Below are 199,533 nucleotides of genomic sequence, written 5' to 3'. Positions count from 1 at the left end.
ATGGGTACTTGCTCACGGACGTCTAGCCGTTTCGGTGATGCGGTACGGCCTCAATACCCTCAAGACTGCCCTCGTCAATATGCTCTGGAGCAGCACTGAACGCGCGTCTATCCGCGCCTTCCACACGTGCGCCCAGAAACTGTCACCTACTTAGCCCCGCCTGTCCGCTTCTTATCCTTGGCGCGTCAGTTCTCGCAGTGCTCTTGCTGATAGACCATCAGTGGCGTGGACAGTGGTTGGCTGAACTACCTCTCTTGGCCTGGAGTGCGCTGGTCCTGGCTGTCATCATTTTTCTGACTCAGTGGCCACAGCTCTCGAATCTCGCGGCGCTGAGGCCTGTGCCTCTGGGCTGGTGGTGGGCATGACGACAGGACTCTTCATGTTTCTCTTCACCCTGGCCCATACGCTGCGCCGCGCCCCGATTTGTTCTTCGCCCTGTGGAGGGGTCTAACGATGGGCCTGATCTTCAGCTATACCTGGAACCAGAGTTACGCTTTTAAAAGGAGCCGCCCATGATTCAGGAAGTCGCCTTGCTCCACATCCGTCCCGGCCAGACCGCCGATTTCGAGGCGGCGTTTGCTGAGGCTCAGGCCATCATCAGCACTATGCCTGGCTACCTCCGCCACGAGTTGCAACGATGCCTCGAGGACGACCACAAGTACGTCCTGTTCGTCTGGTGGGAAACGCTGGCGGACCACACCGAGGGCTTTCGCGGCAGCCCGGAGTATGAGCAGTGGAGAACGTTGCTGCACCACTTTTACTATCCTTTCCCGACGGTGGAGCATTATCAACAGGTTTTACTGTGACGAATCCATCGGCTATGAAACGGCTTAAGGCAATGCATCCGACCGAGGACTCTTGCCCACCCCTCCCGCTGCCCTGATCCCTTACGACATGCAGACCGGGCACCCGGCCCGGCAGGCAAACTGCCGTTCACAGATGCTACTGCTTCGTCTGTTCGTCCGGCGACGTCTTTGGCCTCAGCCAGAAGGCCGGAATGGACTGGAATCTCGTCCAACTTGGCCGCAAGGAAATGCTGATCCTCTCGACCCAGAGCGGTATCCGCGTCCAGGACGTAACGCCGTCGCTCCCAGCCAACACACCCGACACTGGGGAGTAGGGCTTCTGATGCAGGCCGCCGCTCAGCGTTATTCAGCTCACATCGCATCGTTCAGGGAGGGGGGATCTGAATTTCACGCCACCTCTTCCAGCCGTATTTCGAGGGCAGAGTCAGGGCAACAAGACGGACGACGTGATAAGTATGGTGCATGTCTATCGAGATGCTCGGCCCTGTTCCGAAGTTCGGTCTGGGAACTTTCCGCTTAAAAGACCAAGTGGTGACCGATTCAGTGCGCATGGCTCTGGCGGCGGGCTACCGGGCCATCGACATGGCTCAGGGCTACGGCAACGAGGCGGAGATTGGCAAAGTGCTGGGCGAAAGTGGCCTGGTCAGGGACGCGCTGTTCATCACGACCAAGATCATGCCCCCCAACTAACGGGCGCGACCGCCTGGTGCCCAGCCTGCGCAAGAGTGTAGAGAAGCTGGGAGTGGACGCCGTGGACCTAACGCTGATTCACTGGCCCGCACCCCAGGGTGAAGTGAAGCCGGAAGAATACCTGACGGCGCTGGCACAGGCGCGAGACCTGGGGCTGACAAAACAGATCGGGGTATCGAATTTCACCATCCAGGGGTTGAAACAGGCCCGCGAGATTCTGGGTGATGTGCCGATTGTCACCAACCAGGTCGAGATCCACCCCTATTTACAAAACCGCGCCCTGGTCGACTTTGCCAAGAATGAGGGGCTTCATCTGACGTCATATATGACGCTGGTCGTGGGGAAAGTCATGAACGATGAGGTGATGAAAGACATCGCCCGGCAGCATCAGGCGACCCCCGCCCAGGTCGCGCTCGCCTGGGCAATGGCGCAGGGCCATTCGGTAATTTCCTCGTCCACCCGCCGCGAGAACCTGGAAAGCAACCTGAAGGCCCTGGACTTACAGTTGAGTGAAGAGGACATAGCCCGGATCGCCACGCTCGACCGGGGCGAGCGGATTGCCAACCCACCACAACTGGCCCCTGACTGGGATTGATCGCCGCCACTGCTCTCCTCTGAGTGACTGGGATATGTAAGGATAGCTGCACCAGCATGTCGTCCAAGACAGGCAAGAAATCTTGCGCGAGGGGGCCATCAAGTTTGGTCCCCTCCTCGTCGAAGAGCTTCGTCACTGATCATTTCGCCAGGAAGTGCTCAACAGTGTGCGGGTGGCTTCGCCGCAGGGATTGCTGACAGTTCAGAGACCGAAACTGAACCTGTCTGCGGATTTGGGTCTGAATTCAGGCTTGGGAAATCTCCTTCATTGAAGAAGGAACAGCGCTGGCAGCCCACAGCAGGCCACGCAGGGTCAGCTCTCTGGCTTCCTTGACCTCGAAGTCGGCGTTGACATGGCCCAGGCCGCAGTAAAACACCTTGCCCACTCCCCAGCGCCGCTTCCACACCACCGGCATGACGGTCCCGGCAATCCACGGCAGCACGTCGCCGCCGAAGGTGGTGGTCGCCAGCACCTCGTTGCTGGGATCGACATGCATGTAGTACTGCTCGGAGTGCATGGCAAAGTCGCTCAGGCCCTCGGTGATGGGGTCTTGCCCGGTGATCTGAACCGTGTAATCGATGATGTTGCCGGGGTGCGCCACCCACTGCCCGCCGACCATGAACTGATACTCCGGGTTGTTGCGAAAGGCGTCGCCGCTGCCGCCATGCCAGCCGCCAAATCCCACCCCGCCGCGAATGGCCGCCAGCAAACCCTGTTCCTGCTCGGCAGTCAAGGTACTCATGGTGTAGCACTGCACGATCAGCGACTGGGAGGCGAGCAGATCGGCGTCCAGGTAAACGTCCAGATCACCCGTGACGGTGACCTCGAAGCCCTCGGCCCGCAGCAATTCGGCGAAGCGCTGGGTGGTTTGCTGCGGTTCGTGGCCTTCCCAGCCGCCCCAGACCATCAGGGCGCGTTTGGGCGTGTTAGCGGTGGACGGTTCAGTCATGGGCAGTCTCCAGTGCGGGGGTGCGGGAGGGTAGGGGCGCGGCGCTCAGCGGCTCAGGACGCGCCGGGCGGCTGTCTATCGTCACCTCGGCGCGGGTTTCGGCACTCCTGAGCAGGCCGTGCATGATCTCCAGAACGTGGTAGGCCACTTCTCCGCTGGCCCGGTGGGGCCGCCCCTGCTCAATGGCCTGAGCCAGATCGGCGACACCCAGCCCGCGCGAGTTTTCAGCGTAAGGCCGGCTGACGCTCACGTCTTCCCACTCGCCCCCGCTGCGCTTGAGCCGCACCGGGCCGCCGAAGGTGTTGGGGTCGGGCAGGCTCAGGCTGCCTTCGGTGCCGTGAATCTCCAGCAGCGGCAGGTGTGAGCCCCACACGTCAAACGAGGTGATCAGCGTGCCGATCGCGCCGTTTTCAAACGCCAGTTGTCCGGCGATGTGGGTGGGGGTGTTGACCTGCACCGTCTGACCCGCTCGTGGCTGGCTGGTGATGGTACGCGTCTCGAAGCTGGCCCGCGCCATGCCCGATACGCGCTCCACCGGGCCCATCAGGTTGATCAGCGCCGTCAGGTAATACGGCCCCATATCGAACAGTGGACCTGCGCCCGGCTGATAGTAGAAGTCCGGCTGCGGATGCCAGCTCTCGTGGCCGTGGTTGGCCATGAAAGCGGTGGCGGCGACCGGCTGGCCGATGACGCCGCTGTCCAGAAGTTCGCGGCAGGTTTGCAAGCCCGCGCCCAGCACCGTGTCGGGGGCGCAACCGATACGCAGCCCCCGCTCGGCGGCCAGTTGAAGCATCTCCTGCGCCTCAGCCAGCCCCAGCGCCAGCGGTTTTTCGTTGTAGACGTGCTTGCCGCCGTGCAGGGCCGCGAGCGAGACTTCGGCGTGGGCTGCCGGAATGGTCAGGTTGAGAACCAAATCAATGTCGGGGTGGGCGTAGGCTTCTGCGGGCGTCAGCACCTGGGCGATGCCGTACTGCCCGGCCGCCCGCTCGGCCTGCTGAGGGTTCAGATCGGCGCAGGCCACCACCTGCACGTTCGCGAAGGTTTGAAGGGTCTGGAAGTAGATGTCGCTGATAAAGCCGCAGCCGACCACGGCCACACGTAGGGGAGTTGTCATGGCTTGGGGGTTCCTTTGAGGAGTTGAGTCACGTCAGCCTTTGACCGAACCGGCCATCATGCCTTTGATGATACGTTCCTGGCCGAAGATGTAGGCGACGATCAGTGGCAGGGCCGTCAGCGTGACGACTGCCAGAATCGCGGGCATGTTGGCGCTGTGTTCGCTCTGAAAGTCCCAGATCGCCAGCGGCAGGGTGCGGTGGGCCGGAGTGGAGGTCAGCACGTAGGCGAAGATGAACTCGTTCCACATGCCGATGCCGTTGTAGATCGCCACCGTAGCCAGTCCCGGCCCGCTGAGCGGCAGGAAGATGGAGGCGAACATCCGGAACGGCCCGCAGCCGTCAATCTGCGCCGATTCTTCCATCTCGCGGGGAATCTGGCGCATGAACTCGGTCAGGATAAAGATGCTGATCGGCAGGCTGAAGGCCACATACGGCCCGATCAAGGCGAATACCGTGTCGTATAGGCCCAGCGAGCGCATCAGCAGATAAATCGGAATCAGCGTGACGTGTACCGGCACGATGAGCGAGGCGACGATCAGGCCGAAGACCGCGCCGCTGAAGCGAAACTTGAGCCGGGCGAAGGCGAAGGCTGCCATGCTGCTGAGCAGCACCGTCAGTATGATGGAGACGACGACCACCAGGGCGCTGTTTTTCAGGTAGGTCCAGAAGGAACCCTGTAAGACCAGCAGGTAATTGCTGAAATCCAGTGTTTTGGGCAATGCCCAGACCGGCGTGGAGTAGATGTCGGCCTGAGATTTTAAGGTGGTGAACACCAGAAACACGAAGGGCAGGGTGGTGATCAGCAGCCACAGCACGGCCATGCCGCCGGTGAGGACCCGACTCGACGAATTGGAGCGGACTGGTGCGGTCATCTCACACCTCCGTTTCGAAGCGCCGGGTGGCGCGCAGGGTCAGAGCGGACGCGATAATCACGATCACGAACATGGCGCTGGAGATGGCCGCCCCGTAGCCGATGTTGAAGCCGCTGAACACGGTGCGGTACATGTAGGTCGCCATCACCTCCGACGATCCAGAGGGGCCGCCCCCGGTCATCACGAAGATCAGATCGAAGTAGCGCAGCGAACCGATCAACGACAGCACCAGGGCGGTACGGATGGTGCCCTGCAAGAAGGGAATGGTGATGCGCCGGAAAATCACCGACTCGGACGCGCCGTCGAGGGTGGCGGCCTCACGCAGTTCGGCGGGCATCCCCGACAGCCCGGCCAGAAACAGCAGCATATAAAAGGGAATGTTCTGCCAGCAGACCACTAGGATCACCGAGGCCATCGCCAGCGCCGGGTCACCCAGCCAGTCACGGGCCAGGCCATCCAAGTGGGCGGCGCGCAGCACGGCATTGAGCGGCCCGAAATTGGGGTCGTACAGATTCTTGAAGATGGTGCCAATCGCCACGCTCGACATCAGCAACGGCAGGAAGTACAACACCTTGAGCACCACCGAGCCGCGCCCGGCCTTGTCGAGCATGAAGGCCAGCGTCAACCCCAGCGGCAGCTGAATCAAAATCGAGAGCGCGGCCAGCGTCAGGTTGTTGAGAATGGCCCGCAGGAACACCGGGTCGTGAACGAGTTGCACCCAGTTTTGCAGACCGACGAACTTGGCGGTGTTGCCCAGGCCGTTCCATTCGACAAACGACAGCCGGAAATTGGCCAGCAGCGGATACAGCAAGAACAGCAGCAACAGCAGCACGGCGGGCAGCAAGAACACGGCGGCGACCAGTGCGTTGGAGCGCCGGGTCTGCTGGATCAGGGTCGCCTGGGGGCGGATTCTCTCGGTGACAAGACTCATGGTCAAGCTCCTTGCGGTGCAGGTGGGGCCGCCGGAGCGCGGCCAACTGGATCAGGTTCGGGCAGCCCCAGATGCTTTACTTCGCGAGTTTCTTGGCCAGCGTTTCCATCTGATCGGCGGCGGCCTGCGGGGTGGTCGACAGGCCCAGCAGCGCCTGGCTGGTGTCGAGGTGCAGCTGGCCGAGTTGCGGAGACAGGTCCTGGTCGTACCACAGCTGCACGCTGGGGGCCCTGGCCACCGTGTTGGCAATCTTGATGAGCACCGGGTCGGTCAGTTTCAGGTTCTTCATTGGCGGCAGGCGGTTGTCGGCCACCCGACCCTGCACCGACTGCTCGTCGGTCAGGTAGGTCAACAGCTTGTAGGCGGCGTCGGGGTTCTTGCACGACTTCGAGACGCTGAAGAAGTTGTCGCCCACCGTGCCCAGCACGTTGTTGGGGTTGCCCTTGCCGCCTGCGACTGCCGGGAACGGGAAGAAGTCGATGTTCTTGGCGAAGGCCGGGTTCTCGGACGCGATGGTGGAAATCTCCCAGGTGCCCATCAGCTCCATGGCCGCCCGCCCGGAATAGAGCAGCTGACGCGAGGCCCCGCTGTCGTAGTCCAGGCCGTTGTAGCCCTGCGCGAAAGCCCCGGCCTTGACCAGGTCCTGAAGCATGCTGCCCGCCTTGACGAACACCGGGTTGGCGAAGCTGCCGCCGTTTTCGCGGGTTACGGCGTCGCTGAAGACCTGCGGGCCGCCGATCCGGTCGACCAGGTAGCCGTAGAACATCGACCCCGGCCACCTGGGCTTGTTGGCCAGCGAGAAGGCAGAGACATTCTTGGTTTTGAAGAAGGCCACCAGCTTGAGCAGGTCGTCCCAGGTTTTGGGCGGCGTCTGGTTGTACTGCTTGAAGAGGGCCTTGTTGTAGAGCACGACAGCCACCGAGGTATTTTCTGAGGGAATACCGTACACCTTGTTGCCGAAGGTCACGGCGCTGAAGCTGGCCGGGACGAAGCGGTTCTTGAAGGCGGCGTCCTTTTTCAGGTAGGACGTCAGATCAAGGACCTGATTCGATTTGATGTACTCGTACAGCGGCCCGCCGCCCCACGACGTGAAGATGCAGGGCGCGTCGTTGGCGCCCACTGCGATTTTCAGTTTGGTCTTGTAGGTGTCGTTGGCAATCGGGGTCACTTCCACCTTGACGCTGGGGTTGGCCTTGGTGAAGCGGTCCACCGCGTCCTGAATGATCTTCTTGGCCCCCGGCTGGGTCTGGATGTGCCACAGCGTCAGGGTGGATTGGGCCTGGGCCAGACTGCTGGCGCTGAGCAACATCGAGGTGAGCAGAGCAGTGTATTTCATGGCAACTCCTTGAAGGGGTGGGCAAGTCGGAAGGCCGCAGACGAACGGTGGATGGGCCGGTTTGATGAGGCATCTACATGGGTCAACCTGCCTTTGGTCTGGAAGGGCCTGAGACCGGGAACGTCGCGAGGACAGGAGCGCCGGAGCGTCCTTGGGCAGAAAGCAAAGGTTGAGGAGCCGCTGAAGTTACATCCGGCGGTCCACAGACAAGAGCGGCCCGGTGGAAGCGCGGATGATCAGTTCGGTGGGCACGATCAGGCGGTCTGTCACGGCTCCCACGCCCTGAATCAGATTGAGCAGCTGCCGTGTTCCGGCAGCCCCCATTTCCAGCAGGGGCTGTTCGATGGTCGTCAGCGCCGGGAAGACCTGGCTGGCCTGCGGGATGTTGTCGAAGCCGATCACGGAGATGTCTTCGGGCACGCGCAGCCCTGCGTCCTTGATGGCTTCGATGGCCCCGAACGCCGAGACGTCGTTGAGCGCGAAAATGGCGGTGGGCCGTTCCGCCAGGGCCAGCAGCTCTCGGGCCGCCTGAAAACCGCTGCGCTGACTGAAATCACTGGTGACTTGCAGGGCGGCGTCGGGGGCGATGCTGGCGGTCAGCAGCCCTTCACGGTAGCCGCGCAGGCGCTCACGGCTGGGGGTCAGGTGCGGCGGGCCGCCGATAAAGGCGATCCGGCGATGGCCGAGTGAGAGCAGATGCTGCATGGCCTGGCGCGCTCCGCTGTAGTGGTCGGCGTCCACGCTGGGGAAGTGCTGCTGCTCCGCCGACGCCTGTGTGCCGGGCGCGATCACGACCACCGGCAGGCTCAGCGCCCTGAGGCTGCGCTCGTAGGGAGCGAGCGAGGCTGGAAACACCATCAGCAGACCGTCAACCAGACCGTGCGCCAGCCGCCCGATGTTGCGGTGTTCGTGACTGGCCCGCGTGGTCGAGATCAGCAATTCCAGGCCCGCGTCTCGGGCAGTCATGTCCGCGCCGCGCATCAGTTCGCTGAAGTACTGCGAATCCAGCGAGGACACCACCACGCCCAGGGTATGGGTGCGGCCCCCGGCCAGCGCACGGGCGGAGGCGTGAACGGTGTAGCCGAGTTCATCGACCGCCTGCATGACACGCTGCCGGGTGGTCTCGGAGATGCCGGGTTTCTTGTTGATGACCTTTGAAACCGTCATTTTGGAGACGCCTGCCTGACTGGCCACATCGGCCAGCGTAATGGATGATGAAGTCACGACACTCCTTGGAAACGAGAATTCTTTACTTTTGAGTTACCGCTAACCTTACACGTAACATTAAGAGCTGTCAAGGGTAGTGCTGGCCTGATTGGAGCTGGGCCAGTGGACTGACCATGACCGACTCGAAGCTTTAACGCCGTCTGACGGGTGGACAAGCGCTCTGGTTGTAGGGTGCCTCCGTACCGGGCTGTTCACAGCAGGTCAGGGCGTTTACTCGCTTAATCCGAGAGGTTAACCGGAATGACGTGCAGAGCACTGGTTTTCCCGGTGGGGCTGTTGCGCTGAGGTTGCCGGGTAGACTGCCCTTCATGTATCCACTTCTCCGGATCGCCCTTATCGCTGCCGTGATCATGGCGGCCCTCAATGTCTTTTTCGCGGCCAGTCAGTACGGCGGCCTGAATACCTTGCCGCTGTGGTTTTTTCTGTCGCAACTGCTGCTGATCCCGGCCTTCATCTTCAATGTCCAGCTCTTTCCGCAGGCCAGCCGCACCGCCGACTTCGCTCGGCGCACCGGGCTGTACGCGCTCGGCTGGGCACTGCCGTTCGGCGTCTACAAGCTCAGCCAGGACCTGCTCTCGCCCGCCTTCAGCCTCGGTGTGAGCCTTGTTTCGCTGCTGGTGACCTGTCTGCTCTTCGGCGTCGTGATGTCCTTTTTGCGGCGTCCCCAATCGTAGGGCCGCTGACATGAGATTGGCGGTTCTGTCCGACGTTCACGGCAACGCCTTTGCGTTGGAGGCGGTGCTGGCCGACATCAAGGCCGCTGCGCCGGACGTCCTCTACAACCTCGGTGACACGGCCTGGGGCGCGGCGGATCCGGGCCGGGCCTGGGCGCTGCAGGCTGAGCACGCCCCGTCGAGCGTGCGCGGCAACACCGACGAGCGGGTCTCGGGCCAGCGGGCAGGGAAGGAGGCGATGCGTGACTGGGTGCGCTCGCAGTTGCCCGCCGACGCGCCGCAGCAGCTCAGCGCTTTGCCCACTTTCCTCGACGTGGCGGGCGGTGAGGTGCGCCTGGCCCACGGCAGCCCGCGTGATCCCTGGGAAGCCTTGATGCTCACCGCAACTGGCAGGGGAGAGCAGGAGCGGCCCGCCACCTTCGCTGAACTTCGGGAGCGCCTGGACGGCTTTGAGGGCAAACTCTGCATCGTCGGCCACACCCACCGCGAGATGCTGACGGTGGTGGGCGGCGTCACGGTGGTCAACGCTGGCCCGGTGTCGCGCCAGAAAGATGGCCTACCGCTGGCCCGCTGGGTTCTCCTCACCCACACGGCTGGAAGCTGGAACGTGGAGTACCGCCGGGTGCCCTACGACATCGCGGCGGCGGTGATGTGGACGACCCGGCACGCGCCCGCTCACTTCGCCGCCAATGAAATCTCCTGGCTGGAGCGCGGGCGCGAGCCTTGACGCCCGCCCACGAGCGCCCGTTGCGGGTCGTGTTCGTCTGCACCCACAACAAACTACGCAGCCCCACCGCCGAGCTGGTTTTTCGCAGCGTGCCCGGCTGGCAGGTCGCCTCGGCAGGCACCGACAGGCGCGCCGAGACGCCGCTGACCCGCGACCTGCTGGAGTGGGCCGATGTCGCCGTGTGCATGGAAAAGCGTCACCGTGACGAACTGCGGACCCGCTTCAGAGGTGCGCTGCCCGACGAACGCATTCTCACGCTGGGTATTCCCGACGATTACGAATTCATGGCCGACGATTTGGTGGCGCTGCTGCAGCGGCTGGTGCCGGGGCGACTCGGCACCGTCCACCCGCGAGCGTAGCCCCCCGCGCAGTCTCCCGGCGTCCGGCCCGCCTAGAGTGAGCCATGAAACGCTTGCTCTGGCTGGCTCCCGTGCTCCTGACTGCCTGCGTGCCCCGCGCCGTCGCCTTCGACCCGGACCGGATGCCCGACCCCGCCGCCCTGGGACCGAACAACGCCGCCACCGAATGGTGGTATGTCTCCGGCTACCTGCCCGACACCCGGCAGGCTTTTCACTGGGCGCAGTTCAAGGTCAACTACAAGGGCATTCCGTACTTCGCCGCGCACCTGGCGATCACCGACCTCACCACCGGTAAGCTGACGTTTCTGGAAGAGGGGCGGCAGGACGGCAAATTCTCGTTTCCGCCGCTGAATGTCCGGCAGGGCGACTGGACGCTGACCCAGAGCGCCAACACGCCCGCCGCGCCGTTTGATCTCAGGGCCGGGCCGCTGCAACTCACCCTGATGCCCGAAAAGGGACCGGTGGTGCATCCGCCCGGCTACTCCGGCACACCTGCAACCGGGCAACTGTATTACCAGAGTGTGACCCGGCTTAATGTCACGGGCACCATTGGCGGCCAACCGGCGCGGGGGCTGGCCTGGCTCGACCACCAGTGGGGCGATCAGCAGCCGGGCCGCAATGCGTTGTGGGACTGGTTCGGGGTGCACCTCTCGGACGGCTCGGACCTGATGCTCTACCGGGTCAAGGATTTGAGCGGCGCGGTGGTGCAACTTGCCGGGTCGGAAGTCGGCGCGGACGGGGTGGCCCGCGCGGTCGGCAACGTGACTATGGCCCCGCAACGCCAGTGGATCTCGCCCTCGGGCCGCAGCTACACCCTCGACTGGAAGGTGACGTCCGACCGGGGCGATTTGACCTTGAATGCCGTGCGCGACGATCAGGAACTTCTCTCCAAGACGACCTCGGTGGCCTACTGGGAAGGTCCGGTGCAGGGCCAGGGCACCTGGGGCGGCGCACCCGTCACGGTACTGGGCATGGGTGAATTCGTCGGCGGCGTACTGAGCAAGGCCGAGGGCGGCATCTTCGGCTCACGGTAAGCCCTACACTCTCGCCATGAAACTGGTCGGCGTCATCGGCGGCATGTCGTGGACTTCCACGGCCCAGTATTACCGCCTGCTCAACGAGGGGGTGGCCCGTGAGCGCGGCGGCCTGTCCTCGGCGCGGCTGCTGCTGCATAGTGTCGACTTTGCCGAAATCGCGGCCCTGCAAAAGAATGGCGAGTGGGACGCGGCGGGTGGGCTGCTGGCCGACATCGCACGCGGTCTGGAGCGCGCCGGAGCCGAGGGCCTGCTGCTCGCCACCAACACCATGCACAAGGTCGCCCCGCAGATCGAGGCGGCCACCCGCTTGCCGCTGCTGCACATCGCCGACGCCACCGGGGAGGCCATCCGGGCCGCTGGCCTGAAGAAAGTTGGCCTGATCGCCACCGCTTTCACGATGGAGCAGGGCTTCTACACAGATCGGCTCTCGGAGAAGTACGGCCTGGAGGTGATCGTGCCCAGTACAGCAGACCGCGCCGAGGTGCACCGCATCATCTTCGACGAGCTGTGCCAGAACGTCGCCACGGACGACTCGCGCCAGATGTACCGCCGGGTCATGGCCGAACTGGTGTCGCGCGGCGCACAGGCCATCATCCTCGGCTGCACCGAAATCGGCCTGCTGGTCGGAGCGGATGACGTTGCGGTGCCGGTGTTCGATACCACTGCCATTCACGTGGGAACGGCGGTGCGGTTCATGCTGGAGTGAGCCGCCCCGTATGCTCTGGGTATGGCTCCCCATCTGCCGCTGACCGACCCGGCCTTCGTCCAGAACCCTTACCCGGCGCTCGAACGCTTGCGCGACGAGACGCCTCTCTTCTTCGACGCGGCGCTGGGCAAGACGGTGGTGCTGCGCTACGACGACATTTCCGGTATCCTGCGCGATAAGCGCTTCGGGCGCACCCTAACCCACCTGTATTCGCGCGACGAACTCGGCTGGCCGCCGCCCGACCCGGCCCAGCAGCACTTCGACGCCTTCAACGGCAACCACATGCTCGACTCGGAAGGCGAAAAGCACACCCGGCTGCGCTCGCTAGTGGGCAAGGCCTTCACGCCTCGGCGGGTGGAGACCTTGCAGCCGCGCATCGAGGCAATTCTGGACGAGCGGCTCTCGGCGCTGGGGCGCGCGTTCGATCTGGTGACCGACTACGCCGAGCCGCTGCCGGTCACGGTGATTGCCGAGCTGCTGGGCGTGCCGGAGGCCGAGCGCGCTCAGCTGCGCCCCTGGAGCGCGGCCATCGTCAAGCTGTACGAGCCGCACTTTACCCGCTCGCAGCAATCGGCAGCCGAGCGGGCCGTCGTGGAATTCAGCGCCCTGGTTCGCACCCTGGCCGCCGAGCGCCGCGCCGACCCCCAGGATGACCTGATTACCGCGCTGGTGCAGGTCGAGGACGGCGGCCAGGTGCTGAGTGAGTCCGAGCTGACCGATACCTGCATCCTGCTACTCAACGCCGGGCACGAGGCCAGCGTCAACGGATTGTCGGCGGGCATATTGGCGTTGCTGCGGCAGCCTGAGCACTGGGAGCAGCTTGTTCAGGCGTCGGGCGCGAGTGACCTCAAGCCGTTTCGCAGCGCCGTCGAGGAACTGCTGCGCTTCGATACGCCGCTGCCGATGTTCGAGCGCTACGTGCTGGAAGACCTGATCTGGAACGGCGTCCCCCTGAAGACGGGCGATCAGGTGGCCCTGGTCTACGCCAGCGGCAACCGCGATCCGCGCCGATTCGACTCGCCGGACGAACTGAATCTTCGCCGCGATCCCAACCCGCATCTAACTTTCGGGCTGGGCCGCCACTACTGCCTCGGCGCGCCGCTGGCTCGGTTGGAACTCTCACTCAGCCTGCGGGCGCTGGTCCGGCACGCGCCCGGCCTGCACTTGGCTGACCCCGACGCCCCGGCGGAGTACGGCGGCGGCTTCGTGATCCGGGGGTTGAATCAGTTGCAGGTGCGAGTCTGAGTGAAATTCAGTGCATGGTCCTTGACTTCGCCTGTATACCGCGCTATCCTTTAGAAATCAGCGGCCCGAGTGGTCGCTTTTTTCATTCCCCGGCTGCCCAGACGCCTGATCGCCGCGGCGCGCTCCAGGCTCTAGACTAGCCGTATGACCGACACCACCACCAAGCGGAAGCTCAACTGGAACTCCCATCACGTCACCCAGGGCGACGAGCGCGCGCCCAACCGGGCCATGCTGCGGGCAGTGGGCTTTACCGACGGCGATTTCGAAAAGCCGATCATCGGGGTGGCGCACGCCCAGAGCAACATCACGCCCTGCAACAACGGGCTGGGCGAACTGGCTGGGCACATCACCGGCGCGATTCAGGAAGGCGGCGGCATGCCGCAGGTTTACGGCACCATCACCGTGTCGGACGGTATCAGCATGGGCACCGAGGGCATGAAGTGCTCGCTGGTGTCGCGTGAAGTCATCGCCGACAGCATCGAGACGGTCAGCCGGGGCCAGTCGCACGACGGCGTGATCGTGGTGGGCGGCTGCGACAAGAATATGCCGGGAGCCATGATCGGCATTGCCCGACTGAACATCCCGGCCATCTTCGTCTACGGCGGCACCATCAAGCCCGGCCACTACGACGGCAAAGACCTGACCATCGTGTCGGTCTTCGAGGCGGTGGGCGCACTCGGCGCGGGCAAGATGAGCCGCGAGGACTTCAACGAGATCGAGCGCCGCGCCTGCCCCGGCAACGGCAGTTGCGGCGGCATGTACACCGCCAACACCATGTCGTCGGCCTTCGAGGCGATGGGCATGAGCCTGCCGTTTTCCAGCACCATGAGCGCGGTGGACGCCGAGAAAGCCGTTTCCAGTGCCGACAGCGCCCGCGCCCTGCTCAAACTCATCGAGGCCGACATCCGCCCGCTGGATATCCTGACCAAGAAAGCCTTCGAGAACGCCATCACCGTGACCATGGGCGTCGGCGGCTCGACCAATGCCGTGCTGCACCTGATGGCGATTGCCCACGCCTGCGACATCGACCTGACCCTGGCCGACTTCGAGCGCATCCGTGAGGCGACCCCGGTGTTCTGTGACCTCAAGCCCAGCGGCCAGTACGTCGCCACCGATCTGCACGAGGTCGGCGGCATTCCCCGCGTCATGAAGATGCTGCTGAAGGCCGGACTGCTCCACGGCGACTGCCTGACCGTGACCGGCAAGACCATCGCCGAGAATCTCGAGGGTGAGCCGGACGTGCCGAACGAGGGCCAGGACGTGATTCGTCCCTACGATCAGCCGCTCTACGCCCAGGGCCACCTCGCCATCCTGCGCGGCAACCTCGCGCCCGAAGGCTCTGTGGCCAAGATCAGCGGCCTGAAATCCATCAAGATCACCGGCCCGGCCCGCGTCTTCGAGTCGGAGGAAGAATCGATGCACGCCATCATGAGTGACCGGATCAACCCCGGCGACGTGCTGGTCATCCGCTACGAGGGGCCGAAGGGTGGCCCCGGTATGCGCGAAATGCTCTCGCCCACCTCGGCCATCATCGGCAAGGGCCTGGGCGACAGCGTGGGGCTGATCACCGACGGGCGCTTCTCGGGCGGCACCTTCGGGCTGGTCGTCGGCCACGTGGCGCCGGAAGCCTACGTGGGCGGGCCGATTGCGTTGGTCCACGAGGGCGACACCATCGAGTTGAACGCCGAAACCTGCGAACTGACCCTCCACGTGCCGGAAGCCGAGATCGAGCGCCGCCGCCAGGCGTGGGTGCAGCCGGAGCCGAGGTACAAGCGCGGGGTGCTGGCCAAGTACGCCAAGCTGGTCAGCAGCGCGGCGGTGGGGGCGTACACGGACTGAGCATCAGGGACTGAAGAAAGCCGTCTGCCGCTGGGTGGGCGGCTTTTCGGTGCGGGCTAAAGTAAGGCGATGCCGGTTCCAGACTTTCAGAGTTTTTTTCGCCCAACGCTTGAAGCTTTACAGGATGGACATGAGTATCGCTGGCGCGAAATTCGAGAAACCGTCGCGGACCTTACGGGAATTAGCCAAGAAGACCGGGAAGATTTAGTTCCTAGCGGTGCGGAGCCAAGATATGTCAATCGCATCCATTGGACAGTGCCCTACTTAGCTAAAGCAGGTTTGGTTATGACTACCAAAAGAGGTTACGGGCGTATTTCAGATCGTGGCCTCGCGCTCCTAAAACAAAAGCCAGGAAAAATCATCACCTCTGATCTCGATGAATATCCAGAATTTCTAGCTTTCCGAACAGCCAATCGTAAAGCCGGTTCTCAAGAGGTAGCCCCAGTAATTGTCTCGGTGTCTATCGAGTCGCCCGATGAGCAGCTCGACGCCCTCTACGCCGAACTCAGCGCGGACTTGGCCGATGAACTCCTCGCCCAAGTCCGCGCCCTGACGCCGCAGCAATTCGAGATTCTGGTGGTGCAGCTTCTGGTGGCTATGGGCTACGGCGGCAGTGTGCGAGACGCGGGGCAGGCGCTGGGACGCAGCGATGACAACGGCATCGACGGGGTCGTCAAGCAAAAGACCCGCTGGGACTGGACAAGGTGTGCGTCCAGGCCAAGCAGTGGGCCAGCAATGTGGGCAGCCAGGAAGTGCGAAACTTTTCCGGCAGCCTGACCTGTCACAAAGCGTCCAAGGGCGTTTTGGTCATCACTGCAGGCTTCAGTTCCAGTGCTGTGGACACGGCCCATCAGATCGGCAACATCATCCTGATCGGCGGCGAAATGTTGGCCGACCTGATGATCCAGTACGGCGTGGGCGTGCTGACCCGCAGCACCTACTAGTGGTCTGCCATAGGCATGGCTTGGCTTATGACTCCACGATGATGAGAATTGCGAAAGCTGTTCAGGACGCAATAGCTGCAATCTTGGTTCATACGAGTTTTCAGTGCCTCATGCCTGCGATCATCCACTAGGTCAAGAAAATAGACAGCGACTTCTTCGGGGGCATCTGAACCGCGCTCAGGGCAATTTGCGTGCCTGCAAGCCCCGCACGAAGGCTACCACCTGCGCGGCCACCCCGGCGCTCAGGTGCGAGCCGCCCAGATGCGGGCCGCTGGTGTGCACCAGCTGGCTGCCGACGCCCGCCGCCTTGCTGTAGAGCGCCTCGCCATTGCGCTTGAAGTTGACGGTGGTGTCCTGCGGGCTGCCGAAGACTAGGAGCGGCAGCCGGAAGCTGGCGGGCAGTGAGGCCAGCGGGTCCTCGTGGGCGGCGGGGGCGCGGCCTTTCAGGGCGTAGGCGGCACTCAGTTCCGGCTGGCGCGACTGGCCGCTGTTCCAGGCGTCGGTGAGATTGACCCGGCCGTCTATCAGAATCAGACCGTGCACGTCGAACACGGCGTCCACCGCCGCCCGTAGCGCCGACATCCCGCCCATCGAGACACCCAGCGCGTAAGTACGCCCCGAGAAGTTGAATCTCGTCACCGACAGCGTGTAGTCGCGGGTGAGTTGCCACAGCGCTTCCGGGCCGCCCCAGCCGTCGGGGCCGCCCTCGGCGGAGATCAGCAGCGGCAGGCCAGCGCCCAGCAGCGAGCGCAAAAACGGCTGGAAGCTGGCACTCTCCAGTAGCTCGGTAGGCGTGCGCCCACGCGAGTGCGAGAGGGTCAGCAGCGGGCAGCGCTCCGAGCGGCACTCCGGCGGCACTAGCAGCACGCCGCCGCCCGGCAACTGGTAGGCCCTGGCCGGGTCGAAAGCGGGCAGCCGGGTCGCCACGATGCGCTGCGGCGGGCCAGGCAGTTCCGAACTGGGCAAGCTGGACAGGTTGGTCAGGGCCGCTGCCGGGGCCGTGCCCAGTATCACCAGTCCCAGGAAGATCAAGAGAAAACGCCGCATCGCCCTCAGTCTAGCGGCCCGGTGCTCGGCGGTTCCAACCCCAGCTGCCCCAGCCTCAGCGTCCAAAGAACACCCCGCTCAGTCGCAACCGGGCGATCAGCCGCGAGAGGACCACCGGCAGCACCAGCGAGAGCGCGACCATCAGTAGAAACATCAGCAGGGCGGGTGCGCCGTCCAGTCCCTCCATGCGCTCAGGCGGCGAGAGCCGTTCCAGTCCTTCCAGAAGGGCCGGGTGAATCAGGTAAATCTGCAGGGACAGCCCACCGAGAAGACCCACCCAGCGCGCCCATCCACGTCGCCACAAGCTGTAGCCCGCCCCCAGCACCACCAGCGCCATCGGGGTGGTGTAGGCCCAGGTGGACGCGCTGTAGAGCCAGGGACTCACCTGCATGCCGTCGAGGAAGTCCAGGGCCATCGGCAGGTGCAGCGCCAGCGCGGCGGCGGTGAGTAGCAGCACCTTGCTGCGCCGCCGCCGCCACCAGTCCTGAAATTCGCTCCAGCGCCCGCCCACCGCCGCGCCCAGCACCACCGGGGCCAGATACCACAGCACCGTGGATGCCGGATAGCTCAGTTGCCACCACGTTTTGTTGGCCCAGTAGATCCCGATCTGCACGGCCAGTCCCAGCGCCAGCGCCGCCGAGATACGGATGCGGGCGCGGGACAGCGGCAGCAACAGCGGCAGCAGCACATACGACTCCAGTGCCACCAGCAGAAAGTACAGGTGGTAGTTGCCCTTGCCGTAGCCCAGCCAGAGTTGCCACTTGTCGGGCTTCAGCAGATCGTCCCAGGGCCGGTCACCCAGCCAGGCACTCCAGACCAAGTACAGCAGCGTCCACAGCAGATAAGGCCAGGCCCCACGCACGATGCGCCGCCAGAAGTAGCGCCCGTAATCGGGTCTGGCCAGCAAGCTGCGCGTCAGCACCGCCGCCGACAGAAACAGAAAGCCGGGCACCGCGAAATGCAGCACCCGGTTGAGAATATTGAAAAACAGCAGCACGCTGCTGCCGTCCTCGGCGTATCGCCGCGCCGCGCCGGACGAGTGGTGCAGCACCACCTCCAGAATCGCCAGTCCCCGGAAGTAGTCCACCGGAGTCAAAGCGGCGCGGCGGCCCTGTTCCGCTGGCTCGGCGGCCTGTTCGGGCGGGATCAGGGTCGGCGCAGACATATAAGGCGGCATTGTGTCACGGATGGGGAAAGCCGCCACCGACTTTTCTTACCTTCTGGTACGGTTTGGCGGCGGGCGCTCCCAGTTCACCTTACTCGCTCAGCACCTCGCCGTCCGGCGCCAGCTTTTCCAGGTAGGCCGTGCCGCCCTCCACTTCTGCCGCGAAGCCCGAGGCCGGGCCGAACACCAGCGTCTCGGCCAGCGTTTCCGACATCAGGTACTCCTGCCACGCCTCGGCAGCGTCTCTGGCGTCGCCCGACAGCTCCAGGTGCAGGCTGATGCGGTCCGAGACCTCGAAGCCCGCCTTCTTGCGCCCGTCCTGAATGCCGCGCACCAGATCGCGGGCCAGGCCTTCGAGTTCCAGCTCGCGGGTCAGCGCCGTGTCGAAGGCCACCAGGTACCCGGCTTCCTCCATCGCGGCAAAGCCCTCCGGCGATTTGGCGTCCACGAGGACCTCGTCCGGCCCCAGCTCGAAGCGCTGCCCGTCCGGCGTCGTCACTTCAAACTGCTGTCCGTCCCGGACGAAGCGGGCGATCTCGGCGGCGTCGGCGGCCAGCAGCGCCGCCCGCACCTGCGGCACCGCCTTGCCGAACTTCTTGCCCAGTAGCGGTAAATTCGGGCGCAACTGGTAGCTGACCAGTTCGGCGTACTGCCCCAGCAACTCCACTTCCTTGACGTTGAGCTCCTCCTTGATCTGCTCGGCAAACCGTCCCAGGGCCTGGGTCATCTCGCCGCTGCGGGCACGCAGCATCACGCGCGGGAGCGGCTGGCGCTGGCGCAGTCCGGTCTGCCCGCGCACCGCCCGGCCCAGGCTGACCACCCGCAGCACGGCGTCCATCTCGCCTACTAGCGCCGGAGCGCTCAGCGCGGCGTCCACCACCGGCCAGCTGGCCAAGTGCACGCTCTCTGGGGCGCTGGCGTCCACGCTCCGCACCAGATTCTGGTACAGCGTCTCGGCCAGAAAAGGGGTGAACGGGGCCGTCAGCAGCGTCACAGTCTTGAGCGCGGCGTGCAGGGTAGCGTAGGCGCTCAGATCTACCGCGCCGTCCTTGCTGTAAAAGCGCCGGCGATTGCGCCTCACGTACCAGTTGCTCAGGTCCTCGGTCACAAAATCTTGCAGGGCGCGGCTCGACCCGGTGGGGTCGTAGTTCTCCAGCCGCTCGGTTACGGTGGCGATCAGCGTTTGCAGCTTGGCCATCAGCCAGCGGTCGACTTCCGGGCGCTCGCTGACAGGTGGTGCGGCGCTCAACTCCGGCTGGTCGAGGTTGGCGTACAGCACGAAGAAGCTGTAGGTGTTCCACAGCGTCAGGAAGTAGCTGCGGAAGGCCTCGCCCACCAGATTCATCCCGAAGCGGCGGCTGAGTTCCGGTGGGGCCGACACGTACATATACCAGCGGGCGGCGTCGGCTCCGTACTGCTCGAACACGTCCCAGGGATTGACGATATTGCCCTTGCTCTTGGACATCTTCAGGCCCTTCTCGTCGAGGATGTGCCCGGAGCAGATCACCGACTTGTAGGCCACCGAGTCGAACACCATCGTCCCTATCTGGTGCAGCGAGTTGAACCAGCCGCGCGTCTGGTCGATCGCCTCGGCGATGAAGTCGGCGGGGAAGCCGCCCTGTTCGAACTGCTCCTTGTTCTCGAACGGGTAGTGGTGTTGCGCGAACGGCATCGAACCGGAGTCGTACCACACGTCCATCACGTAGGGTACCCGGCGATAACTCTCGCCCTCGAACTCGAAGGTGATGTCGTCTATAAAAGGCCGGTGCGGGTCGAAGTCGGGGCCGGTCAATTCGGGCCGCCCACTCAGCTCGGCGAGTTCGCCGTAGCTGCCGATGACTTTGTACTTGCTTCCGTCCACCGTTTCCCAGATCGGCAGCGGCGTGCCCCAGTAGCGGCTGCGCGACAGATTCCAGTCGATCAGGTTCTCCAGCCAGCCGCCGTAACGCCCGTTCCTGATGTGAGGCGGGTGCCAGTCGATGCTCTGGTTCAGTTCGATCAGGCGCGCCTTGATGGAGGTGTTGTTCAGATACCAGCTCTCAGTGGCGTAATACATCAGCGGCGTGCCGCATCTCCAGCAGTGGGGGTAGGAGTGGACGAAGTTCTTCTCCTTCCACATCACGCCGCGTGCCCGCAGGTCGCGGATGATGTCCTGGTTGGCGTCGCGGAAAAAGACGCCCTTCCAGGGACCGAAGCGGTGCTTGCCGGTCTCGTCCACGCCCACGATGACCGGGAAGCCGTAGTTACGACTCAGGCGCATGTCGTCCTCACCAAAGGCCGGGGCAGTATGCACGATGCCGGTGCCGTCCGCGTCTGAAACGTAGGTATCCAGGCCGCTCATCCAGACGGTCTTGCCCTCGCCCTCGGCGTCGTAGGCCTCGGTGAACGGGGGAGAGTACGGCACCCGCTCCAGCTCGCTGCCCCTGAACGTCTTTACCACCTCGGCGTCCTTGCCCAGCACTTCGGTCAGCAGGCTGCGGGCCAGAATCACCACCTTGCCGTCCTTGTCCTTGGCAGCCACGTACTCGAAGTCCGGGTGAATCGCCACGCCCACGTTGTACGGCAGCGTCCATGGCGTCGTCGTCCAGACCAGAAAGGCCGCGCCGTCCTCCAGGCTGAGCTTCCGCGGGTCGGTCAGGTCGAAGGTCACGTAGATGCTGGGGTCCTGAATATCCTTGTAGCCCTCGCTGACCTCGGCGTTGCTCAGCGTGGTGCCGTCCTTGGGGCAGTATGGTGCGACCCGGAAGCCCTTGTAGAGCAGGCCCTTGTCCTGAAGCTGTTTGACGCTCCACCAGATCGACTCGATGTAGTCCTTGTTGAGCGTCATGTAGGCGTCGTCCAGATCGACCCAGTAGCCCATTCTTTCCGTGAACTTGCGCCACTCGCCCTCGTAGGCGAACACGCTCTGACGGCACTCGGCGTTGAAGCGGTCAATCCCGTAAGCCTCGACCTCGCGCTTGGAATTCAGGCCCAGCTTCTTCTCCACGCCGATCTCGACCGGCAGGCCGTGGGTGTCCCAGCCTGCCTTGCGCGGCACATGGTATCCCTGCATGGTCTTGAAGCGCGGAAACAGGTCCTTGAAGCTGCGGGCCTGCACATGGTGCACGCCGGGCTGGCCGTTGGCGGTGGGCGGCCCCTCGTAGAAGCTGTAGCGCGGCCCGCTCTCGGTCTGCTTCAGTGAGCGCTCGAAGATGCCCCGCTCGGTCCACCACTGAAGGGTCTGCTCCTCCAGGGCTGGGAACTTGGGATTTTGCTGAACGGGTTGAAACAGCGGCTTTTGGTCTGTGGTGGTCATAAGCAGTCCTTGTCGAACATCTGGAATATATATAAAGTGAGGGGAGGGTTTGTTCAGTCCACGACAAACAACTTCGCGCCCGCCACTGTCTGCGAACGATGCGCCTCAGCCTCATCGGCCACCTGATAGCTCATGCCCGGCGTCATGGTGAAGCGGCGTCCGTCTTCGAGTTCGGTGACGAGTTCGCCCTCCAGTACCAGCAGAATGTGGCCCTTGCGGCACCAGTGGTCGGCCAGGTAGCCGGGTGTGTACTCGACTTGCCGCACCCGCACGTTGCCGAACTGCCGGGTGCGCCACAACGCTTCTCCAATCTCGCCCGCGTGCTTTGTCACCGGCACATCGGCCCAGTCGGTCACGCCAAACGCAATATCCGTCATCTTCATTCTGAGCTCTCCCCGGAGCGCCGCGAAACAGCGCGCCCCACAACTGCTGGGACGCGCCGTGATGAACGGTCTGCGTGGTACCACCCAACTTCGTCAGCGCTCGCCGACCTCGTTGCAAGCCCTCTGCCGGGGGGTGTCCGGGGCGGTCTAATCGGCCACAGGGAATCGGCCTTTCTTCGCCCAGCGCGGGAGGTGATCTTCGGCGGAGCGCGGACCGTCAGGCTTTCACCGTCCCTGATTCGCTCATGATCCCGTGTGCTCCGTCTACTGTCCTCGCGTTCGCCTGGAGGGTTGTTTGACCCCGCTGTGGGGCTGAGCTTCATGCTAAACTCGGCGGCTCGCCGGGTCAACCGTCAGGGGTACTTTTGCCTGCCCGCGCTTCAGACCGCTAGACTGCGAACCAAGCCCACCTGCCATTTTGCATCCTTCCCGCTCCCACCGGGGCCGACCCCCACTGAGGCATCACTGTGAACGACCACCTGGGCACCGATACCCTGCCCTTTTACGAGCTTCAACAAAAAATCCTGCCGGAACTGCATCTGATCGCGGCGCAGGCGGGCATCGAGAATTACCGCAAGCTCAAGAAAGACGCCCTGGCCCTGGCCATCATGGAGCGTCAGGCCGAGCGCGAGGGCCAGACCCTGGCCCGCGGCTTTCTGGAAATCAGTCCTGACGGCTACGGCTTCCTGCAGGGTGACCTGCTCGACCCGTCGTCGCGCACGGTGCTGATCACGGCGGGCATTATCAAGCAGTTCTTCCTGCGCAGCGGCGACGAGGTCATCGGCCGCGCCCGCCGCCCGCGCGAGAACGAGCGCTACGGCTCACTCATTCAGGTGGAGGCGGTCAACGGCCTGTCGCCCGAGGCGGCCCGCCTGCGTCCGCGCTTCGACGACCTGACCCCGACCTTCCCCGATCAGCAACTGGTGCTCGAAGAACCCGGCGTCGCCGACGGTGTGAGCCTGCGGGTCGTCGACCTGCTGGTCCCGATTGGCCGGGGCCAGCGCGCGCTCATCGTCGCGCCGCCAAAAGCCGGCAAGACCACCCTGCTGAAAAAGATCGCCAACTCGATTACCCGCAACTACCCCGACGTGACCGTGATCGTGCTGCTGGTTGACGAGCGCCCCGAGGAGGTCACCGATTTCCGCGAGAGCGTGCAGGGCGCGCAGGTGATCGCCTCCACCTTCGACGAGCCGCCGCAGCACCACGTGCGGGTGGCCGAGTTCGTGCATGAGCGCGCCCGCCGCTTGGTTGAAGACGGCGGTCACGTGGTCATCCTGCTCGACAGCATCACCCGCCTGGCCCGCGCGAACAATCTGGTCACGCCGCCCACCGGGCGCACCTTATCCGGTGGTCTGGATTCCAACGCCCTGCATTGGCCCAAAAGGTTCCTCGGCGCGGCGCGCAACATTCGCGAGGGCGGCAGCCTCACCATCCTCGCCACCGCCCTGGTCGAGACCGGCTCGCGCATGGACGACGTGATCTTCGAGGAGTTCAAGGGCACCGGCAACGCCGAACTCGTCTTGTCACGCCGATTGGAAGAGCGGCGCATCTTCCCGGCCATGGACATCACCAAGTCCTCGACCCGCCGCGACGAACTGCTGCTCGACCCGGCGGTACTCAACAAGATGTGGCTGCTGCGCAAGGTCATCAGCGACATGGATCCGGCCGACGCCATGGAAATGTTGCTGGGGAGAATGGGCAAGACCCGCAACAACCAGGAGTTCCTGGCGGCTCTGGGTGGTGGCTGAACCCCGAAGTCGTCGGGTCGGGAAGCAGTAAAGTCGAATTCTTCACACCTGAAGTCGGGCGTCTGCGCTTGAATGCTAACGAATCATTCATCTTTCGACCCGGAGACCTGCCTTGGCCCACGACGCTTTGCCCCAGCCATTTTTGCGCTCTGCCTGCCATCTGTTTCCCCGACAGCTGGCCGCCTGCCTGAATCTGGCGCTGGTGGGTCTGGCTCTGGCCGCTCCCACACCGCTGCCTCCGCTGCCCTGGCCCGCGCCGGGTGCTCTGCCCATCGGTACGCTGCTGCGCCCCGCTCTCGCGCCGCGCCCGCATCCCCCATTCCGGCTCCAGACCCAGGCACCCCAGGACCGCTCCGGCCGCTGGGCCGCCTGGGTCATCGCCGCGCCGCGTGAGCGCCCCGCCCAGATTGCCGAGCGCTACGGCGTGACGCTCTCGGCCTTGCGGGTGGCACAACCCGGCGGCGAGCGTGCGCCCTCGGGCCTCCCGCTCCCGGCAGGGCAGGTGGTGCGGGTGCCGCTGCCGCCGCCGACCACCACTGTTCGCCGCCCGGCCAGCTTCAAAACCGTGACGCTGCGCTACGGCGATACCCTCAGCGCCCTGATGCTGCGCTATGACCTCTCGGAGCGTGAGCTGATCAGCGCCAACCTCGACCTGGGTAGCCTCGACAAGCTGGCGGTCGGCACCCGGCTCAACATTCCCACCCGTGAAACCGGCCTGCTGCTACGCATCAAGCCCGGCCAGAGCGCCGCCGAGCTGATCCGGCTCTACCATGCCGCGCCCATCGCGGTGGCGCGTGCCAACGCCATCACGCTGCCCACGGAGCTCAAGGTCGGTGACGAGCTGCTGTTGCCCGGCATCTACGCCGACTCGCGCCGTGACGAACTGCTGGCCCGCCGGGAGCGCGCCGCCCAGCAGGCCAGGGAAGCGGTGGTGCTGGCGCAGTATCGGGCGTTCGAGGCCTGGAAGACGGCCCGGCTCAAGGAGCGGCAGCGCCGCTACGACGCTTACCAGGCGTGGCTGAGCAGCCCCGAGCGCCTGGCCCTGGTTTCCAAGTACCAGCGCCAGGCCAAATACGATACCTGGACAGCCCAGCAAGCCGCCGAGGCCGCCGTCCGGCAGGCCGAGTATCAGGCGTTCGTGGCCCAGCAAACCGCCGAGGATGCCGCCCGCACCCAGGAGATCAAGGGCCAGATGCTCGATCTGGCCGCCAACGATCCGCGTCCGCAGATGCAGGCGGCGGTGCTGGCCGAGCGCCAAGCGCCGGATCTGCACCTGATCTGGCCGCTCGACCGTCCGCGCCTTACCAGCCGCTTCGGAGAAGAAGACATCGAGTTTCACGTCGAGCAGTTTCACGGCGGCCTCGACATGGTGCAGCCGACCGGTACCCCGGTTCACGCGGCCCAGGACGGCGAGGTCACCAAGAGCGGCGACGGCGCGTTCGGCACCAACGTTTACACCGTGGACGACAGCCTGGGCCTGACCGTCGTCTACGGCCACCTCAGCGCCACCGCCGTGGACATCGGTCAGCACATCAAGCAGGGCGATCTGATCGGCTACGTGGGCTGCAGCGGCGAATGCACCGGGCCGCACCTGCACTTCGAACTGCGCTTGGGCGGCACCCCGGTCGATCCGCTGGCCTTCTTGCCGTGATTCATTGAAACTGGTTCCCCCGACTTCTCCATTCTGGCCCTGGCGAGGGAACCAGTTCAGGGCTATGCTGCCAGGCATGACCAACCACTCGACCCAGCAAGGTACCCCTGAAATCAAGTTCGGTTTCGCCGAGATGTTCAAGGGCGGCGTGATCATGGACGTGGTGACGCCCGAGCACGCCCGCATCGCCGAGGCTGCCGGAGCCACCGCCGTGATGGCCCTGGAGCGCGTTCCTGCCGATATCCGCAAGGACGGCGGCGTGGCCCGTATGAGCGACCCTAGCATGATCAAGGAGATCATCGCCGCCGTGACCATTCCGGTGATGGCCAAGGTCCGCATCGGGCATTTCGTGGAGGCCCAGATCTTGCAGGCGCTGGGCGTGGACTTCATCGACGAGTCCGAGGTGCTGACCCCCGCTGACGAGAGCTACCACATCGAGAAGAGCAAATTCAACGTGCCGTTCGTGTGCGGGGCCAAAAATCTCGGCGAGGCGCTGCGGCGGGTGGGCGAGGGAGCCAGCATGATCCGCACCAAGGGCGAGGCCGGCACCGGCAACGTCGTGGAAGCGGTCCGGCACGCCCGCACCATTCTGGGCGAGATGCGCTCGATTCAGGCCCGTCCCGCCGAGGAACTGATGTCGGTGGCCCGCGACCTGGGCGCGCCCTACCATCTGGTGCAGTATGTCCACGCCCACGGCACCCTGCCGGTGGTCAACTTCGCAGCGGGCGGCGTGGCGACCCCCGCCGACGCGGCGCTGATGATGCAGCTCGGCCTCGACGGGGTGTTCGTCGGCAGCGGCATCTTCAAGAGCGGCGGCGGCGACCTCTCGCAGATCGAGAAGCGCGCCCGCGCCATCGTCAAGGCCGTGACCCACTTCAACAACCCCGACATCCTGGCCGAGGTCAGCGAGAACCTGGGCCTGCCGATGACCGGCATCAACATCGATTCGCTGATTCCCGAAGAGCGTCTGGCCAGCCGGGGCTGGTGAGGGTTCGGTGGCCCCGGGCCGTCGCCGCGATCATTCACTCATTTCCTGGGGCAGGGCGGCGCGCGTGTGGCCCCCTGCCTTCCCCCGTTCAATTCTTGGAGCCTGCATGACCCCATCTCCCTCCCCCCCCACCATCGGCGTGCTGGCCCTCCAGGGGGCCTTTCGCGAGCACAAGCGCTTGTTGCAGACCCTCGGCGCGCAGGTCAGCGAGGTCCGGCTGCCGCAGCAGCTCGAAGGGTTGTCGGGCCTGATCTTGCCGGGCGGCGAGAGCACCACCATCGGCAACCTGATGGTCGAGTACGGGCTGATTCAGGCCATCCGCGACTTTCACGCCTCGGGCGGCGCGATCTTCGGCACCTGCGCGGGCATGATCTTGCTGGCCCGCACCATTCACGGCACGCCGCCGCAGTTCGGCGTCCAACCTTGCCTCGATTTGATGGACATCACCGTGCAGCGCAACGCCTTTGGCCGTCAGGTCGATTCGTTTCGCACCTCGCTCGACGTGTCGGGCTTCGAGACGCCGTTCCCGGCGGTCTTCATCCGCGCGCCCATCATCGAGGCGGTGTTGCCGGGCATTGAGGTGCTGGCCGAGCACCAGGGCCAGATTGTGCTGGCCCGCAGCGGCAACTTGCTGGCCGGCAGCTTTCACCCCGAACTGACCGGCGACGCCCGCATCCACGAGCTGTTCCTGAGCATGAGCCGCCGCCCCGAGCAGGCCCACTGACGCAGACACCACGCAGGGATGAAGTGCGCCTGAAAACCGCCGCGCCGACCCGCCTGCTATGCTCCAGGCCGTGCGTTCTCTGATCCGGCCCCCGCTGACCCCCCACACCTTCAAAGACGGTGAGCGCACCCTGCGCTACACCCGCCAGGGCACGGGGCCGCCGATCATCCTGATTCACGGCCTGAGCGGTTCGGGGCAGTGGTGGCGCTTCAATGCCCCGGTGCTGGCCGAGGCCCACGAGGTGCTTACCCTGGAGTTGCTCGGCGGGGTGGGCGTGCAAGACGCCGCCCGCCTGATCGTCGCCTGGGCGCAGCACCTCGGTCTGCCGCCCGCCGCCGTGGTTGGGCACAGCATGGGCGGGCAGATCGCGTTGTACGTGAGTGCCTTCGCTCCCGAGCGGGTCAGCCGCCTGGTGCTGGCCTGTGCCAGCGGCCTGCTGCACGCCAAATGGTGGCGGGTGGCGCTCAATCTGCCGCGTGCCGGGTTCTCGGGCCGCCCGCGCTTCGTGCCGGTGGTCGTGCGCGACTCGCTCAGAACCGGGCTGCCCAACCTCTACCGCTCGGCGCGCGACCTGCTGCGCGACGATGTGGCGGCGCTGCTGCCCACCGTCGAAGCCCCGACCCTGGTGATCTGGGGATCGCGCGACCCGCTGGTGCCGCCCAAACTCGGTCAGCAGCTGGCCGCCAGCTTGCCGCACGCGCGCTACGTTGAGCTGGCCCACGCCGGTCACGTCGTGATGGTTGATCAACCGCGCGCCTTCAACGCGGCGGTGCTGGCTTTTCTGGCCGAAGCCGACCCCGCATGACCCAGGCGCGCAACGCCGCCGCCGGGCACCCCACCCAGTCGGGCCAGTCTCACTTCAGCACGGTTCGCAGGCTGCGAACCCACGCCCGTGTCTACGGCGCGGCCCACCCCGAGGGCGTCATCATCGTGCCGGGGCTGGGCTGCGCCTCGTGGATGTACCGCCGCCTGGCGCGCACCCTATCTCGCTGGCGCAAGGTCTGGGTTTACGATCCGCCGGCCCACGGCTTCTCGGCGGGGCGGCTGATGTACCCGGCGCGCATCGAGCAGCTCACCGACCATCTGGCCGAATGGCTCAGCCTGAATCAGCTGTCCGGCACGCCGCTGCTGGGCCACTCGCTGGGCGGCGAGGTCATCATCGATCTGGCGGCCCGCTACCCGCAGCTCGCCGGGCCGCTGATCGCCTGCGCGCCCACCGGCATTCCCGAGAACCCCAATGTGGCCGTGCAGTTGTGGCGGCTGACGCTGGACATGCCGCGCGAACGGGTGCAGCTGTGGCCTTTCGGCCTGGCCTCGTATTTGCGCACCGGCCCGCTGCACTTCTATCAGCTCGCCCAGGACCAGTACGACCACGACACCGGCCCGCTGCTGGGGCGCGTGCGCTCGCCAGTGCTGGTGATCGACGGCACCGCCGACCCGGTGATCCGGGCCTGGACCCTGGAGAGGATGTCGCAGGCCATTCCCGGCGCGCGGGCGGTGCGGGTGGCGGGCGGGACCCACGCCCTGACCGACTCACACCCGATCGAGGTGGCGATGCACACCCTCGATTTTCTGGAAGACCTCTCGGGGCGCTGAAGTCAAAGCACCTGGCGCAAAAGACGCCTTTCTGTTGCATCCGGGCGGACATGCAAAGTGGGCGAGAGCGGGCGGGCCCCTCCCCAGGTGCTGCTTAAGGCAGTGGCGTTGACTGCGCGCTGTGCCCACAAACAAACGCTCTAGACTGAAGCCATGCCGCCTGAACCACCTGCTCCGGCAGCCAACCCGCAGGACATTCCGCTCAGCCGCCTGCACGGCCTGAGTGACGGCGTCTTTGCCATCGTGATGACCCTGCTGGTACTGGAACTCAATGTGCCGGAGGTGGTGCGCGGGCTGGGTCAGGCGGCCGAGGCTGCCGCCGTGAACGAAGCGCTGATCTCGCTGATCGGGAAACTCGCCATCTACGCCCTGACCTTTGTGGTCACCGGTCTGAGCTGGCTGAGCCACAGCCGCCTGTATACCTACGTGCGCCGCAGCGACCAGCGCCTCGCCTTCCTCAATATCCTCTACCTGATGATGGTCTCGCTGCTGCCGTTCACGGCCGCCTTGCTCGGCGCGCATGGCAACGTTCCGGCGGGCATCTGGCCCTACGCCCTCAACCAGATGCTGATCAGCGCCTCGTATGTGCTGATGCTGCGCTACGGCCGCCTCCACGCGCTGGCCGAAACCCACGCACCGATCCGGATGCTGGCGATCCGGGCCTGGCTGAACCTGGCCGTCTTCATAGTGATGGGTCTGGTGGGGTTCGTTCAGCCGAGTCTGGCCTGGTTCGCGCCGAGTCTGCTGGGCGTCGTTCAGCCGCTGCTGTCGCGCTTGTTGTCGCGCGACTGACGGCGGCCCCGCCCGGCGCGTCTTCCTGGTTGCCCTCATAAACGGGCCTGCTAGAATGCGGCCCGTGTATACCAACCGCCGCGCGAACTTTGAATACGAACTGCTGGAGCGGTTCGAGGCGGGCATCAGTCTGACCGGCAGCGAGGTCAAGAGCATCCGCGCCGGGGGCGTCGATTTCCGCGACGCCTTTGCCCGCTTGCAGGGCCACGACATTGACCTCGAAGGGCTGTACATTCCCGAATACAAAGATGCCAGCTACAACAACCACACCCCCCGCCGCACCCGCCGCCTGTTGCTGGGCCGTGAGGAAATCGCCAAGATCGAGCGTCAGCTCAAGGTCAAGGGCCTGACCCTGATTCCCACCCGGCTGTATCAGAAAGGCCGCTTTTTCAAGGTGGAGGTGGCGCTGGCCCGCGGCAGGAAACTGCACGACAAGCGCCGCGCCGAGGCCGACAAGGAAGCGCGCAAAGAGATCAGAAACGCATGAACCTGCGCGCTGATCTGCGGCTGCGCGCCGCGCTGCTGGCCGCCCTGCTGCTGCTGGGGGTGGCCGGAGCGCAGTACGCCTACAGCAAACTGATGCTGGGCGGCCAGGAAACCCAGGCCATCGTGCTGGGCGGAGCCGAGTACGCCGCCCAGGGCACCCTGTCGGGCGTGGTGCAGGTCAGCCGCCAGGACCCCTACGTGGTCGTGCAGGGACTGGGCCACGAACTGATCTTGCCGATCGACCAGGACGCCGAGCGCGCCGCTACCACCTTCAATACCGTGCAGCTCGACAACACCCGGCTTAACGCCCGCACCGCCACGCTGGTAAACGGCGAGCTGTACCTGCCACTCGACACCCTGGCGCGCGGGCTGGGGGCCGATTATAAGACCGGCGCCTTCTCGCTGCCTGCCGCCGCGCTGACCAACGTTTCCTCACGCGCCGGCAAGGACACCGACCGCATCGTGCTGGATTTCAGCCGCGACCCGCAGTACGCCGTCAACGTGGTCGGCAATACCCTGACCCTGATTCTCAAAGGCGTCAACGCCAATCCGCAGACCTACGCCACGCGCGGGGCCTTCGTGCCGAGCTTCACGGTCACCTCGGCCAGCGGCAACGCCCGGCTGGGCCTCACACTGGGCAGCGGCGCGGGCTACCGGCTCTTCAAGGTGGTGCGCCCCGGCAGCGTGCGGCTGGTGCTCGACATCGGGCCAGGCCTGCCGCGCAACGTCGCGGCCCTGACCGACGCGCCGCGCGCCCCGCTGATCGTGCTCGACCCGGCCCCCAAGGGCGGCGGCAGCCTGGACATCCCGCTGGAAGTGGCGCGCGCCACCGGTGAACTGCTGAGCAAATCCGGCTGGCAGGTCAAACTGACCCGCAGCGCGGCGGGGCGGCTGCCGATTGCCGAGCGCGAGAAATTGGCCCGCCAGAGCCAGGTGTTCGTGACGCTCAGCCTGGGCCGCTTTCCCGGCGCGAATCGTCAGGGCATCACCCTCTATCAGCCGGTGGGCGAGCAAAACGCCCAGGTGATCAACGCCTACCGTGACGCGGCCAATGTCAGCCCGCTGATCAGCGCGGCGGTGGGCGACGGCGGCGAAACCAAGCGGCTCTCCGAATTGCTGCTCGGTGAACTCGGCGCGCGCGGCCTCAAGGCGGGTGCCCAGCCGGTGCCGCGCCTGTATCTGGCTGGGCAGGCCCCCCACGCCGCTTTCGAACTCGAACTTGGCTGGCCGCAAAACGCCGGTGACCTCGCCAACCTGATCACCCCGCAGCGCACCGGTAAGGTCGCCGACGCCCTGGCGCTGAGCGTGGCCACCTTCCTCAAGGCGCGCGCCGCCAACCTCAGTGGGAGCGGCCAGTGAGACGGCTGATCACGCCCTTCAATCTGGTGGGCCTGCTGCTCTTGGTCGCCTCGCTCTTCGTGCGCGAGTGGGTCTCCAGACCGCCCACCTCGCCCACCCCGCCGCCGCTGCAACTCGAACTGGTGCAGCCACTGCCCGTCACGCTCTACTTTTCCAACGACAAGGTCGACGGCTTCGTCAAGGAAAACCGCACCGTGTCGGTGGAGGGCAAATCGCCGGGCAAGCTGGCGCAGGCGGCGCTGGTGGCCTGGGCCCGCGGACCGCTGAACGGCAAAGGCCTGCGCGACGTGCCGCAGGGCAGCGCGGTGCCGGACGTGTGGGTGCGCGGGGTGCACTTCTATGTCAATCTGCCGACCAGCTACACCCAGTTCAACTACGGCGTCAGCGGCGAGCGTATGGTCATCTGCTCGCTGACCCGCACCCTGCTCGAGCAGTCGGGCAAGGACGTGCTGTTTCTGGTGGGGTCGCAGAGCAGCCCGACCCTGCTCGGCCACATGGACCTGACCCGCCCCTACACCAAAGCGGACTGCGCCGACTGAGCAGCTGACGTGATCGAGTCCATCACCCTGCAAGGCTTCAAGAGCTTTGCCGAGCGCACCCGCCTGGAGTTCGGTGCCGGTATCACGGCCGTTATCGGCCCCAACGGCTCGGGCAAGAGCAATGTGGTGGAGGCCATCCGCTGGGCCACCCACCAGGCCCGCGCCCGTGAGCTGCGGGCCAGCCGGGCCACCGAGCTGATCTTTCACGGCTCCGGCGGTAAGGCCCCGCAAGGGCTGGCCGAGGTGCAGCTCGAACTGCAGACCCCCCAGGGCCAGCTCAGTTTCAGCCGCCGCATCTACCGCGACGGGAGCGCCGAGCAGGACCTGGCCGGACGCGCCGCCCGCGCCCGCGACATTCACGCTGCGCTGCGCGGCACCGGTCTCGGCCCCGGCGGGCTGGCCATCATCGGGCAGGGCGAGGTCAGCGCGGTGGTACAGGCCGAGGGCAAGACCCTGCTCGGCTACCTTCAGGAAGCGGCGGGCCTGAGCCGGGCGGTGGCTGCCCGCGAGGACGCCGGGCAGCAGCTGGCGGGCGCAGCCACGGCGCTGGCAGAGCTGGAGCGTACCGAAACCGAGCTGGCCTTGCGGGTGCGGCAGCTGGAGACCGAGGCCGGGGCCGCCCGCCGCCACCGCCAGCTGGGCCTGCGCGAACTCGCCCTTGCAGACGCGCTGCACCGACAGCGCCAGGACACGCTGCTGGCCGAATGGCGGGCCGCCCGCGAGCAGGCCGCCCGGTTCGGCAACGAGTCCGCCGAGGTGGCCCGCCAGACCCAGCGGGCCGCTGCCGAGCTGGAAGCCGCCCGGACGGTGCTGAGCACACTGCGCGCTGATCAGCAACTTCACCAGCAGGCGCTGGAACTGCTGGCGGCGGCCCAGGACGCCGAGCGCCGGATCCACCGCTCGCTGGCACACCTCCAGACCGAGCGTGCCCAGACCGAGGCCGAACTTGCGTCCCTCGTCTCGGCGGCTGAGCCACTGCCCGAGGCCTCCGACCCCATACCGCTGCAAGCTGCCCTCGCCCGGATTCGCGCCGAGCTGGCCCGCCTTGACGACCGCCAGCGCCCACTCAGCGCCGAGATCCAGCGTGCCCGCCGCCTGGAGGCCCAGCAGGCCGAAGCCGCCACCCGCACCCAGACGCAGCGCGGCAGCCTGGAAACCGAACTCGCCGAGCTGAGCGCCGCGCTTGGCGACCTCGCGCCCCAGCTGATGCAGGCCCGCGCGGAGCTGAGCGCCGCTGCCGCTGCTCGCCAGCATGCTGAGCAGGCGGCCCAAATCGACGCCCGCCAGCGCGGCGAGCTGCAGGCCCAGCTCACCCGGCTGATGCGCGAACTGGCTGAGCGCCGGGCCGAGCGCGCTCCCTTGCAGCGCGAGCAGTCGCGCCTGGAAGCGGCTCTGAGCAGCTACGCCCGCTACGGCGAGGGACCGCGCCACGCCCTGACGAGCGGCCACCCCGGTCTCGTCGGCTCGGTGGCTGACCTGATCGAGATCGGGGAAGGGGTGCAGGTGGCGCTCAGCGCCGCGCTGGGTCGCCGCACCGAGCAGGTGGTGGTGCGCCGCGCGGACGACGCCCGCGAGATCATCGACCTGCTCAAGCGCCGGGGCGGACGGGCCACCTTTTTGCCGCTCGATCTGCTGCGGGTGCGCCCCCGCCGCGACGCCGCCTTCCTGAACCTGCCGGGCGTGGTTGGCAATCTGGCTGAGCTGTGCCCCAGCGACCCGCCGCAGATCAGCGGGGCGCTGCTGGCCGATACCCTGCTGCTCGAAGACTTGGCCGCCGCCACCCGGCTGGCCCGACAGTTTGCCAACCGCCCCCGGCTGGTGACGCGGGATGGCGAACTGCTCGAACCTGGCGGGGCGCTGACCGGAGGCCGCACCCAGGGCGGCGGCACGGGCGTGCTGGCCGATCAGCGCCGGATGCAGGAGCTGATGGACGAACTCTCGGCGCTGGACGCTGCCGAGGCCCGCCTCCAGCTCGCCGAGCAACAACTCGGTGCCCAGCTCGCCGCGCTGCCCGCGCTAACCCGCGCCGGAACGGTTGAAGCCGAGCGCGAGGCCGAGCGCCGCGTCACCCGCCTCGACACGGCCCTCCAGGCGGCCCAGATGCGCCGCCAGCTGGTCCTGGGCCGCCTCGAACCGCTGACGACAGCGCCCCATCCCACCCCGTCTCCGTCTCCCGAGGTGCCGCTGGCCGAGCTGGAAGCCCAACTCACCGAACTCGCGGTGGCCCAGGAACGGCTGCGTGCCCAGGAGCGCGACCAGACCGAGCAGCTGGCCCGCGCCCGCGATCTCGCGGCCCGCCGGGCACTGGCCGAGGCCGCCGCCGCCCGCCAGCAGGCTGCCGAGAATCGTCTGGCGGCCAATGCCGGATTGATTGCCGAGCAGCTGGTTCAGCAGCGTCTGGTGGCCGCCGAGGTGGCGCGCCGCCAGCAGGAGGCCGAGTCGCGCCGCCCCGCCGGGCTGACTGACGCCGAGCAGTGCCAACAAGAGGTCAGCCGCGACTACGCCAACCTGCTGGCCCGCCAGAACAAGCTGCGCGAGCAGCTGGAGGCTGCTCAGCTGCTCGCCGCCCGCCGTGAGGGCAGCCTGGAAATTTTGCCCGACGGTGCGCAACTGCCCGGCAGCGCCCGCGAGTGGAGCGCCGAACTCGCCCGCGTGCGGGCCGAGTTGTCAGACCTCGGCCCAGTCAACGCGCTGGCCGGGGCCGAGCATGCCGAGCAGACCGCCCGCCTGAACCAGCTTCAGGCCCAGCGCCAGGACGCCGCTGCCGCCGCCCAGGTCCTGACCGACCACCTGATCGGGCTGGCACGCGGCGAGGAGACGGCCACCAGCGCCGCTTTCCGGCGGGTCAATGCCGCTTTCGCCGAGTACAGCCGCGAACTGCTGGGCGGCGAGGGCGAACTGGAAGCCGAGCGCGGCGAGGATGGGCGGCTCTGCGGTCTGAAACTCCAGGTGCAGCCCAAAGGCAAGCGCACCCGCAGCCTGACCCTGCTCTCGGCCGGCGAGCGCACGATGGCGGGCCTGGGCTTTCTCTTTGCGCTCAATCATGCTGTTGCAGATGGAACCAGCGGCCTGCCGCTGGCGGTGCTCGACGAGGTGGACGCTCCGCTGGACGAGGCCAACATTCGCCGCTTCACCCACTTTCTGGAGGTGTTCGCGGCCAGAGGCGCGCAGTTCGTGCTGGTGACCCACCAGAAAGCGACCATGGAGGTGGCCCAGGCCATCTGGGGCGTGACCACCGATCAGAGCGGCGCGTCACGGCTGCTGAGCATCCGTCAGGGCGAGCGCGGCTGAATCAGCGCCCGGCCCACGCCGCCAGAAAGTCCTGATAGGCCGCCTCGATCTCGTCCGAGAAGCCCCAGCCGGAGCCCTGGCTCCGGTGCCGTACGCTTTCCAGCTGGGTCCAGGGCACTTCGTCCTCCGGCAAGCCGAGACCGCGCTTGAGGGCCTGCGCCCACAGCCGCTCCAGGCTTCGGGAGACGCTTTCTTCCAGATCGCCCGACTCGGCCATGCAGCGAATCCCCGCCGCAACCGCGTCCAGCTCAGCGTGCATCAGCGCTTCCGGCGAGGCGACGCGGGCGTACTGCCGCAGCGCGGCCCGCAGGCCCGCCGTTTTCAGCGTGGGCAAGCGCGAACCCGCACCGAACGCCTTGCCGATCTCGCGGTTGACCTGCGCCCGCAGGCTGGTGGCGTCACCTTCCAGCAGCGCCGTCAGCAGACGTTTGTTGTCGCTGCTGGCCCCGAACAGTTGAACAATGACCTCACCGAGTTCGGCTGCCTCCAGACCGTGCAGGTGCTGCTTGAGGCGTGCCAGGGTCAGAACACCTTCAGCCGCCCAGCCGTGACCGCTCCGCCCAGAACGCCATCCGGTGCGAATCCAGCGACTCGGCCAGTGCCACCGGCACCTTCGTCTCACCGCGTAAGGACGCCAGCCACCCCGCCACCAGCCCCGCGTCGCCGCCGCCGTGGTTGCCGCCTGTCTCCACGAACCGCGTCTGTACCTCGCCGCTCAGAAAGTCGTGCACCTCGGTCTCGCCCCGGTCCATCTGCCCGCGCAACTCGCCGTGCGAACCGAGCAGTTTCAGGGTGCGGGTGTTGTTGTGCGTGAAAGCGCTGGCGGTGAGCTGACCCGTGACGCCGTTGCCGAACGTCACCGTGACTGCCTGGTGATCGGCCACGTTGTTGCGGCCCAGGTACACGCACTCGCCGTAAGGACCGCTTCTCAGCGTGTCTTCCAGGCTTTGCCCGCCCGCCGTCAGCACCGTGACTGGCCAGGCGTCTGTGGGCCGCGCACCGTAAATCTGCCGGGCGTCGTAGGGGCAGGCCACCGAACAGTCCAGGCAGCACGCCGCCGCGCCGGGAGGCCGCGATTCGGGCCGAAAGTGGTGCAGGCCGCCCTGACTCTCTACCCGAACCGGCGCGGCCCCGGCCAGCCAGCGCAGCACGTCCAGATCATGCACGCTCTTGGCCAGAATGAACGGCGCGGCGGGCGGCGACACCCGCCAGTTGCCGCGCACGTAGGAATGGGCATAGTGCCAGCTGGCCACGTTCTCTGTCAGCACGATCCCCACCAGTTGCCCCAGCCGCCCGCTGGCCACCACGTCCGCCACCGCCCGGAAAAACGGCGTGGCCCGCAGCACGTGGCAGACCGTGACCCGCCCGGCACTGGCCTGTTCGGCGGCCAGCAGCGCGTCCAGTTCTGTTTCGGCCAGGCAGACCGGCTTTTCCAGCAGCACGTCGTAACCCAGCGCCAGCGCCGCCAGGCAGGGCGCCACGTGCTGGTCGTCCGGCGTGGCGATCACCACCGCGTCGGCCACCTTGCCCAGCGCGAAAAAGGCCGGCCAGTCGGCAAACTGCCGCTCCGGCGGAATCTGGTGCCGCCCCGCCACTTCCCGCAGGCGCGGCGCTCTGGCCTCGACCAGATGCGTCACCTCGGCTCCCTGCTGGGCCAGCAGCCGGGCGTAGGCGTCGCCGCCCCGGTTGCCACCGCCGACGATGGCCACCCGGATCACTGCGGGTTCACGCCCCAGCCGATGCCCACCGGCCGCGCCAGCTGTCCGGCCTGCCACGCCAGGCCCTCAAACGGATCGTCCGCCAGCAGCAGCGCGCCGTCGAGGTCGGCCCAGTCGGCCAGTCCCGAAAGCTGCGCTGCCCCCGCGATGCCCAGCGACGACTCGATCATGCAGCCCACCATGATGCCCAGCCCCAGCGCCCGCGCCGTTCGCAGTGCGGCGAGCGCCTGCAGCGGTCCGCCCAGCTTGGCGGTCTTGAGGTTGATGCCGTCGAAGGCGGCGGCCAGCCTGGGCACGTCGGAAACGTGGTGCAGGCTCTCGTCGGCGACGATCGGCAGCCGCGCCAATGCCCGCAGCGCTGCGTGCCCCTCCAGATCGTCCGCCGCCAGCGGCTGCTCGAGCAACTCCACGCCGAGCGCTTCGAGCACCCCCAGCATCCGCCGGGCCTGCGGGCGGCTCCAGGCGGCGTTGGCGTCCACCCGCAATTTGGCCTGCGGCACTTCTTCCCGTAGCGCCTCCACGATCTGCTGGTCCTGGGTCGTGCCGAGCTTGACTTTCAGAATGGTGTGGCCACCCGCCCAGGCGTCGCGGGCCTGCCGCCGCATGTCGGGCAACTCGGCCAGGCTCACGGTGTAGCTCGACTCGGGAATCGGCAGCGCCGATAGGCCCAGCAGCCGCCAGACCGGCAGGTTCACCGAAGCGGCGCACCATTCCAGCGCCGCCATCTCCAGGGCGCACTTGACGCTGGGGTGGCCCTGCGGCATCCGGGCGGTCAGGTTCGCCTGAAGTCCCTGCCAGTCCCAGGGATCGCTAAGGGCGCCCTCCAGCAGCGGACCCACCACCCTGGCCGTCTCGCCGGTTTCGCCGTAGTAGGCGTTGGGCGCGGCCTCGCCCCGGCCCACCACCCCGCCCTGCTCGAAGGTGACGAAGCTGCGCGGGTAGCGGCTGTGGGTCCAGCGGGCGATGCCGAATGGGGCCTTGGTGTGCAGCTCGCGGTGCGTCCAGCGAATCACGCCTCCCACCGCCCGAAGCCGAGCAGCTCGCCCTGCAACTTGCGTCCGTACTCGCCCTCGCCCAGCGTTTCCACGCTGACGCCCATCCAGGTGGCGTTGGCGTGAACCATCTGCTGTTCACCGAGCATGATCCCCACGTGCCCCGGAAAGAAGGCCAGGTCGCCGCGCCTGGCGAAGTCCACGGCTCCCAGTGCCGCTTGCTGCTGGTCGGCGTCGCGCGGCAGCGCCCGTCTGAAGGCCCCGAAGACCAGTTGCGCCAGCCCCGAGCAGTCCAGCCCCCAGGCGCTGCGCCCGCCCCAGACATACGGCGTGCCCACGAAGCGCAGGGCCAGCGCCGCCGGGTCCGCGTCCGGCAGCGGCGCGAAGCAGACGGCCTGTACCCAGCCCTGCTCGGTCGCTTGCCAGCGCCGCCCGTGTTCGGTGATGACCTCACCCGTCAGTGGCACCTGCGCGCCCAGGCACAGTTCCGCCACCACAGCACTCTTGATGCTCGGCTGGGCGTAGACGTGGCCCCGCAGGGCCGTCACTGTGCGCGCCCCGGTGGGGGCCTGGGCGCGCAGGGCCTCGGCCCGCGCGAAGCCCAGGTAGCCGTCGGCCCGCGTGCGCAGCCAGGCCCAGCCGTCGGCGCGGCGCACGACGACTTCCAGCGCCTCGCCGGGCAGCGCCTCGGTCACCTGCGGGCTGGCCACGTCGGGCCGGGCGTGCAGGCCCAGCCGCGCCGCCCCGGTCCAGGCGGGCGCGGGGTCTATGAAGGTGAACGAGTGGTCGAGCCGCCCAAGCAGTGCGGTCTCGGCCAGCCGCCCGGTGTCGTCGTAGGCGTGAATGCGGGGGTCCAGCCCGCTCATACATTCGCTCCCAGCCAGCTCAGCCAGTTGCCGCCCATCACGCCGCCCGCTTCCGGCGGCAGGGCTGCGGCCAGCCGTTCCAGATCGCGGTAGGCGTCGATCCCCTGCGGGGTCTTCTCGTTACCGAAGCCGCCGTCCATGTCGCTGCCCAGCCCTACGTGGTCCCAGCCGATCAGGGAAGCGTAGTGCTCGGCGTGCCGCACCACCTCGCCCAGCCCGACCCGGGGCTGCTCCGTGGTCCAGCCGCGCTTGAGAAAGAGGCTCAGCAGCACCAGCCCGATCATGCCGCCGCGCTCGCCGATGGCCTGCACCATCTCGTCACTCAAGTGGCGGTTGTCGTCAGGTGTGCCGTTGCGAACCAGGGTGCGGCTGTTGCTGTGCGAGGCAAAGCAGCGGGGCTGCACTTCGACGGCCTCGAAAAACGCGCGCTCGTCGAGGTGCGAGAGGTCCTGCGCTACGTTCAGCTCGCGCATGCCGCCGAGCAGTTCGCGGCCCCGGTCGGTTAGCGGCCCCGGCGCGGCGGTGCCCCCGGCAAAGCGTGTCTTGCCCCAGCTCAGCCCGATGGCGCGCACCCCCGCCTCAGCCCAGAACGGCAGATCGTCCACGTCGCGCAGCGGGTCGGCTCCCTCCATCAAGAGGATCACGCCCAGTGGGGAAGAGGCCGGATCGTAGCGGGCGGCGTGCTGGCGCACCTCGGCTCCGCTTCTGATGAGCGCGATGTGCCCGGCGTCTTCCCAGCGGCGGTACTGGTCGAGCTGCGCCAGCGCCTGCGCCCGCGCGTCCTGCCAGTCGGTGTAACCGGCGTGCTCGGCCGTCTGCGGCATGGCGAACAGTGTGCCCAGGCACAGCCCCACCCCTGAGCGCCGCAGTTCTCCGAAGGTGACGGTGGCGGTGTCGGGCGACTGCGGCTCGCGTTCGCGCAGGGTCGTCAGGTCCAGGGTCAGATCACGGCCGTTGAGTGCGTTGTAGGCCAGGTCCAGATGGGCATCGATCCACATCTGCCTATGCTAGCTTGCCGCGTCCCCAGAGGCAGCAACTTTGAATATATACAATCAGATTCTACTCGTCCAGCAACCCTATCACTTCCCACAACCCCGCCAATGCTCCCGCCGCCTCACCGCTCAGGTCCACCAACGCCGCGCGCATCCCCACGGCCCTGGCCGCCACCACATTCTCCGGCTTGTCGTCCAGAAACAGCACCTCGTCACAGGCCACGCCCAGCTCGTGGGCCGCCAATCGGAAGACCTCCAGCTCGGGCTTGTGGATGCCCAGCGCGCAACTGCTCAGCGCCACGTCGATCAGACCGGCCAGGCCGATGGCCTCCAGGGTGGGCCAGATGTTCGGCAGGGTGTTGCTCAGCACGCCGATTTTCAGGCCGCGTGTCCGCAGCGCTTCCAGCACTTCCCGTGCCCCGGGAGCCGCCTTCATGAATACCTGATACGGAAACTGCGTCAGGAACGCCTCGCCCTGCGCTTCACTCAGCGAGAGGTCGGCTGCCAGACCGCGCGCGTACTCGGCCCAGAAGGCCCGCTCGTCGTCGAGGGTGCGCAGATCCCACCACTCGCCGAAGGCGCGCTGCCAGTGCTGCTGCATCACCCGCAGCACCTTCTTCTCATCCACGCCGTACTCCCGCTGCGCCCAGGCGGCCGCCAGCGGATACTTGCCCGCGTCCATCACGCTGAGGGTGTCGTCGCGGTCGAACAGAACAGCCTGGATCATGGCTTCAGCACGAAGGCCATGGCCGTCTTGGGCGGCAGACTCAGATGCAGGTAGCCGCCACGGACGCTCAGCTTGGCGCTGCTGATACTCTCGCCGGGATCGAGAAACAGACCCCGCGTGAGCGCCTGCGCGGGTAGGCTACTTTTCAGGGAGTAGCTGGCCCGATCCTCGCCGCCGTGCCAGGCGACCAGCACCCGCTGGCCGCTGGCCTTGTCCTCGCGCATGAATAACAGCAGCTGGTCCGAGAGCTTGTCCGGGACGTCCAGCAGCGTCTGGTCGCCTAGCGAGAGGGCCTTGGACGCCCGGCGCACCCCGACCGCGTTGCTCGCCACCGCGAACACACTCTGCTCGGCGGGCGTCCACTGCGACTCGAAACGCATGTCGCGGCGGTTGTCGGGATCGGCCCCGCCGCGCATGGCGATCTCGGTGCCCTGCCAGATTACCGGCACGCCGCGCAGGGTCATCAGCGCCCGCAATCCGTACTTGGTGCGGGCCTGGCCCAGATCCTCGAACAAGGTGCCCTGGGCGAAGCGCGGCAAGTCGTGGTTGTCCAGAAAGAGCGCCACCTCGTCCGGCTGCGGCACCTTGGCGAGTTCAGTCAGCGCGCTGCGGACCCGCGCCAGCGTGCTACCGCCCATGATGCTGGCCTTCATGGCGTCTTGCAGCTGAAAGTCGAACAGGCTGTCGAAGCCGAGCCGCTGCTGCTGGCCGACGGTCAGGGCGTCCGCGCCGTAAGACTCCCCGAGCGTCCAGCTGCCCGCTGCCCGGTCGCGGGCCAGCAGCGCCCCCAGAAAGTCGTCGGGCACATTCTTGATGGCGTCGTAGCGGTAGGCGTCCACCCCCTGACTGCGCCAGTCGTCGTCGTTGCCGAACAGAAAATCGCGCACGGCGGGCGTTTCCTGCTTCAGATCCGGCAGCCCCGCCAGCGGACATACCACGTCCTTGTCCTTCGCAGCGTCGCAGTCGGCCTGGGTGTGAAACCACTCGGGGTGTTGCGCCACGGCAGGAGCGGTGTACCCGAAGTGGTTGATAACCTGGTCGAGCACCACCTTCAGGCCGCCCGCGTGTGCCGCCTTGACGAACGCCGCCCACTCGGCCTGGGTGCCGAAATGCGAATCGACTTGGCGAAAATCGGCGGGCCAGTAGCCGTGGTACCCGTCAGTGTCGAAGCTGCGTCCTGGCTGCTGCTGATAGATGGGAGTGAGCCATACCGCGCTGACGCCCAGCTTGTTCAGGTACCCGAGTTTGCTGCCCAGGCCCGCCAGATCGCCGCCGTGCCAGGCCCGTGGATTGCCGGGATCACTCGCACCATCGTTGGTCTTGTCGCCGTTGAAAAAGCGGTCGGGCATCACCTGATAGATAACCTGCCCGGCGAACGAGGCGGCGGCAGCAGTCGGCAGCAGCGCCAAAGTCACCAGGGCAGGCAGAACACTCACGCGCCGGGGCAAGCAGGATCTGGACATGGCCGCCAGTTTAACCCGTCCAGCTGCCTGGTTAGACGCGCCGCCGGAGCAGGCGGCCGCCGCGCCCTACACTGAGCGCCATGTCAGATGCTCCCACTCTCCTCGTGATGAAATTCGGCGGCACCAATATGGGCGACGCCCGCGCCATCCGCCACTCGGCTTATCTGGCCGGGCGCAGCCTCAAAGAAGGCGTCAAGGTGGTGGTGGTGGTCTCGGCCATGTCGGGTGTCACCAATCAATTGCTGAACATCGCCGAGGCCGCCGAGAAGGGCGACATCGCCCACGCCAACGACCAGATCGCCGCCCTCCGGACCCGCCATTTCACGGCGGCCCAGGATCTGGGGGCCGCGCCTGACGCTGAGACGGTGCGTGAGATCCGCGAACTGCTCGAAACGCTGCGCCAGGCCGTCTACGGCGTGTACCTGCTGCGCGAACTGACCCCGCGCAGCCGCGATCTGATTGTGGCCTTCGGCGAGCGGCTCTCGGCTCCGCTGATGGCGCTGGCGCTCGAAACCTCCACCTTGCGCGCCCACCACCTGACCGGCGGGCAGGCCGGTATCGTCACCGACAGCCACTTCGGCAGCGCCCGCCCGCTCGGCACGGCGGCGGGGCGCATCCGTGACCGCCTCAGCGGGCTGCTCGGCGCGGGCCTGACCCCGGTGGTCGCGGGCTTCATGGGCGAAACCGAGAAGGGAGCCATCACCACCCTGGGGCGCGGCGGCACCGACTACTCGGCCACCATCATCGGCGCGGCCTTGCACGCCGACGAGGTGTGGGCCTGGAAGGACGTGGACGGGGTGATGTCGGCTGACCCCCGCAGCGTCAGGGGCGCGCAGAACATCGCCCAGCTCAGTTACGGCGAGGTGATGGAGCTGGCCTACTTCGGCGCGAAGGTGCTGCATCCGCTGGCCGTGACCCCGCTGCAAGACGCCGGAATTCCCCTGCGGGTCAAGAGCGCCGCCGACCCGGAGTTCGCCGGAACGTTGGTCACCACCCAGGCGGCGGGCGACGGCGCGCACCCGGTCAAGGCGGTCACGGCCATCAAGGGCGTCAGCATCATCAACGTCTCGGGCGCAGGCATTCTCGGCGTGCCGGATGTGGTGGCCGACCTCTTCGCGGCGCTGGCCAGAGAAAACATCACCCTGCTGATGGTCTCGCAGTCCAGCAGCATGAGTAACGTCTCGCTGGTCATCCTCGGCAGCGACGAGGAGCGCACCCTGGCGGCCCTGACCCCCCCGATGGGCGGGCGGCAGCTGCAGGTGGACGTGCAGCGCGGTGTGGCGGTGCTGGCCATCGTAGGCGCGGGCATGCGCGGCACCAAGGGTGTCTCGGCCCGGCTGTTCAGTGCCCTGGCCGGAGACGATATCAATATCCTGATGATCTCGCAGGGCAGCAGCGAGCTGAACATCAGCGTGGCCATCGAGGGCGAGGACGTGGAGCGCGCCACCCGCACCGTTCACAGTGCCTTCGGCCTCGACGCCCCGGTCAGCGAGATTGCCGGGCAGGCCGGGATTCAGTAGGCCGGTCAGCCACCCACTAAGCCAGAAGGCCCACCCCGCCGCTGGGCCAGCCTGCCGATTCGCTCCGGCCCCGTTGCCGCGCAACATGACTCTATCAGCGAGCTCTCCAACCCGCTGACAGGAGCGTGAAGAGCCATGATTTCGAACAGTGACCACTGGGCCGCCCAGGCCCGCCTCAGCCAGCTTCACCAGGACGCCAGCCGCGCCCGACTCGTCCGTCAGCTCCGTGCCCAGTCGGTGTCCAGACACTGGCTCAGCCGCCTGCTCGACCGCCTGATGCACCGTCAGCCCCGCCCCGCCGCCGCGTGAGCGGCTGCCCCCTTCCAAACCAGCCGCGGCGAATCCTGAGATGGGATTCGCCGCGGTCTCATTGACTGGAATTCGTCTCAGGTCTGTGCCAGCCGTGCCCGCGCGATGGCCATGACGAGTTGCGGCAGGACCCCGAACGTGTAGGGCGCAAACACCCGCTCGCCGCGCTGGTGGTAGTCGCGACCCCAGGGACCGGCGTTGACGACCGGCACGCGCAGGGTGGGCAGGGGGCTTTCTTCCAGGGTCATGCGGCTTTCCCAGGCCGGGGTATTGGCCCGCAGCACGTTCGTCGCCGCCGCGCCGCCGAGAAAGCTCATGTCCGAGACGCCGGGAAAGAAGGGCCGCAGCCGGACGCTGACGCCGGTCTGGGCTTCCACCTCGGTGACGGCGTGCTCCACCGCTGTTCTCAGGGCCGCCGACGAGGCGTCCTGACCGAGCTGAGCCACCGGATACGGCAGCGAGCCGAAGCCGAGGATGGCCGCTGGCCCGCTCAGGTTGGCCTCGCGGGCGGCGGCCAGGGTGAGCTGCTGGCACAGGCGCGGGGTGTCGAGCGCCGCCCCCGCTGCCGCCAGTGCCGAGAGGCGGTCCAGTGCTGCCTGACCGCCTCTGGCCTGGGCCAGCGTCAGCACCTGCGCGTAGGTCAGGACCTGCACGGCTGCCGCCTGCATGAGCATGCCGCTGGCCCGTGCCCGCGCTTCCAGCTCGGTCATGGCCGAGGCCAGCCCCGCCTGCACGGCCCCGCGCAGTTGCTCCAGCACATCCTCGGGCGTACGCGCGCGCAGCAGCACGTTGAAGGTGCACCACAGTGCTTCAGGGGTGGTCACGTCGTACTGATCCTTGAGGTCCGAGAGTTGCAGCAGCGCCGCTGGGGGTCCCGGCTCGGCGAGATGCGGATCGATGAAGTCGGGATGCAGCTCGACGCGCTGGATCACCTCCGCGAGCAGCAGCGCCGCGCTCAGGCCGTCGAACGGCGCACCGGCGTGGGCGGGTCTCCCCAGCAGCAGCATGCTGGGCAGCACCTTGCCGACGCTGCCCAGAAACACCGCCTGCCCGCGCCCGTCGCCTGCCGGGTCCACCTCGGCGTCGAGGCTGACGGCGGCCACGATTTCCAGGCCGTAGCGGCGCTCGATTTCCGGCAGTTGACGTACCAGCGAGCGCATGCCGTGCGAGTTCTCCTCCTCGTCCGGCACCGCCGCGAACAGCAGGTTGCCCGCATTTCCCGAAGCCGTCCAGGCTTCCAGCACCGCCAGACCCGCCGCCAGCCCGCTTTTCATGTCGAGGCTGCCGCGTCCAAACATGAAGTTCCCGCTCTCCAGATCGGCCAGCAGCGGGCCGTCGTGCTCCGGCGAGAGCGAGGCAGCCAGCCGGGTCGCCAGTTCGCCGGGCGAGAACGCCTGGGCCGCGAGGTCGCCGTAGTTGGTCACACCTACCACGTCGTAGTGCCCGGTCAGCAGTACGGTGCTGGACCCGCTGCCGCGCGCCAGGGCGCACACCGAGGCCCGCGTCCGGCCCGCGTCGTGCAGGGTCGGCTCCAGCCAGACCTGCTGCGGTTGCTCCGCAAAGGCGGGCCGCGCCTGGAGTTCGCCGCGTAGCCACGGTCCGAAAGCCGCCTCGCCCGGCGAGTTGGTGACGCTCGGCTGCCCGACCAACTTCATGGTCCAGTCCCGGGCCACCAACTCGGGTTCCGGGGGCGGGTTCAAGGCGAGAGCCGGGTCAGCATTCTCGGAAAGGGAATCGCCTCGCGGATGTGTCCCAGCCCGCAGATCCAGGCGATCAAGCGCTCCAGGCCCATCCCGTAGCCCGCGTGCGGCACGCTGCCGTAGCGCCGCAGATCGAGATACCACTCGAACGGCTCCAGCGGCAGGCCCTGCTCGTCGAGGCGGTTTTTGAGCAGCTGATAGTCGTGAATGCGCTCCGAGCCGCCGATGATCTCACCGTAGCCCTCGGGCGCGATCATGTCGTCGCACAGGGCCAGCCGGGGGTCTTCGGGGTCCGGTTGCATATAAAACGCCTTGATGGCCGCCGGGTACTTCTCGATGATGACGGGGCGGTCAAACTGTGATCCCACGATGGTCTCGTGCGGCGCGCCCAGGTCGTCGCCCCACTCGACCGGCTGGGTCTCCGCTGAGACGTTGGGTGGCAAGTCGCCTGAGGCTAGCACCCGGCGAATCAGCTCCAGCGCCTCGGTGTAGGTGACGCGCGGAAAGTTGCCTTCAGTGGCGGGGCGCAGCTTCTCCACGTCGCGCTCCAGCACCGCCAGTTCCTCAGCACAGCCCTCCAGTACCTGCCTGACGACGAAGCTGACCATCCGCTCCTGTAAGGCCATGTTCTCGGCGTGGCTGCTGGGAGCAACTTCCGGCTCGATCATCCAGAATTCGAGCAGATGGCGACGGGTCTTGGACTTCTCGGCGCGGAAGGTGGGACCAAAGGTGTAGACCTTCCCGAAGGCTAGCGCGCCCGCCTCGGCGTGCAGCTGTCCGGTTTGCGAGAGGTAGGCCTTGTCCTCGCCGAAGAGGTCGATCTCGAACAGCTCGGTGGTGTCCTCGGCGGCGTTGGGTGTGAAAAACGGCGCGTCGAAGCGAATGAAGCCCTCAGCGTGAAAGAAGTCCATGATTGCCCGCTGCACCGCGTCGCGCACCCGCAGCACGGCCCAGGGACGGCGGTGGCGCAGCCACAGATGGCGGTGGTCTTGCAGAAATTCGGGGCCGTGCTCCTTGGGCGTGATCGGGTACTCGCCCGAGCTGCCGACAATTTCCAGCCCGCTCACCGCCAGCTCGACGCCGCCCGGCGCACGCTCGTCGGCCCGCACCTCGCCGGTCACTCGCAGACTGCTTTCCTGTGTCATGTGCCGGGCTGCCTCGAACACGGCCTCGCTGACGTCCGTTTTGAAGACGGTGGCCTGCACGAAGCCGCTGCCGTCGCGCAGTTTCAGAAACTGGAGCTTGCCCTTGCCGCTCTTGTCTTGCAGCCAGGCGCTGAGGGTCACCGTCTGACCGATCAGGCCCGGCAAATCATGAATGGAAGTCACGCCGCAGAGTATAGACAATGTCGCTCCCTGCCTCACATTCGAACTTAATTTCACAAACGAATATGTAAAAACTCTTTTTCACAAATTGAGATATGAAAAACCGGGCACACTTGCCCGGTACAGTCTTGTCTCAGGCCTGCGGCTGCGGCTGGGTGATCTGGACGCCTTCCAGGAACGCGTAGTCATCTTGGAAATGCATCAGCACGCCGCCGAAGAGGGTGTCGAAGGTTTCCTGGGGCATCTCGGTGAGGGTGGGGTAAAAGCCGACGTATTCGAGCCAGACGTTGCCGTCGTTGTCGATGCTGCGCGCGAAGGCACGCTCACGGTTGCGCTCGTTGAGCACGCCCATAACTTCCTGCTTGCGCTCGACGTAGGTCTTCTGGGTCACGCAGGTGACTTCCAGGCGCGAGGTGTTGTTGGGGCCGTCGTTGACGCTTACCAGCACGGCGGCGTCGCCCATCTCAAAGCGCCAGCCCATGCGGATGAAACGCTGGCCGTTGTTTTCTTCCATATCCAGCTGAACCTCGCGCTCTTTCAGGTACTTGGCGATGGTTTCCAGCGTGAGTAATGCGGTTTCGGTCATGTGGTACTTCCTCCTGAGGTGATGATGCCTGCAAGATTCTATCGTAAATATGCCCCCAGGGAAGCGCCCCCGACAACCCACCTCCGAATATATATAAATTTCGTTCAAAGTCCCTCCTCAACTCTCACATCCCGCCCCTTGAAATCAATGTTTAGGTGAGCCTAAAATCACCGATATGAAGATTCCCAGAAATTCCGACCAAAATCAGGTGCACCGTGCGCCGTGAGGAAATGGGCTGGCGACAGGAGAGCCGGGACGAATCGCTGAGCGACGTTACGCGCATCGAAGTGAATTACAGCCAACCTGCCTGGAAACGCTTTATGGCTTTCCTGGGACCCGGTGCGCTGGTGGCGGTGGGCTACATGGACCCCGGCAACTGGGCCACATCCATCGCGGGCGGCAGTGCCTACGGCTACACCCTGCTGAGCATGGTGCTGATCTCCTCGTTGATGGCCATCTATCTGCAGGCCCTTTCAGCCCGTCTGGGCATTGCCACCGGACGCGATCTGGCGCAGGCTTGCCGCGACCATTTCAGCAAACCCACCGGAATTCTGCTGTGGCTCTCGGCCGAGGTGGCCATCATCGCCACCGATCTGGCTGAGGTGATTGGTACCGCCATCGCCCTGAACCTGCTGTTCGGCTTGCCGCTGATCATCGGAGTGTGCCTGACAGTGGCCGACGTGCTGCTGATCCTGCTACTCCAAAACAAGGGTTTCAAGTACATTGAGGCGCTGGTCATCACGCTGATCGCTACCATCGCCGTGGCCTTTTTGTTCGAGATGATCTTCTCAAAGCCCGAGCTTGCGCCGCTGCTGGGCGGTCTAGTGCCGTCGAGGTAACTGCTCGACCCCGCCGTCTTGTACGTCGGCATCGGCATTCTGGGCGCGACGGTGATGCCGCACAACCTGTATCTGCACTCGGCCATCGTCAACACTCGCGGCTACCGCAAAACCCCGGAAGGCAAGCGCGAGGCCATCAAGTTCGCCACCTGGGATTCGAGCATCGCGCTGACCCTGGCTTTCTTTATCAACGCCTCAATCCTGATTCTGGCCGCCGCCGCCTTTCATTACGCCGGGCGCACCAACGTTGCCGAGATTCAGGACGCTTACAAACTGCTCTCGCCGATGCTGGGCGCGGGTGCGGCCAGCATTCTGTTCGCGGTGGCGCTGCTGGCTTCGGGACAAAACAGCACCCTGACCGGCACCCTGACCGGGCAGATCGTGATGGAGGGGTTCGTCAACATCAAGCTCAAGCCCTGGGTACGGCGGCTAGTCACCCGCTTGATCGCCATTATCCCGACCGTCATCGTGGTGCTGCTCTACGGCGAGAAAGGCACGGGCAGCTTGCTAATCTTCTCGCAGGTCGTGCTCTCGATGCAGCTCTCGTTCGCGGTGGTGCCGCTGATGTTGTTCGTGACCGATCGGCGCAAGATGGGAGAATTCACCGTCAACCCGTTCTGGAAGTGGGTCGGCTGGTTTATTACCGCCCTGATCATCGGCCTGAACGTCTTTTTGCTGGAGCAGATCTTCTTTCCGCCCGCCGGATCACGGCAAGATCAGGTTCGCTCGGCCCTGTCAGCGCCGCCCTGAACCGTACCTAAGCACCCGCACGTCCACCTCGGCCACGCCGCGTCCCAGAATGCCTAGCCGGGCCGCTGCTGTCCGCGAGAGATCGATGATGCGCCGCGAATTGCCGAACGGTCCCCGGTCGTTGATCAACACGTCCACACTGTGACCGCTGGGCAGCGTCACACGCACCCAGCTCCCGAACGGCAGGGTGCGGTGCGCGGCGGTCAGGCGGGTGTGCGGGTTGTATTTACCGCCGTAATACACCGCCTGACCGCTCACGGCAGTGGCAGTAGAGGAGAGCAGTAGCGACGCGAGCAGCAGGCCTGACCAGTTCACAGCCGCACCCTGGGACTCTGCGACAGCACTTCGTGGCTGCTCTCGGTCAGCAGCAGCAGATCCTCAATGCGCACACCGCCCACACCCGGCAGGTAGACACCCGGCTCGATGGTAATGGTCATGCCGGGGCGCAGCACCTCGTCCGACGCGGCGCGCAGGCCCGGTCCCTCGTGGATGTCCAGACCCACACCGTGCCCCAGCGAATGGGTGAAGGCGTCGGCCAGCCCGTGTCCGGCCAGCACCGTACGGGCCAGGGCGTCAAGGTCGGCAGCGCGCACGCCCGGCCTGACAGCGGCGATGGCCTGCTCCTCGGCGTCGAGGACGGCCATGTAGAGGCGGCGCAACTCTGGACCGACGTCGCCGACCGGTACGGTGCGGGTCATGTCGGAGTGGTAACCGCCGAGCAGCGCACCGAAATCCAGGGTGACCAGTTCGCCCACCGCCAGCTGCTTGTCGCTGGCCCGGCCATGCGGCAGCGCCCCGCGTTCACCGCTGGCGACGATGGTCTCGAAGCTCGGGCCGTCTGCGCCTAAGCGGCGCATGGCCAGTTCCAGGGCCAGCGCCAGATCGCTCTCGCGTGCCCCGGCCACGATCTGTGGCTGCACCTCGGCGTAGGCCGCATCGGCGATGGCCTGTGCCCGGCGGATCAGGACAATCTCATCGTCGGACTTGACCAGCCGCTGCATCTCGATGAGTTGCCGCAGCGGGATGAGTTCGGCCTGCCAGGACTGCTTGAGATCATCTAAGCCTGCGACAGTGAGGTGCTCGGCCTCGAAGCCGACCTTGAGGCCCCGGACCCGCCCGGCGGCGTGCTCCAGGGTGGCGGGCGAGCGGGCGATGTGCACCTCGGTGACCACTTCCTGGGCCGCCTGAAGGGCGTAGCGGCTGTCGGTGTAGAGCAGTGCGGCTTCAGGCGTGAGCAGCAGCTTGGCATCTTCGGGGCTGGAAAACCCGCTGAGGTAGCGAATATTGGCGGGCTGACTGATCCACAAAGCGTCCACACCGGCGTGCTGCATGGCCGAGCGGGTCGCCTGGAGGACGGCGGATTCAGAAACGGGTGACATCCGGCGAGTTTAAAGCATCTGCCCGGCCCGAAATTGTGCCGCTGTCTGGCGGCGCTTACTCCGACCCGACTTCAACCTGCAGGCCCAGCTCGGCCAGCTGCGCTCCACTCGCTGCCGAGGGCGCCTGGGCCATCAGGTCGCTGCCGCGGTTGTTCTTGGGAAAGGCGATCACCTCGCGGATGCTGGCAGCCCCACTCATGACCATCATCAGGCGGTCAAAGCCCCAGGCGATGCCGCCGTGCGGGGGCGTGCCGAAGGAAAGCGCATCGAGAAAGAAGCCGAACTGTTCACTGGCCGCCTCAGGCGTGAAGCCGATGGCCCCGAACATCTGCTGCTGCACCGCCGGGTCGTGGATGCGCACCGAGCCACCGCCGATCTCGAAGCCGTTGAGCACCAGGTCATACGCCTGGGCGCGAATCTCGTGCTGGCGCTCGGTGCCGAACAGTGCCAGGTCATTGGGATGCGGTGCGGTGAAGGGGTGGTGCATGTAGGTCCAGGTGCCGCTGTCCTCATCGTAATTGAGCTGCGGAAAGTCGGTGATCCAGGCGACCTGAAACCCCTCGGTGGCGAGTGACAGCAGATCCCGCAGGGCATTGCGCACGGCTCCCAGCGCCGTCACGGCCTTCTTCCATTCGCCCGCCGCCAGCAGCAGCGTGCCGCCTTCCTTCACCCCGGTTCGGGTGATCAGCTCGGTGGCCATGTCGCCCACGAACTTGCTGATGCCGCCGGAAAAGCCCTCGCCCTCACGGCGCAGCCAGGCCAGGCCACCCGCGCCGTTTTGTTTGGCGACGCGTTCCAGCTCGTCGATCTGTTTGCGGGTCAGCTCACTGGTCGCCAGTACCTTGACGCTCGGGGCCGAGGCGAAGGCGGTGAACGCCCCGCCCCGGAACAGTTCGGTGACCTCGACGAGCGGCAGCCCGAAGCGCAGATCGGGCTTATCGGAGCCGTAGGTGTTCATGGCCTGCTGATAGGTCAGGCGCGGGAAGGGATCGGGCAGTTCCTCGTTCAGCACCGTCTTGAACAGGTGGCGCAGCAGCCGCTCACTGACGTCCAGAATGTCGTCTTGCTCGACGAAGCTCATCTCGATGTCGAGCTGGGTGAAGTCCGGCTGGCGGTCGGCGCGCAGGTCCTCGTCACGAAAGCAGCGGGCCAGCTGGAAGTAGCGGTCCACCCCAGCAATCATCAGCAGTTGCTTGAAGAGTTGCGGACTTTGCGGCAGGGCGTAGAACTCGCCGGGCGTCTGGCGCGAGGGCACCAGGAAGTCGCGCGCGCCCTCGGGGGTAGAGCGGGTCAGCAGCGGCGTTTCCACGTTGAGAAAACCCTCGGCGGTGAGAAAGGCGGTGATGGCCGCCGAGACCTGTGAGCGCATTTTCAGCTTCTCGAACATCTCGGGGCGGCGCAGATCAAGGTAGCGGTACTTGAGGCGGATGTCCTCGGCGACCTCGCGCCCCTTACTCAGTTCGAACGGTGGCGTGACGGCGAGGCTGAGCAGCGTCGCTCGGTCGGCGATCAGCTCATACGCGCCGCTGCCCGCCTTGCGCTGGTTCTCGGGGCGCAGGCGCAGCATACCGGTGAACTCGGCGACCGATTCGCCACGCATCCGGTCAGCCTCGGCAAACGCGGGCGATTCCGGCTCGATTTGAATCTGCAGGGTGCCGCTGCGGTCACGCAGGTCGATGAAGATCAGCTTGCCGAGGTCGCGGCGGCGGGCGACCCAGCCCTGCACGGTGACCGTCTGGTCGAGGTGGGCGGAAGTCAGGTCGGCAAGGTAGGCGGTGCGTTTCATGAAGGCTCCAGCAAAAAGGCGTTGAGATCGTTGACGTTGACGTGGTGCTGGGTGCCGTTCTGGAGGTGCTTGAGGGTCACGCTGCCCGAGGCGGCTTCCTCGCTGCCGATCAGCGCCGCGTAGGTGGCGCGGCGGCGCTCGGCCTCCTTGAAGACGTTGCCAGGCTTGAGCGCCCGGTAAGCGAACTCGGCGCTGGCCACAGCGCGCACCTGCAAGGCGATCTGGGCGGCCAGGCCGGTGTGTTCGGGGTCCAACGCTGCGATGAACAGCAGCGGCCCGGCCTGCTGGGGCAGCTCGATTCCCTCGGCGTCGAGGGCGATCAGCAGGCGCTCGATGCCGAACGCCCAGCCGACGGCGGGAATCTCGGGACCGCCCAATTCGGCGCTCAACCCGTCGTAGCGCCCGCCACCGCCGAGGGCCGACTTCGCACCGACGCCCTCGTGGTGAAGCTCCCAGGCGGTGCGGCGGTAGTAGTCCAGCCCGCGCACGATGCTGGGGTCGAGGTCGTAGCCGACGCCCCAGGCGTCCAGATACCCACGCACCTGGGTGAAATGCCCGGCGGCGGCCTCGCCCAGGAAGTCGAGCATCGGCCGGACGCCCAGTTCGGCGATCAGCGCTTGATCCGTCTGGCTCTTGGAATCGAGAATCCGCATCGGATTGCGCTCCAGGCGGTCTTTCGAGTCGTCCGAGAGCCGCTCAAAGTGCGGCGTGAACGTTTCGCGCAGATACCCGTTGTACGTCTCCCGGTCTGCCGGATCGCCGATCGAGCCGAGCTTGACGCGCGCGCCCTTGAGGCCGAGGGTCTGCACGACCTCGACCATCAGCGCGATGGCCTCGGCGTCGATAAGGGCGTCGGCCACCCCGATTACCTCGTAGTCCACCTGATGAAACTGGCGCAGGCGGCCTTTTTGTACGTTCTCGGCACGGAACATCGGGCCGTGGGTCCACAGTTTCAGGGGACTCGGCCACTGCTTGAGACCATTTTCCAGATACGCCCGGACAATCCCGGCGGTGCCCTCGGGCCGCAGGATGAAGCCGCCGTGATCGCCGAAGTAATGCACCGTGAACATCTCCTTGCGGACGATGTCGGTGGAGCCGCCTACGCCGCGCCGGACGAGATCGGCTTCCTCGAAGATGGGTGTCTGGATTAGCCGCGCGCCGCCGCGCGTGAGAATACGCCGGGCCGTTTCGGTGACGTGGGCGAAGGCTTCGGCGCGAGTGTCGCTGCGTGCTGCTTTGGAGTGTGAGCCGGAACTGCCGTCCGGCAGATGATCCTGGGTACCTTTGGGCCGCTGAAGTGCCATAACCGCGAGTCTAGCAGGGGAGGATGCGGCGGCAGGCAAAGGCGACAAAAACCGCCGCCCCAGGTGGGACGGCGGCGTGCTGACGTGCTTTACTGGCCGCTAACGCTGAACGGCAACCCGGTGCTCTGGCGTCCGTTGACCTCGACGAACAGCCAGCTGCCACCCGCCGGAGCTGTGGCGGGCACACTGAAGACGATCTCGCTGTCGGTCCACGAGGTGACGGCCCCGGCCGGAATTAGGTAGCCGCCCGCGCCGTTCTCGTCGGCACCCAGCCGAATACGTCCGGTGGTGGGACCACCCAGGTAGCGTCCCTGAAGCGTGACGGCCTGGCCCCTGGCCGCGCCAGACGAGACTTTCACCAGCACTGGCGTCTGGGTCACGCCCATCACCGTGCCCACCCTCGGCGCGCACGATGTGAGGGTGCCCACCAACAGTAAAGATCCAAGCAAGAATATGCGCATACACAGCCTCCGTTGCCACAGTCTAATGGTTTGATGACGGCCCAGACCACCCCCCCCAGACGTGCGCTGCTGATCTTCAATCCCAAGTCCGGCAACGGCCAGAGTCCCTTGCCGCGTTTCATCACAGCGTTGGGTGAGAAAGGCTGGCAGGTGGACGCTGAGGAGTTGCCTCCCAAAGGTGGGTTCGGTCCGCTGCTCGACCACAAGGAGCGTTACCAGGCCGTGATCGCAGCGGGCGGTGACGGTACGGTCAGCAGCCTGGCCTACGCGCTGCGCGGCAGCGGGGTGCCGCTGCTGGCGTATCCGGCAGGCACCGCCAACCTGATCGCACAAAATCTCAAGCTGCCCGAGGGCCCCGAGGAGCTGGCCCAGGTGGTGGATGATCTGTGCAGCGTGCAGGTGGATCTCGGCGAGCTGACGGTCGCCGGCCAGACGCGCGGCTTTGTGCTCCTGGCCGGAGCTGGAGCCGACGCCACCATGATCCAGGGAGCCGAGAAGCTCAAGGACCGGCTTGGGGTGCTGGCTTACGTGGTGAGTGCTTTCCAGCAGCTCAGCCCACGGGCGACCACTTTCGAACTGATGCTCGACGGTGAGTCGAAAACTGTCGAGGCGATGGCCGTGATGGTGGCGAATTTCGGGATGGCCAATTTCCGGCTGCCGATTGCCAAGGGCGTCAGTCCCAGCGATGGTCAGTTCACGGTGCTGGTGCTCAAGCCCGGCACCCTGCTCGAACTGCTCCCGAACCTGATCGACTCGCTGCGTGCCCGGCTCAACCTGGGGGAACCGGCCCTCGACAAGAATCTGGAGAGCTTCCGCGCCAGCACCGTGACGGTCACGTCCCAGGAGCCGTTTCCGCTGCAATACGACGGCGAGATGCACGAGGAGATGACCCCGTTCGAAGCGCGGGTCTTACCGGGAGCTGGGTTGTTTCTGACCGGGGCGAGTCAGGAGGAGTTGGAGACCTGACGGCTTGAACGGGTCCGATCTTAGGTTCTATAATTCCGATTATGAAACCTAAGAGGATTGCCTGACAGGGTCTGCTTTGGTGCTGGCCTCGCGCTGGGCATCTGGTGCCAACCGCCGACGCGAGGGCCTGCGCGCGGCTTATCAGCAAGACGCCGACGCGCTTACCGATCTGCTGCACACCTACCTGCGGCTCAAGTCAGTCAAGGGCGGGCGCATCAGCGATTTGACTCTTAGCCACTACGCCGAGTCGCTCAGAAAGTTCCTGGCCTTCGCTGGGCCGCCCGATTCGCCAAGGCATGCGCTCAATCAGCTCGAAGCCGAGGTGTTTGAGGTCTGGTTACTGACTTTGCAGGCCCAGGGCCTGTCGGCGTCCAGCGTTAAGCGCCACCTCTACGGGGTCAGGAATCTGATGCGAGCGCTGGTGTGGGCTGGGGTGCTGGACGCCGATCCCAGTGCCAGCGTGCGCCCGCCTGCCGAGAGTGAGGCCGCCCATACCCGGAAGATGGCCCTGAGTGCTGCCACCTTCAAAGCGCTGCTGGCCCTGCCCGAGCAGCAGCACCCGCACGACCCCGGTCTGGCGTCCCGTGATCAGTTGCTTCTGCTGCTTGGCGGTCAGCTTGGGCTGCGGGCCGCCGAACTTATCGGGCTGAACGTGGACGATCTCGAACTGACTCTGGGGCATTTGACGGTGCGTGGTAAGGGCCGCAAAGTCCGGCAGGTGCCGTTGACGGCGCGGATGGTCTCGGCGCTCAGGCGCTGGCTGGTCTTGCGCGGTGGTCTGGACGCCGTTTCCCCGGCCCTGCTGATCTCGCTCAGTCACCGCAACATCGGTGGGCGGCTGAGTACCAAGGGGGCGCGCGATATCGCTCAGCGCTATTACCAGGCACTGGGGCTACCGCCCTCGGTGTGGGGGCTGCATACCCTGCGCCGCACGGCAGGCACCCAGCTCTACCGCGCCACCCGTGATCTGCATGTGGTGGCCGATGTGTTGGGGCACGCTTCGGTGAATACCAGTGCGATTTACGCCAAGATGGATGTCTCGGTGCGGCGAGAAGCATTGGCGGCGGCAGAAGCGTTGGGGGATGTGGAGGTGTAACGCTTATTGTATTGTTCCCGGCATTTCTTAATCTAAACCGAAAGTGTATATATTACCTGCGGCGGTCTGCCCTGGCCGCGTAGCCGATCAGCAGCAGCGCGGCCATCAATGCTGGGACGTCACCGAGGCGCATATAAAGAGTCGTTGTGCTCAGCAGCGGGAATTCGGCGTGGAGGACGCCCTCCCCCGCTGTCAGGATCTGTACCGGCTGGCCAAGGTCGTCAACCACGGCAGCCACCCCCTTGTTGACGCTTCTCAGCACGTAGCGGCGGGTCTCGATGGCCCGCACCCGGCCCATGTCGAAGTGCTGCCAGACCCCCCAACCGCTGTACCAGCCGTCGTTACTGACGTTCACCAGCACCTGCGCGCCACCCAGAGCCTGCCAGCGGGCCACGCTCGCCACGATGCTGTCGTAGCAGATATAGACGCCGTAGAGAACACCGCCGAGCGGGATGGGGGTGTACGACTGACCAGGAAACTGGGGATCGAAGGCAAAACCAATCAAGTTGAAGATAAGGTCATAAAGTGGGCGCAGCACACCCGACAAGGGAAAGTATTCTCCCATCGGCACCGGGTGGGCCTTGTCGAAGCTGCCGGTGATGGTCTGACTGTCCCAGCCGACGGCGGTGTTGCGGGGACGCTGTGCCAGTCCATAGAGACCAGGCGCGGGCACACCAGGAAAATCCGAAGTTCCCAGCAGGGATGCCGGATCCGGCACGGCCGTCTCGCTCCAGATCAGAACTTCGCCGGGGCGGCGTTGAGAACTGAGCTTCAACTGAGTTTGCCAGAACTGGTCGAAACTCAGACCCGCCGCCTTACTAAACGAGTCAAAATCAGTTCGCAACAGTAGCGCCTGTCCTACCGGCCCCTGCCCCGGCACGCGGGTCAGGCCGTAGCCAAGGCCGAAAAGCCACAGCACCGCCATCAGGAACGCTGGGCGGGGGTTCTTGAGCTGCGCCAGCGTCACCAGCGCTGCTGCCGAGGCCGTGATCAGCGCCGAGAGCAGCAGCACGCCGCCCAGATCGGCCACCTGAATCAACGGGGTGCGCAGCAGGGTGTAGCCCAGGCCCGACCAGGGAAAGGCCAGTGCGCCCAGAGTGCGGGTCCATTCCAGAATGACCCAACCCCCGGCCAGCCCCCACAAGCGGGCCTGCGGCGTTCGGAAGATGCGTGCCACCAGCGTCGCCAGGATGGCCCAGAACACCCCCTCCAGCATGAATAACAGTGAAAGCGCGAGCGCGGCCAGCACCCAGGCCAGCGCTGAGGGCAATCCGCCGTCACTGGCCATCAGATTGTGCATGAACACCACCAGCCAGAACAGTTGCGCAGCAAAGTAGGCGCTGATGGCCCAGAACGTCTGGAGCACGACCTGGCGAGCACTGGGCTGGCGGCTGAGCTGCCACAGCAGTACCGAGAGCGGCAACACACTCAGTGCGCTCCACCACAGCGGCAAGCCGCACAAAGCCGTCAGCACCCCCAGCGCGGCGGACAGCAGTCCCTGAAGGCGGGCATGGAGAGGCAGTCGCATGGCCGGGAGTGTAGCAGCCCCACCGGGGGGAAAGCAGCTCAGGGCAAGCCGGGTAAGGTATTCTGACCCCACCTTGCGAATTGCTTTTATCAGTGACCTTCACGGCAACATTCATGCGCTGACCTCGGTGCAGCGTTTTCTGAGCGAACACATCGTCAACTCGGTGGTGGTGGTGGGCGACCTGGTCGGCTACGGAGCCAGTCCAGGGCCGGTGATCGACTTCGTGCAGCAGGAAAACTGGAAAGTCGGCCTGGGTTCGAGCGATCTGCGCGTGGCGATGGAATTCGGTGAACGAGAAAACCGCCGGGGCGTGGCCGACCAGGTCCTGTCATGGACCCGCACCGTGTTATCGCCCGAGCAGCTCGAATACCTGCGCCGCCTGCCGCCGGGCGGACGGATCATGACCCCGGTGGGCCGCATCCGCTACTTTCACGGCGCGCCGCACGACCCCGAAGCGCGGCTCGACCTGATGGCCGCCGAAAACGAGATGCAGGACCTCGCCGAACAGCTCGGCTCACGGGTGGTCGTCTCGGCAGGCACCCACGTGCCGTTCGTGCGCGAGGTCAGCGACACCATCTTCATCGATCCCGGCTCGGTGGGGTTGTCCCTCAACCACGAACCCGGCGCGGACGTGATTTTGGTGGACTGTGCCGGACGCCGCCCCAAGGTCAGCATGCACAAGGTACCGTATGACTACTCCTCGGCGGCCTTCGACATCATGGCCTGGAACCTGCCGCCGATCATCGCCGACGTGATTCGCAGCGGCAAGATGGGTGTCTGAGCCGGAACCTGGCCTTCGCGCACGGCTACCCGGGTACAAAAAGACGTCTGGTTCAGGATAGAGGCTTTAAGTGTACTGTGAACACTTGTCCAGTTGTCTGGGGTCTCATCCGGGCGCAGGTTCGCTCGGCTGCGTTAAACTGCGGCCTGGAACTTCAGTGGACCTGACCGGGCGAGACTCCGGCGCAGGTGAGCAGCACCCGGCCCACCGCGGGCCGTCAGGGAGACATTATGAAAGTAGGAATCAACGGGTTTGGCCGCATTGGTCGTCTGGTGTTCAGAATTCTGGTTTCGCGCGGCGTCGAGGTCGTGGCCATCAATGACCTGACCGACAACAAGACGCTGGCCACCCTGCTCAAGTACGATTCCACCGCCGGGAAGTTCGACGGCACCGTGAGCTACGACGACGACGCCCTGATCGTCAACGGCACGTCGATCAGGGCGCTGGCCGAGCGCGACCCGGCCAACATCAAGTGGGGCGACCTGGGAGCCGACATCGTCATCGAGTCGACCGGCATCTTCACTGACCGGGCAGGCGCGAGCAAGCACATCGCGGGCGGCGCGAAGAAAGTCATCATCACCGCGCCGGCCAAGGACGAGGACATCTCGCTCGTGCTGGGCGTCAACGAGCAGGACTACGACCCCCAGAAGCACCACATCGTCAGCAACGCGTCTTGCACCACCAACTCGCTGGCTGCCCCGATGAAGCTGCTTGACGAGGCCTTCGGCATCGAGAAGGCCATCATGACCACCGTTCACAGCTACACCAACGACCAGCGGCTGCTCGATTTGCCGCACAAGGATCTGCGCCGTGCCCGCGCCGCCGCCGTCAACATCATTCCCACCTCGACCGGCGCGGCCAAGGCCGTCTCACAGGTCTACCCCAAGCTCAAGGGCAAGTTTGACGGCACTTCCCTGCGTGTGCCGACGCCAGTGGGAAGCATCAGTGACGTGTCCGTGATTCTGGGCCGCGACGTGACGGCAGACGAGGTCAACGCCGTGTTCAAAGCCGCCGCCGAGGGCAGCCACAAGGGCATCGTCAGCTACACCGAAGATCCCATCGTGCTGCAAGACATCGTGGGCGATTCGCACAGCGCCATCATCGACGGCGGCCTGACCATGGCGATGGGCAATCTGGTCAAGTTCTTCTCGTGGTACGACAACGAGTGGGGCTTCTCCAACCGCGTGGCCGATCTGGTGCAGTTGATGGAGCAGAAAGCGAACTGAGCTGGCATCAAGTCTGTACACCGACGGCCCCAGGCCCCGCTCAGCGCTTCACTGAACGCTGTCTCTGAAACGTTTCCTCCTCACGACAACGTAAACCCGCTCAAAAGGCTCAGGCGCAGGTTGAACTGGGCCTTTTTTGGAGAATCCATGCAGAATCTAGAGTCCCTCGATGTGTCCGGCAAACGCGTTCTGGTGCGGGTCGATTACAACGTACCGATGCAGGGCGGGGTCATTCAGGACGACACCCGCATCACCGCCTCGCTGCCGACGCTGAACAAGCTGCTTCAGGGCGGCGCGTCGCTCGTCTTGATGAGCCACCTGGGGCGGCCCAAGGGCGGGCCGGACCCGAAGTACAGCCTGAAGCTGGTGGCGGATGCGCTGAGCACGGCGCTGGGGAGGCCGGTGCAGTTTATCGCCAGTTTGCCGGGCAGTGACGAGACGCTGGCGGCGGTGCAGCAGCTCCAGCCCGGCGAGGTGGCCCTGCTGGAAAACGTGCGCTTCGAGGCGGGCGAGGAAAAGAACGACCCGGCCCTTACTGCGAAGCTGGCCCGCCTCGGCGACGCCTTCGTGCTCGACGCCTTCGGCAGCGCCCACCGCGCCCACGCCTCGGTCAGCGGAGTGGCCAGCCAACTGCCGCACGCCGCCGGAACGCTGCTACAAACCGAGGTGGACGCGCTCGACAAGCTGATCAACAATCCGGTTCACCCCTACGTGGTCATCATCGGCGGCGCGAAGGTCAGCGACAAGCTCCTGGTCATCGAGAACCTGCTGCCCCGGGTGGACAAGCTGCTGATCGGCGGCGGCATGGCCTACACCTTCATCAAGGCGCGCGGCGGAATGATCGGCGAGAGTATCCACGAGGACGATCAACTGGACCTGGCCCGGCGGCTGCTGGGCGAGTACGCGGGCAAGATCATGCTGCCCACCGACGTGATCGCCGCCGACGCCTTCAGCGAGGACGCCCACACCCAGGTCGTGCCGAGCGGCGAGATTCCTGACGGCTGGCAGGGGCTGGACGCCGGACCGGACACCGTCAGGGCCTACACGGCGGCCTTGCAGGGCGCGAAGACGGTGTTCTGGAACGGGCCGCTGGGCGTGTTCGAGTTCGCCAAGTTCGCGGGCGGTACCAACGCGGTGGCCGAGGCGGTCGCCCATCTGGGCGCGGGCACCTACAGCGTCGTGGGCGGCGGCGACTCGGTCAGTGCCATCAACAGGAGCGGTCAGTCCAGCAAGGTCTCACACGTCTCCACCGGCGGCGGCGCGAGCCTGGAGTTGCTGGAAGGCAAGACGCTGCCCGGCGTCGAGGCGATGAAGTAAGGAGAGCGGAGTGGGTGGAGTTGATCGTTTCGTTTTCCTGCTCGACCTGAACACGGCCCACTGCCTACGCTTTCCTTCCTCTGCGACCCACCACTGACCAGCCACCCCACCTCCCCGAAGGAGCAACAATGCCCCAGAATCTGCTGGCCCTCAACTGGAAGATGAACAAGACACCCTCACAGGCCGTGAGCTGGGTCGGAGAACTGCTCACCGGGCTGCCGCAAACCTCGGCAGAACTGGCCATCATGGCCCCGGCCACCGCGTTGTCGGGACTGGGTCAGGCCCTCTCCGGCAGCCCGGTCAAGCTGGGCGCGCAGGACCTCTCGGCGCACGAATCGGGCGCGTATACCGGCGAGATCAGCGCGGCGATGCTGCAGGACGTGGGCACCCGCTACGTCGTCGTCGGGCACTCGGAGCGCCGGGCCTACCACGCTGAGAGCAGCCAGATCGTGGCAGCCAAGGCAGCTGCAGCCGTCGCGGGCGGCCTGATTCCGATTATCTGCGTGGGCGAGGCGCTCGACGTGCGCGAACGCGGTGAGCAGGTCGACTTCACGCTCGACCAGTTGCGCGATTCGCTTTCCCAAATGCCGGTGCTGGGCGCGGGTGAGATCGTCATCGCCTACGAGCCGGTGTGGGCCATCGGCACCGGTAAGACCGCCACCGCCCAGGACGCCTCGGAGATGGCCGATGCCATTCGGGGTGCGCTGGGCGGGCTGTACCGCGACTACGCTGACGGCGTGCGTATTCTCTACGGCGGCAGTGTCAAACCGGAAAATATCGCCGAGCTGTGCGCCCAGCCGAACGTCAACGGCGCGCTGGTCGGCGGTGCGAGCCTGGACGTCGCCTCGGTCGTCGGGATGGCGCGGGCGCTGGTATAAGTAGCGGGGGTGTGCCGATTTGGCAGGCCCTTTTTCCGCTGGTGCTCGTGAAATGATTCTTGAGCGAATTGGCTTGTACACTTCAGTGGCATAGACGGCCCGCCCGGGGGCAGGCCGTACAGCGGCTAGACTGCCCGGCATGTTGAGCATGATCTGTGTGGATGTGGACGGCACCCTGGTGGGCACGGGCAATGTGGTGCTGCCGGAAGTCTGGGAAGCGCTCTCGGAGGCCAGGAAGGCCGGGGTCCGGATCGTACTATGTTCGGGGCGTCCTGCTGTGGGCCGGGCGCTGGACTATGCCCAGCGGCTCGACCCGGACGGCTGGCACATCTTCCAGAACGGCGCGAGCATCGTCAAGGTGGACAGCGGCGAATCGCGCAGCGAGGAATTGCCCCGCGCGCTGCTCACGGGGCTGGTCGAGAAAGCCAAGGCCACTGGCCGCATTCTGGAGGTCTACACCGACCGCGAATACGCCGTCGAGGACACCTCACCCGCCTCGGTGGCCCACGCCGATCTGCTGGGGGTACCGTTTGCGCCGCGCGATCTGCTGGGTCTCGGCGGCACGGTGGTCCGCGCCCAGTGGCTGATTCCGCACGCCGACAAGGACGCCCTGCTGGCCGAGGCCCACAGGGGCTTGCAGCTTCATCCGGCCAGCAGCCCGGTGATGCCGGAGACTTTGTTTGTCAGCGTGACCCGCGACGGCGTGAACAAGGGCAGCGCCGTGAAGCGGGTGGCCGGGTTCTACGGCTTCGAGCTGGACCGGGTAATGATGGTCGGCGACGGCCACAACGACGTGACCGCCATGCAGGTGGTCGGCCATCCGGTGGCGATGGGCAACGCCGACAAGGAGGCGCGCGCGGCAGGCAGGCACCACGTCGCCGACGTGGACGCGGGCGGGCTGGTGGAGGCCGTGCAGCTGGCGATGGCGCTGTAAAGGGCCACCATCTCCTGCCCCGCTCCGGGCCTTTTGCCACGATTCATCCTCCACTTTTACGCCTTGACCGTAACGCTGTTCTGTTATAGACTAAATCCATGAAACTGAGCGATGTACAGAAACGACTTCAGGCCCCGTTTCCCGTCAAGGAAGTCAACTGGAAACCGGCCAGTTTTACCCGCGACCGTAGCCGTGCCCTGCTGCTGGCGCATATCGACGCTCGCGCCGTGCAAGACCGGCTCGACGCGGTCTGTCCCGACGCCTGGAGCTTCGAGATGGAAGTGGTCAGCGCGGCGGGCCGTCCCACCATCAAGGGACGCCTGACGGTGCTGGGCGTGGTCCGTGAGGACATCGGCGAGGCCCTGGAAGGCGATCTCGGGACCTTCAAGGCAGCGGCCAGCGACGCCCTCAAGCGGTGCGCGGTGCAGTTCGGCATCGGGCGCTACCTCTACGACCTGCCCAAAACCTGGGCCGAATGGGACGACGCCAAACGTGCCCCCACCCAGACGCCCGAGCTGCCACAATGGGCGCGGCCCGACCACGAGCGCAGCCCTGGCGGCGCGCACCTGATCTCAGCCATTGACCAGCTCAAGTACGAGTTGCCCGACGATCTGGAGTTGCAGCGCGAGCTGTACAAGCATCTCAAGGCCGCGCTGGGCAGCCTGCACCCGGCTGGGAAGGCCGCATGATCTCGCTACGCTCCGGGCAAGCCCCGTCGCCGCGCCGCCGTGCCTCGCACGAGACTGAGCGCCTGCCTGCCGTGTGGCTCGTCGCCGCCCTGCTGCCGCTGATCTTGCTGGGCGGCTGGCTCTCGCAATTTGCCTGAGTGACCGGTCAGGCTTGGGCTCCATGCCAGAACAGTGGCGAAAGCGAGTTGCCGTCGCTTTCCCATGGTATTGAGCGGAGCGAACTGTTTCCTGCAAGCGGTTTGATCTGACGTCTGTATGCAGTGAGTGCGGCCCCCGACTGATGCTCGGGGGCCGCTTTGCGTGGTCGGCGCAATCAGTCTTTGCGGCAGCCTGTCACGATCTGGGCCGCCAGCCCGGCCAGGTCCTGTCCAGCCACCACGGCGTCAATGAAGGCACTGCCCACCACCACGCCGTCGGCATCAGCGTCCACCGCAACGGCGCGGGCGCTCCGGGCGTCCTTGACCCCGAAGCCCACCGCGATCGGCAGCTCGGTGTGTGCTTTGGCGAGCTTCACCAGCGCTGGAACCTCACTCAGCGCGCCGCTCTCGCGGGCGCCGGTCACGCCGGTCACGCTCACGGCGTAGACGAAGCCGGTGCAGGCTGCCGTCACGATGCGCACCCGCTCGGAGGTACTGGTGGGCGCGATCAAGAACGTCAGCGCCAGACCCGCTTCGGCGGCCAGTTGGCGGATCTCGATGTCCTCGTCGGGCGGCAAGTCCGGCAGAATCAAGCCGTCCACCCCGGCCTCCACCGCCAGGCGCATGAACGCGCGCGGTCCCACGGCGTAGACCGGATTGATGTAGGTCATGATCACGATGGGCTTCTCGGTGTGCTGGCGCAGTTCCTTGACCAGCTCCAAGGTGCGCCGGGTGCTGGTGCCGTGCGCCAGGGCGAGTTCGCTGGCCCGCTGGACCGTCGGTCCATCACCCAGCGGATCGGAATACGGCAACCCGACTTCCATCAGGTCAGCTTGCTCCAGTAGCGTCCTGGCTACAGTCACGAAGCGCCCGGCGTCGGGGTAGCCCGCCGTCATGAAGGGAATGAAGGCGGCGCGGTGCTCAGCCTTGGCGGTCTTGAAGGCGGCGTGAATGCGCTGAATCCGGCTGGGGTTGGTATCGATGGTCGTCATGCTCGGGCCTCTCCTTCTTCCCTGGTCAGCAGTCGGGCGACCTCGGCCACATCCTTGTCGCCACGCCCCGAGAGATTGACGACCACGATCTTGCCCTCGCCGAGCTCGCGGGCAGTAATAATGGCCTGGTGGATGGCGTGGGCACTCTCCAGCGCCGGAATGATGCCTTCAAGCTTGGCCAGCAGTTGCAGGGCGTCAAGCGCCTGGGCATCGGTCACCGGCACGTACTCGGCCACCTGATGATCGCTGTAGTAGCAGTGCTCCGGGCCGATGCCGGGGTAGTCCAGCCCGGCACTGATCGAGTGGGCTTCCTGAATCTGGCCCTCGGCGTCGTGCAGCAGGTACATCATCGAGCCGTGCAGCACGCCCACCCGGCCCCCGGCCACGCTGGCGGCGTGAAAGCCCGAGGCAACGCCCTGGCCCGCCGCCTCGGTGCCGATCAGGCGCGGACGCTCGTGCTCGGGCAGGTAGGCGAACGGTGCGAAGATGCCGATGGCATTGCTGCCGCCGCCCACGCAGGCGATGACGGCGTCGGGCACCTGGCGGCCCTCCAGCGCTTCGAGCTGCCACTTGGTTTCCTCGCCGATGACGCTCTGAAAGTCGCGCACCATCGCCGGGTAGGGATGCGGCCCCACCACCGAGCCGAGAATGTAAAAGGTGCCGCGCACGTTGGTGACCCAGTCGCGGATGGCCTCGTTGGTGGCGTCTTTCAAGGTGGCACTGCCGGAGGTGACCTCGCGCACCTCCGCACCGAGCAGCTTCATCCGAAAGACGTTGAGGGCCTGGCGGCGGATGTCCTCACGGCCCATATACACGACGCATTCCAGGCCCAGGAGCGCGGCAGCGGTGGCACTGGCGACCCCGTGCTGTCCGGCTCCGGTCTCGGCCACCACCCGTTTCTTGCCCATCCGGACGGCCAGCAGCGCTTGCCCCAGACAGTTGTTGATCTTGTGCGCCCCGGTGTGGTTGAGGTCCTCACGCTTGAGATAGATCTTCGCGCCGCCCGCGTGTTTGGTCAGGTTCTCGGCGAAGTACAGCAAGCTGGGGCGGCCCACGTAGTCGCGCAGCAATCGCTCGAAATCGCCCAGAAAGCCGGGGTCCGTCTTGGCCTCAGCGTAGGCGTCGCGCAGTTCGTCGAGCGCCGGGATCAGGGTTTCTGGCACGTAGCGCCCGCCGAAGATGCCGTAGCGCCCGCGCTCGTCCGGTAGCGGATAGGTGGGAAGGTTCATGGCTTCAGGGTAAGTTGCCGGATGCCGTTCTGAATGTGAAACTTAGACAACTTGTCTAAAAGTTATTTATCTACATTATGAAGATAGGTGGCATAGACGCCGACGAGTTCTCGCGCCATCACCTCTCTCGGCACTGACCAGCCCAGCGAGGTCGCCAGGTCGCTGAGCAGGCGTTCGGCGGACGCACCCTTCTCCCTCATGTTGGAAAGGCTCGGAGCGCCACCGCGTTTGGCCAGCCGTTCACCATTGAAGTCGGTCATCAGCGGCACGTGGAAGTAACGAGGCGTCAAATACCCGAGGGCACGCTGCAGCGCGATCTGCCGCGGGGTGCTGCCCAGTAGGTCGGCCCCACGTACCACGTCGGTGACGCCCATCGCCGCGTCATCCACGACCACCGCCAGGTGGTAGGCGTACACGCCGTCGCCGCGCCGCACCACGAAGTCGCCCACCTCGCTCGGGAGGTGCTGACAGAGGGTGGTGTAGCTCCAGTGGTCTGTGAAGCAGATCGTCTCGTTGGGCACTCGCCAGCGCAGCGCAGCCGTGGGGGTTTTTGGCTGGAGCGAGCGGCAAGTACCGGGATAGACCGCTTCTGGGCCGTGCGGCGCGCCTGCGCTGGCCTGAACAGCCTCAGCGATCTGGCGGCGGCTGCAGCTGCAGGGATAGGTGGAGAGATGGAGGAGGGCGGCGGCATAGAGGTCAATCCGTTCTGACTGTATATATTCAGAATCCCAGTCGAGCCCCAGCCAAGTGAGGTCGCGACGAACCAGGTCGGCCGCACCGGGACGGACACGACTTGTATCGAGGTCTTCAATACGCAACAGGTGCTGACCGCCCTGTGCCCGACTGTGCAGCCAGGCCAGCAGGGCAGTGCGGGCATTGCCGAGGTGCATTGGCCCCGTGGGACTGGGAGCATAGCGGCCGATGACGTGCATGGGATCAGGATAAAATGGCAAGCGGCATCAGAACTGGAAAAAAGGTCGTCAACCTACTGTCATGTCTTACGCCCACATCTCCCCTGCTGGACACCCGGGTATCGCCTGCCCGCTGGTCGAACACGCCACCAGAATTTTTGGGACCACCAACTCAGGACACGCTCTCCAGTGCCGCGTCGAAGCGCCGCACCAGGCCCGGCGCGTCCAAGATGTCTTCCAGGGCGGCCATCAGGATGCGGTAGGGCGCGTGACGGGCGGCCTCGCCCATCAGGCCCAAGCGCCAGATCAAGCCCGCCGTCGGGCCGAGGCCGCCGGTCACGCTGATCTCGCGGCGGCGCAACTCGGCCCGCACGCCCGCATCGTCGAAGCCCTCGGGGAGCCGCAGCGCCAGCACAGTGGGCAGCCTGGCCTCGGGACGCTTGACGTAGGGCGAGAACCCCAGCGGAGCAAGGGTGCCGACAATAGCCTGACCCATCTGCCGAACCCGCTCGCGGCGCTCGGGCAAGCCCTCTTCCAACGCGGCGCGCAGGGCCTCGGCGAAAGCAAAATGTAGATTGACCGGTACGGTGTGGTGGTAGGTATGCTCGGTCCAGTAATCGCGCAGGCCAGCGAAGTCGCAGTACCACAGCGGCGTGGGGTGGCGGCGGGCTGCATAGCGGGCGAAGGCGCGCTCGCTGATAGCGACGGGCGCGAGGCCGGGCGGGGCCGATAAGCACTTCTGCGCCCCGGTGTAGGCGTAGTCCACGCCCCAGCCCTGCATGTCGAACGGCTCCATGCCCGCCGTCGTCACCGCGTCGACCGTCAGCAAGGCCCCCGAGTGGCGCACGATCTCGGCGATCTCCGGCACCGGGTTGAGCACCCCGGTACTCGTCTCGCCGTGCACGACCGCCACCATCTGCGCTCCGCCCAGGTGGTCGGCCACGTCCGCCGGGTTGATCGGCTCGCCCAGCGGCGCGGTCACCAGCCGGACCTTCGCGCCGTAGCGGGCGGCCATCTCGGCCATCCGGCGACCAAACGAACCGTTGGCGCACACCAGCACGTCGTCGCCCTTTTCCACCAGGTTGGCGAATCCCGCCTCCATGCCCAGACTGCCGGTGCCGGCCAGCAGCGCCGTGAAAGCCTCCGGCTCGGTGCCGTACATCTCGCGCAGATCGGTTTGAATGGCCCGGTTGATGGCAAAGACTTCTGGGTCCATGTGGCCGAGCATCGGGCGGGTCAGTGCCCGCATGGCACGCGGGTGAATCGGGGTGGGGCCGGGGGTGAGCAGGGTGTGTTCAGGATAGTTGGGGGTGACAGGAACAGGCTGGGGAGCTTCAAGCAATTTCATAGAGGCAGTATAACGTAAAAAGAAGGAATGTTGCGTGCGCTCCAGCTTTTAGGGGTATAAGCGCAATTTTATTGCTCGAAAATAGAAGTAGGCTGGCCGTTTACTTTAACGAGAGGGACAGCCACCAGACGCACAGCCCGCCGCGCAGCAGCCAGGCCAGGGTACGAAGCCAGTTGCCGACGACGAGCTGCCGGTGGAGCTGGGCGTCGAAGGCAGCGGATAAGCGGCCATGTAGCGGCGACTGAAACAGGCCGGTGGACACCCAGATCACCAGCACGAGGGACAGACCCAGGGTCAGGCTCCAGTTGGGCAGCGCGGGCGGAACGTGCAGGGCCAGCCAGGCGGCGCTGAACAATTCGGCGAGCATCAGCGGGCCGACCAGAAAGGTGATGCGGGTCTGGTGTTCGTGCTCATAGGCGGGCCAGTTCAGGGGACCGACGCGCGCGAACAGCGGATAGTGCACCCACTGGATAATCAGGATCAGCCCGATCAGTGCCCAGGTGACGGCGGCATGCAGGATCAGGAGCATTCAGAGGCCCAGCGCCGCGCGGGTCTGGCGGGCGATCTCGCCCTCCTCGTCGGTGGGAATGACCAGGGCGGGCTTGCTGCCCGCCCTGGTGATGCGCCGCTCCCCACCGCGCACGGCGTTGGCCGCCGGATCGAGTTCAAAGCCGAGAAAGCCCAGACCAGCAATCACGTCGGCGCGGAGTTGGGCGTCGTTCTCACCCGCGCCGCCGGTGAAGACCAGCGCGTCGAGGCCGTTCAGGGCAGCGGCGTAGGCCCCGATCTGCTTGATCAGGCGGTAGGTCATGACCGACAGGGCCAGCCGGGCGCGTTCGGTGGCCGCAGCACGCACGTCGCGCAGGTCATTGGACACGCCCGACAATCCCTTGAGGCCGCTGTCCTTGTTCAGCAGCCGCGACGTTTCCTCCAGGCCGTAAATCTCGCCGAGGCGCAGCACCGCGCCGGGGTCGAGGTCGCCGCTACGGGTGCCCATGACCAGGCCCTCCAGAGGAGTCAAGCCCATGCTGGTGTCTATACTCACGCCGCGCAGCACGGCGGCGGCACTGGCGCCGTTGCCGAGGTGCAGGGTGACGAGCTTGTCCACGCCGCCGAGCAGGGCCTCGGCCCGGCGCGAAACGTAGGCGTGCGAGGTGCCGTGAAAGCCGTAGCGGCGGATGCCCTCTTTGGTGTAGAGCGCGTAAGGCAAGGCGTAGAGGTAGGCATGGGGCGGCAAGGTCGCGTGGAAGGCCGTGTCGAAGACGGCCACGTTCGGCACGCCCGGCAGGGCAACCAGGGCGGCCCGAATGCCCTGCACGGCGGGCGGGTTGTGCAGCGGCGCGAGGTCGGCTAAAGCGGCAATGATTTCGAGCACCTCCAGCGTGATCAAAGTGGCCTCGCGGAACGCCTCGCCGCCGTGGACCACCCGGTGGCCGACCGCCTGAACCGTGACGTCCGGGGGCAGCTCCGCCAGAACGCGCCTCAAAGCGCTGGCGTGGTCGGGGTCGCCCCCCGGTTCGCCGATACGCTCGACCAGACCGCTGAGCAATTTCTCGGGGCCGTCGAGAAGCTGGTACTTGAGGCTGCTGGAACCGGCATTGGTGACGAGAACGGCGCTGCGGGTCATGGGCGCTATCTTAACTGAGTGAGTAATTTCACGAGGTTGGATATTCGTGAAATCAGTCGTTTGACGGAAGGCGCTACCCTGCTGGGCATGGACGAACTTTACAGAGGCCACCGTATCAAGATCGAGCGCCCGCAACTCCCGCAGTTTGCCAGCGGGCCACTGCGGGGCGGGGCAGCACAGACTTGGAAAATCAGCGTGGACGGGCGCGACGTTTCCCGGCACATTGTCAAACGCAAGATGGACAGCATGGAGGAAGCGCTCGCGGCCGCCCAGAAATACGTGGAGCGGCTGGAACCGCGCCCACCCAGCGAGTAACGCCTGATCAGTTGGTCTGGGCTACTGCGTCTCGTTGGGCCAGCAGTTCCTCCAGCCGGTCCACATACCCGGCAAGCACCTTGAAGGTCTCCTCCACCGGCTGCGCGGTCGTCAGGTCCACACCCGCCGCGTTCAGGGCGTCGAGCGGATCGAGTCGGCCGCCTTCCGAGAGAAATTGCAGGTAGCGAGCCCGTGCGCCTTCGGGGTCGGCGTCGAATCCGGCCCTGAGCTGGTGGGCGGCGCTGATACCGGTGGCGTACTGGTAGGCGTAGAAATTGCTGTAGAGGTGGGTGGAGAACTCGGCCCAGGTGACGCCGCTGCGCTCACGGTCCACCTTGACGCCATCACCGTAGCCGTCTTGCAGCAGATCGGCCATTAAAGTGTTGAGGGCCGGAGCGCTGAGGCTCTCGCCCGCCTCGATGCGGCGGTGAATTTCCAGCTCGAAGCGGGCGAGCGTCGGCATGATGAAGAAGTAGCGGTGAAAGTTGGAAACGGCCTCCTCGATCAGCGCGACCTCGAAATCGGGGTCGGTATTGTGCTCGAAGAGATGATGACGCACCATCGCCTGATTGAAGTTGCTGGCGACCTCGGCGGCGAACAGGGTGTAACGCGGCACACTGCTGGCCTGAGCCTGTTGCGAGAGCCAGGAGTGCATGCTGTGACCGATCTCGTGGGCCAGGGTGCTCATGCTACCCAGCCCGCCCTGAAAGCTCATGAAGATGTACGGCTTGACCCGCGCGCCGCCGTTGCTGTAGGCCCCCTGGCGCTTGCCCGCGTTGCTGGCCCAGTCGACCCAGCGCTCGGTGGTCAGGCCCGCGCGCGTCTGGGTCTGGTAGGTGTCGCCGAGCGGAGCCATGCCGTTGACGATGGCGTCGACCGCTTCGGGATAGGACATTTCCGGGGCGTCAACCAGTGGCGCTTTTACGTCGTACTCGCGCAATTCGCCCAGCCTCAGCCAGCGGCGGCGCACGTCCCAGTACCGGTGCCAGATGTGGATGTTGGCGAGGTAGCTCTCGATCAGGGTGTGAAAGACGGAGGTGGGGATGTGGTCGGGCGTCAGGGCCGCCTTGAGCGCGTCAGGGTAGCGGCGGGCGCGGGCCATGAACACGTTCTGGCGCACATGGGTGGAGAGCGCCGCCGCCATGCTGTGCTGGGCAGCCAGGTGGGCGTCGGCGTAAGCCTCCCAGGCTTCCTGCCGCACCGCGCGGTCCGGGTCGGCGGTCAGGCGGTCGATGTTGCCCTGGCCGATCTTGATTCCTCCCACCGTGCCGAAATCCAAGTCCATGTTGACCAGCGCCGGGTGAATGCCGCGCTCGCTGGCAAAGGGAGCCTGCACCAGGCCCAGCAATTCTTCCACCTCGGCGCTGCGGACGTGGGGGCGCTCGCGCCAGATGCGCTCGACCATCACCGCGAAGTCGGCCAGGTCGGGCCGGTCGAGCCAGGGGCGCACCTCGGCCTCGTCGAGGGACAGCAGTTCGGGTTTGGCGAAGGCGGTGCTGGCGGCGAAGACGCTGCCGAGCGAAGCCGCCTGGTCGCGGCGGTCGGCGGCTTCGGTGTCCTTGCCGTCCACGCTGGCCGACATGCTGGCATACGACATCAGGCGGCTCAGGCGCATCCGCAGGGCCTCGTAAGCGCCCAGATAGCGGGCGAGTGCTTCGGGCGACTGGCCAAGTGTCCCAGCGAACTGGCCAAGCGGCGGAATATCGGCGGCGAGGGCGGCGGCCTCGGCTTCCCAGGTTTGCGGCGTGGCGTAGAGGGCCTCAATGTCCCAGGTCTGCTCGGTCGGCACGTCGCGGCGGGCGGGCGGGGTGGTGGTCATGGAGGGAGTCTAGGGGGCGGGGGTGTGTGGGAAATTGGAATGGGATGGTGGTGACACGCATGGTCATGCTAGCGGCTGCCAACAAGAACGGGGTTGAAGAGAGGCCGCTCTCTTCTGGGCACAACACAATGATGGGATGACCCAGTGAAACCCTCCAGCCCTTTGCCGCCACCCAGCCTCAGGTGCAACGGCTGAAGATCACCAGCGAACAGTGCTAGGGGGTCAACCGGCTCCACTGGCCTTCGGAGATCACCTCGATGTTACCGTCCACCACTTTGATGGCGGTCTGGTCATCAATCGCGTAACACGGCACCGTCATGCCAGCCGCCCACCGCGTTGCAGAGGTTACGGTGTTCCAAGGGAGATCCGGGTGATCCAGGTGTGGAAAAATCGAGAAGTCGACGACCCCTAGGGTACGGTCGTCGGCTGCGGACGGCCAGTTGACGAAGTCGACGCCGATCCGAGGCGTCATGACCATGCTCCCGGCACTGAGCCCCACCCAGACGGTCTCGGAGAGCGAAGGCAGGAGTTCTGCCAGTCCGGATTCCCGCATCCAGTGGCCCAGGTACGTCGCGTCGCCACCATCCACGAGCAGCACGTCCGTTTCCTGGACCCACGGCATCCACCGATCTCGGCCGATACTCGGGAGCGCGGTCAGTTCGAGGACGCCGACCGATTTCCATCCCAGACCGCACATGGTCGCTGGGGTCTGGTCGGTGATGAACCGCCGCGCGGAGGCCGGGCCACACATCGGGTGGCCCCACTGCGCTGTCGGGATACACAGGGCGCTGGACTCAACGATCGGTTTGCCAAGCATGCCGACCAGGGCGTTGTGGATACTTGGGTTGGTGATGCCGCCGGAAGTGAGCAGAAGTTTCATAGGTTCCCTCCTGACTGATCTTTGAGCACTGAAAACGAGAGGTTTGGTGGCCGCTGTCAATGGATCGCCTGTGGTAGCCACCCCCCCCATTCTGCTCCTTGCGGATTCAGCAGTCTCAATTTCAAATCTATTGTTGACAAATTCTGTTATATATTCTTTGGGTGTTCGTAAGACTGGTGGGAGTCGTCCGAGCCTCCCGCGGCCTAAACTGAGGCAATGCACGTTGACGATCTGCCGGTGCTGCCGACCACTCCCGGCGTCTACATTTTTCGCGGCAAGGGGGGCACGCCGATCTATATCGGCAAGGCCAACAACATCCGCAGCCGGGTAGGGCAGCACTTCAAGGCGGGCGGCAAGTCGGGCCGCTTTACCCGCGAGGCCTCGGAACTCGAATGGATCTCGGCACGCAACGAAGTGGAAGCGCTGGTGCTGGAAGCCAACCTGATCAAGCAGCACCGGCCCCACTACAACGTGCTGCTCAAGGACGACAAGCATTACCCCTTCCTGAAACTGACGCACGAGGCCTTTCCGATGCTGGTCGTCACCCGGCGGGTCATCAAGGACGGAGCCAGCTATTACGGCCCGTACCCGGACGCCTCCGCCGTGCGTCGGGTCAAGCACCTGATCGACACCATGTTTCCGCTGCGCAAGAATTCCGGACTGCCGATGCAGAAAAAACCGCGCCCCTGCCTGAACTTCCACATGGGCCGCTGCCTGGGGCCGTGCGTGGACAAAGCCGATCCCGCCGAGTACGCACGGGTGGTCGACGACGTGAAGGCACTCCTGGAAGGCCGGGCGGCGGGCGTGGTGGCGCAGCTCAAGGTCGATATGAAGGCGGCGGCCCAGGGACAGGACTTCGAGCAGGCGGGCCGACTGCGTGACCGACTGCAAGCGGTGGAGAAGCTGTTCGGCACCGAGCAGGCCGCCATGCAGACCGGCAGCGACGATCTGGACTTTCTGGGCTACGCGCAGGCGGGCGAGTTCGCCATGGTGCAACTTTTCAGGATGCGCGGCGGGCGGGTGGTGGGGCGCGACAAGCGGTTCCTGACCGGGGCCGACGAGGCAGGGGGTGGGGAGATTCTGGGGGCGTTCGTGCAGGATTACTACGCCCAGGCCACCCACGTGCCGCCGCTGATCTTGCTGCCCGCCGAATACGCCGACGCGCCGCTGTGGACCGATCTGCTCAGCCAGCGGGCCGGGCACCGCATCGAAATGAGACTGCCCAAGCGCGGCGACAAGACCGAACTCACCGAGATGGCCCAGCGCAACGCCGAAACCGGCCTCGAATCGGAGCTCGCCCTTCTGGAGCGCCGGGGCGACCATCCGGGGCTGGACGCCCTGCGCGAAGTGCTGGCGCTGCCGGAGCGGCCCTGGCGCATCGAGGGCTATGACAATTCCAACCTGTTCGGCACCAATATCGTCTCGGGCATGGTGGTGTTCGAGGGCGGGCGCTCACGGCGCGGCGAGCACCGACGCTTCAAGGTGAAGGGCCTGGACCATCCCGACGACTACACCTCCATGCGCCAGACCGTGACCCGGCGCTTTTCGGGGAGCCTGTCCGACAAGTTGCCGCTGCCGGATTTGATCGTCATCGACGGCGGGCGTGGGCAGGTCAACGCGGCGCTGGACGCCCTCAAGGAAGTCGGGGTGAACGTGCCGGTGGTGGGACTCGCCAAGCGCGAGGAGCGCATCATCTTGCCGGGGCGCTACGGCGCGCAGTTCTGGCTGACCGGCGGCTCGGAAGTGGGCGTGGACCGCGAACTGCTGCTGCCGCACACCCACCCAGCCTTACGGGTCCTCATCGGCGTGCGCGACGAGGTGCACAACTACGCCATCACCTACCACCGCAAGCTGCGCGGGCAGGACATGCTCAGAAGCGTCTTCGACGACCTGCCGGGCATCGGCGAGAAACGCCAATACGCCCTGCTGGAACACTTCTCCAGCCTGGAAGATCTGGGGGCCGCCAGCGTGGACGAGATCGCCCGCGTGCCGGGCATGAACGCGCGCGCCGCGCAGAGCGTCAAGGATTTTCTGGCGGCGAGGGCAGTCAACGGGCAGCCGAGCTGAGGGCAGAACCGGCTTAAGCGCTCTTATCGCGCCCCAGACTCCATCCCCCCACTAGCCCGCCTGCGACGGCCAGCAGGCCCGATCCCCAGCACACCAGCCGGAAGCTGTCTGCGAACGCCTGCTTGACCGCCAGTACGGCGGCAGCCGTCTGAGTGGCCCTGAGACCGCTGGGCACCGGCACCTGGGCGAGGCGGGCGCTCTGCGCGGTCATGCTGCGGCGAACCGACTCGGGCAACTCGGCGGCTTGCAGGAAGGTGTCGAGCGCTCCCCGGAAGTGGCTGAGCATCAGCAGGGTGAACACGACCAGCGCGATCAGGCCCGCTGCCCGTGACACGGCATTGTTGACGCCCGAGGCGGTGCCGGAGTATTCACTGCCCACCGAGCCCATGACCGCCGCCGTCAGCGGGGCCACCGTGATCGCCATGCCCAGACCGATCACCAGCATGGACGGCAGCACCTTGGTCCAGTAGCTGCCGCCCACACCCAGGCCGCCGAGCAGGGCGAAACCCAGGCCCGCCAGCACCGGGCCAGCCGTAAGCAACCAGCGGGGGCCGATGCGGTCGGCCAGACCGCCGAAGTAGCCGGACAGCCCGGCCAGCAGCAGCGAGAGCGGCAGAAAGGCCGTACCCGCCAGGGCGGCGCTGTAGCCCTGCACCCCGATCAGGTTGAGTGGCAAGAAGAACAGCGCCGCGCCGAGGGCGCCGTAGAGCAGGAAGGTGAGCAGGTTGGTGCCGGAAAAGGCAGCCGAGCGAAAGAGGCCCAGCGGCAGCATCGGTGCCCTGGCGAGGGCTTCCCAGAGGACAAACAGCCCCAGCACTGCCGCGCCGCCCAGGGTAGTCAGCAGCGGCAGGCCAGCCAGACCGCTGGCTCCAGCGCGGATCAGGCCGTACGTCAGCGCGCCGAGGCCCAGCACCGCCAGCGCCGAGCCGATCAGATCGGGCCGGGCGTCCGTGGGGGTGGGCTGAACGCTCGGTACCGCCCGCAGGCTCAGCAGCACCAGCACCGCCAGCGGCAGGTTGATCAGAAAAACGACGCGCCACGAGGCCGTATCGACCAGCACGCCGCCCAACGCCGGGCCGAAGATGGTCACCAGGCTGGTCGTGGACGACCACAGCCCGATGGCCCGCCCGCGCGAGTGGCCGGGAAAGACAGTGTTGATCAGCGCCAGGCTGCCGGGAATCAGCAGGGCTCCGCCGACCCCCTGAAGGATGCGGGCGGCGATCAGCAACTCCAGACTCGGCGCGAGGCCGCAGCCCAGCGAGGCCGCCGCGAAGATCAGCACGCCCAGCCCGAACAGCCGCTTGCGCCCGTAGAGGTCGCCCAGCGCTCCGCCGGTCAGGATCAGGGCGGCCAGCATCAGGGTGTAGGCGTTGACCACCCACTGCGCCGCCGCCAGATCGGCCCCGAAGTCCTTTTGCAGAGCGTTGAGCGCCACATTGACCACCGAACCGTCGATGAAGGCCATGCTCGACCCCAGCACGGTGGCGATCAGCGTCCAGCGCTGGGCCGCAGTGAAGGGGGCCGGGACGGCGGGGGTCACGACGCTTCAGTGTAGGCGCTGGGGTGCGGTTCCGCTTGAGCTTCCGCGGTCTGATCTTCGGCGATGTCGGTCAGGTCCATGGCGCGCAGTTCGGGAGCCAGGTAAGCGGTGACGCCCACCACGATCAGGGTCACGATGCCACCCAGCCAGACGCTGCGGGCGGTGCCGAGCAGCTTGGCCGCCACGCCGCTCTCGAAGGCCCCCAATTCGTTGCTCGCGCCGATAAACATGCCGCTGACGGCGTTGACCCGCCCGCGCATGTGGTCGGGGGCCTTGAGCTGCAAGGTGGCGTTGCGAATGACCATGCTGATGCCGTCAAAGAGGCCGGTGGCGACCAGCGCGGCCACGCTGAGGTAAAAGTTGCGCGACAACCCGAAGACGATGATGCTGACGCCGAAGCCCGCGATGACAATCAGCAGGGTGCGCCCCGCGTTCTTGCCGGGCGGGCGGCGGGTGGCGTAGAGCATGACGGCCAGCGCCCCGATGCTGGGGGCCGAGACCAGCACGCCCAGGCCGGTCGGCCCGACCTTCAGGATGTCGGAGGCGAAGATCGGCAGCAGGGCCACCGCGCCACCGAACAGCACGCTGAACAGATCGAGCGCCATGCTGCCCACCAGCACCTGCCGCTGGAGCACGAAGGCCAGGCCTTCTTTGATGCTCTGGACGAACGGCTCGCCCGCTTTGAAGGTGGGAATAGGTTTGGGCTTGACGAAGAAAACGCAGCTCAGCGAGACCAGCAGCAGCACGAAGGCAAAGATGTACGAGCCGCCCGCGCCCACCGAAGCGTAGAGCACGCCGCCGAGCGCTGGGCCGAAGATCGAGGCCGCCTGCCCCGCGCTCGATCGCCAGGCCGAGGCCCGCAGCAGCAGTTCGCGCGGCACCACCTGGGCCTGAAACGCGGGCAGCGCCGGGTCGGAGAAGCCGCGTGCCACCCCGAGGGTAAAGATCAGCGCCAGAATCGGTACGGTGCCGTAGACGGACGCGTGACTGGCGTAAAGGGCAAAGCCCAGGGCGCACAGCACCTCCACCGAGATGGTCATCAGCAGGATGCGGCGGCGGTCGTTGCGGTCGGCCACCACGCCACCGAAGAGGGCCAGACTCAGCGCGGGAATGGCCTCCACCAGCCCCAGGAGGCCCAGCGTCAGGGGATTCTTGGTGATCTGGTAGAGCTGGTAGGCCACCGTCAGGGCCACGGCGCGGCTGGCCAGGGTGCTGGTGACGGCGGCCAGCAGCATGGCGCGGAATTCGGGCAACTGGAGAACGGCGCGGCTGGACGCAGAGTCGGTCACTTCACGGGCGGACATGGGCCGCAGTCTAGGCCCGACGGGGCCTTTACTTCGTGGGGGACAGAAACGTGTTCAGTTCATCTTCGGCCTGGGCCTCGCTCTGAATCACCGCGCCGAGCTGGGTTCTGGCCCAGGTGAGCTGGCGCTTGGCATACTGGCGGGTCTGGAGCGTGATCTGGTCAAGGGCCGGCTGGGCGCCGAGTTGCTGACGGGCGACAGCCAGCGCCTCACGGTAGCCAAGCACCTGCCAGACGGTGGCCGACCCCGACGGCGCAACCTGCTCAGCCAGCCAGGCGGCCTCCTGGGGCCAGCCCGCAGCGAGCATGACCCGGACGCGCTGTCGGATGCGACTTTCCAGATCGGGCTGACTGAACGCGAACACCTGGTAGCGGTAAGCGGGTGGGCTGTGGCCGAACTCGCCGGGGAAGCGCCCGGTGCGGCGGAAAATTTCTAGCGCCCGGACAACCCGGCGCGGATTGCGCTCCATCCGGGCGGCTTCCTGGGGGTAGCGGGCGGCAATCTCGGCCAGCAGGGCGTCGAGGCCGCGTTCCTCCAGCTCGGCTTCGACCTCGGCGCGGGCGGGCGGGTCACTCGGCGGGGTCAGCGGCAGGCCACGCAGAAGGGCCTTGAGGTAAAAGCCGCTGCCGCCCACGATCAGCGGGACTTTTCCCCGGCCCAGGATGTCTGTGATGGCCTCCTCCGCCAGCCGCAACCACCGGGCCACGTCGAAGGAATCGGTCACGTCCGCCACGTCGAGCAGATGGTGCGGCACTTCTTGCTGCTCGGCAGGTGTGGGCTTGGCGGTGCCGATGTCGAGTCCCTTGTAGACCGTGAAGGCGTCGGCACTGATAATTTCAAGCGGGGACTGCCGGGCCAGCCGCAGGGCCAGGGCACTCTTCCCGGCGGCGGTGGGTGCGGTGAGAATCGGCAGCATCAAGCTGGGGCCGCCGGGAAGCGGAGCTGGCGGCGCTCCCAGGTGAAAAAGCGCTTGAGCAACGTTCGCAGGGCAAACAGGGCCACGAACAGAGCGATCTGGTGCCAGGTCTGCACATCGAGGGTCTTGAGCAGGGTGGCGCCCACCTTGAAATTCAGCGCCGTCAGCGCGCCGTCGGCGATAAGCAGTCTGGCCCTGGCGGCGTTGGTTTCGTTCCAGCCGTGCAGCAAGGCCCACAGTGCGGCCAGGACGTAGCCAACCAGGGCCAGGCTACCAACCCCCTCGATGATCAGGGCGGCGGGAGCGGTCCAGGCATTCACGGGTCACTCAACGCAGGCAGGGCGGCCGGGCGGCTGCGCCTCGCCTGCGAGTCGATTTCCTGCTGCAAGAAGTAGTTGAGCAGGGTCCTGAGCGCGGCGATGGCGGCCAGCTTGCCGATCTCCTCCCAGCTCGGTGCGATGGCCGTTCGCAGGATGTCGGCGGCCAGTTCGAACTCCAGCGCCACTGCCAGCCAGCGGGCCAGCTGCAGCCGCACGTTCTCCTTGGCCTCGTCTGGGGCCGCCGGGAGCGCGAAAAAGACGCTCAGCGCCCGCCAGGTGGCTTGCAGGGCCGCCAGCGCGATGATCAGACCGGCGGCTCCCTCCACGCCCGAGGCGAGATAAAAGGTCCACTGTTTGAAGAGTTCCTGCACGAGGAAGACTGTAGAGGATCGGGGGAGCACCCGTTGCAAAGCATGGCAATTATATATTCTAGACTGACTGCATTCCCCGCTTCGCCTGCGCTAGTATGCTCGCCTTGACCCGTGGCCCTGGACTCCCTCCAGCCCGCCCAGGAGGACCATCATGAAAGCGCACATCATCACCTACGGCTGCCAGATGAACGAGTACGACTCGCATCTGGTGCAGTCTCAACTCGTCTCGCTGGGGGCCGACATGGTCGACTCCATCGACGAGGCCGACTTCGTGCTGCTCAACACCTGCGCGGTGCGCGGCAAGCCGGTCGACAAGGTCCGCAGCGTGCTGGGGCAGTTGCGCAAGGAAAAGGCCGTGCGCCCGCTGGTGATCGGCATGATGGGCTGCCTGGCACAGCTGGAGGAAGGCCAGCAGATCGCCCGCAAGTTCGAGGTAGACGTGCTGCTCGGGCCGGGCAGCCTGCTCGACATCGGCGCGGCGCTGGAAAGCAACGAGCGCTTCTGGAGCCTGCAGTTCAAGGACGAACTGCACGACCACATTCCGCCGCCGCCGGTGGGCAAGTTGCAGGCGCACCTGACCATCATGCGCGGCTGTGATCATCACTGCACCTACTGCATCGTGCCGACCACGCGCGGCCCGCAGGTCAGCCGCCACCCCGACCAGATTCTGCGCGAACTTGACAGCCTGCTCGGTGCCGGGGTGCGGGAAGTGACCTTGCTCGGCCAGAACGTGAACGCCTACGGCTTCGACGCGGGCGCGAAACTGGCGGGCTACCCGAGCTTCGCCGACCTGCTGCGGATGGTGGGCGGCAGCGGCATCGAGCGCGTCAAGTTCACGACCAGCCACCCGATGAACTTCACCGAGGACGTGGCCGTGGCGATGAGCGAAACGCCCGCCGTATGCGACTTCGTGCATCTGCCGGTACAGAGCGGCTCGGATAGGGTGCTGCGCCGGATGGCCCGCGAGTACAGCCGCGAGAAATACCTGACGCACATCGGCCAGATCAAAAAACACCTGCCGGACGCGGTGCTGGCCACCGACATCATCGTGGGCTTTCCCGGCGAGACGGAAGAGGATTTTCAAGACACCCTGAGCTTGTACGACGAGGTCGGTTTCGACTCGGCCTATATGTTCATCTACTCGCCCCGGCCCGGGACGCCGAGCTACAAGCACTTTCAGGATCTGCCGCGCGAGGTCAAGACCGAGCGACTCCAGCGCCTGATCGTCAAGCAAAAAGAGTGGAGCGCGAGGCGCAACGCCCGCTTTCAGGGCACGCTGCAGGAAGTGCTGCTGCGCGGCGACGCCTACTCGGCGGGCCACCTGGAAGGCCACACGCGCGGCAACCACCCGATCGTGGTGCCCAGGGCCATCGGTGCAGAGGGCGCGGGGCTGTACCGGGCGCGGGTGACGGCCACCACGCCGCACATGTTCTACGGCGAACTCGTCGGCGCGGATGGTCAGGCGCTGCCGCTGCTGCCCAACCTCGCGCCGGAAGCGGCGGGGCTGACCAGTCCGCTGATGATGGTTTGAGCAGGCTGCTCCGCCTCACTTCATGAACCCGCCGCGCCCGGCTTCTCACTGCCCGCACCCGCACAATCGCAGCATGATTGTTGCTGCCCGCGCCGCTGCCCTGCTGCTCGCCTGCTCTGCCTCCGCCCTGGCCGCGCCGCCCGCCGCCACCCAGCTCTCGGGCATCCGGCACGAGTACCAGCGGCTCAACAACTGCGGCCCCGTGACCATCGGGATGGCCATGAGCTACTGGGGCGGCCGCCAGACGCAGGCCCAGATCGCGCCGAAGCTCAAGGACGACGCCTTCGACAAGAACGTGAATTTCAGCGAGCTGAAGCCGTATGCCGAGGCCCAGGGCTACGTGGTGCATCAGGGGGTGGGCGGCACGCTGCCGCTCCTCAAGTCGCTGATCGCCAGCGGCTACCCGGTGATGGTGGAAACCTGGTTCGTGACCGGCAGCGACGGCGGCATGGGCCACTACCGCCTGCTGAGCGGCTATGACGATGCGGCGGGCACCTTCCGGGCCTTCGACTCGTACCTGGGGCCGAAGCTGAGCCTGAACTCCGCCGGGTTCGACCGGCTGTGGCGCGGCTACAACCGCAGCTACATGGTGGTGGTGCCGCCGAACCGGGCCAGCAAGCTCAGGGCGCTGCTGGGCACGGCGCATCAGGGCCAGGCAATGTGGCGCGGCGCGCTCAGGACGGCGCAGGCGGAGGTGAGGGCCAGGCCCGACGCTTTCGGCTACCTCAATCTGGGCGCGGCCAAACTGCATCTCGGAGATGCACGCGGCGCGGCGCGGGCCTTCGATGCGGCGCAGAACAGCAAACCCGACGCCTCGCTCGATCCGACCCGGCCCGCCTCCGCCGTGGGCGGCTGGCCCTGGCGCACCCTGTGGTACCGCTTCGAGCCGCTGGAGGCTTACCTGCGGGTGGGCCGCAAGACCGAGGTGCAGCGCCTCACCGCCGCCGTCCTGCGTGACACGCCGGGACACAAGGAGGTGCTGGACTGGCAGCGGCGCAGTCGGTGAGACCCGGCACGGCACGCGCCCGCTCTCCCCTGCTACACTCCGGCCCATGCGCCTGACTGCCCTCGTTTCCGGAACCGTGCAGGGCGTGGGCTACCGCCTGTATGTGCAGCGCCACGCCCGCGACCTTAACCTTGTCGGCTTTGCCGAGAACATGAGCGACGGGCGGGTGGAAATCGTCGCCGAGGGCCACGAGGAAGATTTGCAGCACCTGGCCCACCAGCTCCGGCGCGGCCCCAAGCACGCCAGGGTGCTCAGCGTGGACACCCAGTGGTCGGAGAGCACCGGGCTGGCCGGGTTTCACATTTACTGAAAGGAGCGCTCAGCCGTCTAGGCCGATGCCGAAGCCCTCGTCGAGCGCCGAGGTGCTGTAGGCGCGGAAGGCCAGCATGGTCTGGGTCTTGAGGATGCCGGGGAGCTTGCGCAGGTGGGCCGTAACCACGTCGTCGAGGTCGTCGTAGCTGGGCAGCTTGAGCATCGCCACGATGTCCCAGTCGCCGGTGACGCTGTAGACCTCCTTGACGTGCTTGACCTGGGCCAGCAGGGCGGCGGTTTCGGGAATGCGGGCGCGCTCGGCCTGAACCATGACAATCGCAGTGACCATACCTGGAGTCTAGCGGCTCTCGGCGGCGGTGGCCGCCTCCACCTGCGTCGCCTGAATGGCCGTCAGCGCGATGGTGTAGACGATGTCGTCGACGAGTGCGCCTCGCGAGAGATCGTTGACCGGCTTGCGCAGCCCCTGAAGCATCGGCCCCACCGCCACCACGCCTGCCGAACGCTGCACCGCCTTGTAGGTGGTGTTGCCGGTGTTGAGGTCGGGAAAAATGAAGACGGTGGCCCGGCCCGCCACCTTGGAGCCGGGGGCTTTTTGAGCGCCGACACTCAGCACGCTGGCGGCGTCGTATTGCAGCGGGCCGTCGACGTTGAGGTCCGGGCGGCGCTCGCGCACCAGCCGGGTCGCCTCGACCACCTTCTCCACGTCCTCGCCCGAGCCGGAGGTACCGGTCGAGTAGCTGAGCATCGCCACCCTCGGCTCGATCCCGAAGGCCGCCGCCGAATCCGCCGACTGAATGGCGATGTCGGCCAGCTCCTGGGCATTGGGATTGGGATTGATCGCCGCGTCGCCGTAGACCAGCACCTGTTCGGGCATCAGCATGAAGAAGATGCTGCTGACCAGGGCCGCTCCCGGCGCGGTTTTGATGAGTTGCAGCGCGGGGCGCACGGTGTTGGCCGTGGTATGCACCGCGCCCGACACCAGGCCGTCCACCTCACCCAGTGAGAGCATCATGGTGCCGAGCACCACGTTGTCTTCGAGCTGCGCCTCGGCCATCGGCTCGGTCAGTCCTTTGCTCCTCCGCTGCTCGACCATCGGTGCGACGTAGCGCCCCCGCACCGCCTCGGGGTCCAGGATTTCCAGCTCGGGCGGCAGCATCACGCCCTGGGCCTCGGCGACCACCCGCACCCGCTCGGGGGAAGCCAGCAGCACGCAGCGGGCGATACCCTTTTCGTGGCAGATCACGGCAGCTTTGATGGTGCGCGGCTCGTCCCCTTCCGGCAGCACCACCCGCTTGGCGGCGGCGCGGGACTGCTCGACCAGATAGTGCCGGAAAGCGGGCGGGGTCATCCGGCGCTCGCGCAGGGCGGCGGCGCCGCTCAGCAGCCCCCTCAGCGGCTGGATATCGAGGCGGTCGGCCATGAATTCCAGGGTGCGCTCCAATCTTTCCAGGTCGTCGAGCGGGATCTTACGCTCCATCTGGGTCAGGCGTCCGGCGGTGGTGTAGGTGTTGGCCGCCACCTGCAGTACCGGCATCGAGCCGCTGAGCGCCGAGCGGCACAACCGGGCAATCGAGTCGTCGGGCGCGCTGCCCGCCGTGAGCAGCAAGCCCGCCAGCGGCACGCCCGAGAGGTGCGCCAGGCTGGCGGCCATCACGATGTCCTCGCGGTCGCCGGGGGCCACCACCAGTGCGCCGGGCTTCAGGAGATCGGCCACGTAGGGCGCGCTGCGGGCCGAGACCACCGTACTGAGAACGCGGCGGGTACTCAGTTCGCCCTCGTTGAGCACGGTGGCTCCCAAGATGCGGGCCACATCGGTGGTGCGCGGCGCGTACAGCTCGGTCTGCTCTCCCACCACACCGAGGAGCGGCAACTTGCCCCCGGCCAGGCTGGGCGCGTGGCGGCGCAACTCGGCCAGCGCCGCGCCGAAGTCGGTGCCCAGCGGCACGTGGTTGAGAATCAGCCCCGCCAGCCCGCCGCCGTCCGAGCGGTCATAATCGCGGGCGGTAATTTCCAGGCTGTCGCCGAGCGCGCCCACCCCCGTGCTGCCCAGGCCAGAGCCGGATTCCGCGCCACGCATCGAGGCCACCAGCACCGCCTCCGCGCCGAGCGTGCGCGAGATCAGGGCGTTGAGGCCGCCCGCATAGCTGTTGCCGCCGCTGAGATTTAGCCCCTCGACCACCACGATGTCCGCGCCGCTGCGGGCCTGCTCGGCGAGGGCCACGATCTCTTCGAGCAGATCGTCGCTGTCTTCACGTCCCAGCAACATCTCGGCGTGGGCGCGCGGCAGGGGATCAGGAACGGTGTGCAGGAAGGTGCGGGCAAACACCGTGCTGCGGTCCAACGCGCCGTGGTCCTGGGCAATCGGCTTGAGAAATGCGATGCTGGCTCCGCTGCGCGCGAGGGCGCGGGCCAGGCCGAGCGCCAGGCTGGTCAGGCCGACATCCTGGCCGACGGGGCCGACGAAAAAGGTGGTTGTCATGGACGGTTCCTCATGAGGAGAGTGTACCCTGGCCGGGCGATTGGTCAGCCCCAGCTTTTCCTGGCAGCAAGTTTTGTATAGTGACCGCTATTAGATACGTTTCCTTCCAGATTAGTCACAGGCGGGCGAGAACCTCGTGCCGGGCCTGCCCTTCTGTGTGCTTCCCGTCTTCTGAAGCGAGAGCACAAGTCCGCCAATCGGCCCACCCTCCCGCTCCCTTATTTCCCATCTGCTTTCAGAGGTTCGAATGACCAAGGCCAACGACGACATCAATCTCTTGCAGGTATTCAGTACCCTGCGCCGCAGCCTATTGCCGATCCTGGGGGCGACGGTGCTGATCGGCGCAGGCACCTACTTGGTGTCGCGTTCGCAAGCGCCAGTCTATGAATCGCGCAGCAGCATCATCAGTTTGTTCAGCAACGCGGGCAACCAGGTGGTCAACAACACCCTGGTCACCGCGCCACCGCTGCCGCAGGGTGCACTCGACGAAGCCCTGCGCTCCAGCAGCGTGACCAAAGCCATCATGCAGACCGTGACGGCGGCGCAGCTCGGCCCCAAGCCCACCGAGCAGATTCAGAAAGGGCTGCAGGCCAGCCTGGCCACCGGCGACAGCAGTCTGATCAAGGTCAACTCGCGCCTCGATACCCAGCAGCGCGGCGTCTACGAGATCGTGGCCCAGGCCGGGACGCCCAGGGCCGCCCAGGTGCTGTCCGGGGCCACGGTGAGCGCCCTGCTCGGCTGGGACGGTGCCCGTGCCCAGCGCGGCGTCACCAACGCCCGGCGCAACATCGAGGCCCAGCTCAAGGCCCTCGACACCCGCCTGGCCACAGTGCCGGTGGGCAGCCCTGACAACCTGAGTCTGACGGCGGCGCGCGGCCTGCTGCTGCAAAACCTCTCGCAGGTGGCTGTGCTGGAGCAGACTTCCAGCGGCACCCTCTCGCCAGGAGCCGATCCCAGCGATCCGGTGACGCCGGTCGCGCCCCGGCCTGCTCGCAACGCGGCATTGGCAGCTCTGCTGACACTGTTTGCCGCCAGCGGCCTGACCCTGCTGCTCAGTTCGCTGCGCGGGCGGGTCAACAGCGCCGCCGATCTGATGCCGCTGGGCCTGCCGCTGCTGGGCCAGGTGCCGCTGCTGGGTCGGCGCGACCTGAACGGAGGCATGGTGCGGGCCAGCCGCTCGGGCCGACTCTACGAGTCGTTGGGCTTCTTGCGAATCAACCTTAGTAGTGTGGGCGGCGAGAACACTAAGATTCTGGCCATCACCAGTAGTCGCCCCGGTGCGGGCAAGAGCAGTCTGGCGGCCACCCTCAGCGCCAGCTTCGCCGAGGAAGGCCGCAGGGTACTGCTGATCGACGCCGATTTGCACCGCCCTACCCAGCACCGGATTTGGAACATGGCCAGCACCCAGCTCGTGCCGCTGGCGGGCGCGCAGACGGACTTGAGCGCAGCGCAGGCCACCCTGCCGTTCGCCTTGCAGCACCCGGACCTCGCCTGCGCGGTGCATGACCCGGCGTATCCCAACTTCGATCTGCTGCCCGCCGGGCAGGCCAACCGCCAGGGCCAGCAACTGCTCAACCGCCCCGATCTGGCTACGCTGCTACACCGCTGGGCCAGCGGTTACGACTTGGTGGTTGTCGACACGCCGCCGATTCTGGCGCTGGCCGAGACCCTCAAGCTGGCGATCAGCACCGACGGCGTGGTGCTGGTGGTCGAGTCGGGCGAAACCAGTCTGGACGAACTGGAGCGGGTGCAGCAGATCGCTCAGCAAAATGGCGTCAAGTTGCTCGGCACAGTAATCAACAAGGTGCCGCGCTCGGAGCAGAGCTACTATTACGGGTATAATTACGCGGAGCCGGAGCAGAAGTGAACGAACTTGCGGAGATCAAAATGGATGAAGTAAGTACACAATTGCCTTCGGTACAGATTTTCGGCCTTGGTTATATTGGACTCCCAACGGCAGCAGTAATGGCTGATGCAGGCTTCCGGGTTCACGGTGTAGATGTTGTAGTGAGAGTGGTTGACACCATTAACCGAGGACAGATCCACATCAGTGAACATGGACTGGAAGATCTCGTAAAGACTGGTGTCGCGTCGGGACGATTGTCTGCTTCTATCCACCCTAGAGAAGCCGACGTGCACATCGTTGCAGTTCCAACACCAATCCACGCGGATAAATCGCCAGATATTGATTATGTGGTCTCCGCTATTTCACTGGTATCGAGCATCCTAAGGAAAGGCGATCTTGTCATTATTGAGTCTACCATTCCCCCACGTACTTGTGCGGATGTAATAGCTCCGCAAATAGAACGTGAGACAGGATTTAAATCGGATAAGGACTATTATCTTGTTCACTGCCCAGAGCGTGTTATTCCAGGGAAAATTCTGCAAGAGATAGTCAACAATGACCGAATCATTGGAGGATTAACCGAAGAGGCAACGCAATATGCCGTGGGAATTTACAATCGCTTCGTAAAAGGCAAGCTTCTACAGACAACGGCGACTACAGCTGAAATGTGCAAGCTAATGGAGAATACTTTCCGTGATGTCAATATTGCGCTTGCGAATGAATTTGCTGCGATTGCAGAAAGATTGGATTTTGACGTATTTAAGGCTATTGAGTTAGCTAATCATCATCCGAGGGTCAACATCCATACTCCCAGCATCGGTGTCGGCGGCCACTGCATACCCGTTGATCCGTGGTTTATTGTCGATGCTGCTCCTGTAGAGTCACAGTTGATTCGGAGAGCAAGACAAATTAACGATGCTAAACCTAATGAAATTAGCCAAAAAATACTCGCGATTATAAACGAAAATAAAATTGAGTCAGTAGCTTTACTCGGACTCACATACAAAGCAAACGTAGATGATTTTCGTGAATCCCCTGCCGTTGAGATCGCTCATATTCTTTCAAGGTCCACCAACGCAACGATATATATTGCTGATCCATTCATTTCATCTTTCCATGCCCAGAACCCATCTGAAAAAAACATGAGATCTTCAGAATATTTAGACGCGATTTATAATTCAGAGTTAGTAGTCAAGCTGGTCGATCATAACGAGTATGAAAATTTAATTATAGACAAGGATAAGAAATACCTTGATGTTAAAAACAATTTTGTCCTACAAACAGCGCAGTCAGTTGAACTATGATCAACACATGAATTTAATGCGCAAAATTGAAAATAATAGATTCGCAAAAAATACGCTGATACTTGTCGGGGGTACAGCATCTGGACAACTTATTCTTGTAGCCGTCTCGCCCTTACTCACTCGTCTTTATTCTCCCGCAGATTTCGGTGTTCTCTCTGTATATATATCGATTTTGGGTCTTACCTCTATAATATCGTCCTTGCGATATGATCAAGCTATATTACTTCCAAAGGAAGAAAAAGTTGCTACAGATGTTTTAAATTTATCCCTAGTAGCTGCTATCTTTAGCGCAATTTTTAGTAGTGTTGTGATCATTGCTATTAAGTCGGTGCCTCTTATCAACCTAAAGTTGGCTCCTTTCGCGCAGTTTTTTTGGATTATCCCGTTTGGCATCCTAACGAGTGGATTTTATCAAAGTCTCTCGAGTTGGGCAGTAAGAAATCAAAATTTCTCATCAATAGCTACTACCAGGCTTTATCAAGGTGCTATCAGTGCATTAATACAAGTAATTTCTGGGTTTTTAGGATTAAAGCCGTTTGGCTTAATACTGGGACAATTTATGGGTCAATTCATGGGAACAAATAATTTATGGAGATCATATACGCAATCCAAGCCGGTAGATTACAAACTTGAAATATCAAACTTGAGATACTCTGCCCATTTCTATAGAAGATTTCCTCTTTTAGCTATGCCTGCTTCTCTTTTAAACAGTAGCTCCCTCCTTGTCCCACCAATTTTATTAGCGTTTTTGTATGGCTCCCATGTTGCAGGTTGGTTTGCCCTCGCTCAGCGTGTCATTGGAACTCCTATGACCGTTATTGGCGGTGCGGTTTCACAAGTTTACGCTGGAGAAGCGGCCGTTCTCATAAGTAAAAATTCCTATAGGGAATTGGATGTATTGTTCAGTAGAACCATCAAACGCACTTTACCTATTGTATTTCTTATTGTAATTTTGGGATTCATTGCGCCATATCTGTTTCCCTTTGTGTTTGGAGAAGCTTGGCAGAGGGTGGGAATTTATACATCTATCCTATCCTTCGCTTTTGCCAGTCAAATCTTGATTTCGCCAGTTTCCTCAACGGCAAATCTAGTTGGTAGACAGGACCTACAGTTAATTGCCGATATATCAAGGACATTCTTCACTATTCTTGGAATTTATATATCATACGCATCGAAACAAAACGATATAGTCGCTGTATCAGTTATAAGTGGAATCTTGACATTTCACTATCTTATTTTCTATATTCTAAATCGCTACTCGATCAAGAGTTTGGAACGCAATACTATATGAGACTTAGTGAACAAGAGGTACTGAAATGGGAGTAAATAAAATAAAAATCATAACGCCATTTTCTGACATAGAGAGTGTACCGAGAATGGCAAAATTGCTAGATGCTCTTGATGCTTTAAACGTAGAGGTGGAGCATTGGTGTTGGCTACGAGAGCAAAGGGAACAAAAATATCACAGCAATAATATACACCCACGAGTATTACTAGTTGGCGGTGGATATTCCAATAAGACCCTCATATTATATTATATTATATTCTTTCTAAAAGTCACAAGCGCTCTTTTTTCCACAAAGGGCGAGAGATTTTACGCTATAGGATTTATTTCGTCAATTCCTTTGGCCTTAATGTCGAGGAGTCGTAAAATTGAGTATATTTTCGACAATAACGATAATTTTTCGAAAAGTCACAAATGGCCCAAGCCGCTAAAGTATATAATTGAATGTTTTGAAAATTTAATAGCATCGAGAGCGAAAATTCATATAGTTCCTTCGAAATTTAGATGGATGAAAGCAGATAAAAATCTAAGATTTCTGCCAAATTTGCCGACTAAAAAGACAGTAGCTAGAGCGAAGGAGTTATCAAGAAAGGAGAATTACGATAGAGATGGAAAGTTTACGATATATGTAAATGGTCTACTTACATTACCGAGAGGGATAGATAAAATCTACCATATTGCAAAATATATTGATGCAGACAAATCACGAATTATTGTCGCAGGCAAACTAATCTCCGAGGAGGCTAGAGAGATGGTCAAGCTTCCCAGTGTTGAGTATTTAGGAGAGCTTTCAAATTATGAATCACTTGCGCAGTACTTTCGCTCAAATCTAGTTTTGACTTTGTATGATCCCTCAATAGAAATAAATCGTCTAGCCGAACCCAATAAATGGGGGGACTGCATAGCAACTTCGACACCTTTTCTCGTCAATAATGAAGTGCAAACAGCAAAAGAATACATTGATAGTGGAATTTGTTTTTCTTGTCCTTATGAGAATAAATCTCTACTTCCTCTGATAAATACTTTAATCGCCAATCCTAGACTCTTGACTGAGGCCGAAGAGAAAATGAGTGCCTATAATCAACTAGACTGGGAGGATAGGATGCGCGAAATACTAGAAGAATTCTTTGTCGATAATAGTTATGTATAGGCACTTCTCTTTAGAGTCCAATTGTCGAGATTACTTATGCTCATAAGCATAATACCGACCGTAGCTGTCTATATTCTGTACTATAGATTAGTTGTTGCAAAGCTTGGGGTTGCTTCAATAGATAATATATTCATAATCACTAATTTTATAATGATGTATGGCACGCTTTTAATCCTAGATCCTCATTCTTACATCGATCGAGATTATTCATCTATTCTTTCGTATACTTTAGTAATATTCATGGTATCTAGCTTTCTTACTTTCACAATTTTGTATGGATTCAGAGGAAAAATCAATCAAACAAAGATCATAGATACCAGATTGCCGAAATTTATTTACTATCTTTGGATGATTTCGGTAATAATTACCTTTTTATACTATTTTACTATCGGATATAATGTTTTTACCTTAGGGATTTCCTCTATACTTTCTGGCACACAAGAGGATATAGCGACATTGCGGCTGGATTCCTATTCTGGATCTAGATATTTATTCCCAGGATACGTCAATCAATTCAAAAACATATTCTTACCTGCAACTACAGTATTAATTATTGGCCAGATGTTATTGAATCGCACTCGTAATAGAAAAATATTTATACCTATAATGATTACCATCCTATTAATAGGCATCTTGGGTACAGGGCAACGGGGAGCTTTTATCTCTTTCGCTTTAACAACAATTGTCTATTTGATCTATAGAAATAGACAAAATCTAATTAAAATCAGCGCCAGAGCATTAGTACTTGCCTTGCCTATTCTACTGATTTCAACTCTAATACTTAATAGAAAAGGAACTCAGTCAAACATAGAAGACAATCCACTTAGTGCCCTATTCGCTCTTTTAGGAGAGTTTTCAGATCGAGTTTTCTATGACAATCAGTTTTCTGCTGTTGCCGGATTCAGGTACGTATCTAGTTTGACAGTCCGAAATGGGAGCGAGTGGCTACTAGGTCTGACAGGTCTACTCCCTGGAAGCGGCGGGAGCGACCTATCAAATCAGATTTTTGCTACTATATACGGCACTACAAGAGGCACTGCGCCAGTAGGTCTATGGGGTTCTACTTATTACAATTTTGGTATAGCAGGCACAGTAATTCTCCCAATCACTTTGGGCATATCCTACCAGTTAATATATTTCCTCTTAATGAAGAAGGGATATATTAATTCAATTCAGTGCTTTGCAGCAGCTGGTATATTTGTTACTTTTGGATTATGGGTAGCAGAAGGTCCATCGATTTTGTTCAATACTGGCTTAGTTGCATACATCTTTCTATACATAGTAGGAGCGAGACTAAATGACCGATACAGCTAAGGTAAACGATCAAATTATCCTTATCACCGGAGGTACCGGTTCATTCGGCAATGAACTCCTCCAGTTGGTCAAGAACTCTGAGGTTCGCGAAATCCGCATCTTTAGCCGCGACGAACTCAAGCAGGAGCAGATGCGTGTGCGCCTTAATAATCCCAAAGTCAAGTTCTATATTGGCGATGTGCGCGACCGCAGCAGCGTGGATGAGGTGATGGAGGGCGTCGATCTGGCTTTTCACGCAGCAGCGCTCAAACAAGTGCCGTCATGCGAGTTCTTCCCTATGCAAGCAGTCCTCACCAACATCGTGGGCAGCCACAACGTGGTCGAGTCGGCCATTGCCCACAGGGTCAAGTCACTTGTGTGCCTCAGTACCGATAAAGCGGTGTTCCCGGTCAACGCAATGGGCATGAGCAAGGGCATGATGGAAAAGGTAGCGACGGCGGCAGCGCGACGGCTGGGCGAGAGTGACACCGTAATTTCCAGTGTGCGCTACGGTAACGTCATGTATTCGCGTGGCTCAGTCATTCCATTATTTATTGATCAGATCAAACGCGGTCAGGCTCTGACGGTCACCGACCCGCAGATGACCCGGTTTCTGCTGTCTCTCAGAAGCGCCATTGATCTGGTGCTATTCGCCTTCGAGAACGCGGCGCAGGGCGACATTTTCGTCCGCAAAGCGCCTGCCTGCACAGTGGCCGATCTGGCTCAGGCGCTAACCAACCTATTCATGTCTGATGTGCCGGTACAGGTTATCGGCACGCGGCATGCCGAAAAAACTTACGAGACACTGGCGACAGCAGGCGAGATTGCCAAGGCAGAGGATATGGGCGATTATTTGCGTGTCCGCATGGATGACCGCGACCTCAACTATGCCAAGTACTTCACCGAGGGCCGCCCGGAGGAAGCGTCTCTAGAGGATTACACTTCACACAACACCCAACGCCTGAGTGTGCCCGAAGTAGAGCAACTGTTGATGGCCTTACCAGATGTTCAGCGCGAACTGACCGTATGGCGGGCCAAGTGAAGGTCGGCATCACTGGAGCGGCAGGGATGCTGGGCACCCATATCCGCGCCTACCTTTACGGCCTAGGCGATATTGAGGTCCGGGCGGCAGATCGCCAAACATTCGACGCAGGTGTCCTGCCTGAGTTCGTGAATGGCTGCGATGTGATTCTTCATCTGGCGGGAATGAATCGGGGTGAAGATTCGCTAGTCGCCCAGACCAACCTCGACCTGACCCGGCAACTGATCACGGCGCTGGAAACGAACAGCAGCCGGGCGCATATTCTGTTTTCGTCATCCACCCACATCGAGCGTGATACGGCTTACGGCACGTCTAAGCGCGAGGCGGCCGCACTGCTCTCAGAATGGGCAGAGGGTAGCGGGGGGCGATTTACCAATGTCATTCTGCCAGGCGTCTTCGGTGAAGGCGGCAAACCATACTACAACTCGGTGGTATCCACCTTCTGTCACCAACTGTCTACAGGGGAGGTGCCGACACCTCACACCGATTCTCCCATTGAACAAATTCATGCTCAGGCAGTGGCTCGACACTTCGAGACTTTGTTTCGCAAAGGAGTGATAGGTGACGTACGGATTCAGGGTCAAGACATGACCGTATACAGTCTACTGGACATCTTGAGCGGTCTGCGCGATCTATACGCTCAGCACATCATTCCCGATCTGCGCGAGGACATCCGGCGCGATCTGTTCAACACCTACCGCTCTTATCTGTATCCAGAGCATTATCCGGTGGCGCTGACATTGCACACTGACCCGCGTGGCAGTTTATTTGAGGCGGTCAAGAGTCCCAACGGTGGGCAGAGTTTCATATCCACCACCTATCCAGGTATCACACGCGGCAATCATTATCACACTCAAAAAGTTGAGCGATTCCTGGTCATCGGCGGCGAAGCCGAGATTAAACTGCGTCACCTCTTCAGGAGCGAGGTGCAGACTTTCAGAGTGTCGGGCGAGCGGCCTAGTTACGTAGACATTCCCACGCTGCATACCCATAACATTACCAACATCGGGGACGGCATCCTGACGACTTTATTCTGGACTCATGAACTGTTTGACCCAGCCCAGCCCGACACGGTAGCAGAACTGGTAGAACGCACATGAGTCAGGTAGAACTGACAACTAAAAAACTTAAGGTCATGACAGTAGTCGGCACCCGCCCAGAGATCATTCGCTTATCGCGTGTCCTGGCAAAGCTGGATGACTACACTGAACACGTCATTGTGCACACAGGCCAGAACTATGATTATGAGCTCAACGAGATTTTCTTCTCTGACCTATCCATTCGTAAACCTGACCACTTTCTGAACGCGGCAGTGGGTACGGCAGCAGAAACCATCGGTCACATTCTAATTAAAGTCGACGCGGTGCTGGCACAAGAACAACCTGATGCGATGCTGATTTTGGGCGACACAAACAGTTGTCTGTCAGCCATTCCTGCGAAACGCCGCAGGGTGCCTATCTTCCATATGGAGGCGGGCAACCGCTGTTTCGATCAGCGTGTACCAGAAGAAACCAACCGCAAAATTGTAGATCACACCAGCGATATCAACCTGACCTACAGCGATATCGCCCGCGAATATCTGCTGCGCGAAGGCTTGCCACCTGACCGCATCATCAAGACTGGCAGCCCGATGTTCGAAGTGCTGACCCATTACCTGCCGCAAATTGAGGCATCTAACGTATTAATGCGCTTGGAGCTGAATGCTGGGCAGTATTTCGTAGTCAGCGCCCACCGAGAAGAAAATATTGATTCGGATATCAATTTGGACAATCTGGCGCTGTCGTTGAATACTATTGCCCAGAACTACGGTCAACGCGTGATCGTTACCACACATCCACGCACGCAAAAGCGTATTGACGCACGGGCCATCACCTTCCATCCAAATGTAGAACTGCTTAAGCCGTTGGGCTTTCACGATTACGTTCATTTGCAAATGCACGCCCGCGCAGTACTATCAGACAGCGGCACCATCACTGAGGAGTCGAGCATTCTCAACTTCCCAGCCCTCAACATCCGCGAGGCCCACGAGCGACCCGAGGGCATGGAGGAGGCGAGCGTAATGATGGTAGGCCTGTCGCCAGAGCGGATCATGCAGGGGCTAAACATTCTAGAAGACCAGCCTCACGGCAATCAGCGGTTACTGCGGCAGGTGTCTGATTACAGCATGCCCAATGTCTCAGAAAAGGTGCTGAGGATTCTGATCAGTTACACGGATTACGTCAACCGTGTGGTGTGGCGGAAGGGCTGATGCATATCTTGGTGATCACGCAGTATTTCTGGCCTGAGAATTTTCGTATCAACGATATGGTCACTGGGTTACACGAGCGTGGCCACCAGATTACAGTACTGACCGGTCACCCCAACTATCCGGGGGGGAGTTTCACCCACGGTTACCAGGGCAAGCAGGTTGTTGAAGAACAGTACGAGAATATTCGGGTCATCCGGGTGCCGATGGTGGCGAGGGGACAGGGCAGCGGCTTGAAACTGGCCCTCAACTACCTCTCGTTCGCCGTGTCGGGCAGCCTGTTCGGTCCTGGTCTGGTGGGTAGAGACTTCGACACTATCTTCGTCTATGAACCCTCACCCATGACGGTAGGGTTTCCAGCGATGGCAATTAAGCATAGGACGGGTCGCCCCCTTCTGTTCTACATTCAAGACCTCTGGCCCGAAAGCCTGTTAGCCACTGGATTCGTGACACAACCGCTCTTGCTGCGCGCCGTGGAATTGATGGTCCGGGGCATCTACCGGGCATGTGATCAGATTCTGGTAACTTCACAGGCCTTTATCCCGAAGGTCCAGAGACTGGGCGTACTGCTAGAGCGGATTCATTATTACCCGCAGTATGCCGAAAGTTTTTACCAGCCCCAGATTCCGGATTTTGCCTGGGCCAGAGCCAAGGGTCTGCCAGATGGCTTCAAAATCATGTTCGCAGGCAACATGGGAGCTGCTCAAGATCTATTCACCGTCCTCGAAGCGGCAGAGCGGACCCGGAGCCACGGTATCCAGTGGATTTTCCTTGGAGACGGCAGCGTCCGTGAAGAAATGAGGCTGCAAGCAGCGGCACTTGGACTAGACAACGTGCATTTCCTAGGCAGTCACCCAGCGTCCGAAATGCCCACTTATTTTGCCCAGGCCGATACGCTTCTAGTATCCCTAACAGCGGATGATCTATTTGCTTTAACTGTTCCCGCCAAGTTGCAATCATATCTGGCCTGTGGACGGCCTATTCTGGCCGCGTTAGAAGGTGAAGGCGCACAAATCGTGCGAGAGGCAGGCGCTGGCTTGGCCGTTCCGCCGGGCAACAGCGAGGCACTGGCGAACGCTGCTATCCAATTACAGCAAATGGATCAAGCCGCGCGAAAGAATTTGGGGCAGCTTGGCCGGAAATACTTCGAGAAACACTTCGAACGCGAAACTCTCCTCTCAGAGCTGGAAAACATGCTCAAACAAGCATTATTAGAACGACCGAGACAGAAACAGGTAGGGCAGCGATAATGGGAAGAACAGTACTTGTGGTGGGCGCAAGTGGATTTGTGGGCAAAGCACTGGTGGGCTATCTGTTAAAGGGGAGGTACACTGTGCGGGCCGCCGCCAGACAGCCTGCGGGAATTCCCGATGGTGCAGAGTACACAGTACTACCTGATCTGACACAGCCTGACATTGCCTGGGGTGCACTGCTGGATGGTATAGACAGCGTCGTTTACTTGGCTGCACGCGTACATGTCATGAATGACACTCACCCCGACCCGCTGGCAGCATATATGGCAGTCAACCATGACGCAGCACTATCGCTGGCACAGGCAGCAGCCCAACGCGGCATCGGACGTTTCGTTTACCTCAGCTCGGTCAAGGTCAACGGTGAGCAGACTTCAAGACCCCTTACTGAGCTGGATATACCCAGTCCGACGGACCCTTACGGCGTCAGCAAATTTAGAGCCGAGAACGCTCTACTGCAACTTGGACGAGAAACCGGGCTGGATATTGTCGTGTTGCGTCCCCCACTGGTGTATGGTCCTGGCGTAAAAGCCAATTTCATGGCTCTGGGCCGGGCAGCAGGCCGGGGGGTGCCGCTGCCCATTGGGGCAGTACGAAACCAGCGAAGCATGATTTATGTCGAGAATTTGGCCGATCTGATTACGCTGACACTAGAACACCCCGCCGCCGCTGGCGAAGTGTTCTTTGCCTCCGACGGTGAAGACCTGTCTACCGCCGCGCTTACCCGTGACCTGGCTGAAGCACAGGGCAAGATTGCTCACCTACCACGCGTTCCCGTGGGCATTCTAGCCCTAGTAGGCCGCATGACAGGGCGTACAAACATGATCAAGCGTCTAACTGGTTCGCTTCAGATCAGCAGCGAAAAGGCCCAAAGACGGCTGGAATGGAGCGCACCTTATCCTGTATGGCAGGCCGTCGCCCGAACAGGGCGCAGCATGAATCAGGCCGAGCCTTCTTCTGCAATACAATCCAAAATCCAGCTTGGCCTTAGTCAGAAACTCTATTTGCTTCTGCGTACCCTGTTGGAAAAGATCGCTGCTACCTTAGGTCTGATTGTCCTGCTCCCTATTTATCTATTTTTGGCGATCCTCATTCGTCTCGATTCTCCTGGCCCCGCCATTTTCCGTCAGGAAAGAGCAGGGCGATTGCATCAGCCCTTCAAGATCTACAAATTCAGGACTATGCGGTCTGACGCCCCGAATCTCTCAACTGAGGAAATGCAGCAGTCTGGCTTGAAGGTCATTACCCGCCTAGGAGCTTTCCTACGCCGCACCAGTCTAGATGAATTACCGCAACTTCTAAACGTGTTGAAGGGTGAAATGAGCTTTATCGGTCCCCGTCCCGCCCTGATGACCCAATACCCAGTCTTGCACCTGCGTGAGCAAACCGGGGTGGATCAACTGTTACCTGGTATTACTGGACATGCTCAGGTTACAGGACGTGACAATTTAAGTGATAAGGAAAAAGTAGAACGCGACAGTTACTATTTAAAGCGGTTAGGACCCAAAATGGATTGGAGAATTCTGAAAATCACTCTGAACTCCATATTAAGCGGGGTTGGAAACAAATAGGCCACACTTAAATCAACATATGTTAAAAAGCAATGAATATTTATATGAATGTAACAATGCCACATTAGCGTTTAAGCGCTATTGACGGTACTTTCCGGCAGCAGACGGCGGATGGTGCGGCGTACGCCCTCGCCGTCGCCTGCTAACGCCTGGCGTTCAATGACGGTCAGCTCCTCACCAAATAGCTCGGGGTGAGGATGCTCCAGCGCTGCCACCATAATGTCCTGGTGGGTGGTTCGGCCGACATGCTCGCTTGCCGTCAGCAGCTCCTCGTAGAGCTTTTCACCGGGCCGGGTGCCGGTAAAGACGATCTCAATGTCCCTGGCCCCGGAAAGCTGTACCACGTCCCGTGCCAGATCCACGATCTTGACCGGCTGGCCCATGTCGAGCACGTATACGTTGTTGTTGCTGGCCAGACCTCCGGCTTGCAGCACCAGCCGAGCCGCTTCGGGAATGGTCATGAAGAAGCGCACCATATCGGGGTGCGTCACCGTCACCGGACCACCTGCCCGGATCTGCGCCAGGAAGGTCGGCACCACGCTACCCCGACTGCCCAGCACATTGCCGAAGCGCACCGACATGAAGGCCTGACCCAGTTTGGCGCGCTGCGCCGCCGCCGACACGACCATTTCTGCCAGCCGCTTAGTTGAACCCATCACTGAGCTGGGATTGACCGCCTTGTCTGTAGAGATATTCACCAGTCGTTGCACCTGGAAGTCAAGGCATAGCTCAGCAATATTTCGGGTTCCGAAGACATTGTTGAGCACCGCCTCGCCGGGCTGAGCCTCCATCAGCGGCACGTGTTTGTGCGCCGCCGCGTGGTAGACGACCTCTGGCCTGTACTGATCGAACACTTGACGCAGGCGGTCACGCCCGCGCACATCCGCGATAATCGCCACTGTCGGCACCTCGGGCCAATTCATCCGGAGTTCCTGCTGAATGCTGAAGATGCTGTTCTCACCGCGCCCCAGCAACACGATCTGATGCGGCTGAAAACGCGCTACCTGCCGCACGATTTCCGAGCCGATGGAGCCGCCCGCACCGGTCACCAATACCGTGCGATTCTCAACGTAGCGAGCGATGCTGTCCAGATCGAGACGCACTGGGGTACGGCGCAGCAGATCCTCGACGTTGACATCGCGTAGTTGAAAGAGGGCATCCTGCCCCTGCAAGATCTCGCCCAGACTCGGTAGGATGCGGTAGCGCAGATGAGCAGCCCTGGCAGCGCTGGTCAGTTGACGGATCAGTGTGCCCTGTACTGAGGGCATGGCGATCACCACTTCTTCCACAGCGAGTTGCTGGGCCACTTGAGGCAGCGCCGACAACGGCCCATTAATCGGCAAGCCCATCAGCAGGCGGCCCTGCTTGACCGGATCATCATCCAGGAAACTAACGGGCACGAACCCGGCGGCGGCGTTGTTGAGCATCTCTCTGGCGAGCATGGTGCCCGCCTCACCTGCCCCCACGATCAGGGTACGTTTTCTGACGACCTCACCATGTCTCCTTCTGTCTGAGGTCACGTAGGTTCTCGTCAACACACGCACGGCAGTCATACCGATCAAAGCCAGGGCCGTCGAGATCACCGGGACGCTACGGGGGACGCTGAAATTAACCGGCAGTAAAAAGGTCAACAGCACCATCAGCAGCCCGCCCAGCGCCACCGCACGTGCCAAATGCTGTAAGTCAATGAGGCTGACCCGGTGCCAGATTCGCAGATGAGGTTTTGAGAAGCCCAGCATCAGCGCCTTGAGCAACAAACCAACCAGAGTATAGATCAGGATGATATTGAGATAACCGGTCAGGCGCTCACCACTAAGCCGTAGCACAAATGCCAGCGGCGCTGCGAGTGTCCAGATAAACAAATCAATGACATATTTCAGGACTCGGTTCTGCACATTTCCCCCAGTTGATAAAGATACCCTTTAATTTACCAAGACGTGCCGAAGTATATTACGATGCTATAGTACGTTACGGTACTATCCAGTGACCGGCGCTCTGTCAAGGAGCAGTAGGCTGCGAGGGCAAAAGAACCAGATGAGCTGGACAGTAAATTTATCGAAGAATGCATAGAGGCAGAAGGATCTGCCGAGGTGCAGTAAATTGGTAACTGACAGTTAGCGTGGCGAAAACTTTAGTCGAGTGATGATCAGATTCCTGTCTGCTAACGTCTTGCCGTAAGGATTGAGCAATATTATTTTAACGGGCGAGGCCCCCACCTCCAAGCTGACCGTTTGGGATTGCGCCCTACTGAGTGGCTGAGCCAACACCTTGCCTCCCTGCATGATGCTGAGTTGAGGAAAAGCATTGTTCCCCTCACGGCCTACTAAACTGAAGGTCAACTGACCGGGACCACAGGGAACAGCGGTTAAGATAGAACTGGAAATGATCGTGGCGACGTTAGCCGATTCATACCACTTGCTACTACTGGCTCTAGTCACATTTATTCTCGGTACACCAATGCATTGAGAGGACTTGACTTCAAAGTGCGACAAGGTCGCCACCCGCACATCCGCCAGATAATAGTCGTTGAAGTAACCCAGGATCAGGCGGCCCGGTGCCGGAATTCTCAGCTTCCAGGTGTGCTCCTGGGTGAAAGACTGGATATCAAGAACTTGGCTATTGAGGATCGCAGCTAATCTGGGCGCTTCATCACCAGCCTCCTCACCGTAGCCTGAGATTTCCAATATTCCTGCCGAGCAGAGGTCTACTTGCAGCCAGGAAGTGCTCTGAAAGTGGTAAGTTTTATTTCGCATCACGAGATAATTCTCGCCACCCTCATAGCCCACTTCGAATTTTGGCGGCTCGATACAGTCGAGCTCTAAAGGCAGATCTATCTGGAGCGGCTGGGGATTCAGTCTCTGAGCCATTGTGCCCAGACAACCCGCCACGACCAAAGGCAGGCCAATCAGGGAAGCCTTATTCCACAAGCTCATGGCTGCCACTCGACCATCCAGCTCCGTTGGGCAAAAGGTACTGGGCGCAGCGTTGAGTCGCCAGGATAGAGCAGCAGCTCCAGACGCTGGCGTGGCTGAGGATATAGATCCTGCGTGAAAGCCAACAACGGCGCTGCGATCTTAGCCTGAACATTGAGTGGTACGGTGACGAGATAGGTACAGCTCTTGAGACAGGTCCGCAATTCAGCTCTATATTTTCCAGGCGGCAAATCAAACTGGACATAGACACTGTATTTCTGGGTTGTCTTGACTGTAGTGGGCGCGATCAAAGTAGACAGCCGATAAGCCGGATTGGGCGGCGGCACCTTCAAGGAAGCTAGGAACGGCAGCGACAGGGCCAGCATCAAGCCCGCTGCTGTCAGGCCCGCTGGCCAACCCAGCAGCGGCCAGCGGGCCACAGGCACATCACAGGGCAGCTGGCCCAGCACCGCTCCGACCATGACCCAGAAGATCTCAGCCACGCCCGGACTTGGCACCACCAGCGTATTGTCGGTGGCCGTGGCCAGCAGCAGCCCTGAGATGACCGCCACACCCAGCGGATCGCGGACCCAGGCGGCACTCACGGCCACCACGCCAAGCAACACGAACAACCCCAGCAAGCCCAGTGGCCCCGTTTCGGCCAACTGCTGCAAGGTCACGTTGTGGGCGATCAGCCAGGGGTACCCCAGGCGGCTGATGAAGTTTGGGCAAGCGGGCACGGGGTTATTGGGTGCCGTCCACAATACGCACTGGCCCCCCGGCGGCGCGAAGCGTGCGCCCAGGCGGTAGCTGCCCACGCCCGAGAGGGGAGCGCTCTGAATGACCGAGATGGCATTCCACCACACCACATCGCGTCCCGAAGTGTCGGTGCTCAGTAAGCGCGTTACCGACGACACGTCGAAGCGCTGGGCCGCGTACAGGCCACCGCCCAGCAGCCCCAGGGTCAACAGCAGACTGAGCGCGATCTGCCAGCGCAAGCGCACCAGAGACCCCAGCAGCGCGCCCAGACCCGCCGCCGCCAACCCACCCCGACTACCGGAGAGCAGCAGAATGGCAATGGCGACGACGCCTAGCGGCACGCGCCACCACCAGCGCCCCCCCGCGAAGAGTGCCCACCAGAGACCGAAGGCCCCCGTCAGGCCCAGAGTAATCGAGGTCATGTAGGGGTGAAAGAGTCGCTGCTGGGTCAGCTCCGTCATGCCCAAGCCACTATAAATCAGTGCCGTGGCGTAAACCGTCGCCAGCCCCCAGGCCAGCCCCCGGAGCCAGGACGTCCCTGACAGCGCCAGCCCAGCCCCGATCAGGCCGAACATCAGCAGCGTGCGGGCCAGGGCCAGGAGGCTGGCCAGCAACGGCTCAGGTGAGAGCAGGGCCGGAAGCTGCTGGCTGAGCGCGTAGCCGCCCAGCACCCACCACAACGGGCGTGGCAGACGGCGAAGCTGTGGCAGGGCCAGCAACGAGAGCGGGGAGAGCACATAGAGCGGTACCAGCACAGCCCACCAGAGCCGTATCCAGATGGGCGAGATGGGCGGTGCGGGCTGTTGGAGGGGGGCAGTCACGGGTGCACCAACGCGTCAGAGCATGGATGTAGGGGCGGCAAAAAGATTTTCGAAGCCTGGTTCAAAACTCCGTCACCTGCGGCCTGAAGTCCATCCGCGCGATCAGATCGCGGTACTGCGCCTCGCTGAGGGCCGCGCCCGCGCCCTGATAGGCCACGAACATCGCTTCCATCACGTTGGTGGCAAAGTTGCGGCTGCCGATCCGCGGCGTGGTGGTGATCAGCCGCTTGATCCCGTGCGAGCGCGCCCATTCGCGGTCGGCTTCGGTGATGGTCTGGGTCAGGATGGTCTTGCCGGTGAGCTGATCCGGCGCGTAGCGCTTGACGTAGTGGGTGTCCCCGGCGATCACCTCGGCCCAGTCGTAATACCGGGTGCCCACGCCCTTGACACTCAGTTCCTGCTTCTCGCCGGTCGGATAAAACCACTTGAACGGCAGGAAGGTCAAGGCAGGCAAAATAACCCGCGCCACCTTGCGGATGCTGTTCATGGTCCGCAGCGGCACGTTCAGGTTCAGCCCGAAGACGATGTCGCCGTACAGCACGTCCGCGCCTGCTTCCGATAAGGCCTCGGCCATGCCGAAGCGGTCCACGCTCGACACCAGCAGGGTGCGGCAACCCTTCCAGTGAATCAGCGGCTCAAGCTGCTCGATGGCCTCGCGCTCCAAAGTGTGCTTGAGGCCGGAGCCGTCCACCACCGGGGTTTTCAGGCCCGCCACCAGCGGCGCGATCTCACGGAAGGTGTAGCGCTTTTCCCCCGCCACGATGTAGATGTCGGTGCCGCCCAGCCCGAAAGCGTCCACCCTGCCGTCGAGCAGGAGCAGCATCTCGCGCAGCTTCTTCATGTCGCCGTCGGTGCCCAGGCGCTCCAGCACGAACTTCTGGCCCAGCAATTCGGTTTCCTCACGGGCATCGCGCTGACTTGAGCCGAGCGAAACGCTCACGACATGCTTGAACCCGGCCGGGGCCGCCTGCCAGTGGGTGAGCAGTTCGGCAGCACTCTGGTCTTTTCTTGACTTTGTGGAAGTGGACTGGGCTGAAGTGGGCAAGAGGAAAGCTCCTTGTGGGCGGGAAGCGGGAGAAGAAATGGAACCGGACTTTGCGGCATTCTAGGCTGTTGGCAGGGCTAGAGCGCCTGCTCGCCCACCGCACGGCCATACAGGCGGGCGGCGCGCAGCAGTTCGCGGCGCAACCCCGCCGCCTCGCGCGACAGCCGGGCACGCACCTGCGAGAGTTCGTTGACGCTCAGGTGCGCCGCGACCTGATACTGGCCCTGGGCATCGGGGCCGCTGACGCTGGCGGGCACCCGGCTCAGCGCCGCACAGAGGGCCGCCAGAAAGGCCGCTTCGTACCCGTCCGCGGCCTTGAGGGTTCGCTCGGGGCGCACCTGCGAGGCCGCGTGCAGCAAGCTCAAATCGCGGGCCGAGTCGGCCAGGGTCGCGCCGGGATGGCGGGCCACGTCCGATTCGCCGAGCGAGCGGCCCGCCTGGGCCACTGACTCGGCGGTGAGTTCGTCGTCCGATTGGGCCTGCACCCAGCCCTCGGCGCGCGAGACCACCAAGCGGCCCACGTCCAGAAAACGCAGCACCCGTTCGCGCTCGGCCACACTCAGGTTCGGCAGATCGGCCAGGCGGGTCAGGGCCGTGTCGCGCTCTGTCGGACTGCCGTCCAGGGCGGCCAGCAGGGTGTCGGCCTCGCGCAGCGTCAGGGTATCTTCCGGGTCGCGGCCGGGCGGTAGGCCCGGCTCCAGGTCGCGCAGGGTCAGGTTTGCGCCCTCCAACACCCGCATCAGGGCTCCGCGCGCCTTGCTTTTCTCGCCGCCCACCGCGCCGCGCCACAGCGAGAGCAGTTTACGGGCGCGGTCCACGGTATGGGGGTCGGGGTGAGGGTCGGGCGAGGTCACCGGGGCATTCTAGCGGGCCTGAGGGGTCTTTAAGGAAAAGGGTCTGGGCGGAAAGCCCACGGATAAATCCGTGGGCTGGATAGCCCAGGCGCCCGAAGGGCGGGGTGCTGATGCTCAGCGCTGAATCGAAAGCCCTGCCGCGTTGTGGTAGAATTGCAGAGCAAAACCCCGCCGCCTTTCTGGGGAGTCAGGCGCGGGGGACGGCAACACCTTTCAAGGAGGTGACTGCAAATCAAGCCTACCACGCACATAAAGGCGTTTCGATACCGGTTACGCCCTACAAAGGCGCAGGAAGCCGCGCTGACCGAGCAACTGAGCTTGTGCCGCCAGCTCTACAACTGCGCCCTAGAAGAACGCATCGGGGCGTACAAGAAAGAGAAAAAGACCATCAGCGGATACGACCAGATGAAGGCGCTGCCCGAAATCAAAGAAGCCCTACCGGAATACAAGGGCGTCTACTCCCAAGTCTTGCAAGACGTTCTCAAACGGCTGGACAAGACCTATCAGAACTTCTTTCGACGCGTCAGGCAGGGCGCAAAGAAGGTTGGCTTCCCGCGCTTCAAGGGGGCGGGCTGGTACGATTCGCTGACCTACCCGCAGCTCGGATTCAGCGTAGCCGGAGAAACGGCGTACTTCAGTAAGATTGGAAACATCCGGCTCCGGTTGAGCAGGTCGCTGGAAGGCAAGCTCAAGACGGCCACCATCACACGGGATTGTGGCGAGTGGTATGTGAGCTACGTTTGCGAAGTGGAACCCCAGCCGCTTCCGAAAACCGGAAGCTCAGTGGGAGTGGACGTAGGGATAACGTGGTTTGCCATCACCTCCGATGGGGAGTTCGTGGAAAACCCACGCCACTTCAAAACCGCCATGAAGAAGCTCAGGGTGGTTCAGCGTTCACTCAGCCGCAAGAAACGAGGGTCTGGACAGCGCAAGAAGGTCAAGGCTCAACTCGCCAAGTTGCGCCGCAAGGTCAGTCGGCAACGGCTGGACTTCCACCACAAGACGGCGACAAAACTGGTCAAAGAAAACGACCTCATCGCCCACGAGGATTTGAACGTGGGCGGCTTGGGTCGCGGCAACTTGGCCCAGTCAATCCACGATGTCGGGTGGAGTCAATTCTTCTCTCTCCTGTCTCAGAAGGCTGCAAGCGCCGCTCGGACAGTCATCCGCGTTGACCCCCGATACACCTCGCAGGCGTGCCATAAATGCGGGCATACCTGCAAAGCCAACCGGATCAGCCAATCGCGCTTTGTGTGCGTCAACTGCGGGCATCAGGACAATGCCGACGTGAACGCAGCACGCAACATCCTGGCTCGGGCAGAGCCGTTAAGCCAGAACGTAGCGGCAGTCAGCGCAAGCGTGGTTTAAGAATCCCACGGTTGAAACCGTGGGATTGTCAAGGGTAGAGGCCGCGCAATGCACGCGCTTCGAGCACCCGCGTGCAGGCCACGATGTAGGCCGCCGTCCGCAGGGTCACACCGTGACGCTCGGCCACATCCCACAAGCTGTTGAAGGCCTCGCCCATGATCCGGTCCAGCCGGGCGTTGATCTCGTCTTCGGTCCAGAAGAAGCTGGAGAAGTCCTGCACCCACTCGAAGTAGCTCACCGTCACGCCGCCCGCGTTGGCCAGCACGTCCGGCACCACCGTCACGCCGCGCCCGCGCAGAATGTCGTCGGCGGCGGGGGTGGTCGGGCCGTTTGCGCCCTCCACGACGACGCGCGCCTGGATCTGGTCGGCGTTGTCCGCCGTGATCTGCTTTTCCAGCGCGGCGGGAATCAGAATGTCGCACGGCACCTGCCAGAACTCGGCCCCCTTCAGCGTGTCGCTGCCGACGAAACCGGTCACGCTGCCGGTGGCCTGAAGGTGCGCCTGCACCGCGTAGGGGTCGAGGCCGCCCGCGCTGAAGATGGTGCCGGACACGTCCTGAATGGCGATGACCCGCGCGCCGTGGTCGTGGAAGATGCGTGCCGCCGCGTAGCCCACGTTGCCGAAGCCCTGCACAGCGACTTTTGCGCCCTCCAGCGGCATGCCCAGCTTGATCAGCGCCTGCGCGCCCGCCACGAACACCCCGCGCCCGGTGGCGTCGGCGCGGCCCAGCGAGCCGCCGAGCTGCACCGGCTTGCCGGTCACCACGCCCGTGGCGGTGCGGCCCACGTTCATCGAGTAGGTGTCCATCATCCAGGCCATGGTCTGGGGATTGGTGTTCACGTCCGGCGCGGGAATGTCCTTGTCCGGCCCGATGACCAGCCCGATCTCGGTGGTGTAGCGGCGGGTCAGGCGTTCGAGTTCGCCCTGCGAGTAGTTGCGCGGGTCAATCCGGACCCCGCCCTTGCCGCCGCCGTACGGCAGGTTCACGGCGGCGTTCTTGATGGTCATCCAGGCCGAGAGCGCCATCACCTCGCTGAGCGTCACGTCCTGGTGGAACCGGACGCCGCCCTTGGCCGGGCCGCGCGAGGTGTTGTGCTGCACCCGGTAGCCCTCGAAGTGCGCCACCGTGCCGTCGTCGAGGTGAATCGGCACGTCCACGATCAGGATGCGCTTGGGGCGCTTCAGGGTCTCGGCCCAGTAGCTCAGCTTGCCGAGGTACGGCGTGACCCGGTCCACCTGCTCCAGGTAGATTTCCCAGGGGCCGAGGTTGCTCTTGTCGAGATACGAGGGCACGCTGTGCAGGGTGCGGGGCATGGAATCGGGCGGCAGGGTGGTCATGCAGGCTCCTTGACGGGAAATGCGGGTTGTTGGGAAATGCGGTTAATTGTGGAAAGGCGAAGACGAACGCCGGAAGCGCTCATGGATACACGCCGCGCAGCACCGACGCGCCGTGCAGCTTGTTGAGGGCGATGGCGTAGGCGGCAGTGCGCAGGTCGGGCGCGCCGTGCTCGCGCGCGAAGGCCATCACCTCGTCCACGGCGGCGTTGACGCGCTTGTCGAGGGCCGCGTAGATCTCGTCTTCCAGCCAGAAGAAGTTACTGGCATCCTGTACCCACTCCAGGTAATTGGAGATGACCCCGCCGATGCTGGCGATCAGGTCCGGGATGACCGTGACACCCTGCAATTTGAGGTAGCGCTCGGCCTCGGGCAGCACGGCGCGGTTGCTGGCCTCGATGACGAGCGGTGCGCGGATGCTGGCGGCGTTTCCGGCATAGATGCTGCCGTGGTCGTAGGCCAGAATCAGGATGTCGGCGTTGAGCGCGAGGGCTTCTTCCGGGTCGAGGGCAGTGGCGAACCCCGCCACGCTGCCCGAGACCTCGCGGTGGGCGCTCAGGGCGTCGAGGTCCAGGCCCGACGAGGCGTAGGTGGCCCCGCCGGAATCGGCCACCCCGATGACGCGCGCGCCGCGCTGGGCCAGGTACTGCGCCGCCGAGCGCCCCGCGTCGCCGTAGCCGTGCACGACCACGCTGCGGTTTTCTATCGACTCGCCCCGGTCTTCGAGCACCCGCATGGTCACGATGGCCGCGCCGCGCCCGCGCGCGCCCTTGGTGCCCAGCGAGCCGCCCAGTGGCACCGGCTTGCCCACCACCATGCCGCTCGAGGTGGTGCCCAGGTTCTCGTTGTGGGTGTCGAGCATCCAGGCCATGATCTGCTCGTCGGTGCCCACGTCGGGGGCCAGCACGTCGCTCTGGTGGCCGATCAGGTCAATGAGTTCGGAGGTGTAGCGGCGGGTCAGGCGCTCGAGTTCACCCGCACTGAGCGTCTCCGGATCCACGTTGATGCCACCCTTGGCGCCGCCCAGCGGCAGATCGGCCACCGCGTTCTTGAGGGTCATGATGGCGGCCAGCACCTCGCATTCGTGGCTGCTGAGGCCCCCCTTGTAGCGCACTCCGCCCATCGCCGGGCCGCGCGCGATGCTATGCACCGTGCGGTAGCCCCGGAACATTTTCACGTGGCCGTCGTCCATCCGCAGCGGCAGGCTGAGACTCACCGTGCGCTTGGGAAACTTGAAATAGGCCAGACTCTGCTCGTCTGCCGTGGTGAAGGGCAGGGCCTGTTCGAGCTGTTCGAGAAGGCCCTGCCAGTTGAGTCCAGATACGCGCACTTGAGTCCTCCTGACGGCCCCGGCACCTGCCCGGCCCACCTTTTCTTCAGGGGCTGAACACCCGGATGAGAAAGAGCGGAGCAACCGGCTTGGCCGGAGCTGTCTAGTTGTCTTTCCGTTCGATTCTAGACAACCGCCGCCGCAAATGTAACCCCTCTGTGCGGGCTGGCGGCAACCTCAGCGCACCCGCTGGGCTTCGTGCGCGGCGTAGGCTTCCAGCCGGTCACGGTCGGGGCTGGGCGGCAACTGGTGCAGCGCCTGAATGGCCAGGTGGGCGCGGCGCACGATCTCGGCGCGGGTGCGCTCGTAGACGCCCTGGGCGGTGACCAGTTCACGTACCCGCGTCACGTCGCCCGGCTCGGCGGCCCGGCGCTCCAGGATGGCGCGCACCTCGCCCTCGCTCTCCCCTTCCAGCAGGTACAGCACCGGCAAGGTGGCCTTGCCCTCGCGCAGATCGCCGCCCACCGGCTTGCCGATGGTGGCCTCGTCACCCATCAAGTCGAGCAGGTCGTCTTGCATCTGAAAGGCCAGGCCATATTCGCGTCCGTAGGTCGAGAGCGCCGCCTCGGTTTCCGGAGGCGCGCCGCGCAGCAGGGCCGGAGCGCAGGCGGCCAGCTCGAACACCGCCGCCGTCTTGCCGTAGATGACCTGAAGATAATTGCCCAGCGAGTAGTCGCCGTAGGCCGCCACCTGAAACTGCAGCACCTCGCCCTCGCACACCGCACTGGCGGCCAGTCCGAAGGCGCGGGTCAGACTCTGCGGCATGTTCGAGAGCAGCACCAGCAGGCGGCTGAGCATGAAGTCGCCGCTCATCACGCTGACCACGTTGCCGAACTTGCGAAAGGCCGTCTCGCGCCCGCGCCGGGTCTCGGAGTCGTCGATCAGATCGTCGTGCAAGAGAGAGGCCGAGTGCAGCAGTTCGACACACACGGCCAGATCAGTATCTGCCGCCGTGATGTCGGGCAAATGCGCCGCGCTACCCAGCACCTTCGAGGCCAGGACCGTAATGGCCGGGCGCACCCGCTTGCCACCCGCCGCCACCAGATCCTCCCCGATCAGCTCGATGAATTCCACCTTCGAGCGCAGCACCTCGCGCAGTCGGGCCTCGAATTCGGGCATTGGCACGGCGCTGGGAGCGGTCATGCCCCGCAGTATAGAGGGCGCGGCAGGGGCAAAACGCCCGGTGGGCGGGTGGTGAGGCGGCGGGCCAGCGCACCGAAGACCGTATGATGCGGCCTGGCACCGCATTCGTTTCTGCCCGGCCCATTCCTGGCTTTGCCCGCTCTCACGGAGGACACCATGTCGAAGCGTTCCTTGCCCGTCACCGACCGCCGCCAGACCCCATCCACCCCACCCCGGCGACCTGCCCTGAGACTGGCCTGGCTCTTAGGCGGCGCAGTGCTCGGCAGCCTAAGTCTGGGCAGCTCGGCCAGCGCCGCCAGCTTGGTCTACGGCATGGGCGGCGATCCGGTGTCGCTCGATTCCGGCACCATCACCGACGGCAACTCGTCACTGGTGCAGTCACTCGTTTACGACATGCTGGTGCGCTTCAAGAAAGGCACGACCACCATCACGCCGGGGCTGGCCACCCGCTGGACGGCCAATAAGGACGCCACCGAGTGGACCTTCACCCTGCGCAAGAACGTCAAATTCAGCGACGGCACGCCGTTCAACGCTGACGCGGTGGTCTACAACGTCAACCGCTGGTGGGACACGGCGGCTCCTGAAGGCGCGCCGATGGGCAAGACCTTCACGTCGTGGCAGTTCATCTTCGGCGGCTTCAAGAGTGACAAGAACAGCTTCCTGAAAAGCGTGCGCGCCGACGGTCCCGACAAGGTGATCTTCACACTGAGCCATCCCTTCGCGCCGTTTCCGGAGTCGCTGGCGACCACCTTCTTCGGCATCGCCTCGCCCGCCGCCATCAAGAAAGCCGGAGCCAAGTACGGCACGCCCGCCGCCCTGCCCGTCGGCACCGGGCCGTTCGTGATGCAGTCGTGGCAGACCGGCGACCGGATCGTGCTGACGCCCAACAAAACCCACTGGGGCAAGAAAGCCAAGTACGACAGCCTGGTGATGCGCTTTATCAAGGATCCTAGCGCCCGCCTCAACGAACTCAAGGCCGGGACCATCGACTTCACCTCCGACCTCAACCCCGATCAACTCGGCGCGGTGAAGGCCGACCCCAACCTGACGGCAGTCATCGTGCCGTCGTTCAACGTGGGCACGCTGAGCCTGAACATTCGCAATCAATACCTCAAGAACGACAAGGTGAGGCAGGCGATCAGCATGGCCATCAACAAGAAGGCCATCGTGGAGGGCTTCTGGAACGGCCTGGGCGTGTCCGACGCCAGCTTTCTGCCCCCGGCGCTGGCCTGGGCCAATCCCAAGACCGTGCCCGCCGACTACACCTACGACCCGGCAGCGGCCAAGAAGCTGCTGACCGAGGCGGGCTACCCCAACGGCATCAGCCTGGATTTGTGGTACATGCCAGTGAGCCGCCCGTACTTCCCGACGCCCAAGCCGATCGCCGAGGCGATGGCCGCCGACCTGGCGGGCATCGGCATCAAGGTCAACCTCAAGACCGAGGACTGGGCCAAGTACCTCGAAGACCGCAACACCGCGCCCGGCTTCGACATGTACATGATCGGCTGGACCGGGCCGTATGCCAGCCCCTACAACTTCTACAACACCTACTACGGCGAGTCGTCGCCCGCCGACACCGGCTACGCCAACCCCAAGCTGTTCTCGCTGCTCAGCATGGCGGTGGCCAGCAGTTCGCGCACGGTGAGCGCCAAGGCCTACGCCCAGATCGGGCAGATCACCTACGACGCCAATATCCGGCTGCCGATCGTCCACTCGCGTCCGCTGGGGGCCGCCCGCAGCTATGTCAAGGGCTGGCAGCCCGGTCCCTCGGCGCTGACGCCGTTCGAGGACATCACGATTGAGGGCAAGAAGTAAACAGCAGCGGGGGGCAGATGAGTGCCCCCCACTTTCCTTGTGCCGCGTCTCCACTCTCCTGAGCGAGGTTTGCCATGACCCAGATTGCCAGCACCGACCAGCCCACGCCCGCTGACCTCCAGCAGGTCACCGAGTGGCGACGCCACTTGCACCAGCACCCCGAGCTGTCGTTTCACGAATTCAAGACCGCCGACTTCGTGGAGGGTGAGCTGCGCCAGATGCCCCACCTCCAGATCAGCCGCCCCACCCCGACCAGCGTGCTGGCGGTGCTGAGGGGCCAGGCCGGGCCGGGCCGCACGGTGCTGCTGCGCGCCGACATGGACGCCCTGCCGATTCAGGAGGACACCGGGCTGGCGTTCGCCTCGCAGAATCCCGGCGTGATGCACGCCTGCGGGCACGACGGCCACACTGCCATGCTGCTGGGCGCGGCCAAACTGCTCGCGGCCCAGCCGGAAACGCTCAGCGGCGAAGTCAGAATGATCTTCCAGCACGCCGAGGAATTGTTTCCCGGCGGCGCACAGCAGATCGTGGACGCGGGCGTGATGGACGGGGTGGACGTGGCGGTCGGCACCCACCTGATGAGCCCGGTACCGACCGGCGTGATCGTGCTGCGCGACGGCCCGCTGCTGGCCGCTTCCGACGCGTTCGAGATCGTGATCGAGGGGCGCGGCGGGCACGCTGCCAGCCCGCACCAGACGGTTGATCCGGTCATCATCGCCGCCCAGATCGTGCTGGCCTTCCAGAGCATCGTCTCGCGGCAGCGCGACCCTCTCGAACCTGCCGTGCTGAGCGTGACCCAGATTCACGGCGGCAGCGCCCATAACGTCATCCCGAACAGCGTCACGCTCGGCGGCACAGTGCGCACCTTCGATGCCGCACTGCGCGACCTGATGCCGCAGCGTATGGAGCAGCTCATCAAGGGGATCAGCGAGGGCTACGGAGCCTCGTACACCTTCGATTACCAGCGCGGCTACCGCGCCCTGCACAACGACCCGGCGACCACCGCCGTGCTGAGGGAAGTGACGCGCGAGACGCTCGGGCCGGACATTCAGATCGTCGAGGGCCAGCCCAATATGGGCGGCGAGGACTTCAGCGCCTACCTGACCAAGGTTCCCGGCACCTTCATCGTGATCGGAGCAGGTGGCCCGGACGCCGCACCGCACCACCACCCGCACTTCACGGTGGACGAGCGCGCCCTGGAGCACGGCGTGCGGCTGTACGCAGCGGCGGCCCGGCGACTGACTCAGGCGGTGTAGCCCCCGTTCAGTGCAGCGGCACGTGCCCGGGAAAGCCCAGCACACAGTCCATGATGTCGCCCACCACCGCGCTGGCCGTCACCAGGCCGCCCGCGCCGCCGCCCGCGAACACCAGTTCGCCGCACTCCTCGCCCTGGTAGACCATCGCGTTGCGTCCCTCGCCCGCCGTGCAGATCGGATGGCTGTCCGGCAGGCGGATGGGAGCGACCTCGGCGCGCCAGCCATCGCCCTCACGCTCCAGGGTGGCGACCAGCTTGATCTTCTCGCCCGCCGCTCTGGCGTCCGCGATGTCGTTCAGGGTGACATCTTCGATGCCCCGCACCTTGACGTCCTCGTAGCGGAAATCGCCGTCGGCGCAGAAGCGGGCCAGCACCGCCAGCTTGTGGGCCGTGTCGAAGCCGCCGACGTCCAGGGTGGGCGGCGTCTCGGCGTAGCCCAGGGCCTGCGCCTCCGCCAGCGCCTGGGCGTAGGGCTTGCCGTGCTCCATCTGGCCCAGGATGTAGGCGCAGGTGCCGTTGAGCACCGCCTGAAGCCGCACGAAACGGCTGGCCCGCAGCACCGTGCTCATCGGCCCGATGATGGGGGTTCCAGCCATCACGGCGGATTCGTAGTAGAGCTGGCCGCCCAGGGCGTAGTCGCGCAGCGTGTCCCAGCGTTCGGCCAGCATGGCCTTGTTGGCGGTCACGACCGGCCGCCTGGAGCGCAGCACCGGGGCCAGCAGTCCCAGGGGCCGGTCCACCCCGCCCATCAGCTCCACCACGATGCTGCACTCGCCGAGGAAGGCCGGGTCGCTCGTGAGTGGGGTTCCGGCGGGCACGTCGCGCGGCTGGGTCAGGTCGCGCACCAGCACGCCGCAGACCGAGAGCTGCACCCCCAGGTCGGCAAAGATGGCTTCCCGGCGCTGGAGCAGCTGCAAGACAGCCTGGCCCACCGTCCCGCAGCCGAGCAGGCCGATGGTCACGGTTCGCAGCCCGGTGCGCGGGGCGTCAGGCAGGGCCGGGGCAGGCTGGGCAAGCAGAAAAGCGGTCATATGCAGCGAAGTATACGGAAAGAGGGATTTGCGAAAGACGCGCCGCGCTAGACTGGGTGCATGAATCCCGTGTTCACCGTTTGCCGCCCTCACCTGCATCACTGCCCGGCAGGCCCGCCGTGTTGAGGCCCAGTCTCAGCGCCCGACTCTCGGAACTGGCCCACGAATACGATCTGACCCTGCGCCAGCTGGCCGACCCCCAGGTGCTGGCCGATTCCCCCCGGCTCGTCAAGCTGACCCGCCGCCAGCGCGAGCTGGAGCCCATCACCTCGCTGTACGCCGAGGATCTGGCCCTGGCAGAGAGTGAGGCGCAGGCCCGCGACCTGCTGGCCGACCCTGAGATGCGCGAACTGGCCGAGGCCGAGTTGCAGGAGAGCCGGGCACGCCGCAGCGCCGTTGCCGCCGAGCTGGAAGTGCTGCTGCTGCCCACTGACCCTGACGACGCCAAGGACGTGATCCTGGAAATCCGGGCCGGCGCGGGCGGCGACGAGGCGGGGCTGTTTGCCGCCGATCTGCTGCGGCTCTACGAGCGCTACCTTTCCGAGCGCGGCTTCAGGCTCAGCATTCTCGACGAGAGCACCAGCAGCCTGGGCGGATTTTCCAAGGTGATGGCCGAGGTCAGCGGCGACTACGCCTACCGCACCCTCAAATTCGAGCGCGGCGTGCACCGGGTGCAGCGCATTCCTGCCACCGAAACGCAGGGCCGCATTCATACCAGCACCGTGACGGTGGCGGTACTGCCGGTGGCCGAGCCGAGCGACGTGCAGCTCGACCTCTCGGACGTGCGCATCGACGTGTACCGTTCGCAGGGCGCAGGTGGGCAGAGCGTCAACACCACCGACTCGGCGGTGCGGGCGGTGTACAAGGGCGGCACCCCCGACGAGATCATGGTGGTCTGCCAGGAAACCCGGTCGCAGATCAAGAACCGCGAGAAGGCCCTGGAGGTCTTGCGGACCCGCTTGGCCGAGCGCGAGCGCGAGGTCTTCGAGGCCAGCCGCAGCGAGAGCCGCGCCGCGCAGGTGGGCAGCGGCGACCGCAGCGAGAAGGTCCGCACCTACAACTACCCGCAAAACCGCGTCACCGACCACCGCCTCAGCGGCGAGGACAAGAACTTTGCCCTCGACAGCGTGATGAACGGCTCGCTCGGCGGCGTTCTCGACGCCCTGACCCGGCTCGAGCGCGAGGCGCTGCTGGCCAGCATGACCGATGGCGCGGCTTAAGTTTCGCGCCGCCCGTCTCCCCCTCCCAAAACCTCCGCAGGTGACGCATGCCCCGGCGTGACCTGCTGGTGACGGCGGCCATCCTGCGCGACGCACACGGGCGGGTGCTGCTGGTGGGCAACGACTGGCAGGGCCAGGGGCGGGTGCGCTACACGCTGCCCGGCGGCATGGTCGAACCCGGCGAGACGGCCCCCGAAGCGGTCTACCGCGAAATCTACGAGGAAACTGGCCTCAAGCTGACCAGCATCCGGCACATGGCCTACACCGTACATATCGAGGACGCCCGGCGCAGCGAGCGGGCCATCGCCATCGTGTTCGACGCGACCTGGGAAGGCCTGCTCAACCCCGACGACCCCGACGGTCTGATTGTGGAGGCCCGCTTCTACACCCCCGAGGAAGCGCTCGCCAAGCTCGACAGCCCGCCGATGCGCGAGCCGCTGACCGATTACCTCAATACGGCCCAGCCAGGGCGGTTCTACGCCTTTCAGGGCTGGGACGGGCGCGGGGGGCTGCGGATTCCGGCCTTGAAGTGAACTGGGATGCTGCCCTTTGATCCGTCGCCAGCGCAACTGAGCGCCCTGACCCGCCTCAACGACCTGGGAGCCGTCCGGCAGGTGACCTTGCTCAAGCGGCACAACGATGTGTGGCGTGTCGAGGCGGACGCGGGAACGTTTTATCTCAAGGCGTACACCAAAGTCTGGTACGGCGATGATCTGGCGGCCACAGCCGGTTGTGTTCAGCACGAGCTGGCGGCTTACCACAGCCTTGAACAGCGTGGCCTGCCTGTCCCTCAGCAGCGCTGGGGCGACACGACAGGGAAAGTTCTGGGCCGCCCGGCGCTGCTGCTCAGTTCGCTTCCCGGCTGGCCGCTGACGACGGCACTGAGCCGGTTTCCCGGCGACGCCACCGAACTGCTGCGGCAGGTGGGTCAGTATCTGGCGCGGATGCACGCCCTCACTTTTCAGTTCCCCGGCTACCTGATGAACCCGGCAGGGCCGCAAGGTGCGCCGGACGCGGCGGACTGGACCCATCCGCTGTGGACTGTAGAGGCGGCGCAGGCCGAGGCGCACCGTCAGTTGAATAATCTGGACTTGCCGGTAACGCTGCACGAAGAACTCACCCGACGTTTCGCTGAGCTGACCGCGCTGCTGGCGGCGGCCTATCATCCGCCCCGCTTCACGCACGGTGACTGCCACGCCAGCCAGTTCTTCGTGGCGCGTTCGGCACACGGCTGGCGGGTGAGCGGCGTCCTCGATCTGGAAGTTGCTTCGGCAGGCGCAGCCGAAGCGGATTTCGTCAAGTTGGCGCTGGAGTTGCGCGGCGCAGCACCGTCTCTGGAGTGGTGGACACCACTGTTTGAAGGCTACGGCCAGATTCCAGATTTCGAGCGGCTGCGGCTGTGGTTGCTCGTGGCAGGTGATGAGAGTTGGCAGGCACATGGCCCACTCGATTATTCCGCTGCCCTGAGCCGCGTGTTGACGGCGCGTGACTGGCCCGGACTCCTCAAGACGCCACCCATTTGAAGTGGGAAATGGCGGATTTCGGCCTTGAAGTCACGTTGAGCGGGCCTTGAGATGGCGAGATTTCACCCTACCCGAGCACACAGGGCGTGGCAACGTGGCTTCATGAACCCTGTGCATCCGCTGCGGGCCAGCCTCCTATTCACCGATCCCCGCACGGCTTTGCTGTGGCTGCTGGCGCGGCTGTGGCTGGGTTACAACTGGCTGACTTCCGGCATCGAGAAGTTCGGTGACCCGGCCTGGGTGGGCGCGGACGCGGGCAAGGCCATCCACACCTTTTTCGGCAAGGCCATCGCTAGCGCCCAGGGACCGGACGCCACCGTCACCGGCTGGTACGCCGCCGTCCTGAAGGGGGTGGCCCAGCCCAGTGCAGGCGTCCTCACTTACGTGATTCCATTGACCGAGGTCACGGTGGGAGCGCTGCTGATTCTCGGTCTGCTGAGCGGGCTGGCCGCTCTGGTCGGGGCGCTGCTCAATCTGAATTTTTTGTTGTCCGGGTCGCTGGGCCTCAACCCATTGATGCTGACCCTTAGCTTGCTGCTGGTCGCCGCCTCGGCGGTCGCTGGCTGGTGGGGACTGGACGGCTGGCGTGCACGCCGGGGCCGCCTCCCAGCTTCAGAGCCCGCTGCCTGACCGCTGCCCCGGCGCTACCTTGGGCGGCATGTATACCACTTACGGCACACCCCAGCCTCTTGCCTGGCTGGTGCTGGCTCCCCACCCCGACGACGCCGAGATCGGTGCGGGCGGCACGCTGGCGAGGCTCGCGCGCGGCGGGCAGCCGGTGGGCATCCTGGAACTCACGCGCGGTGAGGGCGGCACCCAGGGCGACCCCGACACCCGCGAGGCCGAGTGCGTGGACGCCGCCCGCATCCTCAGACTGGCCTGGCGCGGTCAGCTCGGCCTGCCCGACGGCGGCCTGATGGAGACGCCCGAACAGGCCCGCGCCCTGGCGATTGCCCTGCGGCTGGTGCGCCCGCGCGTGCTGGTGATTCCGCACCACCGCGACCGCCATCCGGACCACTTCGGGGCCTACCACCTGGCCAAGCGGGCGGTGCATCTGGCGGCCCTCGCCCGGGCCGACGTGCCGGGCCCACCGCACCGCATCTCACGACTGCTGATGTACCAGGGCAACGCCGACATCGCCGCCAATATTCTGGTGGATGTGGAAGCAGAGTTGCCCACCTGGGAAGCGGCGGTCCGGGCGCACGTCAGCCAGTTCACTGGAGCCGCTATCAGCGAGACGGTCACCCCGGAAATCGTGGAGCGGCGCAGGGCCAGAATGATGTACTGGGGCACCCTAGGCCGGGCGCGCTCCTGCGAGGCCTTCGAGAGCGAGGAACTGCTGGTGCTCGACCCGGCGCAGCTGTAGCGTGACCGTCAGATCAGGTCAGTCCACCACCTCGAAGCCCAGCTTCCCGGCCTGCTCCACGAAGAAGTTGATGTTCTCGGTGAGCGTCTGCGGCCCTAGGCTCTTGCGCCCATGTTCACCGGTCGCGGTGATGATCAGGGTCTCGGCCAGGCAGGCGGGCACGGCGCCCTCGCCGAAGTGCAGGTCCACGCTGGAGGTCATGCCGCCGGGCGGGCGCACCACGCCGCCGGGAATGACCCGCACGCCCGGCAGGAGCGCCACCGACTCGGCCACGTCGGCTGGGCGGCCCTCGTCAAAAATCCAGGTACCCGGCTTGACGTGTTCGGGGAAGATAACCGGGTTTGGGTCGCTGGTGGCGGTGAAGATCAGGTCGGCTTCTTTGAGGGCGGCGTAGTCGGTGGTCGTGACGATCTCGGTGGTCTTGTTGGCCCGGCGCAGGGTAGCCGCGCTGCGCTCCAAGCGCTCCAGGTCGCGGCCAACCATGATGACCTTGCCCACCTGCGGCGCGATGGTGCGGGCGATGCCAAAGGCCACCACGCCGTTTGCGCCCACCACCGCGGCCGTCGCCTTCGACAAATCGCGGCCCTCCGAGGCGAAGTGCTGCAGGATGCCGGGAATGGCCGCCTTGATGGTGCCGGAGGTGTAAGCCCCGCCGTTGGTCACGGTGATGCCCGGCACCGCTGCCTGCACGTCCACACCCTTATTCCCAACCACACTCCAGAAGGCCCCCAAACCGAACACTTCCGCACCGAGTTCCTGGGCCAGCCGCGCACCCTCGATGGCCCGCCGGGTCGCCAGTTCCGGATCGTCGCGAAACACCTCGGGCAACAGCGGGCTGCTGAGCAGGTACGCCCGGATGCGCTTACCGTCGTTGGTCTTGATGCCGTGCAGTTCGCCCACCTTCATGGGCCGCAGACTGCTGGCGACGTTGCGGACGGTGGCCTCGCTCAGCACGCCGCGCTCGACCAGCGGGCGCATCCAGGCAAAGCGCCGGGTCTGCCAGAAGTCCTCCAGGGTCAGCGGGTGAATCATGAAGGCGGCCAGTACCTCCCCCTCGCGCTTGCCCATCATCGGCACGTCGTCGCCCAGGCGCGGCTCGGTCCCGTCGAGAATGCGGCCCAGGTTCTCCTTGAAGCGCCACGCCGCCGAGAGCACCAGTCCCAGCGCTCCCAGCTTGGCCGGAATATCCAGCGGCGAGAGGGCGATCAGCACCGCGAACACGCCCAGCCCCGCCACCGTCGCCAGGCTGACGTAGCCGCCGAAGCCCAGCACGGCGGCGTAGACGACCAGCGGCGGCACGGTCAGCCACAAGCTGAGGTGCCCCGCCACGCTCAGCGCCGCGAACACGCCCAGCAGCACCAGATTGCCCCGGCCACGTGGCGGCGTCTGCCCGAACAGGAGCCGGGGCGGATTGAGGTGGCCCAGATACGCCGCCAGCCCCGCCAATACACACAGTTCCGGCTGGTTCAGTGAGGAGGCGACCAGCACGGCGGCGAAGCCCTTGGCTGCGTCGAGGGCCGCGCTGCCCACCGCCGCACCCAGCCCGACGCGCCGCACCACGTTCTCCACGCCCAGGTTGTACGCATTGTGCAGCCGCGACTCGAAGCCGCGCCGCGAGAGCAGCCAGTGGCCCAGCGGCAAGCTGCCGATCAGGTAGGCAAGGGCCAGCAGCAGGAACGATAAGAACACCATGCGGGCATTCTAGGCGAGGCGGAGCGCCAGCACAGGTCAGGTCAACCCTCGCCGAGCTGCTCCTGCATCTGGGCGCGCTGGTCCGGTACGTCCAGCGCGGGCGGCATCAGCGCCGCGTCCAGCCAGCCGAGGTACTCGCCCAGCCGCTCGGCGCGGCGGTCGGGGCGTCCGGCACGGCTGAGTTCGTGGTCCTCGTCCGGGAAGCGCACGAAGCGGACCGGAACGCCGTGCAGCTTGAGGGCCGCAAACCACTGCTCGGCCTGCTCGACGGGGCAGCGGTGGTCGAGCACGCTGTGGACGATCAGGGTCGGCGTCTTGACCTGCTCGACGTAGCGCAGCGGACTCATGGCCCACAGCTTGTCGATGTCGGCGCTGCGGTGGAAGTTGCCGCCGAGTTCGTCGTCCCAGAAGCGCATGCCGATGTCGGAGGTGCCGCCGAACGAAATCAGGTTGCAAATGCTGCGGTCAGTGACGGCCACCTGAAAGCGGTTGGTGTGCGAGGTGAGCCAGTTGGTCATATAGCCGCCGTAGCTGCCGCCCATCACCCCGGTGCGCGTCCGGTCGAGCGGCAACTGAGAGAGGCAGGTATCAAAGAAGTTGAGCAGATCGTCCGCGTCCACGCTGCCCCAGCGCCCGAAGATGTCGGACGACCAGGCCTGACCGTAGCCCAGCGAGCCGCGCGGATTGCTGTAGCACACGGCGTAGCCCCGTGCAGCCAGCAGCTGGAACTCGTGCATGAAGCCGTGTCCGTAGGTGCTGTGCGGCCCGCCGTGAATGCTCAGCAGGGCGGGCGGCGCGGCTGGCGATTCGGTGGGCCGCAGCACCCAGCCCTCGCCCTCACCGCGTTCGTTCTGGAAGGCGAGGCGCTCCGGCGAGCTAAGGGCAAAGTCGGGCGCGGGACAATGACTGACCTGCACGCCGTTGAGTATGACCTGCGGCACCTGGGTGGCCGACTCCGAGAGCCAGGCCGCGCCACGGTCGTTCGCGCCAAAGGCCACCACCACCCGTGCCGGATCAAAGGTGTGCGGCTTAACCGTTCCAGCGAGGTCGGCCACGTACACCCCGCTCGCGCCGCCCACCGTCACCAGGAAAGCCAACCGGGTGTCGCTGAGCCAGCAGGGCCGGTCCGGCATGCTTCCGACATGCAGATCGCCCGACACGTTGCTGCCCGCCGGGAGGTCGTGGACATCGAGGCGCGTGACTTCTGCTCCATTGCCGAACAGGTACAGATGTGCGTCGGTGTCGTTGCGCTCGGTGCGGAATCTGGCCTGGGCCGCGAAGCGCACGCCGTCCGGGTGCGGCGCGAGTTGCGAGATCGGCGCAGCCCAGTCGGTGAGCTGGCTCGGTGAACCGTCGAGCGGCAGTTCATACGCTTCCTGCTGCCACAGCGTTCCTGCCATCTCATTTGTGCTGCTGACGTAGAGCACCCCGCGTGAGTCGGGCCACCAGGCGAACTCCGTGATGGACTGCTCCGGCCTCAGCCAGCACTCGGTCTGGCCGCTGGCGACCTCGCAGCGCCACAGGGCAGCAGGCACATCCGGTAGAAAGTCGGCTCCGTTGGCGCGGTACTTGAGCCGGGTGATGATGCGGGCCGCTCCGCGCTCGGGACCAGGGTCGGCCTCGCCCTCGGGCGCCAGGAACGCCAGCCAGCGGCCATCGGGACTCCACTGCGCCGCCGAGACGCCCTGCGGAAACTGAGCGGCCATCGTGAGCGCACGGGCCTCGCCGCCGTTGACGGAAATCCGATAGAGCTGCGGCTTCCCGGCCCGGTCCGAGACGAACACCAGCGATTGCCCATCCGGCGACCAGCACGGCGCGGTGTCGCGGCCCGTCCCGGCAGTCAGCGGGCGCGGCCCACTGGCGTCGGCCAGCACGATCTGGCTGCGGTAGCGGGGTTTGGGCCAGGCAGCGTCCACCCGGTTCGGGTCGTCCTCCTCCACCCGGCCCAGCACGTAGGCCACCGACTGCCCGTCCGGCGAGAGCTGCAGATCGGAGGGAAACTCAAGGCCAAACAAGCTGTCCGGTGAGGCGGCATTCATATGCAGACGTTATATCGCCGCAGCGTCCCCCCACCGCTTTCATCTGGGCTTGATGTTCACGCCCGGCACAGCGCGAGGCCGGGGCAGGCAAAGGTAAGATTCACAAGAGCAGTTCGCGAAACGTCTGCTAGACTAACCCGTTCAGTGAAACGCAGACTTTGGCCTGCAAGGCGTCTGGTTTCACCCACCCCACCCACCGACTGGTAACCGTTCTCCCCCAACCTTCACCCCGCGCCGCAACACGCCCCACCTCTGGCCTGTTTCGTTGGGGCCACCTTGGAGCAAGCATGGCTGAACAATCCCCCCGCCGCAAAAAAATCCAACCGCCCATCCCCCCTGTTCTGGGAAGCAACCTCCCCGCCGCACCCAAGTCCAAGGCCACCGTCAAGTCGCGGGCCAAGACCCCGGCGGTCAGTTCCGCCGAAGCCGACACCGCTGAAACCAACGCCGCCGGGCGCGCCCCGCTGGACCAGAACACAGAGAGCCAGGCCACGCCGGAAGGCGCTGCGGCCAGCAAACCAGCGGCCAAGAAAGCACCAGCTACCAAGGCGGCTCCCAAGAAGGCAGCGGCCAAGACTGCGGCCAGTGAAGCCGGGGAAGCGGCCAGCGCCGACGCCGCGCCCAGGCCCGCCAAAGCCAGCAAAGCCGGGTCTGCCAGCACCGCCGATAAGACTGACAAACCCGCCAAGAAAGCGGGCAAGGCGGCGGCCAGCAGCGCTCAGGAAAAGCCGTACTACCAGCACGCCAGCATTCAGGAGCTGCTCAAGACCGGCAAGGCGGCGGGCATTCTCAGCGCCGAGGAGATTGCCGCGGCCCTGACCACCGCGATGGAAGCGGCGGGCCTTGATCCCGAGAGCGCCGACGCCTTCGAGGAGTTGCAGCTCTACATCCAGAGCCAGCACATCGAAATCCAGGACCTCGACGAGGACGACGAGGAAGAGGACGCCGAGGCCGAGGAAAAGGAAAAGGAAGAAGCCGAAGAAGAGGAAAAATACTTCGACGACATGCCCCGCGCCGTGTCCAACGACCCGGTGCGCCAGTACCTCCACGAGATCGGGCGGGTGCCGCTGCTGACCCTGGAAGAGGAAATCGCGCTGGCCCGCCGCATCGAGGAAGGTGAGGAAGCCAGAAAGGGCTACGAGGAGGAACCCGACCTCGAAGAACGCGCCCAGCGCCGCCTCAAGCGCCAGATGGAAGACGGCGCGGCAGCCCGCCAGGGCCTGATCGAGGCCAACTTGCGCTTGGTTGTCAGCATCGCCAAAAAGTACACCGGGCGCGGGCTGGGCTTTCTCGATCTGATTCAGGAAGGTAACCAGGGCCTGATCCGGGCCGTCGAGAAGTTCGAGTACCGCCGCCGCTACAAGTTCTCGACCTACGCAACTTGGTGGATTCGCCAGGCCATCAACCGGGCCATCGCCGATCAGGCGCGCACCATCCGCATCCCGGTCCACATGGTCGAGACCATCAACAAGCTGACCCGCACCGCCCGGCAGCTTCAGCAGGAACTCAGCCGCGAACCCACCTACGAGGAGATCGCCGAGGCGATGGGACCCGGCTGGGACGCGCCCAAGGTCGAGGAAGTTCAGAAAGTCTCTCAGGAGCCGGTGTCGCTCGAAACGCCTATCGGCGACGAGAAAGACAGCTTCTACGGCGATTTCATTCCCGACGAGAACCTCGATTCGCCTGTCGAGAACGCCGCCAAGACGCTGCTTTCCGAGGAGCTGGAAAAGGCACTGGGCAAGCTGACCGAGCGCGAGGCGATGGTGCTGAAGTTCCGCAAGGGACTCGTTGACGGACGCGAGCACACGCTTGAGGAAGTCGGCCAGCGCTTCAACGTGACCCGCGAACGCATCCGCCAGATCGAGAACAAGGCGCTGCGTAAACTCAAGTACCACGAGAGCCGCACCCGCAAGCTGCGCGACTTTCTGGACTGAGGTCAGCGAATGGAGAGCGCCGAACCCCCACAGTGGAGGTTCGGCGCTTTGCTGAGACCGTACAAAAAAGCGGCGCACCCGAACCGGGCCGCCGCTCCTTTACGGTGAACTCAGGCCACTTGCTTTTTCTTGGTGTCTTTCTGATCGATCAGGGCCTGGGCCTCACGCAACCGGAAGACCACCAAGCTGCCGACAAAGGTGCAGGTGATCTGCTTGTGGGCATTGAGCAAGCTGAGCGCCGCCATGATGTCCTCGCGGGTCATGCGCAGCTGCTCGGCCATGTGCAGAGCGCTGTCGGCACGGCCTTCGAGGTAATCGCGGATCTTCTTGGCGTCGGCGGTCAGCGGGGTGGCGGGCACGTCGGCCAGGCCAGGATCGGCCAGACCGTACACGGCGCGGGTGCCGGTGCCGGGCAGGCGGCGCACCCGGCCCTGGTCAAGCAGGCTGGCGAGCGCGGCGCGCAGGTGCGACAGGGCCAGGCTGGTCGTCTTGGCGAGTTCGGTTTCGACCCATTCAGGCTTGCTGTCAAGGGCGGCCAGCACCAGCTTCTCGTTGGCGCGGCGGGTTTCTTGCAGGTCTTCGACGGTGGGGGGATTGAACATTGGGCCTCCGAGGCAGTGGGCGGCGGCTTTCCAACCCGAACAGTTCGGGTGAAAGCGCCAGCAGAAGCGCGAAAATCAGTCGAATCAGTGGGTGCGAATAGGTCTATGAGTGTCAGTCGTTGCGCCGAAATTTTGAATCAGGCTCAACTTTTCTATTTTGACATAAAATCATCCAAGTCTGGTGAGTTTATGTCTCTTTTCGGCAAATCAAGCTTGAAGAAATGGAGCTGTCAGCTCAGCCGACGATCTCTGGGTGAATCCCGAAGTCCTGGGCAATCAGGCGGGCCGTCATCTTGGCTGACATCATGACACTGGGGGTGCCCGCGCCCGGCTGCGCGCCCGCGCCGACCATGTACAGGTGGGTCACGTCTTCCGAGCGGTTGTGCGGGCGGAAGAAAGCCGACTGGGCCAGCAGCGGCTCCGGCCCGAAGGCATTGCCCAGGTGGCTGTCGAGGGTCTGCTCGAAGTAATCGGGCGTCACGTAATCAAGGTGGGTCAGGCGGCTCCGCAGCCCCGGAATGTAGCCCCGGTCGTCGAGCATCCCCATGACCCGGTCGACCAGGCGCGGTCCCTGCACGGCCCAGTCGAGGCCGCTGGCGTTGTTGGGCACCGGCACCAGCGTGTAGGCGGCGTGGTGACCCGCCGGGGCCAGCGCCGGGTCGGTCAGGGTGGGCACGTGCAGGTACTGGCTGAAATCCTGGCCCAGCACCTTCTTGCCGAAGATCTCGCGCAGCAGTTCCTCGTAGCGCGGCCCCAGGATGATGTTGTGGTGGCGCAGCTTGAGGGGGCGCTCAGGGTCATCGCGGAAGCCGAAATAGATGACCAGCAGGCTCATACTCTGCGGCGAGAGCTTGACGCGGGTGTCGGAGTTGACTTTGCGGACCTTCTTGTCCAGGCGCTTGAGGTAAGTATTCGCCCAATCGCCGTTGCTTACGACGATATCGGCAGACAGCTCCTCACCGCCCTCCAGTCGCACACCGCGCGCCACCGGCTGACGGCCCTCCTTCTCGGTGACGATTTCCGAGACGCCCGCGCCGTAGCGCATGGTGCCGCCGAGTTCCTCGAACTTCTGCACGAAGGCGCGCACCAGCGCCCCGGTGCCGCCGACGGCGTAGTGAATGCCCCAGGTCTTCTCGACGAAATGGATCATGGCGTAGATGGCCGGAACGCTCAGCGGGTTGCCGCCGATCAGCAGGGTCTCGAACGAGAAGACCTGCTGCATCTTGGGGTTCTGGAAGTACTTGCGGGTAAACGAGAAGAGGGTGCGGACCGCGTCGAGCTTGAGCAGGTCCGGCACGGCTTTGAGCATGGTGGGCAAATCACCGAAATGGGTGTAGCCGAGTTCGAGAAAGCCGCGCTCGAAAATGGCCCCGGCGTCGCGCTGAAACTGCTCGTAGCCGCTGAGGTCCTCAGGGGCCAGCGCCTTGATCTGGGCGCGGGTGCGCTGCGGGTCGCCGTCGTAGTCGAAGAAGGTGCCGTCATCGAAATAGATGCGGTAAAACGGCGAGATCGGCACCAACTTGACGTACTTCTCGGTGTGGGGCCGCTCGGTGGGAGCCGGGTCGCCGCCGTTCGGGAAATCGGGAGCCGAGAGCCGGGCCTGATCGCGCTGGAGGGCGAACAGTTCCTCGATGAACTGCGGCACGGTGATGACCGTCGGCCCCATGTCGAAGGTATAACCGTTGACCTGGCGCTGGTAGGCCCGTCCGCCCGGCGCGTCGAGGCGCTCCAGGATGGTGGTGTTGAAGCCCAGGCTCTGAAGGCGGATGCCCAGGCTCAGGCCGCCAATGCCGCTACCGATGATCAGCGCGGTCTTGCGGCGGGGGCTAAACGGCTCGGCGAGCGCGGGTTGAATCTCGGACGCTGGAATCGAAGCAGAAGTCATGAAAAATCCTCGGGAAAGCGGGATGAACGGTGGATCAGGGGAGGGCCTGTGGCGAACAGCTCAGACCGGGCTGGGACTGGAGCGCACTTCCCACCAGGCCCCCGGCAGCATCAGCAACTTGCGCGGACCACTGACGTGAGCGCGGCGGCTGAAATTATCGTAATCGTTGGCTTCCAGGGCGTCGAGAATGCCCTCGTAGGCTCGGGCCGCCGCCGTGACCGCCAGCCGCCCCGAGCCGTGCAGATACGGCAGCCCGGCGCGGCCCTCACGGTACCAGTCGCGGGCCTGCTGGGTCAGGAAACGCATCAGGGCGCGGTAGGGCGGCGTGACCTGGCCCGCTTCCAGGGTGGCGCGGCTGACGCCGTACTGGGCCATCAGGTTGTGCGGCAGGTAAATGCGGCCCCGCGACAGGTCCTCGCCCACGTCGCGCAGGATGTTGGTGAGCTGCATGGCCTGGCCAAGTCTCAGGGCGTACTCCAGGGTCTGATTGCCGCCGCTGTAACCCGAGATCGGCGCGATCATGAAGCCGATGACACCCGCGACCCGGCGGCAGTAGAGTTCGAGTTCGCCGAAGGTGCGGTAGGGCGTGCCGCCCGCGTCCATGCGCAGATCCATCTGCAAGCCCAAATACAGCTCGTGAAACGCCTCCTCGGGCAGCGGGTAGCGCCGGGCCGCCCAGTGCAGGGCCGTGGACACCGGCTGGGCCAAGCTGGTCGCCTGGACCGGGTCGCCGCGCAGCGCCGTGCGCGTGGTGAGCCACCACGCTTCGAGCGCCGCCTCGCCGCCGCCCGGTTCGTCCACGATGTCATCGCCCTGACGGCAGGCGGCATACACCGCCCAGACCGCTTCGCGCTGCACGGCCGGAAAGAAGCGTGAGCCGAAATAGAACGTCTTGGAGTGGTGCCTGGTCAGCTCCCGGCAATGCTGCAAAGCGCCGAGTTGCTCCGGGGTCCAGCCGCGTGGGTGACCGTCTTGCACGTCTCCTCCTTAGGGTTGCAGTGTAAACGCAGCGGCAGGCCACAGAGAGAGCACATTCTTACAGACTTCTCGGCAAGTAGCGCTGCCATATGAACCGGAACGCTTCACGCCTTGATCCACTGGCCGAACAGCACGTTGGCCCGCCGCCAGCTGCCGACGGCTTCAAGCTGCGGGAGCCAGGCGTGAAGCTGGGCCTCGTCGGGAAAGCTCAGGCCCCCGAACCGGCCCAGCGCCGCCTGGAGACCGGAGCCGTCGCGGGCCAGCGTCATCAGCCAGAGTTGCCCACCGGGGCGTAGCAAGCGGGCGGCCTCGGCCAGCATCTGCCGGGGGCGCGCCGTCTCGTTGAGGGTCGCGCCGATGGTCACGCCGTCGAAGCTCTGATCCGGCAGGCCGCTGCGCTCGGCGTCGAGCAGGGCGTACTGAATCAGCGGACTCGTTTCGCGCCGGGCCGCGACCTTCAGCATGGCCGGGCTGATGTCGCAGGCCAGCACCCGGGCACCCGCACGGGCCAACACCCCGGCGTAAAAGCCGCTGCTGGTGCCGATATCGAGCCAGGCCTGACCCGCCTGTGGGCGGCAAAGTGCCCCGAAGTAGGCCGCCTCGCGCGAAAGCGGCAGCGGCCTGCCGGTGAGCAGCGTCAGCGACTGCTCGCGCCACGACTGGTAGCCGAGCGCCGTGAGGGTCAGCAGGTTGCTGCGCTGGGCTGGCGTGCGCTCCGCCGGGGAGCCTGGAGGCGCGCTCACTGCCGCTAGCGCGAAACCGGAGTCGTTTACCCTTTCTTCAAGTTGCCCGGGGATGGTCATGCTGCCATTATGCTAGGCAGATGACCACGGCTGCCCAAGGCAGCCAGCGTCGGCACGGAGGGTTTTTATGGAACAGAACAAAGGTCTCGGCGGGTCATTGATTGATGTCTTTGACGCTGCCGTGAATCTGATCAAGACCGAGGCAGGCGTGCTGACCAAGCGCGCCACCGACACCGTCAAGGCCAAGGGACTGGGTGTGGTGTTGCTGCTGGCCGCCACCGGACCGCTCATTCTGGGCCTGATCTTCATCATTCTGGCACTCTTTTACGGCCTGATGCGGCTGGGGCTGGGAGCCTGGGCCGCCGCCTTCTTCATCGCGCTGGCGAGCTTCGGGCTGGCGGGCGTGCTGGTGGTCATCGGCCTGGGCCGACTGTCGGCCAAAGTCAAGGAAGACCCCATGCAAGACAACGACTACGATCTCAAAACCCCCTACACCGAGCAGGAAGGTGAGCTGCGGGGTGATCCGGAACTCATCTCGGGCCGCGCTTCGGTGCCGCCGGGCCAGCAGGTCGGACGGGTGCAGCAAGTCCATCTGCACGGCGCGGCCAAGGTGGAAGACCTCAAAGGCGATCAGGGCCGGGATGGTCGGAGCGTCGCCGGGCCAAGCACGCCACTGGCCGCCGGTCGTAACGCGGGCGAGCACAACCCGGTACCGGGCAAGACCCACAGCCAGGACGCCGGACCCCAGGTGCCGGACAAGTCCAGCACCGCGCCCGAGGGGATCAGCGTGAGCACCGTGCCGACCTACAAAGACGACATGAAAAAGGAGGGGTACTGATGAGTGAGCGCGAGGACGCCCGGATGCGGCTGCAGGAATCAGTGGACCAGCTCGGCCAGCAGGCCAGCTTGCAGGTGCAGCTCCAAAAAGAGCCGCTGAAGATGCTCGGCATCGCCACCGGCGTCGGCGCAGTCATCGGTATCGTGCTAGGGCGCTCGCTGAGCAAGACCAAGAAGATTTACGTGGACGACACGCTCTCGAAGAAGGATCAGAAGGCGTTCGCCAAGGCGCAAGCCCGCTACAAGGGGCCCGCCGGGAACATCGGCGGCGCGCTGCTGGCGACCCTCGGCACGCTGGCCTTCAAGATCGTGCAGGACCGATTTATTGCCCCCAAGCTCGAAGAACTCGCCCAGAACCTGAGCCAGCAGGCCGACAATGCGGGCAAGACGCCCCGCCCGCCCCGGCCCAGCAAGGACGTCGTCATTCGCGACTTTCGTGCCCCCGCCGAGAAGGCCCACGCCGACGAGCGCGGCAACCTCAACCTGACGCCCGCCCAGCAGGCCGCTGGGGAGGTCGCTTACGCCGCCCGCGACGTGCCGGTGCGCGACTTCCGGGTCCCCGCCGAGAAGGCCCACGCCGATCAGTTCGGCAGCGTGATCTCGGACGCCGCCGCGCCGATCGTGCCAGCCGTCAGCGCTGCCGGAGCCGCACCGGCAGACACCAAGACCGAGGTCGTCACACCCGACGTGCCAAAAACCAATTTGCAGAAGTAAATCGAGCACAGCAAGCGGCCCGGACCTTCATCAGGCCGGGCCGCTTGCTGGAGCGCCGAGAGCTAATTTTTCAGGCGCGGCGGCTGGGCATCACTTTCGTAGAGGTCGGTCAAGTGGCGCATCATCTGGCGACCCAGGGCCAGCAGATCGGCCTCACTTACCAGATGCAGCCGGAACTGCCCCTGCGGACCGTATTCGCCCACGAAGTCGGCTCCGTCGCGGCGCACCCGCACCCGTACCTCGCACAGGCCCAGCCGGAACCAAGCGGCGTGCCAGGCTCCCAGCGGCGGGGGCCGCAAGGTCACCACCGGATCGGTGGCCACTTCGGTCGTGACGTTGTTGAGCGGCAGGCCCGGCCCGCTGGCGTGCCTGAGCGCGTGATAGAGCGCCGTCAGAAACGCCTCGCAGGCCCGCGTCTCGGCCTGCCGCTTGGACGCCGAGCGCTCGACGGCGTGTTGCAGGGCGTCGAACTCAGTCATGGTAAGGGAGAAAGATCACTCCTCGACGTCCAGTTCCTCGGCGGCCCGCTTGCCCGCCAGCCACTCCAGGCCCGCCCACATGAACTCGTCGAGGTCGCCGTCCAGAATGCCCGATGAATCGTGGCGCATCACCCCAGTGCGGTGGTCCTTGACGTACTGCTTGTCGAGCACGTAGCTGCGAATCTGCGATCCCCACTCGATCTGCTTTTGCTCGCCGCGCGCCGCCGCTTCCTCGGCCTCGCGCTTTTTCATCTCGATGTCGTACAGGCGCTGCTTGAGAATCTGCAGGGCAATGTCGTGGTTCTTGATCTGGCTGCGCGTCACCTGCGAGGCCACCGCGATGCCGGTAGGAATATGGGTGAGGCGCACGGCGGAGTCGGTGGTGTTGACGCCCTGCCCGCCCGCACCCTGCGAGCGGAACACGTCGCGGCGCAGATCCGAGTCGGGAATGTGGATGTTGATTTCCTCGACTGGCACTTCCGGCACCACGTCCACACTGGCAAAAGAAGTGTGACGGCGGTTGTTGGAATCAAAGGGGGAAACCCGCACCAGCCGGTGCACACCGTTTTCGGGAGCCAGCATGCCGAAGGCCTTCTCGCCCCGGATGATGAATTCCGCCGAGGTGATCCCGGCCTGGTCGCCGTCCTGCTGGTCGAGCAGTTCGACCTTGTAGCCCCGGCGTTCACCCCAGCGCATGAACATCCGTTCGAGCATCCCAGCCCAGTCCTGCGATTCGGTGCCGCCCGCGCCGCTCTTGACCCGGACGATGGCCGCCGCATCGGCGTGCTTCATGATGAAGAGCGTCTCGCGGTACAGTTCGTCCACATCACGCTGAAGGCGGGCCTGCTCTTCAGCGAGCATCTCGGCTTCCTCGGCGGTCGCCATCTCCAGCATCTCTGCTAAGCCGTCGGCGTCGGATTGCAAGCGGGTGTAGGCGTCCACGATTTTTCGCAGACTCCCGGCTTCCTGGTTGACGTTCCGGGCGCGCTCAGGGTTGTTCCACAGATCGGGGTTGCTCAGATCGCGGTCGAGTTCGTTGAGGCGGCGCGTTTTGCCGGGAACGTCAAAGATACTCCCGGAGCGCGGCCAGTTTTTCCAGTAATTCTTGCATGGCCTCTCCCTTCTGCTGTTTCGCAGTGCGCGCTCAGCAGGCAGACAGAGAGTATAGCGGCTAGGGCCGGGACAGCAGTGTCTTCACCGTGACCAAGTGGTAGCCCTCGGCCTTCAGGCCCGCGATGATGTCTAGGAGCGCCAGGCCGGTGGCGGGCGCATGGCCGCCGCTGACGTGCAGCACCACGATGCTGCCGACCTGGACCCGGCGTCCTTGAAGATCACTGCCGGGTCGGGCTGATTGGCGTCGCCGCCGATCACGTCCCAGTGGACTGCCGTGAAGACCGCGGCGAGCGCTCGATATGGGCCAACGACAGCGCTGAGGCCGGGTACACCTGCGCCCACATGCCAGTCAGAAAGAAGGTGGCAGGCGTCCGGGTCTCCTCGAGCACCCGCACCACCGCCTCGTTGTCAAAGCTCTTCACCTTGCCGCTGCGGAGTTCGCCCTCCATGCCGGGCGTCATGTCGGCGTCGAAGGTCAGGGCGACTTCTCTGGGCCGCCCGACTCCGGCAGGCTGCGGCTTGCGGGTCACGATGCCGGAGGCGTTCAGCGAGGGGCGCAGCAGCATGGCCTGGGCCGAGGAGAGCAGCAAGGCCAGCAGCGCGAGGTGGTTCACGAATGCAAGCCAAAGACCACAGATCAACCGGAGGTAGAACGCTCCAGTTCGGCCCAGAAGCCCTCCTGCCAGGGCCAGGCCCGGCCCCCGGTGAGGCGGCGCGTGGCCTGCAGGGTCAGTCCGCCTGCCGCACCGTAAAACAGCAGGTCGAGGATGATAGCGGCCGGAAAGGTGAGGGCGTGGGCGCGGGCCACCTGGGCATTGAACCCGGCCACGCCGAACGGCAGTGTCACCAGCCATATGGCCACCGCGTAGCTGACTGTGCCCAGCAGCAGGGCCTTGAGGGCGACCAGCCCGGTGGCCCAGCCGAGGGCCCGGCGCACCTGGGGCCGCGAGAGCGCGGCGCTGAGGAGTTGCTTGCGCTGCGGCGTTTCCGGCGACACCAGACCGTAGAACAGGAATTCGAAGAGGGGCCGCCTCAGCAGCAGCGACACCCCACAGACGAGCACCAGCAGGGCCGAGTGCAGCGCGTCTTTGAGGGCAAAGGCCACCCCGTCGAGCCGCAGAAAGCTGACCGCCGCACCGCTGAGCGCTCCGGCCAGCAAAAAGAGGCTGAACGGATTGAGCACCTTGCGGTGCAGGGTATCCAGAACGATGTAGAGGGTCGGCAGCACGCCCGCCAACACGTAGACGCCGTAGTTGCCCAGGCTTAGCGACAGGTCGGGCAGGCCGAACGGAATGGGATTGAGCAGGACGTAGGGCAGCACGAAGGTAAAGACCACGTCGAGGCTGAGGCGAACGAGGCGCTGCCAGACGACCCGCCGTCCGCTGGTTGTTGGTTTGGCCGACTTCAGCACAACCTCAGTGTAGAGCACGGACAGACGACTTCCCGGGCCGCCCGGCACGGCTGTGTTACGCTTCGGAGCATGACTGACACCCTCGCCAGACCAGCCGCCGGGCCGCGCGACACCGCCGTTTTCGATCTGATTCAGGAGGAAGCCGAGCGCCAGCGCTATGGGCTGGAGCTGATCGCCTCGGAAAACTTCACCAGCGCTGCCGTGCGCGAGGCGGTGGGCAGCATCCTGACCAACAAGTACGCCGAGGGCTATCCCGGCAAGCGCTGGTATGGCGGCTGCGAGGTCGTGGATAAGGTCGAGTTGCTGGCCATCGAGCGGGCCAAGCAACTGTTCGGAGCCGCCTGGGCCAATGTGCAGCCGCACTCGGGCAGCAGCGCCAACATCGCGGTCTACGGCGCCCTCCTCAATCAGGGCGACACGGTGCTGGGCATGGACCTGGCGCACGGCGGCCACCTGACCCACGGCTCGCCGGTCAACTTCTCGGGCATGCGCTACCAGATCGTCGGCTATCAGGTGGACCGCGAAACCGAGCGCATCGACATGGCGCAAGTAAGGCGACTGGCCCACGAACACAAACCCAGGATGATCATCGCGGGCGCGAGCGCCTACAGCCGGATCATCGACTTCGCGGCGTTCCGCGAGATCGCCGACGAGGTGGGGGCGATTCTGTTTGCCGACATCGCCCACATCGCCGGACTGGTAGCAGCGGGATTGCACCCCAGCCCGCTGCCGCACGCGCACGTCGTCGCCACCACCACCCACAAGACGCTGCGCGGCCCGAGAAGCGGTCTGCTGCTGAGCAGCGACATGGAGATCGCCGCCAAGCTCGACCGGGCCATCTTCCCCGGTCACCAGGGCGGGCCGCTGGAACACGTCATCGCGGGCAAGGCCGTGGCCTTCGGCGAGGCGCTCACCCCCGAATTCGTGACCTACAGCGCCCAGATCATCAAGAACGCGCAGGCGCTGGCCGCCGAGTTCCAGGCGCTCGGCTACCGGGTGGTGTCGGGCGGAACCGACAACCATCTGTTCGTCCTCGATCTGCGTCCTCAGGGTCTCAACGGCACCAAGGCCACCAAAGCGCTCGACGCCGTGCACATCACCATCTCCAAGTCCACGCTGCCGTTCGATACCGAGAAGATTCTGCACGGCGGCGGCATCCGCATCGGCACGCCCGCCGTGACCACGCGCGGGATGGTCGAGAGCGACATGCCGAAGATCGCCAACCTGATCGACAGAGCACTCCGGGGCGAGAACGTGAAGGCTGAGGTTCACGACTGGATGGGCGGTTTCGATCTGCCGTAAGCGAGGCGGGAGCAACGAAACCGGGCCGCGCCTTAAATGGGCGCGGCCCGTGTTTTATCGGCTGGCGGGGAAATAGAGAGGAGAGACAGTGAGATCGAACCTCTTCTGGATCCCGTAGACAACAGAAAACCGAATTCCTGTCCGAAGTGCCCGAACTGGAGGTCACTCTCCCCTACCACCGGACGCTCTTTCAGATCCCTGGCTATCGGCTCTCAGTCACACCCTGTTTAAAGGCGGCACTTCACTGACAGCCGACACGCTCAGAAGGTGTAGCTCTTCGGCACCACCACCACGCCGTTGTCGGTCACGGTAAATCCTCTGGCACGGTCATGCTCGACATCGTGGCCGATTTTGGTCCCGGGCGGCACGATCACGTCCTTGTCGATGATGGTGCGGCGAATCTGGCTATGGCGGCCAATCTGCACATTATCGAACAGCACCGCGCTCTCGACCAGCGAGTACGAGTGGGTATGCACGGCGCGGCCCAGCACGCTGTCACGCACGGTGCCGCCGGAAATGATGGTGCCCCCGGCCATGATGCTGTTGAAGGCCTGCCCGCGCCGTCCCTCGGATTCGTGAACGAACTTGGCGGGCGGCGAGAACTCACTACTGGTGCGCAGCGGCCACTCGCCGTTGTAGATGTCGAACTCCGGATTGACCGTCACCAAGTCCATGTTGGCCTCGAAGTAGGCGTCGAGCGTGCCCACGTCGCGCCAGTACAGATTGGGACGGTCCTGGCCGGGAATCGGGTTCTTGTGAAAATCGTAGGCCATGACGTTGTAGCCGTCCGACAGCGCACGCGGAATCACGTCCTTGCCGAAATCGAAGCCCTCCTCGCCGCCCGCCATGTTGGTTTCGAGCAACTCTTCCAAGGCACGGCGCGAGAAGATGTAGTTGCCCATGCTGGTCAGGCTGGTGCCGGGCTGACCGGGAATGCTGGGCGGATCTTTCGGCTTTTCCAGAAAGTCGGTGACCTTCCACTTCTCGTCCACGTGCATGATGCCGAACTGGTGCGCCTGTGCCTGCGGCATCGGGTAGGCGGCGATCGAGATGTCGGCGCGCGAATCGATGTGCTGCTGGAGCATGTGCTCGACGTTCATCTTGTAGATGTGGTCGCCCGAAAAGATGGCCACGTAGTCGGCGTCATGGTTGCCCACCAGATGCAGATTCTGGTAGACGGCGTCGGCGGTACCCCGGTACCACACCGGGCCGAGTTCCTCGAAGCGGTACATCTGCGCCGGAACCAGCGTGATGAAGTAGTCGCTCAGGAAGGTGCCGAAGCGCCAGCCGCGCTGGATGTGCTCGGTGAGGCTCTGGGCCTTGTACTGGGTCAGCACGTAGATGCTGAACAAGCCCGAGTTGATGAAATTGTTGATGGCGAAATCGATGATGCGGTACTTGCTCCCGAACGGCACGGCGGGTTTGGAGCGCCGCATCGTCAGCGGCGAGAGGCGTGAGCCTTGACCGCCCGCGAGAATCATTCCCAGTACGCGTGGTTTCATAGAGTCCCCCTGATGATGGTTGAGAAGGTGAACGTGTGTAGAACGCCTGACAGTCTACCGTCAGAAATGAAGGGTGGTGTTCTTTACGTTTGCTTGGCGCTTGACCCGACGCGGCGACCGGATTGCCGCAGGACCAGCCCCACGAAGCGGGCCAGCCGGGGCGCGCGGCCCCAGCGCTTGCGGTCGCCCACCACCCGCCAGATCCATTCCACGCCCAGCCGCCGGGTCCAGGCCGGGGCCAGCGCCGCCGTGCCCGCCAGCACGTCCAGCACGCCGCCGCAGCCCAGCATCACCGGCACGCCGAGCTGAGCGCGCCTTGTGTCGTTGAAGATTTCCTGCCGCCCGGCGCCCATGCCGGTCAGCAGCAGGTCCGCGCCACTGTGGGCGACGAGTTCGGCCACCCGCGCGTCGTCTTCCGGGCCAAAATACCCGTGATGCACGCCCGCCACCTGAATGCCGTACTGCGTTCGCGCCGCCGCCGCCGCCGCCTCAGCCACGCCGGGTTTCGATCCCAGGAAAAAGACCCGGAGGGCCGCGCCGCGCCGAAGCATCAGGCCGGTCGCCAGATCGAAGCCCGGCGCGCGCGGCACCGCCTCGCCCAGCAGTCGCCGCGCCGCCCAGACGGTGCCCACCCCATCCGCCGTGACCAGATCGGCACGGCGCATGGCCTGGGTGAACGCGCCCGGCCCGCCGCTGTGGGCGTCCTCGGCGCGGGCCTGGATGATGAACTCGGGGTTGAGCGTCACCACCGTCTGCGGCGTGCGCGCTGCGGCGCTGAGCCAACTTTCCAGTCGGTCGAGCGCTTGTTCGAGCGTCACGGGGTCGAGCGGCAGGCCAAGCAGGGTCAGGCGGGATCGGGTCATGTTTGCGAGTTTAGCGAGTTCGGAGTCCGGCGGCGCTGCCCGGCGCTCCCCCCACCACCCGGCGCAGCGCGGCACCTTAATGTGCCCTGTCTTTCCTTTGCCGGGGGGCGTACATGAAAATACTATGAAGCATGTTGCCTGGCTTCCTTGCCGCCCTGCCTGAAGCGGCCCGCGTGCCGCTGCTCGCCGCCACCCGCCAGCACCGCTGGAGCCGCGGCAGCATCGTGCTGCATGCCGACGACCCTGCCGAGACGCTCTACATGCTCCAAAGCGGCCACGCCCGGCTCTACCGCCTGGGCGCGAGTGCCCGCGAGGTGACGGTCAACGTGCACGGCCCCGGTGATCTGCTGGGCCTCACCGCGCTGCTCGACGACGGCAAGTACGGCCTGTATGCCGAGGCGATGGACGACCTCTCGGCGCTGATGATCGGCGGTGAGGCGCTGCGCGAACTGATGGCCCGCCATCCGGACCTGAGCGTGGCGCTCAGCACCCAGGTCGTGCGCCAGACGCGCGGTCTGCAAGACCGGCTCTCGCAACTGGTATTTCTGGAAGTCTCGCAGCGCCTGGCCCTGGCCCTGCTCGAACTCGCCAACGAGAGCGGCGAGGCCAGCGACCATCAGGTGGCGCTGCGCGGGCGCATCTCGCATCAGGATCTGGCGCACGCGGTGGGCAGCACCCGTGAGACCATCACCAAGCTGCTGGGCGAATTCCGGTCCAAGGGCCTGCTCGATCTGGGCTACCGCCGCATCGTGGTGATGGACCGCACCGGGCTGGAGCGCGCCGCGCGGCAGCCGCTGGGCGCTTGACCCCTGGGGCAGCGCAGGCAAGCAGGACATCGGCACACACAGCCCGGCTTCCGGCGTGCATGATGGTGAACGCATGACGCCCGCCTCCCCCCTACCCAGCCTGACCGACGCCTACCGGGCGGGCCAACTGACCGAGTTCTTTGCCCACACCCCCGCTGACCTCAACGCCGTGCTGGACACGCCCCGCGAGCTGGACCGCCCTGTTTTGGTGGCCGCCCTGCGCGCCTACCACGCCGACCTGAACCTGCCGGACGGCGGGGGCAAGAAAGCCGACAGCGCGGCCAGAACGCTCAGCGCCCAGCTCGATCTGCTGGCGCACCCCGAGGCCCGCGTGGTCGTGGCCGGGCAGCAGGCCGGTCTCCTGGGCGGCCCGGCCTACAGCGTGCACAAGGCCGCCGACGCCGTGCTGCTGGCCCGCCAGCTCAGCACCGAAGCGCGCCCGGTGCTGCCGGTGTTCTGGATCGCCAGCCAGGACCACGACGCGGGCGAGGTGGCCTCGACCAGCCTGCTCGACTTCTCCGAGCGCGAGTTCCGGCCCCGCCTGGAGTTGCCGCAGGGCGTGCCGGTGGGTCGCATCGGGTGGCGGACTGAGTGGACGGCGCAGCTTCTGGCGTTGATCGGCGAATTCGACGCGCCCGAACGGCACAAGGCGGCGGTGCGCGCCCACCTGGAGTTTGCCTTTCAGGGACAGACCTACGCCGATGTGTTTGCCCGGCTGATGTTCCGCTTGCTGGGCGAACACGGCCTGATCGTGCTCGATCCGCTACACCCGGCGCTGGCCCGCTTGATGGCCCCGGCCCTGAAACGTGAGCTGGAGCGCCCGCTCGATGGACCGCAGCGCATTGAGGAAGCGGCAGAGCGCCTCTCGGCACGCGGTTACACGCCGCAACTACGCCGCCCCGCCGGAGCGACCAATCTGTTTCTCGAAGGGGATGACGGCCAGCGCACCCTGCTGCGCGTGGACGGCCAGCGGTTTGAATCGGCTGGCCGCCCGTACAGCACATCGGAGGTCCTGAAGGTGCTGGAGCAAGACCCCAGCCGCCTCACACCTGCCGCCGGACTGCGCCCGATCATCCAGGACACCCTGCTGCCCACCGCCGCCTTTGTGGTCGGACCGGGCGAACTGGCCTACGCTGCCGAGCTGCGCGGCGTCTACGAACTGCATGGCCTGACGCAGCCGGTCCTGTGGCCGCGCCTGAGCGTGACTTGGCTGGAACCCAACGTGGCGCGGCTGCTCACGCGCTTCGGTGTCACGGCGGCACAGTTTCAGCGCGATCCGGCCGGCACGCTGGGCCGAGCGCTGGCGACCCCACAGCAGGCCGCTGCACTGGGAAGTGAGCGCCTGAATACCCTCCAGGCCCAGTTCACGGCGCTGGCCAGCGAGCTGGCCGCCCTTGACCCGACCCTGGGGAATAGCGTGGCGCGCACCCGTGAGCGCACCCTGGCCCGGCTGGAGCGTCACCGCGTACAGGCCGAGCGCGCCCTGGGCCGCGCCGAGGACGAGAGGAGCGGGCAGCTGACGCGCCTCGAGAAACACCTGCTGCCTGCCGGGCATCCGCAGGAACGCGAGATGAACTTCCTGACCTACCTGCTCAAGCACGGCCAGACGCCGCTGAGCATGCTGATGGCGCAGGAGCCGGGCACAACGGTCGAACTGGTGATTCCCTAGCGGGTTAGCCCGTCAGCCGCCGCAGCCACTCCAGCAACAGGCGCTGTTCTGCCGCCGTGAACGGAGTCGGCAGGCCGGGCAACAGCGCGGCCAGCGACACGGCGTGGGCGGCGGCCTGGCGCTCGGCGGCGTCACTGGCCGACCACTGCTCGGGCGTCAGAATGGCGCTCAGCACCGCCTCGCGCATTCGTTCGGAGAAGTGCGGATCGGCGACTGGGGCACTCAGTAAACTCAGCGTGACGCCCATCGCCGCCGCGTGAATCATGACGGCGGCGCTCTCCACGCTGACGGCCAGCCCCCCAGTCTCGGCCACGCTCTGCAAGAGTCGGCGCAGCAGCTCGGCGGCTTCGAGTGCCGCTGGCACCGCCGCACCCGGCTGGGGGGCGGCGTACATCAGGGCGTAGAGGTGCGGATGGTCCAACCCGAACTGCACGTGACCGTCCCAGCCCGCCCGCAGCTCCGTCAGTGGGTCACCCACACCCGCCCGCGCCGTCTTGGTCTGGAGGTAGGTCGCAAACCCGGCACTCGCCACCGCGCCGAGCAGGCCCTGCATATCGCCGAACTGCCGGTAGAGGGTGGGCACCTGCACCCCGGCGGCAGCGCTGACGGCGCGGGTGGACACCGCGTCCACGCCGCCGCTCTCCAGCAGCGCCAGGGCCGCCTGAACGATGCGCTCACGGGGAGGCGATGAAACGGGCATGGTCATGGAAAGATGATAACACGTGTCTGTTAGCAGTTTGACATATCGCTGCTCAAGGGTTTAGGTTAGCGCTGTAAACATCTCGCCTTTCCTTCTCACTTTCAGGAGCCCACACCATGACCATTGCCCCAACCCCGTCCGGCACCTTCACCCTCGGAACCCGCCAGGTCAAGCGCCTGGGCTACGGAGCCATGCAACTGGCTGGCCCCGGCGTGTTCGGCCCGCCCAGAGACCACGCTGCCGCTCTGGCGGTGCTGCGAGAAGCCGTGGCCCTGGGGATCGATCACATCGACACCAGCGACTTCTACGGGCCGCACATCACCAACCGGCTGATTCGGGAAGCGCTGCACCCCTACCCGGACGATCTGGTCATCGTCACCAAAGTCGGCGCACGCCGCCCGGACGACGGCTCGTGGGTTGCGGCCATGTCAGCAGCCGACCTCAAGCGAGCGGTGCAGGACAACCTGGACAACCTCGGCCTGGACGCCCTGGACGTCGTCAACCTCCGCATGATGGGCGGCAGCGGTCACGGCCCGGCGGAAGGCCTACTCGCAGAGCCGCTGAGCGTGCTGGCCGAACTGCAACAGCAGGGCCTGATCCGGCACCTGGGCCTGAGCAACGTCACTCCCGCGCAACTGGCCGAGGCGCAGGGCATCGCCGAGATCGTCTGTGTGCAAAACGAGTACAACCTCGCTCAGCGCACAGACGACGCCTTCATCGACGACCTGGCCCGGCAGGGGATCGCCTACGTGCCGTTCTTTCCGCTGGGCGGGTTCTCGCCGCTGCAATCGTCGGCACTCAGCGCGGTGGCTGCTTCGCTCAGCGCCACGCCGATGCAGGTGGCGCTGGCCTGGCTGCTCCAGCGCTCGCCCAACATCCTGCTGATTCCCGGCACGTCGTCCTCGGCGCACCTGCGCGAGAATGTGGCCGCCGCCGAGCTGAGCCTGCCCGCTGAGGCTTTGGAACAGCTCGAAACCATCGGGAGCACCGCATGATCCTGGTGACTGGAGCGACGGGGCAGCTCGGCAGGGCCGTGACCGAGACCCTGCTGAAGAAAACCTCAGCCGATCAGGTCGCCGCCCTGGTACGCGACGAGGGCAAAGCCGCAGCCTTGAGGGAAAGTGGAATCCGTCTGCGGATCGGCAGTTACGATGACGCGGGTTCGCTCGACCGGGCCATGCAGGGCATCCAGAAAGTGCTGCTGATCGCCGGAACTGACGAGGACCGCCGAGTCGAGCAGCACCGGAATGTCGTGGAGGCCGCGAAGAAAGCCGGGGTGCAGGCCATCGCCTACACCAGCCGCACCTTGAAAGACCGGAACACGTTGGAAAACAAATTGATGCTGGGGCACTTCGAGACCGAGGAACTCATCGTCCGCAGCGGCCTGGACTACACCATCTTTCGCAACGTCTTGTACATGGACGTCTTGCCGCAGTTTCTGGGCGAGCGGGTTTTCGAGGACGGCATCCGCCTTCCCACCGGGCCGGGCCGGGTGCCGTTCGCCCTGCGCCGCGATATGGGCGAGGCCATCGCCAACGAACTGCTGTCGGAGGGCGGCGGAAAGCGGCTCTATAAGTTCACCGGACGCGAGGCGTATTCATTCGCAGACGTCGCTGCGGCCCTCTCCGAACTCACCGGCAAGGCGGTGGCGTACCAGCCTGTCGAAAAATCGGACTTCGAGGCGCAGCTGAAAGCGCGTGGCCTGCCCGATGTGGTGGCCCGGCGCATCGTCGGGTTCATGATGGACATCAAAAACGGCCAGGAAGACGAGGTGACCTCAGATCTGGAAGATTGGCTGGGCCGCCCGCCCACGCCGCTCAGAGAGGGATTGAAACTCCTGTTCAAACGGTGAGCGCCCCGCCCTGCCTATACTCCTTCCCATGCTGAGCTTCACCGATCTGCCGTTTGCCGCCGACATTCACGCCGAGGCGCAGCCTGCCCAGCGCCTCACCTGGGACTCGCGCGAGGCTGGCCCGGACACCGCGTTCGTGGCCCTGCCCGGCGAGCAGATGCACGGCAACGCCTTCGTCGAGCAGGCACTCGCGCGCGGCGCACCCTTTGTCCTGACCGATCTGGACGTTCCGCGTGCCGTGCGGGTCTCCGACGCCCGCGCCGCTCTGTTTGCCTGGGCCACCGCCGAGCGCCGCTACAGCCCGCTGGTCGTCGGCATCACCGGCAGCGTGGGCAAGACCACCGCCAAGAGCTACGCCGCCGCCGCGCTGGAAGCCCACTTCATGCCGGTGTTCAATACCCTGCCGGCCATCGCCTGCTTTCTGCTGGCGTTTGGCCGCTCGCCGCAGCCGCTGGTGGTGGAGATGGGCATTGACCGGCGGGGCGAGATGCGCGAATTGGTTGACCTGGTGCGGCCCGATGTGGGGGTCATCACCAGCATCGGCGCGGCCCATCTGGAAGCGCTGGGCAGTCTGGAGGGCGTGGCAAGCGAGAAGGGCGTCATTCTGGAAGTGTCGCGAACACTGGTGTCGCAACAAGCGGCGGCATGGTTTCCCGGCGTGGACACCTACGGCTTCGAGGGAGCGACGTTTGCCGGCCAGGGTCTTCAGGTCAACGCTGAGGGCGCTTCCTTCCGCTTCGGAGAGGTGTCGGTGAACCTGCCGCACGCCTCGCGGGTGCAGGCCGAGGCCGCCGTGCTAGGTCTGGCGCTGGCCGGGCAAGCTGGACTGGACCTACCGGCGGCTGCCGCCCGCCTCGCCGCCGTGAGCGTGCCGGGGGGCCGCTACCGGGTGCTGCCGGGGCGCTTTACCATCATCGATGACACCTACAACGCCTCGCCGCTGAGTGTCGGGGCCGCACTCGAAGCGCTGAGCGCGTATCCAGGCCGCAAGATCAGCGTGCTGGGCCGGATGCTCGAACTCGGCGAGAACGAACAGGCCATGCACGCCGAGGTCGGCGCACTCGCCCGCCAGCACGCCGACCTCACCTACGGTGTGGGCCAGTTTGCCGCCCTGTTGGGCGAGCGGGCCTTCGCCCAGGTGCCGGAGCTGATCAGCGCCCTCGAAGCCGAGGTCAAAGACGGCGACGTGATGCTCATCAAGGCCAGCCGGGGCATCTCGTGGACGCCGGAGAAGCGGGCGCACGAGGGTGTAGGACTGGAGAGCGTGGTCAACGCCCTGCTGAGCGGGCGAGGCGAATGAAGCGGCTGGCGCTCACGCTGCTGGGCCTATCCAGTCTGGGCCTGCTAGGAGCCTGCGCTCCGGCTCCGACCCAGCGAACGCAGAGTCAGCGAATCCAGACCCCTCCTGCCCGGGCCGCGCTCAATTCTCTGCCTTTTCAGGCCGACTTCAGCGACGCGGGCGTGACCTGGGTCTCGAGCGGCCAGGCATACGTGGCCCGCGCCCCCAGCTTGCGGGTGCAGCCTGCGCCGCTGCCCACGCCCGCCGTGGCCGCTGCCTGGGTCGGGAGCGTGGCCTGGGGAGCCTTGCCCGACGCTGGGCTGATCGTGACGCTCGACGGGCCGCCCGAGACGCGGGTGGTGGGCCGGGCGGTGCGGCTGAGCAGTCAGCGTATCTACCGGCAAGACGGCAGCGCCGTGAACTACGGCGGCGGCGCGGCGGGCGGCGTCCTGGGCTTCCCGCAGGCGGTGCTAACCGGCGGCGACGGCGAGGAGTATGCGCTGGTCGGCGGTGATCTGGAGCGGCCCGGTAGCCCGCCCACCGTGCTCAGCGCCGGAGCGCAGGCCTACCTCTACCGCCTGCCGGGGCGCGGCGCGGCCACCTCGAACGTGCCTACCGTTCAGACCGACCAGGGCCTCTACCGCCTGAGCGGCACACAACTGGAGCGCCTGGACGCTGCGGGCCGCACGGTGACGGGCCTGCCGCACGGCCCCGGACTGATCGGCGTGGTGGGCGGGCGCATCGTGACGCTGAGCGCGGACGGCCGCATCCGGGTGTTTCTGAGCGATTTGCGCGAAGTCCGGCCCTGAGAAGCGGCGTCAAACGGCCTCCAAAACCGCCGTGCTACTCTGCTCGCATTGTGTCTGAACCTTCAAATGCTTTCCTATTCTGTGCGCCGGAACCGGCGTGATCTTCACGGCGCTGCTCTCGTGGTTCTTGCTGGGCCTGTTCATTCACGTATCCAAGCTGCGTGGCTGGGGCCAGCCAGTGCGCCAGGAAGGCCCGCAGACCCACCTGAAAAAGGAAGGCACCCCCACTGCAGGGGGCGTGGCCTTCGTGCTGGCGTTCGTGGCGATGTGGCTCGTCTACTTCTTCGCCGACCCGCTGGAAGGCGCAGCGCGAAGCCGCGAGATCATGATCGTGCTCTCGGCTATCGGCATGGGCCTGATCGGCTTTGCCGACGATTTTCTCAAGATTCGCTGGCGGATGGTGGGCGGCAAGAAGGAATTGCTGGCGCGCGAGAAGTTCCCGCTGCAACTGATCGTCGGGGCGGTGTTCGCTTATTTCGCCGCGCCGCTCGCCTCGCACCTGCTGATTCAGAGCTTCGGGCCGGTGTGGGACGTGGTGCTGATCACGCTGGTGATGGTGGCCTCCGTCAACGCCTTCAACTTCACCGACGGCCTCGACGGTCTGCTCGGCGGAGTGAGCCTGATCGTGCTGCTGCCGTTTCTGGGTGTCTCGCCCGCCGCGCTGCTCCTGGTCGGCGGTGTGCTGGGCTTCATGTGGTACAACGCCCACCCGGCGCGCGTCTTTATGGGCGATATGGGCAGCCACGCCATCGGCGCGGTGGCGGCGGGCGTCTATGTCCTTTACGCCGATCCCTGGCTGTTGCCGGTCGCGGCGATTATTCCGGTGGTCGCGGTGCTAAGCGTCATCATTCAGGTGGCCTCGTTCAAGACCACCGGCAGGCGCGTCTTTAAGATGAGTCCGATTCAGCATCACTTCGAGCTGAGTGGCTGGAAGGAAACCCAGGTGACAGTCCGCTTCTGGATGATCACCGCGCTGGCGACGGCGGCGGCCTGGGGACTGATGGGCGGGAAGTGGTGAAACACACAGGAATCAAGTCAGGCAGGCTGGGTCAGGCGCTGCGTTAGAGCGGCCTGCAAGTCCGGTCCGAACCCATGCCGCGCCAGATTCTCCAGACCGCCGAGATCGCGCAGGAAAGCCAGCGCTGCGAGCATGTTTGCCGGATCACTGGTCAAGAAGCGGGCGAGTTCGTCGCGGTTCTGTAAATCGGTCTGACGCGAGAGCATCTCGGCGTGCAGCAGCTGCACATGCCGATCGGTTTCGGCATAGTCAGCAGCGATCTCGGCTCCGGCACGCCCGCCACAAACAATGCCAACGCGACCGCCAGTCTGGTGCGGTCCTTGCCGACGTGGCAGTGAATGACCACTGGGCCTGCTGGCGCGTCCACGATCTGCTGCAAAAGCACGGCAAAATTGTTGCAGGCATGTTCGAGCCATGCACGGTAAAAGTCGGCGTTGCTGCGGGCCGCCGCGCTGGCGGCGTTCAGGTTGCGGTTGCCGTGCGGCAGGGCGGGCAAATTGAGAGACAGCGCCTCACCCCCAGAAAGGGAGTGGGGTCAATGGAACGCTCCCCAGGGTCTCGCCGGTCCAGAATGCGCGACACTCCCAACGCGCGAATCAGGCGGCGCGGCTGAACAGGGCCGCTCGGCGTGGAAAGTCCGGCGAGGTCGCGGGCATTGAGAGAACCTTCCCAGGTGAGCTGCTCGGGCATCCTGGCAATGTGGCGCTTAGCGGACCGCCCGGCCAGCCCATATTGACCCGTGACGCCCGGTCACAAGCCCTAAACTGGTGGCCTCAGAAACCAGCCTTTACCAATCGGCCACAAACCCGCTTAGCTTCCCAAAGGCCGGAAGCGTGGCCGCGACACTGTGAACGCTCACAACCTGGTTTTATTCAAGGAGGCAACACCATGACCACCTATCGTCAACTGGGCCGCAGCGGCCTGCATCTCTTTCCCCTGGGCCTGGGCACCATGCAGTTCGGCTGGAGCGCAGGCGAGGACACCGCCTTCGAGATCATGGACGCCTACTATGCGGCGGGCGGCAACTTTCTCGACACCGCCGACATCTACACCACCTGGACCCCCGGCAACCCCGGCGGCGTGTCCGAGGAGATCATGGGACGCTGGATGAAGGCGCGTGGCAACCGCGACGACATCGTGGTGGCGACCAAGGTGCGCGGCGCGATGGGCGGCATGGACGACAACCAGGGGCGCGGCAGCGTCCATCAGCGCGAGGGGTTATCGCGACGCTGGATTCTGAAAGCCTGCGAGGACAGCCTCAAGCGCCTTCAGGTCGATCATATCGATCTGTACCAGGCCCACTGGGTCGATTCCCAGACCCCCATCGAGGAAACGCTCTCGGCCTTTACCGAGCTGGTCAAGCGCGGCTACGTACGCTACATCGGCTGCTCGAACTTCAGCGCCTGGCGGCTGATGCAGGCGCTGTGGACGAGCGACAGGAAAAACCTCGAATCGTTCGTCAGCATTCAGCCGGAATACAGCCTGCTCTCGCCCACCCGCGCCAACTTCGAGCGCGAGTTGCAGCGGGTGGCAGTGGAGTACGGCATCGGGGTGATTCCCTGGAGTCCGCTGGGCGGCGGCATGCTGACCGGCAAGTACCAGCGCGGTCAGCCGCTGCCAGAAAGTGTGCGGGCCGACGAGAATGCGGCAGGACGCTTCAGTGATCAGAACTTCGACGTGGTAGACACCTTGAAGGCGGTGGCCGGGCGCACCAACGCCGTGCCCGCACAGGTGGCGCTGGCCTGGATGCTGGCCCAGCCTGCCATGACCGCACCGATCATCGGGGCCAACAGCGTCGCGCAGCTTCAGGAGTTGCTGGGCACCGTGGACCTGACCCTGAACAATGATGACCTGGCCCAGATCAGCAAAGCCAGCGACTGGGAGCGGGCGCGCACCGAGTTGGAGCGCTGAGCAGCCCCTTCATGAGCCCACCTTTTCTGAGCGAGACTTAGAACACACGCCCGGCAGCGGACCTCCTCATCTGACATCGGTGAGAATGGAATCCTGGCGGGCGGCAGGCTGTCTGGTGTCTGACATCCCCGCGCCGCCCCCAAAGGAGACTCAAGATGGGATTTCTCGATCAGCTCAAGACCCTCGCCAACCAGGGCATGACCGCCGGGCAGGAAGGTTTCGCCCGCTTCAACAACGCCACCTTCGCCGACGCCAGCATGGCCGCCTGCGCTCTCATTGCCGCCGCCGACGGCAAGATCGACACCCAGGAGCGCAGCCGCACCGCCGCCTTCATCACCAGCAGCGACAAGCTCAAGGCCTTTGACGTGAACAAGCTGCGCGGCAAGTACGACGAATACTGCAACAAGGTGACCCAGGACTTCGATTTTGGCAAGATCGAGCTCCTTCAGCTGGTTGGCAAAGCCGCCAAGAAGCCTGAGGAGGCCCGCGCGGTGGTGCAGCTCGCGGTGGTCATCGCCAACGCCGACGGCGATTTCGACGAGAAGGAGCAGATGATCATGCGCGACATCATCTACGCCCTCAAGCTCAATCCTTCCGAGTTCGGGCTGTAGGTCGCAGCCGGGGGCATGGCATCCCGTACACTCGGCGCATGACCGGCCCCCGCAAACCAACTTCCCAACCGTCGCGTTCTCCCAAGCCAAAATCCCAGCAACTCAAGCTGCGCCGCCCTGAACCGAGGGCGGCTGCTGGTTATTTCCAGATTCTTCCCGCCGCGCTGCCGCCGCGCCTGGCCCGCCTGACAGCGCTGACCAAGCCCGGCGTGCGCGGCGCGCCTGATGTGGACGCGGCCCAGGTGCTGCTGGCCGAAACGCTGCTCAAAGCACGGATCAAGGGTGAGGTACTGGATCTGAGCGCCATGGGCGGGTTGATCGCCAGCTTGCCTGGCGTGACCCTGCGGGCCGCCGAAGGATCGGCCCCAGCCCTGGCGGTGCTCCAGGCGGCGGGAATCAATGCCGTGGCGGCTATCCCCGGCGACCCGCTGGAACGCGCCCCCACCGTCACCCTGATTCTGGCGGGCGACCGGGGCAACGCCTACGCCCAGGCCCAGGTGAGCTGGGCGCACGCCTGCACCCCGCCGGGCGGCATCCTGTATCTGGCCGGAGACCGCGACAAGGGCTTCGACCGCTATGTGCGCGCGGCGGGCGCGGCGTTCGGCAGCGGCGAAACCATCGCCCGCGACGGCGGCATGCGGGTCGCCAAGCTGGTGCGCCGCCCCGGCCCGACCCCACCGCAACCGCCCGCCGAAACCTATAAGTACGAGGACCTGAAGGTGGTGGCGCTGCCGGGTGTATTCAGTGCGGGCAAGGCCGACAAGGCGACAGCGCTGCTGCTGCGTACATTGGACGATCTGGACGTGTCCGGCAAGGCGGTCCTCGACTTGGGCTGCGGCGCTGGCCTCATCGGGGCGTGGGCAGCGCGGCGCGGCGGCATGGCCACCCTGACCGACGCCGACCTCAGCAGTGTGCGTAGCGCCGAGCAGACGCTCGCGGCCAACCAGCTCACCGGCGAGACCCTACACAGCGACGTGGACGCGGCACTGGGCGAACGCCGCTTCGATCTGATTCTCTCCAATCCGCCGTTTCACGTCGGGCGCGGCGTGGTGCTGGACGTGGCTGCCGAGTTCCTGAAGACGGCCGAGCGCCGCCTGAAACCGGGCGGAGCCGCCTACTACGTCGCCAACGACTTTCTGCCCTACGAGAAACTGCTGACCGGTTGGGCCAGCGTCACGGAAGTGGTTCGTGAAAGCGGGTTCAAGGTCTTGCGGGCCGAGCGCCTTTAAAGCACTCGTCAAAAAGAAGCGCGCTTTCGGCTTCTTTATCCCTTCGGACCGCTCTCATCCGGCCCGCGGCCCCCTACACTGTTCGGCATGGAAACTTTCGCTTCCTTCAGGGTCGGCGGTCAGCGCGTCTACGGCATGGTCCATTTGCCCGAACCGGACTTAAACGGCATTCCCAGACCCGCTCACGGCTTTCCCGGCGTGGTCATCCTGCACGGCTTCACCGGCGACCGGAGCGGCGATCACCGCCTGCTACCGCTGCTGTCGCGCCACCTGGCTGACCGGGGCATCGCCTCGCTGAGATTCGACTTTCGGGGCAGCGGTGAATCGGAGGGCGACTTTTCCGAGATGACCGTCAGCCGCGAGGTGGAGGACGCCGTGGCGGGCTTCGGGTACTTTAAGGATCTGCCCGAAATCGACCCGAAACGCGCCATGCTGCTGGGCTTCTCGATGGGCGGGCTGGTGGCCGCACTGAGCGCCCCGAAAGTCAACCCGCACCGGCTGGCGCTGTGGGCACCCGCCCTGCCGGAACTGTGGCTCAGGATGCTGCCGGGGGGCCATCTTCCGCCCGCCATCATGGACCAGGGCGGCTGGCCGATTGGCCGCGAGTTCTTGCTGGAAATGACGCGCCTGGACCCTCTCAAGGCCGCCGGGCAATACCGGGGGCAGGCGCGGGTTTTTCACGGCGACGCCGACACGGCCGTGCCGATAGAGATGGGTATGCGTTACGCTCAGGCGCTCGGCTGCGACACCATCGCCATTCCCGGCGGCACCCACACCTTCGACAGCCTGGAAACGACGGAGATGCTGTACAAGGTGACCGGGGAATTTTTGCTGGGAAACTGAGTACACCGCTGCGAAAATGGTGGGGCACTGAGCCATTTCGCCTACAGCCCGCGTCCGACCCGACCCGTTAAGCTGTCAACCATCATGCCCGTCCCCACAACCGATCCCGACATCACCGTGCGGGCCGCCCAGCTTCGCAAGGCGTACACCGTCACCGAGAAGGAACCCGGCTTTCTGGGCAGCCTGCGGGCCTTCGTGCGGCCCAACACCCGCACGGTGGAGGCGGTCAAGGGGGTGAGCTTCGAGCTGCGCGGCGGCGAGATGGTGGGCTTTCTTGGTCCCAACGGCGCGGGCAAGACCACCACCCTGAAGATGCTCTCGGGCCTGCTGCACCCGACCTCCGGCGCGGCCACAGTGCAGGGCCACACGCCGCAGAAGCGCGGGACCGCCTTTCTGAAGCAGATCACCTTGGTCATGGGGCAAAAGCAGCAGCTCATCTGGGATTTGCCCGCCCAGGACAGCTTTCTGGTCAATCAGGCGATCTACGAGATTCCGGACGCCGAGTACAGAGCCACCATGCGCGAGTTCGATGAGGTGCTGGATTTGTCGGGCATTCTCAGCAAGCAGGTGCGCAAGCTTTCGCTCGGCGAGCGAATGAAGTGCGAGCTGGCCGCCGCGCTCTTGCACCGCCCCAAAGTTCTGTTTCTCGACGAACCGACCATCGGGCTGGACGTGAACATGCAGGAGCGCATCCGTGAATTCGTGCGCGAGTACAACGCCCGCTTCAACGCCACCGTGATGCTGACGAGTCACTACATGGCCGACGTGACCGCACTCTGTCAGCGGATTCTGGTGATCGACGGCGGCGAGCTGGTCTTCGACGGCGACCTCTCGGCCCTGACATCCGGCCCCGACGCCCGCAAGACCGTGCGCCTGCAACTCTCGCGCCCGGAAACGGCGGCGCGGCTTTCAACCTTCGGCGAACTGATCCGCCTGGACGGGCTGGACGTGGAACTGGCGGTCCCGCGCGGTGAGGTCAGCGCCCGCGCCGCCGCCATGCTCACCCACTTGGACGTGGCCGATCTGACGGTGGTGGACCCGCCGATCGAGCAGGTCATCGGGCAGCTGTTCAGGAGTGACAAGAAGCCCGAGCCGGTCAAGGCACTGGCATGAACGCCCACACCTGGCGCAAGTTCCGGGTGCTGATGGCAACCCAGTTCGCCCATATGACGGTCTACCGGGCCGAAATCGTCATCTGGATGCTATCGGGTACGCTGAGCCTGGTCATGGGCCTGATCTGGATGCAGCAAGCCGCTTCCGCGCCGGGCGGCGAGATCGGCGGCTACACCGCCCGCGATTTTGCCTCCTACTTCATCGCCACCTGGGGCACGGCGCAGATCCTGGTGGTGTGGGTGGCCTGGGAGCTGAGCTTCGACGTGCGGCAAGGCACCCTGTCCCCCAAGCTGCTACGCCCGATCGACCCGTTCTGGATGCACTACGTCGGCCACTGGGCCGAGCGAATCGTGCGACTGCCGCTGATGTTCGTGCTGCTGGTCATCTTCGCCGTGCTGACCGGGGCGCAGTACACCACTCAGCTCTCGCACTGGCTGGCCTACCTGCTGCTGGTGCCGCTGGCCTTCACCCTGCGCTTCCTGCTGGAGTACTGCATCGGCCTGCTGGCCTTCTGGTTCGAGGCCGCCGAAAACTTTCAGGAACTCGTCTGGGTGCTGTACGCCGCGCTGGGCGGGCTGCTGGCTCCGCTGAGCCTGTACCCGGCGGCCGTGCAGAAAGTGGCCGCCTTTACGCCCTTTCCATACATGCTGGGCCTCCCCTGCGATCTGCTGACCGGCAAGGCCGACTTGAGCGACGTCTTGCGCGGCTTCTTTATTTTGCTGGCATGGACGGTGGGATTCGGCCTGCTGCGGGCCTTGATGTGGCGGCACGGCGTCAGAAAATACGGCGCAGTGGGAGCCTGATGCGGTTCTGGAAGCTGCTGCGGATCTACCTCTCGGCCAGCCTCAGCGTGCAGCTGGCGTACCGGGCCAACTTTCTGGCGGCCATTCTCAGCAGCTTCGCTAACCTCGCCACCGGATTGCTGGGCGTGCTGCTGTTTTACAGCCGCCCCGAGATCAAGGAACTCGGCGGCTGGAATCTGGAAGGCGCCTTGATGGTGGTGGGCTTTTTCACCCTCACCGAGGGGCTGATCAGCGTCTGGTTGCGGCCCAATCTGACCCAGCTCTCGGAGGGTATCCGCACCGGCACGCTGGACTTTTTGCTGCTCAAGCCGGTGGACGCGCAGTTTCAGCTCTCGGCGCGCAACCTCAACCTCTTGCGGCTGCCCGACATGCTGCTGGGCCTGGGCCTGATCGTCTGGGCGGGGGCGGCGCTCGGCACGGTCACACTCAGCGGGGCGCTGCTCTCGGCGGTGCTGTATCTCAGCGCGATTGCGATGGTCTACGCCATCTGGTTCATGCTCAACACCACTGCCTTCTGGCTGGTCAACGTGCAGAACATCACCGAGCTGTTTCAGGGCGTCTTCAGCGCCGGGCGCTACCCCTTGCAGGCGCTGCCGCTGTGGATTCGCCCGGTGCTGACCTTCGTGATTCCGGTGGCCTTCATCACCACCATTCCGGCCCAGGCGCTGCGCGGCGAGCTGGGCACGGCGGCCCTGTTCAGCCCGCTGGTGGCCCTCATTTTGCTGGCGATCTGCCGGGTGCTATGGCTGCGGGCGCTGGGGAGCTATACCAGTGCCAGCAGTTGAGAAGCTTGCAAATGACCAGTGCTCCCTGCGCTAGCTTTGCGGCATGACCGCTCCTCTCCAACTTGCCACTTCGCCCGAAGACACGCTGTATTCGCGCATCGGCCCCGCCACCCTGCACGACCTGGTGACCCGATTCTACGGCCACGTCGCCCAGCACCCCGACTTGATCCCGATTTTTCCCACCGACCTGAGCCTCACCGCCCGCAAGCAGGAGGCCTTCCTGAGCGGCTTCTTGGGCGGGCCGCCGCTGTACCACCAGCAGTTCGGCCACCCCCGCCTGCGGGCGCGGCACCTGCCGTTCGAGATCACGCCGACGCGGGGGCGTGCATGGCTGAGTTGCATGAACGCCGCCATGCGCGAGACGCCGGGGCTGAAGCCCGAGGACGCCGCCGAACTCTTCGCCGCGCTGAGGCGCACCGCCGCCGCCATGGTCAACACCCCGGACCCGGAACAATGAGCGAGCTGGAACTGATTCAGGTTGACATCCTCTACACCGGGATGGGCCTGCCGATTCGCAGCGGGGCGGTCGTGGTGGGTGGGCAGACCATCGCCGCCGCCGGGGACTTCGACACCCTCCACGCCCAGTATCCGCAGGCCGAACAGGGCCGCACGGTGAACGTCATCTCTCCCCTTCCGGTCAACGCGCACGCCCACCTGGACATGTCCGACTACGCATTTCGGGCACTGCCCTACTTCCAGTGGATTCCCGAAGTGGTCATCGCTGGCAGGCTCTCACGCGGACTGGCGGGCGCGAGGAAGGGACTGGAGCAGGTGCGGGCCAGCGGCGCGGCAGCCCTGGGCGACATCGTGTGGCCGGGCACGCCGGAAGTGATGGCGTGGCTGCTGACGGAAGCCGAGATGAGCGGCGTGGCCTACTGGGAGGTGCTCGATCCCAACCCGGCCACCGCTAACGCGACTTTTACCCAGGTCGTGCAGGACGTGGCCCGTTTCCGCCCACTGGAGCGCCCCGGCGGGATGCGGCTGGGTCTCTCACCGCACGCGGCACATACCGTGTCGCACAAACTCCACCGTTTGCTGGCCGCCTTCACCCGGCGCGAGAACTTGCCGCTGCAGATTCACGTGGCCGAGCATCCCAGTGAGCTGGAACTCTTCGCGTCGGGCACCGGGCCGCTGGCCGAGAGCTTCGCGAAGATGGTGCAGTTCAGCTCGCCGGGACTGACCTTACCGGAAGTGCTGGGCCGTGCTCCCGACCCCAAGCTGACGCCCGTGTCGTATCTTGCCGATCTGGGTGTGCTGGACGCCAGACCGACGCTCATTCACCTGGTCAACGTGACGGACGACGACATCCGCACGGTGGCGCAGTCGGGCGCGAACGTCGTGACCTGTCCGCGCAGCAACGCCAACTTGCAGTGCGGCACCTTTCGCTGGACCGACTTCGTGGCGGCAGGCGTGGACGTGGCCCTGGGCACCGACAGCGTGGCGAGCGGCGAAACCCTGAACATCTTCGACGAGATCGCGGCGGCGCGGCGCATTCACGCAGACCTGGACCCCCGGCTCATCGTGCGGGCGGCGGTCAAGGGTGGGCATCGGGTGTTGGGCAGCAAGGCACCCTTCCTGCGCCGCGGCGAGGCCTGGGACGAGCGCTTCGTGTGGCCCTCAGCGTGATTCGGCGGCACTAAACCGGCAAGACAAAACCGGGCACGTGGCCCAACAGGAAAGGGCAAGCTGAATCGAGCTGGCTTCAGGGCGTGGTCGGGGCCTTGGGGGGATCGGTCGGCGTGGCCGAGCAGGTACCGCGCTGAACCGTGGCGTCATTCTGGCGCTGCACGCTCAACACACCAGTCAGCGGCAGGCTCTCGTTACTCAGGACCAGGCACTCGTACTGATCCACACCGCCGCCCGCCGCCGCCACGTTCCACAGGAATCGGGTCTTCTTGAGTTGATCATTGTTGGTGTATGACACGTACTGGTAGTCGCCGCTCGGCAACTGCACGTCTCTCGCCTGATCGGCCACGCTGAGGGTGCCCTTGCCGTTTTGCACCTCGACCAGGCGCGGCACGGCCAGCGTTTTGCTGACGCTCACATCGGCGAGCTGTCCGCTGAGGGCCCAGGTCTGACCGACCAGCAGCGGTCCGGCCCGGCTGGGAGAAGTGGTGTCGATGACGTTGCCCAGGTTGAGGGTGGGCGCGCAGGCGCTTAGGGTCAGGCCGCACAACAGAGCAGGCCAGACAACGGACAGCGGACGTTTGGACATGCTCCCAGCATACGGGCCGCAGATGAGCAGGAAGATGAGGAAGCTGACCGGGCATGTCGGCTCAGCGGCCCGGCGAAACGAGGTCCTGCAGGGCTGGAGCCTCTGATCGCTTCAGAGTTCACCACGTGCAAAGGCGCTCATCAGATCCGGCGCGGCCGTGTCGAAGCCCACCACGTCGAGCATGTCGCTTCTGTGTGGGTCGGCGATGCTGAACTGGGTGGCCGTCAACCCGACCACGATCAGGCGGGCGGCCAGGCCGGTGCGCTGACGGTACTGGTCCAACGCGACGCTCGGATGAACCGTTCCGGCCCAGGTCTCATTGTCGGTGTAGACGACGAAAGTGTCCACATCTACGTTCGCCTGCGCCGCCCAACGCATCGGCTGCGCGCAGTCGGTGGCCCCGAAGCTGGCCGACTGGGCCTTTCGCATGGTCGCCTCCAGGCTGTCGCGCGGCGTGATGCCCAGTGCCCGGAACTGATCGGCAAAGCCCATCGTGAGCGCCTCGGGTTCGGTTCTCAGCGCCAGCATGCTCATGGCTGCCGCCGCCATATTGGGTGTCAGGCCCGGCACGCCTGCCACCTCGCCCCAGGTCATTGAGCCGCTGACATCCAGCGCCAGCAGGTGCCGCGTTCCGGCGGGCCGCACCTGTCCGAAGGCCATGTGAAACGCTTCTTCCAGTGCGTCCACCACGCGCGGCACCGGCAGCCAGGTGCCCTTGCCGCGCACACCCCGGCCCGCCGCGTAGACCAGCCGGGCTTTGAGGGCGTCGAGCGGGTGAATGCGGCCCCGTGCCAGCGCCAGCGGATCGGTCAGGCGGGCCACCGCCGCGTCCACCAGTTCGCGGTCATTGACGCTCAGCACCTCTACCCGGCTGAGGTTGCCGAGGTTTCGCAGCAGCCAGGTCAGCCCGTTGGTCTGCATGGCCGCCCGGTAGACCTCGGGGCCGCGCAGGTGGGTCGGCACGCCCTCGACGGGCAGGCCGTAGTCGAGCATCAACCGTGCAGCGGCCTCGTCGTTAGGCGCTTCCTGCACCCGCTGATGCCCCTCAATAACGCGCAAGGCCGGAGCGTCGGCGGCTGGGGGCGGCACCAGATCGCCGCTGACCATGAATTTCAAAACGGCGTTGCGCACCGGATCGGCGGTTCTGGGATGCGCAAGACGTAGCGCGTCGGCCTGCGTCCAGCCGTCCCGGCCCTTATATTTGACGGCCCAGAGGGTCAGCCTGTCCACGTCTAGATTCTCGTAGACGTTCGCCACGCCCCGGCGGGTCAGCCGCCCCCAGCCGCCCAGGGCCTTCACGAACGCCAGAAAATGCAGCAGCATGGTGCCGGTGCGGGCCACCTCGGGCAGCGCTCGCCAGGCCGCCTGCCGGTCGGCCACATCAGGCGCTGTTTTGGCAATCAGGGCCAGCACCAGCAGCGCCGGGTCGGGCCGGGGCGCACGGCCTGCACGCACCACGTCCAGCATGATCCGCAGGGCCAGGGCCGCGTCGCGCTCCACCAGCGCGCGCAGAAAGTCGGTGGCCTGCACGGTGTGGGCCTGTGCCCCGGCGTAAAAGGTGCCGCCGTCGCTGCCCAGCACCAGAAAGCGGGTCAGCCGGGCCTCGTCACCCAGGGCGTAGACGAAGCCGCCCGCGTTGTTCCTGACCTGAGGCGTGTCGAGCGGATGCTGCTGGCCACGCTGAAGGGGGTTGATGGCACTGAGCAGGGTCTTTAAGGCAGAGTTCTTCGCGGCGTCGGTCATGCGGGCGGCCCTCCTTGGGTGGCAATGACAACCGGCGGCCTCTCGCTGAACCGCCGCAAACCGGGCAGGGCCTCGAAATGAGCCGCTGCTTCAGTGGGTGTAGGTTGAGGTCTGACGTCAACAGTGGGAAGACAGCTGGGACCCGAGGCTCGATCAGCCTCGCCAGGTCGGCGCAGCCGAGAGGCCCGGCAACCGGCGCTGAGCGACTGAACGGTCACCCCCCAATTGAAATGCCGATCTGTCTCGCGCGGCGCTGAAGTGTGGTTGAAGCGGAAAACAGCCTGGCCTGCACAGCGCGTTCAGGGCAAGGGTTCTGGTCACGGAAGGAGAGGAGCCAGTTCGGGCCGGACAACGCAGGCCCGGCGCAGTGGAATGGTCTGCCCGGCTCCCAGGCGTGCCGACGCAGCGACCATGGGCTATGTAAGGGGTCACCGTGACCATTTCGGCCCTGAACGCCGACAAGCAGGCAAAACGTTGACCGGACAAGGAACGGAACAGGGGGGTATTTTTTCGAGCAATAACCCTGAACCTTCGGCCCGGTCAAACAGCTGGAGGCAGATCGAATCAGGGGCTGCTCCGGAGTGTCTGCACCGCACCTGCCCCTGATTGCCCGGTCAGTCTAGGCGGTCAGGCGGCGGCTGCCTATGGGCCGTGTGGCGCAGCGCCGGGCTAGGCCAATCGGCTCAGCGCGCCCCGAGTTGGGCGATACTGCGCCATGCTGACCACCCTGAGTTTTGGCGACGCCCGCGCCCACCACCTGATGGCCGAGCAGCAGCGCGAACTCCGGCGGCTTTATCAGGACACGGACGAACGCACCGAACCGTTCGACCCCGCGACGCTCGCGGGCGGCGTGCTACTCGGCTGGGAGGAAGGTGGCGAGCTGCTGGCCATCGGCGGCCTCAAACCGCTTGACCATCTCGGCACTCAGATCAGCAGGGCCGAGATCAAGCGGATGTATACGCAGCCGGGGGCACGGGGGCGCAAGCTGGGCCGCGCCGTGCTGGACGGTCTGATCGTCTGGGCACGCGAACACGGCTTGGGTGAGGTGGTGCTGGAAACCGGCGATCTCCAGGCGGCGGCTATCGGCCTCTATGAAAGTGCCGGATTCAAGCGCATCCCCAACTTCGGGTACTACGTCGGCATTGAGAACAGCTGGTGCTACGGCCTTGAGCTGAACATTGAGGAAGGCTGAGGGAAGAAGCTTGGACCCGCCGCACCGATATGCCCTGACGCCGCATGGCAGGTCGCTTGAGCGCTCGGAAACGTCCACGTTTCCAATCCGAAAGTGCGCTAAGGGGCGACGCTACTGGCACAGCACCCAGGTGACATTCCCGACCACACCGCTCTTTCCAGCCCAGACTTCCCAGTACAGGTGCGGCTGAACCTGTCCGGCCTTTCCGAGCCGCTACCATAGAAGTCCATGATGAAGCCGACTTTCAAATCCTCCGTCTCCAGACAGTGCTGGAGCGCCGCCGCGCTGCTGCTGCTCAGCGCCGTGCTGGTGGGCTGCCCCAAACAGAGCACCACGACAACGGGCAGCGGCGACAACTGCACCGACGAGTTTGCCGACGGCTCGCCCGAAGCGCCGGTCAGCACCGTCGTGCTGTGCCGCACCGAGTACATCAGCGTCTACGATCCGGCCAAAAAGGTGCCGCTCCTGGTGGCCGAGAAACTGCAACCCACCGAATTCGACGGCTCGGTCAGCCGCGCCGACAACTTCCAGCAGGACCCCGACCTGGCCGAGTCGCAGAGCGCGGCCCTGGGTGACTACCGCAAGTCCGGCTACGCGCGCGGCCACATGGCCCCTGCTGCTGACTTCACCAGCACCGACGAGGCCATGAACCAGTCATTTTATTTGTCGAACATGGTGCCGCAAGACAGCGGCATGAACAGCGGCATCTGGGCCAGCCTGGAGAGCGCCACCCGCAACTGCGCCAAGCAGCTTGGCAGCGTATATGTCATGACTGGGCCAGTGTTCGAGGGCAAACCCAGGACCATCGGCGACGATCAGGTAGCGGTGCCGAGTTCGATCTACAAGATCGTGGTCAGCGGCAATGCAGCCCGCGCTTTTCTGATGCCCAACCGCAAGCTGCCAGCGGCCCGCAGCAACTTCACCCGTTACGAGGTCACGGTGGGCGAGGTGCAGCGCGCCACCGGCCTGACCTTTTTTCCCGGCGGCAACGTCAACTTGCAGGCGCACGCCAGCTTCTGCGGGGGCAGCTACGGCAGCTGACCTGCCGGGTGCGCGGTGACGGCGGCCCAGCCCAGCGCTGCTTCTGCACCAGTCAGCACGCTGGAACTCTTTCTCGATCTGGTGTTCGTTTTCACGGTTACCCAGATCACCAGTCTGGTCGTGCATCCCCACGGCGCGGCCGATTACCTGGGGGCCAGCCTGGTCCTGTTGATCGTCTGGTGGATGTACAGCGGCTACATCTGGCTCACCAACAATCTCGGTACCGGCAACACGGCCTACCGCCTGCTGATGTTCGGCGGCATGGGCGGCTTTCTGCTGATGGCGCTGAGTATTCCCCACGCCTTCGGCGCAGCGGGCCTGGCCTTCGCGCTGGGTTATCTGGCCGTCACGCTGATTCACGCCGGACTCTTCAAGCACGCGCCCAACAGCAGCGCCCAGGCGATCCGGGGCATCTTCGGCTACAACCTGGCGGCGGCTTTGCTGCTGCTGGTCGCCGCCCTCCTGCCGGGTCAGGCGCTGGCCTGCTGGGGACTGGCGGTAGGCGTACTGGTGATCAGCGGGGTCTTCCGGCGTGAGAGCGGCTTTCAGCTGCGTCCGGCCCATTTTGCCGAACGTCACGGCCTGATCCTGATCATCGCGCTGGGCGAGAGCGTGGTCGCCATCGGCGTGGGCGCGGGCGACTCGGCCATCACTTGGCGGCTGGCCCTCGGTGCGCTGCTGGGGCTGGCGCTCAGCGCCGCGCTGTGGTGGAGCTACTTCAGCGGCGACGACGAGCGGGCCGCCAGAGCGCTCGAACCGCCCCGGCCCAGAGACGCCCGCACCTGGCGCTGCGGGGATTCGGCTTCGGCCACGTGCTGATGATCGCGGGCATCATCGGGCTGGCGGCGGGCGTCAAGCTGGTGGTGGGCCACCTCGGCGGCGCGCCCAGCGCCCTCACGGCCTGGAGCCTGGCGGGCGGGGTCAGTCTGTATCTGCTCGGCGACGTGCTGTTCCGCTGGGTGGTGGGCATTGGCCGCGCCGGGACCCGGCTCGGGTTCGCCGGACTGGCCCTACTGAGTGCGCCAGTTGGCCTGCTGAGCGGCGGACTGGTTCAACTGGCCGGACTGGTGGCGCTGCTGGTGGGACTGCTGTGGCTGGAAGGGCGGCGCGAGCGTGGCTGACCCGTTCGTGTCTGACCGGCCCGATCTGTTCGCGGCCCCGCCCGAATATCCGCCGCGCAGCGCCTGGCAACGCGAGTGCTCGGGGTGCGGCGCGTGCTGCGCGGCCCCCGACATCGCCGCACTCGGCAAGCCACTGGGCGTGGTCTGTTCGCATCTGGGGGCGGGCTGCTTGTGCCAGATTTATTTGGAGCGTCCGCAGGTCTGCCGCAACTACCAGCCCGACTGGGTGTGCGGCGAGGTCTCGGTGCTGCCGACGCTGACCGCCAGGGTGAAGCGCTTTCTGGAAATTTATGGCCTGGACAGTGCCGGGGGCGCTGAGCCGCTTCAGCCCGCTGGCTGAGAACGCAGCCGCACACCCAGGGGCGTCAGGCCCGCATCTCGAAGCTGCCGCAGCAGGTCGTCAACCGCCTCCGTTCCCAGCGAACCAAAACTGGGCCGGGCTTCCAGCGTCTGATCGCCCAGTCGGGCCACCGGCCAGAGCCGGGTGATCCAGCCGGGCAGGCACACCGGGCCGCCGCCGGGGTTGATGAGTTCCACGAACACCACGCCGAAGATCTCCCGCACTGGACATTGGGTCTCGTTCATACCTGGCAGTCTGGGCCGGGGCGCAGGAACACGCCATCGGGCACAGCGCCCACCCTGCCGGGGCGCATTCGGGTTTCCCGATAGCTGCCTTCACCGCTCCCCTAGACTGAGCACATGACCAGGCCAACGCTTTCCCAGCTGCGCGTCTTTGTGACGGTGGCTGAGCAGGGCAGCTTTTCCGGAGCCGCCGCCGAGCTGGAAATGTCGCAGAGCAGCCTCAGCGAAGCGGTGCGTTCGCTGGAGAAAGCCCTGGGCCGCGCCCTGCTCCAGCGTCAGGCCCAGGGGACCCGGCTGACCGAGGCGGGCCAGCGAATCCTCGAACACGCCCGGCGAGCGCTCCAGGCCGCCGACGATCTGGAACGCTCGCTGCAAGACGAGGTGCTCAGCGGCGAACTGCGGCTGGCGACGTTTCGCAGCGTGGGCACCCATCTCCTGCCGCCCACCCTGGCGCGCTTCCGGCAGCTTCATCCCGCCGTCAGCGTCAGGGTCATCGCGGTCAATGCCGACGCGCACGCCGAGCAGATGCTCCGACTCGGTCAGGCCGACGCCGCACTGACCTCGCTGCCGCTGGCCGGGCCGCTGGTGCAGTGGCCGCTCCTGCACGATCCCTACGTCGTGCTGACTCCCACCCGGCGCGGCCCGCACCCCTTCGACCTTGCCGAGCTGGCCCACACGCCGCTGCTGCTGCCAGGGCAGGGCGATTCGTGCCACCTGAAGATCGTGCAGTATCTCCAGGCGCAGGGCGTCAGCGTACCGGCAGCTCAGCACATCGAGGAAGACAGTGTGATTCTGGGCATGGTGCAGCACAACCTGGGCGTCAGTATCATGTCGGCCCTCACCGCTCAGCCGCTGCTGCCGGGCATTCAGGTGCTGGCCCTGCCGGTGCCGCTTGAGCGCGCCCTGGGCCTCTCGGTGCAGGCGGCGCGGGCCAGCTTGCCACTGCTGCGCGCCTTTGTCGCCGTCACGCGCGACACTACCAACCGCACGTTCCATCTGCCAGCGGGGCAACTCTACCCGGCGGTGTGACAACCGCTCAGGGATGAAGCCCCAGCTTCCTGAGCACCACCTCAAGCTGAACGGCCAGATCGACCTCATCTCCCCCGTTCTCGATCACCGCGTCGGCCAGGCGGCGTTTTTGCTCGGCGGGCATCTGGGCGGCGTCGCGGGCCAGCACAGCCTCGCGGCTCAGACCGTCGCGGCCCATGACCCGGGACAGGCGCACCTCGAGCGGTGCGTCGATCAGCAGCACGGCGTCGAACAGCGCCCGTGAGCCGCCCTCGAACAGTAGCGGCACGTCCTGAACGACGGTTCGCGCGCCTGCCTGGGCTGCGGCCGCTTCCAGCTCAGCCATTCGGGCACGCACGCGGGGATGAACGACAGCGTTCAGCTTGGCCAGCTCTGCCGGAAAGCCGAACACGCGGGCCGACAGCGCGGGGCGGTCGAGCTGGCCGCCGACCACCACACCGGGAAACAGCGTTTCGATGGCGTGGAGGGTCTGCGGCTCCTGGGTCGCCAGCCGGGCCTGTGCGTCGGCGTCGAGCACCGTGAAGCCGCGCTCACGCAGCAGCCGGGCCAGCGTGCTTTTTCCCGCACCGATCGAGCCGGTGAGGCCAAGGCGTTTGAAGGAAGCCGGAGCCATGAATGCAGTCTAGAGGCTCACAGCCAGCGAAACGCCAGGAACGCCGCCAGCACACCGATGATGGTACCGACCAGCACCTCCAGGTAGGTATGCCCGAGCAGCACCCTGAGCGGCTTGGGCGCAAAGCCCTCGCGGACCACCGCCCGCAGTTCCTCGACGAGTTCGTTGATCAGCCGGGCCTGCTGGCCGCTGCTGTGGCGCACGCCGGTGGCGTCGTACATCACGATCAGGGCGAAGGTGGTCGCCACGGCGAACAGCGGGCTGCCCAGTCCCTCGGTGAGCGCCACGCCCGTCGCCAGCGCCGAAACCATCGCGCTGTGGCTGCTGGGCATGCCGCCAGTTTCCAGCGCCTTCTCGGGCCGCCAGCGCCGCTCAATGAGCAAGATCAGCAGCACCTTGACGATTTGCGCCCCGGTACTGGAGAACACGGCGGTCCACAACCAGCGGTTGCCGAGCAGTTCAGCCAATGAGTTCACGGGCACGGCCAGGAAGGAATGCGGAAGAAGGTGTCCACGTCTGGGCGGCATTCTACAGGCCCAAACATGACAACCGGCTGTCAGCGCGGTGCGGTGGCGCTTACCAGCTCGGTGACCCGCTCGCCCGCTTGCAGCCGCTCAGCGGCCAGCACCGTGTTCATGATCAGCTGGGCCACCGTCATCGGGCCGACGCCGCCGGGCACCGGGGTCAGGGCGGCGGCGACTTCGGCCACGTCCGGGTGAACGTCCCCGGCCAGTTTGGCCTTGCCGCTCTTGCTCAGGCCGACGCGGTTGACCCCCACATCGACCACCGCTGCGCCGGGGCGCACCATCTCGGGGGTGATCAGGTGGGCCTGACCCACCGCCACCACCAGCAACTCGGCCTGCCGGGTCACAGCCGCCAGGTCGGGCGTGCGCGAGTGGGCAATCGTCACGGTGGCGTCTCGGGCCAGTAGCAAAGCGGCCAGCGGCTTGCCGACGATGGTGCTGCGGCCCACGATGACGGCACAGCGACCGGCGATGGGAACGCGGTAGTAATCGAGCAGCGCCACCACCCCGGCGGGCGTGCAGGGCGGCAGCGCCGCCTCTCCGGTCCACAACCGCCCCACGTTGACCGGGTGAAAGCCGTCCACATCCTTTTCCGGACTGATGGCTTCCAGGACCGTACCAACCTCGATATGGGCGGGCAGCGGCAACTGCACCAGCAGCCCGCTCACGGCCGAATCCAGGTTGAGGCGCTCGATCAGGGCCAGCAATTCGGGCTGGGTGGTTGTTTCGGGCAGGGCGTGAACGGTGCTGCCCAGGCCGACTTCCAGCGCCTTCCTTTCCTTGAGGCTGACATAGCTCACGCTCGCCGGGTCCTCGCCCAGCCGGATGACGTGTAGCTCGGGGCGGCGCGGCAGCCGGGCGGCGCGCTCCCCGGCCTCAGTCAACAGCGCCTGGGCCGCAGGCGGGCCGGAGAGAAGAACCGCGCTCAACGCTCCGCCTCGCCGACTTCTTCTGGCACAGCGGCCTCTCGCGGCAGCGCTGACCCAGCCTCCAGACTGCGCGACAGCCCGCCCAGCACCCCGTTGACGAAACGGCCCGAGTCGTCGCCACCGAACTTGCGGGCAATACGCACGGCGCTCTCGATGACCGGCGGGTGGGCTTCCTGGGTATGAATCATCTCGAAGACCGCCAGCCGCAGCACATTGAGATCGGTCTGGGCCATCTGCTCGAAGCTCCAGCCGCGAATGGTGCGCTGCAAGAGTTCGTTGATGGCCGGCTCGTGCTGGTGGTAGCCGAACACCAGCTCATGCGCGAAGGCCAGCGCCTCGGGGTTGAGGTGCGGATAGGTGTCATCGCCCGAGAGCATGGCCCCCTCGGCGCGGGTGTAGATTTGTTGAAAAGGCAAGCCGCCCTGCCCGGCCTCGAACAGCACCCGGAAAGCAAACTCGCGGGCGGCCCGGCGGGTGCCGACCGGCTGGGCCGCGGTGCGCTCACGGCGGGTCACGGCTGACCTGCCGGCGGCTGGACCGCAGGCGGGGTCGGCAGGCTCAGACTCTGCACCGTCACGTTGACAGCCCTGACCTTGAGGCCGGTCATCAGTTCGATATTTTCCTGCAGGGCACGCTGGGCCTGCTGGGCCAGGGCATGCAGATTCTTGCCGTACTCGATGGTGAGGCCAACGTCCAGGCTGACCTGCTGACCCTCGCGGGTGATTTTGAGCGCCCGGGGACGGCGCGAGGTCGGCAATTCGCCCGCGCCGAGGCTGCCGAGCGAGTCACTTAGAGAATCGCTGATCGCCTCGCCCAGCTTGCCGGGACGCGGCGCGGCGGCGGCGGCGATGCTCAGGCCCTCGATGTGCTCCAGGGTGGAGGTGGCGATATCGGTCAGGACGTTCTTGCTGATCTCAAGTTCCATAGACTTCTCCCGGTGCAGTGCTTTTGCTGTCATGCGGCGCGGAGCCGAGGAGCGGCTCCAGAATGAATCATCAGTCTAGCAGCGGCGCGCCCAGCTCCGAGAGCAGCGCTGCCAGCGCCGCCTCGTCGAGCACCGGCAGGCCGAGTTCCTGGGCACGGGTCAGCTTGCTTCCGGCGTCCTCGCCCGCCACCAGGTAACTCGTTTTGCCGGTCACGCTGCCGGTGACGCGCGCGCCGCGCGCTTCCAGGGCCGCTTTCAGCACGTCGCGGGGGCGCGAGAGGCTGCCGGTCAGCACGAAGTTGAGACCTGCGAGTTGTGCCGTGCGGCTCTCGGCCTCGCTGACCTGCTGGCCGAGTCCGGCGGCGCGCAGCTTGGCGATCAGGCCCTGCAACCGCTCGCTGCCCAACTCGGCGCTGACGCTGTGGGCCAACACCCCGCCCAGCCCCGGCACCGCCTCGATCTGCTCGGGGGTGGCCGCTTCCAGCGCGCTCAGCGACCCGAAGGCGCGGGCCAGCGCCTTGGCGTTGCGGTCCCCGACGCCGCTCATGCCCAGCGCGTTGATCAATCGCCACAGCGGTTTGGCCTTGCTGTCTTCGAGCTGCGCCAGGATGTTGGCGGCCTTCTTGTCGCCGCCGCGCTCCAGGTTGGCGAGTTGCTCGGCGGTGAGCTGGTAGAAGTCGGCGGCGTCCTTGACCAGTCCGGCCTCCAGCAGTTGCCGGGTCAGCTTCTCGCCAATGCCGCGAATGTCCAGCGCCCCGCGCGAGACGAAGTAGCGCAGCCCCTCGTAGAGCTTGGCCGGGCACGCGGGGTTGGTGCAGTAGCGGTTGGCATCGCCCTCCTCCCGCACGGCGGGAAAGTCGCAGATGGGGCAGTGGTCCGGGAAACGGTACGGCCCGGCTCCCTCAGGGCGCAGCTCGGGCAGCACCCGCACGATCTCGGGGATGACGCCCCCGGCCTTGCGGACGATCACGGTGTCGCCCACATGTAGGTCCAAGTCGCGGATGAAGTCCTCGTTGTGCAACGTCGCCTTGCTGACGGTGCTGCCCTCGATCAGCCGGGGCGAGAGGTGCGCCAGCGGAGCCAGCTTGCCGGTGCGGCCCACATTGATGCTGATGCTCTCCAGTACCGTCTGCGCCTCCTCCACCGGAAACTTGTAAGCGATGGCCCACTTGGGCGCGCGGCTGGTAAAGCCGGATTCGGCCTGCAAGTTCAGGTCGTCGAGCTTGATGACGGTGCCGTCCACGTCGAAGGGCAGGTCGCCGCGCACGGCCAGCAGGTCGGCGTGGTACTGCACGGCCTCGTCAATGCCCCGAACGTGGCGCGAATATTCGCTGACCGGAAAGCCCTTTTCGCGCAGCCACTCCAGCACCTCCCACTGGGTCTGCACCGGCACGCCGTCGCGCTTGCCCAGCGCGTACAGAATGGCGCTGAGGTTGCGTGAGCGCGTGAGTTCCGGGTCTTTCTGGCGCAGCGCTCCGGCCGCTCCGTTGCGGGGGTTTTTCAGCGGCGCACTGCCCAGCTCCTCGGCGCGCTCATTGTAGGCGGCGAACTCCTCGCGGCTCAGATACACCTCGCCGCGCACTTCCAGCTCGCCCTTCAGTCCTTCGAGCTTTTGCGGCAACCCGGCAATGGTCAACACCTGGGCGGTCACGATCTCGCCGGTCAGTCCGTTGCCGCGCGTGGCGGCCCACTGCAACTCGCCGTCGATGTAATACAGATTGACGCTCAGGCCGTCGATCTTGAGTTCGCAGGTATACGCGAAGTCGGCGGCGTCCGGCGCAATGTTGAGTGACCGCGCCAGCTTTTCCTGAAAGCCGCGCAACTCGTCGTCGCCGAACACGTTATCGAGGCTGGTCATGGGGGTGGGGTGATTGACTGCTGCGAAGGCGCTGCTGGGCGCGCCGCCCACCGCCTGCGCGGGCGAGGTAGCCTGGGTCAACCAATCGGGATGCCCGGCTTCCAGGGCGCGGGCTTCTCTGGCCAGGGCGTCGTACTCGTGGTCGGCGATCTCGGGCGCGTCCTGCTCGTGGTAGAGACGGTTGTGGCGGGCGAGTTCGGCCGTCAGCCAGTCGTAACGTTGCCGGGCTAGGCTACCCTGGCTCGTTTTCTCCTGGTCTGTTACGCCCTGGGCTGAATCTTCGTTTGGGGTTCGTTGTTCGGCACTCATGGGCCCACGCTACCATTGACACGGGGGCCGTGTGCCCGACCCTGACCCACCGCGCGCGCCCGGGCACACCTTTAGCGTTTCGTCATTTCGCGTATACTTTCGCCTTAGAAGAACAGCGCTGGGCTGAACATCAGTCGACGAACAGCGTTTCGAGTACCTGATCCAGGAGGACATCCATGAAAAAACTTTCCAAGACCGCCCTGACCCTTTCACTGCTGACCCTGACGGGCCTGGCCGCCGCCCAGAGCGGCATTCGCGTGGGCATGGCCTACGACGCGGGCGGCAAGTTCGACAAGAGCTTCAACCAGTCGGCCTACGAAGGCTCGCAGCGCGCCGTCAAGACTGGCGGCGTGAGCGTCAAGGACTTCGAGCCGTCCGATCCCAGCCAGACGGTGCAGGGCATTCGCGGCTTTGCCCAGGACGGCTTTGACCTCACCGTCGCGGTGGGCTTTGCCAACAACGCCAGCCTCACCCAGGTCGCCAAGGAAAACCCCGATCTGGCCTTCGGTCTGGTCGATGACGTTTCCGACGCCAAGAATGTCCAGAGCATGACCTTCAAGGAAGAGGAGGGCAGCTACCTGGTGGGCTACCTGGCCGCGCTCAACAGCTCGACCGGCGTGCTCGGCTTCCTCGGCGGCATGGACATTCCGCTGATCCACAAGTTCGAGGCCGGGTACATCGCGGGCGCGAAGGCGGCCAATTCCAAGATTCAGATTATCAGCCAGTACGTGGGCACCACTCCCGACGCCTGGAACAACCCCGGCAAGGCCAAGGAAATCTCGGCCAGCATGAAGGCCAAGGGAGCGGACATCGTGTTCGCCGCTGCCGGAGCCTCGGGCAAGGGCCTGCAGGACTACGTCAAGCAGCAGCAGTGCCTCAAGGCCGCGCAGCTTCCCAAGGGTGTGACCTTCAAGACCGACAACTTCAAGAATGTGCCCAAGTCGGCCAGCTACACGGCAAGCTGCGCGGGCAGCACCCGCCCGATGTTCTTTATCGGCGTGGACAGCAACCAGAACTACCTGGGCGATTTCGACAGCAAGCCCGGCACCTTGAATCACGGCCTGACCAGCATGATGAAGCGGGTTGACAACGCCGTCTACACCCTGGTTCAGGATGTCAAGGCCGACAAGTTCAAGGGTGGCCAGCGCGTCTTCGGCCTCAAGGAAGGCGGCGTGGGCTACGCCATCGACCAGTACAACAAGGCCCTGATTCCCAGCTCGCAGGTCGCCAAGGTTGAGGCCATCAAGGCCAAGATCATCAGCGGCACGATCAAGGTGCCCAGCGACCGCTGATCGTAAGCTCTGGGGGCGACAAGCCTTACACTTTCCTTTAGACTGACGTTCAAGGCCCCGCACGTTTCCCGTGAACGTGCGGGCCTCTTTTGGCGATTTTGTGCTTTTGGTCCTGAGCAACCTTCACCCTTTGCGAGTACCTTGAAGCGGTGAACATTCCTTTTTTGAACAGCCTTTCCGAGCAGTCGGGCGCGGCGTTGCCCGCAGGCGTGAGCAAACCGACTTGGGTGGTCGTGGACATCGGCGGCGCGCTGCCTGCCCGCCAGCCGACGAATCCCATCGCGGCGCTCCTGAGCCGCAACGAGACGCTGGAATCGCTCTCGGCCAAATTCGAAAAGCTGAGCAAGGCCGAGTGGCTGCACGGCGTCTTGCTGCGTTTCGGCAACCTGGAGACCGATCTGGCCTCGGCCCACGCGCTGCGGGCCATGCTGCGCCGCTTGTCAGAAACCAAGCGCACGGTGAGTTACCTGCCGAGCGTCAACAAGGTCAGTTTGCTCGCCGCCTCAGGCGCGCAGGAGGTGGTGGCCCCCGAGTCGGCGGAGTTCATGCTGCACGGCTTCGGGGCTGAGATCACCTACCTGGGCGCGTTCCTGAAAAAGCACGGGGTCGATTTCGAGAACCTGCGGATCGGCGAATTCAAGAGCGCCCTGACCCGCTTCTCGCAAGACCACATGGACGAGGCGCAGCGCCTTCAGACCGCCGAGTTGCTGCGCGGCATGGAGGACGCCTGGGCGAGCGATCTGGCCGAGGCGCGCGGCGTCAGCGAGGCGGCGGTGCGGGCCTGGATCGGCGAGGGCGTCTCGAGCGCCGAGCGGGCGCTGGAACTCGGCCTGATCAGCAAAATCGCTTACGAGGACGAGCTGATCGGCCCGGCCACCCGGCCCCTGGCCGCCGTGGTCGAGCTGCTGATGCCCGCACGCAGCCAGCGCGGGGCGGGGCGCATCGCGCTGGTGCCGGTCGTCGGCAACATCGTCACCGGCAAGTCGCGCACCAACCCGCTGCCCATTCCGCTGCTGGGCGGCGCGATGGCCGGGTCCGACACGGTGGTGGCGGCCCTGCGCCGGGCCAAGGCCGACAAACAGACCAAAGCCATCGTGCTGTATGTCGATTCCGGCGGCGGCTCGGCGCTGGCTTCCGATCTGATCTGGCGCGAGGTGAAGACGTCCGAGAAACCCGTCGTGGCGGTGATGGGCAGTGTGGCGGCGTCGGGCGGCTACTACGTGCTGGCGGGGGCAGCGCACGTGATCGCTTCGCCCTATACCATCACTGGCAGCATCGGCGTGGTGACGGGCAAGCCGGTGTTCAAAGACTTCAATCAGCGCCAGGGCTTCACGCCCGAACGGGTCGAGCGCCAGGACAACGCCCTGATCTACAGCTCGTCGCAGCCGTTCAGCGACGCCGAGCGGAGCGAACTGGAGCGCGGCATCGCCGAGGTCTACCAGCGCTTCGTGGCGCGGGTGGCCGAGGGCCGCCGGCTCAGCACGGCGCAGGTCGACAGCCTGGGCCGCGGGCGGGTCTGGAGCGGGTCCGACGCCCTGACGGCGGGCCTCGTCGACGAACTCGGCGATGTGCACACCGCGTTGCAGCGCGCCTGCGAACTGGCCGGGTTGAGCTACGACGCGCCCGTCTGGACCGCTGGCCCGCCCAATCGGGGACCGCTGCCGGAGTTCGCCCAGCAGGCCGCCGCCGTGAGCCTGAAGCCGCCGTTCCTGAACGATCAGGCGCTGCTGTGGCTGGACCTCAACCTGACCCTGAAGTAACACGCGCGGGGGCCGGGACTTGCACTTTGCGGCCCCGTCACCCAGCATGGACTGTATGCCGACCAGTTACGCGGGCAACGATCAGCAGCGGGCCGCGTTGGGCGCATACATCAAGCTGTGGCGGGCAGCGCATCTGGTCGAGATGGAGGCCAACCGCCACCTTGCCGACTTTGATCTCACCATCAGCCAGTTCGGGGTGCTTGAAGCGCTCTACCATCTCGGCCCGATGAACCAGCGTCAGCTCGCCAGCAAGATTCTGCGCTCCAGCGGCAACCTGACCATGGTAATCGACAATCTGGAGCGGGCCGATCTGGTGCGGCGCGAGCGCAGCGAACAGGACCGCCGCGTCACCAACGTCTCGCTGACCGCAGGAGGTCACGGGCTGATCGCGCGCGTGCTGCCGCCACATGTAGACGGCGTGGTGAGCGTGTTCAGTGCGCTCAGTGAGGACGAGCTCGCCCAGCTCTCCAATCTGACCCGCAAACTGGGTCTGTCCCTCAGCGCGGCCGAAACCGACTGATTGCTCCGGACAGCCGCCCGTGACCTTCAGGGGTGACATTCATCACTGAAATTGTTCAATGTTAAGTGATTAAATATCGGCATGACCGATTCGACTTCTCCCGCTCCCGGCTTCTCGCCGGTCCAAGGCCTGCATCACCTCACCGTGATGGCCAGCGACCCGCAGCGCAACATCGACTTCTACAGCCAGACGCTGGGCCAGCGCCTCGTGAAGGTGACGGTCAATTTCGACGACCCCGGCACCTATCACCTGTACTACGGTGATTTGACCGGCAAGCCCGGCACGATCATGACCCACTTTCCCTGGCCCGGCGCGAAGCGCGGCGTGCGTGGCAACGGAGAAGTGGTGGCCGCCGCCTACAGCGCGCCCCGGCAGAGCCTGGACTTCTGGCGCTCACGGCTACGGCTGGCCGACTTCGGACCGCAGGAGAGCGTGCGTTTCGGCGACCGCGTGCTGCGCATCGCCGACCCGGACGGGACCTGGGTGGAGCTGATTTTCGACACGGACGACGCCGTTTCGCCGGTCGAAGCCTGGCCCCACTCCCCCATTCCTGTCGAGTACGCCCTGCGCGGCTTTCACTCGGTCACGGCCTGGGTGGGCCAGACGGCGGCGGTGGCCGAACTCCTGGTGGGGCACCTGGGCTTCAGCGAGGTGGGCAGCGAAGCCGACCCAGAAGGTCAGCGCACCCGATTTCAGGGCAGCGGCCAGAACGTCGGGCTGTTTGTGGACGCCGTGGAGCGCCCCGGCCAGCCACGCGGCAGCTTCGGCGCGGGCAGCGTGCATCACGTCGCCCTGCGGACCCGTGACGACGCCGAGCAGGCCGCTTATCTGGAAAGCCTGACGGCGGCGGCCTACCGGCCCACCCCGGTTCAGGACCGTCAGTACTTCCACAGCATCTACTTCCGCGAGCCGAACGGCGTGCTGTTTGAAATCGCCACCGACGCACCCGGCTTTCCCGACGACGAAGCGGTCGACGAACTCGGCCAGCACCTCAAGTTGCCCGAGTGGTATGAGGCGCAGCGCGACGCGATTGAGCGTCAGGTGCCGAAGATCGTCAGCCGCGAGTACGGCGTGACCATCGGGCAGCGTGAGTTGGCCGCCGCGCCGAATCCACAAGCGGCGCAGACGCAGCCTTCCATTTCGGTCATGACGGCCGGCCGGCCGCTGGGTGAGGGCCGCATGGCCGCCGTGCTGCTGCACGGGCGCGGCAGCACGGCGCAGGACATCCTGGGGCTGGAACCGCAGCTCAATCTCAGCGCCTACAGCTACCTCGCGCCGCAGGCCGAAGGCGGAAGCTGGTATCCGCAGTCGTTCCTGGCCCCCATCGAGCACAACCAGCCACAACTGGACAACGCCCTGACCACCATCGACGTGCTGATGGCCGAACTGGAGGAACGGGGTCTCAAACCCGAGCAGATCGTGCTGGGCGGCTTCTCGCAGGGCGCGTGCCTGGCGCTGGAATACGCGGCCAGACGCGGAGAGAAGCTGGGCGGCGTGCTGGCCTTTTCGGGCGCACTGATCACGCTGGAGCACGGCGGCGACCTCGCCGGAACGCCGGTGTTCATGGGCGTGGCCCCGGACGACGCGCACATTCCGCTGGAGCGCTTTGAGAAAAGTGTCGAGGTGCTGCGGAGGCTGGGTGCGAGCGTCGACGCCCAGGTGTATCCGGGACTGGGCCACAGCATCGACAAGGCCGAGCTGGACACGGCGCGCGAGCTGATGCGGCGGGCCGCAAGCCTGGGCTGATGGATTACTTCAGCTCGGCCGTCACCACCAGCGGCGTCGCGTCCGGCCCCTCGAAGCCCGGCGAGTAGACCCGCACAATGACCGCCAGCGCCGACTTGGAGCGGTAGGCCGTCTCCAGCCGATAGCCGCTGGCACACGCCCGCGAGGCGGGCAGGCGGGTGTCGCGCTGCAACTCGCGCCCGCCCAGGGTCAGCGCCAGGCCCAGCGTGGGCCGCTCCGAGACGCGGCACCCGGAGTGGAGCGGCAGGCTGACGAGGGTGAAGGTGCCCGCTTTCGTCAGGGTGCTGATGGGCGCGGTGCTGGGGTAGCCCGGCTGTAGCGCGGCGTTGAAGAGGCGCTGGCCCGGCATGGGCGCGGTCAGGCCGTAGCGCTTGAGCACCTTGAGCTGTCCACCACGCCAGGTCTTGACCAGGCTGGACAGTCTGGCTGCGCTCACCGTTTCCTGCTTCCAGGTGTGCTGCAGGCGGTAGGCCACCGCGTTGCGCCGGACATCGGTGATTTGCAGCGCCGCCGCCGCAAAGCCGCTGCCGTCCTGAATCCAGGCGGTCAGCAGCAGGTGGTAGTGGGCGTCGCGGCTGAAGCCCTGCTGGACGATGTGGGGAGAATCAGCGGCGTGGGCCAGGCCGCAGAGGGCCGCCAGCAACACGAGAAAGCGTTTCATACCTCAGGGTAAGCTGCCCGGCGCATTTTGCCACGCTCCGGCGTGCGCTAGACTGAAACCATGACCCGCTGCTGCACCCTGCGAATGCTGCGAATGCGCCCGTGCTAGCCGCTGCGGGGCGGTGGTGAGCGGGCTTTTTCCGAAGAGGGGAAAGGCCCGCTCTCTTTTGGGCGAAACGCACAGAAGCCTTCCCGCACCCTGCACCGCCTCCCTTCCACGGCCTACCCGCTATCCTGTTCACGCTACGCCTTCACGGGCCTCAGAAGGAGCGCTTCCATGTCCACAGCCAGAGAACCCTTTTACATCACCACGGCCATCGACTACGCCAACGGTGCGCCGCACATTGGGCACGTCTACGAGAAGATCCTGACCGACGCGATTGCGCGCTATCACCGCCTGGCCGGGTACGACGTGTACTTCGTGACCGGCACCGACGAGCACGGCGAGAAGATCAGCAAGGCCGCCGCCAAGGCCGGACAGACGCCGCAACGCTTCGTCGACGACCTGTCGCAGCGGGCCTTCAAGGGCCTGTGGGACCGGCTCAACATCAGTTACGACGACTTCATCCGCACCACCGAAACCAGACACAAGACGTATGTACAGGCTGTGTTGCAGCGCGTCTACGAGGCGGGCGACATCTACTTCGCCGAGTACGAGGGCCTGTATTCGGTGGGGGCCGAGCGTTACGTCACCGAGAAGGAACTGGTGGCCGGGCCGGACGGGGTCAAGCGCTTTCCCGGCGACAAGGACCCGCCGGAACTGCGGCGCGAGGCCAACTACTTCTTCAACATGGAGAAGTATCAGCCTTGGCTGCTGGAGCACATCCAGACGCACCCGGAGTTCATTCAGCCGAGCGGCTACCGCAACGAAGTCATCGAGATGCTGCGCGAACCCATCGGGCCGCTGAGTATTTCCAGGCCCAAGAGCCGGGTGCCGTGGGGCATCGAGCTGCCCTGGGACGCCGATCATGTGACCTACGTGTGGTTTGATGCCCTGCTGAACTACCTCTCGGCCCCCAGCAGCAAGGGCCGCCCGGAGCTGTTCGACCATGCCTGGCACGTCATCGGCAAGGACATCCTCAAACCGCACGCGGTGTTCTGGCCCACCATGCTGCGGGCGGCGGGCGTCGCTCCCTACCAGAAACTGGTCGTCCACGCGCACATCCTGGCCGAGGACGGACGCAAGATGGGCAAGTCGCTGGGCAACGCCATCGACCCCGAAGCGCTGGTGAGCGCGTACGGCGTGGACGCGGTACGCTACACCATTTTGCGCGAGGCGACCCTCAGCGCCGACAGCCCCTACGGCGAGGGCATCCTGATCAACCGCCAGAACGCCGACCTCGCCAACGACCTGGGCAATCTGCTCTCGCGCACCGTCAGCATGATTCAGAAGTACCGGGGCGGTGTGCTGCCCGCTGCCGGGGCACTCAATGACCGCGAGCAGGGCATCAGGGCGGCGGCGTTGGGCCTGCCGGAGCGGATCATGGGCCTGGTGCGCGACCTTAAGGTCAATATGGCGCTGGAAGCCGCGATGGAGTTCGTGCGCGACCTCAACCGCTACATCGCCGAGAGTGCCCCCTGGGCACTGGCGAAGAATCCGGGCGACGCCGGGAGGCTGGATACCGTGCTCTACACCGCTGCCGAGGGCCTGCGGGTGGCGAGCGTGGCACTGGAAGCGGCCATTCCCAGCAAGGCCCGCGAGCTCAGAATCCAGCTCGGACTAGGCGGCCAGAGCTACACCCTGACGCCCGCCTGGGGCCTGATCGCCGCCGGAACACAGATCCCGGGCGGGCCAGTGCTGTTTCCCAAACCAGAGCCGAAGGGCGAGCCCACTGACGCCGCGCCTCCCGCCCAAACCAAACCCCAGTCCGAAAAGCTCCAGCCAGAAAAAGAAAAGAAGGAGCAGCCCATGACCTCGGAAATGCCCACCAGGCCCGCCGCAGCTACGCCGGAGGCTGACTCAGACAACCTGATCAGCATCGACGACTTCGCCAAGATTGATCTCCGCATCGTGGAAGTCGTGGCGGCAGAGGCGGTGGCGAAGGCCGACAAGCTGCTCAAGCTGACGGTGAGGCTGGGCGATGAGGAGCGCACCGTCGTCAGCGGCATCCGCCAGTGGTTCGCGCCGGAAGACCTGGTGGGGCGCAAGGTGGTGCTGGTCGCCAATCTCAAGCCCGCCAAGCTACGCGGCATTCAGTCGCAGGGCATGATTCTGGCCGCTGAGGACGCCGAGGGCAAGCTGGACTTGCTGGGCACGGGGCTGGATTTGCCGAGCGGAACGAAGGTGAGGTAAATGGGTCACACTAAACAGCACACAGAGCCGGCCACTCTGCCGACTCTCTTTGTCATGGTCGGCCTGCCCGGCTCCGGAAAGACCACGCTCGCCAGGGCGCTAGAGCTTGAGCACCATGCCCTGCGCCTCACCAAGGACGATTGGATGATGCCTCTGTTCGGCTGGGGCGAATCCGGCGACAAACGAGAAGTGGTCGAAACCCTGCTGTGGACCCTGGGAGCGCGGGCCTTGAGCTTGGGCGTGAACGTGGTGCTGGATTACGGGTTGTGGGGACACTCGGAGCGCGAGGACTACAGCGCCAGAGCCAGAGCACTGGGAGCAAGAGTCGACTTCCGCTTTCTGGACGTGCCCCACGAAGAGCTGATGCGCCGGGTCGAGGCCCGCAATGGGCGGCTCGGCGTGGGCGACGTGCCGATCAGCGCGGCCCAACTGGAAGAGATGATCCCCAGGTTTCAGCGGCCCACCGAAGAAGAACGGGCAAGCTGGGAACGGCTCAGGTAGTACGGGTTCGGCCGGGTCCGTACGGCTTTAGAAAAACCGCGCCAGATCGCGCACCAGCACAAAGGCGGTGAGCAGCATCACCAGGCCGAAGCCCGCCGCCGTGACCACCTGTTCCTGGGCGAAGGTCAGCGGACGGCCCCGCAGCACGCCGACGATGACCAGCAAAATGCGCCCACCGTCGAGGCCCGGAATCGGCAGCAGATTGAAAAACCCGAGGCTGAGGTTGATGGCCGCCGCGATCCCCAGCAGCGTCCAGCCGCCTAGACTGGCCGCCTGAGACACGACCTGCACCGTGCCAACCGGCCCGACCACGCCCTCATCGGTCTTGAGGTTGAGGGTGAAGAAGCGGACGAACAGGTTCTTGAAGGCGTTGAGCACCTGCGGCACGGCACCCACCAGGGTTTTTCCGGCCTGCGAGGCGGCCTGAGGCAAGTTCAGCGGCGTGGTGCTGAGGCCAGGGCCGTAGGCGACCCCGAGCTTTTGCTGCACGCCGCCCACACTGGCCGTCCAGGTAAACGGTACCTGCACCAGCTGACCGGCCCGCTCCAGCGTCAGGGTGTGCGGCCCGCTGACAGCCAGCACCGAGGCCAGGCGCTGCCAGCCGGGTTTGACCTGCCCGGCGTCCTGGTAGGTTTCCGGCAGCGGCTGATTATCGATGGCGGTGATGGTGTCGCCCACCTTGAGGCCCAGCGCCTGCGCCCGCGAATCCGGCAGCACCTGCGAAATGCTGATCTGGGTATTGACGGGTGTGCTCAGGCCGTTGGCGTTCAAGGTGGCCGTAATGATCAGGAACGCCACCAGCAGGTTCATGACCGGCCCAGCCAGCAGCACCGCGACCTTGCCGGGTGCGCCCAGCGCCGCGAACCCGCGCGTGGGCGCGCGCACCGAGTCGCCCTCGATGTCGGGAGCCATGCCGTCGATCTCGACGTAGCCGCCGATCGGCAGCAGGCTCAAGCGCCATTCGGTGCCGCGCCACATCCGCCGCGCCAGGACTGGCCCCATGCCGATGGAAAACGAATTGACCTTGACGCCCTGCCTTCTGGCCAGCGCGTAGTGCGCCAGCTCGTGCAAAAAGGTGGCGACGGTGATGATCAGCAAAGTCCACAGCAGCCCGGCGGGGGTCAGCGCCGAAGCGATGCCTTGAAAAAAACTCATGGTGTTGTCCTCACAGTTTTACCTCAGTCCCAATCAGTTCGGTGGCCCGGCGCCGTGCCCAGGTGTCGGTTTGCGCCAGCGTGTCCCAGGTGAGTTGGCCGCCCGGCGCTTCGTCCAGCACGGTTTCCAGCACCCTGGCGATGCCCAGGAAACTGAGCTGGCCGTCCAGAAAAGCGTCCACCGCCACCTCGTCGGCGGCATTGAGGGCGGTGGGTGCGAGCTGGCCCGTTGCCCCGGCGCGGTAGGCCAGCCCCAGGCAGGGAAAGCGGGTCAGGTCAGGAGCGGAAAATTCCAGCTGGCCGGTCAGATCAAAGCCCAGATGCCCGGCGACCTCTCCCCTGCGCCGCGCGCCGCGCACGTCGCCGGGAAAGCGCATGCCGCTGGGCGCGGCGTCGATGGCGTAGGCAATCGACAGGCGCATGTCGGTGGGACCGAGCTGGGCCTTCAGGCTGCCGTCGCGGAAGCGCACCAGCGCGTGCACGATGCTCTGCGGATGCACCAGCACGCCGACTTGCGACACTGGCACGCCGTAGAGGCTGGCGGCCTCCATGACCTCCAGCCCCTTGTTGAAGAGGGTGGCCGAATCAATGGTGATCTTGCGGCCCATGCTCCACGAGGGATGCCTCAGCGCCTGCGTGGGGGTGATCTGGCTGAGATCAGCGGGGCCTTGCCGGAAGGGACCGCCCGAAGCGGTCAGAATCAGCTCGGCCACGTCGTCCAGATGTTCGCCGGTCAGCGCCTGATACACGCCGGTATGCTCGGAATCCACCGGCACGATGCGCCCGCCACCGCGCGCCGCCGCTTCCCAGATTAGATGGTGACTGATGACCATCGCCTCCTTGGTCGCCAACGCCACCGCCCGGCCCGCTTCCAGGGCGGCGCGAGTGGGCGCCAGACCCTTGAGGCCGCTCATAGCATTGACGCACACGTCGGCGTCCTGAACAGCGACCTCGGCAGGGTCGGCGATGACGCGGGCCAGCGAACCGAGACGTTCACGGGCTTCAGGCAGCACGCTTTGCTCCACGCTGACCAGCCGGGGACGAAACTCACGCACCTGGGCTTCAAGGAGGTCGAGGTTGCGGCCTGCCGCCAGAGCCGCCACCGTGTCGCCGCGCTCTCGAATGACGTCGAGCGTCTGGGTACCGATGGAGCCGGTGGAGCCGAGCAGGGTCAGGTACATTGCCGATCAGTCTGCCGCATTTGCGCGGGCAGGATGGGCGCATGCATGACGAAGCCAGTCGACCCAGATCGGCCCAGACGGTTTACCCTGAGGGCATGACGCCACTGCTGCTCGGCCACCGGGGCACGCCCCGCCTGCATCCCGAAAACTCGCTGATCGGCTTTCAGGCCGCGCTGGACGCCGGGCTGGACGGCATCGAAACCGATGTGCGGCGGCTGGGTGACGGCGGGCTGGTCATCTGCCACGATCCGCACCTCAAGGACGGCCGCAAGCTGGGCACACTCAGCCGCGCCGAGTTGCCCGACCACGTGCCGCTGCTGCCCGAGGTGCTGGCCTGGGCCGCCCAGACCGGGGCATACCTCAACATCGAGATCAAGCCCGAACTCGGCAAGGGTGACGGACGCGTCGAGGAAACCCTGGACCTTATTCGCGCCTACGGCCTGGCCAAGCAGGTCCTGGTCAGCTCGTTCAGCCCGCTACAACTACTGGCGGCCTTGCAGCACGCTCCGCAAATCGAGCGCGGGTTTCTGTACCACCGGCCCTACGTGATCGGCGGCTGCGCGCTGGTGCCGCCCATCGCCCGGCGGCTGAGGGTGGCCGCACTCCACCCACATTTCAGCCTCGTGACGCCGGAAGTCATGGACACCGCCCGGCAGGAAGGCTGGCGGGTCAACACCTGGACAGTCAATGACGCCGGGGAAGGTCGGCGGCTGTTGGACCTGGGCGTTTCTGCCCTGATCGGTGACGTGCCCGAGGTGCTGCTGGCGGCGCGCGACGAGCACTGAGCCGGATTACAGACACATAAAATAAGGCAGAGTCTGTAACGAATCCTAGAACAGCATAAACAGACAGCCGCTACTCTGAAAGGCCAGTCAAGACATTGGGCTGGCCTTTGTATTTGCTCAGTTGTGCCCAGACCAGAGTAAAGAAGTCAAGTATGCCTCAGTAACCATACAGAGAAAAGGGGAAGGATGAAGAGAATGATAGTGATGCTGGCGCTCGGCAGTGCCGCGCAGCTCGCCCAAGCTCAGACGACCATCGAGTTCTGGCACACCTTCGGCGACGCCAAGCGCGGCGGCTGGATTCAGGACCGCGCCGACGAGTTCAACAAGCTCCACCCCGATCTCAAGGTGGTGCCCGCCTTCAAGGGCGGCGACAATGAACTCATCTCCGCCACCATCCTCTCCGCCCGCCAGGGCAACCCCCCCGCCATCTCCCAGATCTTCGAGGGCGGCTCCCAGCTCGCCCTCGATTCCGGCGTCTTTCAACCGGTCAGCGCCATCAAGAACGTCGATTTCTCGGACTACATCAAGCCCGTCATCAACTTCTACACTATCGGCGGCAAGGTCAACAGCTTGCCGTTCAACAGCTCCTCGCCGGTGCTGTACTACAACAAGACTCTGATGAAAAAGGCCGGGCTCAATCCGCTCAGACCGCCCACCACCTTCGGGGCGCTCCTGAGCGACTGCAAGAAGATTCAGGCCGCCAACATCGGCGCGAGCTGCTTCGGGATGAGCATCAACGGCTGGTTCATCGAGAACTGGCTGGCCGAGCAGGGCCAGACCATCCTCAACAACGACAATGGCCGCAGCGGGCGGGCCACCACCAGCAACTTAGAGAGCGCCGCCGCCAAGACCATCTTCAATTTCTTCAAGACCTTGCAGGACAATAAGTATTACTCCTACACCGGCAAGCTGGAAGACTACGACGGCTCCGACGCCATCTTCAACAACCAGAAGGTGGTGTTTCACATCACCTCGACCTCCAAGATCGGCAACAATTCCGACGCGGCCAAGCGCGCGGGCTTCTCGCTGGGCGTGGCCCGGCTACCGATTCCCGACAACACCAAACGCAACGGCGTGGTGCTGGGTGGCGCAAGCTTGTGGATTGCCAAGAACCTGAGCAAGGAAAAGGCCGAGGGCGCACTCGATTTTGCCCTTTACATGACCAATACCAAGAACATGGCGTCGTGGCACCAGCTGACCGGCTATTACCCGGTGCGCCAGAGCAGCATCAATCTGCTCAAGGAGCAGGGCTGGTTTGCCAAAGCGCCGCTGCAACTCGTGGCGTTCAATCAGCAGACCGATACCGTGGCGAGTCCGGCGACGGCAGGTGCACTCAACGGTGCGGGACCGGAAACCCGCAAGATTACCGAGCAGGCGCTGCAAAAAGTACTCAACGGTACACCGGTCAACGACGCGCTGAGCGAGGCCAAGGCCCGCGCGGACGCCGCCCTGGCCGATTACAACGCCAACTTCAAGTAAGCACCGAGCACTCAGCATTGGGCTGACCTGGGCCAGACATCAACGGTGAACACCTAGCCTGCGGCGGTTGTGTCAGGATAAAGTGACTGACAATCACCTGACCTGCACTACCTACCCTCATCCGGGACTCACTCCGGGCGAAGGGGCAATTGGTCGCTGGCCGGGTGAGAAAGGAGCGATATGAAACGATTGATGTTGATGCTGGCCCTCGGCAGCGGGCTTCAGACGGCGGCAGCCCAGACGACCATTGAATTCTGGCACTCGTTCGGCGATGCCAAGCGCGGCGATTGGATCAAGGCCCGTGCCGACGAGTACAACAAAGCGCACCCCGGCGTGACGGTGGTCCCGAGCTACAAGGGCGCCTACAACGACTCACTCCAGGCCACCATTCTGGCCGCCCGCCAGAACAAGGCCCCGGCCCTGGTGCAGATCTTTGAGGTCGGCAGTCAGCTGGCGCTCGATTCGGGCATGTTCCAGCCGGTCAGCAGTGTCAAGGGCGTGGATTTCGGCGATTACATCAAGCCGGTCATCAATTACTACACCATCAACGGCAAGGTCAACAGCTTGCCGTTCAACAGCTCCTCGCCGGTGCTGTACTACAACAAGGACCTGATGACCAAGGCGGGCCTGAGTGCCGCCACCCCGCCCACGACCTTCGGCGGCGTACTGCGCGCCTGCGCCAAGATCAAGGTGGCGCTGCCCGACACCAAATGCATGAGCCTGGCGCTCTACGGCTGGTTCGTTGAGCAGTGGATGTCCGAGCAAAATGCCCTGCTGTTCAACAATAGCAACGGGCGCGCGGGCCGCGCCACCGCCACCACCCTCAACGGCGCGGCTGGCAAGAAGATTTTTCAGTTCTTCAAAGACCTCCAGGACAAGGGCTACCTCACCAACACCGGCAAGCTGGCCGACACCGACGGCACCAACGCCATCTTCAGCAACCAGCGCGCCGTCTTCACCATCAACAGCACCGCCGACCTGGGCAACCAGATCGCAGCGGCCAAGACGGCGGGCTTCCAGCTCGGCGTCAGCGTGCTCCCGATTCCCGACGGCACGGCGCGCAACGGCGTGGTCATCGGCGGCGCCTCGCTGTGGATTCCCAAAAACCTCAGCAAGCCCCAGGCCGAGGCCGCGCTCGACTTTGCCCTCTACATGACCAACACCAAGAACATGGCGGACTGGCACAAACTCACCGGCTACTACCCGGTGCGCAACACCAGCATCACGGCGCTGCGGGGCCAGGGCTGGTTTACCAGTTCGCCGCTCCAGATCACGGCCTTCAACCAGTTGCTGGCGACCAAGTCCAACCCCGCCAGCGCGGGCGCGCTCAACGGTGTGGCGATCCAGACCCGCACCCTGATGGAGCAGGGCCTTCAGAAGGTCACCGGCGGTCAGGGCGTGGACGCTGTACTGAGCGACACTGCCAACCAGATCAACGCGGCACTGACCGACTACAACAAGAACTTCAAGTAATCCTGAGCTGAACCGGGCACACCAGCTTCTCTCGCCAGACCCCCCGATTCGCTCCGGGGGGTTCTCCCCGTTCTCGCCCAGCTGCTCGCTTCACCGGAGGAACGCCCCTTGAGCTTGATCTCTCGCCGCCCCCGCCCGCCTGCCGCTGCCGCCGAGCCGCAGGAACGGGCCACCTTCAAAAGCCCGGTGCTGCCCTGGCTCTTCTTGCTGCCCACCTTCATCATTCTGGCCGTGTTCCTGTATTACCCAGCGGTGCGCACCCTGCGCCTGAGCTTATACCGCGCCAACATCATTCTGGGCAACGAAACCTTCGAGGGCCTGGGACAGTTCGCCGAGCTGCTGTCGAGCCCGGTCTACCACCAGGTCATCTTGCAGACGCTCATCTACTGCGCGCTGGTGGTGATGCTGGGGCTCCTGCTGGCGATGGGCCTGGCCTGGCTGGCCAGTCGCCCGATTGCCGGAGCCAAGTTCTACCGCCTGATGCTGATCTACCCCTACGCCCTGTCCCCGGCCATCGCGGGCACCATCTGGCTGTTCTTGTTCAACCCGGAAATCGGCGTCATCAACAACGTGCTGTCGTCGCTGATCGGGGTGCGCCCCCGTTGGCTCGACAACCCGCTGCTGGCCTTCGGGCTGGTGGTGCTGGCCGCCATCTGGAAGGGGCTGGGCTACAACGTGGTCTTTTATCTGGCGGCCATTCAGAACATTCCCGGCGAGGTCAGCGAGGCCGCCGCCATCGACGGCGCGACCGGCTGGCAGGCCTACTGGAAAGTGATTTTCCCGCTGCTCTCGCCGATGACGTTCTTTCTGGTGTTCACCAACCTGATCTACGCCCTCTTCGACAGCTTCGGCCTGGTCGATATCCTCACGCGTGGCGGCCCGGTCTACGGCCAGACCGGCATCACCACCTTCCTGATCTACCAGCTCTATGAGGACGGCTTTCGCAACTTCAAAACTGGCGTGGCCGCCGCTGAGGCCGTGCTGATGCTGATCATGGTGGGCGTCATCACCGTGATGCAGTTTCGTTACGGCAACCGGAGGGTTCACTATGGCGCGTAAAGCGGTTTCGGCGGCCCCAAGCTACGCCACTGCGCCGCGCCCGACCCGGGCCGGGCCCGCCCGCCATTTGTGGATTCACGTGGTGCTGATCATCGCCGTGCTGGTGATCGCCTCGCCGCTCTTGTTCGCGCTGATCAAGGCCACCCAGGCCAGCGACGTGGTGATCGGCCCCAGCCTGCTGCCCGGCACGCACTTTCTGGAGAACCTCGCCAGCGTCTGGAACGGCGCGCACCTGGGCCGCTACATGACCAACTCGCTGATCGTCACGGTCTGCGTCACGGTGGGCAAGACCATTCTGTCGCTGCTGGCCGCACTCGCCTTCGTGTACTTCCGCTTTCCGCTCAAGAGCCTGGCCTTCGCGCTGGTGCTGTTCACCCTGATGCTGCCCACCGAACTGCTGATCGTGGCGCTGTTCGACCTGATGTCCGGCACGCTGAAGTGGGCCGACTCCTACGCCGCCATCATCGTGCCGTTCCTGGCCTCGGCCACCGGCACCTTCCTGTTTCGCCAGCACTTTCTCAACATCCCCGCCAGCCTCGCGGACGCCGCGCGCATTGACGGCTGCGGCCCGATGACCTTCCTGAGCCGGGTGCTGATTCCCATGAGCTGGAACACCATCGGCGCGATGGCCGTCATTCAGTTCGTCTCGGCCTGGGACCAGTACCTGTGGCCGCTGGTAATCATGCAGTCCGACGACAAACAGGTGGTGCAGGTGGGGCTGCGCCGCCTGATCGACGCGGGCGGGCAGACCGACTGGGGCGCGGTGATGGCCGGGGCGATGATCACCCTGATTCCGCCCCTCCTGATCTTCACCTTGCTGCAAGAGCAGTTCAGTAAGGGCTTCGCGCTGGGGCAGGACAAGTAAAAAAACATCCCACCCCGGCCACAGAAAGCAGCCCACCCTCGAATGCGGTGGGCTGCTTTCTGTGGCAAACGTTCTAGAACACGTTGATATTCAGGAAGATGTACGTGATCGGCACCGCGAACAGCAAAGAATCCAGCCTATCCAGAATGCCGCCGTGACCGGGCAGGCTGTTGCCGCTGTCTTTCGCGCCCAGCGAGCGTTTGATCAGGCTCTCGCTGAGGTCGCCGAGCTGCGAGGCACTCGCCACCATCACGGCGTACAGGAAGGCGTCGGGCAGGCTCCAGATGTTGGCCAGCCGGGTCACCAGCACCACAATAAAGAAGCTGAACAGCAACCCCCCGAGCGCGCCCTCCACGGTCTTACCGGGGCTGACCTCGGGCGCGAGCTTGCGCTTGCCGAAAAAATAGCCGAAGAAATAACCGCCGATGTCAGCGGCAAAGGTAGCCAGCAGCGGCAGCGCGAAGAACAGCAGGCCGCCCTCCTCATCGGGGGTATAGCGCAGCATCAGCGCGTAGCCGAGCAACCAGGGAATGTAGAGCAGCCCGAAGAGGCTGTAGACGATGCGCTCGAGTGGCCGCTCGCCCGGCTGCGTCACTTCGGCGACCAGCAGGTAGCCCACCGCCACCGTCAGCACCACCTCGCGCCACGAACCGCCGACCCAGGGAGCAGACCAGCCGGGATAACTGGCGACCACGATGGCCGCGCCGAACAGGTAGAGGGCCGCGCGGCGCACGTCGATGTCGCGCCGGTCGACCATCCGCACGTACTCGCGCAGCGCCAGAAAACCGATGACCAGCAAGAAGGGCAGCAGCGTGGTCCAGCCGAAATACACCGCCAAGCACACCAGAGCAAAGCCCACCACCGACGTGGTGACGCGGGTGCTGAGCGACTCCATGCGCTTTGGCCCCGGTTGAGAACTGGGCGGCGCTAACGGCGGGCCGGACGGAAGGCTCACCCGAGGATGTCCTGCTCCTTGGCGCTCACCGTGTCATCCACCCGCTTGATGAACTCGTCGGTGAGCTTTTGTACATCGGCCTCGCCGCGCTTGATCTCGTCCTCGCCTACCCCGTCGACTTTCTTGAGGTCATCAAGAGCGTGCTTTCGCAGGCTGCGCACGGCCACCTTGGCGTCCTCGCCGTAGGTCCGGGCATTCTTGATCAGGTCCTTGCGGCGCTCCTCGGTGAGCATCGGCAAGCTGATGAAGATGGTGTCGCCCTTGTTGTTGGGGTTCAGGCCCAGGTCCGAATCGCGGATGGCCTTCTCGATCGGGTTGAGCGCGCCCCGGTCCCAGGGCGTGATGACCAGGGTGCGGGCGTCGGGCGTGCTGATGCTGGCCACCTGATCGATCGGCATGGTGGAGCCGTAGTAATCGACCTGCACCTTTTTGAGAATGCCGGGGTTGGCACGGCCCGTGCGCAGCACCGAGAGGCTCTGGTCGAGCGCCTCGATGGCCTTGAGCATCTTGCTGCGCGATTCGGTCTGAATTTGTTTCATGTCCATAACAATTGACTCCTTGGCGTGCCGGGTGCGGTCCGCCCAGCGCCCACTACGACGTGATCAGTGTGCCGACCCGCTCGCCCAGGAAGAGGCGGCGCAGGTTGCCTGCCTGAAAAATATCAAAGACGACCAGCGGCAGGCCCTTGTCCATACACAAAGTGATGGCGGTGGCGTCCATCACGGCCAGGCGCTGCTCCACCACGTCCATGTGGCTGAGCGAATCGTAGCGCACGGCGTCGGGGTTTTTCTGGGGATCGGAATCGTACACGCCGTCCACCTTGTTCTTGGCATAGAGCACCACTTCCGCCCCGACTTCCAGGGCGCGCAGGGTCGCGGTGGTGTCGGTGGTGAAGAAGGGCGCGCCGTTGCCGCCGCCGAAGATGACCACCCGGCCTTTCTCCAGGTGGCGCATGGCCCGGCGGCGGATATAAGGCTCGGCCACCGCCGCCATGTGAATGGCGCTCATGACCCGGGTGGGTTGCCCGGCGCGCTCCATCGAGTCTTGCAGCGCCATGGCGTTCATGACGGTGCCGAGCATGCCGATGTAATCGGCGGTGGCCGGGTCCATACTCTTGCCGTTTTGCGCGCCGCGCCAGAAGTTGCCGCCGCCGATGACGATGCTCAGCTCCACATCGGTGCCCTCCAGCGCCGAGACGATGTCGCGGGCGAGCTGGTCGGTGGCCTCGGGCACGATGCCGAACCCCTGGTTGCCCGACAGAAACTCGCCGGACAGTTTGAGAAGAACCCGTTTGTACATACTTGACCTCTCAGAGGACGCGTAGGCAGGAAAGCCGTGAAGAGGAGGGGTGCCGCGTTGAGGCCGAACCAAGAAGAAAGCCCAGCAGCGCCGGGCGACTGGGCAAAGTAGAACGTGGCCCGAACTCGAGAAGAAGGAGCGTCTACGAAGTCAAAAAAGAAGGCGACTTGCGCCGCCCTCCTGTGTGCCCTTACGCGCCGATCTCGAAGCGCACGAAGCGCTTGATGGCGGTGTCACCGAGGTACTTGCCCACCGTCAGGCTGTTGTCCTTAACGAATTTCTGCTCGGGCAGCACCCGCTCCTCGTAGAACTTGCCGATCTGTCCGCCCACGATCTTGGCCGCCAGCTCGGGGTTCTTGCCCTCGTTGATGGCCTTGTTGGTCAGAATCTCGCGCTCTTTCTCGATGTCGTCGGCATTGACCTCGTCGCGGCTGAGGTACTGGGGGCGCTCGGCGGCCACGTGCAGGGCCACGTCCTTGGCCTGCTGCTCGGCTCCGCCCGCCAGATCAACCAGCACGCCGATCTTGCCGTTGCTGTGCACGTACCCGGCCACGTTCTGGCCTTCCAGGTAGGCCACCCGGTTGAGCACCAGATTCTCGCCGATGGTGCCCGCCGCCGCCGCCACAGCGGTCTCGACGGTGTCGCCGTTTTCCAACTTGAACTGCTTGAACTCGGCCAGATCGTTGGTCTTGGCCTTCAGCGCAGCCTGGGCCAGGCTTTCCACCAGCGCCTGAAAGTCGGCGTTGCGGGCCACGAAATCGGTCTCACTGTTGAGTTCGACCATCGCGGCACTGTTGCCGCCAATGACAAAGCGCACCAGGCCCTCTTTGGCCTCGCGGTCCGACTTCTTGGCGGCCTTGACGATGCCGCGCTCACGCAGCAAGGCCACCGCTTTGGTCTCATCGTTGCCCGCGTCGGCGAGCGCCTTCTTCACGTCCATCATGCCTGCGCCGGTCATTTCGCGCAGCTTTTTAATTGATTCCAGCATGTCGTTCCCTCTCTTTTTTCGGTTGTGGTGTGATGTTCAGGATCACTCAGAAAAATGCGGGGCCTGAACACTGAAGTCCAGGGCCGCCGCAGGGTGAAAGCTTGAACAGGGCGGCCTCAGCCCCGGATTTCGTTGTCCAGCGCCTGCTCCGCGCCCGAGGCGATCTGCTGGCCCTGGGTGTCGTTCTGGCTCGCCTCGCCGCCGATACCGCCCTGGGTGGTGAACATCGCCACGTCGTCGGGCAGCGGCTCCTGGGCCGCCTCGATCTCGGCGTTGTCCTCGCCCACGCGCTCACTGCTGACATCCTCGCCGCCGCCGCGGGCTTCGACGATCAGGTCGCCGACGCGGTGGGTGATCAGCTGGATGCTGCGAATGGCGTCGTCGTTGCCCGGCACGATGTAATCGATGACATCGGGGTCGGAGTCGGTGTCGGCCAGTGCAATCACCGGGATGCCCAGCTTGTTGGCTTCCTGCACGGCGATGACTTCCTTGGTGGGGTCCACCACGAAGATCGCGTCGGGCAGACGGGTCATCTTACGGATGCCGCCCACGTAACGCAGCAGCCGGTCACGCTCGCTGCCGAGCTGGATGCGCTCGGCTTTGGGGCGGTCGTTGATGCGGCCCGACTCGAACAGTTCGTCGAGTTCGCCGAGGCGGTCAATCCGGGTGCGGATGGTGCGGAAGTTGGTCATCATGCCGCCGAGCCAGCGGCTGGTCACGTAGGGCATGCCCGAGCGGCGGGCTTCGAGCTCCACGATTTCCTGGGCCTGCTTCTTGGTGCCGACGAACAAGATGGTGCCGCCGCGCTCCGAGAGGTCCTTGATGAAATCGAAGCTGCGGTCGATCTGCTTGAGGGTCTTTTGCAGGTCGATGATGAAAATCCCGTTGCGCTCGGCAAAGATAAAGCGTTTGAACTTGGGGTTCCAGCGCTTGGTCTCGTGACCGAAGTGCACTCCGGCTTCGAGTAACTGCTTCATTCCGATATAGGACATCATTTCTCCTGAGCGTTCAGTAAGTGAAGTTTGCCGTCCGTGCGCCGAGTTGAAGCACTCAGTCGCAAGGCCGCGACGCTCGAGCGCGGCCTGCTGGGAACACGGGGGCACCCAAACGAAGAGTTTATCATGCTTGGAGGGGCGGTGGAAAGAGGCACACAGAAGATGGGGGGAAAGGCCCATTGGCTCTCCCCTGCTGGCGGTCTCTCAGCGGCTCGACTCGCCTGCCTGTCTCTTCCAGACCTGCACTCCTGTGGCCCCCCGGTGCGCCCGCTACACTGCACGCATGCTTCGCGCCGCTTACTGGCTTTCTGCCATCATTTATCTGCCGCTGGGGCTGATCCTGTACTTTTTTCCGACCAGCCTCAGCCAACTCCTGAGTCTCAGTCCGCTGTGGCTGGCCCGCCTCAGCGGCGCGCTGCTCACCGCCTGGGGCGGCCTGATCATCGCTGCCGCCTTCAAACCCGACAGCATCACCCGCTACGGCCTGGCCACCGCCAATCTGCTGGCCGTCGCCACCCTGGTTCCGGCGACGCTGCGCGGCACGGTGGGCGCGGCGTCGAGCGCCGTCCTGGCCGTCTGCGGCGTGCTGGGCGTGTCGGGCCTGCTGGCTCTTGCCGGAGGAGAACGCCGTGTCTGAACATATTCCTGAAATGACTCCTGAACCCGCCACCCAGGAACCCAGCACCCAGGAACCCAGCACCCAGGGTGGCGAGCGGTTGCAAAAGCGCCTGGCCCGTGCCGGAGTCGCCTCCCGCCGCGCCGCCGAGGAACTGATCAAGGCGGGGCGCGTCACCGTCAACGGTCAGCAGGCCACCCTGGGCCAGAGCGTGACCGAGCGCGACGTGATCGAGGTAGACGAACTGGTGGTGGGCGCAGGCCAGCAAGCGCACCGCACCTTCGCCATGTACAAGCGCCGGGGCGTCATCGTCACCGCCCACGACGAGAAGGGTCGCCCCGCCGTGCTCGACCACATGCCGGTCATTCCGGGCCTGCATCCGGTGGGCAGGCTCGACCGCGACTCGGAAGGACTGCTACTGCTCACCACCGACGGCGAACTGACCCTGCGCCTGACCCACCCGCGCTACGGCCACGACAAGGTCTACCGCGCCTGGATCGAGGGCGGGATTCCCGACAACGCCACCCTGGACGCACTGGAAGACGGCATCGAGTTGGAAGACGGCTTCACGTCTCCGTCGCGGGTGGACCGGGCCGGCAAGGGTGTCTACGTGACGCTGCGCGAGGGCAAGAACCGTCAGGTACGCCGGATGCTGGAAGCGGTGGGCCACCCGGTCACACGGTTGGTGCGGGTGCGCCTCGGCGGGCTGTGGCTCGAAGATTTGGTGCCGGGTGAGTGGCGCGAACTCGGCAGCCGCGACCTGTTCGACTTGGAGAACCCCGACAAGACCCCGGAGAACGTCTGGGACCGCAAGGAAAAACTGACGCGGGAGCGCTGGGGCTGAGCGGCCTCCGCCTCACGACAACGTATTGAAGATGTAAAAGACCAGCAAGCTGAGCATCACCATCCAGGCTCCCAGCCGCTGCTGGCGCGGCAGGAACTGGCCGCTGGTCACGGCGGAGAGCTGCACGCCCGCACCCAGCAGGCTCAGCCCGAACGGCAGCAGGCCGGGACTCAGGCGGCTGAGCTGCCACAGCGCCAGGATGTAGATCACGCTCACCACAAAGGTGACGCCCACCGCCAGCAGCACCAGGGCCGTCAGGCGGCGGGGGGCCGTGTCGGATGTTACCGTGCTGCCCACCGAGATCAGGACGACCAGTTGAAGCAGTAAGGCGGCGACGACTAGCAGGGGCATGACTTCACACCGAACAGCTTAGCGGCTCGGGAGGGCGATTCGCCCAGCGCCCCGTGTATACTCCTGAACGCGGGAAGGAACACGGTCGCGCCCTGGCTCAACCCAGGGTGAGGAAAGTCCGGGCACCGCAGGGCAAGATGCCAGCTAACGGCTGGGCGGCGAGTGAACCGGCGTGACCTGAGAGGGCGCACGCACAGGCGCGAAGCCGACGGACAGTGCCACAGAAACCAGACCGCCCGCCGCGCAACGGCCGCTCTCACGGCGGCGGCGGGTCAGGGTGAAACGGTGCGGTAAGAGCGCACCAGACGCGTTGGAGACATCGCGTGCCTGGTAAACCCCATCTGGTGCAAGACCCGACAGTGGAGGAGGGCGGCCCGCCCGATGATTCCCAGGATGGTCGCTTCAGGAGCGCGGCGACGCGCTTCGCAGAGAGATGACCGTGATTCCGCAAGGAAGACAGAACCCGGCTTACTCCCTTCCCGCACCCGAGAAAACGGCCGCCCGGCATCCTGTTGGGCGGCCGTTTTTGGCCCGGTGAAAGCCGTTAGACTGGGGCATGACTGTCAACAACGAACGTGATCTGGAAGGCATGAAGCGGGCGGGCCGGGTGGTGGCCCAGACGCTGGCCACACTCAGGGCCGCCATCGAACCGGGCATGACGCCCTTAGAGCTCGACGAATTGGCCGGACAGGTGTTCGAAGCCCACGGCGCAGTCTCGGCTCCGCACTTGGAATACGCGGCACCCGTGAACGTGTTTATCAGTGTGAACGAGGATATTGTTCACGGCCTGCCCACCACCCGGCCCCTGGCGGCAGGCGATGTGGTCAAGATCGATGTGACGCCGAACGTGCACGGCTACATTGCCGACGCGGCGATCACGGTGGCCGTGCCCCCCGTCTCGCCGACGGCCTCGCGCCTGCTGGCCTGCGGTGAGGCGGCACTGGCGGAAGCTATCAAGGTGGCCCGGCTGGGCCGTCCCCTCAACGGAATTGGCCGGGCCATCGAGTCAGAAGTCAGGAAGCGCGGCTTCACCTTGCTGCGGGAGTTGCAGGGTCACGGCGTGGGCCGGGCCATCCATGAAGCGCCCAATGTGCCGAACTTTTTCCAGCCCAATTTGAAAAAGCCCCTGCACGAGGGGCTGGTACTGGCTATCGAACCGATGATCTCCAGTGGCCGCGCCTGGCGCACGCGCACCCGCCGCGACGGCTGGACCATCTGCACCACCGACGGCGGGCTGGCCGCCCACTTCGAGCACACCGTCATGATCACGCGCGGCGCACCGCTAATTCTGACTGCCTGATTCAGGACGGCGGCAGGACGGCCTGAACCGACACAGCTTGAGGCGTAGCGGCCCGAGTCGGCTCCGTCTGACCTGCCAGCGCCGCCGCGATGAATCCGGCGAACGGCGGGCTGGGGCGCATCGGGCGCGACTTGAATTCGGGATGGGCCTGCAAGCCCACAAAAAAGGGATGCTCCGGCAGTTCGATGCTCTCGACCAGGCCCGCGCCGCGCCCGGCCATACCGGGGGTCACACCGCTGATCAGCAGGCCCGCGTCCTTGAGCCGCTCGACATAAACCGGGTTGACCTCGTAACGGTGACGGTGGCGCTCCTGCACCTCGCCGCCCTGCGGGACGCTGTAGAGCCGCGCCAACCGGGTTCCGGCCAGCAGATCCATCGGCCAGTCGCCCAGGCGCATGGTGCCGCCCAGATCGGCATTCTGAAGCTGCTCGGGCATCAGGTCGATGACCTTGTGCGGTGCGTAGGGATCGAACTCGGTGGAATTGGCTCCGCCGAGGCCCACCACGTTTCGGGCGTACTCCAGCACCGCCACCTGCATGCCCAGGCAGATGCCCAGGTACGGCACGGCGCGGGTACGGGCGTACTCGGCGGCCCGGATCTTGCCCTCGATGCCGCGCACACCGAAGCCCCCCGGCACCAGAATGCCGTCCACATCGCCGAGCTGGGCCTCGATCTCGGCAGCCTCCTCCAGCGATTCGGTGTTGACCCACTTGATGTTGACGCGGGCGTCGTTGGCGATTCCGGCGTGCAGCAGCGCCTCCATCATCGAGAGGTAGGCGTCGGGCATGGCCGTGTACTTGCCCGCCAGCGCGATGGTGACTTCCCGCGCGGGCGACTTGATAACCCGCACGGCGTTTTGCCACACGCCCAGGTTGGGGTGGATGTGCTCCAGATCGAGCAGCGTTTCGACAGCCTTGCCCAATCCCTGTTCTTCCAGCGCCAGCGGTATCTCGTAGACGTGCGGCACGTCAAAAGACGAGAACACACGGTTGGCCCTGACGCTGGTGAACAGCGCTATTTTCTTGGTGATGTCTTCCGGCAGCTTTTCCTTGCTGCGCACCATCACGATGTCGGGGCTGATACCCACCGATCTGAGGGTCGCCACCGAGTGCTGGGTAGGCTTGGTCTTGAACTCGTTGGAGGTGCCGAGGTACGGTACCAGTGTCAGGTGCAGATAGAGGGTGTGCTCGTCGCCCACATCGAAGCGAAACTGCCGGATGGCTTCCAGAAACGGCAGTGACTCGATGTCGCCCACCGTGCCACCCACCTCGATCAGCACGATGTCGGCTCCGGCACGCTCACCTGCCTCGGTGATGCGGCGCTTGATCTCATCGGTGACATGTGGAATGACCTGCACCGTCTGCGAGAGGTAGTCTCCGGCCCGCTCCTTGCGAATGACTTCGAGGTACACCTGCCCGGTGGTGATGTTGCTGCCCGGCGGCACGTCGAGGTCGAGAAAGCGCTCGTAGTTGCCCAGATCGAGGTCGGTTTCGGCCCCGGAAGCGGTCACGAACACCTCGCCGTGCTCGTAGGGCCTCATGGTCCCGGCGTCAATATTGATATACGGATCAATCTTGACGGCAGTGACTTTGTAGCCGCGCGCCCGCAGCAGCGCCCCGAGCGAGGCGGTGGCCACGCCCTTACCCAGGCTTGAAACGACGCCGCCGGTCACGAAAATATATTTGGTCTGCATCGCTGTGTGCCTCCTGCCCCTGCCTGTTGCCCGGCTCCAAAAGAAAACCCGGGAGCGCAGAGGCTTCCGGGATTTCAGAATAGCACAGCTTGAAATTATGGATTCCAGTTACGTGGATAGACATTCACAGTCTGGGGACCGATCAAAGAAGAATTTGCCGAGGCGACCCGGAACCGTTGCCCCGTCAGCGTGATGGAAACCTTGCCAGGTGTTGCAGCCGCAGGAGTAACAACATCGAATTTCACGTTATTTAGGCTGGGCTGAATATAGTCAGATAGAATTCTTCCCACCCCACCCGTATAATAAGTCGGAGCACTTGAAAGAGTTTTGACGGAATCACTTGACAGAATTGCCCCTGGGCTCCAGGCAATACCACCTGAAAACATATTTTGTCTGTATTCCATGATCACCCATTGGCTGGCATTGCTAGCATCGGCGTTAGGCACATCCACTAAAGCACTATTCAACAGAGCAGAACGCAGCATAGGATAGTAGGCAAAAAATCGATAGCACCCATCCGTAATAGTCGATGCATCGGGTGTCGTTCCTTGACAATCTGATGTGGGAACAGAAGGTGGTAAAATCATCGCTAAAAACGGCTGTGTTCCAACTGTCCATGTTTGCGAACTGGGGGTCACAAGAGTGTTGAGGGTGCTTGCACCACTTGTATTTAGCTTCAACACACTCCCTGACGGATAAACGTAAATAGCGTCGTTCGTTCGTCCAGCAATGACCTGTTGCGTGAGTTGAATTTCACTAACAAGATCATTGCGCGAATTGATGTCTGTGGAAGAAAAAAGAGTAGTCGTGAAAAGGCTTGTGGCAACAGCCAAGATAATACCGGTAATCGCTAAGCCGATCAACAATTCTAAAAGAGTAAATCCAGCCTGGCCTTTCATGGCCTCACATCCAGACTCAGAATCACCGGAGATTGATCTAGGATTGTAGTGGTAACAGTTAAACGACGTAAGAAAGGAGTATTTCCGGAAGTATCGGCACAAGTCGCACTGATCGAAAAATCAGGGGCCACATCCTGACATAGAACCGTCGAAGTCGCCGGTTTGGACATAACATTCAAGTCCGCTTGGGGACTCGCGTAATCACCCACGACTGTAGCGCGAGCACGTTCGAGAACATCTTGGGCTTCTCTAGTTCCGTTCAACGTTTTTTCTGAGGTTCCACTGAGCCTAAGAGAACTGAGAAGAGGCTGGGCAGTGATGATGATGATAATTCCTAGAATGAAGACAGCCACGAGAATCTCTATAATGGTAAAGCCTTGATTCGCATGTTTTTTCATCTGATAACCTTGCCGGTAACACCGATAACTCTGATCGTACTTGTATAACTTGGATTCGCTGCCTCTAGAGTAAAAGTTCCACTTATGGCGCCTGTATCAGCAAAAGGAGCGCTATATGAAATAGCGTTGGCTAGGCTGGTCGGAGAGAGGGAAGCTGTCACCCCATCGGGGAAAATAACCGTAGAGCTTGAACCTCCCTGCTGATAGGTATATCCCGTTCTGTTACTGAGGAGCTGGACTTTAGTATTCTGTCCTGAACGCCAGGAAACACTACGTGCCCGCTCTAGATCACTAGAGAGTATAGTTACGGCATTGCGAAGGCGGGTTTTTTGAAGTTGAGCATTAAAATTAAAGAACAATATGGTTGCCAGAATACCAATAATGACCATGACAATTAGTATTTCGAGAAGTGTGAATCCATACTGCTTTTTATTCATGGGGCTGTCTGCCTGACATTGCCCGTGAGTAGGATATTCGCGGCATTTATGCTATCCCTATCCCCAGCCGTCAGGTTATATTTCATGCTTATATCCCAATTCTTCTGCGTCGGAAAACTAGGGGGCGAGAAGCCGATGTCCATACGAGGATCGTAAACGAAATTACGATTGAATCCTGTCGACTGAACGCCAGTAGTTCCATTGAATGTGAAAAAAGCGCCATAAATATTTTCAATGACCCCACCCGTCAAATTCAAGGCTCCACGAGCGCTTCCCAGTGCATAATTTTGAACCTGAATTGCTCCTTTTGAAGCCATAAGTACAGCCTGTACGGTAAGGTTATTAGGAGCATTGACCGTGCCTTTGTCAGGGTCAGTCACTTGGGTAGTGTTAGTTGAATTGTTTGCAATCTCAATATTCCCATTGGAAGAGTAGATCCCAAGAACGTTTTGGATGATATTTCCATTACCATCGAAGCTAGAGCACACTGCTGTCTTAGCTGTTCCAGAGTCACAAGGAGACTGTTCATATTTCAGGTTTCCAGTCAATACGATATCTTGATCTGCCGAAAGAGTCATTTGAGCAAAACTTGCAACAGCAGGGTCAGCGCTTCCATAGACGCTTTTGACTCCACCTTTGGCGTAAATAACCCCATTAAATTTGGCAGAACTACCTCCTGGAATCGTTGATGCCTGCCATTCTCCTGTTGATAGGTTCTTATTGGCGTTCACCCAGTTCGGCGCACTGATTGTTCCTGTGTTGATTTGCATCGTCTTACTAGCATCAAAACGAAGATAAATATCTTTAGAGTCTGATCTGGTATAATTTATAAGTTGATATTTATTAACACCTGTTCCAGATATCCCGTAACTTATCTTTTTTATGGCACTATCTAGATATAAACCTGTCTGGTCAATTCCATTAATGTTCGTTATATTTTTTGAGTCGTTGATCTGATTCTGACCGTTTTCGGGAAGCTGAATAAAGTCGCTATTCCACTTCGCATCACCGACAATTGGTTTGTCAGAGGTATTGTTTCCGAACGAAAGCTCCTTGAAAGGCTTTCCACTGATGCTGGTCGCTGATGACTTGATATTGGCGGAACTCTGAATTGTAGTCTGGCTAGAGCTATAGAAGCGAGCGCCAGCCGATTGCGCAATAGCACAATAGTCGGCTCCCATAGAGTCCGTCTTGATCTGCCCAGCCGGACAACCAGCCGAGGTCATCTGCCCTCCGAAGTAAGGATTCGCATTAAAATTAAAGTTTTGATTGGTGTGGACAGGACCACTGAATTGGGTATCCTTAGTAAACCAAAGGGTATTAGTATCAGATGAATTTGAATAGTGATGGTTTGTAAACAACGCATATTTAGCGAAGCTAGGCTTTGCAACAGTGAGTGTATAAACTTGACGTTTGGAGAAATCAGTGGCGTCTGAACGTACACTCCGAACCCCGGCACTCTGGTTTCCTGTACTTTTTAAGTCACTCACCATGAATGTAAAATTGAAGACATCAAGGCCAGGTCGTGTAATTGCAATAGGGATGACCCCAAACGAGAGTGAGCTTTGATTATTGCTTGAAGAAGTCGACAGGGTCCCGTCGCTGTTCAGCGTACCCTGTTTAAACACTGACGTAATGTAAGCGTCGAGCTTTGTTCCACCGAGTCCCATATCGGAAAGAGTGCTCGTTGGGTTTGTAGTATTGAAATAATTTCTAAAGAGCGCTGTTAAACCCTTGACCGGAGAGGGCTTATTAGTTAGGTCACAGAAGATTAAACCACTCAGATTTCTTATGAAATGAGTGCCGTCTAATGCAACGAACGAGGGCAGCGGGGAGGCAGTGTTGATATTCGACGGAGCGCCCGCCTCGCTACAGATACTTACAAACATATCCTGCATATTATTGCGATAAACAGTATTGGCAGGCTTAAGATTGTCCGTTAAAATATCGAAGAAATCCAATTGTGCTTGAGCCTGCGAAACCCCGGATTCTGCACGATATTGGGCTTGAAGCAACGCCCGCTGATCAGCCGTGTTTCGACGAGTATTAACCGCTAAATTGGCGTTCACGACGATGACTCCGGCCAGAATCACCAGGATCATCAGGACCAGCACCACCAGCGCCGCGCCCTCTTCCAACCTCTTTCCCTTCATAAGTTTAACTATGGCGCAAGGGGTCTTACGAAAAAACACCTGTTCAGGGGGAGTACGGTAAGGGATGCCTTCCGTCACCGCTCGGCCAGTTCTAGTCTCCGCCCTCCCCCGGCCGCTCGACTTCGCCTATCCCTCCAACCGCTGGGCCGCTGCCGGACTGGGCCTGGGATTGCTGAGCGCCAAACTGCTGGGACACTCCTGGCCCGCCAGCCTGCGCATCGGCCTGGGTACCTTCACCAGCTGGGCCATCGGCCGCGAACTCGACCCCGATCATTCGCAGACGGCACTGATCGCCATGCCGCTGGCCTTCGTGGCCTCGCTGGGGCGGCCCGCAGACGCGGCCGAGCCGCCCGAAGGGCTGAGCAGCCTACGCCACGTCCTGCCGGGCTTCGTGGCACTCAGCAGCACCCGCGCCCTAGTCGCCACGGTAGGGCCAGCGCCGAGTGCCCAAGACGCTGCCGCCCTGGGCGTGCAGGCCGCTGCCGCCGCCCTCAGCAGCAGCAGCGTTTCCAGCTTGATGCCGGGCGCGGCGCTGGCGTGGTCGAGTCAGGCGCGTGACCGCTTCAGCGCGCCACCGCTTTCTGGTCTGGGGGTGCTGGCCGCCGGAGCACTGCCTGCCGCCGGTCGGGGTGCGGGCCACAGCGTCCTGGCCGATTTGCTGAGCCTGACGGCACTGGGCCTGAGCAATCAGCTCGCCGCCTCCGAACGCATCACCAGTTCGTGCGATCTGGTGCCGGGTAAGGTTTCGGACGAGCGGGTGCGGGCCGCTCGACTGCTCAGCCTCGGCACGCTGGTGCTGGGGCTGCTGCGGCGCGAAACGCTGGCACTGGCTCCCCTTGCCGCCGCCTGCGTGAGCATCGGCGCGCGGCGTACCCTTCGCCGCTGACTTCTAAAAGATGATTGGCTGAAGCCTTGCTCAAGCACTGAGGGCGTCCGTTGGCAACTTCCCCCGCAGTCAGTTGACGGCGAGAACCGTTAGGGTAAATCCATGACAGGCCTTTCCAGACAGATCACCTTGGTCCTGGCCACGCTGCTGACGCTGGTCATGAACTATCTCTCCAACGCCCTGCCGCTGTTCGGTAACAGCAACGGTGAGATTTCGGACTCGCTGCCCAACGCCTTTACACCCGCCGGACTGACCTTCGCCATCTGGGGCATCATCTTCCTGGGCCTGCTGGTCTTTGCGGTATATCAGGCGCTGCCGGGCCAGCGGGGAGCGCGCTACGACGCTCTGTTCTGGCCGTACATGCTGGCCAATCTGCTCAACGTCAGCTGGCTGCTGGCCTTTCAGAGCCTTCATTTCGGGTTGAGCGTGCTGATCATGCTGGCACTGCTTGGCTCGCTGATCTGGCTCTACACGCGGCTCAGAAGCCTGGAACTCAAACGCAGCGAGACGCTCGCCCTGGGGCTGAGCGGCCCCATCTGGTCGGCGCTACTGGTCGTCGTCGCCTCGCTGGTGGGGGCGTTTCTGCTGCGCGCCAACCGCGATCTGGCCGTCAGCGGCGTAATTTTGTGGGCCTACTGGGGCGTTTATCTGGCCCGCCCGGAGATGACCGTCGTGCTCGGCGGTTTGATCGTCGGGGTCTTGATTCTGCTGGCCGCCGCCTTCGTGCGCAGCGGTAAACCCGGCAGCGGGACACGGCGACTGACAGCCTGAGCCGACGATCTCCCGGTAACCGTTCAACCTGTAGGAAGCGAGGCGTCTAAAGCACATTCTTTAGACGCCTCGCTTCCTGCTGACTTTCAACTTGGAGCAGTGATCCGGTTGCAGGGACGAGACAAACTTCCACAGACGCCACTACCAGCTCGTTCACGCCCAAAGATCGTGCTTCCAGCGTCCGCTCAACGGAGCGGCCTCAATCCAGGCTCTTGATCTTGTACTTCATCTGCTTGCCGCTCTCCAGATTCACGACGAAGCTCTCACCCTTCTTGCGCCCCAGCAACTCGCGGCCCACTGGGCTGTCGTCACTGATCTTAGAGAGGCTGCCGCCGCGCATGGTGGCTTCCGGCGCGCTGACGAGCTGCACCTTCATGTCCTGCTTGGTAGCCTCGTTATAAAGGACCAGCACACTGCCGAGTTCGACCTTGCCGGTGTGCTCATCGCCGGTGATCAGGGTGGCGCGCGCCAGGGTGTCCTCGAATTCCTCGATGCGCGCCTCAATCATGACCTTCTCGCGCTTGGCGTCTTCCAAGCCCGTGTCCTCGAAATCGGCACTGGCTTCCATCTGCTCTTGCAAGATGCGGGTGGCCTCGGCCAGACGGCCCTGCTCCTGCTCCAGATTGCGCTGAAGGCGCTCGAAGCCTTCCTGGGTCAGCTTGATCTGCTTATGCTCTGCGGCCATACGTCCTCCGTGATGAAGTCCCGCTTTTTGCCAGTGGCGCGGGAGCTGAAGTGAAGCTGAAACCAGACTTGAAGCGGCGTCATTCTGCCACAGGCGGTCTTGGTGGGGCAAGAATTGCCAAAGCATAGAGCATGCGTCATGGAAATACGTCTCTTTTCATGCCCGGGCGGACTTGCAAAGCGCACAGGTAGAGCGAGTGGAAGCCGTGCGAGAGCGGATGGCAGCGAGCAGGCCCTCTACAGCGGCTGAAGGCAACGCCCACCTCAGCGGGAGAGCCGCGCCGCGCCGAACGCCGCCGGACGCCCAAGCCAGCGCAGGTTGAGCGCCGACGGCCCACTGTAGATCACGTGGTCCTGCGGCCTGAAGGTGGCGTGACAGTCGTAAATCGCCGTGCGGCGGCGCAGGAGGGGCCACACCACCGCCGCCGCACGGCCTGCGATGTCGCGCCGGGCCACAAGCCCGAAAAGCCGCGAGTCTTCCGAGCCGCTTGCCGTGCGGTTGTCGCCCATCAGGAAGTATTGCCCAGCCCCCAGCGTCACTTCACCGCTTGCCTGGCCTGTTGCCACGTCCAGGCGGGCGTGATTGGCGACAGCGCTGCTCTGGTCCCAGCAGCCCTGGGCCTGCCAGTAAGCCGCCGTGAACTGCTGACTGATCCGCACGCCATTCACGAACACCTCGCCACCCGACACCCGCACCCGGTCGCCCGGCAGCCCGATCAGCCTCTTAACCAGAAAGGGCCGGTAGGTGAGGTGATTGGTCCACTGACCCAGCCAATCGCCCAACAGCGGACGGTCGAGATCGTGCGTGGGTGGTTTGAACACCAGAATGTCGCCGCGCCGGAAGTCGCCCACGCCCAGCTTGTGCAGCCAGGTTTCGTACTTGGGAATCAACAGGCGTTCGTGGTGGCGCAGGTTGGGCATCATGCTCGCACCGTCCACGCCCACCAGCGTCACACCGACCTGGGTGATGACGACGGCCAGCACCAGCGGCTCCAGCCACGCCCACAGCATCCGCCAGCCCGACAACTTTGTTATCAGATTCTTATACATAGCTAGTGATTATCAGAATCTGATATGAGAATGCCGAGGCCGTCTCCGATTCGTGCTGTGTCTCCCTCGGCTCCTGCGGTCAGTCGCGCAGCTTGAGCCGCACCCACACCACCAAGAAGCCCAGCAGCACGGCGTCGGCGGCCACCGTCAGCGCGACGGCCTGCACGCCGAAGCGGGCCACCAGCACGCCGATCAAAGCAGGCATCACCGCGCCGCCCAGACTGCCCGCCGTGAGCATCAGCGGCGCGGCACGCACCGGAAAGCGGGCCGTGAACCAGGCCAGCAGCGTGGAAAAGACCGGCGCGACGCCCAGCCCCACGACCACATACCCCAGCGCCGCCAGAACTGGAACGGCGATCAGCAAGCTCCCGATCAACGCCAGCGCCGCGCAGGTCAGCACGACCCGGAACGGCTGAAAGCGGGCGGCGATGGCGGCAAAGCCCAGGCGGCCCGCTGTCAGCGCCAGCCAGTAGAGGCTGGTGACGGCTTCCGGATGCGGGTTGCCGATGCGGCTGAGGTGAACGGTGGCCCAGCTGCCCAGCCCCGCCTCGATGCCGACGTAAGCGAAAAACAGCAGTCCGAAGCGGGCGACCTGGCCGACCGGCACGCGGCCCTGGGCCAGTTCGGCAGGCTGGACAGGCCAGATTCGCACGCTGCGCAGCGAGGCAGTGAGCAAAGCGGCCAGCAACGCCACCAGCACGAACGGACCAGGGTACGCGCCCAGTCCCAGCGCCAGCAGCGGCGCGGCCACCGAGCCGATGCCGAACATGGCGTTGACCAGACTCGACGGCCCGGCCCCCAGGGTGGCAAACGCCGCGTTAAAGCCCCCCGAGAGCGCCCCGAAACCCAGGCCGGTGAGCAGGGCGGCAGCCAGCATCAGCGGCCAGCCCACCCCGAGCAGCCCTGCGCCGATTAGTCCCAGCACGCCCAGTGCGAAGGCAGCGCTGCCGATCATGACCGAGGTCCGCAGCGCAAAGCGGGTCAGCAGCGCAGCGAGGAGCAGCGGCCCCAACGCGCTGCCAAAAAAGTGGGCGCTACTGATGCCTGCCACCGTGGCCGTGCTGACGCCGAACCTCGCCTCGAACCTCGGAAAGGCCGGGCCGTAGCCCGCTTGAATGAGGCCCAGCAGCAAAAAAGCACCGAAACCCACCACGAACAGCGCGGCGTGGGGTGAGGACAGGCGGGCAGCAGGCAGTGGGCGGCTCATCAGCCGAAAGAGCCTAGCACGAAGCTGGGCACAGATTCAGCGCAAGGGTAAACGCCGCTTAAGGCAAGTGCTCAGTCGCCGCGCACCCGCTTCCCCTAGGCTGACCGGATGACTGACCGTGACGCTGTGAATGATGGCTTGCTGGGCGAAGTGGTGGACGAGGGAACCACCGCCGAACTGCTCGAAGAAAAGAACATCGCCGAGAACCTGCTGCGCGCCGACGTGAAGGCGGACCGCGCCAACCCCAACGACCAGCCGGGCTTCGACGATGGCCGTCTGGGCGGCTTCGACTACGAGGACCGCCAGGGCGAACCCAACGACACGGGTGAGGGCAGCGACACAGCGGGCAAGGAAACCGGCGGCGTGGGAACGAGCAGCAACGGCGGCGTGGACGGCGGCCCGGCCCGCACCCGTCCGCTGCCGGGCAAGGACGGCAAGTGAGCAGAATCAGTTCGTAACTTATTGATACCTGCTTAAATCGGTCACGCTTGGCTGCCGGAGAGCAATCGGGTCGGGAGTTGAATGTACCGAACACGCTGCCACGCCTGAATGAGTCGTG

191 protein-coding genes, 1 other RNA gene and 2 pseudogenes are annotated in these 199,533 nt (G+C 64.5%); 102 read left to right on the top strand and 92 right to left on the bottom strand.

Annotated features, from left to right (window positions below; translation table 11 throughout):
• Positions 1 to 512: 512 nt before the first annotated feature.
• From GUI70_RS09915 to dkgB, 3 genes and pseudogenes are all read left to right on the top strand, one after another.
• Positions 513 to 806 carry an antibiotic biosynthesis monooxygenase family protein gene (locus GUI70_RS09915; protein WP_161882141.1) on the top strand — a complete coding sequence of 98 codons (294 nt, stop codon included), beginning with the start codon at positions 513 to 515 and terminating at the stop codon, positions 804 to 806.
• Between the two features lie 191 nt (positions 807 to 997).
• The gene (locus tag GUI70_RS24980) at positions 998 to 1,120 is read left to right on the top strand and encodes a hypothetical protein (protein WP_272952867.1); all 123 of its coding nucleotides are present in this window, start codon (positions 998 to 1,000) and stop codon (positions 1,118 to 1,120) included.
• Positions 1,121 to 1,268: 148 nt separating this feature from the next.
• Positions 1,269 to 2,091, top strand: a pseudogene (gene dkgB, locus GUI70_RS09910) (2,5-didehydrogluconate reductase DkgB).
• 244 nt (positions 2,092 to 2,335) lie between these two features.
• Here the strand turns inward: dkgB and GUI70_RS09905 are convergent.
• From GUI70_RS09905 to GUI70_RS09880, 6 genes are all read right to left on the bottom strand, one after another.
• Positions 2,336 to 3,040 carry a ThuA domain-containing protein gene (locus GUI70_RS09905; RefSeq protein WP_202630445.1) on the bottom strand — a complete coding sequence of 235 codons (705 nt, stop codon included), beginning with the start codon at positions 3,038 to 3,040 and terminating at the stop codon, positions 2,336 to 2,338.
• Positions 3,033 to 4,154, bottom strand: coding sequence for a Gfo/Idh/MocA family protein (locus GUI70_RS09900; protein ID WP_161882140.1), 1,122 nt, complete (start codon positions 4,152 to 4,154; stop codon positions 3,033 to 3,035). Before GUI70_RS09900 ends, GUI70_RS09905 begins: the two co-directional genes overlap by 8 nt.
• Before the next feature lie 33 nt (positions 4,155 to 4,187).
• Positions 4,188 to 5,027: a carbohydrate ABC transporter permease gene (locus GUI70_RS09895; protein ID WP_202630444.1), complete on the bottom strand. Its 840-nt coding sequence runs from the start codon at positions 5,025 to 5,027 to the stop codon at positions 4,188 to 4,190.
• A 1-nt stretch (position 5,028) separates the two neighbouring features.
• A complete protein-coding gene (locus GUI70_RS09890; RefSeq protein ID WP_202630443.1) occupies positions 5,029 to 5,958 on the bottom strand; it encodes a carbohydrate ABC transporter permease in 930 nt (309 codons plus the stop codon).
• A 76-nt stretch (positions 5,959 to 6,034) separates the two neighbouring features.
• Complete coding sequence (locus GUI70_RS09885) at positions 6,035 to 7,294, bottom strand: extracellular solute-binding protein (protein WP_161882139.1); 1,260 nt, start codon at positions 7,292 to 7,294, stop codon at positions 6,035 to 6,037.
• 186 nt (positions 7,295 to 7,480) lie between these two features.
• The gene (locus GUI70_RS09880) at positions 7,481 to 8,518 is read right to left on the bottom strand and encodes a LacI family DNA-binding transcriptional regulator (protein WP_161882138.1); all 1,038 of its coding nucleotides are present in this window, start codon (positions 8,516 to 8,518) and stop codon (positions 7,481 to 7,483) included.
• A 311-nt stretch (positions 8,519 to 8,829) separates the two neighbouring features.
• Between GUI70_RS09880 and GUI70_RS09875 the strand changes: the two genes are divergently transcribed.
• From GUI70_RS09875 to GUI70_RS24300, 9 genes are all read left to right on the top strand, one after another.
• Positions 8,830 to 9,195 carry a hypothetical protein gene (locus GUI70_RS09875; protein WP_161882137.1) on the top strand — a complete coding sequence of 122 codons (366 nt, stop codon included), beginning with the start codon at positions 8,830 to 8,832 and terminating at the stop codon, positions 9,193 to 9,195.
• A 10-nt stretch (positions 9,196 to 9,205) separates the two neighbouring features.
• Positions 9,206 to 9,922: a metallophosphoesterase family protein gene (locus tag GUI70_RS09870; protein ID WP_161882136.1), complete on the top strand. Its 717-nt coding sequence runs from the start codon at positions 9,206 to 9,208 to the stop codon at positions 9,920 to 9,922.
• Positions 9,919 to 10,281 (top strand): low molecular weight protein tyrosine phosphatase family protein, encoded by a 363-nt coding sequence (locus tag GUI70_RS09865; protein WP_161882135.1) that lies wholly within the window; start codon positions 9,919 to 9,921, stop codon positions 10,279 to 10,281. Before GUI70_RS09870 ends, GUI70_RS09865 begins: the two co-directional genes overlap by 4 nt.
• A 44-nt stretch (positions 10,282 to 10,325) precedes the next feature.
• Entirely contained in the window at positions 10,326 to 11,315 is a 990-nt protein-coding gene (locus GUI70_RS09860; protein ID WP_161882134.1) for a lipocalin-like domain-containing protein, read from the top strand.
• 16 nt (positions 11,316 to 11,331) lie between these two features.
• On the top strand, positions 11,332 to 12,024 hold the full coding sequence (locus GUI70_RS09855) for an aspartate/glutamate racemase family protein (protein WP_161882133.1): 693 nt from the start codon (positions 11,332 to 11,334) through the stop codon (positions 12,022 to 12,024).
• A 21-nt stretch (positions 12,025 to 12,045) separates the two neighbouring features.
• Positions 12,046 to 13,269 (top strand): cytochrome P450, encoded by a 1,224-nt coding sequence (locus tag GUI70_RS09850; RefSeq protein WP_161882132.1) that lies wholly within the window; start codon positions 12,046 to 12,048, stop codon positions 13,267 to 13,269.
• A 144-nt stretch (positions 13,270 to 13,413) separates the two neighbouring features.
• Positions 13,414 to 15,108 carry a dihydroxy-acid dehydratase gene (gene ilvD / locus GUI70_RS09845; protein ID WP_161882131.1) on the top strand — a complete coding sequence of 565 codons (1,695 nt, stop codon included), beginning with the start codon at positions 13,414 to 13,416 and terminating at the stop codon, positions 15,106 to 15,108.
• A gap of 69 nt (positions 15,109 to 15,177) precedes the next feature.
• Positions 15,178 to 15,885, top strand: a complete 708-nt coding sequence (locus GUI70_RS09840) for a restriction endonuclease (protein WP_237724817.1) — start codon at positions 15,178 to 15,180, stop codon at positions 15,883 to 15,885.
• Positions 15,813 to 16,052, top strand: a complete 240-nt coding sequence (locus GUI70_RS24300) for a restriction endonuclease (RefSeq protein WP_306468288.1) — start codon at positions 15,813 to 15,815, stop codon at positions 16,050 to 16,052. Before GUI70_RS09840 ends, GUI70_RS24300 begins: the two co-directional genes overlap by 73 nt.
• A gap of 177 nt (positions 16,053 to 16,229) precedes the next feature.
• On the opposite strand, the gene GUI70_RS09835 is transcribed toward GUI70_RS24300, so the two are convergent.
• From GUI70_RS09835 to GUI70_RS09820, 4 genes are all read right to left on the bottom strand, one after another.
• On the bottom strand, positions 16,230 to 17,099 hold the full coding sequence (locus GUI70_RS09835; protein WP_161882130.1) for a hypothetical protein: 870 nt from the start codon (positions 17,097 to 17,099) through the stop codon (positions 16,230 to 16,232).
• Positions 17,100 to 17,154: 55 nt separating this feature from the next.
• A complete protein-coding gene (locus tag GUI70_RS09830; protein ID WP_161882129.1) occupies positions 17,155 to 18,264 on the bottom strand; it encodes an acyltransferase in 1,110 nt (369 codons plus the stop codon).
• Positions 18,265 to 18,355: 91 nt separating this feature from the next.
• Positions 18,356 to 21,559, bottom strand: coding sequence for an isoleucine--tRNA ligase (ileS, locus tag GUI70_RS09825; RefSeq protein WP_161882128.1), 3,204 nt, complete (start codon positions 21,557 to 21,559; stop codon positions 18,356 to 18,358).
• 53 nt (positions 21,560 to 21,612) lie between these two features.
• The gene (locus GUI70_RS09820) at positions 21,613 to 21,936 is read right to left on the bottom strand and encodes a DHCW motif cupin fold protein (protein ID WP_237724815.1); all 324 of its coding nucleotides are present in this window, start codon (positions 21,934 to 21,936) and stop codon (positions 21,613 to 21,615) included.
• A gap of 473 nt (positions 21,937 to 22,409) precedes the next feature.
• On the opposite strand from GUI70_RS09820, the gene rho reads away from it, so the two are divergent.
• The 11 genes from rho (at position 22,410) to GUI70_RS09765 (ending at position 35,116) form a co-directional block, all read left to right on the top strand.
• The gene (gene rho / locus GUI70_RS09815) at positions 22,410 to 23,690 is read left to right on the top strand and encodes a transcription termination factor Rho (protein ID WP_368733631.1); all 1,281 of its coding nucleotides are present in this window, start codon (positions 22,410 to 22,412) and stop codon (positions 23,688 to 23,690) included.
• A gap of 112 nt (positions 23,691 to 23,802) precedes the next feature.
• Positions 23,803 to 25,341: a peptidoglycan DD-metalloendopeptidase family protein gene (locus tag GUI70_RS09810; protein WP_161882126.1), complete on the top strand. Its 1,539-nt coding sequence runs from the start codon at positions 23,803 to 23,805 to the stop codon at positions 25,339 to 25,341.
• 76 nt (positions 25,342 to 25,417) lie between these two features.
• Positions 25,418 to 26,329, top strand: coding sequence for a pyridoxal 5'-phosphate synthase lyase subunit PdxS (pdxS, locus tag GUI70_RS09805; protein WP_161882125.1), 912 nt, complete (start codon positions 25,418 to 25,420; stop codon positions 26,327 to 26,329).
• A 106-nt stretch (positions 26,330 to 26,435) separates the two neighbouring features.
• Entirely contained in the window at positions 26,436 to 27,053 is a 618-nt protein-coding gene (gene pdxT, locus GUI70_RS09800) for a pyridoxal 5'-phosphate synthase glutaminase subunit PdxT (protein ID WP_161882124.1), read from the top strand.
• Between the two features lie 70 nt (positions 27,054 to 27,123).
• Complete coding sequence (locus GUI70_RS09795) at positions 27,124 to 27,858, top strand: alpha/beta fold hydrolase (RefSeq protein WP_237724814.1); 735 nt, start codon at positions 27,124 to 27,126, stop codon at positions 27,856 to 27,858.
• Entirely contained in the window at positions 27,855 to 28,649 is a 795-nt protein-coding gene (locus GUI70_RS09790) for an alpha/beta fold hydrolase (protein WP_161882122.1), read from the top strand. The genes GUI70_RS09795 and GUI70_RS09790 overlap by 4 nt, the downstream gene beginning before the upstream one ends.
• Positions 28,650 to 28,802: 153 nt before the next feature.
• Positions 28,803 to 29,441: a TMEM175 family protein gene (locus GUI70_RS09785; protein ID WP_161882121.1), complete on the top strand. Its 639-nt coding sequence runs from the start codon at positions 28,803 to 28,805 to the stop codon at positions 29,439 to 29,441.
• Positions 29,442 to 29,496: 55 nt separating this feature from the next.
• The gene (smpB, locus tag GUI70_RS09780) at positions 29,497 to 29,928 is read left to right on the top strand and encodes an SsrA-binding protein SmpB (protein ID WP_161882120.1); all 432 of its coding nucleotides are present in this window, start codon (positions 29,497 to 29,499) and stop codon (positions 29,926 to 29,928) included.
• Positions 29,925 to 31,286: an N-acetylmuramoyl-L-alanine amidase CwlD gene (locus GUI70_RS09775; RefSeq protein ID WP_161882119.1), complete on the top strand. Its 1,362-nt coding sequence runs from the start codon at positions 29,925 to 29,927 to the stop codon at positions 31,284 to 31,286. Before smpB ends, GUI70_RS09775 begins: the two co-directional genes overlap by 4 nt.
• Entirely contained in the window at positions 31,283 to 31,825 is a 543-nt protein-coding gene (locus tag GUI70_RS09770) for a GerMN domain-containing protein (protein ID WP_161882118.1), read from the top strand. Before GUI70_RS09775 ends, GUI70_RS09770 begins: the two co-directional genes overlap by 4 nt.
• A 9-nt stretch (positions 31,826 to 31,834) precedes the next feature.
• A complete protein-coding gene (locus tag GUI70_RS09765) occupies positions 31,835 to 35,116 on the top strand; it encodes an SMC hinge domain-related protein (RefSeq protein WP_161882117.1) in 3,282 nt (1,093 codons plus the stop codon).
• Position 35,117: 1 nt separating this feature from the next.
• Here the strand turns inward: GUI70_RS09765 and GUI70_RS09760 are convergent, their stop codons facing one another.
• The 7 genes from GUI70_RS09760 to GUI70_RS09730 form a co-directional block, all read right to left on the bottom strand.
• On the bottom strand, positions 35,118 to 35,738 hold the full coding sequence (locus tag GUI70_RS09760; protein WP_161882116.1) for a hypothetical protein: 621 nt from the start codon (positions 35,736 to 35,738) through the stop codon (positions 35,118 to 35,120).
• Positions 35,650 to 36,891, bottom strand: coding sequence for a Gfo/Idh/MocA family protein (locus GUI70_RS09755; RefSeq protein WP_438503472.1), 1,242 nt, complete (start codon positions 36,889 to 36,891; stop codon positions 35,650 to 35,652). Before GUI70_RS09755 ends, GUI70_RS09760 begins: the two co-directional genes overlap by 89 nt.
• Complete coding sequence (locus GUI70_RS09750) at positions 36,831 to 37,847, bottom strand: dipeptide epimerase (protein WP_161882115.1); 1,017 nt, start codon at positions 37,845 to 37,847, stop codon at positions 36,831 to 36,833. The genes GUI70_RS09755 and GUI70_RS09750 overlap by 61 nt, the downstream gene beginning before the upstream one ends.
• Positions 37,844 to 38,692, bottom strand: coding sequence for a C40 family peptidase (locus GUI70_RS09745; protein ID WP_161882114.1), 849 nt, complete (start codon positions 38,690 to 38,692; stop codon positions 37,844 to 37,846). The genes GUI70_RS09750 and GUI70_RS09745 overlap by 4 nt, the downstream gene beginning before the upstream one ends.
• Entirely contained in the window at positions 38,689 to 39,690 is a 1,002-nt protein-coding gene (locus GUI70_RS09740) for a dipeptidase (protein ID WP_161882113.1), read from the bottom strand. Before GUI70_RS09740 ends, GUI70_RS09745 begins: the two co-directional genes overlap by 4 nt.
• Before the next feature lie 61 nt (positions 39,691 to 39,751).
• Positions 39,752 to 40,411 carry an HAD family hydrolase gene (locus tag GUI70_RS09735; RefSeq protein ID WP_161882112.1) on the bottom strand — a complete coding sequence of 220 codons (660 nt, stop codon included), beginning with the start codon at positions 40,409 to 40,411 and terminating at the stop codon, positions 39,752 to 39,754.
• Positions 40,408 to 41,874: an alpha-amylase family glycosyl hydrolase gene (locus tag GUI70_RS09730; RefSeq protein ID WP_161882111.1), complete on the bottom strand. Its 1,467-nt coding sequence runs from the start codon at positions 41,872 to 41,874 to the stop codon at positions 40,408 to 40,410. Before GUI70_RS09730 ends, GUI70_RS09735 begins: the two co-directional genes overlap by 4 nt.
• A gap of 80 nt (positions 41,875 to 41,954) precedes the next feature.
• Between GUI70_RS09730 and GUI70_RS09725 the strand changes: the two genes are divergently transcribed.
• Complete coding sequence (locus GUI70_RS09725) at positions 41,955 to 43,394, top strand: aspartate kinase (RefSeq protein ID WP_237724813.1); 1,440 nt, start codon at positions 41,955 to 41,957, stop codon at positions 43,392 to 43,394.
• 135 nt (positions 43,395 to 43,529) lie between these two features.
• Entirely contained in the window at positions 43,530 to 43,703 is a 174-nt protein-coding gene (locus GUI70_RS09720) for a hypothetical protein (RefSeq protein WP_161882110.1), read from the top strand.
• 77 nt (positions 43,704 to 43,780) lie between these two features.
• On the opposite strand, the gene GUI70_RS09715 is transcribed toward GUI70_RS09720, so the two are convergent.
• From GUI70_RS09715 to GUI70_RS09705, 3 genes are all read right to left on the bottom strand, one after another.
• Positions 43,781 to 45,403 (bottom strand): M20/M25/M40 family metallo-hydrolase, encoded by a 1,623-nt coding sequence (locus tag GUI70_RS09715; RefSeq protein WP_161882109.1) that lies wholly within the window; start codon positions 45,401 to 45,403, stop codon positions 43,781 to 43,783.
• Positions 45,400 to 46,731: an asparagine--tRNA ligase gene (gene asnS / locus GUI70_RS09710; RefSeq protein ID WP_161882108.1), complete on the bottom strand. Its 1,332-nt coding sequence runs from the start codon at positions 46,729 to 46,731 to the stop codon at positions 45,400 to 45,402. Before asnS ends, GUI70_RS09715 begins: the two co-directional genes overlap by 4 nt.
• Before the next feature lie 130 nt (positions 46,732 to 46,861).
• On the bottom strand, positions 46,862 to 47,314 hold the full coding sequence (locus GUI70_RS09705; RefSeq protein WP_161882107.1) for a YbjN domain-containing protein: 453 nt from the start codon (positions 47,312 to 47,314) through the stop codon (positions 46,862 to 46,864).
• A gap of 230 nt (positions 47,315 to 47,544) precedes the next feature.
• Between GUI70_RS09705 and GUI70_RS09700 the strand changes: the two are divergent.
• Positions 47,545 to 48,903, top strand: a pseudogene (locus GUI70_RS09700) (Nramp family divalent metal transporter).
• Here the strand turns inward: GUI70_RS09700 and GUI70_RS09695 are convergent.
• The 5 genes from GUI70_RS09695 to GUI70_RS09675 form a co-directional block, all read right to left on the bottom strand.
• On the bottom strand, positions 48,889 to 49,218 hold the full coding sequence (locus tag GUI70_RS09695; RefSeq protein ID WP_161882106.1) for a septal ring lytic transglycosylase RlpA family protein: 330 nt from the start codon (positions 49,216 to 49,218) through the stop codon (positions 48,889 to 48,891). The pseudogene GUI70_RS09700 and the gene GUI70_RS09695 sit on opposite strands and share 15 nt — an antisense overlap.
• Positions 49,215 to 50,282, bottom strand: a complete 1,068-nt coding sequence (locus GUI70_RS09690; RefSeq protein WP_161882105.1) for a M24 family metallopeptidase — start codon at positions 50,280 to 50,282, stop codon at positions 49,215 to 49,217. Before GUI70_RS09690 ends, GUI70_RS09695 begins: the two co-directional genes overlap by 4 nt.
• 55 nt (positions 50,283 to 50,337) lie before the next feature.
• Positions 50,338 to 52,068, bottom strand: a complete 1,731-nt coding sequence (gene aspS / locus GUI70_RS09685; protein ID WP_161882104.1) for an aspartate--tRNA ligase — start codon at positions 52,066 to 52,068, stop codon at positions 50,338 to 50,340.
• The gene (gene hisS / locus GUI70_RS09680) at positions 52,065 to 53,372 is read right to left on the bottom strand and encodes a histidine--tRNA ligase (protein ID WP_161882103.1); all 1,308 of its coding nucleotides are present in this window, start codon (positions 53,370 to 53,372) and stop codon (positions 52,065 to 52,067) included. Before hisS ends, aspS begins: the two co-directional genes overlap by 4 nt.
• Before the next feature lie 89 nt (positions 53,373 to 53,461).
• Positions 53,462 to 53,821, bottom strand: a complete 360-nt coding sequence (locus GUI70_RS09675; RefSeq protein WP_306468287.1) for an IPT/TIG domain-containing protein — start codon at positions 53,819 to 53,821, stop codon at positions 53,462 to 53,464.
• 45 nt (positions 53,822 to 53,866) lie between these two features.
• On the opposite strand from GUI70_RS09675, the gene GUI70_RS09670 reads away from it, so the two are divergent.
• Together GUI70_RS09670 and GUI70_RS09665 are read left to right on the top strand one after the other, a co-directional pair.
• Positions 53,867 to 54,799, top strand: coding sequence for a diacylglycerol/lipid kinase family protein (locus GUI70_RS09670; RefSeq protein WP_161882101.1), 933 nt, complete (start codon positions 53,867 to 53,869; stop codon positions 54,797 to 54,799).
• 79 nt (positions 54,800 to 54,878) lie between these two features.
• A complete protein-coding gene (locus GUI70_RS09665; RefSeq protein WP_237724812.1) occupies positions 54,879 to 55,895 on the top strand; it encodes a site-specific integrase in 1,017 nt (338 codons plus the stop codon).
• Between the two features lie 52 nt (positions 55,896 to 55,947).
• Here the strand turns inward: GUI70_RS09665 and lnt are convergent, their stop codons facing one another.
• The gene (lnt, locus tag GUI70_RS09660; RefSeq protein WP_161882100.1) at positions 55,948 to 57,423 is read right to left on the bottom strand and encodes an apolipoprotein N-acyltransferase; all 1,476 of its coding nucleotides are present in this window, start codon (positions 57,421 to 57,423) and stop codon (positions 55,948 to 55,950) included.
• A gap of 73 nt (positions 57,424 to 57,496) precedes the next feature.
• Here lnt and GUI70_RS09655 point away from each other — a divergent pair, with 73 nt between their 5' ends.
• From GUI70_RS09655 to GUI70_RS09625, 7 genes are all read left to right on the top strand, one after another.
• Positions 57,497 to 58,204: a metallophosphoesterase family protein gene (locus GUI70_RS09655; protein WP_161882099.1), complete on the top strand. Its 708-nt coding sequence runs from the start codon at positions 57,497 to 57,499 to the stop codon at positions 58,202 to 58,204.
• Positions 58,205 to 58,434: 230 nt separating this feature from the next.
• Positions 58,435 to 59,430 (top strand): type I glyceraldehyde-3-phosphate dehydrogenase, encoded by a 996-nt coding sequence (gene gap / locus GUI70_RS09650; RefSeq protein WP_161882098.1) that lies wholly within the window; start codon positions 58,435 to 58,437, stop codon positions 59,428 to 59,430.
• Positions 59,431 to 59,577: 147 nt separating this feature from the next.
• A complete protein-coding gene (locus GUI70_RS09645) occupies positions 59,578 to 60,747 on the top strand; it encodes a phosphoglycerate kinase (protein ID WP_161882097.1) in 1,170 nt (389 codons plus the stop codon).
• A gap of 128 nt (positions 60,748 to 60,875) precedes the next feature.
• Positions 60,876 to 61,625: a triose-phosphate isomerase gene (gene tpiA / locus GUI70_RS09640; protein WP_161882096.1), complete on the top strand. Its 750-nt coding sequence runs from the start codon at positions 60,876 to 60,878 to the stop codon at positions 61,623 to 61,625.
• 139 nt (positions 61,626 to 61,764) lie between these two features.
• Positions 61,765 to 62,559, top strand: coding sequence for a Cof-type HAD-IIB family hydrolase (locus tag GUI70_RS09635; protein WP_161882095.1), 795 nt, complete (start codon positions 61,765 to 61,767; stop codon positions 62,557 to 62,559).
• Positions 62,560 to 62,657: 98 nt separating this feature from the next.
• Complete coding sequence (locus tag GUI70_RS09630; RefSeq protein ID WP_161882094.1) at positions 62,658 to 63,248, top strand: Rad52/Rad22 family DNA repair protein; 591 nt, start codon at positions 62,658 to 62,660, stop codon at positions 63,246 to 63,248.
• On the top strand, positions 63,245 to 63,385 hold the full coding sequence (locus GUI70_RS09625; RefSeq protein WP_161882093.1) for a hypothetical protein: 141 nt from the start codon (positions 63,245 to 63,247) through the stop codon (positions 63,383 to 63,385). The genes GUI70_RS09630 and GUI70_RS09625 overlap by 4 nt, the downstream gene beginning before the upstream one ends.
• 176 nt (positions 63,386 to 63,561) lie before the next feature.
• Here the strand turns inward: GUI70_RS09625 and trpA are convergent, their stop codons facing one another.
• From trpA to GUI70_RS09595, 6 genes are all read right to left on the bottom strand, one after another.
• Positions 63,562 to 64,377: a tryptophan synthase subunit alpha gene (gene trpA / locus GUI70_RS09620; protein WP_161882092.1), complete on the bottom strand. Its 816-nt coding sequence runs from the start codon at positions 64,375 to 64,377 to the stop codon at positions 63,562 to 63,564.
• Entirely contained in the window at positions 64,374 to 65,606 is a 1,233-nt protein-coding gene (gene trpB, locus GUI70_RS09615) for a tryptophan synthase subunit beta (RefSeq protein ID WP_161882091.1), read from the bottom strand. The genes trpA and trpB overlap by 4 nt, the downstream gene beginning before the upstream one ends.
• 62 nt (positions 65,607 to 65,668) lie before the next feature.
• Complete coding sequence (gene gluQRS, locus GUI70_RS09610) at positions 65,669 to 66,538, bottom strand: tRNA glutamyl-Q(34) synthetase GluQRS (RefSeq protein WP_161882090.1); 870 nt, start codon at positions 66,536 to 66,538, stop codon at positions 65,669 to 65,671.
• A 151-nt stretch (positions 66,539 to 66,689) separates the two neighbouring features.
• Positions 66,690 to 67,865 (bottom strand): alanine--glyoxylate aminotransferase family protein, encoded by a 1,176-nt coding sequence (locus tag GUI70_RS09605; protein ID WP_161882089.1) that lies wholly within the window; start codon positions 67,863 to 67,865, stop codon positions 66,690 to 66,692.
• 100 nt (positions 67,866 to 67,965) lie between these two features.
• Positions 67,966 to 68,394, bottom strand: a complete 429-nt coding sequence (locus GUI70_RS09600; RefSeq protein WP_161882088.1) for a hypothetical protein — start codon at positions 68,392 to 68,394, stop codon at positions 67,966 to 67,968.
• Positions 68,395 to 69,492: an acetate/propionate family kinase gene (locus tag GUI70_RS09595; RefSeq protein ID WP_161882087.1), complete on the bottom strand. Its 1,098-nt coding sequence runs from the start codon at positions 69,490 to 69,492 to the stop codon at positions 68,395 to 68,397.
• Positions 69,493 to 69,579: 87 nt separating this feature from the next.
• On the opposite strand from GUI70_RS09595, the gene GUI70_RS09590 reads away from it, so the two are divergent.
• Positions 69,580 to 69,807: a hypothetical protein gene (locus tag GUI70_RS09590; protein ID WP_161882086.1), complete on the top strand. Its 228-nt coding sequence runs from the start codon at positions 69,580 to 69,582 to the stop codon at positions 69,805 to 69,807.
• Between the two features lie 7 nt (positions 69,808 to 69,814).
• On the opposite strand, the gene pepF is transcribed toward GUI70_RS09590, so the two are convergent.
• Complete coding sequence (gene pepF, locus GUI70_RS09585) at positions 69,815 to 71,626, bottom strand: oligoendopeptidase F (RefSeq protein ID WP_161882085.1); 1,812 nt, start codon at positions 71,624 to 71,626, stop codon at positions 69,815 to 69,817.
• A gap of 214 nt (positions 71,627 to 71,840) precedes the next feature.
• Positions 71,841 to 72,506 carry a Type 1 glutamine amidotransferase-like domain-containing protein gene (locus GUI70_RS09580; protein ID WP_161882084.1) on the bottom strand — a complete coding sequence of 222 codons (666 nt, stop codon included), beginning with the start codon at positions 72,504 to 72,506 and terminating at the stop codon, positions 71,841 to 71,843.
• Between the two features lie 216 nt (positions 72,507 to 72,722).
• Between GUI70_RS09580 and uvrC the strand changes: the two genes are divergently transcribed.
• The gene (gene uvrC / locus GUI70_RS09575) at positions 72,723 to 74,573 is read left to right on the top strand and encodes an excinuclease ABC subunit UvrC (RefSeq protein ID WP_161882083.1); all 1,851 of its coding nucleotides are present in this window, start codon (positions 72,723 to 72,725) and stop codon (positions 74,571 to 74,573) included.
• 13 nt (positions 74,574 to 74,586) lie between these two features.
• On the opposite strand, the gene GUI70_RS09570 is transcribed toward uvrC, so the two are convergent.
• The 5 genes from GUI70_RS09570 to GUI70_RS09550 are packed head-to-tail and all read right to left on the bottom strand — an operon-like array spanning position 74,587 to position 79,024.
• Positions 74,587 to 76,113, bottom strand: coding sequence for an MFS transporter (locus tag GUI70_RS09570; RefSeq protein WP_161882082.1), 1,527 nt, complete (start codon positions 76,111 to 76,113; stop codon positions 74,587 to 74,589).
• On the bottom strand, positions 76,110 to 77,417 hold the full coding sequence (locus GUI70_RS09565; RefSeq protein ID WP_161882081.1) for an MFS transporter: 1,308 nt from the start codon (positions 77,415 to 77,417) through the stop codon (positions 76,110 to 76,112). The genes GUI70_RS09570 and GUI70_RS09565 overlap by 4 nt, the downstream gene beginning before the upstream one ends.
• A gap of 28 nt (positions 77,418 to 77,445) precedes the next feature.
• Positions 77,446 to 78,333 (bottom strand): tRNA (adenosine(37)-N6)-dimethylallyltransferase MiaA, encoded by an 888-nt coding sequence (gene miaA / locus GUI70_RS09560; protein WP_161882155.1) that lies wholly within the window; start codon positions 78,331 to 78,333, stop codon positions 77,446 to 77,448.
• Positions 78,333 to 78,653 (bottom strand): DUF1622 domain-containing protein, encoded by a 321-nt coding sequence (locus tag GUI70_RS09555; RefSeq protein WP_237724811.1) that lies wholly within the window; start codon positions 78,651 to 78,653, stop codon positions 78,333 to 78,335. Before GUI70_RS09555 ends, miaA begins: the two co-directional genes overlap by 1 nt.
• Positions 78,650 to 79,024, bottom strand: coding sequence for a DUF1622 domain-containing protein (locus GUI70_RS09550; RefSeq protein ID WP_161882080.1), 375 nt, complete (start codon positions 79,022 to 79,024; stop codon positions 78,650 to 78,652). Before GUI70_RS09550 ends, GUI70_RS09555 begins: the two co-directional genes overlap by 4 nt.
• 151 nt (positions 79,025 to 79,175) lie before the next feature.
• Here GUI70_RS09550 and miaB point away from each other — a divergent pair, with 151 nt between their 5' ends.
• From miaB to GUI70_RS09535, 3 genes are all read left to right on the top strand, one after another.
• Positions 79,176 to 80,555, top strand: a complete 1,380-nt coding sequence (gene miaB / locus GUI70_RS09545; RefSeq protein ID WP_161882079.1) for a tRNA (N6-isopentenyl adenosine(37)-C2)-methylthiotransferase MiaB — start codon at positions 79,176 to 79,178, stop codon at positions 80,553 to 80,555.
• 73 nt (positions 80,556 to 80,628) lie between these two features.
• Positions 80,629 to 81,561 carry a C39 family peptidase gene (locus GUI70_RS09540; protein WP_161882078.1) on the top strand — a complete coding sequence of 311 codons (933 nt, stop codon included), beginning with the start codon at positions 80,629 to 80,631 and terminating at the stop codon, positions 81,559 to 81,561.
• 46 nt (positions 81,562 to 81,607) lie between these two features.
• A complete protein-coding gene (locus GUI70_RS09535) occupies positions 81,608 to 81,871 on the top strand; it encodes an acylphosphatase (RefSeq protein WP_161882077.1) in 264 nt (87 codons plus the stop codon).
• 9 nt (positions 81,872 to 81,880) lie between these two features.
• On the opposite strand, the gene GUI70_RS09530 is transcribed toward GUI70_RS09535, so the two are convergent.
• Positions 81,881 to 82,162, bottom strand: coding sequence for an Lrp/AsnC family transcriptional regulator (locus GUI70_RS09530; RefSeq protein WP_161882076.1), 282 nt, complete (start codon positions 82,160 to 82,162; stop codon positions 81,881 to 81,883).
• 9 nt (positions 82,163 to 82,171) lie between these two features.
• Positions 82,172 to 84,313 (bottom strand): phosphate acetyltransferase, encoded by a 2,142-nt coding sequence (pta, locus tag GUI70_RS09525; protein WP_161882075.1) that lies wholly within the window; start codon positions 84,311 to 84,313, stop codon positions 82,172 to 82,174.
• Positions 84,314 to 84,560: 247 nt separating this feature from the next.
• On the opposite strand from pta, the gene GUI70_RS09520 reads away from it, so the two are divergent.
• Genes GUI70_RS09520 through GUI70_RS09475 form a run of 10 tightly spaced genes read left to right on the top strand, consistent with a single transcriptional unit; the run spans position 84,561 to position 97,299 of the window.
• On the top strand, positions 84,561 to 86,180 hold the full coding sequence (locus tag GUI70_RS09520; RefSeq protein ID WP_161882074.1) for a tyrosine-protein kinase domain-containing protein: 1,620 nt from the start codon (positions 84,561 to 84,563) through the stop codon (positions 86,178 to 86,180).
• Positions 86,177 to 87,463, top strand: a complete 1,287-nt coding sequence (locus tag GUI70_RS09515) for a nucleotide sugar dehydrogenase (RefSeq protein ID WP_161882073.1) — start codon at positions 86,177 to 86,179, stop codon at positions 87,461 to 87,463. Before GUI70_RS09520 ends, GUI70_RS09515 begins: the two co-directional genes overlap by 4 nt.
• Before the next feature lie 7 nt (positions 87,464 to 87,470).
• On the top strand, positions 87,471 to 88,754 hold the full coding sequence (locus tag GUI70_RS09510) for a lipopolysaccharide biosynthesis protein (RefSeq protein WP_161882072.1): 1,284 nt from the start codon (positions 87,471 to 87,473) through the stop codon (positions 88,752 to 88,754).
• Between the two features lie 25 nt (positions 88,755 to 88,779).
• A complete protein-coding gene (locus GUI70_RS09505; protein WP_161882071.1) occupies positions 88,780 to 89,898 on the top strand; it encodes a glycosyltransferase family protein in 1,119 nt (372 codons plus the stop codon).
• Between the two features lie 36 nt (positions 89,899 to 89,934).
• Positions 89,935 to 91,212: an O-antigen polymerase gene (locus tag GUI70_RS09500; protein ID WP_237724822.1), complete on the top strand. Its 1,278-nt coding sequence runs from the start codon at positions 89,935 to 89,937 to the stop codon at positions 91,210 to 91,212.
• Positions 91,196 to 92,233, top strand: coding sequence for a polysaccharide biosynthesis protein (locus GUI70_RS09495; protein ID WP_161882069.1), 1,038 nt, complete (start codon positions 91,196 to 91,198; stop codon positions 92,231 to 92,233). The genes GUI70_RS09500 and GUI70_RS09495 overlap by 17 nt, the downstream gene beginning before the upstream one ends.
• Positions 92,218 to 93,333: a polysaccharide biosynthesis C-terminal domain-containing protein gene (locus tag GUI70_RS09490; protein WP_161882068.1), complete on the top strand. Its 1,116-nt coding sequence runs from the start codon at positions 92,218 to 92,220 to the stop codon at positions 93,331 to 93,333. The genes GUI70_RS09495 and GUI70_RS09490 overlap by 16 nt, the downstream gene beginning before the upstream one ends.
• On the top strand, positions 93,330 to 94,481 hold the full coding sequence (wecB, locus tag GUI70_RS09485; RefSeq protein ID WP_161882067.1) for a non-hydrolyzing UDP-N-acetylglucosamine 2-epimerase: 1,152 nt from the start codon (positions 93,330 to 93,332) through the stop codon (positions 94,479 to 94,481). Before GUI70_RS09490 ends, wecB begins: the two co-directional genes overlap by 4 nt.
• Positions 94,481 to 95,728 carry a glycosyltransferase family 4 protein gene (locus GUI70_RS09480; protein ID WP_161882066.1) on the top strand — a complete coding sequence of 416 codons (1,248 nt, stop codon included), beginning with the start codon at positions 94,481 to 94,483 and terminating at the stop codon, positions 95,726 to 95,728. Before wecB ends, GUI70_RS09480 begins: the two co-directional genes overlap by 1 nt.
• Positions 95,728 to 97,299: a hybrid nucleoside-diphosphate sugar epimerase/sugar transferase gene (locus GUI70_RS09475; RefSeq protein WP_161882065.1), complete on the top strand. Its 1,572-nt coding sequence runs from the start codon at positions 95,728 to 95,730 to the stop codon at positions 97,297 to 97,299. The genes GUI70_RS09480 and GUI70_RS09475 overlap by 1 nt, the downstream gene beginning before the upstream one ends.
• A 71-nt stretch (positions 97,300 to 97,370) precedes the next feature.
• On the opposite strand, the gene GUI70_RS09470 is transcribed toward GUI70_RS09475, so the two are convergent.
• From GUI70_RS09470 to GUI70_RS09450, 5 genes are all read right to left on the bottom strand, one after another.
• Positions 97,371 to 99,194, bottom strand: a complete 1,824-nt coding sequence (locus tag GUI70_RS09470; protein ID WP_161882064.1) for a polysaccharide biosynthesis protein — start codon at positions 99,192 to 99,194, stop codon at positions 97,371 to 97,373.
• 219 nt (positions 99,195 to 99,413) lie between these two features.
• Positions 99,414 to 100,232 (bottom strand): hypothetical protein, encoded by an 819-nt coding sequence (locus tag GUI70_RS09465; protein WP_161882063.1) that lies wholly within the window; start codon positions 100,230 to 100,232, stop codon positions 99,414 to 99,416.
• The gene (locus GUI70_RS09460; protein ID WP_161882062.1) at positions 100,229 to 101,791 is read right to left on the bottom strand and encodes an O-antigen ligase family protein; all 1,563 of its coding nucleotides are present in this window, start codon (positions 101,789 to 101,791) and stop codon (positions 100,229 to 100,231) included. The genes GUI70_RS09465 and GUI70_RS09460 overlap by 4 nt, the downstream gene beginning before the upstream one ends.
• Positions 101,792 to 101,852: 61 nt before the next feature.
• Positions 101,853 to 102,836 carry a DUF8754 domain-containing protein gene (locus GUI70_RS09455; RefSeq protein WP_237724810.1) on the bottom strand — a complete coding sequence of 328 codons (984 nt, stop codon included), beginning with the start codon at positions 102,834 to 102,836 and terminating at the stop codon, positions 101,853 to 101,855.
• A gap of 77 nt (positions 102,837 to 102,913) precedes the next feature.
• Complete coding sequence (locus GUI70_RS09450) at positions 102,914 to 103,690, bottom strand: hypothetical protein (protein ID WP_161882061.1); 777 nt, start codon at positions 103,688 to 103,690, stop codon at positions 102,914 to 102,916.
• A 225-nt stretch (positions 103,691 to 103,915) separates the two neighbouring features.
• Here GUI70_RS09450 and GUI70_RS09445 point away from each other — a divergent pair, with 225 nt between their 5' ends.
• On the top strand, positions 103,916 to 105,058 hold the full coding sequence (locus GUI70_RS09445; RefSeq protein WP_306468289.1) for an RNA-guided endonuclease InsQ/TnpB family protein: 1,143 nt from the start codon (positions 103,916 to 103,918) through the stop codon (positions 105,056 to 105,058).
• Between the two features lie 28 nt (positions 105,059 to 105,086).
• On the opposite strand, the gene GUI70_RS09440 is transcribed toward GUI70_RS09445, so the two are convergent.
• From GUI70_RS09440 to GUI70_RS09430, 3 genes are all read right to left on the bottom strand, one after another.
• Positions 105,087 to 106,397, bottom strand: a complete 1,311-nt coding sequence (locus tag GUI70_RS09440; protein WP_161882060.1) for a Glu/Leu/Phe/Val family dehydrogenase — start codon at positions 106,395 to 106,397, stop codon at positions 105,087 to 105,089.
• A 79-nt stretch (positions 106,398 to 106,476) separates the two neighbouring features.
• A complete protein-coding gene (locus tag GUI70_RS09435) occupies positions 106,477 to 107,724 on the bottom strand; it encodes a Glu/Leu/Phe/Val family dehydrogenase (protein ID WP_161882059.1) in 1,248 nt (415 codons plus the stop codon).
• Between the two features lie 177 nt (positions 107,725 to 107,901).
• Positions 107,902 to 108,867, bottom strand: coding sequence for a polyprenyl synthetase family protein (locus GUI70_RS09430; RefSeq protein ID WP_161882058.1), 966 nt, complete (start codon positions 108,865 to 108,867; stop codon positions 107,902 to 107,904).
• Positions 108,868 to 109,179: 312 nt separating this feature from the next.
• On the opposite strand from GUI70_RS09430, the gene GUI70_RS09425 reads away from it, so the two are divergent.
• Together GUI70_RS09425 and GUI70_RS09420 are read left to right on the top strand one after the other, a co-directional pair.
• Positions 109,180 to 110,682 (top strand): ABC transporter substrate-binding protein, encoded by a 1,503-nt coding sequence (locus tag GUI70_RS09425; protein ID WP_237724820.1) that lies wholly within the window; start codon positions 109,180 to 109,182, stop codon positions 110,680 to 110,682.
• Between the two features lie 74 nt (positions 110,683 to 110,756).
• Positions 110,757 to 111,938, top strand: coding sequence for an amidohydrolase (locus tag GUI70_RS09420; protein WP_161882056.1), 1,182 nt, complete (start codon positions 110,757 to 110,759; stop codon positions 111,936 to 111,938).
• A 7-nt stretch (positions 111,939 to 111,945) separates the two neighbouring features.
• Here GUI70_RS09420 and GUI70_RS09415 read toward each other — a convergent pair whose 3' ends face one another.
• Positions 111,946 to 112,908 carry a homoserine dehydrogenase gene (locus GUI70_RS09415; RefSeq protein ID WP_237724819.1) on the bottom strand — a complete coding sequence of 321 codons (963 nt, stop codon included), beginning with the start codon at positions 112,906 to 112,908 and terminating at the stop codon, positions 111,946 to 111,948.
• 179 nt (positions 112,909 to 113,087) lie between these two features.
• On the opposite strand from GUI70_RS09415, the gene prfA reads away from it, so the two are divergent.
• The 5 genes from prfA (at position 113,088) to GUI70_RS09390 (ending at position 117,077) form a co-directional block, all read left to right on the top strand.
• The gene (gene prfA, locus GUI70_RS09410; protein ID WP_237724809.1) at positions 113,088 to 114,188 is read left to right on the top strand and encodes a peptide chain release factor 1; all 1,101 of its coding nucleotides are present in this window, start codon (positions 113,088 to 113,090) and stop codon (positions 114,186 to 114,188) included.
• 47 nt (positions 114,189 to 114,235) lie between these two features.
• Positions 114,236 to 114,721, top strand: a complete 486-nt coding sequence (locus GUI70_RS09405) for an NUDIX hydrolase (RefSeq protein ID WP_161882054.1) — start codon at positions 114,236 to 114,238, stop codon at positions 114,719 to 114,721.
• Positions 114,722 to 114,727: 6 nt separating this feature from the next.
• Entirely contained in the window at positions 114,728 to 115,711 is a 984-nt protein-coding gene (locus GUI70_RS09400) for an aminoglycoside phosphotransferase family protein (RefSeq protein ID WP_161882053.1), read from the top strand.
• A 102-nt stretch (positions 115,712 to 115,813) separates the two neighbouring features.
• Positions 115,814 to 116,341 (top strand): DoxX family membrane protein, encoded by a 528-nt coding sequence (locus tag GUI70_RS09395; protein WP_161882052.1) that lies wholly within the window; start codon positions 115,814 to 115,816, stop codon positions 116,339 to 116,341.
• Between the two features lie 28 nt (positions 116,342 to 116,369).
• Positions 116,370 to 117,077 (top strand): PIG-L family deacetylase, encoded by a 708-nt coding sequence (locus tag GUI70_RS09390; RefSeq protein WP_161882051.1) that lies wholly within the window; start codon positions 116,370 to 116,372, stop codon positions 117,075 to 117,077.
• Positions 117,078 to 117,095: 18 nt separating this feature from the next.
• Here the strand turns inward: GUI70_RS09390 and GUI70_RS09385 are convergent, their stop codons facing one another.
• Positions 117,096 to 118,769: a glycerol-3-phosphate acyltransferase gene (locus GUI70_RS09385; protein WP_161882050.1), complete on the bottom strand. Its 1,674-nt coding sequence runs from the start codon at positions 118,767 to 118,769 to the stop codon at positions 117,096 to 117,098.
• 41 nt (positions 118,770 to 118,810) lie between these two features.
• Positions 118,811 to 120,808, bottom strand: a complete 1,998-nt coding sequence (locus GUI70_RS09380) for a S9 family peptidase (RefSeq protein WP_161882049.1) — start codon at positions 120,806 to 120,808, stop codon at positions 118,811 to 118,813.
• A gap of 287 nt (positions 120,809 to 121,095) precedes the next feature.
• On the opposite strand from GUI70_RS09380, the gene rpoD reads away from it, so the two are divergent.
• Positions 121,096 to 122,742 (top strand): RNA polymerase sigma factor RpoD, encoded by a 1,647-nt coding sequence (gene rpoD / locus GUI70_RS09375; protein ID WP_272952866.1) that lies wholly within the window; start codon positions 121,096 to 121,098, stop codon positions 122,740 to 122,742.
• Positions 122,743 to 122,852: 110 nt separating this feature from the next.
• On the opposite strand, the gene GUI70_RS09370 is transcribed toward rpoD, so the two are convergent.
• From GUI70_RS09370 to GUI70_RS09355, 4 genes are all read right to left on the bottom strand, one after another.
• Entirely contained in the window at positions 122,853 to 123,344 is a 492-nt protein-coding gene (locus GUI70_RS09370; RefSeq protein ID WP_161882048.1) for a transcriptional regulator, read from the bottom strand.
• A gap of 235 nt (positions 123,345 to 123,579) precedes the next feature.
• Positions 123,580 to 125,229 (bottom strand): phytoene desaturase family protein, encoded by a 1,650-nt coding sequence (gene crtI, locus GUI70_RS09365; RefSeq protein WP_161882047.1) that lies wholly within the window; start codon positions 125,227 to 125,229, stop codon positions 123,580 to 123,582.
• A gap of 60 nt (positions 125,230 to 125,289) precedes the next feature.
• Complete coding sequence (locus tag GUI70_RS09360; protein ID WP_237724808.1) at positions 125,290 to 126,207, bottom strand: phytoene/squalene synthase family protein; 918 nt, start codon at positions 126,205 to 126,207, stop codon at positions 125,290 to 125,292.
• A gap of 104 nt (positions 126,208 to 126,311) precedes the next feature.
• On the bottom strand, positions 126,312 to 127,010 hold the full coding sequence (locus tag GUI70_RS09355; protein ID WP_161882046.1) for a class I SAM-dependent methyltransferase: 699 nt from the start codon (positions 127,008 to 127,010) through the stop codon (positions 126,312 to 126,314).
• Between the two features lie 67 nt (positions 127,011 to 127,077).
• Between GUI70_RS09355 and GUI70_RS09350 the strand changes: the two genes are divergently transcribed.
• Entirely contained in the window at positions 127,078 to 127,788 is a 711-nt protein-coding gene (locus GUI70_RS09350) for a phage holin family protein (protein WP_161882045.1), read from the top strand.
• Positions 127,788 to 128,501 carry a hypothetical protein gene (locus GUI70_RS09345; protein WP_161882044.1) on the top strand — a complete coding sequence of 238 codons (714 nt, stop codon included), beginning with the start codon at positions 127,788 to 127,790 and terminating at the stop codon, positions 128,499 to 128,501. Before GUI70_RS09350 ends, GUI70_RS09345 begins: the two co-directional genes overlap by 1 nt.
• 62 nt (positions 128,502 to 128,563) lie before the next feature.
• On the opposite strand, the gene GUI70_RS09340 is transcribed toward GUI70_RS09345, so the two are convergent.
• From GUI70_RS09340 to GUI70_RS09325, 5 genes are all read right to left on the bottom strand, one after another.
• Positions 128,564 to 128,980, bottom strand: a complete 417-nt coding sequence (locus GUI70_RS09340; protein WP_161882043.1) for a hypothetical protein — start codon at positions 128,978 to 128,980, stop codon at positions 128,564 to 128,566.
• A 15-nt stretch (positions 128,981 to 128,995) separates the two neighbouring features.
• A protein-coding gene (gene prfB / locus GUI70_RS09335; protein ID WP_161882042.1) for a peptide chain release factor 2 occupies positions 128,996 to 130,091 on the bottom strand; the annotation gives its coding sequence in 2 pieces (ribosomal slippage) (positions 128,996 to 130,045 and positions 130,047 to 130,091; 1,095 coding nt in all).
• 60 nt (positions 130,092 to 130,151) lie between these two features.
• Entirely contained in the window at positions 130,152 to 130,277 is a 126-nt protein-coding gene (locus GUI70_RS24975; protein ID WP_272952865.1) for a hypothetical protein, read from the bottom strand.
• A 70-nt stretch (positions 130,278 to 130,347) separates the two neighbouring features.
• Positions 130,348 to 130,707 carry a polysaccharide deacetylase family protein gene (locus tag GUI70_RS09330; protein WP_161882041.1) on the bottom strand — a complete coding sequence of 120 codons (360 nt, stop codon included), beginning with the start codon at positions 130,705 to 130,707 and terminating at the stop codon, positions 130,348 to 130,350.
• Between the two features lie 23 nt (positions 130,708 to 130,730).
• Positions 130,731 to 131,504: a VC0807 family protein gene (locus tag GUI70_RS09325; protein ID WP_161882040.1), complete on the bottom strand. Its 774-nt coding sequence runs from the start codon at positions 131,502 to 131,504 to the stop codon at positions 130,731 to 130,733.
• A gap of 69 nt (positions 131,505 to 131,573) precedes the next feature.
• Here GUI70_RS09325 and glyA point away from each other — a divergent pair, with 69 nt between their 5' ends.
• Positions 131,574 to 132,806: a serine hydroxymethyltransferase gene (gene glyA, locus GUI70_RS09320; RefSeq protein WP_161882039.1), complete on the top strand. Its 1,233-nt coding sequence runs from the start codon at positions 131,574 to 131,576 to the stop codon at positions 132,804 to 132,806.
• 260 nt (positions 132,807 to 133,066) lie between these two features.
• Here glyA and glgC read toward each other — a convergent pair whose 3' ends face one another.
• Complete coding sequence (gene glgC / locus GUI70_RS09315) at positions 133,067 to 134,308, bottom strand: glucose-1-phosphate adenylyltransferase (RefSeq protein WP_161882038.1); 1,242 nt, start codon at positions 134,306 to 134,308, stop codon at positions 133,067 to 133,069.
• 83 nt (positions 134,309 to 134,391) lie between these two features.
• Positions 134,392 to 135,171 carry a WecB/TagA/CpsF family glycosyltransferase gene (locus tag GUI70_RS09310; RefSeq protein WP_161882037.1) on the bottom strand — a complete coding sequence of 260 codons (780 nt, stop codon included), beginning with the start codon at positions 135,169 to 135,171 and terminating at the stop codon, positions 134,392 to 134,394.
• Between the two features lie 131 nt (positions 135,172 to 135,302).
• Here GUI70_RS09310 and GUI70_RS09305 point away from each other — a divergent pair, with 131 nt between their 5' ends.
• Together GUI70_RS09305 and bshC are read left to right on the top strand one after the other, a co-directional pair.
• Complete coding sequence (locus tag GUI70_RS09305; protein ID WP_161882036.1) at positions 135,303 to 135,977, top strand: Crp/Fnr family transcriptional regulator; 675 nt, start codon at positions 135,303 to 135,305, stop codon at positions 135,975 to 135,977.
• A gap of 73 nt (positions 135,978 to 136,050) precedes the next feature.
• Complete coding sequence (bshC, locus tag GUI70_RS09300; RefSeq protein ID WP_161882035.1) at positions 136,051 to 137,646, top strand: bacillithiol biosynthesis cysteine-adding enzyme BshC; 1,596 nt, start codon at positions 136,051 to 136,053, stop codon at positions 137,644 to 137,646.
• A gap of 4 nt (positions 137,647 to 137,650) precedes the next feature.
• Here bshC and GUI70_RS09295 read toward each other — a convergent pair whose 3' ends face one another.
• On the bottom strand, positions 137,651 to 138,352 hold the full coding sequence (locus GUI70_RS09295; RefSeq protein ID WP_161882034.1) for a TetR/AcrR family transcriptional regulator: 702 nt from the start codon (positions 138,350 to 138,352) through the stop codon (positions 137,651 to 137,653).
• Positions 138,353 to 138,462: 110 nt separating this feature from the next.
• Between GUI70_RS09295 and GUI70_RS09290 the strand changes: the two genes are divergently transcribed.
• The 5 genes from GUI70_RS09290 (at position 138,463) to GUI70_RS09270 (ending at position 143,304) form a co-directional block, all read left to right on the top strand.
• A complete protein-coding gene (locus GUI70_RS09290) occupies positions 138,463 to 139,341 on the top strand; it encodes an aldo/keto reductase family oxidoreductase (protein WP_161882033.1) in 879 nt (292 codons plus the stop codon).
• Complete coding sequence (locus tag GUI70_RS09285; RefSeq protein WP_161882032.1) at positions 139,338 to 140,198, top strand: SDR family oxidoreductase; 861 nt, start codon at positions 139,338 to 139,340, stop codon at positions 140,196 to 140,198. The genes GUI70_RS09290 and GUI70_RS09285 overlap by 4 nt, the downstream gene beginning before the upstream one ends.
• Positions 140,199 to 140,226: 28 nt before the next feature.
• Positions 140,227 to 141,498 carry a UDP-N-acetylmuramoyl-tripeptide--D-alanyl-D-alanine ligase gene (gene murF, locus GUI70_RS09280; protein ID WP_161882031.1) on the top strand — a complete coding sequence of 424 codons (1,272 nt, stop codon included), beginning with the start codon at positions 140,227 to 140,229 and terminating at the stop codon, positions 141,496 to 141,498.
• Positions 141,495 to 142,286 carry a hypothetical protein gene (locus GUI70_RS09275; protein WP_237724807.1) on the top strand — a complete coding sequence of 264 codons (792 nt, stop codon included), beginning with the start codon at positions 141,495 to 141,497 and terminating at the stop codon, positions 142,284 to 142,286. Before murF ends, GUI70_RS09275 begins: the two co-directional genes overlap by 4 nt.
• A 97-nt stretch (positions 142,287 to 142,383) precedes the next feature.
• Entirely contained in the window at positions 142,384 to 143,304 is a 921-nt protein-coding gene (locus GUI70_RS09270; RefSeq protein ID WP_161882030.1) for a phospho-N-acetylmuramoyl-pentapeptide-transferase, read from the top strand.
• Positions 143,305 to 143,321: 17 nt separating this feature from the next.
• Here the strand turns inward: GUI70_RS09270 and GUI70_RS09265 are convergent, their stop codons facing one another.
• Together GUI70_RS09265 and GUI70_RS25225 are read right to left on the bottom strand one after the other, a co-directional pair.
• Positions 143,322 to 143,531, bottom strand: a complete 210-nt coding sequence (locus GUI70_RS09265) for a hypothetical protein (RefSeq protein ID WP_202630449.1) — start codon at positions 143,529 to 143,531, stop codon at positions 143,322 to 143,324.
• On the bottom strand, positions 143,456 to 143,800 hold the full coding sequence (locus GUI70_RS25225) for a tyrosine-protein phosphatase (protein ID WP_161882028.1): 345 nt from the start codon (positions 143,798 to 143,800) through the stop codon (positions 143,456 to 143,458). Before GUI70_RS25225 ends, GUI70_RS09265 begins: the two co-directional genes overlap by 76 nt.
• A 392-nt stretch (positions 143,801 to 144,192) precedes the next feature.
• Between GUI70_RS25225 and GUI70_RS09255 the strand changes: the two genes are divergently transcribed.
• From GUI70_RS09255 to GUI70_RS09215, 9 genes are all read left to right on the top strand, one after another.
• Complete coding sequence (locus GUI70_RS09255; protein WP_161882027.1) at positions 144,193 to 145,215, top strand: aldo/keto reductase; 1,023 nt, start codon at positions 144,193 to 144,195, stop codon at positions 145,213 to 145,215.
• Between the two features lie 155 nt (positions 145,216 to 145,370).
• Positions 145,371 to 145,826 (top strand): tellurite resistance TerB family protein, encoded by a 456-nt coding sequence (locus GUI70_RS09250; RefSeq protein WP_161882026.1) that lies wholly within the window; start codon positions 145,371 to 145,373, stop codon positions 145,824 to 145,826.
• A gap of 38 nt (positions 145,827 to 145,864) precedes the next feature.
• Positions 145,865 to 147,055 (top strand): class I SAM-dependent methyltransferase, encoded by a 1,191-nt coding sequence (locus GUI70_RS09245; protein WP_161882025.1) that lies wholly within the window; start codon positions 145,865 to 145,867, stop codon positions 147,053 to 147,055.
• A gap of 87 nt (positions 147,056 to 147,142) precedes the next feature.
• Positions 147,143 to 147,898 carry an alpha/beta hydrolase family protein gene (locus GUI70_RS09240; RefSeq protein ID WP_161882024.1) on the top strand — a complete coding sequence of 252 codons (756 nt, stop codon included), beginning with the start codon at positions 147,143 to 147,145 and terminating at the stop codon, positions 147,896 to 147,898.
• An 84-nt stretch (positions 147,899 to 147,982) separates the two neighbouring features.
• Positions 147,983 to 149,011 (top strand): ABC transporter ATP-binding protein, encoded by a 1,029-nt coding sequence (locus GUI70_RS09235; RefSeq protein WP_161882023.1) that lies wholly within the window; start codon positions 147,983 to 147,985, stop codon positions 149,009 to 149,011.
• Entirely contained in the window at positions 149,008 to 149,814 is an 807-nt protein-coding gene (locus GUI70_RS09230) for an ABC transporter permease (protein WP_161882022.1), read from the top strand. Before GUI70_RS09235 ends, GUI70_RS09230 begins: the two co-directional genes overlap by 4 nt.
• A complete protein-coding gene (locus GUI70_RS09225) occupies positions 149,814 to 150,599 on the top strand; it encodes an ABC transporter permease (protein WP_306468286.1) in 786 nt (261 codons plus the stop codon). Before GUI70_RS09230 ends, GUI70_RS09225 begins: the two co-directional genes overlap by 1 nt.
• 43 nt (positions 150,600 to 150,642) lie before the next feature.
• On the top strand, positions 150,643 to 151,056 hold the full coding sequence (locus GUI70_RS09220; protein WP_161882021.1) for a globin domain-containing protein: 414 nt from the start codon (positions 150,643 to 150,645) through the stop codon (positions 151,054 to 151,056).
• Positions 151,053 to 152,225, top strand: a complete 1,173-nt coding sequence (locus GUI70_RS09215) for an amidohydrolase family protein (protein WP_161882020.1) — start codon at positions 151,053 to 151,055, stop codon at positions 152,223 to 152,225. Before GUI70_RS09220 ends, GUI70_RS09215 begins: the two co-directional genes overlap by 4 nt.
• A 76-nt stretch (positions 152,226 to 152,301) precedes the next feature.
• Here GUI70_RS09215 and GUI70_RS09210 read toward each other — a convergent pair whose 3' ends face one another.
• Together GUI70_RS09210 and rsr are read right to left on the bottom strand one after the other, a co-directional pair.
• Entirely contained in the window at positions 152,302 to 152,814 is a 513-nt protein-coding gene (locus GUI70_RS09210; protein WP_161882019.1) for a hypothetical protein, read from the bottom strand.
• A 111-nt stretch (positions 152,815 to 152,925) separates the two neighbouring features.
• A complete protein-coding gene (gene rsr / locus GUI70_RS09205) occupies positions 152,926 to 154,557 on the bottom strand; it encodes an RNA-binding protein Rsr (RefSeq protein ID WP_161882018.1) in 1,632 nt (543 codons plus the stop codon).
• Positions 154,558 to 155,272: 715 nt separating this feature from the next.
• On the opposite strand from rsr, the gene GUI70_RS09200 reads away from it, so the two are divergent.
• From GUI70_RS09200 to GUI70_RS09185, 5 genes are all read left to right on the top strand, one after another.
• Entirely contained in the window at positions 155,273 to 155,749 is a 477-nt protein-coding gene (locus GUI70_RS09200) for a GNAT family N-acetyltransferase (protein WP_237724806.1), read from the top strand.
• A gap of 228 nt (positions 155,750 to 155,977) precedes the next feature.
• Positions 155,978 to 156,790 (top strand): DNA/RNA non-specific endonuclease, encoded by an 813-nt coding sequence (locus tag GUI70_RS09195; RefSeq protein WP_161882017.1) that lies wholly within the window; start codon positions 155,978 to 155,980, stop codon positions 156,788 to 156,790.
• Positions 156,791 to 156,805: 15 nt separating this feature from the next.
• Positions 156,806 to 157,609 carry a low temperature requirement protein A gene (locus GUI70_RS09190; protein ID WP_237724805.1) on the top strand — a complete coding sequence of 268 codons (804 nt, stop codon included), beginning with the start codon at positions 156,806 to 156,808 and terminating at the stop codon, positions 157,607 to 157,609.
• Positions 157,609 to 157,911 carry a low temperature requirement protein A gene (locus GUI70_RS24295; RefSeq protein ID WP_368733632.1) on the top strand — a complete coding sequence of 101 codons (303 nt, stop codon included), beginning with the start codon at positions 157,609 to 157,611 and terminating at the stop codon, positions 157,909 to 157,911. Before GUI70_RS09190 ends, GUI70_RS24295 begins: the two co-directional genes overlap by 1 nt.
• Positions 157,904 to 158,251 carry a YkgJ family cysteine cluster protein gene (locus tag GUI70_RS09185; protein ID WP_237724803.1) on the top strand — a complete coding sequence of 116 codons (348 nt, stop codon included), beginning with the start codon at positions 157,904 to 157,906 and terminating at the stop codon, positions 158,249 to 158,251. Before GUI70_RS24295 ends, GUI70_RS09185 begins: the two co-directional genes overlap by 8 nt.
• Here GUI70_RS09185 and GUI70_RS09180 read toward each other — a convergent pair.
• Positions 158,236 to 158,496, bottom strand: coding sequence for a hypothetical protein (locus tag GUI70_RS09180; protein WP_161882016.1), 261 nt, complete (start codon positions 158,494 to 158,496; stop codon positions 158,236 to 158,238). The genes GUI70_RS09185 and GUI70_RS09180 overlap by 16 nt on opposite strands.
• Before the next feature lie 114 nt (positions 158,497 to 158,610).
• On the opposite strand from GUI70_RS09180, the gene GUI70_RS09175 reads away from it, so the two are divergent.
• Positions 158,611 to 159,522 (top strand): LysR family transcriptional regulator, encoded by a 912-nt coding sequence (locus GUI70_RS09175; RefSeq protein WP_161882015.1) that lies wholly within the window; start codon positions 158,611 to 158,613, stop codon positions 159,520 to 159,522.
• Between the two features lie 7 nt (positions 159,523 to 159,529).
• On the opposite strand, the gene coaE is transcribed toward GUI70_RS09175, so the two are convergent.
• The 6 genes from coaE to ligA form a co-directional block, all read right to left on the bottom strand.
• Entirely contained in the window at positions 159,530 to 160,135 is a 606-nt protein-coding gene (gene coaE / locus GUI70_RS09170) for a dephospho-CoA kinase (RefSeq protein WP_161882014.1), read from the bottom strand.
• Between the two features lie 17 nt (positions 160,136 to 160,152).
• Positions 160,153 to 160,611 (bottom strand): divergent PAP2 family protein, encoded by a 459-nt coding sequence (locus tag GUI70_RS09165; RefSeq protein WP_161882013.1) that lies wholly within the window; start codon positions 160,609 to 160,611, stop codon positions 160,153 to 160,155.
• A gap of 80 nt (positions 160,612 to 160,691) precedes the next feature.
• Positions 160,692 to 161,588: a bifunctional 5,10-methylenetetrahydrofolate dehydrogenase/5,10-methenyltetrahydrofolate cyclohydrolase gene (locus GUI70_RS09160; protein ID WP_161882012.1), complete on the bottom strand. Its 897-nt coding sequence runs from the start codon at positions 161,586 to 161,588 to the stop codon at positions 160,692 to 160,694.
• Positions 161,585 to 162,103: a transcription antitermination factor NusB gene (gene nusB, locus GUI70_RS09155; RefSeq protein WP_161882011.1), complete on the bottom strand. Its 519-nt coding sequence runs from the start codon at positions 162,101 to 162,103 to the stop codon at positions 161,585 to 161,587. Before nusB ends, GUI70_RS09160 begins: the two co-directional genes overlap by 4 nt.
• Positions 162,100 to 162,513 carry an Asp23/Gls24 family envelope stress response protein gene (locus GUI70_RS09150; RefSeq protein WP_161882010.1) on the bottom strand — a complete coding sequence of 138 codons (414 nt, stop codon included), beginning with the start codon at positions 162,511 to 162,513 and terminating at the stop codon, positions 162,100 to 162,102. The genes nusB and GUI70_RS09150 overlap by 4 nt, the downstream gene beginning before the upstream one ends.
• A 70-nt stretch (positions 162,514 to 162,583) precedes the next feature.
• Positions 162,584 to 164,680: an NAD-dependent DNA ligase LigA gene (ligA, locus tag GUI70_RS09145; RefSeq protein WP_161882009.1), complete on the bottom strand. Its 2,097-nt coding sequence runs from the start codon at positions 164,678 to 164,680 to the stop codon at positions 162,584 to 162,586.
• Between the two features lie 176 nt (positions 164,681 to 164,856).
• Here ligA and GUI70_RS09140 point away from each other — a divergent pair, with 176 nt between their 5' ends.
• The 4 genes from GUI70_RS09140 (at position 164,857) to GUI70_RS09125 (ending at position 169,998) form a co-directional block, all read left to right on the top strand.
• The gene (locus GUI70_RS09140; protein ID WP_161882008.1) at positions 164,857 to 165,972 is read left to right on the top strand and encodes a BMP family lipoprotein; all 1,116 of its coding nucleotides are present in this window, start codon (positions 164,857 to 164,859) and stop codon (positions 165,970 to 165,972) included.
• 149 nt (positions 165,973 to 166,121) lie between these two features.
• Positions 166,122 to 167,732, top strand: a complete 1,611-nt coding sequence (locus GUI70_RS09135) for a S49 family peptidase (protein WP_161882007.1) — start codon at positions 166,122 to 166,124, stop codon at positions 167,730 to 167,732.
• Positions 167,733 to 167,787: 55 nt separating this feature from the next.
• Complete coding sequence (locus GUI70_RS09130; protein WP_161882006.1) at positions 167,788 to 168,252, top strand: MarR family winged helix-turn-helix transcriptional regulator; 465 nt, start codon at positions 167,788 to 167,790, stop codon at positions 168,250 to 168,252.
• Positions 168,253 to 168,333: 81 nt separating this feature from the next.
• Positions 168,334 to 169,998, top strand: a complete 1,665-nt coding sequence (locus GUI70_RS09125; RefSeq protein WP_161882005.1) for a VOC family protein — start codon at positions 168,334 to 168,336, stop codon at positions 169,996 to 169,998.
• A gap of 4 nt (positions 169,999 to 170,002) precedes the next feature.
• Here GUI70_RS09125 and GUI70_RS09120 read toward each other — a convergent pair whose 3' ends face one another.
• The gene (locus GUI70_RS09120; RefSeq protein WP_161882004.1) at positions 170,003 to 170,659 is read right to left on the bottom strand and encodes a DUF2259 domain-containing protein; all 657 of its coding nucleotides are present in this window, start codon (positions 170,657 to 170,659) and stop codon (positions 170,003 to 170,005) included.
• Positions 170,660 to 170,935: 276 nt separating this feature from the next.
• Here GUI70_RS09120 and metG point away from each other — a divergent pair, with 276 nt between their 5' ends.
• The gene (metG, locus tag GUI70_RS09115) at positions 170,936 to 172,951 is read left to right on the top strand and encodes a methionine--tRNA ligase (RefSeq protein ID WP_161882003.1); all 2,016 of its coding nucleotides are present in this window, start codon (positions 170,936 to 170,938) and stop codon (positions 172,949 to 172,951) included.
• The gene (locus tag GUI70_RS09110; RefSeq protein WP_161882002.1) at positions 172,952 to 173,452 is read left to right on the top strand and encodes a P-loop nucleotide/nucleoside kinase family protein; all 501 of its coding nucleotides are present in this window, start codon (positions 172,952 to 172,954) and stop codon (positions 173,450 to 173,452) included.
• Positions 173,453 to 173,479: 27 nt separating this feature from the next.
• Here the strand turns inward: GUI70_RS09110 and GUI70_RS09105 are convergent, their stop codons facing one another.
• Positions 173,480 to 174,607: a M50 family metallopeptidase gene (locus tag GUI70_RS09105; RefSeq protein ID WP_161882001.1), complete on the bottom strand. Its 1,128-nt coding sequence runs from the start codon at positions 174,605 to 174,607 to the stop codon at positions 173,480 to 173,482.
• Positions 174,608 to 174,617: 10 nt separating this feature from the next.
• Positions 174,618 to 175,787 carry a 1-deoxy-D-xylulose-5-phosphate reductoisomerase gene (gene dxr / locus GUI70_RS09100; RefSeq protein ID WP_161882000.1) on the bottom strand — a complete coding sequence of 390 codons (1,170 nt, stop codon included), beginning with the start codon at positions 175,785 to 175,787 and terminating at the stop codon, positions 174,618 to 174,620.
• 95 nt (positions 175,788 to 175,882) lie between these two features.
• On the opposite strand from dxr, the gene GUI70_RS09095 reads away from it, so the two are divergent.
• The 5 genes from GUI70_RS09095 (at position 175,883) to GUI70_RS09075 (ending at position 181,448) form a co-directional block, all read left to right on the top strand.
• Positions 175,883 to 176,572, top strand: coding sequence for a glycerophosphodiester phosphodiesterase (locus GUI70_RS09095; protein WP_161881999.1), 690 nt, complete (start codon positions 175,883 to 175,885; stop codon positions 176,570 to 176,572).
• Positions 176,573 to 176,758: 186 nt separating this feature from the next.
• Positions 176,759 to 178,051, top strand: coding sequence for an ABC transporter substrate-binding protein (locus GUI70_RS09090; protein WP_161881998.1), 1,293 nt, complete (start codon positions 176,759 to 176,761; stop codon positions 178,049 to 178,051).
• 180 nt (positions 178,052 to 178,231) lie between these two features.
• Positions 178,232 to 179,524 (top strand): ABC transporter substrate-binding protein, encoded by a 1,293-nt coding sequence (locus GUI70_RS09085; RefSeq protein WP_237724801.1) that lies wholly within the window; start codon positions 178,232 to 178,234, stop codon positions 179,522 to 179,524.
• Between the two features lie 108 nt (positions 179,525 to 179,632).
• Entirely contained in the window at positions 179,633 to 180,583 is a 951-nt protein-coding gene (locus tag GUI70_RS09080) for a carbohydrate ABC transporter permease (protein WP_306468285.1), read from the top strand.
• Positions 180,573 to 181,448 (top strand): carbohydrate ABC transporter permease, encoded by an 876-nt coding sequence (locus GUI70_RS09075; protein WP_161881997.1) that lies wholly within the window; start codon positions 180,573 to 180,575, stop codon positions 181,446 to 181,448. The genes GUI70_RS09080 and GUI70_RS09075 overlap by 11 nt, the downstream gene beginning before the upstream one ends.
• A gap of 73 nt (positions 181,449 to 181,521) precedes the next feature.
• Here the strand turns inward: GUI70_RS09075 and GUI70_RS09070 are convergent, their stop codons facing one another.
• The 5 genes from GUI70_RS09070 to rpsB all read right to left on the bottom strand — a co-directional run bounded on the left by GUI70_RS09070 (position 181,522) and on the right by rpsB (position 185,682).
• The gene (locus tag GUI70_RS09070) at positions 181,522 to 182,343 is read right to left on the bottom strand and encodes a phosphatidate cytidylyltransferase (protein ID WP_161882142.1); all 822 of its coding nucleotides are present in this window, start codon (positions 182,341 to 182,343) and stop codon (positions 181,522 to 181,524) included.
• Positions 182,344 to 182,399: 56 nt separating this feature from the next.
• A complete protein-coding gene (frr, locus tag GUI70_RS09065) occupies positions 182,400 to 182,948 on the bottom strand; it encodes a ribosome recycling factor (protein ID WP_161881996.1) in 549 nt (182 codons plus the stop codon).
• 46 nt (positions 182,949 to 182,994) lie between these two features.
• A complete protein-coding gene (pyrH, locus tag GUI70_RS09060; protein ID WP_161881995.1) occupies positions 182,995 to 183,702 on the bottom strand; it encodes a UMP kinase in 708 nt (235 codons plus the stop codon).
• A gap of 190 nt (positions 183,703 to 183,892) precedes the next feature.
• Positions 183,893 to 184,690, bottom strand: coding sequence for a translation elongation factor Ts (gene tsf, locus GUI70_RS09055; RefSeq protein ID WP_161881994.1), 798 nt, complete (start codon positions 184,688 to 184,690; stop codon positions 183,893 to 183,895).
• 116 nt (positions 184,691 to 184,806) lie between these two features.
• Positions 184,807 to 185,682 (bottom strand): 30S ribosomal protein S2, encoded by an 876-nt coding sequence (rpsB, locus tag GUI70_RS09050; RefSeq protein WP_161881993.1) that lies wholly within the window; start codon positions 185,680 to 185,682, stop codon positions 184,807 to 184,809.
• A 286-nt stretch (positions 185,683 to 185,968) separates the two neighbouring features.
• Here rpsB and GUI70_RS09045 point away from each other — a divergent pair, with 286 nt between their 5' ends.
• Together GUI70_RS09045 and GUI70_RS09040 are read left to right on the top strand one after the other, a co-directional pair.
• Positions 185,969 to 186,322: a hypothetical protein gene (locus GUI70_RS09045; protein WP_161881992.1), complete on the top strand. Its 354-nt coding sequence runs from the start codon at positions 185,969 to 185,971 to the stop codon at positions 186,320 to 186,322.
• A 13-nt stretch (positions 186,323 to 186,335) separates the two neighbouring features.
• A complete protein-coding gene (locus GUI70_RS09040) occupies positions 186,336 to 187,145 on the top strand; it encodes a pseudouridine synthase (protein ID WP_161881991.1) in 810 nt (269 codons plus the stop codon).
• A gap of 12 nt (positions 187,146 to 187,157) precedes the next feature.
• Here the strand turns inward: GUI70_RS09040 and GUI70_RS09035 are convergent, their stop codons facing one another.
• Positions 187,158 to 187,496: a hypothetical protein gene (locus GUI70_RS09035; RefSeq protein ID WP_161881990.1), complete on the bottom strand. Its 339-nt coding sequence runs from the start codon at positions 187,494 to 187,496 to the stop codon at positions 187,158 to 187,160.
• A 69-nt stretch (positions 187,497 to 187,565) separates the two neighbouring features.
• On the opposite strand from GUI70_RS09035, the gene rnpB reads away from it, so the two are divergent.
• Both rnpB and map read left to right on the top strand, forming a co-directional pair.
• Positions 187,566 to 187,983, top strand: an RNA gene (gene rnpB, locus GUI70_RS09030) — RNase P RNA component class A.
• A 69-nt stretch (positions 187,984 to 188,052) separates the two neighbouring features.
• Positions 188,053 to 188,796 (top strand): type I methionyl aminopeptidase, encoded by a 744-nt coding sequence (gene map / locus GUI70_RS09025; protein ID WP_161881989.1) that lies wholly within the window; start codon positions 188,053 to 188,055, stop codon positions 188,794 to 188,796.
• Between the two features lies 1 nt (position 188,797).
• Here map and pyrG read toward each other — a convergent pair whose 3' ends face one another.
• From pyrG to GUI70_RS09000, 5 genes are all read right to left on the bottom strand, one after another.
• A complete protein-coding gene (gene pyrG, locus GUI70_RS09020) occupies positions 188,798 to 190,489 on the bottom strand; it encodes a CTP synthase (RefSeq protein ID WP_161881988.1) in 1,692 nt (563 codons plus the stop codon).
• 95 nt (positions 190,490 to 190,584) lie between these two features.
• Positions 190,585 to 191,388 (bottom strand): prepilin-type N-terminal cleavage/methylation domain-containing protein, encoded by an 804-nt coding sequence (locus GUI70_RS09015; RefSeq protein WP_161881987.1) that lies wholly within the window; start codon positions 191,386 to 191,388, stop codon positions 190,585 to 190,587.
• Positions 191,385 to 191,786 (bottom strand): type IV pilus modification PilV family protein, encoded by a 402-nt coding sequence (locus GUI70_RS09010; RefSeq protein WP_161881986.1) that lies wholly within the window; start codon positions 191,784 to 191,786, stop codon positions 191,385 to 191,387. Before GUI70_RS09010 ends, GUI70_RS09015 begins: the two co-directional genes overlap by 4 nt.
• Positions 191,783 to 192,223 (bottom strand): prepilin-type N-terminal cleavage/methylation domain-containing protein, encoded by a 441-nt coding sequence (locus GUI70_RS09005; protein ID WP_161881985.1) that lies wholly within the window; start codon positions 192,221 to 192,223, stop codon positions 191,783 to 191,785. Before GUI70_RS09005 ends, GUI70_RS09010 begins: the two co-directional genes overlap by 4 nt.
• The gene (locus tag GUI70_RS09000) at positions 192,220 to 194,454 is read right to left on the bottom strand and encodes a DUF4900 domain-containing protein (RefSeq protein WP_161881984.1); all 2,235 of its coding nucleotides are present in this window, start codon (positions 194,452 to 194,454) and stop codon (positions 192,220 to 192,222) included. Before GUI70_RS09000 ends, GUI70_RS09005 begins: the two co-directional genes overlap by 4 nt.
• Here GUI70_RS09000 and GUI70_RS08995 point away from each other — a divergent pair.
• A complete protein-coding gene (locus GUI70_RS08995) occupies positions 194,441 to 195,262 on the top strand; it encodes a hypothetical protein (protein ID WP_161881983.1) in 822 nt (273 codons plus the stop codon). The genes GUI70_RS09000 and GUI70_RS08995 overlap by 14 nt on opposite strands.
• Before the next feature lie 102 nt (positions 195,263 to 195,364).
• Positions 195,365 to 196,033: a TspO-related membrane protein gene (locus tag GUI70_RS08990; RefSeq protein WP_161881982.1), complete on the top strand. Its 669-nt coding sequence runs from the start codon at positions 195,365 to 195,367 to the stop codon at positions 196,031 to 196,033.
• A gap of 199 nt (positions 196,034 to 196,232) precedes the next feature.
• Here GUI70_RS08990 and GUI70_RS08985 read toward each other — a convergent pair whose 3' ends face one another.
• The 3 genes from GUI70_RS08985 to GUI70_RS08975 all read right to left on the bottom strand — a co-directional run bounded on the left by GUI70_RS08985 (position 196,233) and on the right by GUI70_RS08975 (position 198,974).
• On the bottom strand, positions 196,233 to 196,718 hold the full coding sequence (locus GUI70_RS08985) for a GreA/GreB family elongation factor (protein ID WP_161881981.1): 486 nt from the start codon (positions 196,716 to 196,718) through the stop codon (positions 196,233 to 196,235).
• 263 nt (positions 196,719 to 196,981) lie between these two features.
• Positions 196,982 to 197,767: a signal peptidase I gene (lepB, locus tag GUI70_RS08980; RefSeq protein WP_161881980.1), complete on the bottom strand. Its 786-nt coding sequence runs from the start codon at positions 197,765 to 197,767 to the stop codon at positions 196,982 to 196,984.
• Between the two features lie 79 nt (positions 197,768 to 197,846).
• Positions 197,847 to 198,974: an MFS transporter gene (locus tag GUI70_RS08975; protein ID WP_161881979.1), complete on the bottom strand. Its 1,128-nt coding sequence runs from the start codon at positions 198,972 to 198,974 to the stop codon at positions 197,847 to 197,849.
• Positions 198,975 to 199,082: 108 nt separating this feature from the next.
• Between GUI70_RS08975 and GUI70_RS08970 the strand changes: the two genes are divergently transcribed.
• Positions 199,083 to 199,415: a hypothetical protein gene (locus GUI70_RS08970; protein WP_161881978.1), complete on the top strand. Its 333-nt coding sequence runs from the start codon at positions 199,083 to 199,085 to the stop codon at positions 199,413 to 199,415.
• Positions 199,416 to 199,533: the final 118 nt, after the last annotated feature.

This window comes from Deinococcus alpinitundrae (genome assembly GCF_009982895.1).
Taxonomy (GTDB): domain Bacteria; phylum Deinococcota; class Deinococci; order Deinococcales; family Deinococcaceae; genus Deinococcus; species Deinococcus alpinitundrae.
Note: the sequence above shows the minus strand (reverse complement) of the source record. Positions and strands in the feature narration are given on the sequence as shown.

Coding starts and splice junctions, on each gene's coding strand:
- GUI70_RS09915 (WP_161882141.1), top strand. CDS start 513: ATGATTCAGGAAGTCGCCTTGCTCCACATCCGTCCCGGCCAGACCGCC.
- GUI70_RS24980 (WP_272952867.1), top strand. CDS start 998: ATGGACTGGAATCTCGTCCAACTTGGCCGCAAGGAAATGCTGATCCTC.
- GUI70_RS09905 (WP_202630445.1), bottom strand. CDS start 3,040: ATGACTGAACCGTCCACCGCTAACACGCCCAAACGCGCCCTGATGGTC.
- GUI70_RS09900 (WP_161882140.1), bottom strand. CDS start 4,154: ATGACAACTCCCCTACGTGTGGCCGTGGTCGGCTGCGGCTTTATCAGC.
- GUI70_RS09895 (WP_202630444.1), bottom strand. CDS start 5,027: ATGACCGCACCAGTCCGCTCCAATTCGTCGAGTCGGGTCCTCACCGGC.
- GUI70_RS09890 (WP_202630443.1), bottom strand. CDS start 5,958: ATGAGTCTTGTCACCGAGAGAATCCGCCCCCAGGCGACCCTGATCCAG.
- GUI70_RS09885 (WP_161882139.1), bottom strand. CDS start 7,294: ATGAAATACACTGCTCTGCTCACCTCGATGTTGCTCAGCGCCAGCAGT.
- GUI70_RS09875 (WP_161882137.1), top strand. CDS start 8,830: ATGTATCCACTTCTCCGGATCGCCCTTATCGCTGCCGTGATCATGGCG.
- GUI70_RS09870 (WP_161882136.1), top strand. CDS start 9,206: ATGAGATTGGCGGTTCTGTCCGACGTTCACGGCAACGCCTTTGCGTTG.
- GUI70_RS09860 (WP_161882134.1), top strand. CDS start 10,326: ATGAAACGCTTGCTCTGGCTGGCTCCCGTGCTCCTGACTGCCTGCGTG.
- GUI70_RS09855 (WP_161882133.1), top strand. CDS start 11,332: ATGAAACTGGTCGGCGTCATCGGCGGCATGTCGTGGACTTCCACGGCC.
- GUI70_RS09850 (WP_161882132.1), top strand. CDS start 12,046: ATGGCTCCCCATCTGCCGCTGACCGACCCGGCCTTCGTCCAGAACCCT.
- ilvD (WP_161882131.1), top strand. CDS start 13,414: ATGACCGACACCACCACCAAGCGGAAGCTCAACTGGAACTCCCATCAC.
- GUI70_RS09840 (WP_237724817.1), top strand. CDS start 15,178: ATGCCGGTTCCAGACTTTCAGAGTTTTTTTCGCCCAACGCTTGAAGCT.
- GUI70_RS09835 (WP_161882130.1), bottom strand. CDS start 17,099: ATGCGGCGTTTTCTCTTGATCTTCCTGGGACTGGTGATACTGGGCACG.
- GUI70_RS09830 (WP_161882129.1), bottom strand. CDS start 18,264: ATGTCTGCGCCGACCCTGATCCCGCCCGAACAGGCCGCCGAGCCAGCG.
- ileS (WP_161882128.1), bottom strand. CDS start 21,559: ATGACCACCACAGACCAAAAGCCGCTGTTTCAACCCGTTCAGCAAAAT.
- GUI70_RS09820 (WP_237724815.1), bottom strand. CDS start 21,936: ATGACGGATATTGCGTTTGGCGTGACCGACTGGGCCGATGTGCCGGTG.
- pdxS (WP_161882125.1), top strand. CDS start 25,418: ATGACCAACCACTCGACCCAGCAAGGTACCCCTGAAATCAAGTTCGGT.
- pdxT (WP_161882124.1), top strand. CDS start 26,436: ATGACCCCATCTCCCTCCCCCCCCACCATCGGCGTGCTGGCCCTCCAG.
- GUI70_RS09790 (WP_161882122.1), top strand. CDS start 27,855: ATGACCCAGGCGCGCAACGCCGCCGCCGGGCACCCCACCCAGTCGGGC.
- GUI70_RS09785 (WP_161882121.1), top strand. CDS start 28,803: ATGCCGCCTGAACCACCTGCTCCGGCAGCCAACCCGCAGGACATTCCG.
- smpB (WP_161882120.1), top strand. CDS start 29,497: ATGCGGCCCGTGTATACCAACCGCCGCGCGAACTTTGAATACGAACTG.
- GUI70_RS09775 (WP_161882119.1), top strand. CDS start 29,925: ATGAACCTGCGCGCTGATCTGCGGCTGCGCGCCGCGCTGCTGGCCGCC.
- GUI70_RS09745 (WP_161882114.1), bottom strand. CDS start 38,692: ATGAGCGGGCTGGACCCCCGCATTCACGCCTACGACGACACCGGGCGG.
- GUI70_RS09740 (WP_161882113.1), bottom strand. CDS start 39,690: ATGTGGATCGATGCCCATCTGGACCTGGCCTACAACGCACTCAACGGC.
- GUI70_RS09735 (WP_161882112.1), bottom strand. CDS start 40,411: ATGATCCAGGCTGTTCTGTTCGACCGCGACGACACCCTCAGCGTGATG.
- GUI70_RS09730 (WP_161882111.1), bottom strand. CDS start 41,874: ATGTCCAGATCCTGCTTGCCCCGGCGCGTGAGTGTTCTGCCTGCCCTG.
- GUI70_RS09725 (WP_237724813.1), top strand. CDS start 41,955: ATGTCAGATGCTCCCACTCTCCTCGTGATGAAATTCGGCGGCACCAAT.
- GUI70_RS09720 (WP_161882110.1), top strand. CDS start 43,530: ATGATTTCGAACAGTGACCACTGGGCCGCCCAGGCCCGCCTCAGCCAG.
- GUI70_RS09705 (WP_161882107.1), bottom strand. CDS start 47,314: ATGACCGAAACCGCATTACTCACGCTGGAAACCATCGCCAAGTACCTG.
- GUI70_RS09690 (WP_161882105.1), bottom strand. CDS start 50,282: ATGTCACCCGTTTCTGAATCCGCCGTCCTCCAGGCGACCCGCTCGGCC.
- aspS (WP_161882104.1), bottom strand. CDS start 52,068: ATGAAACGCACCGCCTACCTTGCCGACCTGACTTCCGCCCACCTCGAC.
- hisS (WP_161882103.1), bottom strand. CDS start 53,372: ATGGCACTTCAGCGGCCCAAAGGTACCCAGGATCATCTGCCGGACGGC.
- GUI70_RS09670 (WP_161882101.1), top strand. CDS start 53,867: ATGACGGCCCAGACCACCCCCCCCAGACGTGCGCTGCTGATCTTCAAT.
- lnt (WP_161882100.1), bottom strand. CDS start 57,423: ATGCGACTGCCTCTCCATGCCCGCCTTCAGGGACTGCTGTCCGCCGCG.
- gap (WP_161882098.1), top strand. CDS start 58,435: ATGAAAGTAGGAATCAACGGGTTTGGCCGCATTGGTCGTCTGGTGTTC.
- GUI70_RS09645 (WP_161882097.1), top strand. CDS start 59,578: ATGCAGAATCTAGAGTCCCTCGATGTGTCCGGCAAACGCGTTCTGGTG.
- tpiA (WP_161882096.1), top strand. CDS start 60,876: ATGCCCCAGAATCTGCTGGCCCTCAACTGGAAGATGAACAAGACACCC.
- GUI70_RS09635 (WP_161882095.1), top strand. CDS start 61,765: ATGTTGAGCATGATCTGTGTGGATGTGGACGGCACCCTGGTGGGCACG.
- GUI70_RS09630 (WP_161882094.1), top strand. CDS start 62,658: ATGAAACTGAGCGATGTACAGAAACGACTTCAGGCCCCGTTTCCCGTC.
- GUI70_RS09625 (WP_161882093.1), top strand. CDS start 63,245: ATGATCTCGCTACGCTCCGGGCAAGCCCCGTCGCCGCGCCGCCGTGCC.
- trpA (WP_161882092.1), bottom strand. CDS start 64,377: ATGACGACCATCGATACCAACCCCAGCCGGATTCAGCGCATTCACGCC.
- trpB (WP_161882091.1), bottom strand. CDS start 65,606: ATGAACCTTCCCACCTATCCGCTACCGGACGAGCGCGGGCGCTACGGC.
- gluQRS (WP_161882090.1), bottom strand. CDS start 66,538: ATGCACGTCATCGGCCGCTATGCTCCCAGTCCCACGGGGCCAATGCAC.
- GUI70_RS09605 (WP_161882089.1), bottom strand. CDS start 67,865: ATGAAATTGCTTGAAGCTCCCCAGCCTGTTCCTGTCACCCCCAACTAT.
- GUI70_RS09600 (WP_161882088.1), bottom strand. CDS start 68,394: ATGCTCCTGATCCTGCATGCCGCCGTCACCTGGGCACTGATCGGGCTG.
- GUI70_RS09595 (WP_161882087.1), bottom strand. CDS start 69,492: ATGACCCGCAGCGCCGTTCTCGTCACCAATGCCGGTTCCAGCAGCCTC.
- GUI70_RS09590 (WP_161882086.1), top strand. CDS start 69,580: ATGGACGAACTTTACAGAGGCCACCGTATCAAGATCGAGCGCCCGCAA.
- pepF (WP_161882085.1), bottom strand. CDS start 71,626: ATGACCACCACCCCGCCCGCCCGCCGCGACGTGCCGACCGAGCAGACC.
- GUI70_RS09580 (WP_161882084.1), bottom strand. CDS start 72,506: ATGAAACTTCTGCTCACTTCCGGCGGCATCACCAACCCAAGTATCCAC.
- uvrC (WP_161882083.1), top strand. CDS start 72,723: ATGCACGTTGACGATCTGCCGGTGCTGCCGACCACTCCCGGCGTCTAC.
- GUI70_RS09565 (WP_161882081.1), bottom strand. CDS start 77,417: ATGTCCGCCCGTGAAGTGACCGACTCTGCGTCCAGCCGCGCCGTTCTC.
- miaA (WP_161882155.1), bottom strand. CDS start 78,333: ATGCTGCCGATTCTCACCGCACCCACCGCCGCCGGGAAGAGTGCCCTG.
- miaB (WP_161882079.1), top strand. CDS start 79,176: ATGAAAGCGCACATCATCACCTACGGCTGCCAGATGAACGAGTACGAC.
- GUI70_RS09540 (WP_161882078.1), top strand. CDS start 80,629: ATGATTGTTGCTGCCCGCGCCGCTGCCCTGCTGCTCGCCTGCTCTGCC.
- GUI70_RS09535 (WP_161882077.1), top strand. CDS start 81,608: ATGCGCCTGACTGCCCTCGTTTCCGGAACCGTGCAGGGCGTGGGCTAC.
- GUI70_RS09530 (WP_161882076.1), bottom strand. CDS start 82,162: ATGGTCACTGCGATTGTCATGGTTCAGGCCGAGCGCGCCCGCATTCCC.
- pta (WP_161882075.1), bottom strand. CDS start 84,313: ATGACAACCACCTTTTTCGTCGGCCCCGTCGGCCAGGATGTCGGCCTG.
- GUI70_RS09520 (WP_161882074.1), top strand. CDS start 84,561: ATGACCAAGGCCAACGACGACATCAATCTCTTGCAGGTATTCAGTACC.
- GUI70_RS09510 (WP_161882072.1), top strand. CDS start 87,471: ATGAATTTAATGCGCAAAATTGAAAATAATAGATTCGCAAAAAATACG.
- GUI70_RS09505 (WP_161882071.1), top strand. CDS start 88,780: ATGGGAGTAAATAAAATAAAAATCATAACGCCATTTTCTGACATAGAG.
- GUI70_RS09500 (WP_237724822.1), top strand. CDS start 89,935: ATGCTCATAAGCATAATACCGACCGTAGCTGTCTATATTCTGTACTAT.
- GUI70_RS09495 (WP_161882069.1), top strand. CDS start 91,196: ATGACCGATACAGCTAAGGTAAACGATCAAATTATCCTTATCACCGGA.
- GUI70_RS09490 (WP_161882068.1), top strand. CDS start 92,218: ATGGCGGGCCAAGTGAAGGTCGGCATCACTGGAGCGGCAGGGATGCTG.
- wecB (WP_161882067.1), top strand. CDS start 93,330: ATGAGTCAGGTAGAACTGACAACTAAAAAACTTAAGGTCATGACAGTA.
- GUI70_RS09480 (WP_161882066.1), top strand. CDS start 94,481: ATGCATATCTTGGTGATCACGCAGTATTTCTGGCCTGAGAATTTTCGT.
- GUI70_RS09475 (WP_161882065.1), top strand. CDS start 95,728: ATGGGAAGAACAGTACTTGTGGTGGGCGCAAGTGGATTTGTGGGCAAA.
- GUI70_RS09465 (WP_161882063.1), bottom strand. CDS start 100,232: ATGAGCTTGTGGAATAAGGCTTCCCTGATTGGCCTGCCTTTGGTCGTG.
- GUI70_RS09440 (WP_161882060.1), bottom strand. CDS start 106,397: ATGACCACCCTGCCGCCCGATTCCATGCCCCGCACCCTGCACAGCGTG.
- GUI70_RS09430 (WP_161882058.1), bottom strand. CDS start 108,867: ATGACCGCTCCCAGCGCCGTGCCAATGCCCGAATTCGAGGCCCGACTG.
- GUI70_RS09425 (WP_237724820.1), top strand. CDS start 109,180: ATGGGCGGCGATCCGGTGTCGCTCGATTCCGGCACCATCACCGACGGC.
- GUI70_RS09420 (WP_161882056.1), top strand. CDS start 110,757: ATGACCCAGATTGCCAGCACCGACCAGCCCACGCCCGCTGACCTCCAG.
- GUI70_RS09405 (WP_161882054.1), top strand. CDS start 114,236: ATGCCCCGGCGTGACCTGCTGGTGACGGCGGCCATCCTGCGCGACGCA.
- GUI70_RS09400 (WP_161882053.1), top strand. CDS start 114,728: ATGCTGCCCTTTGATCCGTCGCCAGCGCAACTGAGCGCCCTGACCCGC.
- GUI70_RS09395 (WP_161882052.1), top strand. CDS start 115,814: ATGAACCCTGTGCATCCGCTGCGGGCCAGCCTCCTATTCACCGATCCC.
- GUI70_RS09390 (WP_161882051.1), top strand. CDS start 116,370: ATGTATACCACTTACGGCACACCCCAGCCTCTTGCCTGGCTGGTGCTG.
- GUI70_RS09385 (WP_161882050.1), bottom strand. CDS start 118,769: ATGGTGTTCTTATCGTTCCTGCTGCTGGCCCTTGCCTACCTGATCGGC.
- GUI70_RS09380 (WP_161882049.1), bottom strand. CDS start 120,808: ATGAATGCCGCCTCACCGGACAGCTTGTTTGGCCTTGAGTTTCCCTCC.
- rpoD (WP_272952866.1), top strand. CDS start 121,096: ATGGCTGAACAATCCCCCCGCCGCAAAAAAATCCAACCGCCCATCCCC.
- GUI70_RS09370 (WP_161882048.1), bottom strand. CDS start 123,344: ATGTTCAATCCCCCCACCGTCGAAGACCTGCAAGAAACCCGCCGCGCC.
- crtI (WP_161882047.1), bottom strand. CDS start 125,229: ATGACTTCTGCTTCGATTCCAGCGTCCGAGATTCAACCCGCGCTCGCC.
- GUI70_RS09355 (WP_161882046.1), bottom strand. CDS start 127,010: ATGACCATCCCCGGGCAACTTGAAGAAAGGGTAAACGACTCCGGTTTC.
- GUI70_RS09350 (WP_161882045.1), top strand. CDS start 127,078: ATGGAACAGAACAAAGGTCTCGGCGGGTCATTGATTGATGTCTTTGAC.
- GUI70_RS09345 (WP_161882044.1), top strand. CDS start 127,788: ATGAGTGAGCGCGAGGACGCCCGGATGCGGCTGCAGGAATCAGTGGAC.
- GUI70_RS09340 (WP_161882043.1), bottom strand. CDS start 128,980: ATGACTGAGTTCGACGCCCTGCAACACGCCGTCGAGCGCTCGGCGTCC.
- glyA (WP_161882039.1), top strand. CDS start 131,574: ATGACTGACACCCTCGCCAGACCAGCCGCCGGGCCGCGCGACACCGCC.
- glgC (WP_161882038.1), bottom strand. CDS start 134,308: ATGAAACCACGCGTACTGGGAATGATTCTCGCGGGCGGTCAAGGCTCA.
- GUI70_RS09310 (WP_161882037.1), bottom strand. CDS start 135,171: ATGACCCGATCCCGCCTGACCCTGCTTGGCCTGCCGCTCGACCCCGTG.
- GUI70_RS09305 (WP_161882036.1), top strand. CDS start 135,303: ATGTTGCCTGGCTTCCTTGCCGCCCTGCCTGAAGCGGCCCGCGTGCCG.
- bshC (WP_161882035.1), top strand. CDS start 136,051: ATGACGCCCGCCTCCCCCCTACCCAGCCTGACCGACGCCTACCGGGCG.
- GUI70_RS09295 (WP_161882034.1), bottom strand. CDS start 138,352: ATGACCATGCCCGTTTCATCGCCTCCCCGTGAGCGCATCGTTCAGGCG.
- GUI70_RS09290 (WP_161882033.1), top strand. CDS start 138,463: ATGACCATTGCCCCAACCCCGTCCGGCACCTTCACCCTCGGAACCCGC.
- GUI70_RS09285 (WP_161882032.1), top strand. CDS start 139,338: ATGATCCTGGTGACTGGAGCGACGGGGCAGCTCGGCAGGGCCGTGACC.
- murF (WP_161882031.1), top strand. CDS start 140,227: ATGCTGAGCTTCACCGATCTGCCGTTTGCCGCCGACATTCACGCCGAG.
- GUI70_RS09275 (WP_237724807.1), top strand. CDS start 141,495: ATGAAGCGGCTGGCGCTCACGCTGCTGGGCCTATCCAGTCTGGGCCTG.
- GUI70_RS09255 (WP_161882027.1), top strand. CDS start 144,193: ATGACCACCTATCGTCAACTGGGCCGCAGCGGCCTGCATCTCTTTCCC.
- GUI70_RS09250 (WP_161882026.1), top strand. CDS start 145,371: ATGGGATTTCTCGATCAGCTCAAGACCCTCGCCAACCAGGGCATGACC.
- GUI70_RS09245 (WP_161882025.1), top strand. CDS start 145,865: ATGACCGGCCCCCGCAAACCAACTTCCCAACCGTCGCGTTCTCCCAAG.
- GUI70_RS09240 (WP_161882024.1), top strand. CDS start 147,143: ATGGAAACTTTCGCTTCCTTCAGGGTCGGCGGTCAGCGCGTCTACGGC.
- GUI70_RS09235 (WP_161882023.1), top strand. CDS start 147,983: ATGCCCGTCCCCACAACCGATCCCGACATCACCGTGCGGGCCGCCCAG.
- GUI70_RS09230 (WP_161882022.1), top strand. CDS start 149,008: ATGAACGCCCACACCTGGCGCAAGTTCCGGGTGCTGATGGCAACCCAG.
- GUI70_RS09225 (WP_306468286.1), top strand. CDS start 149,814: ATGCGGTTCTGGAAGCTGCTGCGGATCTACCTCTCGGCCAGCCTCAGC.
- GUI70_RS09220 (WP_161882021.1), top strand. CDS start 150,643: ATGACCGCTCCTCTCCAACTTGCCACTTCGCCCGAAGACACGCTGTAT.
- GUI70_RS09215 (WP_161882020.1), top strand. CDS start 151,053: ATGAGCGAGCTGGAACTGATTCAGGTTGACATCCTCTACACCGGGATG.
- GUI70_RS09210 (WP_161882019.1), bottom strand. CDS start 152,814: ATGTCCAAACGTCCGCTGTCCGTTGTCTGGCCTGCTCTGTTGTGCGGC.
- rsr (WP_161882018.1), bottom strand. CDS start 154,557: ATGACCGACGCCGCGAAGAACTCTGCCTTAAAGACCCTGCTCAGTGCC.
- GUI70_RS09200 (WP_237724806.1), top strand. CDS start 155,273: ATGCTGACCACCCTGAGTTTTGGCGACGCCCGCGCCCACCACCTGATG.
- GUI70_RS09195 (WP_161882017.1), top strand. CDS start 155,978: ATGATGAAGCCGACTTTCAAATCCTCCGTCTCCAGACAGTGCTGGAGC.
- GUI70_RS24295 (WP_368733632.1), top strand. CDS start 157,609: ATGATCGCGGGCATCATCGGGCTGGCGGCGGGCGTCAAGCTGGTGGTG.
- GUI70_RS09180 (WP_161882016.1), bottom strand. CDS start 158,496: ATGAACGAGACCCAATGTCCAGTGCGGGAGATCTTCGGCGTGGTGTTC.
- GUI70_RS09175 (WP_161882015.1), top strand. CDS start 158,611: ATGACCAGGCCAACGCTTTCCCAGCTGCGCGTCTTTGTGACGGTGGCT.
- coaE (WP_161882014.1), bottom strand. CDS start 160,135: ATGGCTCCGGCTTCCTTCAAACGCCTTGGCCTCACCGGCTCGATCGGT.
- GUI70_RS09150 (WP_161882010.1), bottom strand. CDS start 162,513: ATGGAACTTGAGATCAGCAAGAACGTCCTGACCGATATCGCCACCTCC.
- ligA (WP_161882009.1), bottom strand. CDS start 164,680: ATGAGTGCCGAACAACGAACCCCAAACGAAGATTCAGCCCAGGGCGTA.
- GUI70_RS09140 (WP_161882008.1), top strand. CDS start 164,857: ATGAAAAAACTTTCCAAGACCGCCCTGACCCTTTCACTGCTGACCCTG.
- GUI70_RS09130 (WP_161882006.1), top strand. CDS start 167,788: ATGCCGACCAGTTACGCGGGCAACGATCAGCAGCGGGCCGCGTTGGGC.
- GUI70_RS09125 (WP_161882005.1), top strand. CDS start 168,334: ATGACCGATTCGACTTCTCCCGCTCCCGGCTTCTCGCCGGTCCAAGGC.
- GUI70_RS09120 (WP_161882004.1), bottom strand. CDS start 170,659: ATGAAACGCTTTCTCGTGTTGCTGGCGGCCCTCTGCGGCCTGGCCCAC.
- metG (WP_161882003.1), top strand. CDS start 170,936: ATGTCCACAGCCAGAGAACCCTTTTACATCACCACGGCCATCGACTAC.
- GUI70_RS09110 (WP_161882002.1), top strand. CDS start 172,952: ATGGGTCACACTAAACAGCACACAGAGCCGGCCACTCTGCCGACTCTC.
- GUI70_RS09105 (WP_161882001.1), bottom strand. CDS start 174,607: ATGAGTTTTTTTCAAGGCATCGCTTCGGCGCTGACCCCCGCCGGGCTG.
- dxr (WP_161882000.1), bottom strand. CDS start 175,787: ATGTACCTGACCCTGCTCGGCTCCACCGGCTCCATCGGTACCCAGACG.
- GUI70_RS09095 (WP_161881999.1), top strand. CDS start 175,883: ATGACGCCACTGCTGCTCGGCCACCGGGGCACGCCCCGCCTGCATCCC.
- GUI70_RS09090 (WP_161881998.1), top strand. CDS start 176,759: ATGAAGAGAATGATAGTGATGCTGGCGCTCGGCAGTGCCGCGCAGCTC.
- GUI70_RS09085 (WP_237724801.1), top strand. CDS start 178,232: ATGAAACGATTGATGTTGATGCTGGCCCTCGGCAGCGGGCTTCAGACG.
- GUI70_RS09075 (WP_161881997.1), top strand. CDS start 180,573: ATGGCGCGTAAAGCGGTTTCGGCGGCCCCAAGCTACGCCACTGCGCCG.
- GUI70_RS09070 (WP_161882142.1), bottom strand. CDS start 182,343: ATGGAGTCGCTCAGCACCCGCGTCACCACGTCGGTGGTGGGCTTTGCT.
- frr (WP_161881996.1), bottom strand. CDS start 182,948: ATGGACATGAAACAAATTCAGACCGAATCGCGCAGCAAGATGCTCAAG.
- pyrH (WP_161881995.1), bottom strand. CDS start 183,702: ATGTACAAACGGGTTCTTCTCAAACTGTCCGGCGAGTTTCTGTCGGGC.
- tsf (WP_161881994.1), bottom strand. CDS start 184,690: ATGCTGGAATCAATTAAAAAGCTGCGCGAAATGACCGGCGCAGGCATG.
- rpsB (WP_161881993.1), bottom strand. CDS start 185,682: ATGTCCTATATCGGAATGAAGCAGTTACTCGAAGCCGGAGTGCACTTC.
- GUI70_RS09045 (WP_161881992.1), top strand. CDS start 185,969: ATGCTTCGCGCCGCTTACTGGCTTTCTGCCATCATTTATCTGCCGCTG.
- GUI70_RS09040 (WP_161881991.1), top strand. CDS start 186,336: ATGACTCCTGAACCCGCCACCCAGGAACCCAGCACCCAGGAACCCAGC.
- GUI70_RS09035 (WP_161881990.1), bottom strand. CDS start 187,496: ATGCCCCTGCTAGTCGTCGCCGCCTTACTGCTTCAACTGGTCGTCCTG.
- map (WP_161881989.1), top strand. CDS start 188,053: ATGACTGTCAACAACGAACGTGATCTGGAAGGCATGAAGCGGGCGGGC.
- pyrG (WP_161881988.1), bottom strand. CDS start 190,489: ATGCAGACCAAATATATTTTCGTGACCGGCGGCGTCGTTTCAAGCCTG.
- GUI70_RS09015 (WP_161881987.1), bottom strand. CDS start 191,388: ATGAAAGGCCAGGCTGGATTTACTCTTTTAGAATTGTTGATCGGCTTA.
- GUI70_RS09010 (WP_161881986.1), bottom strand. CDS start 191,786: ATGAAAAAACATGCGAATCAAGGCTTTACCATTATAGAGATTCTCGTG.
- GUI70_RS09005 (WP_161881985.1), bottom strand. CDS start 192,223: ATGAATAAAAAGCAGTATGGATTCACACTTCTCGAAATACTAATTGTC.
- GUI70_RS08995 (WP_161881983.1), top strand. CDS start 194,441: ATGCCTTCCGTCACCGCTCGGCCAGTTCTAGTCTCCGCCCTCCCCCGG.
- GUI70_RS08990 (WP_161881982.1), top strand. CDS start 195,365: ATGACAGGCCTTTCCAGACAGATCACCTTGGTCCTGGCCACGCTGCTG.
- GUI70_RS08985 (WP_161881981.1), bottom strand. CDS start 196,718: ATGGCCGCAGAGCATAAGCAGATCAAGCTGACCCAGGAAGGCTTCGAG.
- lepB (WP_161881980.1), bottom strand. CDS start 197,767: ATGTATAAGAATCTGATAACAAAGTTGTCGGGCTGGCGGATGCTGTGG.
- GUI70_RS08975 (WP_161881979.1), bottom strand. CDS start 198,974: ATGAGCCGCCCACTGCCTGCTGCCCGCCTGTCCTCACCCCACGCCGCG.
- GUI70_RS08970 (WP_161881978.1), top strand. CDS start 199,083: ATGACTGACCGTGACGCTGTGAATGATGGCTTGCTGGGCGAAGTGGTG.